Here is a 225,886-nt window from a genome sequence, read left to right as displayed (position 1 = left end):
CGGTCGCCAGAATCACCAGTTAATTAATTTCACATATTTATGGTGAGAACCCCGTGGGTGATGACAATCCTTTCAAGGACAAAAAGGGGCTGAATGACGGGGTGGCATTGTTCGCCACCGAGGACTGGATCAACCTGATGGTCTTTTTCTGGGTTGCCGCATATGACAGTCCCAGCACCGAAAGCACGATGCGCCTGCGGCTTGGAATGCAGTCGCAAGATACGGTAACTGCCGAGATCGCGAAGGCAATCAAGGATATCAGTGCGCTTGAGGGGATTGGCAAGGATTTCCTGACCACGACGGTCGACAAGATCCTTGGCCTTGCGGACAACATCAAGCATTACGAATTGAAAGCGGTCACCATCTATGACCGCCTGGCGCAGCTGATCGATTATTACGATCTGGGATTCGATACGCCGGCAGATACCCAGAAGAAGCTTGATGAGCCTATCAAGCTGTGGAAGGCCGGCGCTGACGACGACATGTCGCAAAAGATCAAGGTCCGGATCAAGGAACTTCTGGTCGGTCTGGCTGGCGAAGCCGATGGCTATGCGAAGAACGCAGAAGAGCTTTACAAGGCGATCGGTGATACCCGGCGGTGGCAACAACAGTTATTACAAGCGCCTGAACGACTGCTCGACAGAGTTCGATGGCGATGCGAAGGCCTTCGAAAAGAAATATGGCGAGGAAAGCTCTGACGTCACCACATTCAAGGCCAAGATCGAGACACTGAATAGTGAACTGAAGACCCTGCGCAAGAAGGAAAGCGACGAGGTGATCGTGCTGTCCTCGTCCCCGGCCTATCTTCTTATCCCGTTTTTTGGGCCATTCATCCTTGCAGGAGTCGATGTCGGGGTGGGAATCGATCTTGCCCATGTCCGCGCCGAGATCGAATCCAAGGTCAAGGAAGGCAAATTGCTGCAGGGCAGGTTGGATGTCGCATCGCGATTCATGACCTATTACACCAACGGCAGGACGCTGGTTGAGGCCACCGCCAAGTCCATCCGCGAGATCTTGCCCAAGATTGATACGCTGGGCCGCGCGTGGCGGGCAATCGGCGCAGACCTGAACAAGATTGCCGGTTCGCTGAACGTGGATGGCGTCAGCCAGCTTGAAGGTAGCGACTGGAACAATCTTGTCGCAACGCTGGCCACGGCAAGTCGCAGCTGGAAAGAGATCGGGGCAAGGGCGGACCGTTTCCGGTCCTTCGCGCAACCCGAGGTCGCGACAAGCGTCGAAGATCTCTTGAATAAAGTCAAAACCAAGGCCGCGTAACGCTGGCAATTGGCTTGCGGGCCGGTCGGTCCTGAACCGACCGGTTCATTCTGGTCAGGAAAGGATGCAGGATGTCGGTTGCCGAGCTTCAGCAATTGGTGAATGGCGCTGTCGAACGGGGACAGATCCCGGCGCAGCCCTTGGTGGACATCTCGGCGGGCCCCGGCCGGGCCGAGGTTCTTGCTGCTCTGGTCGTCGATCTGCCCCAGGCGATCGCCAAGGCGCAAGAGGCCAAGGCGCGGTCGCTGGACATATATGCCGACACATTGCACGTGCCGGGAAAATCGGTGACGCGCATCCAGGCCCCACTGCTGCGTGTCACCATCATCGCGCGCCGCATCGTGGTCGATGATACAGCGCAGGTATATCTTGATCATTCGGGGGATAATCCGCTGGCGGCATTGCGTGTGCTGACCGCGGAACTGGCGGGTCCTCTGGCCATCGCCTCTGCCCGCGCGGGGAAACATCCCAACTACGACCTGCAAAAGCTTTCCGAAAAGCAGGATGTGCCGAAATTCACCAATTTTGTCTGGCGCGATACCGGACCGGCGATCGGGGAAACCAACGTGCCTCCGGGGCTTCTGGCTCGGGGAGAGGCGTTGCACAGCACGCTTGCGGCGACGTTCCACCTGGTGGCGGGGCTGCTTGCCACCGGGGACGAGGATCCCGAGGTGCTGACGCTGTGCCATTCGATGCTGCGCTGGATCGCCTCGTGGTCCGGGTTGCAATCAGACCTGGCGCAGATTGCCCGGCTCGCGGATACGCTGCGCGCCATCATGCCCAGTTACACTGCAGGAAAGCTGGTGCGTCCAATCCCGCCGCTGACCGCCGCCACTTATCTTTCGCTGGCGCGGGCGCGCAAGGATCTGGCCAAGGCGATTGAGCTGGATGCCCATTTTCTGGACCAGTCCAACGATACGGGCCAGATCGCGAAGCTGTTCGTCAAGGCGAACCTTGGCCGTGACGATGCCGAAAGCAAGCTGATCGTCAACAGCATGGAGGCGCTGCAAGCCGAGATAGACAGCATCCAGGAGGCGCTGGAGCGTGCGGCGCGCGCGCTGAAGGAGCGCCAGCTTGAGCAGGAACTTGACGAGATCTACCTGGAGCGGGCACAGGCCCATGACCAGATCGACAAGATCGTCGATGCCTCGTTCCAGCTTGCGATCGGACTGGTCACGCTGGGCGTCAGCATCGCCGCCATCTGCATGGGTGTCCCTGCCGATCCGACGGCCTCGGCCAAGAAGGATATCCAGGGCGTCCAGGGGCTGTTTGACGCAATGAAGAATACCCGGCAGGTCCTGCCGGGGGGCACGTCCGCCCCTAACGAACTGAAGAACATCCTGCGGCTTTATGCCTTGCCGTTCACATTCGCCTTCAACAACATCAAGGATCACAAGGACAGCATCAAGGCGTTGGCGGAATCCGCGGTGCAGATCAAGAAGGCGGCCAGCGCCATCCTGAAAAGCGGCAAGCCCGGGGATGAGCAGGCCGATTTCGCAAGTGAGCTGGGCGAGGCCACGCGCCGGCTGGCAAGCTCTCCCTCGCCGTTGGAGGCGCGGGCGGCGTGGGATTCGCTTGAGGCAACGGCCGTGAACGCGCTTGACGTTGTCATCAACGATCCCGACACGGCGGGGTCAATCAAAAAGGCGGCCGTCGATTACAAGACCGCGATCCAGAAGGTTGCGATCTATGGCCGCCTGATGGCCGAGCAGCAGGCCCGCAAGGATGCTGCGCTGCGGGCCCTGGGGGCCATGACGTTGCAGAAGCTGGCACAGGCCGAAAAGACGGCCGCCTATGCCCGCCTTGCCACCGAACTGACCGATCGCGAAGCGCTGGCCGCGCGGATCCGGTCCGAAATCGACGTTCGTCAGGACGAAGCCGCGCGCAGCTTCTTCTGTGCCTGCTACGGGCTTCGGGGGGCGCAGTATTACGAAACCTATACCCCGCCCGCGACATTGCCCGCCTTGCCACATCGTGCCGCCGATCTTGAGGCGATCTATTCAGATTTCACCGGCGATGTTGAGGCGACCTCGGGTCTGCGCGGAAAGGCCATGGATTTCACCCGCGACATCATCATCAACGATCCCGAAGTCCTGAAGGATTTCGCGAATGGCAGGCTGGTTTCGATCAGGGTGCAACCCGATCACCCTGACCTGAGCAAGCTGAAGAGACTTCGCCTGACAGGGTTGGAAGTCTGGGCCGAAACCCGCCCCGAGCTGAGCGACATGGTCGGGATCGACATCATCTCATCGACCACGTTCGAGGATCGGGGTCCGGCCGATCGGCCACAATTCACAGGTGAAAGCCGCCGGATCAGCTTTGAATACCAAGGCAACCAACCCCGGCTGTCATGGACCGGGGCGGCGGATTCCGTCCTGCCCACGCCCTTTGCCGAATGGTCTGTGACGCTTTACCGCCCCAATGCGATCCCGGTGCCTGAGGCGCTGCGCCTGCGGCTTGTCGGGAAAGCCCTGGCATGAGGGTTCTTGTCGCCGCTTTCGTGGCGTTGCTGACGGGGGCGATCACCGCGTCTGCTTGCGACCGTGGCATGATCGCACCCACGCCGGTCGAGCCGGTGCCGGCCTCGGTCTGGCGGGACAATGCCCGGTTCAGCTTCCTGCTGGGTCGCGATTACGATTCGCGCGATGTCAGGATGGAACTGATCTCACGTTTTCGGACGATCCCGCATTTTGCGGAATTGCGCGGGGGCGCGGCCAATTGGCCCGCCGATTACCGCGCGATGCAGGCGCTTACGCAGGACATCCAGCGCGATGCCTCGATTTCAAACCGCCTGAATCAGCTTTGCGAAGCCATTGATCGCGCCGCACTTGGGGGTGCCCCGCTGGATGAGCAGGAATGGACCGCCGAATTGCGGGGCATCACCCTGCGGCTGGACCAGCTTATCGGGCAGGCGTCGGGGGTCGGGCCGCGACTGATGCAATATGCCGATGTGCTCAGTGCGACCTCGGGGCATTATGCTCGCGCCGGGTTCCGGCCCATCGACTTTGCCGATATCGGCCCGGATCCAGCGGCGGTGTCGGTCGCGCTCGACAGCCTTCGGGGGCGCTGGCACGCGCTGCAAGCGGATCTGGAGTTTGCGCGCAAATCGCTGCCCGCCGGTCCCGCGCTGGATGAAGCGACGATCGAGGGGCTGGCTTTGGCCGGTGCGTCCTTTCGGCTGGTCACGGCCGAAGCGCAGGGACTGGGCGCGAATTTCCTGCCTGCCCAGGAATTCGAGGCACTGGCCAGCGGCAGCTATCTGTACGACGCCTGCAAGGTAGCCGAATCCGGGTCAATCCAGTTGCGTAACCGCTTTCAGCCTGAAAATGCGCTGACCTTGCAGGGGGACAAGACTGTTGTGGCGCAGCCGGAAGGCGACAGGGACCGATCGTGCTGGACCTTGCACCGACAGGAGAACGGTTACTGGACAATTGCGAACGCAGCATCCGGCGGCAAGGTTCTGGAGGTCGCGAACCTGCCCGCGGCTGCCTTTTCCCCTACGCCTGAGGGACGGGGGTGGGGTGCCGCGCATGTCGCAGCTTTGGCGCTGCTATCCGTCGCGTTTCGCCGGGTTTTTCCGCCTTTCCAACGCCACGCTGGGCGAGGGGCGGTCGCTTGACACCTATTCTGACGTACCGACAGCCATCCTGCTGCCGACGGGCGATTTTTCGGGCCAGACCTGGCAGGTGCTGCACTGAACGCGTGATGTACTAGGCCTTGCAGGGCAGGGTGCAGACCTGCTCCAGCCCGCCCGAGGCGCGATTGGCAATGGTGATCGTGCCCTGATAGCGCTCGATGATCTCGCGTGCGATGGCCAGTCCCAACCCTGCGCCGGGGACAGACTTGCGCCGGGCCTGGTCGACCCGGAAGAACGGCTCGAACACCTGCGAGATCAGGTCCGGGGGAACGCCCGGCCCCTCGTCCAGAATACGGATGATCGCGGCCCCGCCTTCTGGGCGCAGTTGAACCTGCGCCCCGCGTCCGTGGGTGGCGGCGTTTGTGATCAGGTTGCGCAGGGCCCGTTTCAGGGCGATGGGACCGGCATTGACCTCAACCGGCGGCGGGGCGTCCAATTCGACCTTCTGGCCAAGCAGGCGCAATTCGTCCGCGATCTCGGTCAGGATGCGGTCAAGGCGCAGCGGCTCGGCGTCATTCGCGCCGACTTCCTCGCGGACAAGGCGGATGGCGCTGTCGGCAATCGCATTCAGCTCTTCAAGATCGGAAAGCCATTTCTGCCGTTCATCGTCATCCTCGATGAACTCGGCGCGCAGCCGCATCCGGGTCATGGGCGTGCGCAGGTCGTGACCGGCCGCCGCGACCAGACGCATCCGGCTTTCCATCGACTGGCCAAGCTGCCGCGAAAGGCGGTTCAGGGCGCGTGCGGCGGCGCGGACCTCTTCTGGACCGGTTTCGGGGATGGGTTGCATGGTCCCGTCCGGTCCGATCTGGTCCACGGCATTTTCGATCAACTGCAGGGGCCGGGTCAGCCGCCGCGCCGAATGGATCGAGATCGCGGCGCTGCCAAGGCCCATCAGCGACAGCCAGACGGCCAGCACCTTCCAGCGGCCGGGTGGCGGGCTGAGATCGGGGATCTGCAAAAGCACCCAGCCCTGATCTCCGACCGGGACCGAGGCAGTCAGCGCAGCTTCGCCCGCGACGCGAGAGACGATGACCTCCAGCGGCGCTCCGGTCCGTTCCAGCGCATGCCGCAGGAACCGTGTCATGCGGATATCGGTCACGCCCCCGGCCGGATCGGGCTGCAGCCTTGGCGCAGGCTGCCGGTCGCTGCCGTGGCCCAGAAGTGTCAGGGTCATGTGGATCTGGCGCGCCACCGGCTCCATCGTCGCCTGCGGCGAAGGGGGCTGCATCACCCGCGTCGCGGTGAACGTCGCAAGGATCACGACCGAGAAGATGGCAAGGACCAGCAGGACCGCGATCCGGGTCTCCATCGATTTCATGCCGAACTTCATGGGTTTGCCCTTCACGCAGCGCCTGTTCCGACGCTGACCGGCACGGCCAGCTGATAGCCGCCGTTGCGCACGGTCCTGAAGATCGCGCCCGGCTCTTTCTCGGCCAGCTTGCGACGCAGTCGGCTCATCAGCACGTCGATCGAGCGGTCCATCGGATCGCGGTCGCGGCCCTGCGTCAGGTCCAGAAGCTGGTCACGCGACAGCAACCGGCCCGGACGTTCAAGAAAGACATGCAGCAGGTCGAATTCCGCGCCGGTCAGCTCGATCTCGGTCCCGTCGGCTGCCAGCACGCGGCGCTGGCCGGGATCGACGTCGAAACCGGCAAAGGCATAGGTGCGAACCTCGGGCGCGGGGCTGTCGTCCGGGCCTGCGCGGCGCAGGACGGCCTTGATCCGGGCGACCAGTTCGCGTGGGTTGAAGGGCTTGCCAAGATAGTCGTCCGCCCCCAGTTCAAGCCCGACGATGCGGTCGACATCCTCTTTCAACGCGGTCAGCAGGATGATCCGCAATTCGGGGCGGTGTTCATGCAGGCTGCGGCAGATGTCCAGCCCCGACCCGTCGGGCAGCATCACGTCCAGAACGATCAGGTCGGGCCGGGAATCCGCAATCCGCGCCTCGCATTCGCGTCGATCCGCGGCGGCTGAGACGCGGAATCCCTGCCCCTCAAGATAGCGGCGCAAAAGGCTGCGGATCTCGGGGTCGTCATCGACGATCAGGATATGCTTCATCGTCATCACCTTGGGCTGCGGGAATCTTCTAGCTGCTTTTCACTCCACGCGCTGCGCCAAATTTGTGACGAAACATTGCTGTCTGGGGGGCGGAAACACGCGGAAACAATTCGGTCGCCACCAGAGATGTTTCGTCACGCGCGGGACCTATTCCCGACAACGCAAGCCCCTAGCGTCAAGCGGAACCGGGGGCATTCTGCCCCGGTGACGAACGAGCAGAAAAGCAAGGAACATGTGATGCGTCGCTTTCTGATGATGACTGCCATTGCGGCCACCACGCTGGGGGGAACCCAGTTCGCGCAGGCCGACCAACGCCCCGGCGCCCCGACCCCGGTCTGCCACCAAGACAAGAAGAAATGCCCCGAAGCTCCGCACCGCGAGCCCGGTCGCAACGACCAGAAGAAACACAAGGACCAGAAGCCCGCTCCGCAGGGCGACCGCCGGGACGGCCATGCCCGGCCCGGTGACGACCGCCGTCTGCCGCCCGCCGGTGTCCGCGAAGGGCGCGATGACGGTCGGCACCACCCGCGGCCGGGCGAGCCCGAGCGCCGTGCCGATCGTGGCCCGGATCGCCGGATCTTCGAACCCGGTCGCGACCAGCATCATCTGCGCGTCGGCGACAGTGGTCGCGGTGGCGAGATCTACAAGCCCGGCCGTCACAGCACGCTGCGCAAGGCCCCGCATGGCACCGAGTATCGCGTGATCCGTGATCAGTTGGTTCTGGTCGACAAGAAGGACAAGCGAATTGTCGATGTGATCGGCCCGACCTCTCGCCTGCGCTGAACGCGGTACCCTTGGACGAATTGCGGCGGCCGGTCATCCCGGCCGCCGTTTTCGTTCAACCCACGGACAGGGCCGCGACCGGATCAAGGCGCGAGGCGTTCACCGCAGGAAGATAGCCGAAGACCAGCCCGATGCCGCAGGAACTGGCCATGGCCGCGATGATCGAGGCAGCGGAATAGACCGGCTGGAAACTGCTTCCGACCTGTTCGAAGATCAGACCGAAGCCAAGCGCGGCCATGACGCCCGCAACTCCGCCGATCAGGCAGACCAGCACCGCCTCGATCAGGAATTGCGCACGGATATCCGACCGTCTGGCACCCACGGCCATGCGCAGGCCGATTTCGGAAATCCGCTCGGTGACCGAGACCAGCATGATGTTCATGACCCCGATCCCCCCGACCAGAAGAGAGATCACGGCGATTGCCGCGATCAGGATGGTCATGGTCTCGGTCGTGCTGGTGATGGTGGCGCGGATCTGGTCGTTGTTGATGATGAAGAAGTCCTTGCTGCCGTGGCGAAGCGTCAGGAATTCGGTGACGGATTGCTGGGCAAGGGCCATGTCCACGTCATCAGCGATCCGCAGTGTCAACCCGCTGACACTGGTCGAACCAATATAGCGGGCCTGAACGGTACTGTAGGGGGCATAGATCGTCAGGCTGGTGCTTCCGCCCGGACCGCGCTGGCTGGCCTTGGCGACGCCGACCACCCGTAGCGGCACTTTGCCCGCCATTACCACCTTGCCCATCGGGTCTTCGTCGGGAAACAGGCTCTGGCGGGTGTTCTGATCGATGACGACGTCCTGGCTCATGCGGGCAACATCCGCCGCGTCGAAACTGCGTCCCTGCGTCAGGGTAATGCCCGCGACGTCGAAATACTGCTCGCCCACGCCGCTGATCTGGGCGGTCGCTTCGGTCGCGCCGTAACGCAGGGTCTGCGAACTGCTGACGGTCGGGCTGACCGAGGCGACATAGGATTGCCGAGCAAGCTGTGTTCCGTCCTCAAGCACCAGCGTCGTGACCCGGCCCGAGCGCGTGTCCCCGAAGCTTTCGCCGGGAAAGACCTGCAGCGTGTTCGTGCCCAGGTCCGAGATATTGCGCAGCACCTGCTGACGCGAACCTTCGCCCAGTGCCACCACCGACACGACCGAGGCGATGCCGATGATGATGCCCAGCATGGTCAGGAAGCTGCGCAGCTTGTGCGCACGCATCGCCAGCAGGGCCATGCGCAGCGCCTCGGCCAATTGCCCCAGCACGGGCACCGTGCCTTTTCCGGCATCCGGCGTCATCTTGGCCGCCGGAGTATGGCCGGGGGTCGACCGGTCCGACAGGATGCGTCCGTCGGCGATCTCGATCACTCGCCTTGCGCGCGCCGCGACCTTGGAATCGTGCGTGACGATGATGACGGTGCGTCCCTCGGCGTTCAGCTCCTCGAGGATCGAGAGCACTTCCTCGCCGCTGTGGCTGTCCAACGCGCCGGTCGGCTCATCGGCCAGGATCACGCGTGCATCGTTGACCAGCGCCCGCGCGATGGATACCCGCTGCTGCTGCCCGCCCGAAAGCTGTCCGGGGCGATGGTCCAGCCGGCTGCCCATGCCAAGCCGCCCCAGAAGGGCCGCCGCCCGGTCCCGCCGGGTCGCGGCGGGCGTGCCGCGATAGATGGCCGGCACCTCGACATTCCCCAGGGCCGTCATTTCGGACAGCAGATGGTATCGCTGGAACACGAAGCCGAAGAATTCGCGCCGAAGGGCGGCCAGGTCGGCGCTGCCCAGTTCGGCGATCTCGCGCCCGTCCAGCAGGTAGTTGCCGGTGCTGGGTCGGTCCAGACAACCCAGGACGTTCATCAGCGTCGATTTGCCGGACCCGGAAGCGCCGATGATGGCGACGAATTCGCCCTGCGCGATGTCCAGATCGATGCCATGCAGCACCTGCAATTCGCCTTCGCCGGACGGATAGCTGCGGGTGATGCCCTGAAGGCGGATCAAGGGGGTCATGTCCTAGCCTCCCAGCGGGGGCGGGCCCATCATGCCGCCCGTGTTCCCGGTCGTGGCCGAGGCCTGCGTGGCTTCTCCGGTCACGACCTGCTCGCCCTCGTCCAACCCCTCCACCACCTGTGCCACGACCTTGTCGTTCAGCCCGATCCCGATCTCGCGAGTCTCGACCTTGCCGTCCGAGGCCAGGACGCGGACCGGATAGCGTCCGTCCTGGGAGGGCGTTCCCAGCGCGGCGGACGGGATGGTCAGCGTGTCCCTGGCCTCGCCCAGAATGATGCTGACCTGCGCCGTCATATAGGTGCGCAGCGCACCGTCCGGGTTCTCGACCGGAATGATGCCGGTGTAATAGACCGCCTCGCTGCTGGAGGACGAGGCGCTGTCAGGGTCGATGGCGCTGTCGTTCACGATGCTTTCGGGTGCGGGCGCGATCTCTTGCAGAACGGAATCATAGCTGCGCCCGGTATCTCCAAGCAGATGAAAGCGCACCTTCTGCCCGACGGCGACGCGGCTGATATCGGCTTCCGAGATTTCGGCGTGGACATTCATCCGGTCCAGCTGCCCCAGCACGACGATGGTGGGCGAGGACTGGACCGCGTTCACCGTCTGGCCCGCCTGGTTCACGACCGCCAGCACCGTGCCATCGCTGGGCGCGGTGATGCGGGTATATCCCAGGTTCGCCTGCGCGGTCTCGATCGCGACCTGCGCCCCCGCGATCTGTGCGTCAAGACCGGCGATCTGGGCTGTCGCGACGCTGACGGCCTCTTCGGCGCTGTCGTAGTCGCTGTGGGCGGTCGTGTTGCTTTTCAAAAGCTTGTCCTGCCGCGCCAAAGTCTTTTCGGCCAGCGCCAGAACCGCCTGCTGCTGGTCCTTCTGCGCCTGATAATTCGCCAACGTCGCCTGAGCGGTGCGCAGGGCATTTTCCTGCGTGACCGAGTCGATCTCGGCAATCAGGTCGCCCGCCTTCACCTGCTGACCCAGCGTGACCGCAAGAGAGGTGATCCGCCCCGAGACCTGCGCCCCGACCGCGACAAGTTTTTCCGGCTTCAATTGGCCTTCGGCCATGACCGTGACCTCGACATCTCCGCGCAACACGGGGGCCGTCAGATAGGTCGCTGTCGCGGCGTTGCCGGGGGTCAGGCCCGCCGACCGCAGTGCGATGCCCCCGACCAGCAGGACGGCGACGACCAGCGCAAGGGTCGCGTATCTGCGCATCATTCCTTCCTTCCAGACTTCCGTTCGAGAGGTGTCCGCTTGGCGGCGCCACTGAAGCCCAGATAGGGTCCGCGCGTTTCAGGGGGCGGTCCGCAGGGTAAGGAAGTGTTTCCCCGCAGGCCGATTTGTAAGCGAGTGTTTCCGGCGAGGGCCGGGAAACAATTCCTTACAAATTTCCGGATGCGGAAACGCGTGATGCGGGCAAGATGCGGCTCAGGACGATGGCAGCGGATGCGATATGACCGACAGCGAACTGGCCCTGGCCAAGCGGCGGATGCTGCTTGGCGTTCCACGCGACGAAGGCGCGTCCGTTGCGGTCCGCGAACTGTCTCCGGTGTCGTTCAGCGTGACCGAGATCGGGCCGGACCACGTCCGGTTTCGCCTTGTCGATGACCGGGGTCTATCCCTCGATCTTGTCCTGAATCCCGTGGTCGCCGCGGCGCTGCGCGACTGCATCAAGGCGTCCCTTTCAGTCTGAAGTTGATGGCTGTTTTCCCTTTTGGGCGGGAATCCGTCCCGGCGGGTGGACACCAGATCTTGAGGCTATATACTTGAACACACACATCATTGATCGCCGGAATGATCCGGTTCGCGTTTGAGGGCTCTGCCTTCGCGCTTTGATCGCACTGGAGAGCACGCAAGGTAGCCCCGTGTCGCACACGCGGGCCCATCATTATTTGGAGTCAGCTTTTGACAGATTTGCAGACTGGTCACGTTGGTTCGCCCAGCGTGAAAGTTCGGGCAAGAAACGTCTACAAGGTCTTTGGCGACGAGCCGGACCATGCGTTGAAAATGGCCAGGGCCGGAAAGGCCAAGACCGACATTCTCGCCACCACGGGATGCTCGATCGGCGTCGATGACGCCAGTTTCGAAATCCACTCGGGCGAGATTTTCGTCATCATGGGTTTGTCGGGTTCGGGCAAGTCCACGTTGCTGCGGTTGCTGAACCGCCTGATCGAACCGACCTCCGGCAGCATCGAGATCGAAGGGCAGGACATCACGCGCATGTCCCGGCGCGACCTGATCGAGGTGCGCCGCCGGGAGATGAGCATGGTGTTCCAGTCCTTCGCCCTGCTGCCCAACCGCAATGTGCTGGACAACGTGGCCTTCGGGCTTGAGGTCTCGGGCATGCCCGAGGCGCAGCGCAAGGACAAGGCGATGGCCGCGCTTGAGGCGGTAGGCCTGAAACCCTATGCCCAAAGCCGTCCCGACGAGCTTTCGGGCGGCATGAAGCAGCGCGTCGGTCTGGCCCGCGCGCTTGCCGGCGAACCGGGTGTCCTGCTGATGGACGAGGCGTTTTCCGCGCTCGACCCGCTAATCCGCACCGAGATGCAGGATGAGCTGATGCGCCTGCAGGCCGAAAGCAGTCGCACTGTCGTCTTTGTCAGCCATGACCTCGACGAGGCGATGCGCATCGGTGATCGCATCTGCATCATGCAGCATGGCCGGATCGTGCAGATCGGCACCCCGGACGAGATCGTCTCGAAACCGGCGAATGATTATGTTCGGTCGTTCTTCCGCAATGTCGATGTCAGCCAGGTCTTCAAGGCCCGCGACATCGCCCGCAAGGGTCGCCTGACGATTATCGAGCGGCAGGGCGTTTCGGCAGCTTCGGCGCTGCGGCAGATGGAACGGTCCAGCCTGGACTTCGCCGTGCTGGTCGGGCGCGACGGCCGTTATCACGGCATGATCGGTCAGGACTTGCTGGTCGAGAAGCTGCGCGCGAATGCGCCGGATCCCTATCGCGAAGCCTTCCTGCGGGAAAGTGATCCGATCCCGGCGTCCGAGCCACTGTCCAATATCCTGGGCCGCGTCGCCGAAAGCCGCTGGCCCCTGCCGGTCGTTGAAGAGGATGGCCGCTACATCGGCTCGATCAGCAAATCCTCGCTTCTTGAAACCCTTGACCGCGCCGGTTGAGCCGAACGGAACGGATAAATCATGAAGCTGGATTTCAGTGTCGGCCAGGGCGCCGACATGGTCGTCAATTACATTCTGGACAATTTCACCCCTGCGCTGGACGCGATCGCCGCGGCGATCGGCTTTGTCGCGAACGGGGTCGAAAACCTGCTGGTTGCGGTCCCGCCGCTTGCGGGTATCGCTATCCTTGCACTGCTGTCGCTATGGCGCGTCGGGTGGAAATTCGCGGTCTTTGCGCTGCTTGCGCTGTCGCTGGTCCATCACATGGGTCTGTGGCAGGGCATGATGCAGACCCTGGCGCTGGTCCTGTCGGCAACGCTGATCGCGGTGGTGCTGGGCATTCCGCTGGGCATCGGCATGGCCCGCTCGGAACGCGCGGCGTCGCTGGTCAGGCCGATTCTTGACCTGATGCAGACGATGCCCGCCTTTGTCTATCTGATCCCGGCGGCCATGTTCTTTGGACTTGGCGTGGTGCCGGGAACCATTGCGACAGTGATCTTCGCGATGCCTCCGGTCGTACGCCTGACCAACCTTGGCATCCGTCAAGTCGATCCCGAATATGTCGAGGCGGGTCTGGCCTTCGGCTGCACCCCCTCGCAATTGCTGTTCAAGGTGCAGTTGCCGAACGCGATGGCTTCGATCATGGCGGGGGTGAACCAAACCATCATGCTGTCGCTGTCGATGGTCGTCATCGCCTCGATGATCGGAGCGGGCGGGCTTGGCAATCACGTGCTGACCGGCATCCAGCGGCTGGATGTCGGCGCAGGGTTCGAGGGCGGCCTTGCCGTCGTCATCCTTGCCGTGATCCTGGACCGCATCACGCAAAGCTTTGGTAAGGGCGGGTCGGGTTTCTTCCGTCGCCTTTCCCTTCGCTCGGCCGGTGTGCCGCTGGTGGGTGAACCCGCCCGCAAGTGACCCTGCCGAACCCGGTGGCGGCGCCTGGTCCGCGTCGCCCGAACTCCTGAACCAAACAAGGAGAACACATGTTCAAGACTTTCAGAACCCTTGCGCTGGCCGCCGTGACGGCAGGCGCCTCGGCCACCGGCGCCTTTGCCCAAGGCGGCGAGCCGGTCAAGATCGGCTGGTCCGCCTGGTCCGACGCCGAATTCGTCACCAAACTGGCCCAGAAGGTCATTCAGGACAACCTGGATACCAAGGTCGAGCTGGTCCAGACCGACATCGCGCCGCTGTATCAGGGCCTGACGCGCGGCGATATCGACCTGATGATGATGGCCTGGCTACCCGAAACCCATGCCGACTATTACGCGCGGGTCAAGGATGACGTCGAAAATCTTGGCGTCATCTATGACGGCGCGAAGCTGGGCTGGGTCGTTCCCGCCTATGTCCCCGAAAGCGAGATTTCGTCGATCGAGGATCTGAAGAAGGACGAGGTCAAGGAAAAGCTGGGCGGTGTGGTTCAGGGCATCGATCCCGGCGCCGGCCTGACGCGGCTTTCGCAGCAGGCGGTCAGCGATTACGGGCTGGACTATCAGCTGCAGATCTCCAGCGAGGCCGGGATGCTGACCACGGTGGATCGGGCCATGCGCTCCAAGAAATGGTTCGTCGCGACCGCCTGGAGCCCGCATTGGATGTTCGGCAAGTATGATCTGCGCTATATCGACGATCCCAAGGGCTCGCTGGGCGAGGCCGAGACCGTCAACATCCTTGCCGCGAAGGATTTCAAGGCGGACCACCCCGAAGTTGCGGCCTTCCTGTCGCGGATGAAACTGCCCATCGATGAACTGGAGGCAGGCATGTTCGAGGCTCAGGAAACCTCGTATGAGGCCGCGGTCGAGAAATTTGTCACCGACCATCCCGACCGGATCAAGGAATGGCTTGGCGAAAGCTGATCCGTTTCGCGGCGCGGCGGATCCCGTCGCGTCGCCCAAGCCATCGGCCGCGGCGCGGATCTTGCCGCGTCAGTCATGACATACTAGTGTCCCAAGGGTAACATCCGCCATCAACGAGAGATCCGATGGTCGAACCCCGTATTCGCGGCTTCCTGACTGAGCGGATCACTGAGCGCCTGCGCCGGGCCATCATGGACGGAGAGCTGCAGCTGGGCCAGCTTTTGTCCGAGGACAAGCTGGCGCTTAGCCTGGGGGTCAGCCGCAGTCCGGTTCGCAAGGCCTTCGCCGCCCTTGAACAGCAAGGTCTGATCGTGGTCCGGCCGCAGCGCGGCAGCTTTGTCTTCTGGCCGACCGCACGCGACATTGAAGATCTGGCCCAGTTTCGGCGCCTGATCGAAGTCGAGATGTTGCATCTGGCGTTCCGGGAAAAGCGCCGCGTGACCCTCGCTGCGATGGGGGATGCGGCCGACGCGATGCGCAAGGCGCTGGATGTGGGCGATACGCTGGCGGCGGCGCGCGCCGACATGGCCTATCACGACGCGATGATCGAGAATTGCGAGAATTCCTATTTGCTGGATGCCTATCGCATGGTGGCCGGCAAGGTCGCCGCACTGCGTTCGCATCGCGCCGTCTCGCCCACGCAGGAACGCGCCAGCGCCGAGCATTTCCAGATCATCGCGTTGCTAGAACAGGGCGACCTTGCCGGGGCAAGCGATCTGCTGGGCGAGCACATTCTGAAGATGGCCGACCGGTTCAAGGAAGAATGGCCAGTGGGGCCACGGCCAGGGCGCGGCCCGGTGCTGGAGGGCATCGGACCGCTGGAGGACTGACTATCGCCCAAGCGAAGCAAGGAAACGGCGGCTGAAATCCATCCCTTTTTGTGCCTTCTGGGTGAAGTCCAGCGCATGATCGGCGCTGTTCGGGGTCTCGACGCTGATCGCAATATCCGCAGGCAGAACGTCCATCAATTCGCGCAACCACAGCGCACCGGTGCCCGGTTGCAGGCGCCCGCCGCGCGCCTCGGCGATGCATGACGGATCGTCGGCTGGCATGTCCGCCCCGGCATCGCACAGTTGCAGATACAGGATCAGGTCGGAAGGAAGGGCGGCGACGGCCGCAGGCGAGCCGCCCGACCGCGACAGATGCAGCGCGTCAAGCAGGATGCCGACATTCCGTGCCCCTGAAAGCCCGGCCAGTTCCGCCGCATCCTCGATCGTCGCGGCGGTGCGCCAGCGCATGAACTCGATCGCCATGGCGATGCCGTGATCCGCGGCCATGCCGGCGATACGGGCCAGGTTGTCCGCAGCGCGGTTGCGGTCGGGATCCTCTGACGTGATCTGCATGAGCGGCATGGACAACTCTGCGGCAGTTTCCAGCACTGCCTGCCATTCACGGACATCTGTAGCCGGGGTCAGGGTAAAGACTTCTCCGTCAAGGAAGTCGACACCCAGCTCCGCGGAAATGCTTTTCAACCGTCCGATCAGTGCCTTGTCGCCCACGATCGGATGGGCGAGGTCCAGACCAAGGGGTGCGATCAGCCGCAACCCGGCCGAGTCGTAACCCGCGGCCGCTGCGGCGCGAACGTGATCCAAAGGCGGGCAACCCTGGACCGTGAGATAGGCGAGCGAAAGCCGGTGATCTGCATACATCCCCTGTCCCCTCAATACGTCGCGCGGCCGCCAGAGACGTCAAAGACGGCCCCGGTCGAGAACGAGCATTCCTCGGATGCCAGCCAGGCGACCAGCGCCGCAACCTCATCCGCGCGGCCAAGACGGCCCACGGGGATTTTCGAGGTGACATAGGCCCGGAACTCCGGCGTCAGCTGCTGCATCATCTCGGTCTCAATTGCGGCGGGGGCGACGCAGTTCACCCGGATCCCGGTCGTCGCAAGCTCTCGTCCGACCGATTTCGTCAACCCGATCACGCCAGCCTTGGACGCGGAATAGGCGACGGCATTCGGGTTGCCCTCTTTCCCCGCAATCGAGGAGATGTTGACGATGCGTCCATAGCCGGTCTTCAGCATCTCGCGAACGCCGGCCTGACAGCAGTGGAACACCGCGTTCAGGTTCAGCGACATGACGAAGTCCCACCCTTCTTGCGGATAGTCGGCAAAGGGGGCCAGTGGTCCGTTATGGCCCGCGCTGGTCACAAGAATCCCCAGCGGGCCCATATCCGCGACCACGCGGGTGGTCGCCGCATTCACGGCGTCACGGTCGGTGACGTCGACGGCATACCCGCGCGCGCCCGGAAGTCCCGCTGCGGCGGTTTCGGCGCGTTCGGCGTCAAGGTCCCAGATCGCGACCTTATGGCCCTTTTCCGCCAACCTTTGGGCAATGGGCAGGCCCAGTCCCCCGGCCCCCCCGGTCACGATCGCCACGCGCGGCGTTTCCTGCGTCTGCATGATTTCCCTCCCTCCGGTCGTTCCGACTCATCGTTCTTGACAAGACGGCCAACTAACATCCTAGTAGCCTAACTGGCGCGCGGGGAGGCGGCCTGTCAAGCGCGACATCAAGGGACGGAGGATACCGAATGGGACTGAAGGGCGGCGCATTCCTGGCGATCTGGCATGACATTGCCGAGGGCGCGCAGGAAAACTACATCGAGTGGCACACGCGTGAGCACATGCCCGAACGACTGTCGATCCCCGGCTTTCGCACCGGAAAGCGCCTGCATGATCCCGATGCCGCGCGCTATGTCTTCGGCACCATCTATGCGGGAGAAGATGTCGAGGTCTTCCGTTCGCCCGCCTATCTGGAGCGTCTGAACAATCCGACCCCCTGGACCTCGGACGTGGCGCCGAGTTTTCAGAATTTCCTGCGCATCGCATGCCGCCGCATCGCTCATGCCGGGCTTGGCGATGGTGGGGCCATGGCCACCATACGCTTCGCCTTCTCCGGTGACGGGGGCGAAAGCGGGCTTGAACAGGGGGCAGCACAGCCGCTGGTCGATGCGATCCTGTCACTGCCCGGCGTCGCGGCCGTCCATCTGGGCGTGGCACGGGCCGAAGTCTCCTCCGTTCGCACGCGCGAAACGGAAATCCGCTCGGAAATGGCCGAGAAGGGTTTCGACGCGGTGCTGCTGGTCGAAGGATCGTCCCGGCCCGGATTGGTCGCCTCGGTTGGCCGCGCGCGCGACCTTGCACTTCAGACGGGCCTGCTGACCGGTGCCGAGATCAACCTGTATGATGTGGCTTTTACCCTGACCTCGGAAGACATGGAGGGTGCGGCATGAGCCGTTTCCTGATCACCGGCGGTGCCGGCTTTCTTGGGGCCTGGATCCTGCGCGAATTGGCGGGGCAAGGGCATGCGATCCGCATCTTCGACCGCTCGACTGACCGCCGTGTGCTGCATGAGATTGCGGGTGCCGAAGCCGGACGGGTGGAATGGGTGCAGGGTGACATCACCGATGCCGCCGCCCTGCTGGACGCGGCGCGCGATTGCACGGCGATCATTCATCTGGCCGCGCTGTTGACCCCGGCGTGTCGGCAAGACCCGGTGCTTGGCGCGCAGGTGAACGTGATCGGCACGCTGAACGTGTTTCAGGCGGCCCGCGCACAGGATATCCGCCGCGTGGTCTATGCCAGCAGCGCGGCGGTCTTTGGTCCCGACGATGGCGCCGTTCCCCATCCCGTCACCCAGTACGGGGCGTTCAAGCTGGCCTGTGAAGCATCGGCCCGCGCCTATTGGCTGGACGAAGGGATCGCCAGCATCGGGTTCCGTCCCACCATTGTCTATGGCCCGGGCCGCGAGGTCGGGCTGACGGCCGGCCCCACCCTTGCCTGCCGCGAAGCGGTCGCGGGTCGTTCCTATACCATCGGCTACTCCGGTCCTCAGGATCTGGTCTTCGTCGGCGACGTCGCTGCAGCCTTTGCCGCCGCGGCCACATCGAGCGCCGATGGGGCACATGTCTTTCCGCTGACCGGTGGCACTGTCGACCTGCCCGAAATTGTCGCCGCGATCCTAACGGAAGTGCCGGGGGCCAGGATCAATTTTGCGGGCCCCGAAGTGCCGATGGCGCCCGAAATTCGCGACGTGTCCTTTGCTCATCTGCTGGGGCCCGCGCGTCGTACGTCGCTTTCCGAAGGCATCGCCCAGACCGTCGCGCATTATCGCCAACTCCAATCCGTGGCGGTCAGTCCGCCCGCAGATAGCGCAGGATCATCTCGGTGATGGTGCGCAAACGCTCCTCGGCGCGGTCGGCTGCCAGCAATTCGCGGCCGAACAGGACTTCAAGCGTATGGCGGTTCGAAACATAGGTGAAACCGAGGGCAGAGATCGAGATGTACAGGTCCAGCACATCGATTCCGGGGCGAAAGACGCCCAGTTCGACCCCGCTGTCGAGTATGGCCCCCAATTGATCCAGTATCGTCCGGTTCAACTCGGTCATGTCCCGCGTCGCCTTGAGATGGGCCGCGCCGTGCAGGTTCTCGGTATTGATGATGCGAACGAAGGCCGGATGTTCGATGTAATAGCGGAAGGTGAACTCGATCAGCCGCGTCACGGCTTCTTCGGGACGCTCCGGGCTGAGGTCCAGCGCCATCTCTGCCTTGCGGATACCGGCGTAGATGTCACGAAGCGCAGCAAGGTAAAGGTCCTCCTTGCTGCCGAAGTAATGATAGACCATCGCCTTGTTCGTCCGGGCGCGATCCGCGATCCGATCGACCCTGGCCCCACCAAGGCCGAAGGTCGAAAACTCCTCGATCGCCGAATCAAGCAGGGCGCGACGGCGCCGTTCAGGGGCGCGTTCCCCCGGAACAACCTTGGTTTCTTCATTCAGATCAATGCTGTTGGTCATGTCATCCGCCTCGCGTCCTTGCTTTGGAAGCAGGATCATCCTAGCGCGGTCGTTGACATTAACCAACTAGTTGATTAACACGGACGAGCGAATGGAGGATTCGCCCGATAAGCAACTGCGCGGGCCATCGTTGACCGCGCGGGTTCCCAACACAGGTCGTCTCAATTTCTGGGGAGGAAGAATGACGTTGAAATTCTCGTTCCGCGCAGCCGCGCTTGGACTGGTTGCCGCGATGGGGTTGGCGGGCTTCGGCTCGCACGCAGAAGCCCAGACACTGGAAAAGATCAAGGAAGCCGGCGTCGTCCGCATCGGCGTCATGGGCGAACAGGCGCCCTGGGGTTCGATCGATGCCAGCGGTCAGAATATCGGCTATGACGTCGACGTGGCCCGCCTGATTGCCGATGAGCTTGGCGTCAAGGTCGAGTTTGTTCCGGGCGCGGTCGCCGCGCGCATTCCCAACCTGCTGACCGGCAAGGTCGACCTCCAGATGGCCGTGATGGGCATGTATCCCGAACGCGCCAAGGTCGTGCAGTTCACCGAACCCTATGCCGGGCTGAAGATCATCCTGCTGTCCAGCGCCAAGAACAAGATCGAGACGATCGAGGATGCGCGCAGCATGAACATCGGCGTTCCGCGCGGCGCGGCGCAGGACACGGCCATCACCAAGCTTCTGGGCGACGTGCCGAACATCCGCCGCTTTGACGATGACAGCTCGACCATGCAGGCGCTCGTCTCGGGTCAGGTCGATGCGATCGGTGGCAACACCACCTACAAGATCAACCTCGACAAGGCTGCGCCGGGCAACGACTTCGAACAGAAGGTCGTATTCCAGGAGCAGTGGATGGGCGTTGCCACCAAGCCCGGCGACAAGGAAGCGAACGACTGGCTGAACGCCTTCATCCAGAAGATCAAGGCCGACGGCCGGCTTGAGGCGATCAGCCAGAAATGGCTGGGGGCCGGGTTGCCGCAATTCCCCGCCTCGCTCGAAGGCGTCCCCTATACCGTCCAGTAATCGACCGGCCCCGTGCCGGTGACAAGAACGATGGCAGCCGCGCGATGCGGCTGCCAGCCGACCGAACATGTGCGAAGGCTGACGATGCGAAAGATCTATGTCCTGAACGGCCCGAACCTGAACCTTCTGGGTCAGCGCGAGCCCGAGATTTACGGCCATATCACGCTGGACCAGATCCGCGAGTGGTGCGAGGCCGATGCCGCCGAACTGGGGCTGGAGGTCGTCTTCCGCCAGTCTAATTTTGAAGGCGAGATCATTCAGTGGATCCATGAGGCCCGGACCCAGGCCGACGGCATCGTCATCAACCCGGCCGGATATACCTTCACCTCGATCGCGATCCTTGACGCGCTGAAGACCTTCGACAAGCCGAAGATCGAACTCCACATCTCGAACGTGCATCAGCGCGAAGAGATCTATCACAAATCTCTGGTCTCGCGCACGGCCACCGCGGTCATGGCGGGCTTCGGCGCCTTTGGATACCGGCTTGCCCTGCGGGCGATGAAGGAGTGGACCCAATGATCCGCATTGCCTTGCTGGGTGCCGGCCTGATCGGCCGCGAACATGCCGAACTGATCCAGACCCATCCGGGCGCGGAACTGGCCGCCATCTGTGATCCCTCGCCCGAGGGGAAGGCACTTGCCGAGCGGCTTTCCGTTCCGCATTTCTCCGCTTACGTCGAGGCGCTGGAAAAGACCCGTCCCGACGGTGCGATCATCGCCCTGCCCAATCGCCTCCACGAAGCCGCAGCTTTGGCCTGCATCGATCGCGGCATTGCCAGCCTGGTCGAAAAGCCGGTGGCGGATACCGTCGCCGCCGGAGCGCGCATCGCCGAGGCGTCCGAGGACCGGGGTGTCCCGGTACTGGTCGGCCATCACCGCCGGCACAGCCCCGATATCCGCGCGGCCAAGAAAAGCATCGCCGCTGGCGAACTTGGCGGCCTGGTCGCTGTCAACGGGATGACCCTGTTTGACAAGCCAGAGCCCTATTTTCAGGCTGAATGGCGTCGCCAGCCCGGTGGCGGGCCACTGCTCATCAACCTGATCCACGACATCGACGCGCTCCGCCACTTGGTCGGAGAGATCGAAAGCGTGCGTGCCTTCACCTCGTCGGCGGTTCGGGGTTTTGCGGTCGAGGATACGGCCAGCATCGCCATCCGCTTCCGCAATGGCGTGCTCGGCAGCTTCGTCATCTCGGATGCCGCGGTCAGTCCGTGGGCCTGGGAATATTGCTCGGGTCAGGCCCTTTATCATCCGTCGCAACCCGGACCGTGCCTGTTCATCGCCGGACGCAAGGCCGCGCTGTCGGTGTCCGACATGTATCTGTGGCGTCACGCCGAACAGGACCACCACTGGCAGCATCCCCTGCTGCGCGAGCATCGCCCCGGCGATGGATCGCGCACCTATGTCAATCAGCTCGACCATTTTCTTGCCGTGATCCGGCGCGAAGCGGCGCCGCTGATCTCGGCACGCGACGGGCTGGCGACGCTGGCCGCCACCCTGGCCGTCGAAATGGCCGCGCGCGAGGACCGCACCGTCACGCTGGACGAGATGCTGGCCACCGCCGGACAAAGGGCCGTCGCATGAACCGCGCCCTGTCACTTTCCTTCCTGTCCTGCCTGTCCGCGCCCCCCGAAAAGGCGGCGCGGGTCGCGGCGGTGACCGGCTATGATTTCGTCGGCCTGCGGATGCTGCCCGCGGCGCCCGGCGGGATCGCTTTTCCGCTGATGGAGGATGCCATCCGTCGCCGGGCACTGCGCCGCCAGCTTGACGACAGCGGCATCGGGGTCTTTGACGTCGAGATGATCCGCCTGGCCCCGGATTTCAGCGCCGGGGCATATCTGCCCTTCCTTGAAGCCTCGGCCGATCTGGGCGCCCGCGCCATTCTGGTTGCTGGCGATGACCCGGATGAGGCGCGCCTGACCGCTTCATTTGTGGCGCTTTGCGAGGCAGCGGCCCCGTTTGCCCTGTCTGCCGACCTTGAATTCATGCCGCAGTCCGATCTGGCGGACCTTGCCGCCGCGCTGCGGGTCCTGCGCGCCGCCGGCCAGCCCAATCAGGGCGTGATCGTCGATGCGCTGCACGTCTCTCGCGCCCGTGTCACCCCGGCAGAGATCGCGTCCATTCCGCGTGAGTGGTTGAACTATGGCCAGATCTGCGACGGCCCCGCCGAAATTCCGTCGACCCGCGATGCGCTGAATTTTGCTGCCCGGCACGAAAGGCTGGTGCCGGGACAGGGCGGGATCGACCTTGGCGCGATCTTCGGGGCGCTGCCCGGCGATCTGCCCGTCGCGGTCGAGGTTCCGAACGACCGCCAATCGGCGGGCATGACACCCGAGGCATGGGCAGGCCTGCTGCGTGAAGCAGCGCTGCACGTGCTGGACCCGCAACCAGTCCGGAAAGGGGCCCGGTCATGATGTGGAAGACCATTCGCGGCGAAAGGATCCCCGCCCTTGGTTTTGGAACCTTCGAGCTGGTCGGCAGCGCCGGTGAGGACGCGATCCGCGCGGCCATCGAGATGGGCTATCGCCAGATCGACACCGCCATCCGCTACGGCAACGAACGCGAGGTTGGCCGCGCGATCCGCGCCTCGGGCGTGGCGCGGGACGAGCTGTTCGTTACCACCAAGATCTGGTTCGACAACCTTGCGCCCGACAACATCCACGCGCGGCTGGACGAAAGCCTTGACCGGCTTGGTTTCGATCAGGTGGACCTGCTTCTGGTCCACTGGCCGACGCGCGAGGTTCCGTTGGGTGAAACACTCGCCGCATTTGCCGAGGAGCGCGCGCGGGGGCGCACGCGCCTGATCGGCGTCAGCAACTTCACCGTGGCGCTTCTTGACGAGGCGCTGGACGTGCACAAGGCCGATCTGTTTTGCAACCAGGTCGAGTATCACCCCTATCTTTCGCAGGAGAAGCTGCTGGCACGGATGCGCCGCGCCGACATGCTGCTGAATGCCTATCAGCCGATCGCGCGGGGCAAGGTATTCCAGTCCGACCTGCTGAACCGGATCGGGGCGAAGCACGGGAAATCCGCCGGGCAGGTCACGCTGCGCTGGCTGGTCCAGCAGGACCATGTCGGCGCGATCCCGCGTTCTTCCCGGCCCGAAAACATGCGCGCGAACCTTCAGATCTTCGACTTCGAGCTGGATGACGAGGATATGCGCGCCATTCACGGTCTGGCGCGGGGCGAACGGTTCTCGCGCTTCGACTGGGAACCGGAATGGGATGAATAGGTCCATATGCCAAGGGGGAGGGGCAGATGACACTTGATTTCAGCGTGGTGGCGAATGCCTGGCCAGCCCTGTTTTACGGGGTGCTGGGCACGATGCTGCTGGCCGTCTGCGGCATGATCCTTGCCATGATCATCGGCGTGGGCGGGGTCGCAATCCTGCGCGCCCAAAGGTGGCTCTCCAGCTTCCTTGTGACGGCTTTTGTCGAAATCATCCGCAATACGCCGTTCCTGGTGCAGATCTATTTCATCTTCTTCGCCTTGCCACTGGCCGGCATCCGCCTGAACCCCACGGTGACGGCAATCCTGGCGCTTGGGCTGAATGGCGGAGCCTATGCGATCGAGATCATCCGGGGCGGTGTCGAAAGCATTCCGAAGGGCCAGACCGAAGCCGGGCTTGCGCTGGGGCTTCACAGGGGCGAGGTGTTCCGCATGATCGTCCTGAAGCCCGCGCTGAAGGCGATCTATCCCTCGCTGTCCAGTCAGTTCATCCTGCTGACGCTGACCACGGCGATCTGCACCTCGATCTCGGCCTATGAGTTGACCTCGGTCGGGCAGCGCATCGAGGCCGAAACCTTCCGCAGCTTCGAAGTCTATTTCACGCTGACCATGATCTATCTCGTGATTTCGCTGATCACGATGTGGGCGCTCGCAGCCATCGGGCGGCGTGCCTTCAACTATCCTGACCGCTGAACGGAGGACGACATGGGACCGCAAGAGCTTACCTATCTCGTGCAGGGGTTGGGATGGACGCTGATCCTGACCGCCATCGGCTTCATCGGCGGGATCATCTTTGGCATGATCGTGGCCCTGATGAGGGTCTCGTCACGGGCCTGGCTGCGTTATCCCGCGATTGCCTGGATCGGGTTGTTTCAGGGAACGCCGCTGCTGATGCAGCTTTTCGTGGCATATTTCGGTTTGCCGCTGATGGGCTTCGACGTCCCCGCCTGGGCCGCCGTCGCATTCGCGCTGAACGCCCATGCCAGCGCATTTCTGGGCGAGATCTGGCGCGGCGCGATCCAGTCCGTGCCCAAGGGCCAGACCGAGGCCGCGAATGCGCTTGGCCTGCACGCCCGCAGCCGCATGTTCGACGTGATCCTGCCGCAGGCATTCAAGCTGTCGCTGCCAGCGACGGTCGGCTTTCTTGTGCAACTGCTCAAGGGCACCTCGCTGGCGGCAATCGTCGGGTTTGTCGAACTGGCCCGCGCGGGGGTGATCGTCTCGAACCAGATCTACAAGCCGCTGATCGTCTTCGGCGTGGTCGGCGTCATGTATTTCGCAATTTGCTGGCCGCTCTCGCTTTACGGCCGTTACCTTGAACGCCGCATGTCGGCCGGCGTCTCGAAATAGGGAAGGATGACAGATGGACCAGTCCCAGAAGGACGGAGCCGCCATGATCGAGATGCGCAAGGTCGATAAATGGTATGGTTCCTTCCACGCGCTGAAATCCGTCGACCTGACGGTCCGCAAGGGTGAAAAGATCGTGCTGTGCGGGCCTTCGGGGTCGGGCAAGTCCACCCTGATCCGCTGCATCAACCATCTGGAAACCATCCAGAGCGGCGAAATCACCGTATCGGGCCATCGCCTGAACGACAGCCAGAAGGCCGTCGACGCGGTGCGCTGCGAGGTCGGGATGGTCTTCCAGCAGTTCAACCTGTTCCCGCATAAGACGGTGCTGGAAAACTGCATCCTGGCCCCGATGCGTGTGCGCAAGCAGTCCCGCGCGGATGCCGAGGCGACGGCGCGGCGCTATCTTGACCGCGTCCGTATCGGGAACCAGGCGGACAAGTATCCGGCACAGCTTTCGGGCGGCCAGCAGCAGCGTGTGGCCATTGCCCGCGCGCTGTGCATGGAACCGAAAGCCATGCTTTTCGACGAACCGACCAGCGCGCTTGACCCCGAAATGGTCAAGGAGGTGCTGGACACCATGATCGGGCTGGCGCGCGACGGCATGACCATGATCTGCGTGACGCATGAAATGGGCTTTGCCCGGCAGGTCGCTGACCGGGTGATCTTCATGGCCGATGGCGAGATCATCGAGGAAAACGACCCCGAAACCTTCTTCCACAATCCGGGCCACGCGCGGACTCGCGCCTTCCTCGGCGAGATTCTGGCCCATCACTGATCCGCGGGACAGGTGACAACGGAAAGTGGCCTTGTCCGCAGGGCTGCTTTCCGGTCTTTGGGGTGAACGCCCACGCATATGCAGGACATCCCGACATGCAGATCAGGCCCGCGACGCCAGCTGACGTTCCCGCCATCTTCCATATCCGGACCTCGGTGACCGAAAACCAGCTGACCACGGCCGAACTGGCCGAGATGGGCATTACGCCCGCCTCGATCACTGCGATGATCCTGGCGTCGCCTTGCGCCTGGGTGGCTGACAAGGACGGGCAGGTTGTCGGTTTCTCGATGATCGACCCTGACACCGGATCGCTGTTCGCTGCCTTCGTCCTGCCCGTGCATGAAGGGCAGGGGATTGGCCGCAAGCTGGTCAAGGCGGCCGAGGACGCCTTGTTCGCAAACCACCCGGTCGCATGGCTTGAGACGGGCAAGGCCACCCGCGCGGCGGGTTTCTATCGCCACCTTGGCTGGAGCAACGAACGCCAGGCAGACGCTGGTGACATCCGCCTGGAAAAGCGGCGGCCCTGACAACGGGAACCCCGGGCTGTCCTTCTGGTGCGTGTCGCGCTATGGGCGAAGCCATGACCGAAACCTTGCCCCCGTGCCCCGAATGCCGTTCTGCCTATACATATGAGGCGGATTCCCTGCTTGCCTGCCCCGAATGCGGACACGAGTGGTCGCCTGCCGCCTCGGATGCCGGGTCCGAGATCCGCGACAGCGTGGGCAACCTGCTGGCGGATGGGGACACGGTGACGGTCATCAAGGACCTGAAGGTCAAGGGGTCTTCAAGCGTCATCAAGGTTGGCACCAAGGTTCGCGGCATCCGCCTGGTGGATGGCGATCACGATATCGACTGCAAGGTGCCCGGCTTTGGCCAGATCGGCCTGAAATCGCAATTCGTGAAAAAGGTCTCGGACTAGGTCGCAAGGCTGTCGGTTTTCCGCCGATCGGCATGGCCGGGTTGATTGACACTGACCGCGCCAAGGCAGAGTTTGGCCGCGCCACGGTCGCAGAATGCGGCCGTGCTTCAATGAAACGGGACAGGCAGGAGATCGAATTGATCAAAGCAGTCATTATCAGCCTGGGTGCAGTACTTGCCTTGGCAGCGTGCAACCCCACTCCGCAGCAGCAAGCGGCAATGCGTTGCGGCGCATCGACGGCCGGCGGCGCAGCGGTGGGCGCGGGCCTTGGCAGCGCCATTGGCGGCGGCAAGGGCCGGGATATCGCCATGGCGGCAGGCGCGCTTGGCGGCGGCGCGATGGGCCACCGGATGGGGTGCTAAGCACCCGCCGATGACCCGCAATCGCCCGCCTGACGGTCGGGCAATTGCAATTCGGCTGCAAAGGCAGGGAATCCTGGCACCCACGACCGGGCTTCTGGTTTCCCTGCCGATGCGACAATCTACTCCGACAGGGTATTCTTGTAGATCCTGCCGTCCTTCATGATGATCAGCAGGTTGCGCTCTGCGTCAGCGAGCAGGTCGATATTGGCAAGCGGGTCGCCGTCGACCAGCAGCAGATCGGCAAACGCGCCTTCCTCGACCACCCCAAGCTTGCCCTTGTAGGGACTGCGCAGGCCGGAAAGCTGAAGCAGTTCGGCATTCGTCGATGTTGCCTGGCGCAGGATTTCGGCGGGCGTGAACCATTGCTTCAACGACACAAGCATCCGCCCCTGCTGGCGAGCCATCGCTTCCGAGAACAGGACATCGGTGCCAAAGGCCAGCTTCAGGTTGTATTTCTTGGCCAGCTTGTAAAGGCGGTCGGTGCCCTCCATGACCTCTGCGGCCTTCTGGTCCTGATCCGAGCCGGGCGGGAACATGCCGCCGAAAAATTCATGCGTGATCGGTTGCGCCGACAGCCAGATGCCTTTTTCGGCCATGTATTTGGCCGTGTCCTCGTCGATCAGCTGGCCGTGCTCGATCACCTTCACGCCGGCATCGATCGCCCGGCGCACCGCGGCCGAGGTATAGGCGTGCACCGTGACATAGGTTCCCCAGTTCGATGCCGCCTCGACAGCCGCGCCCAGCTCTTCGGGGGTAAAGGTCGACACGTCGATCGGGCTGTGAGGAGAGGCGACTCCACCGCCCGCGGTCAGCTTGATCTGGCTTGCCCCCAGCATCAACTGTTCGCGCGCGCGCTGGCGCACCTCGTCAGGGCTGTCCGCGATCATGGCGCCGCCCAGGTCTTCTACCCTGGACAGCGGTTTAGAGCTGTCGCGGGGCAGATCACTCAGCGGACGGAAATCCCCATGCCCGCTGGTGACAGAGATGATCGCACCCGAGGGCCAGATCCGGGGACCCGGCACGACACCGGAATCGATGGCCTGTTTCAGTCCGAATGAGGGGCCACCGAGGTCGCGCACCGTGGTAAACCCGCGCATCAGCGTGGCCGTTGCCTCGGCCCCGGCCAGCAGGTTGATCAGGCCGATATCGCCAAACAGCATCTGTTCGGGTGTCTGGCGGATCAGCATCGTGTGCCAATGTGCGTCGATCAGCCCCGGCATCAGGGTCCGCCCGCCGCCGTCGATCACGGCCGCATCGGCCCCGGCCGTGGCGTCATCGCCGATCTCCGCCACCAGATTTCCGCGCACCAGCACCGAGGTCGGCGCGCTGAGGCTGTCGCCCTTGCCATCATAGACCCGCACGTCCGTGAACAGCGTTTCTGGGGCCGTCTCGGCCGCAATCGCCGGCGTCGAGATCAGGGTCACCAGCAGCGCGCCGGCAGCAAGCAATGTTCGTTCGGGTCTGACCATCGTGACTTCTCACCTCCGTCTTTCGAATATCCGGCCGGGGGGCGGGACAGCTCCGGGGGACGCCCAAGGCATCGCCCCGATACAAGCGCAGTATTCTTTCGGGATTGTGACCGGATTCAGGCCGGCCAAGGCAGTGATGGGTTCATTTTGAAGTCATATTCGACGCAAGGTAAACAGCTTTCCTTGGCGAGGGGCAATATTCTCAACCTGTTAGGATGCTTGGCAGAATTCCGTCGAAACCCATCGCGCGGGGCGGGAAGTTGCCTCCCCCGGACGGGCGCGCCATGTCAGGGGGCCATGCGCTCTCCGCGCCGCCGCAGAAGCCGCGCTGGTGCGCCGACATAAATGCCGCCGGGAAGTGTCCGGCCCTTGACGACCGCACCCGCGCCGATGACAGAGCCCCGTGCCAGATGACTGCCCGCCAGGATCTTGGCCCCTGCTCCGATCCAGACATCGTCCTCGATGACGACCTGCTCCTTCAGCAGGGGTTGTCTGCGAATGGGCGTCCGGGCGTCGTCGAAGCCATGTTCGAACGAGACGATGATGGCATGGGCGGCGATGCGAACCTCGTTGCCGATGGTGATGCCGCCGTGACCCAGAAGCACCGCATAGTCATTGATCGAGACGTTGTCGCCGATGTCGATCAGGCCGCTTTGCGCGTCGATGACCACCCCGTTGCGCATCGAAACCCGATCTCCGATCCTGATACGCCCCTCGCGCCAGCGGAACCGGGGCCAGTAAAGCATCTTCGGCCGCTTTCCGATCGTCAGCGCGCCGCGGGAAAGCAAAGCCTTGATCTTGACGAGGCGGCCGATATTCACATGGCTGCCCGCGCGGAATTGGCGATGGGCGGCACTGCCTTTGCCCAACGGGTTGGACGGACTTTCCCGTGGGTATGGATCGAAAGCCTCGCCATCAATTTCCCCCCGCCGCTATGGCCGTGAAAATTACTAGGGAATCCGAGGCGCAGAGAGTCAAGTGAAAGGGACGGGTGCCGGAACGAGGAAAGGCCCCGCAAAGGGGCCTGTCCCGGATCTGCAAGGATCGCTTAGAAGTCCATCGTCAGGCCCAGCGTGACCGTCCGGCCTGGGGCGTAAAGCGGATAGACGCTGCGTGCATCGTATTGGACATAGCTGGAACGCTCGTAATAGGTTTCGTCCAGCAGGTTGTCGACGCCCAGATGCAGAACGACATTCTCGTAGTTCTGCGGCCGCCACTCGCCATACAGGTTCACGACGGTATAGGACTCGTGATCATCGAACCCGGCTTCGGTCAGATAGTCGCCGTCAAGCTTGCCTGCCCATTCGATGGTCCCGCCGACTTTCAGGTTATATTGCGGGATCTCCTGATCGACATAAAGCGTGGCGATGTTCCCGACCGGCACGACGGTTCCGCCATTCGGCAGCACGTCCTCTCCGTTCTGGGTCACGTCGGCCTTGGTGAAGCTGGTGCCGAGGCGGCCGCTGCCCCAGCTGTAATTGCCCTGAAGGGTAAAGCCCTTGCTGCGATAGTCGTCTGCGTTGGTCAGATAGCCGATTTCGGTATCGTATTCCCCAAGGCCCTTCAGGCGGGTGTCGAAGAAGGTCAGGTTCCCGGTCCAGTTGCCTTGGTTGGCATTCAGGCCCAGCTTGATGTTGCTGGCTTCGGCCGGGTCATAGCCGGGATCGGTGGCGAAGGATTCGTCGCGGGCATGAAGCAGGCCGAATTCGCCCACCTGATAGCCCAGCCAGGTTTGCGAGGCACCCGCAAAGACCTCGTAACCCTCAGAGAATTCATAAGAGACTGTGCCGTTCACGCTGGCGCCGGTATCGCTGAACCGCTCTCCGTTCCAGTCGGTGAAGCGCTGGTGATCCAACCGAAGGCCAGTCGAGACGTCGATGCCATTGTCGAATTCGAACCGGCCCTGGACGAAAGCCCCGATCTGCATCGTCTCAAGCGTGTGGATGCGCGGCGCGCGGTCGCCGTAATTGTCCACGCGGTAGTCGTCATAGGCCCAGTCGATGCCGGCCGTGATCGTGCCCGGACCGGTGGTATAGGTGTTCTTCATCTCGCCGCCGATGGTCTTGACCTCAAGATCCATGTCGCCGTTCACGGGGCGCGCGCCGGTCGCATAGTTCGGACGCCAGTATTCATTGCGAGTGACATAGACCAGCGCTTCGGGATCCCAGGCATCGGTCGGCGCAGTCGAGCTGTATTTCAGGGACAGCGTGTTGCGCGTGACCTTCAGCGGAAAGACCTCATCCGCGTGGTCAAGGTCCATGTTCATCTTGATGACGCGGTCGTCATCATCCTTGCTGTATTCATAGGCCAGCTCGACACGATGGCCTTCGAATTCATAGCCCAGCTTGGTCAGCGCGCCCTGGGTCGCGGGTGCGGTCCCGGGCATTTCGCGGCCGTCGCCATTCTCGTAATTGTCGCCATCGGCGGCGTGGAGCATCACGAACCAGTCGAAGCCGGCATGGATACCGTAGCCGGCCAACGAACCGGCCACCCCGCGCCCGTTCGTGCCATAGGACAGTCCCACGCGGCCGCCCTGCGTCTGGCCATCGGCCAGCATGTCCTGCGCGCCGACGGTTTCATAGCGCACGGCGCCCGCCGCTGCGCCAAAGCCTGAATCCGCGGCTGCGGCGCCCACCTCGACCTCGACTGATTTCAGGAAGGCGGGGTCGATGACATTCGATCCCGTATGGTGCCAGCTGGTGACGCCCTGCGGGACGCCATCCACGCTGACGGCCAGATTCGACTGTTCCATCCCAAAGACATGGATGCGCTTGGACGGACCGGCGCCGCCCGAAACGGTGATCGCGGAATCCCTCGCAAACAATTCGGAGACATCGACAGGTTGCAGAACCTCGATATCCTCGGGGGTAACGGTGATGCCGCCCGTGGCCTCGACGTTTTCCCGGCCATCGGCGACCAGTGTGATCGGGGCCAGGACCACGCTGTCCGTTTCGGGGGCGGTCGCCAGATCCTGCGCGCTCAGCGCCGAGGCGAGTGCAAGCGTCGACACATTTGCCAGCACGAAGATAAGTCTTTGTTTCATAAGTTTCCCTCGTCTTCCGAAATGTTTGGGCGCCTTTTATGGAGGGGAAAATGAAAACACAAGTATTTTACTCAGGAATCGGTGACGCATTCGAAACCGGCGCTTCGGCGTGCCAGAGATGCAACTGCGCGGCGATCTTCGCGGGTGATGGACCTATCCCCGACAAGCGGCTAGCACTGGGCCTGCCGAATGCGGCGGTGCATCGGCTGAACAGGGGAACAGGTCCGTGACGGGCAAGCAGAACATGATCGACTGCCATCTGCATCTTTTCGATCCGGTGCGCTTTCCCTATGCGCCCGATACGCATTACCGTCCCGCCGGGCACGAGATTGCCACGCTTGCCCAGATGCGCGCGGTGCTTGCCGCAAATGGCATCGAACGCGTCCTGCTGGTGCAGCCGAACTCGGCCTATGGCACCGATAATGCGATGATGCTGGATGCGATTGCGCAATCAGGCGGCCTGTGGCGCGGGATGGCAGTGGTCGATCCGGATATCGAAATCGACCATCTTTGCGCCCTGAAGCGGCAGGGCGTCATCGGCGCGACCTGCGTGCTTCAGAACTATTCCCCCGAGGACCTGCGCCGCTTTCCCGCACTGATCGAAAAGCTTGTGGGGCTGGACATGATCTTTGACGTCCAGTTCGCGGGGGATGAGATCTTTGCCGCACAAAGCCTGTTTGCGGGCAGTCCGGTGCGCCTGGCGATCGACCATTGCGGCAGGCCGGATCTGTCGCAGGGCCGCGATGCGCCGGCCTTTCGCGCGCTACTGGATCTGGCAGATCGCGCCGCGCCGACCACCATAAAGATTTCCGGCCACCACAAATTCGCACCTTTCCCCTGGCCCTTCGAAGCGGCAGATCCCTTTATTGCCGAGATCCTCTCCGCCTTTACCCCGGCGCGCAGTGTCTGGGGGTCGGACTGGCCTTTCCTGCGCGTGCCCGAGCGGGTGGATTACAGTCCGCTGCTGCCACTTGCGGCGCGATATCTGGACAGCGACGCAGCCCGCGACCAACTGTTCCGGCGAACGGCCCTGCGCGAATTCTGGGGCGAACGGGACTGACCCCCTACATCGCATGACCCCAGGTCAGCAGGCCAAGCGCGCCAAGCGCCATCCAGACCGCCATCGCGATCATCATCAGGTTCTCGGTCAGCGAGACAAAGCCAAGCGGCACATTGCTTGACCCGCCGACGCAGGCGCATTTCAGCTCTCGCCGGTCGACATAAACTGCCTTGAAGACCGAGACCGCGCCTGCCGTTCCGATGAACAGCGCGAGCGGCACCGACAGCCATGTCAGCGCGCCGGCGATCATCAGGATGCCCGCCAGTCCCTCGGCGAAGGGATAGATATAGGAATAGCGCACCCACCGCCGGGCAAGCAGGTCATAGTTCAGGAACATCGTGGCAAAGGCCTCGACATTCTGCAGTTTCAGAAGGGCGAGAGCCGCCATGCTGAAGCCGATGAACCATTCGATGCCCCGGATCGTGAAGGGGGTGCCATAGACGGCGAAGCTGGTCGCCAGCCCCATCAGCAGCGTCATTGCGAACAGCGCGATGACCGGACGATAGCTGGTCGCCTTTGGGTCGACGACCCGCTTGCCCAGGTACCGCCGCAAGTCGTCATAGCCACCGATCCGCTTGTCCCCGATGAAGATCTGCGGCGTGGTGGCGACGCTGTGCGCGGCCTTGAAGGTATCGACCTCGGCCCGCGTGGCAAGGTGATGGTCCTCGACCGCGAAACCCGACCGCTTCAGCAGGTCCAGTGCCTTCAGGCCATAGGGACAGGTGTGGTCGGGCATCATCATCCGGTACAGGCGCGCGATCTTGTCCGGGCGGGTATTTGCGCTGGGTTCCGACATCCTGGTCACTCCCTCTCGTGCTTGTGGATGGGTATGTCGGTACGTATATAGGTGCCGTACCATGGTACGGGATCAAGGGGTAAAATGCTCACGATCGGAAAGCTTGCCAAGGCCGGGGGCGTGGGCGTGGAAACCGTCCGCTTCTATCAACGGCGCGACTTGCTGGGAACGCCGTCGCGCGACGGCGGCATCCGCCGCTATGGTGACGAGGATCTTCGCCGCCTGCGCTTCATCCGCAAGGCGCAGCGGGCAGGCTTTACGCTAGAGGAAATCAGGGAACTGATCGCGTTGGACAATGGTCAGGACCGTGACCGCGCCCGTGAACTGGCCGAAGCACGACTTGCCAAGCTGGACAGGGATATTGCCGATTTGCAGGCCGCCCGGAACAGCCTCCAACGACTGGCCCATGCCTGCGCCCGGGACCATCAGGGCAAATGCCCCATCCTGGCCGCCTTTGAAGAGTAAGGCCGGTCGCCGGTCCTAACGCTCCATCTCGGACAGCGCCGCGATGAAGCGCGAAAACAACTCTCCCTGCGAACCGATCCGCAGTTTGCCATAGATGTTGCGGCGGTGGATGCGGACCGTGCCGGGCGAGATGCCAAGTGCGATCCCCGTGGCCTCGGCCGAATGACCCTTCAACGTGAACTCGACGATTTCCACCTCGCGTGGGGTCAGCAGGTTCTGGCCAAAGCTGCGGAAAGCGGTGTCGATCAATCCCGCCAGCCGGGTGCCCCCATCGGGAGTGGGGGCGGGGGCGGGCGCATTGGCGAAGCGGTCGGCGACATCGGCCCAATGGTGGCGAACGATGGCCGCGACAAAGGGCAGGATCGTCGCCATGTCGCGGAACTCGCGGGCCGAGAAAACGCGCGATGCCCGCATGGCCGAGATGACGACCCTTGCTGCGCCCACATCGACCATGAAGCCGATCTCTTCGGCCAGTTCGGTCTGGACATAATAGTTGCGGAAATACTCGCCCTGATAGAAGCGGTCCGGAGCAAGGTCGCGCAGGCGGACCAGCCGCGGCTCGGTCGATTCCGTGCAGTGCAGATAGAACGGGTCCAGAAGATAGGGACCGGCCTGGTAATCCTCGACCATGACCTTGTGCTTCCATTCCGGGAATTCGGAATGCAGCGCCAGCGGCGGGCGGTCCTCAAGATAGGCAAAGGTCACGCTGTGCTCGAATGGCGCGACCTGCCTGATGGCGTCGATCAACGCCTGGGGGAAGGCGGGCGAATGCAGTGCCGCGACCGCGCGGGCTGATCCCTCGATCCAGTCCTTTGACCAACTCATCCGATTGTTCCCTGCGACTATGCCTTTTGTGGTATATACAACAAAAGACGTGTTTCTTATCATTTTTATGCAGAAGGGAATAGTCCGCAAGAGACTTGACCAACAGGGAAAGACGTTCAGATGGCATATGTGACGGATGTAAGCCCAGCCGAGGCCGTGGCGGAGTTCGCCGATACGACCAAGCGCTATGGCGCGGTCCTGGCCGCTGACCGGCTGAACCTGCGCATCCGGCGCGGCGAATTCCTGTCCTTTCTAGGCCCGTCAGGATGCGGCAAGACCACGGCGCTGCGCATGCTGGCCGGATTCGAGACCCCGACCGAGGGCGAGGTTCTGATCGACGGCCAGTCGGTCGGCGCGACCCCGGCCTATCGCCGACCGGTCAACATGGTCTTCCAGAACTATGCCCTGTTCCCACATATGACGGTGGCGCAGAACGTGGCCTATGGCCTGAACCAGCTTCGGCCGCGCCTGCCCAGGGCCGAGATCGAATCGCGCGTCGCGCGCGCGCTTGATACCGTGCGGCTTGGTGATTTCGGGCCGCGACGCATCTGGCAGATGTCCGGCGGGCAGCAGCAGCGCGTGGCGCTGGCCCGCGCCATCGTGAACCAGCCCAAGATCCTCCTTCTGGACGAACCCATGGCCGCGCTGGACGCCAAGCTGCGGGGCGAGATGCAGATCGAATTGCTGAACCTGCAACGCAAGCTGGGCATCACCTTCGTTCTGGTGACCCATGACCAGCAAGAGGCGCTGTCGATGTCGGATCGCATCTGCCTTATGGGCAAGGGCCGCATCGCGCAGATCGGCACGCCGCGTGACCTGTATGACCGGCCCGCGAACCGCTATGTCGCCGATTTCGTCGGACGCGCCAATATCCTGTCGGCGCGGGTCGAGACGGTTTCTGGCGGGATAGCCACCGTGGCGCTGGCCTCGGGCGAGCGGGTCGCCACCGCCGCGATCAATCCGGCATCGGCGGGCGACAGAGTCGAGGTCGCGATCCGCCCCGAGACGCTGCGGATCGCGAATGCGCCAGACGGCCAAACGCCGTCGATCCCGGCGCAGGTCACGAACATGATCTTTCTTGGCGAACATATCGAATTCCTGCTGGCCCATCCCGCGCTGGGGGCGCTGCAGGTTCTGCTGCCCCGGCAGGCCGAACGGGCCTTGCCGGGCATCGCGGTGGGCGCGACCGCCCATCTGCATTGGGATCACGGCGCCGGCCTGATCCTTGGACAGGAATAGGACCAACAGGGGGAAGCACGAGATGACAAGGGACGACAGGCCTGTCTCGCGGCAGGAATTCATGGCGGAACTGCGCCGCTACCAGAAAGGCTCGGTCAGCCGCCGGCATTTCCTGGCGGTGACGGGACTGGGCGTGGCGACGGCCGCGCTGGCGTCAGCGATGCCCGCACGGCTTTGGGCGGCAGGGATCGGCGATCAGGTATCGATGGCCACCTGGCCGAATTACGACGATCCCGACAACCTGGCCCTGTTCCAGAAGCAGACCGGTGCGGCGGTGCAGGTCAATGTCTTCGGCTCAAACGAAGAGATGTTCGCCAAGTTGCAGGCGGGTGGTGCGGGCTGGGACGTGGTCGTCGCCACCAACTACACGATCAGCACCTATGCCGGGCAGAAGATGATCGAGCCGCTCGACCTGTCGAAGCTGCCGAATTACGACGCGGCCTCGTTCGATCCGCGTTTCGCGGATCCCGGCACGGTGGATGGCAAGCTTTACGCCATCCCGAAGCTGTGGGGCACGACCGGCATGGCCTGGGACAGCAGCAAGGCCAAGCAGCCCTTCACCAGCTGGAAGGATTTCTTCGATGTCACGAAGACCGACTTCTCGGGGCGCACGATCATCCATGACTATCAGCTGACCGCAATCGGCAACGCGCTGAAATATTTCGGCCATTCCTTCAACTCGGTCGATCCGGCCGAGTTGGCCGAGGCAGAGAAGCTGCTGATCGAGATCAAGCCGCACCTTTTCGCCATCACTTCGGACTATCAGCCGTCGATGCGCAATGGCGATGCGTGGCTGACCATGTGCTGGACGGGTGATGCCAAGCAGATGAACCGCGACCTGCCCGAGATCCAGTACACGCTGGGCAAGGAAGGCGGCGAGATCTGGTCGGATTTCTACACCATCCCGACCAGCGCCCCGAACCGCGAAGGTGCCTATGCGCTGCTGAACTTCCTGCTGGACCCCGAGGTCAACGCCCGTGAGGCGCTGTTCCACGGCTATCCGGTTCCGGACAAGCGCGTCGATGCCCTGATCCCGGCAGAGATGTTGAACGACCCGATCCTGCATCCCGCGGCCGAGCTGTTGTCGGCGCTGGAATTCGGCGCTGCGGTCACACTGACCGATCCGAACCGGGCCGAGATCATGGCGCGGTTCAAGGCGGCATAGGACAGGCGGGCAGGCGATGGCGATTTCCAGAAGACAGGCGCGCTGGCTGCTGCTTGGCCCGGCTGGCCTTTGGTATGCGGCGCTGCTGGTGCTGCCGCTTGCCCTGGTCCTGGTCTATTCCTTCGGCGAACGCGGCGCGGTGGGCGGCTATCAGCCCGCCTTCACGCTGGCGCAATATGCCAACCTGGGAAGCCGCTGGACGGCTTTCCAGAACACGCTGATCCTGGCTCCCGCAGGTACCATCGCCGCTCTACTGATCGCCTATCCGCTGGCCTATTACCTGGCGCTGCGGGTCGGTGCGCAATGGCGGACCCTGTTGATCGTGCTGGTGATCGTGCCTTTCTGGACCTCGATCCTGATCCGTTCCTATGCCTGGATCTTTCTGCTGGGCGGCCGCGGGATCCCGCAACTGCTGTCCTCGATGGGTCTGGGGGATTTCCGGCTGATCAACACCCCTTTCGCGGTGCTGGTGGGCATCGTCTATGGCTATTTGCCGCTGATGTTCTTCCCGATCTACGTCAGTCTGGAAAAGCTGGACCGCCGCTTGCTTGAGGCCGCGGGCGATCTGGGCGCGCCGCCCTGGCGCAGCTTCCTGCAGGTTACGCTGCCGCTGTCGCTGCCCGGTGTCGCCACCGGCTCGATGCTGGTCTTCATCCTGCTGATGGGGGAATACCTGATCCCGCAGATGCTGGGCGGCGGCAAGGTCTTCTTCGTCGGCAACGCACTGGTCGACCTGTTCCTGCAATCGCGCAACTGGGCCTTCGGCTCGGCAATGGCGGTGACGCTGGTGGCGGTCATGCTGCTGGTGGTCACGCTTTACATGCGTTTCCTGCGCCGCATCGGCGCGGCGCGCGACGATGTCGGCTTGATGTGAGGAAGTGATGCGGATCTATGCCCTTGCGGTCTATCTGTTCCTTTACCTGCCGATCGGCATCATCGCGCTGTTCAGCTTTTCGGCGGGACGCTCGGCCAGCCAGATGCAGGGCTTTTCGCTGCAATGGTATGGCAAGGCGCTGGGGAACCCCTTTGTCGTGGACGCGCTGAAAACCTCGGCCTCGGTCGCGTTCACCTCGGCCGTGCTCGCCAGCGTCTTCGGGACGATGGCGGCACTTGCCCTGACCGGGATGCGTGGGCGCCTGCGCGTGCTGTTCGACGGCATGATCTATGTCGCGGTGATGATCCCCGGCATCGTCATCGGCATCGCCACGCTGATCGCGCTGGTCACGGTCTTCGGCGCCGTCAATCCCTGGCTTGAGCCGCTGACCGGGTGGAAGCTGTCGATGGGCTTCGGCTCGCTTGTGGGCGCGCATGTGCTGTTCACCATGTCGCTGGTCATCATCCTGGTTCGCGCCCGGATCGAGGGCATGGATCGCGCGCTGATCGAGGCATCCTCGGACCTGGGCGCGGGGCCGATCGCCACCTTCAGTCAGGTGACGCTGCCCATGCTGGCACCTGCGATCTTCGCGGGATTCCTGCTGAGTTTCACTTTCAGCTTCGATGATTTCATCATCGCCTTCTTCGTTGCGGGTCCGCAGACGACCCTGCCCATCTATATCTTCTCGTCGATCCGACGCGGCGTGACGCCGGAAATCAATGCCATCGGCACGATGGTGATGGCGGCGTCCCTTGCCGTGCTGATCGTCGCGCAACTGACGCTGCGCCGGGGCAAACCGGACGCGCACTAGGAGGACTTCATGTCATCTCGTCTTGAAGGGCGCATCGCCCTTGTCACCGGCGCTGGGTCGGGGATCGGTCGCGCCGGCGCCATTGCCATGGCGGGCGAAGGCGCCACCGTCATCGTCACCGACCTGCGCGCGGATCTGGCGGATGAGACAGCGGCCCTGATCCGCGCAGCCGGGGGCCAGGCCGAGGCTCATGCGCTGGACATGCGCGACGATGCGGCCATCGAGTCGCGCATCGCCGATGTCGCGGGCCGTCACGGGCGGCTTGATGTGGTCCACAGCCATGCCGGCATCCAGATCGCCGGCAAGCTTGAAGAGGTGACCGCCGAACAGATGGATCTGTCCTGGGCATTGAACGTCCGGGCACATTTCATCATCGCGCGGGCAGCGGTCGCGCAGATGCGGGCGCAGGGCGGCGGGTCGGTCATCGTCACAGCGTCGAATTCCGGCTGCCAGTATGACCGGGGCATGATCGCCTATGCCACGACCAAGCATGCCGCCGTCGCCATGGTGCGGCAGATGGCGGCGGATTACGCGCGCGACAACATTCGCTTCAACGCGTTGTGCCCCGGTTTCGTCGACACGCCCTTCAATGCCGGATTCGAACGCCAGATGGGCGGTCGCGCCGCGCTGGAAAGCTATGTCGCCGACACCATTCCCATGGGCCGCTGGGCTTCGACCGAAGAGATTGCCGAGGGCATCCTTTACCTCGCTTCGCCGCGCTCGGCATTTGTCACCGGGCTGGCGCTGGTCATCGACGGCGGCGAGGTGCTTTGATCCGCGCCGTTGTGTCCCGTCCCAAGCCGGCGACAACCCTGGGCCGGTTGCATCGCATGCCCTGCGGGTGGGCGCGAATGCCAATCAATCGTCTGGTTTAAAAGAAAGCCCTGTCGCCACAGAATTGCAGCTGGAGAGGGGAATTGGCGATTTCAGTTCGCCAATTCGGGGCTTCCGTCCGGCATCATTTCCGGACGGTCTGCGCGGCATTTCGGCAAGCGGCAAATTGCCACATTGTGCCGGGGAAATGTCATGACAAATCCATGTCGCAGCGAGGCTTTTCGCAATTCCGTCGCGGATTAATCGCGACCCCAAAATCGCCTACCAAGAACCGGGATGCGGCGACCACGGTTCTGCCCTGCCATTATCCGGCCCAAGGTCATCCATCATCGCATCAAGGCCCGCAACTTCGGCCAGTCGGGCGTGATCGGCGATGATGACGCGTGATCCGTCCAGCGTGATCCCTTCGGATTTCAGGGCGTTGAAAACCCGTGACAGGCTTTCGGGTGTCATCCCCAGATACGAGGCAAGGTGCCGCTTTTCGAAAGGCAGGGTGAAGGTGTGCAGGTTCCCCTCGCGCCGGGCCTGGCTGAGCAGCCAGGCGATCAGCCGTTCGCGCCCGGTGCGCAGCTTCAGGTTCTTGGCCTGCCGGACCATGCCGCGAAAACTCATTGCCAGATGGCTCATCACAGCGCCGGCCAATGCCGGGTCACGCCCCAGTGCGGTGCGCAGGTCAACGGTCGGCAGCATGATGATGCGCGAGCGTTCCTGCGTGCGTGCCGACATCAGATAGGGCGCATCCGGGATGCAGGCCGCGACGATGAAGCTGGAAACCGGCCGGATGACGGCCATGATCGCCTCTCGTCCCCTCCATTCGGTGTGCAGCTGGACCGAGCCCTCGACCAGGATATGCAGGAAATCCGCGCGGTCTCCCTGCCGGAACAGGTCAAGCTGGGGCGGGAATTCCTGCGAGTATGTGGCTGCCATCAACGTGTCAAATGTCTCGTCCATGATGCCCCGGAACAAGGGCAGGTCACGGATGGCTGGCTTCTCGTCGTTGCGCACGAATCGACCTTCTGGAAGTTTTATAATTGATCTTTGGTAATTGCTGCTCCCGAAAAGGGCAATCATCTGCGGTTGAATGGTCAACTGGACCCTTGACCCTTGTCAGGAGAGTGAAGGGTAAAGATCAATCGTTGTAGCTTTTTGGAAAGTCTTCCGAAAAGATTGATCCATATCAAATCGGATGCTACGAATCCGTGGTGGTTCTGCATCGAAGACTTCGGACTATTTCCGTAGATACTCAGGAGCAAGCCATGCAGGAACGGGTGTTTCCTACGCACAGCGAACAACAACGAGCGCTTTGGCTCAGTACGTTGTCCTTTACGCTGTGCTTTGCTGTCTGGACTATTTTTTCGATCATCGGAATTACCATCAAGGATGAACTCGGCCTGTCCGAGTTCCAATATGGGTTGCTGATTGCGACCCCCGTGCTGACCGGTTCGCTGACGCGGCTGATCCTGGGCGTCTGGACCGAGCGCTTTGGCGGGCGCCTGGTCTTTTCGCTGCAGATGATCCTGACCGGGCTTGCAACCTACGCGCTGACCTGGGCCAACAGCTATGAAACCTTCCTACTTGCCGCGCTTGGCGTCGGGCTCGCGGGCGGTTCGTTCATCATTGGCGTCGCCTATGTCTCGAAGTGGTTTCCTGCCGAGAAGCAGGGGCTGGCGCTTGGCACCTTTGGCATGGGGAACGTCGGCGCGGCCGTCACCAAGTTCCTTGCACCCTTCGTCCTGATCGCAATGGGCTGGCAGGGCGTGGCCGAGATCTGGGCCGCCGCCATCGCGCTGATGGGCGTGGCCTTCTTCCTTCTGGCGAAGGATGATCCGGATTTCGCCGACCGCCGTGCGCGCGGGATCAAGGCGCCATCCCTGGCCGAGCAGTTCGCGCCCCTGAAGAACCTGCAGGTCTGGCGCTTCTCGCTTTACTATTTCTTCGTCTTCGGCGGCTTTGTCGCGCTGGCGCTGTGGCTTCCGCATTATCTGGTCGCGGTCTATGGCGTCGATCTGCGGACAGCCGGGATGGCGGCCGCGGCCTTCAGCCTGTCGGCCAGCCTGTTCCGGGCCTATGGCGGGTCGCTGTCGGATCGCTTCGGCGCTCGGACGGTGATGTACTGGACCTTCGGTTTCGCGATCCTGTTCCTGTTCATGCTGTCCTATCCGCCGACGGACTACGTCATCCACGGCAAGAATGGCGCCATCGCCTTCTCGACGCAGATGGACCTGTGGCCCTTTGTCGGCACGCTGTTCGCGCTCGGCTTCTTCATGAGCCTCGGCAAGGCCGCGATCTTCAAGCATATCCCGGTCTATTATCCGAACCACGTTGGCGCGGTCGGCGGTCTGGTCGGGATGATCGGCGGTCTGGGCGGCTTCATCCTGCCCATCGTCTTTGGCGCGCTGCTGGACCTGACCGGGGTCTATACCTCGTGCTTCGTGCTGCTGCTGCTGGTCGTCCTTGTCTCGTTGGCCTGGATGCACCTGTCGATCCGCGCAATGGAGCGGGAGGCCCATGGCAAGGCGCTGGACCAGCTGCCGACCTTCCCCGAACTGGCCGAGGTCCATACCCCCGGCAAGACCGAAATGCCCCGCGTGATGCAGGACTGGCGCCCCGAGGATCCCGAGTTCTGGGAAAGCACCGGCAAGCGGATCGCCAAGCGCAACCTGTGGATCTCGATCCCGGCGCTGCTTCTGGCCTTCGCGGTCTGGATGGTCTGGTCGGTCGTCATCGCGCGACTGCCCGCCATCGGCTTCAACTTCACGCAGGACCAGCTGTTCTGGCTGGCGGCGCTGCCCGCGCTGTCGGGCGCAACGTTGCGCATCTTCTACAGCTTCATGGTGCCGATCTTTGGCGGCAGGCTGTGGACGACCATCTCGACCGCGTCGCTGCTGATCCCGGCCATGGGCATCGGCTACGCCGTGCAGAACCCCGAGACCCCCTATCTGATTTTCGTCGTGCTGGCGCTGCTTTGCGGCCTGGGTGGGGGCAACTTCTCGTCCTCGATGGCGAATATCGGCTTCTTCTTCCCGCGTTCGGAAAAGGGCAACGCGATGGCCCTGAATGCCGGGCTTGGCAACCTGGGCGTGTCGCTGATGCAGTTCCTGGTGCCGGTGGTGATCACTGCCGGGGTCTTCGGCGCCCTTGGCGGCCAGCCCCAGCAGCTTACCGATGGCGGTCAGGTCTGGATGCAGAACGCGGGCTTTGTCTGGGTTCCCTTCATCCTGATGTCGACGGTCGCCGCCTGGCTGGGGATGAACGACATCGCCGACGCGAAAGCCAGCTTCCGCGAACAGGCGGTGATCTTCACCCGCAAGCACAACTGGATCATGTGCCTGCTGTATACCGGCACCTTCGGCAGCTTCATCGGGTATTCCGCCGCCTTCCCAATGCTGACCAAGCTGGCTTTCCCCGAGGTCAACGCCCTGCAATTCGCGTTCCTTGGACCGTTGATCGGTGCGCTCAGCCGGGCTGGCAGTGGCTGGCTGGCGGACCGGGTCGGGGGCGGCCGCGTGACCTTCTGGGTCTTCATCGGGATGATCGCATCGGTCCTGGTGATCATCCAGGGTCTCAGCATCACCTCGTTCGCGCTGTTCTTTGCGGGCTTCATGGCGCTGTTCTTCTTCTCGGGCGTGGGCAACTCGTCCACGTTCCAGATGATCCCCGTCATCATGCGCAAAGAGGTTGCCCGCATCTTCCCGCAGGCTGACGCCGACGAACGTCGCCGCCATGCCGAGCGTGAATCGGCCGCCATCGTCGCTTTCACGGCCGCGATCGGGGGCTATGGCGGGTTCTTCATTCCGAAAGCCTTCGGAAGCTCGATCCACCTGACGGGCGGTGCCGAAGCGGCGCTCGTGGGCTTCCTGATCTTCTATATCATCTGCATCGCCGTCACCTGGGGCATCTATACGCGCCGCGGCGGCATGCTTCACGACATCGAACACGGGCGCGCGGTCACGGCCGCCCCCGCCGAATAACCCCGAAACGGAGAGAGCCATGAGCCATCTTCTGGATCGCCTGAATTTTCTGACCAGCCTGCGCAAGGACACTTTCGCAGACGGTCACGGGCAGACCACCATTGAGAACCGCGATTGGGAGGACACCTATCGCAAGCGTTGGCGCCACGACAAAATCGTACGCTCGACCCACGGGGTAAACTGCACCGGTTCCTGTTCCTGGAAGATCTACGTCAAGTCCGGCATCGTGACCTGGGAGACGCAGCAGACCGACTATCCGCGCACGCGTCCCGACCTGCCCAACCACGAACCGCGCGGCTGCGCGCGGGGCGCAAGCTACAGCTGGTATCTTTACAGTGCGAACCGGGTGAAGACGCCACTGATCCGGGCGCGCCTGATGCGGCTATGGCGCGAAAAGCGCAAATCCATGTCCCCGATCCAGGCCTGGACCGCGATCCAGGACGATCCCGAGGCGCGCAAAAGCTATACCCGCGTCCGCGGCAAGGGCGGCTTCGTCCGCGCAAGCTGGGAAGAAGCGACCGAGATCGTCGCCGCGGCCAACGCCTATACCGCCAAGAAATACGGCCCGGATCGGGTTTTCGGCTTCTCGCCCATTCCGGCCATGTCGATGGTCTCCTATGCCGCGGGCACGCGTTACCTGTCCTTGCTGGGCGGCACCTGCCTGTCCTTCTATGACTGGTATTGCGACCTGCCGCCCGCCAGCCCCCAGACCTGGGGCGAACAGACCGACGTGCCGGAATCGGCCGACTGGTACAATGCGGGCTATCTGATCCTGTGGGGCTCGAACGTGCCGCAGACGCGCACGCCCGACGCGCACTTCTATACCGAGTCGCGCTACAAGGGCACCAAGTCTGCCGTGATCTGCCCCGACTATTCCGAGGCCGCGAAGTTCAGCGATATCTGGTTGAACGCCAAGCAAGGCACCGACTCAGCGATCGGCATGGCCTTTGGTCACGTCATCCTGCGCGAATATCACCTGGACCGTCAGGCCGAGTATTTCGAGGATTACTGCCGCCGCTATTCCGACATGCCGATGCTGGTGCGTCTGGACGAACAGGACGGCCGTCTTGTTCCCGGTCGGCAGCTGCGCGCCTCGGACTTCGATGGCGGGCTGGGTCAGGCCAACAACCCCGACTGGAAGACCGTCGCCATTGACGAGACCACGGGCAATGTCGTGGTGCCGAACGGGTCGATCGGCTTTCGCTGGGGCGAGCAGGGCAAGTGGAACCTTGAAGCGAAATCCGGCAAGGACGATGTCCGCCTGAAGATGAGCCTGATCCTCGACGAGGATCGGGACGACGTTGCCGCCGTGGACTTCCCATGGTTCGGCGCTGCCGCTGTCAACGGTTTCGTCCGCGACGACCGCGGCGAGATCCTGACTCGCAACGTGCCGGTCAAACGGATGCAGCTGGCCGATGGCAGCGAGGCGCTGGTTGCGACGGTCTTTGACCTGTTCTGCGCCAACTACAGCCTCGACCGCGGGTTGGGTGGCGAGAATGTCGCCAGCAGCTATGACGACGACGTGCCCTTCACCCCGGCCTGGGCCGAAAAGATCACCGGCGTCCGCCGCGACAAGATCATTCAGGTGGCCCGTGAATTCGCCACCAACGCCGAAAAGACCAATGGCCGCAGCATGGTCATCATCGGCGCGGGGATGAACCACTGGTTCCACATGGACATGAGCTATCGCTCGATCATCAACATGTTGGTGATGTGCGGTTGCGTCGGGCAGTCCGGCGGTGGCTGGGCCCACTATGTCGGTCAGGAAAAACTGCGCCCGCAGACCGGCTGGACGGCGCTGGCCTTTGCGCTGGATTGGCACCGCCCGCCGCGTCACATGAACGGCACCAGCGCCTTCTATGCCCATACCGATCAATGGCGCTATGAAACCGTGACGGCGCGCGAGCTGCTGTCGCCCACTGCGCCGAAAGGCGATTGGGACAAGCTCAGCCTGATCGACTACAACATCCGGGCGGAACGGATGGGCTGGCTGCCCTCGGCCCCGCAACTGCGCACCAACCCGCTTGAGGTCGGGCGCGCCGCCAAGGCCGAAGGCATCGAGGTCAAGGACTATGTCGCCCGCGGGCTGAAATCCGGCTCGCTGGAAATGTCTTGCGTCGATCCCGACGCGCCCGAAAACTGGCCGCGCAACATGTTCGTCTGGCGTTCGAACCTGCTTGGGTCGTCGGGCAAGGGGCATGAATATTTCCTCAAGCACCTTCTGGGCGCCGATCACGGCGTGCAGGGCAAGGATCTGGGCGAGGAAGGCGGCGCGAAGCCGGTCGAGGCTGTCTGGCACGACAAGGCGCCGGAAGGAAAGCTGGACCTGCTGGTGACCATCGACTTCCGGATGTCGACCACCGCCGTCTATGCCGACATCGTCCTGCCGACCGCCAGCTGGTACGAAAAGGATGACATGAACACGTCGGACATGCATCCGTTCATTCACCCGCTGCAGGCGGCTGTCGATCCGGCCTACGAGTCGAAGTCGGACTGGGAGATCTTCAAGTCGATCGCGAAGAAGTTCTCGGAAATCGCGCCCGAGGTGCTGGGGGTCGAAACCGACGTGGTGCAGCTGCCCTTGCAGCACGACACCCCGGACGAGGTTCGCCAGCCCTTCGTCGCCGACTGGAAACGCGACCAATGTGACCTGATCCCCGGCCAGACTGCGCCGAACTACATCGAGATCACGCGGGATTACCCGAATATCTACAAGCGTTTCACCGCGCTTGGCCCGCTGATGGAGAAGGTCGGCAACGGCGGCAAGGGCATCTCGTGGGATACCCGTGACGAGGTGCACCACCTGCAGGCCCTGAATGGCACCGTGACCGAGGCGGGCCCGACCAAGGGCATGGCCCGGATCGAAACCGCCATCGACGCGGCCGAGGTCATCCTGATGCTTGCGCCCGAAACCAACGGCGAGGTGGCCGTGAAGGCATGGGAGGCGCTGAGCCGCACGACCGGCCTTAGCCACAAGCACCTGGCCGAGGTCAAGGAAGACGAAAAGATCCGCTTCCGCGACATCGCGGCCCAGCCTCGCAAGATCATCTCGTCTCCGACCTGGTCGGGCATCGAAAGCGAAGAGGTCTGCTATAACGCCGGCTGGACCAACGTGCATGAGCTGATCCCGTGGCGGACCGTTTCGGGTCGGCAGCAGCTTTACCAGGACCACGAATGGATGCGCGCCTTTGGCGAGGGCTTTGTGACCTGGCGGCCGCCGGTAGACCTGAAAACGGTCGGCCATCACGCGACCAAGTCGCTTGGCTCCAGCGAAAAGCACGTCGTGCTGAACTTCATCACGCCGCACCAGAAATGGGGCATCCACTCGACCTATACCGACAACCTGCTGATGCTGACGCTGAACCGCGGTGGTCCGGTGGTCTGGATCTCGGAAGTGGATGCGAAAAAGGCCGGGCTGGTCGACAACGACTGGATCGAGGTCTTCAACACGAACGGCGTTCTGACCGCGCGGGCGGTGGTCAGCCAGCGGATGCGCGAAGGCACGGCTTTCATGTATCACGCCCAGGAAAAGATCGTGAACACCCCCGGCAGCCAGATCACCAACCTGCGCGGCGGGATCCACAACTCGGTCACCCGCGTCGTGCTGAAGCCTACGCACATGATCGGCGGCTATGCCCAGCTCAGCTATGGCTTCAACTACTATGGCACGGTCGGGGCGAACCGGGACGAGTTCGTGATCGTACGGAAGATGAACAAGGTGGACTGGCTTGACCGTCCGCTGGATGACCAGCCCGCAACCCAAGCTCCGGAGGCAGCGGAATGAAAGTACGTGCGCAAATCGGCATGGTGCTCAATCTTGACAAGTGCATCGGCTGTCACACCTGTTCGGTGACCTGCAAGAACGTCTGGACCTCACGCGAGGGGGTTGAATACGCCTGGTTCAACAACGTCGAGACCAAGCCCGGCATCGGCTATCCCAAGGACTGGGAAAACCAGAAGCGCTGGAACGGCGGCTGGACCCGGACCAAGTCCGGGCACCTGCAACCCAAGCAGGGCGGCAAATGGCGGATCCTGGCGAATATCTTCGCCAACCCGGACCTGCCCGAAATCGACGATTTCTATGAACCCTTCGATTTCGATTATGACCACCTGAAATCCGCCCCCGAAATGGAGGCGTTCCCGACCGCTCGTCCGCGCTCGATGATCTCGGGCGAGCGGATCGAGAAGATCGAATGGGGCCCGAACTGGGAGGAAATCCTGGGCGGCGAATTCGAGAAGCGGTCCAAGGACTACAACTTCGAAGGCGTCCAGAAAGACATCTACGGTGAATATGAAAACACCTTCATGATGTATCTGCCGCGCCTGTGCGAGCACTGCCTCAACCCAGCCTGCGTGGCGTCCTGCCCGTCGGGCGCGATCTACAAGCGCGAGGATGACGGCGTCGTCCTGATCGACCAGGAGAAGTGCCGAGGCTGGCGGATGTGCGTCTCGGGCTGCCCCTACAAGAAGATCTATTACAACTGGTCTTCGGGCAAATCCGAGAAGTGCATCCTTTGCTATCCGCGCCTTGAATCCGGCCAGCCTACGGTCTGTTCGGAAACCTGCGTCGGCCGCATCCGCTATCTGGGGGTGATGCTTTACGACGCCGACAAGATCGCCGAGGCCGCCGCGACCGAGTCCGAAATGGACCTTTACGACGCACAGTTGGGCGTCTTCCTTGACCCGAACGACCCCGAGGTGATCGCGGCCGCCCGTGCCGAGGGCGTGCCCGAGGACTGGATCCGCGGCGCGCAGAACTCGCCCATCTGGAAGATGGCGATGGAGTGGAAGATCGCCTTCCCGCTGCATCCGGAATACCGGACCCTGCCGATGGTGTGGTATGTGCCGCCGCTGTCCCCGATCCAGAACGCCGCCGAGGCGGGGCGGATCTCGGCGCAGGACGACATGCCCGACGTGCGTTCGCTGCGCATTCCGCTGCGCTATCTGGCGAACATGCTGACGGCAGGGGACGAGGCCCCGGTCGCCGCCGCGCTGGAACGGATGCTGGCGATGCGCAGCTACATGCGTTCGAAAACCGTCGACGGCGTGGTGAACCTGGGCGTTGCCCAGCGTGTCGGCCTGACCCCGCTGCAGATCGACGAGATGTATAACCTGCTTGCCATTGCGAATTACGAAGACCGCTTCGTCATTCCCACCACCCACCGCGAAATGGTCGAGGATGCCTATGACCTTCGCGGCGGCGGGTGCAGCTTTACCGACGGCAACGGCTGCTCGTCGGGCCACAGCACCGGCAAGCTTTTCTCGGGCAAGAAATTCCGCAGCCCGCAGGAGTTCATTTCATGAAGACCTTCAAGGTTCTTTCCCTGCTTCTGACCTATCCCACGTCAGAACTGCAGGCCGCCATCCCCGAACTGCGCGCTGCGCTGCTGGAGGATGGGCTGCTTGGACCGAAGCGGATCGAGGATTTGACCCCGCTTCTGACCCAACTCGCGAAGAATGACATCTACGACTTGCAGGAACGCTATGTCCTGCTGTTCGACCGCTCGCGCACGCTGTCGCTGAACCTGTTCGAGCATATCCACGGCGAAAGCCGTGACCGCGGCGGCGCGATGGTCGATCTGCTTGAGACCTATCGTGCGGGCGGCTTCGACCTGGGCGGGACCGAACTGCCCGACCACCTGCCGGTGCTGCTGGAATTCCTGTCGGCCCGTCCCCTGGACGAGGCACGCGAGATCCTGCGCGACGCCGGTCATATCCTGGTCGCGCTTGGCGAAAGGCTGATCCGGCGCGAATCCGTCTATGCCGCTGTGCTGGAGGCTCTGACCGCCGTCGCCGAAGCCGACCCGGAAACCGAAGAGGTCGAGACCCTGCTGGCCGTCAAGGACGACGATCCCGAGGATCTGGCCGCGCTGGACGCCGTCTGGGCAGAGGCGCAAGTGACCTTTGGTCCCGATCCGAATGCCGGCTGCCCGGTCAGCCGCGATATTCTTGCCCGCATGGACCCCGCACCCGCACGCAATGCGGCCGGGACCGCCAGCTGAGGAGGCCCAGATGCACAATTTCCTGTTCGGGGTATATCCCTATATCGCCATCACCATCATGGTCTTCGGCTCGATCGTTCGCTATGAGCGCGATCCCTATACTTGGAAATCATCCTCCAGCCAGCTTCTGCGACGCAAGCAGTTCGTCATCGGTTCCGTCCTGTTCCATCTTGGCGTACTGGTGATCCTTGGCGGGCACCTGGTCGGGCTGCTGACCCCGGTCTGGATTTTCGAGGCCTTCGGCATCAGCCATGAGGCCAAGCAGATCCTGGCCATGGCGGCTGGCGGCATTGCCGGCGTGATGGCTTGGATCGGCGGCATGATCCTGCTGCACCGTCGCCTGACGGACCCGCGCATCCGCGCGAATTCGACCATCGCCGACAGCGGCATCCTGATCTTGCTGATGGTGCAGCTGACGCTAGGGCTCTGCACGATCTTCGTTTCCGCGCAGCATCTGGACGGTGGCGAGATGGTCCGGTTCATGAACTGGGCTCAGGCGATCGCCTATTTCGGAGCCGATCCGGCTTCGTATGTCGAAGGCGCATCGTGGATCTTCCAGGCGCATATCCTGTTGGGCCTGACGATCTTCCTGGTGTTCCCCTTCACGCGACTGGTGCACATGCTGTCGGCGCCGGTGCGTTACCTGTGGCGGCCGGGCTATCAGATCGTGCGCTCGAAACGCGACGCGCGAGAGAATGTCGGCCTGCGTCCGATGTCGCGTGATCTGGCGACGCGCGAGGCTGTGGCCCGCAAGGTCGCGGCGCATGACATGGCCCGCCAGCATCCTGCGCAACATTCGGTGGAGTGATCGCCGTGGACATGAAACCGCTGCTTCCCCCCGTTACCGTCAACGGCGTGACCATCAGCGCCGAGCGCATCGCGGCCGAGGCGCAGAACCATCCTGCCCCCAAGGGCAAGCCCGGGCTCGCCTGGAAGGCCGCGGCCCGTGCGCTGGCCCTGCGCGAGATCCTGCTGCAAGAGGCCAGGGCGCGCGGCCTGGATCCCGATCCGGTCGAGGTTGCCCCCGGCCAGTGGGAGGTCGAGGAAGAGGCGCTGATCCGCCAGCTTCTGGACGGCGCCATCGACCCCGAAACCCCGGATGAGGGCGCCCTGCGCGCCCTTTACGAGGCACATCCAGAACGGTTTCGTGCGCCTTCCCTGTTCGAGGCGGCGCATATCCTGTTCCCCGCTGCCGCAGGAGACCTTGCCGCCCGCGCCATCGCGCGCGACGCCGCAATGCAGATCCTGGCCGAATTGCGCAAGTCGCCGCGCAGTTTCGCCAAGCTGGCGGCGCAGCACAGCGCCTGTTCATCGCGCGAGAATGGCGGGATCCTGGGGCAACTGTCCTCGGGAGATACCGTGCCGGAATTCGAGGCCGCTCTGGCCACGATGGAGGAAGGCGCGATCAGCGAGCCGGTCGAAAGCCGCTACGGTTTCCATCTGATCCGGCTGGACGCCAGGGCGCGGGGCGAGGTTCTGCCCTTCGAGGCAGTGCTTCCGCATCTGCGAGAGGCGCGTGAAAAGGCCGCATGGGTCGCGGCCAGCCGAGCCTTCATCGCCGGGCTGGTGGCCCGCGCCGATGTCTCGGGCGTGTCGTTGGCCGAGCAAGGAGCCGACGCATGAAGCTGGCCTATGTCACCCTGACCGGTCGCGGGGCGATCGACGCGCTGCTGATGCAGGTGGTGACCGGGCTGGAGGCCGAGGGGCTTCAACTGGCCGGCACGGTGCAAAGCAACATCGAGCGGCCGGACCGGCCCCGTTGCGACATGGACCTGCGGCTGCTGCCGGACGGTCCCACGGTCCGCATCAGCGTGGATCGGGGGGCCGAGGCACGCGGCTGCCGGCTGGATGCCGATGCGCTTGAGCAATCGGTGGTCTGGACGACCCGGGCGCTGGATCGTGCCGAGTTCCTTGTCGTCAACAAGTTCGGCAAGCAGGAGGCCGAGGGCAGGGGCCTTGCCCCCACCATCGCCGAGGCGCTGGATCGCGGCCTGCCGGTTCTGGTCGGGGTGAACGGGCTGAACCTGCCCCCATTCCTTGAGTTTTCGGGCGGATTGGCACAGGCCCTGCCGCCGGATCCACAGGTGATCCGCGACTGGTGCCTGGCCGCCTGTATCAAGGCGACCGCGGCCTAGGGCCGGGTCGCTGAACCCCGCACGAAAGCGCCGCTTCCGCATGGGGGCGGTTTTGCCTGTCAGAAGGTGCGGGACAGGGTCAGGGTGATTTCCCGGCCTTCGCCCTGTGCACAGCCGCTGCCATAGACGGTGCAGGTGGCGTAGTAATCCTCGTCAAAAAGGTTGGTGACGTTCAGCGCGGCGGTATAGTCGTCCCAGCTGTAGCGCGCGGCCATGTCGGCCAGCATATAGGAATCGACGCGGCGGCTGTTGGCATTGTCCGCCCAGGTCTTGCCGACATAGCGCAGGCCACCACCCAGGCTGAGACCCTTGACCGTGTTCGAGAAGTCATACTCCGCCCAGACGGATGCGGCGTGTTTCGGCACCATCGCGGGTTCATTGCCCTCATCCCCGTCTTCCGAGCTGAGAACCTTGGCGTCGATATAGCTGTAGCCCGCGATCAGCGACAGTTGCTCGGTCAGTTGGCCACGCGCCTCAAGCTCCAGCCCGCGGTGACGGACCTCTCCGGTCTGGATCTGGAAGTTGGGGTTCACCGGATCCGCGGTCAGGACGTTCGATTTCTCGATGCTGTACAGCGCCGCGGCAAGTTGCAGGTTCGACCCCGCGGGCTGGTAGCGCAACCCGGCCTCGATCTGCTTGCCTTCGGTCGGCTGGAACTGTTCGCCGTCGAAGGTCTGGCCGACATTCACGGTGAAGCTTTCGCCATAGCTGGCATAGGGCACGAAGCCGTTGCCCAGGTCCCAGGTCGCGCCCAGCATCCCGGTGGTGGCACTGTCCTTCTGATAGGAATCCATGCCGTAAAGCCGGTCGTCGGTCTCGTTTTCGACCCACGAGCGGCGCAACCCGGCCGTAACTGTCACGCCATTGCCGAAGCGGATGTGATCCTGTGCGTAGATGCCCTTTTCCAGCACCTCGGTCCTGCCGTCATTGAAGGGGGCAGGATCGGCAACGGGCTGGTCGAAGTTCAGATCCGACAGCGGGATGTTGTAGTCCATCCCGAAGCCCATGCCGCCGTCCCGGACCTGCTTGGTCAGATCGACGCCAACGGTCAGCACATGTTCGGCAGTGCCCATGCGGCCGCGATATTCAAGCTGGTTGTCCAGCGCCCAGTAGCGCGCCTTCTCGTCCACGGTGAAGGCGGTATAGTTCAGCGACGGCGGCAGCGGCGCGCCCGGCGTCAGGCCGCTGGAATAAAGGTGGTTGTAGTCGGTCGTCTGGCGGGCATAGCGGAAGTTCTGGCGCACCAGCAGGCTGTCGTTGAACTCATGTTCTGCCTGCCAGCCGATACTGGCCTGTTCAGTGTCGAACTTGTTCCAGGGATGTTGGGTGTTCAGGAAATCCCAGGGCAGGGTGCCGTTGGATGTGTCATAATCCTCGCCCGCAACGGGGACCATGCTGTTCGGCATCATCCTGTCTTTCTGCCAATGCGCCAGGAAGGTGATCGAGGTCGCATCGGTGGGCGCCCAGGTGACGCCAAGGGCCAGCAGGTTGCGGTCATCCTGCGAATTCTCGATCGAATTGGCGCCGTCTCGCACCAGCCCGGTCAGGCGCCAGGACAGCGTCTTGTCGGCGTTGACGTCGCCCCAGTCCACGGCCAGTTCGGCGGTGTCATGCGAGCCATAGGACAGCCGTGCCTCGCCCAGATGTTCGAATGTCGGGCGCTTGGTGATCATGTTGACCATCCCTGCCACGTCGTTCTGGCCGTAAAGCACCGAAGCCGGCCCCTTCAGCACGTCGATGCGCTGGATCATGTAGGGATCGACCTTGAAGCCGGTGAAGCTTTGCGCCTTGTTGATCAGCCCGTCGCGGAACAGGCCATAGACGCCCACGTCGAAGCCCCGGATGGTGAACTGGTCGAAGCGGTCATCCATCCCCCAGGTCGAGGCGACGACGCCGGGAACATAGGCCAGCGCGTCCTCGATCTGGACGGGGTCGCGGTCGACCAGCTCCTGCTCGGTGACGGTGTTGACGGTCATTGGAACTTCGGTCAGCGGCGCACCGGATTTAAGGCCGGTCGCGGTCGTCGTCACGGTATAGCCGGTGCCGCCTGAAACGGGCGAGGCCTGGCCTTGCAGGATCACGGGGTCGAGCGTCACGGCGTCCTGCGCAAGCAGCGGACAGGGCGTGAGCGCCGAAGCGGTCAGCAGCAGCGCCAACCGGGGTCGCCGGGCAAGGGTCGCAAACAGGGAATTGGTCATGATGGTCCGGTCGGTCTGCCACGCGTTGAAAGCCCCGTGGGAACGGGTTGCGCGGGGGTCATTGGATGTGACGGGCGCGTGGGCTCGCCGATTGCCGCCGGGGTTGCGCGGATGCGCTGCCTTGGTCGTCACGCTTCTGTGACCCCCGGCGGGTCAAGTCAAGGTGTCTGTTCCGCGGGCGTCGCGGGATCGCCGTCGGACGCCGCGGCCAACAGGCGGGTCAGAGGTTCCAATGCCCATTCGATGGACAAGGGCGACTGAAAGGCCATTGCGCCCATCATATCGGGGCTGGCCCATATCGCCCGGCCCTCGCGCGCGGCGCGCGTGTTGCGCCAGGCGGGCAGGGCCTCGATCGCCTGGCGCGTGGGCGCCTCGACCAGCCACAGGATCACGTCGAGGTCGAACAAATCGAACCGTTCGGGGCTGACCTGAAAGCGATCGGTATCCCCGACCAGTTTGTCGAACTCGGGCGGAGTCTGGACGCCGAAGGATGTCAGCAATCGGTTCGCGCCATCCAGGCTGCGATAGCCGACGATCTGGCCATTGTTGAAATAGGCGGCGGTGCCGGACAGGCCCCGGAACTGGGGATGCGCCGCCACGGCGGCACCGATCTTTGCGCCGATGCGGTCGATCACCTCCTCCGCTTTCGCCTCGCGTCCGGTGGCCTGGGCGATCAGCCGAAGCTCGGCATCCCAAGGCGCGCCCCAAAGCGGAAATTCGGCGGGCGGGCCCACCACCGGGGCGATCTCGGACAGCTGGGCATAGGTCTGCGGATCCATGGGTGCATATGTTGCAAGGATCAGGTCCGGCTCCATCCCCCAGGCCCATTCCACGTCGATCTCGAACCCTTTCTGGACATCCGGGGTGGCCCCGACGGCCTGCCGCGCCTCCTCGGCCCAGGGACCGGTCGCAAAGGGATGCTCGCCAAACCAGTCATGGACACCGACCGGGGCGATCCCCAGCGCATACAGGAAATCCTGTTCGTGATAGCCGACCGAGACGATGCGTTTCACCTTGTCGGGATCGACCCGCGTTTCGCCAAAGGCGTGATGCAGGGTAATTTCCTTGGCCAAGGCGGGCTGGGCCAGAACGGCAAAGGCGGCAAGAAGCAGGGCGCGGGGCATGGCGGCATCCTTGGAAGTGGTCCTTGCCTTGCGCGCCTGCGCTGGGTCACACGGGGCTAGCCGCTGCGATTGCCCCGGTCAAGGCGCTTGACCCCGGCGCGCCATAGCTGCAAGCAGGCGCGCAAAGGGCCAGCCCGTCGCCAGCCACCACTGCAGCGTTCCCGGCCGGAGTCCCACTTGCGCCTTTTTCCCCGCCTTGCACTGATGTGGCTTGCCGTGTCGGCGGGATTTGTCGCGGCGCTGTGCCTTGGCGCGCAGGATTATTCGCCGAGGCTGCTATGGTCGGCGCTCGCTGCCTATGATCCCACGGACCCCGCACAGGCGATCATCCGGGAAATGCGCCTGCCCCGCGCAATCGCGGCGCTGGTGATCGGTGCGGCGTTGGCCGTGGCCGGAGTGGTGATGCAGGCGATGGCGCGCAATCCGCTGGCAGATCCCGGCCTGACGGGCGTCAACGCAGGCGCGGCACTGGCTGTGGTTCTGGGCCTGTTCTGGCTGGGTGCCCTGCCGCAACTGGGGATCGTCGGGCTGGCCCTGGCGGGCGCGGCGCTGGCGACGGTCCTGGTGCGGCTGTTGGCTGGCGGCGGCGACAACACCCTGCGGCTGCCCTTGGCCGGGGCTGCCTTTGCCAGCCTATGCATGGCGCTGGTCGCGCTGATCGTCCTGCTGAACCCCGAGGCGCGCAACATCTATCGTTTCTGGATGGTCGGTTCGCTTGCCATGGCGCAACCCCCTGCGCTGGCGGTTCTGGGACCGGTCGCCGCGGTCGGGATCCTGATCGCCGCCATCGCCGCGCGCCAGATCGAGGCGATGATGCTGGGGGCCGAGATGGGACGCGCTCTTGGCCTCAGCGTCGGCCGGGTGCTGGGGCTTGGCCTTGCGGCGGTGGCGCTGACCGCCGGTGCCAGCGTCGCGATCGCAGGTCCGGTCGGTTTCATCGGCCTGATCGCCCCACACATGGCGCGCCGCGCGGCAAGGGGGGCCAGTCTGACGCAGCAGGTTGCCCTGGCCTGTCCGGTCGGTGCGGGTCTTGCGGTCCTGGCCGATCTCGCCGGACGATGGCTTGCCCGCCCGGCAGAGATGCAACTGGGCATTGTTCTGGCCATGATCGGCGCGCCCGCCTTCATGCTTCTGGTCCGGCGCATGTTGCGAGAAGCCGCATGAGGTTTGTCGCGCTGATCCTGTTGATCCTCGGGCTGGCCGTCCTGTCGCTGTCGGTCGGCAGGACATGGCTTTCGCCAGCCGAGCTTGTCCACGCACTTGCCGACCCCGAGGGTGCGGGGCGCATGATCTGGCGGCTGCGAATGCCGCGACTTCTTCTTGGGTTGGTGGCGGGGGCCGGGTTCGGGTTGGCTGGGCTGGTCTTTCAGACCCTGCTGCGCAACCCGCTGGCCTCTCCGGACGTGATTGGCGTGTCGCAGGGCGCGGCCTGCGGTGCGGTCGCGGCCTTGTTGCTGGGTGCGCCGGTGATGATCGGTGCCTGGGCCGGTGGGCTGGTCGCGGTCGCAGCACTTGGCTGGCTGGCCGCGCATCCCCGGCTGGGGATCGAGCCGCGCGCCGTCGTCCTGCAGGGCCTTGCGCTTGGCATCTTTGCCGGCGCAGGGACCGAGGCGCTGATCCTGCGCATGGGCGACAGCAACGCGGGCATGGCGATGACCTGGCTCAGCGGGACGCTGAATGGCGCGGGTTGGCCCGAACTGGGGCGTGCCCTGTGGCTACTGCCGCTGATGGTGCCGTTGCTGCTCTCGGGTCGGGTGCTGGACCGGCTGGAGCTGGGCGACGATCTTGCCCGCGCGCTTGGCCTGCCGGTCGGTCAGCTCCGAGCGGGACTGGGCCTTGTAGCGGCTCTGCTGACGGCAGGTGTCGTATCGGTCTGTGGACCGATGGGCTTCGTCGCGCTGGCCGCGGGCCCGGTCGGGCGGCTGGTCGCGGGTGGACGACCCAGCCCGCTTGCCGCGATGCTGGCGGGCGCGGCCTTCGTCACGCTGGCCGATTGCCTGTCCCGCGCCATCTCGCCGGCGGCTCTGCTGCCGACGGGACTTTACACTGCGCTGATCGGTGCGCCGGTCCTGATCCTGACCGTCCGCCGCATGGCGCGCGGTTGAAGCGAAGGAAGCCCCATGCCCTTTGAAATCCGCAAGCTTTCGGTCAGCCTTGGCGGAACGCGCATCCTGCATGACGTTGATTGCAACCTGCCGCCGCACGGTATCACCGGTATCATCGGCGCGAATGGCAGCGGCAAGACCACGCTGCTGCGCGCGCTGGCCCGGCTGCTTCTGCCGGAAAGCGGGCAGGTTCTGCATCAGGGACAGGATATCGCCCGTCTGTCCGCGCGTGGACGGGCCCGCCGCATCGCGATGTTGCCACAAACCGCATCGGCGCCGCCCGGACTGACGGTGCGCCAACTGGTTGGGCGCGGGCGGACGCCCTGGTTGCGCCCGTTCCTGCCGATGACGCCCAAGGATCATGCGGCGGTCGATCGCGCGCTGTACGCGGTGGGATTGCAGGATCTTGCCGGGCGCTCGGTCGACAGCCTGTCGGGGGGGCAGCGGCAAAGGGCATGGATCGCGTTGGTGCTGGCCCAGGAAAGCGGGACCATCCTTCTGGACGAGCCGCTGAACTTCCTCGACCTGCCCCATCAGGCCGAACTGGTCTCCTTGCTGCGCGAACTGGGGCAGGACCGCAGCGTGGTGATGATCCTGCACGATCTGACCATCGCCGCGCGGGTCTGCCACCGTGTCCTGGCGATGCGCGACGGCAGGCTGGTGGCCTTTGGCAGCGCGGCAGAGGTACTGGCGCCAGCCCCCCTGCGCGACACTTTCGGCATCGCCTTCGACTGTGCCGCAATGGCCGATGGTCGGGCGGTGGTGCTGCCTGCCGGACTATGACCGCGCGGCAAAGGTGAAGTGCAAGGCCCGGTTCACCGCGACCGGCAACACCGACATATGCGTCTCGGCCGGATAGGTTTCGTATCGGGCACTGACTCCGGGCAGGCGGTCAAGGTCGGCAGCCATTTCGCGCGCCGCGTCCAGCGTGCGTTCGATCTTCTTGGCCGCAAGGCGCTTTTCGGCATCCTCGGCCCCGCGCTGGAAGGGGGCAAGCTCGTCCCCCTCCCATTCGCCCGCGGACAGAAGAAGCCGGATCTCGTAGCCTGCGGGATCGAAGGCGTCGCGATGCTGCAGCAGGAAGCTGTCCTCCCACGTGATCGAGGGGCTGGCCGCGATCCAGTGGGTGAAGGCGTCGGGCCGGTTGAACATCAGCCACAGCGCGAACAAACCGCCAAAGGAATGGCCGAACAGACCCTGACGGGTCGGGTCAAGCCGGGTCCGCGTCGCAAGGAAGGCCCGGACATCCTCCAGGATGAAACGCGCGAACTCTGCGCCGCCGCCGGTGCGGACCTCGGGCGTGTCGGGCCAGAAAGGCGGATAGGTTGCGCCGGGGGGTGGGCCCAGATCCCAACTGCGCCGGAACGGGTCATAGGCATCCTCGGTCGGATAGCCGATGGCGATCAGCGCGCCCTGCCCAAGATTGGTCCCCGAGGGATAGGGCGCCTGCGCGCGCATCGCATCGATGGCGGTCGCGATCACCGCGTTGCCATCGGACATGAACAACGCGGGCCAGCCGGACTTGGGCATGTCGCCCGCAGGCAACCACAGGAACACCCGTCGGACCGCGCCGCTGGCGGTGTCTTTCAGGTCGAACCACTCCAGACCGGCGTGACCGCGGCCAGAGGCGATCAGGTCGGGAAGCGGTGGGGCAGGTCGGTCCATCTGGGTTCCTCGCGCGGGTCCGTTCCGTTCGGACTAGCCCGTCCTGCGCGAGGCGGCAATCCGATCAGGCACAGCGCAGCATCTGCCGCCCCTCATAGGCCAGCGAGGTCTCGATCAGCTCGCGCGCATAGGGATGGGTCGCCTCGTCCCGCTCAAGCGCGCTGCGGTTCAGGATCTCGACCACGTCGCCATGCTGCATGATCGCGAAACGGTCGCACATATGCGAGACGACGGCCAGGTCATGCGTCACCAGGATCGAGGTGAAGCCGCGTTCCTGCCGCAGACGGGTCAGCAAATTCAGGATTTCCGCCTGGACCGAGACGTCCAGCGCCGAAGTCGGCTCGTCCAGCAGCAGCAGCGTCGGATCAAGGATCAGCGCGCGCGCAATGGCGACGCGCTGGCGCTGGCCCCCTGAAAGCTGGTGCGGAAAGCGGTCAAGGAAATCGACTGGCAGCCCGACATCCGAGATCGCGCGGCGGATCCGCTCTTCGCGATTGTCGATGCCGTGGATGCGCAGCGGCTCGATCAGGGCGGTGCGGATCGACTGGCGCGGGTGCAGCGAGCCATAGGGGTCCTGAAACACCATCTGGACCATCCTGCAGCGTTCGGCTGTGCCAAGCTCACGCACGCTGCGCCCGCCCAGCGTGACCTGCCCAGACCAGAAATCGTTCAGCATCGAGATGCAGCGCAGCACCGTCGATTTGCCCGATCCGCTTTCGCCGATCAGGCCGAAGCATTCGCCCGGTTCGACGCGGAAGCTCACGTCCGGCAGCACCTTGACCGGCCCGAAGCTGATCGACAGGTTTTTCGCGACAACATCTGTGCTCATGACACGATCTCCTGACTCCATTGCGCGCTGCGGTCCAGCACCGGAAGGGGGGTGCGCGGGCCGCCGATGCGGGGCTGGGCGGCCATCAAGCCGCGGGTATAGGGATGGCTGGCATTGTCCAGTTCGCGCGCGGGCAAGGTCTCGACCACGCGGCCGCCGAACATCACGATGACACGGTCGCAGAAGTTCCGCACAAGGTTGAGGTCGTGGCTGATGATGATCAGCCCGATGCCGCGTTCCTTCACCAGATCTTCCAGGATCTTCAGCACGCTCAGCCGGACGGTCACATCAAGCGCCGAGGTCGGCTCGTCCGCGATGACGATGCGGGGATCTGCCAGAAGCATCATCGCGATCATGATCCGTTGACCCATTCCACCCGATACTTCGTGCGGGTAAAGGTCGAAGACGCGCTCGGGGTCGCGGATCTTGACGGCCTCAAGCATGGCCAGGGATTTCTGCCGAGCCTCGGACCGCGAGATGGGGAAATGGCGCAGCAGCGTTTCCGCGATCTGGTCGCCGACGCGGTGGATCGGGTTCAGCGAATATTTCGGATCCTGCAGGATCATCGAGATCTGGCGGCCGCGGATCTTCAGCATCTCGGCTTCGTTCAGGGCCAGAAGGTCGCGGCCCATGAACGCCATTTTGTCCGCGCGGATGCTTGCGCCGGGCAGAAGCTGCATCAGCGCGCGGCCCATGGTGGATTTGCCGGAACCGCTTTCCCCGACGATCCCCAGCCGCTCGCGGCCAAGGGTGAAGGAGACGTCCCGGACCGCGTCCTGCGGCGCATTGCCATAGCGGACGCAAAGGTTTCGGACCTCAAGCAGGGTGTCGGTCATGGTCAGCGTCCTTTCTGCTTCGGGTCCAGCGCGTCGCGCAGGCCGTCGCCCAGCAGGTTGAAGGCCAGGCTGACGCTGACGATGGCGATGCCGGGGAACAGGACCAGCCAGTTGCTGTCGATCATGTAGCGTCGACCGGTCGCGATCATCGCACCCCATTCCGGCAGCGGCGGTTGCGCGCCAAGACCCAGGAAGCCAAGGCCCGCCGCGGTCAGGATCACGGTCGCCATGTTCAGCGTCAGCCGGATGATGACCGAGGGCAGACACATCGGGACGATCGACTTGACGATGATCCGTGCGCTTGACGCCCCCTGCAGCCGCGCGGCCGAGATGTAATCCGCCTTGCGAAACGTCATCGTCTCGGCCCGTGCGAGGCGCGCGATGGGCGGCCACGAGGTCAAAGCGATCGCGATGATCGCGTTGTGAAGGCTTGGCCCCAGCGCCGCGACGAAGGCCAGCGACAAGATCAGGCTGGGGAAGGACAGGAAGATGTCCGTGATCCGCATCATCACCGTGTCATAGCGCCCGCCGAAATATCCGGCGGTGGTGCCGACCAGCAGCCCGATCGGGCCGACGACGACCGTGACCAGCGTGATGATGGTCAGGCTGATCCGCGCGCCATAGACGACGCGGCTGAAGATGTCCCGGCCCAGCTCGTCCGTGCCGAACAGGTGGCCGTTTCCGGGCGGCTGCAGCACGTTGTCGAGGTTCTGGGCATAGGGGCTGTGCGTCGCGATCAGCGGTGCGCAAAGCGCCACCAGGCACAAAGCCAGGATGATGATGACCCCGAAGGCCGAGGTCGGGCTGCGCATCAGGCTGCGCAGCAGGCCCAGGGCCTCGTGCAGGACCGGAATGCGCCGGGGCAGTGAGGTTTCGGTGGCGGCCATTATCGCGTCCTCGGATCGAATACTCGGTAGAGAATGTCGGACAGGATGTTCAGGGCGATGAAGATGACCCCGACCAGCAGCACGCAGGTCATGACCGCGTTCATGTCCCCGATGATGAGGTTGTTGGTCAGATATTGCCCGAAGCCCGGCCAGGCGAAGACCGTCTCGATCAGGACCGCGCCCTCCAGCAGAGAACCATAGGCCAGCGCGACGATGGTGATCAGCTGGACCCTGATATTGGCGAAGGCGTGGTGCCAGATCGTCTGGCGCCGCGACAGCCCCTTGACCCGCGCGGTCACGACATATTCCTGTCCCAGCTGGTCCAGCATGAAGCTGCGCACCATGCGGGTGATATACGCGGACGACGAGTATCCCAGCAGCAGCGCCGGCAGGATCAGGTGGCGCAACGCGGACAGGAAGATGTCCACCCGCCCCGCCAGCAGGCTGTCGATCAGCAGGAAGCCGGTCGGCGTCGCGATCTCTCCGGTATAAAAGAAATCCATGCGCCCGCTGCCCCCGGCCCAGCCGAGCCAGGCGTAAAAGACCAGAAGTCCCAGCATACCGGTCCAGAAAATCGGCATGGAATGACCCATCAGGCTGAACACCCGGATCGCCTGGTCCTGCCAGCGGTCCTTGTTCACCGCGGCCAGAACGCCCAGTGGAATGCCCAGCCCCGCGCCCAGCAGGATTGCCAGAGTCGCAAGCTCGATCGTGGCGGGGAAGACATGCAGGATATCCTGCACGACGGGGTGCCCGGTGCGGATCGATGTGCCGAAATCACCGGTGGCGACATCCTTCAGGTAGACCAGGAACTGTTCCCACATCGGCCGGTCCAGTCCCAGCTGATGATAGACCTGCTCATAGGTTTCCTGGCTTGCATCTTCGCCGATCATGGCACGGACGGGGTCCGCAGGCATGACTCGGCCGATGATGAATGTCAGCAAGAGCAGGCCGAACAGGGTGACGGCTATCGACAGGGCCTGGCGTCCGAGCCCCTGAAGCCGTGCCTTTTGCAAGGACATCGCCTTCCCCTTCATGTTGGAATGGCTGCGCAGGCGAAGCTGCGGCGCATCGGGTCATCCAGTCCCGCCACCGGCTTCGGCAGCGGGACGGGGTTCAAAGAAAATCGTCCCGCCGGGGGGTAAAACTGTCAATCAGCTCGCCCGCCTCAAGGCAGCGACAACCATGCGTGACGTTCGCGTCGATGGTCAGCGCGTCGCCCGGTTGCAGGATCAGTGTCTCGTCACCGCGCCGAAACTCGAAGCGGCCGGCGCGGATATAGGTCGACTGCACATGCGGATGGGAATGCAGTGCGCCTTCGGATCCGGTCTGGAACGTGAAGGACACCAGCATCATCTGGTCATTCTGGGCAAGCACCTGCCGGGTCGTGCCCGGTCCGGTGGTGACGACAGGATATTCGTTCTGTGGCATTGGCTCCTCCCGAGTCGAGAGAGGATTAACCTATCCTAACATGTAATACAAGATTTAAACATGTCGACAGGTTCCGACATCAAGGCCGGTCGGCAACTGTCGCCCGGCTCCGCAGCAATTCGCGATACCTGTCCATTGAGCCGCGCAGATGGGCGGCCATGCACTGCCGCGCCGCCTGCTGATCGGACTGGATGATGGCGTCGACGATCCGCCCATGTTCTTCCTGCAGATGCAGATTGTAGTCGCGGGGACGTGCTCCCGCGGGCGCGCCCTGCAATTCGCCGCGCGGGATGATGCCCGATCGGATCAGTTGCAGGAATTCGGGGAACCGGCGGTTCTGCGTCGCCTCGGCAATGGTGTGGTGGAAATCATAATCCGCATCGCGCGTCGGCTGCCCCAGGCGCAGGCGGTCCGCGACGTTCCGATGTGCCTCGATGATGCGTTCAAGCTGGCTTGCCGAGCGGCGCGCAGCCGCAAATCCCGCGGCCTCCACCTCGAAAACCGTGCGTAATTCCAGCAATTCGATGACGGATGAGATGCGGTCCACAGAAAGGCCCGAGAAGGGGGCCTGCCGCTGGGGTGCGTCCAGAACGAAGACGCCCGCGCCCTTGCGCGATTCGACCAGCCCGTCTGCCCGCAGGTTGGCAAAAGCCTCGCGGGCAACCGTCCGGCTGACGCCATAGCGCTCCGTCAGATCCTTTTCGCTGGGCAGTCGCGTGCCCGGTGGATAGGTCCCGGCCTCGATGGCCTGACGCAGATCGCCGCAAATGCGGCTGACCAGGGACTGCGTGCCTCCGGGTTGCATGTTTTGCTCCTGATAAATCAAAGGGCCGCTTGTCCCGCAGCCGCATCGTCGTCTTGATCGTTCAAAGCACGACGACATGTGCACAGGCAAGCGGGCTGTCGCCGTTTGTCGCATAACATGTAATACAGATTATTGACAAGTTATGCAACATGCCGCATCAGTCTGCCATCGCCCCGCCGATCGGGCCGCAGATTCGAGGAACATCATATGCTCATCTCCGACGTTCAGGTCCGGGTGTTCGAAACCACGACGCGCCGCCATTCCGACAGCGCGGGCCATGCCCATCCCGGTCCCGCTCACAAGGTGCGCCAGGCGATGCTGACCATCCGCACCGAGGACGGGCACGAAGGGCACTCTTTCACCGCGCCGGAAATCGTGCGGCCCCACGTGATCGAGAAATTCGTGAACAAGGTGCTGATCGGACAGGACCATCGCGACCGTGAACGGCTGTGGCAGGACCTGGCGCATTGGCAGCGCGGTTCGGCGGCGCAGCTGACCGACCGGACGCTGGCGGTAGTCGATTGCGCGCTGTGGGATCTGGCCGGGCGCAGCCTGAACCAGCCCGTGCACAAGCTGATCGGGGCCTATCGCGACAAGGTCCTGGCCTATGGCTCGATCATGTGTGGCGATGAGCTGGAGGGCGGGCTGGCCACGCCCGAAGATTATGGCCGCTTTGCAGAGACGCTGGTCAAGCGCGGCTACAAGGGGATCAAGCTGCACACCTGGATGCCCCCGGTCAGCTGGGCGCCCGATGTCGGGATGGACCTGAAGGCCTGCGCGGCCGTGCGCGAGGCCGTGGGGCCGGATATCCGCCTGATGATCGACGCCTTCCACTGGTATTCGCGCACCGACTCGCTGGCGTTGGGGCGCGGGTTGGAAAAGCTGGGCTTCGACTGGATCGAAGAGCCGATGGATGAACAGTCGATGTCGTCCTATAAATGGCTGGCCGACAATCTGGATATTCCGGTCGTCGGCCCGGAAAGTGCGGCGGGCAAGCATTGGCACCGCGCGGAATGGGTCAAGGCGGGGGCCTGTGACATCCTGCGGACCGGCGTGAACGATGTCGGCGGCATCACGCCTGCGCTGAAGACCATGCGGATGGCGGAATGTTTCGGCATGGAATGCGAGGTTCACGGCAATACCGCGATGAACCTGCATGTCGTCGCCGCGTCGAAGAACTGCCGCTGGTATGAACGCGGGCTTCTGCATCCCTTCCTGGAATATGACGACGGCCACGACTACCTGAACGCGCTGTCCGACCCGATGGATCGGGACGGCTATGTCCATGTTCCCGACCGTCCCGGCCTGGGCGAGGACATCAATTTCGATTTCATCGAGAACAACCGCGTCGCCTGAACCGGGCCGGGACGGCCCGGATGCCATTCAAAGGGAGGAGAGGCGCATGAGGGAATTTTTGAAACGGGCCGCGGTCCTGGCCTTGTTGGCCAGCACTGCCCCGATGCCGGCCCTGGCCGAAACGCCGGCCGACCAGCTTGTCGTCGCGACGACGATGAACAACATCCTGACTCTGGACCCGGCCGGGATTACCGGGCGGGAAACCGTCCAGGTGCTGAACAACATCTATGACACGCTGGTGATCCTCGACCCCAAGGATCGCAGCCTGAAGCCCCGCCTTGCCCAAAGCTGGGAGATTTCAGACGACCGCATGTCGGTGCGCTTCCACCTGCGCGAAGATGCGCACTTTTCCTCGGGCAACCCGGTCACGGCGGATGACGTGAAATGGAGCCTGACGCGCCTGCTTGCCCTGAACCTCGCACAGGCCTCGGCCCTGAAGACGCGCGGCTTCCGGGTCGAAGATGCCGACAAGCTGTTCGTCGCCGAAAACGACCATACCTTCGTCCTGAACCTGCCGCAGCCGGATGATCCGACGCTGGTGATGATGATCCTGGCTCAGAACGGCTTCGGCACGATCCTGGACAAGCGGACCGCGCTGGAACACGAGGTTGACGGAGATTGGGGCGCGGCCTGGCTGCGGACCAACGCGGCCGGTTCGGGCCCCTATACGCTCAGCGAATGGGCGTCCAACGAATATGTCATCATGACGCGCAGCCCGACCTATTGGGGGCCGCCGCCTGCGATGCGGCGCATCCTGTTCCGGCATTTGCCGGAATCGCAGACGCAGCGACTGATGCTGGAAAAGGGCGATATCGACGTCGCCTATTCCATGCAGTCCCCCGACCTGAAGGCGCTGGAATCGGACCCCGAGATCAGGGTCGAGACCACCTTCGGATCGGGATTCTACTACCTGGCGGCGTCGATGAAGGACAAGCGGTTCCAGGATCCGCGCGTCCTGCAGGCGCTGCGCCTGCTGATCGATTATGACGGGATCAACCGCGCGGTCATGCCCTATTTCGGCAAGCTCAGGCAAAGGCCGATCAGCACGGGTGTCATCGGCTCGCTTCCCGATCCCGGCTATCATCTGGACGTCAAGCGCGCCCGCGAACTGCTGGCCGAGGCGGGATATCCGAACGGCATGGACGTGTCCCTGCGCTTCCTGTCCGAGGAACCCTTTGCCAAGGCCGCGACCGCGATCCAGAACACGCTGGAGCAGGGCGGCTTCCGCGTCCGCATGATCAGCGGTTCTGGCGACATCATCTATGGTGCGATGCGGGACCGGGATTTCGAGCTTCTGATCGGTCGCGGTGGTGGTGGCCAGCAGCCGCATCCCGACAACAACCTGCGATCGCTGGCCTATAACCCGGACAATTCGGACAAGGCCAAGCTGACCAACTACCAGGGTTGGCGGGCCAGCTATTACGATCCGGATATGAACCGGAAAGTCGAAAACGCACTGCTTCTGGCCGATCCCGCCCAGCAGAAGGCCGCTTACGAGGACATCCAGAACTATATCGACGCCCACCCCTTGCCGATCCAGCCTTTTTCCGAGGTGCTGGACACGGCAGCCTTTCGCGCCAGCGTCCATGGCGTGATTGCAAGCCCCTGGGTGTCGCGCTTCGAATGGGTCACGAAGGCGCCCTGACCCATTCGGGCGGCGGGGACTGGGTGCCTGACTAGCCCAGCACCCGCTGCGATTGGGGATCATAAAGCGGCTTCAGGCTGGCCTCGGCCGCGAAGCTTTGTCCCGCGACCTCGATCCGGTAATCCGACGCCAGCATTTCCGCCGCCGTCTCGTCCGTGCGGCAGGGGACATAGCCCAGTCCGATCGCTCCCTGCAGGGTGTGGCCATATGCACCCGAGGTGATCTGCCCGACGATCCGGCCGTCGCGCAGGATCGGCTCGTTATGGAACAGCAGCGGAGAGGGGTCCGACAGGCGGAATTGCAGCAGGCGCCGGGTCAGTCCGGCGTCGCGCTTGCGCAGCACGGCGTCGCGCCCGAAGAAGTCACCCTTGGCGGGTTTCACGGCAAAGCCCAGCCCTGCCTCCAGCACGTGATCCTCGTCCGTGATGTCATGCCCGAAATGGCGATAGGCCTTTTCGATGCGGCAGGAATCCATCGCATGCAGGCCGCACAGGCGCAGGCCCAGATCGGTCCCGGCCTCGGTCAGGGTCTCGAAGACATGCGCCGCCTGTTCGGTGCTGACGTAAAGCTCCCACCCAAGCTCGCCGACATAGGAGATGCGATGCGCGCGGGCGAGGCCAAGCCCGATCTCGATTTCGCGCGCGACACCAAAGGGATGCGCTGCGTCCGAGAAATCATCCGGCGAAACTAGCGACAGCAAGTCGCGTGACCTTGGGCCCATGACGGGGATGACGGCCTCGGCGGCGGAAACGTCTGTGATGGTCACGAATTCGGCGTCAACGTGACGACGCAGCCAGGCCAGATCGCGCTGCAAGGTCGCGCCGGGCACGACCAGAAGGAAGGCGTTCTCGGCAAGACGCGTCACCGTCAGGTCGCTTTCGATGCCGCCGCGATCGTTCAGCATCTGGGTATAGACGATCCGGCCCGGCTCGACGGCAAGGTCATTGCCGCATAGCCGCTGCAGGAACGGCAGGGCGTCCCGCCCCTCGACCCGGATCTTGCCAAAGCTCGTCATGTCAAGCAGTCCGACGCCTTCGCGCATCGCCCGATGCTCGGCGGCGCTATTCTCGAACCAGTTCTGGCGACCCCAGGCATAGTCATAGGCGCGGGGCTGGTCGCCGCTGGCGAACCAGTTTGCGCGCTCCCACCCGGCCACCTCGCCAAAAACCGCCCCCTGCGACTTCAGATGCTCGTGCAGAGGCGAACGGCGCAGCCCGCGGGCCGTGGCCATCTGACGATAGGGAAAGTGATCGGCGTAAAGCAGCCCCAGCGTTTCGGTCACGCGCTCGCGCAGGTAGCGGCGGTTTCTCTGGAAGGGCTGGGCGCGGCGGATATCGACCTCCCACAGGTCAAAGGGTGGCTCGCCCTTGTCCATCCAGCGGGCCAGCGCCATGCCCGCGCCCCCCGAGGAAACGATCCCGATCGAGTTATACCCGGCCGCCACCCAATAGCCCTGCAATCCCGGCGCCTCGCCCAGATAATAGCGGTCGTCGGGGGTAAAGCTTTCCGGGCCGTTGAAGAAGGTATGGATGCCGGTTTCCGCAAGGATCGGCATGCGCGCGACGGCTTTTTCCAGGATCGGTTCGAAATGGTCCAGATCCTCGGGCAGCTGGTCGAAGCAGAAATCCTCGCGGATGCCCGACATGCCCCAGGGCTTTGCAACCGGCTCGAACGCGCCAAGCAGGATCTTGCCCGCATCCTCCTTGTAATAGGCGCATTCGTCGGGAACGCGCAGCACCGGAAACTGGGCCAGGCCGGGGATACCCTCGGTCACGATGTAGAAATGCTCGCAGGCATGAAGCGGCAGGGTGACGCCGTTCTGCGCCGCAAGATCACGGCCCCACATGCCGCCGCAATTGACGACATGGGTGGCGGCGATATGGCCGGTTTCCCCATCCGCCTGCCAATCGACGCCGGTGACGCGGCCGCGATCGGTGGTGACGCGCGTGACCTTGACGCCTTCCTGAATGCGGGCGCCCCGCATCCGCGCGCCCTTGGCAAGGGCCAGCGCGATATTGGCCGGGTCTGCCTGTCCGTCGCCCGGCAGATGCACCCCCGAGACCACGTCGCGGGTCTCCAGATGCGGATAAAGCGACTTGACCTGCGCCGGCGTCAACTCATTCACCTCGACACCGAAAGCACGCGCCATCGAGGCTTGGCGCAACAATTCCTCGCGCCGTGCTGCAGTCAGCGCGACGGTCATCGAGCCGCGCTGGCTGAACCCGGTGGCCAGGCCGGTCTCTGCCTCAAGCCGGCGGTACAGATCTGCCGAATACTTCGCCAGTCGCGTCATGTTCTGGCTGGCTCGCAACTGTCCGACCAGCCCGGCCGCGTGCCAGGTGGTGCCGCAGGTCAGCTGCTTGCGCTCCAGCAGCACGATGTCGGTCCAGCCCAGTTCCGCCAGGTGATAGGCGACCGAGCAACCGGAGATGCCGCCACCGATGATGACGACGCGGGCGGAACTGGGCAGGTCTTGCATGAGTCGCTCTCTGGCTAGGGTAGGGACATGGTGTCACCCTGAAATGAAAAAACAAGCATTGAATTTCACCACGGTGAATTTATTCAGCAGCAGTGCGGGTGGGCTGGAATATTTCTCAATTTCATCATAAACGTGGGGGATGGACAGGATCGGGCAGGATATCCGGGCCTTGCGCAAGGCCCGTCGCATGACCATCGCGGATTGCGCGGCGGCGCTGGATCGCTCGCTTGGCTGGCTCAGCCAGGTCGAACGCGGCATGACCACACCTTCGGTCCATGACCTTGGCCAGATCGCGCGGCTGTTCGACCTGAACATCAGCTTCTTCTTCCGATCTTCCAGCCGCCGCCCGGAAGAACAGGGGCTTGTCGTTCGTGCAGCCGACCGCAGTGCCATCGGCTCGGCTGAATCCGGCCTGTCCGAGGAATTGCTGTCCCCCGGCCTCAGCGGTTCGTTCGAAATGATCCGCTCGGTCTTTGCGCCGGGGTCGAAAAGCAGCGGAATGCGCCCCGCCCGCGACAAGGAGGATGGCGGGGTCCTGCTGTCCGGGCGTCTGATCCTGATCCTTGGCAGCGCGCGGTTCGAACTTGGCCCCGGCGACAGCTTTCAGTTTCGCGAAGAAAGCTACGGCTGGGAAAATCCGGGCGCGGAACCGGCAGTGGTCCTGTGGATCGTGTCGCCTCCCATCTACTGACCGTCGCCGTCAGGCCGGCTTGATGTTCAACAGATGAGCGAAATCCCCGCGCCGCGCCAGAACGTCCGCCAGACTGTATCTGTCAAGGACTGCCAGAAACGCCTCCAGCGCCTCGCCCAGAACCGAGGTCAGTCCGCAGGCCGGGGCGATGATGCAGCTGCCACATCCCACCAGATCAAAGCTGTCCTCGGTGTGACGAATCAGCGCACCCACATTGATCTCTGACGGCTTCCGAGCCAGCCGGACGCCTCCATTCCGGCCCCGGACGCTGTTCAGATACCCCGCGTTGACGAGGTCGTTGATGACCTTCATCAGGTGATTTTGTGAGATTCCATAAGCCTTTGCGATCTCGGCGATCGAGGACAGCCGCTCTGGCTCGCGGCCCAGATACAAAAGCGCCCGCATCGCGTAATCGGTGTATTGCGTCAGCTTCATCGGTCCCTCGTCAACTTGCATCCCTGTTGCGCGATATGGGGCGCATGAATAGATGTATCCACGATACATCTTTAATCGCCGCGGCGACAGGATAAGGACAGGAGCTTCCCATGACCGACCAGCTGAGTGAACGCACCATCGCGCTTGTAAAGGCCACCCTGCCTGCCCTGCAGGCGCATGGGCTGGACATCGTCCATGAAATGTACAGCCGCATGTTCCGCAACCCAGAGATCCGCGATCTGTTCAACCAATCGCATCATGGCAGCAGCGACGCCCAGCCGCGTGCACTGGCGGGGGCCGTGCTGGCCTATGCCGCGAATATCGACAACCTTGGCGCGCTGACTTCGGCGGTCGAACGGATCGCCCAGAAACATGTCGGCCTGCAGATCCTGCCCGAGCATTACCCCCATGTGGGTGAGGCATTGCTGGGCGCGATCAAGCACGTTCTGGGCGATGCCGCCACGGATGAGATCATGACCGCCTGGGGCGAAGCCTATTGGTTCCTGGCCAATATCCTGATCGGGCGCGAAAAGGACATTTATGCCGAGCAGCATGGGCTTCAGGGCGGCTGGAACGGCTGGCGCGATTTCCGCATCGAACAGATGACCCGCGAAAGCAGCGTAATCACGTCCTTCGTGCTGGCCCCGGTCGATGGTGGGCCGGTCATGGATTACAAGCCGGGTCAGTACCTGACCTTCTGGCTGGAAATCCCCGGACAAACCCCGGTCAAGCGCAACTACTCGATCTCGGCCGCGCCGAACGGGCGCAGCTATCGCATCTCGGTCAAGCGCGAAGAGATGGGGCTGGCCTCGGGTTGGCTGCACGCGCAGGAACCGGGCACCGTCCTGAAAGTCGCGGCACCGGCAGGCGATTTCCACCTGAAGCCCGCGGCAAAGCGGCCGGTCGTCCTGCTGTCGGGCGGCGTCGGCCTGACGCCGATGGTCGCGATGCTGGAAACGCTGGTTCGCGATGGAGCGGATGTGCCCGTGCATTACGTCCACGGCACGCATGATCGCGATACCCACGCGATGCGCGATCATGTCCGCAGTCTTGCCGCCGGGCGAGGAAACGTTCTGGTGACCGATTTCCACCAGACCCCGCTGCCGGGCGAAGAAGCCGGGCGCGACTATGACCACGAAGGGATCATCGGCGGCGACTGGCTGCTGGCGAACACGCCCGTCGCGGATGCCGATTATTACCTGTGCGGTCCGCGACCCTTCCTGCGCGCGACGGTGCAGGCTTTGGCCGAGGCCGGGGTGACCGCTGACCGGATCCATTATGAGTTCTTCGGTCCCGCGGACGAACAACTCGCGGCCTGAACCAAACTGCGCGGCGGGGATGATCTTCCCCGCCGCGCAATCCGCGGGTCAGCAAAGCCCTCGGGCTGCCAGGTTCTTCATCAGGGCCGAAATGCCGTAGCTCCATTGCGGGCATTCGGTCGACAGTCGCACGGTATTGGTCAGTCGCCCAAGCCCCGGCGCCGAGATCGTGACGATATCGCCCAGCTTGTGGGTGAAGCCTTCTCCCTTCGCATCGCGATCTTCGGTCGGGGCGAAAAGCGTTCCCAGATACAGCATGAATCCGTCGGGATACTGGTGATGGCGCCCAACCGTCTGTCGCACGAGATCTTCAGGATCGCGGCTGATCTGGGACATCGAGGAATGACCGTTCAGCACGAACCCGTCCGGCCCCTCGACCCTCAGCGCAAGTTCGGCACGGCGCACGTCATCCAGCGAAAATCCCGCATCGAACAGGCGGATCATCGGCCCGATCGCGGACGAGGCATTGTTGTCCTTGGCCTTCGACAAAAGCAGGGCCGAACGTCCCTCGACATCGCGCAGGTTTACGTCATTGCCAAGCGTCGCGCCCACGATCCGGCCCGCAGAGGAAACCGCCAGCACGATTTCCGGCTCGGGGTTGTTCCAGGTCGAGATCGGGTGCAGTCCGATTTCCGCGCCCGGCCCGACCGAGCTTAGCACCTGCGCCTTGGAGAAGACCTCGGCATCCGGGCCGATCCCGACCTCAAGGTATTGCGACCACATGCCTTCGGCGATCAGGGCCTCCTTCACGCGGACGGCCTCCTCGGACCCGGCGCGGATATTGCGCAGGCTGTCACCGATCACGGCACCGATGCGGGTGCGGATGGCTTCGGCGCGGGCCGGATCCCCGCCCGCCTTTTCCTCGATCACACGCTCGACCATGGACCGGGCAAAGGTCACTCCACAAGCCTTGACCGCCTGCAGGTCGCAGGGGGCAAGGAAGTGAATTACCGAAAGATCCCCGACCCGTCCCGCCGCGATCTGGTCGAGCGGACCAAGGGCTACCCCCGCAGCATCGCGGACATGGGCGGCCGGATCCGCCATCTCGCAGATTTCCGAGACGGTGGCCGCACCTTTCGCGGTGATGTCGATGACCTGCCCGTCGCGCAGGGTCACCACCGCTGGCCCCTGCATCTTGGGCAGCCAGACTCGGCCCAGCCAAAGGCCGGAAAGATCGTCGATCATGTCATTCCTCATGTCCACTGAAGGCGAGCCGCAGAAGCGTCGCGTCATCCATCTTGTCACGTTCCAGAATACCCGCCAGCCGTCCCTTGGACAGAACCGCCACCCGGTCGCACAGGGCATTGATCTCGGGAAGCTCGGATGAGGCGACGATGACTGTCAGCCCTTCATCGGCGGTGCGGCGGACAATCTCGTATAGTTCGGCCTTGGCACCGATATCGACGCCGTGGGTCGGTTCATCCAGCAGCAGAAGCCGGGGCTGTGCCAGAAGCGCGCGGGCAAAGATCACCTTCTGCTGGTTTCCCCCGGACAGGGTCGTGATGGGCTGACGGTCACTTTCCATCCGGACGCCCAGAGCCTTAAATTCGGCCCCGGTGCGCTGTGCCTCGATCGCAGTCGCGACCAGGGGGCCATGTGCCATGCTGCGCAGAGCCGCGGCCGAGGCGTTCCGGCGTACCGAATGCTGCGGCAGGATCCCGGCGGTCTTGCGCCCCTCGGGCACCAGCGCGACCCCGTCCCGCAAGGCGTGGGCGGGATCTACCGGAGCGTGACGTTGACCCATCAGTTCCATGCGCCCGGCGCGCAGTCGGCGCGCACCGCAGATCGTCTCAAGAAGCTCGGTCCGGCCCGCCCCGACCAGCCCGAACAGGCCGAAGACCTCGCCCCGGCGCACTTCAAGGCTGATATCGCGCAAATGATCGCGGTCGCTGACGTCTGACAGCAGAAGCGCGGGTGCCGATACGGGGACAGCGCGCGGCTGGTATTCGAACAGGCTTTGCTTTCCGGTCATGTCGCGGATGATCTGTGCACGGCTTGTCCGGCCCGGCGGCAGGTCCGACACGATCTGCCCGTTGCGCAGCACCAGCAGCCGGTCACAGATCTCCATCGCCTCTTCCAGCCGATGGGTGATGAAGATGATCGCCGTGCCCTCGGACCTGACGCGGCGGACATAGGCCAGGAACGACGCGACCTCATGCGGCGTCAGCGATGATGTTGGTTCGTCCAGGATCAGCAGGCGCGGCTTGCGGGCTGCGGCCCGAGCGATCTCGACCAGTTGCTGTTCCCCTGCGCGCAGGCTGCCCGCCAGGCGCTCGGGCCGGATCCAGTCGGCCCCGATCCCGTCCAGCATCGCGCGCGAGGCCGAACGGATGGCCGCGAAATCGACCAGCCCCAGCCGGTTGCGGGGCAGGCGACCCAGGAAAAGGTTCTCAGCGACGCTGAGCGATCCGACGATGGACAACTCCTGATGGACGAAGGAGATCCCGGCCTCGATCCCCTCGGTGATCGAGCCCAGTTCATGGGTCGCTCCGTCATAGGAGATCTGCCCGCCCGAGGGCCGCAAGGCCCCCGAGACGATGTTCATCAGCGTGGATTTTCCGGCCCCGTTCTCGCCCAGAAGACCGATGACCTCTCCGGGGTGAACGGTAAACGAGACGTTCTTCAGGACCTGGTTCGGCCCGAAACTTTTCTCGACCCCATCGAGCACCAGAAGCGGAGGGGGCGCGTGCCCCTCCTCCACGGCCGGGACGGCTCGGATCACGAACCCGACTCCTTCGTCATCAGGTTGCCGTCGACCTTGATGACATCGCTTTCCGGTTGGTAGCCCGCAACGATATGGTTGAATAGCATGACCGAGCCGTCGAAGGCCTGCTGGAACGGTGCCTGGTCAAGCAGACCGACCATCTCGCCCGACGGCACATAGGCGGTGTTCTCGGGGGTATGGTCGAAGCCCACCACTCCGACCTTGCCGGTAAGCCCCAGATCCTTGACCGCCTTGGCTGCGCCAAAGGGTCCGCCCGCCGTCACATAGATCATGCCCAGATCGGGATTCGCCGTCGCCATGTCCTGCACGATGCTATAGGCGGCCTCGGCCTTGTCGCGGTTTTCGAAGGGACCGACGATCTGGATACCGGGCGCGTTTGCTTTCAGATATTCCAGTGTTCCGTCCATCCGCGCCTGGTGCTGGGTCGCGCCGAAATAGCCGGTGATGACACCCAGCTTACCCTTGCCCTGCATCTTTCCGGCGATGAATTCGCCGATCTGCGCCCCGGCTGCCTTGGCGTCCTGACCGATGAAGGCCAGCCGCTTCGACGGCTGGCTGCCCTCGGCGATGATGGTGACCACGGGCACGCCTTCGTCGACCGCCTCATTGATGATCCGGGCGGTGCCGTCGAAGATCGGCACGACCACGATGCCGTCGTAATTCTGGACCAGCGCCGCTTCGACACCGGCGACCACCGCCTCGGCGGTCAGGTCGTCGCCAAGGTCAATGAAATCGACCTTGCCGTTGAAGTTCTTGAGATAATCGTTGGCGGCCCCGGCCCCTTCGGTGACCGGAACCCAGAACGGGTTGTTCTGGAAGGACAGGAAGGCGATCCGCACCTCCTTGTCCGATTTCTGCGTGGCGGCCACCGTCGCGCCCTTGGGCAGGTCCTGCGCCATCGCGGCGGGCGCGAGTGCCAGTGCCAAGGCCGCGGCACCGGCGCCTATCCATTTCTTCATCTGCATCAGGCTTCTCCTCCTCAGATTTGCTATTCGTCCGCCTCGGGTCCGCGCCGCAATCCGTCGATCCCGACGGCCATGATGATGATCAGCCCCTTGGTCACCACCTGCCAGTAGGCCGAGACCCCCAGCAGCACGAAGGCGTTGTTCAGCAGCGCCATCAGCATCGCGCCGATCAGCACCCCCAGGATCGAGCCGCGCCCTCCGCTAAGCGCGGTGCCGCCCAGAATGACGGCGGCGATCACGTCAAGCTCGTATCCCATGCCCAGGTTCGGATCCGCGCTGGCCAGGTTTCCGGCCAGGATGATCCCGCCCAGTCCAGCGACTAGCCCGGTGAAGGTGAAGACGATCATGCGGGTGCGGGCGATGTCGATACCGGCCAGCCGCGCGGCCTTGGGGTTGTCACCCACGGCATAGATCTCGCGCCCTGCGACGCTGCGTGTCGCGCCGATATGGACCATCACGACCAGAAGGATCATCAGCAGGACCGAAACCGGCACCCCGGCGATCCGCCCTGCACCCAACCATTCCGCCCAGCCGGAATATGGGACCGGGATACCGCCTGTCATCAGCAGGGCGACGCCGCGCGCAACCGACAGCATCCCCAGCGTCGCGATGAAGGGATTGATCCGCAGCCGCGTGACCATCAATCCGTTAAGAGCGCCCGCACAAGTCCCGGCACCCAGCCCCGCCATCAGCGCCAGCGCATCCGATCCCGTCGCCCTCATCACCATCGCCGAGCAGACAGCCGACAATCCGATGACCGAGCCGACGGACAGGTCGATGCCGCGGGCGATGATGACCAGCGCCTGACCCAGTGCCACGATCGCCACGACCGAGGCCTGTCTGCCGACATTCATCAGGTTCCGATGGGACAGGAAATACTCGCTGGCAAAGCTTAGATACAGCGCCACCAGCAGCAGCATGGCCAGCACCGAGAATTCGCGCTGCCGCACCAGCGCGCGCAGGTCGAATGTCATCTCAGCGCCTCCTGAAACGCGGCGCACGCTTGGCCGAGAATGCGGCGCGGCCCTCGTTTGCGTCTTCGGTCGCAAAGCAGATGGTCTGCAGGTCGCGTTCATAGGCGATGGCCTGCTCCAGCGGCATGTTGAAGGCTGCCGCGAGGTTGCTTTTCGCCGTCTCAGCCGCGATGGGCGCGCGGGCGGCGATGGCGGTCGCGATTTCGACCGCGCGGGCATGCAGGGCGTCGGCGGGGTAAACCTCGCTGACCAAACCCCAGGCCAGGGCCTTTTCCGCGTCGATGGGGTCGCCCGTCATCACCATCATGGCCGCGTTCGAGGGTCCGATGGAGTGCGCAAGCAGCGCGGTCATGCCGCCACCACCGATCCAGCCCAGCTTGACCTCGGGTGCCCCGAGTCTTGCGGTATCGGCAGCAATGCGGATGTCGCAGGACAGCGCCATCTCCAGCCCGCCGCCAAAGGCATAGCCGTTGATCGCGGCGATCGAGGGTTTTCGAAGTTCCCGCAGCGCGTCGCAATACTCGGTCCGGTTGCGGAAGTCCCAGGGCGTGGCATAGCTGTCCAGAAGCGCGATGTCCGAACCCGCGCAAAACGCCTTGCCGGTGCCGGTCAGAACGACGGCGCGTACGTCGTCATCCTGGTTGCAGCGGGTGATCGCATCGACCATCAGCTCGGCCATTTCGGGCGTCATGGCATTCAGCTTTTCGGGCCGGTTATAGGTGATGACGCCGATCTGGCCCTGCGTTTCGAATGTCAAAGGGGCGATCATGCGGTTACCTCGGTGCTGGCCTTGTGAGAGGCGCGGAACAGGTCTTCCAGCCGGACGGAAAGAAGGCCGGTATCGGTCCCCGCGGCAAATCCCTCGCGCAGGAGGGCCGAGGCCGCGCCCTGGAACGCGATGAATCCGTCGTGCCGGGGCCGGATCGACGCCGCCTGAAGCGTGGCGGCGGTATCGGCAAAGAAATTGCCGGTCAGCGCGTTCACGCGCGGATCAAGCCATGCCTCGCTCGTGCCGGGCTGGCCGTCGTGGTCTGGAATAAAGCCGCGCTGCGCCTCGGGGCTCATCAGCCACAGAAGATGGGCGCGCAGGGCATCATCGACCGTGCAGCGGGTCGAGATCGCGATCCCGGTCCCGCCCAAGATAGAGCTGGGCAGTCCGTCCGCCGTCATCCGGGGCGCATCGGAAAAGGCCAGCGGCACCGGCCGCGATGGCGCGGCATAATTCACATAGCCATAGATGAGCGGGCACAGGATCACGTCCTGCTCCCTCGAGGACATGCGCTCAAGAATCCCGATCGGGTTCAGCGAGGAGACCGAAGCGGGGCTGCGCTGCGCCAGTTCGCCCAGAAGGGTCAAGGCACGGGTCGCGGTGTCGGTATCGATCCAGCGGTCGCCGTCGCGAAGGTCCAGATCGGGGCGGATCGATTGCACGACCGACAGGAAGGACAGGAATGCATGCGGCCCGGCCAGGGACAGTGCGACTTTGCCGGTCTCGCGCGAAATGGCCGCAACCTCGTCCCATGTGCGGGGCGGGGTGGCAAGGTGGTCGGCGCGGCGGGCCATGACCTGCGTCGCGGCATCCAGAGGCAGGGCCCATGGACGGCCCTGCATCACATAGCTTGCCATGCTGGGACCGATGGCACGATCTGCGATCGCGGCCAGTTCCGATGCGTCAAACACCTCGTCAAGGGGGCGCAGGCAACCAAGCGCCAGCGCCTCGCCCAGATGGGGGTGATCGAGGACGACCAGATCGTATCGGGCGCAAAGCTCGCCGATGGGAGCGCTTTCAAACCCCTCCAGCGGTTGCGCCTGCCACGCGATCGGTCCGCCCGCGGCCTCGGCAGCTTCCAGGGCGTGGCGTCCGCGCGGGTGATCCCAGGTCAACCCACGGAACATCAGGACTGCCCCCGGCCGACGGCGCCCTGCGCGACCAGCGTCTCGATCTCGGACGGGTCATAGCCTGCGGCCGCCAGCACCTCGTCGGTATGCTGCCCGGTCAGCGGCGCGCCGAAGCGCATTTCCGACGGAGTGCGGGAAAACCGGATAGGGAAGCCCGGCGTCTTGACCCGGCCTTCCGTCGGGTGGTCGTATTCGATGAAGGTGCCGTTATGGACGATCTGCGGATCCGTCAGCAGGTCGGCATAACCATAGACCGGCCCGACCCAGATTCCTTCCGCCTCAAGGCGGGCCAGTGCGTCGGGCTGGCTGAACTTGGCGATCGCATCGCGGACCAGTGCAAAGGTCTCGTCGCGGTTTTCCCATCCGGCGCTCATTTCGTCCAGTCCGGCAAGGCGCGGTTCTTCCAGCGCGCGGGCGAGGCCGGGGAAGTTCGGCATGGCCAGCGCGATGAACTTGCCGTCATTGGTCCCGAAGATGCCATAGGGCGAGCGGATATATACATGGGCATGCGGCTCAGCCGAACGGGTCTGCGGCTTTTGCCCGACGGTATAGACAGACAATTCCTGCATCTGGATGGTGGTGATCGCATCCAGCATGTTGACCTCGACCTTCTGGCCTTCGCCCGTACGCTCGCGGTGGTAAAGCGCGGCCAGCGCGCCTTCGAAGGCGGTATAGGCAGTAATCGCATCGACCAGATATTGGCCCGCCGGGGTCGGGGCTTCGCCCTCGCGTCCGGCGGAAAGCATCGCGCCCGACATTGCCTGCAGCAGCAGGTCCTGTCCGGGGCGCATGGCGCTGGGGCCATCCTCGCCATAGCCGGACATCGAAACATAGATCAGCCGCGGATTGATCGCGGAAAGGTTGTCGTAATCGACGCCCAGCCGCGACGCGACACCGGGGCGATAGTTTTGGATGAAGACATCTGCTGTGGCGACCAGCTTGCGCAGTACCTCTTTGCCGCCTTCGGATTTCAGGTCGATGGCCAGCGACCGCTTGTTGCGGTTAAGCGACAGGAACGAGACGTTGATCTTGTTCCCGGTGATCCCGCCGGCGGGAGCATGTCGCTGCCACTCTCCCGCAAGGGGTTCGATCTTGATGACATTCGCGCCCAGATCGCCCAGCCGCTGCGCCGCGAACGGTCCAGCCATGGCGATCGAGCAGTCGAGAACGGTAACTCCGTCGAGAATGCCCATGAAATTGCTCCTTAATGCATCGTCCAGCCGCCATTGACGGCCAGGGATTGTCCGGTGATGAATCCCGCCTCGTCGGACAGGAAGAATCGGATGGCCGCGGCGATGTCGCCGGCATGGCCGCGCCGCTTGACCGCCTGCCGCTCAAGAACCATCGCGTTATAGCCCGCGGGATCGGGATGGATCTTTTCGGCATCGGTCGGGAAGGCGCCGGGGGCGATGGCGTTGACGGTGATGCCCCATTTGCCGAACTCTCGCGCCCAGGCCCGCGTCAGGCCCATCAATGCGCCCTTGGATTGGACATAGGGGGTCAGGTTCTCCCACCCGCCGGTCAGCGTGATCGAGGTGACGTTGATGATCCGGCCCCAGCCCTGCGCCCGCATCCCCGGAAGGGCGGCGCGGGTGCAGATCAACGCCGCTTCCACATTGATCGCATGAACCAGCGCGAGTTCGTCCGAGGTGTATTCTTCGAACGGTTTCGAGGGATAGATGGCGGCGTTATTGATGACCGCATCTAGCGGACGTTCTGCAACCAGCCCGGCCAGCAGCGCCTCGATCGAGGGCTTGTCGGCCAGATCCGCCTCGACCAGATGCAGGCGAGCGCGCAGGTCGGCGGGGGTGTCAGCGACAAGCTCCGCGTTCTTGCGATGGTCGCGGTCCAGCGCGATCACCTCTGCCCCGGCCATCAGAAGCTGCAGGGTGGTCTGGTGGCCAAGCCCCCCTGCGGCCCCGGTGTAAAGGATGCGCCGTCCGGTCAGGTCAGACATCGCGGCCCCCGATCTTGCGGAAATTGCCCGAGGGCACGGGATAGTCGGTATCTGGCTGGGCGTGGATCGCACGGATGCGCGCCTCGGCCCAGGCGACGGCGGCGGCGTCGGGCAGGATCACGAAACGGCTGTCATAGGCGCGCTCCTCGCCATGTTGCAGCCAGATCATCTCGTCACGCTCACGCGCGGACAGGTTGCCCAGAACATGGTTGGTCGAGGGTTCGATCCCCAGTGCATATTGCCCGGCCTGCAGGTTCTGCCACTCGTACTGGCAGGGGAACTGGTCCTTGCGCGTGACGACCATGAAGCCAAGGCCAAGCCGGTCATTGACCAGCGCGACGGGAACCTCTCCGCTGTCGTCTGCGACAAGCTCGTGCTGCCATACCTGTTCATGGAAGTTCATCTGCGGCGCCGGAAGACGGCGATAGCCGACGCCCTGCCGGTCATAGCTGTCGGCATGCGCGGCCCAGACGGTTTCGGCGATGGGCGCCAGATAACGCGCACCTTCCTCAAGCACCGGATGGCCGACATTGATGTGATAGCAATACATGTGAGGCGTGCGATAAAAGCCGCGGTTCACCACGCGGTCGGACAAACTGATCTCGTCCGATCCGACCTCGATCTCGATGCGGCGATGCAGTTCCAGGTGTTCGCCAAAAACTGCCGATTGCGTGACGACGCCTTCGGCCCACAGGAAACAGCGGTCGCCGTCCCAGCGTTCGCCATAACCGGTCAGATGCGCAGGGATCGTCCCGGCGCGACCGTGCAGCGAATGCGAGGCGGTCTTGCGCGGACCATAGACATAGCTGTCCGTCGGCACCTCGTTCATGAACAGGATGTGGTCCAGCCCACAGGTCACCATCAACCCTGAAAAGCTGCGCATCCAGCCGAGCCCGCCTTCGCCTTCATAGTCGGAAAGCGAGGGGTGGCGGAATCCAGCGGGCGAATGCCAGCCGATGGCCCGCCCATTATGTTCGCAATCGGCAATATCCATCGCGCGGTCGACAAGGACAGTGAAACGCAGGCCCGATCCGCTGCGAAATTCCAGCATCCGGTTGCCACGTTCGATCCCGTTTTCCAGCACCATCAGCCGGACGCCCGCGGCATGGGACAACCCTCCGCTGGCCGCCTCGATTTCGTGGCGGGTCAATGTCTTGCCGTAAAGTTCTACCATCGTTTCTAGTCCTGGATGATGCTGCCGCGTCATTCGGCAGGGCGAAGAATGCGTCCGCCCTGCCGGATTGCAGGAATGTGTCAGCAGCCGTTCGCGCGCAGCTTGCCGTCAAGGAAGGCTTTCGCGCGGCCGACATCGGATTCGTCCAGATGCTCGATGATCATCGGGATGTTCGGATGCTTCTGCGCCAGACGCTGCAGATACAGGTCGTAGTTCAGCTCACCCAACCCGGGGGCGGGCAGCTCGATTTCGCCCACGCCACGGAAGGTGTGGCTTTCCGCCGCCGAGGCGTCGCCGATATCCGAGTGCTTTTCCGACTTGTCGTCGCCCGAACGCTTCACGTCCTTGGCATGGGCGATCTTGATCTTGTCCGACAGCGCGTCGAAGACGAAGTTCAGCGTCTTGTCCATCTTGTCGATGTTATGGGACTCGAAATAATTGGTCGGGTCCATCAGCAGGCCAAGGCCCGGATGATCCACCTCGGCGAACATGCGCAGGGTTTCCTCGACCGAGCCCACGACGTTGTTCACATAGGTTTCCAGCAGGAAGACCGAGCCGTGATCCCAGGCGAATTTCGCCAGATCGGTGATGACGGCGCGGCAGTCGTCCCAGCCTTCCTCGGTCTTGTTCTTCGGGTGATGCACCCAGTCGCTGCTGGTATCGAACGTCCCGGTTTCCGAGATCACATAGGGCGAGCCCAGATATTGGGCGTGGGCCAGGATTTCCTTCAACCGGTCCAGCCGCACCTTGCGCGTCGCCGCGTCCGGATGGACGATATTGGTATAGGCCGAGATGCAGCAGACCGGCAGGTGGTGGTCGCGGAACGTGTCGCGGATGGTGCGGCATTTTTCCGGCGTGACCTGGCCGTCCGAGACGTCGATATCGCTGAAATGCAGATCAAGCTGCACGGTGTTGAAGTTATGCGCGCGGATCTTCTCCGCCGTCGTCTTAAGGTCATAGGGGAAATACCCCGTAAAGATCCCTGCTTGCATCATGACTGATTTCCCTCCCGTTTCAGTCTTTTGAAATATCGTGGCGCACGGTCCGGCCCTCATCGATCGAGCGATAGGCGGATTCGACCAGCGCCATGGTCCGCACGTTGTCCGCGATGGACAGGGCGGGGGCCTCGCTGCTGTGGATGGCCCATTGCAGCTGTTCCATCACGCCGATGAAGGCATGGGGGAACCACATCGTGTCCCATTCGGGCGTGACCCATTCCCCACCGGTTTCCGTGCGCGAGGCATAGGTCAGCGTCGAGGGCCCGCCAGTCGGCCAACCGATCGTGCCCTTGGCCACGCCCTCGGTCCCCTCGACGCGCCAGTTGATATGCTGGTCGTCGGCGTAACCTTCGGCGCGCGGGCCGGACCAGACATCCTCAAGCGACAGCGCGAGCAGCCCCGAGGGGAAGCGCAGCATGGTCGACACAATCCCGTCCTGATGCGCGAATTCGGTGCGGGGGTCAGTGCGGGTGACCGTCGTGACCTCAGACGGGTCGCCGAACAGGAAGCGCATGACATCAAGATGATGCACGCTCATGTTCGACAGCGTCAGCCGGTCGTAGCCTTGCAGGAAGCCCTGCCAATGCGGGATCGCGTGCATGTCGATCTGGGCAAAGACCGGCGCGCCCAAGGCGCCGCGGTCCAGAAGCTGCTTCAGCACACGCATCGACTGGTCGTAGCGCATGTTCTGGTTGACCGACAGGATCTTGCCCGCAGCCTTGGCCTCATCCCGCAGCGCCCGCGCCTCATCCAGGGACAGGGCCAGCGGCTTTTGCGCAAGGATGCCCTTGATATGCGGCTGCTTCAGCGCGTGCCGGATCAGCCCGGGTTGCAGATGCGGCGGATAGGCGATGTCGATAATGTCGAGAGAGGTATCCTCGATCAGCGCCTCGGGCGTGTCGTGGACCTTGGCAATGGCATGGCGATCGGCAACGGCCTGCGCCCGTGCGGGGCTGCGCGAGGCAATCGCCGCCACCGGGAACCCGGCAAGGCGATACGCCTCGAGGTGGCATTCCGCCATGATCATGCCGGCGCCGATGGCGCCGATACGATAGTCGCGGCATCGGATCCGAGGATCCGGGGTCAGGTTCTGCACTTTCATCTTGCTCCCTTGTCCGGGCCCCTCCTGCCCGCAGCTGAGGGGACACTGGCATAAGCAAAACATCATAAACAATCATCTAATCGCATCATTTGCCATCATTTCGCATCATCAGGAGGGCAAGGCGGGGATATATGTCTTGTGCTGAGGAAATTTTGCGGGTTTTGCTGGATTTTGACGATTCAGCCATCGGAACCCGCATGCGCACGACCATCACCGAGATCGCCCTGAAATCCGGCGTATCCGCCGCAACCGTCGATCGGGTCCTGAACGGTCGCAGCGGGGTCCGGGAGCGCACACGCGAGATCGTGCTGACCGTTGCGCGCGAGCTTGGCTATTTCGGGCCCGCCGACATTGCCCCGACGCGGCGCGTCCGGTTGGATTTCGTCCTGCCGGCGGGCACGAACAGCTTCATGCGCAACCTTCGCGGGCAACTGATCGACGAGGCCGCCCGGCACGAAGATGTCCAACTGCGCATTCACGATGTCGAGGACTGGAGTGCGGGCCGGATCGAACGGCGGCTGGCCGAGCTGCATGACCAGACCGACGCGGTCGGCGTCGTAGCGCCCGACCGCCCCGAGATCCGCGAAGAACTGAACGCTCTGGCCCGTGAAGGCGTACGCATCGCGACGCTTGTTTCGGACGTGCCCGCCGTTGACAAGATCGGCTATGTCGGCGTCGACAACCGTGCGGCGGGGCGGCTGGCCGGGCTGCTTCTGGGTCGGTTTCTGGGGCCGGGCAAGGGCGGGAATATCGCGCTTTTCGTCGGCTCACGCGCCTATCGCGGCCATGAAGAGCGCGAAATGGGCTTCCGCTCGATCCTTGCCGATGAATTCGCGGACCTGCGCATCACCGCCTATGCCGAGGTCGGAGACGACCGCGAACAGGCCCATGAAGAGATGCGCCGCATCCTTCAGGCCGGGCAGGTGGACGGCGTCTATAACATCGGCTCCGGAAACCAGGGTATCGCGCGCGCCCTTCGCGAAGCGCATCTGGCCCAGCAGGTGGTCTTTATCGGGCATGACCTGACGGACGCCACCCGCCTGCTGCTTTTGGATCGCACGATGGATGCCGTGATCGACCAGAACCACCGCGTCCAGGCGCGCGAGGCCGTCCGGCTGCTGACCGCCGCCGTGCGCGGCACGACCGAGCGGGAATATCCACCTCGCCTGCAGGTCGTTTTCCGCGAGAACATCCCGGCAAGCTAGGGTCAAAACGGCGTCCGACTTCCCGGATCATCTGCGGCCAGTTGCGTGAATTAGCACGAAATTCTGTTTGCCGCCCGATTTTCGTTTCGTTGCGCTTCCCCGATGCGCCTAGGATGACCACAAGGCAGCAACCGACAGGAGCGGCGCTTGGAATTCGCGGAAACACTCGACATCGGCGGCTATGAACTCAGCATCGAACCGATGACACCTGCGGACATTCCCCGCCTGCACGAACTTTCGGTCGCCGTCAGCTGGCCGCATCGTGCGGATGACTGGGCGATGGTGATCGGGCTGGGGCATGGCTGGGTCGCGCGCGATCAGATCGGGCGCATCTTCGGATCGGCGATGTGGTTTCCGTTTTCCCGGACCGTGGCCTCGATCGGCATGGTCATCACCTCGCCCCGGATGCAGGATCAGGGGGCCGGGCGCTGGTTGATGCGCCGCGTCCTTGACGAAACGCAGGGCCGCGCCCGCGTTCTGAACGCCACGAAAGAGGCCTTTCGGCTTTACGTCTCGCTGGGGTTCAAGACGCTGGCCCCGGTGGCGCAGCGAAACGGCATCGTCACGGCATGCCCGGATTTCGGGACCGGTGCGCGACCCATGCGCGACGCCGACCGGACCCGCATCCTTGAACTGGATACAAACGCGATGGGCGTCGCCCGCCCCGAGGTGATGTGGGCGATCCTGGGCGTGTCAGAAGGCATGGTGATCGAGCGAGAGGGTCGGATCACCGGCTTCGCCCTGATGCGCCATTTCGGCAGGGGCCGCGTGATCGGTCCCATCGTTGCGGAAAGCGAACAGGACGCGATCGCGCTTTGCGGTCCCTTCGTCGCGGCGCATCAGGGGGATTTCCTGCGTGTCGACACCCGCGAACCCGAAGGCACACCGTTCACCGATTTCCTGAGCGCGGCGGGTATCGTGCCCTATGACGCGGTCCAGCGCATGTCGCTGGAGCCCTTGCCGGAACCGACCGGGCCTGCGCGCACCTTTGGCCTGATCAATCAGGCATTGGGCTGAAGGGGGCATTGGCGCCCCCGAACCCGGCCCCTAGAAATCAGCAACCTTACCCCAGACCGACTCGTCCAGCCGGGCAGGGTGATAAGGTTTCGGGTCCACGATCGGGTCCGTGCCCGTCACCAGATCCGCAATCAGGTGACCCGCACCGGGTCCGATGCCGAAGCCATGCCCGCTGAAACCCGCGGCCAGCATCAGGCCGGGAATGCGCGTTTCCCCAATCGCGGGAACCCCGTCGGGGGTACTGTCGATATAGCCCGCCCAGCTTGCCGCGACCGGAGTGTCCCGAAGCGCAGGAAAGATCTCTCGCGCGCGGCCCAGCGTCAGGTCAATCTGCGACCGGTCCGGGCGCGGGTCCAGGATGCGCATCCGCTCCATCGGGGTCTCGCGGTCCAGAGCCCAGCGGGACAGCGTTTCATGCCCGGACTGCCAACCCTGCACACCTCCCGGCGCAAGCGACTTTCGCCGCTTGAAGAACATGGGCAGGAACTTGCCCCAGAACCGGACCTGCTGCGGGGTGACATCGACCCGCGCCGCGCCCGAAACCGCCAGCGTATGCCCGCCATCGCCGCGCCGCGTGATCGAGATATACTTGGTATGGACCGCATCCGGCAGTTCCGCCCCTGGCGCCACCGACAGGATCGAGGAGCGGACACTGGCCTGGGGAAAGCGCAACCCCATCTGCCGGACAAAGGACGAGGCCCACGCGCCCCCTGCCATCACTACCGTGCGGGTGCGGATCACGCCGCGTTCGGTGACGACGCCCGAGACCGCCCCGGCCTCAAGCTCCAGCCCGCGGGCCGCACAATTCTGGACGACCCGACCGCCCAACTTTTCGATCCCCAGCGCGATCACCGGGGCCGCGCGGGACGGATCGGCGGTGCCATCCGTGGGGGAAAAGACCCCGCCCGCCCACTTGCGCCCCGAGGCATGGCCCCGCTCGCTGGCTTCGGCCGCCGACAACATATGCGTGACGACCCCTTCGCCCTTGGCAAAGTCGCGCCAGCGCGCCCAGCCCGCAATCTCGGCCTCGTCATTCGACAGATACAGCAGGCCGCAGCGGCGAAAGCCGGGATCCATGCCGATCTCGGCGGACAGATCGTCCCAAAGATCCAGGCTGCGGGTCGAGATGGGCAATTCGCGCGCGTCGCGGTTCTGCTGGCGGCACCAGCCCCAGTTGCGACTGGATTGCTCGGCCCCTATCCGGCCCTTTTCCAGCAGGACGACCGAAACGCCGCGCTTCGCCAGATAATAGGCCGCGCAAGTGCCGACGATGCCGCCGCCGATCACGACCACGTCAGCCTGCGCCGGCACCACGGCATCGGTTTCGATCTGCATGAGGGGGGCGGGCATGGCGGACTCCTGATCAGCTGTGTCGCAAGGCTAGGCGAAAGGGGCGACAGCATGTGCCGCATCACCGCGAAGGTCGAAATTTTATGCCGAACTTCGCTGGGCCAGCAGCGCCATGATTTTCCCGCGCAAGCGGTATATCCGGCGGGATCCCGGTCGCATCCTCCCTTGAGGCGGCAGAATTTTCTGCGTAGTCTGCCGCGATCATCCCAGCGGGGGCTCCATGCTGAAACTCGACCGTATCGACATCCGGATCCTGCACGAATTGCAGCGCAACGGGCGCATCACCAATGTCGAGCTGGCCGAACTGGTCCACCTGTCGCCCAGCCCCTGCCTGATGCGGGTCAAGAAGCTGCAGCAGGCAGGCTATATCACCGGATATTCCGCCCAGATCGACCTGGCCAAGCTGGGGCCGACCCTGACGGTCTTTACTGAAATCACCCTGAAGAACCACCGCCAGATCGACTTCGCCCGCTTTCAGGAAGCGCTGATGAAGGTCGAGGAATGCATCGAATGCCACCTGATCTCGGGCGGATATGACTATCTGCTGAAATTCGTCACCGGCGGCATCACCGACTACCAGGCGATCATGGAGGGGCTGATCGACCGCGAGATCGGCATCGACAAGTATTTCAGCTTCGTCGTCATGAAGTCCCCCTTCGTCAAGAACCACCTGCCGCTGAAGAACATCTTCAAGATGTGACGCCCCGAAGCGCGCGGCTTTAGATCGCGCGCGCGGGAACGCTGTCGAGCCAGCCCGTATCAAGCTGCGGGATCGACGAGAAAAGCAGCTTCGAATAGGGGTGGCGGGCGCCGTCGGGCAGGTCCGCGGCGCGCAGCGTCTCGACCGTTTCGCCGCCATTCATGACCATTACCTCGTCGCAGATCGCCTGAACGGTCGACAGGTCGTGGCTGATGAAGACATAGGACAGGTCGAGTTCGCGCTGCAGCTCCTTCAGCAATTCGATCACCGCGGCCGCGACGACCGTGTCGAGGGCCGAGGTGATCTCGTCGCACAGGATCACTTCGGGCTTCGCCGCCAATGCGCGGGCAAAGTTCACGCGCTGCTTCTGCCCGCCCGACAATTCCCCGGGCAGGCGGTGGGCCATTGCGCGGGGCAGGCGCACCATCTCCAGCAGTTCGGCGATGCGGGCCTGTTTCTCGGCCCCCCGCAGGCCATGATAAAAGCTCAGCGGCCGCCCGATGATGTCCCCGATCGAGCGGGCCGGATTCAGCGCCGTGTCGGCAAGCTGGAAGACGATCTGCATCCGGCGCAGATCCTCTTTCGAGCGCTGCGCCGAAGCCGGTTCCAGGCGCCTTCCGTCCAGCAGAACCTGACCCCGAGCAGGGGGCAGAAGGCCCGCGATGGAGCGCGCCAGCGTTGACTTGCCCGACCCGCTTTCCCCGATCACGCCCAGATTGCAGCCTTTTTCCAGACGGCAGCTGACATTCCTCAGCACCATCTTGTAGGGCAGCCCATTGGGGCCGGTCGGACCATATCCCGCATGGACGCCCTGCACTTCAAGGACCGGAACGGGCGGGGTGACTTCGGCAGGGCGGGCGGGGCGTGCGAAGCTGCGCGGCTCGAATGCCGAAAGCAATTCGTTCGTATAGGGATGGACGGGTTCATGAAGGATCTGCGCGGTATCGCCGATTTCCTGGACCTGCCCCCCTTTCAACACGACGATGCGGTCCGCGATCTGGGCGACCACCGCAAGATCGTGGCTGACATAGACACCGGCCATGCCCCGATCCCGCATCACCGACTTGAACGCGCGCAGCACCTCGATCTGGGTGGTGACGTCCAGCGCGGTGGTCGGCTCATCGAAGATCACCAGCTTCGGATCGCCGATCAGCGCCATCGCCGCGGCAAGGCGCTGCAACTGCCCGCCCGAAACCTGATGCGGATAGCGTTTGCCGATGTTTTCCGGATCGGGCAGGGCCAGCGCGCGGAAAAGCTCGACAGCTTTGGCACGGGCCTGCGGCATGGTCATGGTGTCGTGGATACGCGCAACCTCGATCACCTGGTCGAGCAGGCGCAGCGCCGGGTTGAAGGCCGCGGCGGCGCTTTGCGGCACATACGCGACCTCGGTCCCGCGCAATGACTGGCGCTGGCGTTCGGACATGCGGACGACATCCCGCCCCGCGATCCGCACCTCGCCCCCCGAGATATCGCAGCCCTTGCGGGTATGCCCCATCAGGGTCAGCGCGATGGTGGTCTTGCCCGATCCGCTTTCGCCGATCAGCGCCACGATCTCTCCCGGCGCGATATCGAAGCTGACGCCCTTGATGATCGGCACGACGTTGCCGGCATCGGTGGTGGCCTTCACCCGAAGATCGCGGATTTCGACAAGATTCTGCATCATTCGCTCCGGTCGCGGATCTTGGTGGGCAGGTTGTCGATCAGCAGGTTGACGCTGATCGTGAGGCTGGCGATGGCGATGCTGGGCACAATGACCGCCGGCGCGCCAAAGGGCAGCCCGCCGATATTCTCGCGCACCAGGCTGCCCCAGTCGGCATAGGGTGGCTGCACGCCCAATCCAAGGAAGGACAGGCCCGACAGCAACAGGACGATGAAGACGAAGCGCAGTCCCACATCGGCCAGCACCGGTCCGGTCATGTTGGGCAGGATCTCGTTCAGGATCAGATAGGGCGAGCGCTCCCCCCTTGCTCGGGCGACGGTGACATAGTCCATCGTATTGATGTTCACCGCCAGCGCACGGGCAAAGCGATAGGCGCCCGGCAGATAGATCACGGCCAGGACAAGGATCAGCACCGGAATCGACGACCCTACGGCCGCGACCATGACCAGCCCGAACAGTTTGGACGGAATCGAGTTCAGCGCGTCCAGCAGGCGGCTCAGCACCGTGTCGAACCAGCCACCCGTCACCGCCGCCGTCATCCCCAGCACGACGCCCGAGGCGCAGGCCAGCACCACCGAGGCCAATGAGATGCCGACCGTGTAGCGCGCGCCCATCAGGATGCGCGAGAACATGTCGCGCCCCAGGTAGTCCGAGCCAAGCCACAGTTGTTTGGTGATCGGTCCGAAATATTCGAAATCGACGATCTCGCCCGGGTCATGGGTCATGAACCACGGCCCGATGATGGCGACAATGGCCCAGACCAGCACGACCAGCGCCGCCAGCGCGCCCGTCAGGTTCATGCGATAGCCAAGGCGGCGGGGGGTGGGGAAGGTAACGGCCATGACTAGCGAAGCCTCGGGTTCGAGAGGATGGCGATCACGTCCGCGACCGTGATCAGGATCAGGTAGCCGATGCAGAAGATCATCGCGCAGCTTTGGATCAGCGGCAGGTCGCGCGTCGCGACCGAGTCGACCATCAACCGGGCGATGCCGGGATAGTTGAAGACAGTCTCGACGATGATGACGCCTCCGACCAGATAGGACAGCGACAATGCGACGGCATTGACGATCGGGCCGACGGCATTCGGCAGGGCGTGGCGCAGCACCATGCGCGGGCGTGAAGCCCCCTTCAGCAGCGCCATCTCGACATAGGGGCTGTCGAGCACACCGATCATCGCCGCGCGCGTCATGCGGATCATCTGGGCACAGATCACGCAAAGCAGGGTGATGACCGGCATCGCAAAGATGCGCAGCATGTCCGCGATGCTGTCCACGTCACTGCCGAAGGACAAGGCGGGCAGCCATTTCAGCCAGACCGCAAAGACCAGGACCGCCAGTGTCGCGATCATGAATTCCGGGACCGAGATCACCGCGATGATCAGCGCGTTGACCAGCCTGTCGAACCACGACCCGCGATACATCGCCGTCGCGATCCCCAGCGACAGGGCCAGCGGCACCGCGATCGCGGCCGTCACCGCGCCAAGGCGCAGCGTATTGACAAGCCTGCCCCCGATCAGCTGGGCAACCGGCATGTTGTTCGCATAGGACGTCCCCAGATCACCCCGCAGCAATCCCCAAAGCCAGCTGCCGTATTGCACGATGGCGGGCTGATCCAGGTGCATCGCCTTGCGCAGTCCGGCCACGGCCTCGGGGGTCGCGGCCTGGCCAAGCAGGATCTCGGCCACGTCACCGGGCAGCATCTGCGTCACGCCGAAAACCACGGCCGAGACGATCAGCAGGGTAACGATGGCAACACCGATCCGGCCTAGGACCAGCCTGGGGATTGTCGAGTTCATCCGGGGACCTTTCAGGCAGGGGCCGGGGGCAGGGCGCGCGCCCCCGGCGGCAGGGATCAGGCCTCTAGCCAGACATATTCGGCCATCGCATAGCCCATCTGGCCGCCCAGCGGGTTCGTCTCGAGGCCTTGCAGCTTGTTCGACTTCGCCTCAAGGTCCGAAAGCCAGACCGGGATTGCTGTCGCCGCCTCGTTCGACACGATCACCTGGCACTCGTCATAGATTTCCTTGCGCTTCGCCTCGTCCAGCTCGCCGCGGGCCTCGTGGACCATCTTGTCGAATTTCTCGGACTTGAACTGGCTTTCGTTCCATGGCGCATCCGAGGTGTAAAGCAGCGAGAACAGGATATCCGGCGTCGGGCGCGGGTTGATGTTCCCGAAATGCACGGGGGCCTGAAGCCAGTATTTCGACCAGTAGCCATCCGAAGGCACGCGCTGGATGTCGAATTTCATGCCGATCTGGGCGCCTGCCTGTTGCAGCAAGGTCGCCATTTCGACCGAGGACGTCGCGGCATCCGATGCGACGATCGGGATGGTCTGGCCCAGCAGCCCGGCCTTGTCGAACAGCGACTTCGCGCGTTCGGGGTCGAACTCCCGCGCCTTCAGCTCTGCATTGTGATACTTGTTCGAGGGCGAGATCGGCTGGTCGTTCGCGATTACGGCGCGGCCGCGGGCGATGGATTTCGTGATCAGCTCGCGGTCGAACAGATACTTCATGCCCTCGGCGAAACCCGCCTTGTCACCCGGCGACAGGTCAAGGCGCAGGTTCAGGTCGGTATAGTTCCCGGCCGTGTTCTGGAGCACGTCGATATTGCCCGCGCTTTCGATCAGGCGCAGGGCCTGCGGCTTGATCGAGGCTGCCAGGTGGATGTCGCCCGAAACCAGCGCGTTCACCCGTGCGGTGTCGTCGGGGATGGCGAAATATTCGAAGCTGTCGACATGCGCGCCGCCGGGCTTGAAGTAGTTTTCGTTGCGCTTCATCAGCGACTTCACGCCCGGCTCGAAATGCTCAAGCGCGAAAGAGCCGGTGCCGTTACCCTTGCTGAAATCGGTGGTTCCGTCGGCCACGATCATGAAGTGATGCATCGCCAGGATCGCCGGCAGGTCGGCATTCGGCGCGGCCAGCGTGAACTGGACCGTCGTCGGATCGATGGCCTTAATCTGGGTCATCTGCTTGGCCATCGCGTTGACCTTAGAGCCGACCGCCTCGTCCAGATGGCGGTTCATCGAGAAGACGACGTCATCCGCCGTCAGCGTCTTGCCGTCATGGAAGGTCACGCCCTTCTTCAGCTTGACGATCCAGACTTTCGCGTCCTTCGTCTCGATGCTTTCGGCAAGCTCCATCTGGACCTCGCCCCGGCCGTTCAGGAAGGTCAGGCGGTTGTAAAGCGCGCAGCAACGGACATAATCGGTCGCCTGCGACGCTTTGGCCGGGTCCAGCGTGTCGGCCGTAGAAGAGGACCAGCTGGCGGCGATCAGGTGTCCGCCCTTGACCGGGGTCGCAGCCAAGGCAGCGCTGGCACGGCCCAGAATGGTCCCGCCCGCGGCAAGGCTGATGCCGCCCGCCATGAACATGCGCAGAAGGTCGCGCCGCGAGGCCCCGCGGCGGATCGCGCTCTCGACCATCGCATCGTCAGCGCGGGTCCAGTTGGTGATCTTGGTCATTCTTCTTCCCTGTTCTGACGCGCCGAAACGCTGGTGAATTTGCCCTTGCGGGCGGGTTGGCCCGTTGGGGCCGTGGCAAGACATGCTGGAACACAGAGCGGTTGGTGCGTTCAGGCCGTTCGGGGCCCTGCGCGTTCATTCCCTGTTCGCAGCATCATCTGCCGAAACCTTTCGATCCGATCTGGCGCCGGACCTTGACGGTTCGGGACAGATTGAACGCAATTTCCGCAGGGGATGCGTCGATTTCGCGACCTGCGCAGCAGATTATGCTGAAATGGCGCGAACCGGCGGAATAGCGTCAATACCCACGCCGTCTGTCGATCAGACCCGCGACAGGCCGCCCCGCAAGATCGGCCGAGACGCCGGCGATCACATGCGCGGCGCCCTCGGCCGCGCTGGTCTGGCTGGCGATGTGGGGGGTCAGGATCACGGACGGATGCCGCCACAACGGATGGTCCGCGGGCAGGGGCTCGGGGTCCGTTACGTCCAGCATCGCCGCGGACAGTTGCCCCTGGTCCAAAGCCGCGATCAGATCCGCGGCCACAAGCTGGGCCCCGCGTCCAAGATGCACCAGCCGCGCGCCGCGCGGCAGCTTTGCAAACAGTGCGGCGTCCAGAATGCCGCGTGTCTGCATGGTCAGGGGCAGCAGGCAGATCAGGATGTCGGTCCGCGCCAGAAAGGGGGCAAGGTCGGTGAAGCAGGACACCCCGTCGATCGCGCGGATTGAACGGCTGTAGCCCGCAAGGTCGAAGCCGAACGGGCGCAACCGGTCGATGACCAACGTGCCAAGCTGGCCGAGCCCCATCACGCCGACCCTGCGCCGGGGCGCGGGCAGGTTCTCGCCCGGTGCCCATTCCGCGACCTGCTGACGGGCAAGATAGCGGGGAAGGTCGCGATGCATGGCCAGCGTGGCCAGCGTCGCATACTCCCCCATCTGCGCGCCAATGCCCGGCTCAAGCATCCTGACCACGCCGACATGGGCCGGAATCAGGCCCAGGTCGAACTGGTCCACACCCGCTCCGATCGAAAAGATCTGGCGCAGATTGGGATAGCGCGTGGCAAGGTCGTCGGGGGCATTCCAGGTGACGATCCACCGGACCCGCAAGGGGTCCGGCGCTTCGCCAACATGAAACGCGACATCGGGCAGGGCATGGGCAAAGGCCTCGCGAAAGACCTGAGCCCGCGCCGCGGTCGACAGGAACAGGACCGCCATCAGCGCATGGCCGCGCGGACGTCCGGATCCTCCAGCGTCTGGTCCAGGGTCAGGCGCGTGCGCTCGACAATGGCGTCGATCTCGGCCTCGGTGCAGCACAAGGGCGGGGCATAGCCGATGACGCCCTGAGCAAAGGCGCGCACCACCAGCCCGTTCCGCCAGGCGCGGTCAAAGACGCGGGTCGCCGGGGCGGCGGCTGCCGGCAGCGGGGTCTTGGCGTCCTTGTCAGTGACAAGCTCGATGGCGGCAAGCATGCCGCGACCGCGCACATCGCCCACCAACGGGTGATCCGACAGACCCTGAAGTCCGGCCATCAGCCTTGCGCCCATCCTGCGCCCGTTCTCCAGCAAGCCATCTTCGTAAAGATCCAGTACGGCCAGCGCCACCGCGGCACTGACAGGGTGCGCGGAATAGGTGTATCCGTGCCCCACCGCCGCGGCACCTGCGCCATCGGCGATGGTGTCATAGACATGATCCGACAGGAACACCGCACCCATCGGCACATAGCCCGAGGTGAGGCCCTTGGCGGTGGTCATCATGTCCGGCACCACGCCTTCATCCTCGCACGCGAACAGCTGGCCGGTGCGGCCGAAGCCGGTGATGACTTCATCGGCGATGAAAAGGATGTCCAGCTCTTTGCAGACGGCGCGCATCGCAGCAATCCAACCCGGCGGCGGCACAAGAACGCCGCCCGATCCCTGAATCGGCTCGACATAGAAGGCCGCGACACGATCTGCCCCGCCAAGCTGATCGATCCGGGCGCGCAGCTCGGCGACCGAGGCCGCGATGATCGCCTGCGGGTCGGTCCCGACCGGATTGCGATAGGCGTAATGCGAGGAAATCTTGTGCTGCCAGTCCAGCGGCAGGCTGAAGCCTGCATGGAATGAAGGCAGCGCCGTCAGGCCCGCACCCACCGTTGACGAACCGTGATAGCCCTGCTGGACCGAAATGAACTGGTCCTTTTGCGGCAAGCCGCGCGCATGCCAGTAATAGCGGACAAAGCGCACGGTGCTGTCGACCGCGTCCGAACCGCCCAACGTGAAATAGACATGGTTCAGATCACCCGGCGCACGATCGGCCAGCCGCGCCGCCAGCCGCGCCGCGGGCTCCGAACCAAGGCCGAAATAGCCGGTGGCATAGGGCAGTTCGCGCATCTGGCGGGTCGCCGCCTCGATGACACTTTCCTGGCCATAGCCGGCATTGACGCACCACAGGCCCGCGAACCCGTCCAGAAGCTGGTGGCCCTCGGCATCGGTCACGGTCGCGCCCTTGGCCGATTTCAACAGGCGCACGCCGCTTTGCTCATGCCCGCGCCACGAGGCGACGGGATGGACCAGGTGCGCCCGGTCCTGCTCGATCAGCGAATTGCTCAGCATGTTCTCTCCTGTGTTCAGCCGAGGGCCTGTGCGGCCAGGGCGAAGCGCGTGAAGCGCCCCTGTTCGCCGGGCAGATCGCCGCGCAGCATGGCGACCCCGCGATCCACCTCGGCAAGTCCGATTTCCGTCAGCCAGCCCTCAAGGCCGGATATTCCCGTCGTGTCGACACGCAGGAACTGGCCCTGCCTGCCCGCGAAAAGATGCGATAGCAGTGCCTGCGCCGTCTGCACTCCGTCAGCGATGACGGGTCCAAGGACGGCACCGCGACCGAAAAGGCGAAGCGCGGCAAAGCCCTTGCCCTCGGCCAGAACCAGCGTGCCGCGATGGGCCAGCGCGTCAAGCAGTGCGCCCCGGTCGGCCCCGGTCGCTTCGCGGTCCATGCTCCGGATCATGTCCATGTCGCCCGGGCCGGCCGGGCGGATGCCGGGCGAGGAAAGATCGGCAAGCAGGCGGCCCTGGTGCTGATGGACCGCGCCGCAGGCCGTGAAACCAAGCTTTTCATAAAGCGGCATTCCGGCCGGGGTGGCGACAAGTCGCCATTGCCGGGGTTCCGCCAGATCCATCGCGCGAAGCATGATCTCGCGCCCAAGGCCGCGCCCGCGCATCGCCTGATCGACGATGATCATGTTCGCCATCGCCACTTCCCCGAAAGGGGTCGCCACGGCGGTCGCAACCACGGCGTCATCCTCGATCGCGACGACGCCGCGGCTGATATCTCGGACAAGATCCCAGTCCTCGGACCGGTGCGGCCAACCGGCCTGGGTCGACAGAAGCAGCGCGCCCTGAACATGTTCGGGGCCGAAGGGCTGAAAGGTAATGGTCTGGGTCATGCGGGCCTCGGGTCATTTCCGGCATATCATGCGGCCCGAAACAGACGCGGCGTAGCGGGATTAAGCCATCTCTCGGGAATTTCCGACCGTTCCTGCCTCATCGCACGGCATAATGTTCCGCGACAATCCTCCGCGGGACCCGGCCGGGCAGGGGGCTGGGAAAGCCCATCCGAAACACTGTGCCGCGCATGCCCCGTCTTTCGGCGTTTCCTGCCGAGCCGGGGCAGCATTGCGGCCAGACAGGGCTGCCGCACGCCCTAAGATCATGGCAACGCTGACCGCATGAGGACAAGATGGCCCCGTTCCGCCCGAAATATGTGACCTTCGACTGCTATGGCACGCTGACCAATTTCGACATGGCCGGCGCCGCACGCCGCATCTATGGCGCGCAACTGGACGAAGCCGCGATGACCCGGTTCATCAGGAACTTCGCCGCCTATCGCCTGGACGAGATCCTTGGCGCGTGGAAGCCCTATGCCGAGGTCGTCCATAACTCGCTTGAGCGCACCTGCAAGGCGAACGGCGTGACCTTCCACGTCGAAGATGCCCTGCGCGTCTATGAAGAGGTTCCGACCTGGGGGCCGCATGCGGACGTGCCCGCGGGGCTGGCGAAACTGGCGCAGGAAATCCCGCTGGTGATCCTGTCGAACGCGATGAAGGTCCAGATCCCCCATAACGTCGAAAAGTTGGGCGCGCCCTTCTTCAAGGTCATCACGGCCGAGGAAACCGGCGCCTACAAGCCCCAGATGAAGGGCTTCGAATACATGCTGGACGTGCTGGGCTGTGGCCCCGAGGACATCACCCATGTCTCGTCCTCGTTCCGCTACGACCTGATGACGGCCCATGATCTGGGGATCAAGTCCAAGGTCTGGGTGAACCGTGGGCATGAGCCGGCGAACCCCTATTACGGCTATACCGAGATTGCCGATATCGGCGGTCTTCCGGGCGTCTTCGGGATCTGACGCAGATGAAATTCGTCTCATACTGGCACGACACCGCCCCCGCCTTTGTGGGCGGGGCCACTGGGCCGGTCGCGGGGCATTACGACGTGGCGGTGATCGGCGCGGGCTTCACCGGCCTTGGCGCGGCACGCAAGCTGGCCGAAGATGGCCGCGCCGTCGTCGTTCTTGAGGCGCAGCATGTCGGCTTTGGCGCTTCGGGGCGCAATGGCGGGCATCTGAACAACGGGATCGCCCATAGCTATCTTGGTGCCAGCGCCGAGTACGGGGCCGAAAAGGCCCGTGCCCTGTATCGCGCCTTTGATGCCGGAATCGATACCATCGAGCGCCTCGTGTCCGAGGAAGGCATCGATTGCGCCTTTCGTCGCGCGGGCAAGCTGAAGCTTGCTTCGAAACCCCAGCATTTCGAAGGGATTGCCCGGAATTTCGAAGCCATACATGCCGAAGTCGATCCCGAGACCGCGCTTCTGTCGCGCGACGACTTGGGTCGCGAAATCGGGTCCGATCAATTCCATGGCGCAATGCTGCAAAAGAAAAGCGCCATGATGCATATGGGGGGCTTCGTCACCGGGCTTGCCGATGCCGCAAGGCGCCGGGGGGCGGTCATCCACGAACACGCTCCCGTCACCGCCCGGCGCGAGCATGGCCGGGGATGGGAACTGCACACCCCGCGTGGCAAGGTCACGGCAGACAAGGTGCTGCTGGCGACCGGAGCCTATACCACCGATGCATTCGGCTGGTTTCGCCGCCGCATCGTGCCCGTCGGAAGCTTCCTTCTGGCAACGCGCCCGCTGACGACGGACGAGGTCGCTGCGACCATGCCCGGGAACCGGACCTGCGTTACCTCGATGAACATCGGCAACTATTTCCGGCTTGCCCCGGATAACAGGCTGATCTTTGGGGGACGGGCACGGTTTTCGGCGCGGTCGGACCAGCAATCGGACGCGAAAAGCGGGGCAGTCCTGCGCCGCGCGCTGGCCCAGATCTTTCCGCATCTTGCCGAGGTGCAGGTGGATTACTGCTGGGGCGGCATGGTCGACATGACGCAGGACCGCTATCCCCGCGCGGGCTTTGCCGACGGCGTCCATTACTCGATGGGCTATTCGGGCCACGGCGCCCAGATCGCGACCCATATGGGCGAGATCATGGCCGACCTGATTGTCGGCCGGATCGACCGCAATCCCTTTGCCGACCTGCCCTGGAACGCGGTGCCCCTGCACACGGGCAAGCCGTGGTTCCTGCCGCTGGTCGGCCTTTACTACAAAGCTTTGGACAAGTTGCAATGATGAGCCTGCTGATCAAGATCGACCCCGAAAACCTGCCCGAGGCGAAAGTCTCGAAACCGATGCCCGAGCGACTGATCGCGGGTGATCCGACCTTCCGCACCTGGGCCTTTGACGAGGGCAAGGAAGGGCGCGTCAAGACCGGGATCTGGGAAGCCACCCCCGGAGAGACGCATTCGATCAAGGGCGAGATCTATGAATTCTGCCATCTGCTCGACGGCGTCGTCGAACTGACCGAGGAAGGCCGCGCGCCGGTCATCTATCGCAAGGGCGACAGCTTCGTGATGAAGCCGGGTTTCCGCGGCGTCTGGAAGACCATCGAGACGGTGCGCAAGATCTATGTCGTAATCGAATAGACCGCAGGAACGGACAACGATGAGGGGGCGCCGTTTCGCACGGCGCCCCCTTGTCGTTCCCGCGCTGGCCCGGGTCTTACAGGCCGGCCATGTGGAAGGCCTTGGTTTCCAGATATTCCTCGATGCCGACGCGGGCTCCTTCGCGGCCAAGGCCGGATTGCTTGACGCCGCCAAAGGGCGAAACCGTGGTCGACACCGAACCGGTGTTCAGCCCGATCATGCCGAATTCCAGCGCCTGCCCGACGCGCCATGCCCGCTTGTGGCTTTCGGTATAGAAATAGGCGGCCAGGCCAAAGGGTGTGGCATTGGCGATGGCGACGGCCTCGTCCTCGGTCTCGAAGCGGAACAGCGGGGCGACGGGGCCAAAGGTTTCCTCCTGCGCCAGCTCCATCTCAAGCGTCGCACCGCCCAACACCACCGGCGCGGCATATTGAGCGCCTTCGGGCGTTTTGGCCTCGGCCAGGATCTGCGCGCCCCTGGCGATGGCATCCGCGACATGGCGGCGGATCTTCTGGATCGCGGGTGCATTGATCATCGGGCCGATCTCGACCCCCGGCTCGGTCCCCGGTCCGACCCGCATCGCGGCAACATGCGCGCCCAGCTTCGCGGCGAAGGCGTCGTAGATGCCTGCCTGCACGAGGATCCGGTTCGAGCAGACGCAGGTCTGCCCCCCATTGCGGAATTTCGAGGCAATGGCGCCTTCGACCGCTGCATCCAGATCGGCGTCGTCAAAGACGATGAAGGGCGCGTTGCCGCCAAGCTCCAGCGACAGCCGCTTTACCGTCGGCGCACATTGCGCCATCAGGATCGATCCGACACGGGTAGAGCCGGTGAAACTGAGCTTTCGCACTGTCGGGTTCGCGGTCAGTTCGGCCCCGATCTGGGCGGGCATCCCGGTCACGATGTTGATGACGCCCGCCGGGATTCCAGCCCGCTCGGCCAGCACCCCCAACGCCAGCGCCGAGAAGGGGGTGAATTCGGACGGCTTGATGACCACGGTGCATCCAGCGGCAAGGGCAGGGGCAACCTTGCGGGTGATCATCGCATTCGGGAAATTCCAGGGCGTGATGATCGCCGAAACGCCCACCGGTTCTTTCAGCACCACGATCTGGCGGTCACCGGCGGGGGCAGGGATGACCGACCCATCGATGCGGCGCGCTTCCTCGGCGAACCATTTGACGAATGAGGCGCCATAAGCGATTTCGCCACGCGCCTCGGACAGAGGCTTCCCCTGTTCACGGGTCAGGATCAGCGCGAGGTCGTCGGCATGTGCCTCCATCAGCGCGAACCAGCGCTCCAGCAAGGCGGCGCGATCGGCGTGGGGGCGCTTGCGCCAAGCCTGAAAGGCGCGGTCGGCGGCCTCGATCGCGGCGCGGGTCTGATCACCCGTGATGTCGGGGACACTGCCGATCACCGCCCCGGTGGCCGGGTCGGTCACATCGACGGTCGCACCCAAACTGGCCTGGAGCCATTGCCCGTCGATCAGCGCGGCCTGACGGAACAGACCCGGATCGGCAAGGCCGGAAAAACTGGTCATCACGTTCATGGATCACTCCTCCAGCGCGGACAGGACGGCCGCGGTAATCTCGTCGGTCTTGTCGCGGCCCGGCACGGTGCCGATGCCCCGCGCCGTCGTCGCCTCGACCGCGCGCATGATGCGGGCGGCGGTTTCAACCTCGCCCAGATGCTCAAGCATCATCACCAGCGACCACATCGCCGCAATGGGATTGGCGGTGCCAAGATGGGCGATGTCGGGCGCGGACCCATGCACCGGCTCGAACATCGACGGGCTTTTCCCGGTCGGGTCGATATTGGCCGAGGCGGCAAAGCCAAGCCCGCCCTGGATCGCGGCGCCAAGGTCGGTCAGGATATCGCCGAACAGGTTCGAGGCGACGACCACGTCCAGTGTCTCGGGCGCCATGACCATGCGCGCGGCGATGGCGTCGACATGGTAATGGCTGACCTGCACCTCGGGGAATTCGGCCGCCAACTCGCGCGTCACCTCGTCCCAGAACACCATCGAGTATTTCTGGGCATTCGATTTCGTGACCGAGGCAAGACGCTTGCTGCGCCCCATCGCCTGTTCGAATCCGAAGCGTAGGATGCGTTCAACGCCGGTGCGGGTAAAGATCGCGGTTTCCACCGCCACCTCGTCCCCCGTGCCCTGATGTACCCGACCACCCGCGCCTGAATATTCGCCCTCGGTGTTCTCGCGGATGCACAGGATGTCAAAGGCGTCCTTGCGCAGCGGCCCCTGCACGCCCGGCAGCAGGCGATGCGGGCGGATGTTCGCATATTGGACGAAGGCCTTGCGGATCGGCAAAAGCAGCCCGTGCAGCGACACTGCGTCGGGCACCTTCTCGGGCCAGCCGACGGCACCCAGAAAGATCGCGTCGAAGCCGCGCAGGGTCTCGATGCCGTCCTCGGGCATCATGCGCCCGGTTTGCAGATAATGGTCGCAGGACCAGGGGAAGCTTTCGGCCTCCAGAAGGCCGGGAGACGCCTTTTCGGCAACGCGCATGGCGGCCTCAAGAACGGGGATCCCGATGCCGTCTCCGGGGATCAGGGCGATGCGATGGGTCATGGTGGCCTCAGATGTCGATCAATACGGATTTCGAACGGCGGTTCGCGTGATAGGCTTCGCGTCCCAGATCCTTGCCGATCCCCGAGGATTTGTAGCCCCCGGTCGGCAGGATATGATCTCGCGAGCGCCCATAGCGGTTGACCCAGACGGTGCCCGCCTGAATCGCGCGGGTCATGCGAAGCGCGCGCGAAAGATCACGGGTAAAGACGCCGGCGGCAAGGCCATAGGTCGGATGATCCGCCAGGGCCAGCGCCTCGGCCTCGTCGGTGAATGTCTGCAGCGTCAGCACCGGTCCGAAGATTTCCTCGGTGACGGCGGGGTTCGCTGCATCGACGCCGCCAAGCAGGGTCGGCTGATAGAAGAAGCCCGGCATGTCCATCGGTACCCCGCCGCAGACGACCTCGGCCCCCGCAGTAATGGCGGATTGGACGATCTGGTCGATCCGGTCGCGCTGCCGGGCCGAGATGGCGGGGGAATAGCCGGTTTCGGCCAACCATCCCGGTCCCGGATTGACCGGCAGCATCAGCGCAACCAGCCGCGCCGCAAGCTCGTCCGCGACCGATGCCGCAACGATCACGCGGCTTCCGGCGACACAGGCCTGCCCCGCGTTGAACATGATGCTGCCCGCGATACAGCGCGCGGCAAGGTCGAGGTCGGCATCGGCAAAGACGACCTGCGGGCTTTTGCCGCCCAGTTCCAGCGTCATCGGCTTGACGCCGGCGCGGGCGATATTCTCCATGATCGCACGCCCGGCCAGGGTCGAGCCGGTGAAGCTGACCTTGCCGATGCCCGGATGCCCCGTCATGGCCGTGCCCGTCACCGGGCCGTCGCCCAGCACCACGTTGACAAGGCCCGCGGGAATCCCGGCCTCGACTGACAGCTCGGCCATGCGCAGGGTGGCAAAAGGCGTCATCTCGGAGGGTTTCAGGACCACGGCATTTCCTGCCGCCAGGGCCGGGCCAAGCTTCCAGCCCGCCATCGAGATCGGGAAGTTCCAGGGCGTGATCGCGGCCACGACGCCATAAGGCTCGTCCAGCACCATTCCCAGCCGGTCATCGCTGGTCGGCACCAGTGCGCCGCCTTCCTTGTCCGCAAGTTCTGCGAAGAAACGGATCTGCTCGGACGTGACGGTGACGTCGATTCCGGGCAACTGGCTGATAAGGCGGGTCGAAGCGACGGCCTCAAGTTGCGAAAGCTCGGTCGCATGCGCGTCGATCAGGCTGGCCCAACGATGCAGGGCGCGGGTCCGGTCGCGGGGCTGGCCGCGACCCCAGCCCGACGCGCGTTGCACCCGCGCTGCTGTCTCGACAGCCCGGTCCACGGTACCGGCGCTTGCGACCGGAACCGCGCCGAGCGGCCTCTGGTCGGAAGGACGGGTCAACTCCAGCGCGGCATCATCCGCAACATATTCGCCACCGATGAAATGGGCGCGGCGCAGGTCAAGTGTATCCGGGTCGAAGGACAGGCTCATGGATATTTCCCTGATGTCTTTGGCACGACCCTAGCGGCCCGTGCGCCGCAGATGTCTTCGGCGCGCAGGGGGGCACAGCGGATCTTGCCGTAGCATCCGGGCATCGCGGCATTCTGTGCCGCAGGCTGTCAGGGCGGTCCCAAAGCATCACGCGCGGCAGTAAATTTTGCCCGGGTGGCGGCATACAGCACCACCCGGCATCCGATTTGCCGCAGGATCGTGGCACGCCAACAAGCTGAGTTTCCGATGACGCCCGAAGAAATCCTTGCCGACCTCATCTCTTGCGACGATCTGCCGGGACGACCGAACCGCGCCATCGCAGGCTGTGTCGAGGGTCACCTGCGCCGGATGGGGATCGAACCCGTCATCCTGACCGGTCCCGAAGGGGATCGCGTCAATATCCTTGCCACCATCGGTCCGCGCGACCGTTCCGGCGTGATCCTGTCGGGCCACATGGATGTCGTCCCTGTCGCAGGCCAGGACTGGTCCTCGGACCCGTTCCGGCTGACGCGGCGAGATGACAGGCTTTACGGGCGCGGCACTTCGGACATGAAGGGCTTTCTGGCCTGCATGCTGGCGATGGTGCCCGAGTTCCAGGCAGCCACGCTGCAGCGCCCCCTGCATTTGGCCTTTTCCTATGACGAGGAAATCGGCTGCCGCGGGGTCGGACACCTGATTGCTGCCCTGCCGGATCTGGTCGCGGCGCCGATGGCCTGCATCGTCGGCGAGCCCTCGGCGATGCGCCCGGTCCTGTCGCACAAGGGCAAGCGATCGACTTTGCTGCGGATCGAAGGACGGGCGGCGCATTCCTCGCAACCCGATGCCGGGCTGAACGCGATCTATGCGGGGGCTGAGATCCTGCTGGCCATCCGTGCGCTGAACGAACGGCTGGCAGTGCAGGGGCCCTTCGATCACCGCTTCTCGCCACCCCATTCCACGGTCGTTGCCGGGGTGGTCCGCGGCGGCAGCGCGGTCAATATCATCCCCGATCGCTGCGAGATCGAGATGGAGGTGCGATCCGTCCCCGGTGCGGATCCCGCCGCAATCACCGCCGAAATCGTCGCGCTGGCGCAGGCGCTGGTCCCCGAAAAGGCGCTGTCGGTCGAAGCATGCGAGCTCAGTGCCTATCCGGCGCTGCCGCCATCTAGCGACCCGACGCTGGCCGGGCTGGTGGCCCGCCTGTCGGGCGGCGCGCCCTTGCAATCGGTCAGCTACGGGACCGAGGCCGGCCTTTATCACGCCGCGGGCATTCCCTCGATCATCTGTGGACCGGGCGAAATTGCGCGCGCCCATCGTCCCGACGAATTCATCCTGCCCGAAGAGTTGGCGCACTGCTGCCAGATGCTGCGCGGATTGGCCGGACATCTCGCGGCCCCCTGAACAACCAGGCGGCGCGCCCCGGAAAGGGCGCGCCGGCAAGGCCTTGCGATCAGCCCGGCAGCACGATGAACAGCAGCCACAGCACGACCGGGGCAACCACCGTCACCAGCGCGCCATAATTCAGCAGCTTCTTGAAGAAGGCCTGCCGGTCCGTGCCACTGGCATTGGCAAGCACCAGCGCGCCATTGGTCGAGAAAGGGCTGACATCGACGATGGTCGAAGCGACGGCCATGGCCGCGATGAAGCCGATGGCGCCCACGCCCGTTCCCGATTGCAGGAACGGTACCGCCAGCGGAATCAGCGATCCCAGCACCGCCGTGGACGAGGCGAAGGCCGATACCACCGCCCCGACAAAGCACAGGACCAGCGCAGCCAGCAGCGGCGAAGCAAGGCCCGCGACGCTGCTGCCTACGAAATCGATGGTGCCCATGTGTTCCAGCACGGCGACATAGGTGCTGACGCCGGTGATCAGCATGATCTCGGGCCAGGCGACCTGCGCCATCGCGCGTTTCTGCATGGTCGGGTTCCACAGCGACAGGCCAAGACCGATGGTCAGCGAAACGAAACCGATATCCAGCTTGAAGGCCAGCACAAGGATTGCCAGCAGTGCCAGCCCGACCAAGGTGACGATCTGGTAAAGCGTGCCGTCGGGCTGGTTGCCTTCCTCGACCTCTGCGACAAGGCGGTTCGACTCGCCGCCGCCTTCCTCGCCAATGCGGCGGCTCAGCGCCTCGGCCTCGCTGTCGCCAAAGATCTGCGGGCCGGTCGCGGGCTTCGTGATCTGGACATGGGGCACCTTGACCGGCGCGACGGTCGCGGTCTGCGCCTTCATCAGCGCGCGTCCACCCAGGACCATGAACAGCAGCAATGCGACTGCGGCGTTGACACCAAAGCTGGCGGCAAAGGTGGTCATCGGGCTAAGCGGCAGCCCGGCCTTTTCGACGACCCGGTTGGTGATGCCGCCATAGATGCTGATCGGGGAAAAACCGCCCGCCTGCGCGCCATGCACGACCATGAGGCCCATCAGCAGCGGCGAGATCTGGTAGCGGAAGGCAAAGCCAAGTGCGATCGGCGCGACAATGGCCACAGCGCCGGGGCTGACTGCGCCCACTGCCGTCAGCAGCGCCGAAATGACGAACATGATCCACGGAATCGCCGCGATCCGGCCCCGGACCGCGCGTACCGCCATGCGGACCAGCCAGTCGATGGTGCCGTTGTTCTGGGCCAATGCGAACAGCCAGGTGATCCCGACCAGCGTCAGGAACAGGCCACCGGGAAACCCGGCGATGATCTCGTTGGTGGTCTGCCCGGCCAGAAGCGTCCCGACCAGAAACGCGCCGACAAAGGCCAGCACGCCCATGTTGATTGGCCAGATGGTGGCGATGACGAACATCGCCGCCAAGGCATAGATTGAAATCAGATGCGGGGTCACGCGCGGCTCCTCTTCCTTGCAGAACTCCTGAGGCCGACGCGCGCCGACCCCCTCCTGGTCCGTTCGTGGACGGACCTCTCCCGCAGCCGTTATACGTTTCAAATGTGGTGTTGTATATAACAACAGACGTGATGGATAATTCTTCCCCCGGAAGGGTAATCCGTCTCTGATCTTACAAGGGGCGTTAGCCCGCGCGCAATTTCCACACCAGCCGGACCGATCGCCGCAGCGCCGTGAATGCGGCACCCAGCGCAATCAACCACAGACCAACCAGCAGAACCTGGCCATGCCCGCCCCAAAGCGGCTCGGCCAGCGACAGGACTGCCGCCGCAGTGACCAGCGCCATGCGATGCGGCTTCGCCATTGGCCCTGAAAAATCTGCGCCCGCGCCGCAACCGATGCCCAACTGCCGGATATAGGCAGTCAGGAAAGCAAAGCTGACCGCCGCCCAGCCCAGGGCAGGGGCACCCAATCCCAGCGCAATTCCCATCAGGATCAGCATGTCGGCGACGCGGTCGGGAAGTTCGTTCCAGAACCCGCCGTCGGGCGAGGCGCGACCGGCCTCGATCGCGACCATGCCGTCCAGCAGGTTGCAGAGCAGGCGCAGCTGGCAGAAGACCGCAGCCAGCAGCAGCAGGATCGCGCGCGTCCAGCCAAAGCTCTCACCCGCCAGCCAGAAGCACACGCCCGAAAGGAACGCAGCCCCGATCCCTGCGATCGAGATCTGGTTCGGCGTGATGCTGGTCCCGGCAAGCCAACGGGTGATCCGGGCCGCCCAGCGGGTGTCGCGGCTTGCAAGCGGGCGGCGATTCTCGGTCGAGGCCATGGCTATCCCAGTTTCCAATAGAAGCGGGTGACGTGGAAAAAGATCGGGGCGGCGAACAGGACCGAATCCAGCCGGTCGATGAAGCCGCCATGCCCGGCGATGGAATGGCCCCAGTCCTTGACCCCGCGGTCACGCTTGATCGCGGACATCACCAACCCGCCCGCGAAACCCATCATCGTGATCAGAAGGCTCATCCCTGCGGCCTGCAGCGGGGTGAAAGGCGTCATCCACCACAGCATCGTTCCGATCAGCGTGGCCGAAAGACTGCCGCCGACAAATCCCTCGACCGTTTTCGAGGGCGACAGCTTCGGCGCGATCTTGCGCCGCCCGATCAGCTTGCCCCAGACATATTGCAGAACGTCGCTAAGCTGCACCACGATGACCAGGAACGCGATCAGCAACACCCCGCGACCCGCGGGCATGTTCAGGTTCAGGATTGCCGGAACATGCGAGACGCAGAACACGCAGATCATCAGCGCCCACTGCATTTCCGCTATGCGGATCAGATAGTTGCGCGTCTCGCCCGCCAAGGCCGAGACGATCGGCAGCAGCAGGAACACATAGACCGGGATGAAGATCGAAAACAGGCCGTACCAGTTGATCCAGATCAGCCAGAACTGGACCGGCAGCACGACGAAGAATGCCGCCGCCAGCGTGTTGTGATCCGCGCGCGTGGCGTTCGTCAGTGTCATGAATTCGCGGAGCGCCGCGAAGGAACACAGCAGGAACAACAGCGTCACCCCCGCATGCCCGCCCAGGAAGGCCAGCGACAGGGACAGCGCCATGACCCACCAGGCGCGGATGCGGTCGTTCAGGTTCTCGATCGCGGAATTCTCGCCATGCGGGGAATAGCGCCGGGCCAGCAGCCAACCCAGGATCGAGGCAAAGATCAGGATCCCCCCGATCCCGGCAATCACGGTCAACAGGTCAGAACGGGCATCGTCCATCAGGTCGCCTCGGTCTTGGGGCGCAGCGCCAGCAGGGCCGCGCGCGCACGGATCAGGAAATCATCCTTGGCCTCGTCGGGTCCGACCTGCAGCGGCGTGCCGAAACTGACCTTGCACATCAGCGGCACGGGGATCAGGGCCCCCTTGGGCAGGACGCGGTTCAGGTTCTCGATCCAGACCGGCACCAGCTCTGCCCGCGGCCGCAGCCGCGCGAGGTGAAAAAGACCGCTTTTCAGAGGCAGAAGATCCATGTCGGTCTGGTTGCGGGTGCCTTCGGGAAAGATGATCAGCGACGATCCCTGGTCCAGCGCCTCGGCCATCAGGTCCACGGGACTGACCGGAGCGTCGGCACCAGTGCGTTCGATCAGCAGCGCGTTGAAGACATCCGCGCCAATGAAACTGCGCAGCTTGCCCTTGCGCCAATAATCCGCTCCTGCAACGGGCCGTGTCATGCGCTGCTGGCGCGGCGGCAGGACGGTCCAGATCAGGATGAAATCGCCGTGGCTGGCATGGTTCGCGAAATAGACCCGCTGACGCGGATTTCCAGGGTCGATCCCTTGCCACACCGGACGGACGGCGGTGACTGCGCGGGCAAACAGGACAATGGCCCGACCGCACAGCCAAGCCGCAAATCCTCGCATCCCGCGTTCTGCCATGTCTCCTCCCACGCCCGCGATGCGCTTTGGCGTCTTATGAGGCGATTAAGAACCAGAGAAGACGCGAATGGCAACCCGTTCGGAACGTTGATGATATGGGTGGCGTGGAGGGTTCGAGTTCACAATTTCACATAATTCTGGTTATTACCATTTTCAGAGGCGCGAGCTGGTTTTGCGACGCGCAGGCACTTCGCAGAAAGGCAGGGACGAAAACACCTTTCGCGCCTGCCTTTCAAATCCAGCCAACAAGCTCAGCATGGTTACAGATTGCGTTCCACTATCGCGGCCGTTTGGTGGATCAGCCATTCGGACGCTTCCGGCCCCAACAGCGGCGCGATGCGGTTGCGCACCTCGGCGTGATAGGCGTCGATCCAAACTTGTTCCTGTGTGCTCAGCGCGGCAAGGTCGAACAGGGACAGGTCGATGGGCACCAGCGTCAGTGGCTTGAAGCCCAGGAAGCCGGGCGAGACCTCGATCAGCTCTACCTGGTTCTCGATGCGGATCCCCCAACGCCCTTCCTCGTAATAGCCCGGCTCGATCGTCATGACATTGCCCGCGACCAGTCCAAAGGGATTGGCAGCCTTGCCAAGACGGTGCGGGTGTTCGTGGACCAGCAGGTTATGCCCGACGTCGTGACCCGTCCCATGGTCGTAATCCAGCCCCAGCGCCCAAAGCGGCGCGCGCGCCAGGGCGTCCAATTGATGAGGGAACGTCCCAACAGGAAACTGTGCCGACGACAGGGCGATGAACCCCTTCAGGACGGCGGTCGCGATCCGGCGCATGTCGTCCGGAACCGGGGCAAAGGCATAGGTCCGCGTGACATCCGTCGTCCCGCAATCGTATTGCCCCCCGGAATCACACAGCAGGATCCTGTCGGGCGACAGGATCGCGCTGTCCGTGGGCGCCGGGGCGTAATGGCAAAGCGCCGCGTTCCCGCCCGAGGCCGCGATCGTCGCAAAGCTGGGTTCTTGATAGCGCGGCGAGGCAGCCCGGAATCGGGCAAGCGTCTCGGACGCCTCCCATTCATCGATGGGCTGGTTGGTGGCGCTGCGCAAGGCCAGCTCGCCTTCAAGCCAATGCCCGAATTTCGCCATGGCCACGGCATCTTCAAGATGGGCGCGCCGAAAGCCCGCCAGTTCCTCGGGGGTCTTTCTGGCCTTTTCCAGTGTAATCACACCGGGGCCCGGCAGCGGGCTTGCGGCACCCTGCCCCAACGCGACCGGAACCGCGTCGGGCGCAAAGGCTGCATCGAAGGCCACGTTGCCCGTCAGCGCCGAAAGCTGAGGCAGGAAATCGGCGATTTCCTGGGTGCAGACCCCTTCTGGCGCGGGAATCGCCAGCTTGTCGGGGTCGATGAACCAGATGGTCGATTGCGGTTGGATGATCGCGAAGGACAGCGGCAACGGGTTCATCGCCACGTCGCCACCGCGACAGTTGAAAAGCCAGGCGATGTTGTCGGGGCGGGTCTCGACCCAGGCATCGGCGCCAAGACGCGCCAGTTGGCCGCGCAACCAGTCCAGCTTGTCGGCGCTGGACCGGCCGGCCTCGGAGAGCGGCATCGCGCGGATCGGCGCCTTGGGCATGGGCGGACGGTCGTGCCAGATTGCCGCCAGCGGATCGACCAGCGGAACCAGTTCGGCACCTTTGGCGCGGCTGCGCAGCCCCTCGGCCTGATTGACGGCCCAGGTCATCGGGTCATAGGCGATGCGCTTGCCCCCCGCCCTGCTTGCGACCCATTGCGCCAGTGGGCTGTCATGAAGATGGCCGTGCTGCCACAGGCCTCCATCGACCTGTCGCGCCGCCTGGATCGTGTAGCGCCCATCGACCAGAAAGATCGCTTCGTCGCCTGTCACCAACGCATGGGCCAGCGAGCCGGAAAAGCCTGTAAGCCAATGGATGATCCGGTCATGTTCGGGCGCTTCCTCGTTCTGGAAGGCGTCCGAAGTGGTCAGGATCACGCCATCAAGGCCCTGCCGCGCCAGTTCCGCGCGTAGCGCGGCCAGACGTTCAGCGTGAATATTGGTTGAAGCCGTCAAGGCCGTCCTCCATGTCGAACAGCCGCTCAAGCACGCGGTTCGAGGCCCGCAGGCCGTTATGTTCGTATTCGTTGGTCAGCCAAAGCCGGACGTTTCCGGTGCCGCGGGCGGTCTGAAGCGACAGATCCTGATCGACATACATGTCGTCGGTATAGACCGCGGCCGTCACCGGAACCTCGTTCGCGGCCAGACGGTCAAGGTCGTAAAGCGGCACGTCCAGCGGCATGCCCGCCAGTGCGTGCGCCGCGGGTGCAAACGGGCGCAGGGCGCGGATTTCGTCGAACATCCACGGATAGATCATCTCTCCGGTGAACAGCAGCGGGCGTTTCGTGGCGGCGAATTCAGGGAATTCCCCCAGCACGCGCTCGGCCGCCCAGTCGGTCGCTTGGCCCTGGGCATAGATCGACTCGTGGATCGCAGCGAACAGCGGGTTCTGGTCGAACGAGGTCGCCTCGCGCATACGGCCAAGGAAGCCGTCGGAAAGCTGGCCGTCATCCGCGATGGCCTCGTCCAGCAGCCAGTGCAGGCTTTCGAACCCGTCGGACATGCCCAGATCCATGCCCAGATATTGCAGCCGCCGCACGCTCAGCCGGTCACCATCGGCCAGGCGGATGTCCTGATTAGCGAGGATGTCCGCGACCCGGTTCAGGACCGCCTGATCCTGAGGATAGCGGCGGAAATACTGGCGGTTCTTGTCGGCGACGCGCGGATAGGTCCTGCGGTAGATCTCGTCGGCGGTCGAGCGGATGCCGGCCATGCCGCCGGTGACATAGCAGCCCAGCAGCGCCTCGGGGGCCTGCGACAGATAGGTCAGCGTCAGGAAGCCGCCATAGCTTTGTCCCAGCGTGAACCACTTCTGGCCTGCAAAGACAGACTTTCGCAGATGCTCGGCATCGCGGACGATGCTGTCGGCGCGCAGGCAGGACAGATAGTGCGCGCCCTCCTCCGCACTCATCGCGGCGAATGCGCGACCCTGCACCGGTGTTGATCGCCCAGTGCCGCGCTGGTCCAGCATCAGGACGCGGAAGCGCTTCAACGCGACGGACAACCAGCCGGGCGCACCGCCACCGGGCCGCGGCGCCTTGCCGCCCGGCCCGCCCTGCAGATAGACCAGCAGCGGCCGGTCGTTTCCGTCAGGGGCCGCGATCTCGCGCGCGAAGACCTTGATCGTGGCACCATCCGGCCGCGACCAGTCCAGGGGAACCGTGACCATGTGATCACGAATGAGGGCACCGGGAATACGATAGTCGTTCATGTCAGTCGTCCGTAGTTCAGCGCATCCGGGGATCAAGCGCCGCGTAAAGAAGGTCCACGATGATATTGCACAGCACGATGAACAGGCCACCCAGCAGCACCACGCCAATGATGATCGGGCGGTCCTGATTGCGTACCGCCTGCACCGCCAATGATCCGACGCCCTGCAGGCCATAGACCTGCTCGATCACGATGACGCCGCCCAACATCAGCCCGATATCCGCGCCAAGCTGCGTAACCAGCGGCATCAGGGTGGAACGCATGCCGTGGCGCAGCACGACCTTGCGTTCGGACAGGCCCTTGGCACGGGCGGTGCGGATGTAATCCTCGCCCAGTACCTGCAAAAGCTGGCCGCGGGTCAGGCGGGCATAGATCGCCGCCGTGACCAGCGCCAGCGTGGCCCAGGGCAACGCCAGATGCCATGCCCAGACCAGCGGATTGGTCAGGAAGGGCTTGTAGCCGCTGGGCGGGAACAAGGTGAAGCCGGCCTGCTTGGGCAGGAAATACAGCGTATAAAGCGCCAGCATCCCCAGAACGAAGGTCGGAAAGCTGAGCCCCAGCAGAATGAAGACCTGCCCCATCCGATCGCGCCAGCCACCGGGATGGCGTGCCGACATGACACCGATCGGGATGCCGATCGCCAGCCACAGGATCATCCCACCAAAGACAAGCGAGATGGTGACCGGAATCCGGCGCAGGATCAGTTCGCTGACCGGCTGCTGGTTCCGATAGGAAAAGCCCAGATCCCCCTGCACCGCGCGGCCGACGAAATGCAGGTATTGCTGCGTCATCGGCCGGTCGAGGCCAAGGTTCTGGCGCACCAGATCCAACTGCTCGGCACTCGCCTTGTCGCCCGCAACGATCCGCGCCGGATCACCGGGGGCGACGAAAAACAGCAGGAAGACGAACAGGCTGAGGACGAACAGAACCAGTGCCCCAAAGCCAAGCCGCTTGGCGATGAACTTGCCCATGATCAGCCCTCCGTCGCGGGTTTGGCGGACTTGCGGCGGCGCTTTACCCGCCGCCCCTTCGGATCAAGCGCATCGCGCAATCCGTCGCCCAGAATGTTGAAGGCCAGGGTCGAGCCCAGCAGCGCCAGCCCCGGGAACAGCACCAGCCACCACGCGACCAGATAGATCGAGTTCGCGCCCGCCTCGGCCAGCATGCCGCCCCAGCTTGGGGTGGGCGGCGTGATGCCAAGGCCAAGGAAGGACAAGGTCGCCTCGAACACGATCGAGTTCGGGATCATCATCGTGGTATAGATGATGATCGGCACCGACAGGTTCGGCAGGATATCCCGCAGCATGATCGACAGATTCCCGGCCCCCAGCGCGCGGCTGGCCTGCACGAAATCGCGCCGGGCCAAAGATGCGGTCTCGGCCCGGATGACGCGACCGATGGTGGTCCAGCTGAAAAAGACGATCACGCAAACCGAAAGCCACAGCGACGGCCCGAAGACGGACACAAGCGCAAGCGCGCAAAGCAGGAAGGGCACCGACATCACCAGATCCATGAAGCGGCCCAGCACGATATCCACCCAACCGCCGAAATAGCCGGCCGTCATGCCGATGCCGACCCCGATGAAGGATGCCGCAAGCGCGGCCGCAACCCCCACCGCCAGCGAGATGCGCGCGCCATAGGCGATGCGGACCAGCACGTCGCGGCCGAGTTGATCTGCCCCCAGCAGGAATTCGTGGTTCGGCCCGACCGGAAGGCCGACCGGCGACAGGGCGGTATCGCGATATTGCTCAATCGCGTCATGGCCGGTCCAGCCCGCGACCCAGGGCGCGCCGATGGCGAAGGCAATCAGAAGCAGGATGAAGACCACGGCCAGCAGGCTTGCCGGATCGCGCATCAGGCGGCGGAAGGTCAGGTTGGCCGAGGATCGCTGGACGATCTTCGGGCCTTCGGCTTGGGCTTCGCTCATCATGCGGCTCCCTGTTCCAGTCTTAGAAGTTCACGCGATGACGCGTGTCCGGGAACGGGCGGAACATGCGAAGCCCCCAGAAGCGTGCGGGTATATTCCTGGTGCGGGTGCCGGAAGATCTGCTCGGTCTCGTCCATCTCGATGATCCGGCCCGCGTTCATCACCGCGATCCGGTCGCACATGTGGCGCACGACGCTGAGGTCATGCGAGATGAACAGATAGGTCAGGCCCAGTTTCTGTTGCAGATCGCGCATCAGGTTCAGGATCTGTGCCTGGATCGAAACATCAAGCGCCGACACAGGCTCGTCGAAGATGATCAGGTCGGGGTTCAGCGCCAAAGCCCGGGCAATGCCGATCCGCTGGCGCTGCCCGCCCGAAAATTCGGAGGGAAAGCGGTTGTAGTGTTCGGGGTTCAGGCCGACCAGCTCCATCAGGCGGCGCACCTCGTTCTTGCGCGCCTCGCCCGCGGCCAGCCCGTGGATGCGGAACGGCTCTCCGATGATAGCGCCGACCCGTCGCCGCGGATTCAGCGATCCGAACGGATCCTGAAAAACAAGCTGGACGCGACGGCGCATGTCGCGCCAGGCCTTTGGGGTCAGGCTGCCGACATCGATACCGTCGAAGTCCACGCTGCCCTTCGTGGCAGGAACCAGCCCGGCGATCACGCGCGCCAGCGTCGATTTTCCGCAGCCGGATTCCCCGACAAGGCCCAGGGTTTCGCCCCGCGCCACGTCAAGTGAGATGCCTTTCAGCACGTCAAGCTGACGCTTCGCCCCGAAACCCGAAGACATCGAATAGGTCAGGGCGACATTGCGCACCGACAGCAGCCGGTCGGCAACCGGCTTGCGATCCGGTTGCGCGGCAATGCCGGGCGCATCCTCGATCCGGGGTTCGAAATGGCACAAGGCCTCGGCCCCGTCGGCATAGACGCGGTTCGGCGGTGCCTTGGTCTGACAGACCGGCTGCGCCTGACCGCAGCGCGGCGCAAAGATGCACGCCTTGGGCCGGGCCAGCAGGCTGGGTGGCCGGCCGGGAATCGAGAACAGATCACCGCCCTGCCTTTCGGCCGCAGGGGACGACCTGAGCAGCCCCGAGGTATAGGGATGCGCGGGCGCGTCGAACAAGCCTTTGGCCGGGCCGATCTCCAGCCGTGTGCCGCCATACATGATCATGACCTTGTCCGCGACAGACGACATCAGCCCCAGATCATGCGTGATCATGATGACTGTGATGCCCAGTTCGCGTCGCATTTCGTCAAGCAGCGCGATGATCTGGGCCTGCACCGTCACGTCCAGCGCGGTCGTCGGCTCATCCGCGATGATCAGCGACGGGCGCAGCACCAGCGCCATCGCGATCATCACGCGCTGGCGCATCCCGCCCGAGAACTGGTGGGGATAATCGTCCAGACGCGCCGCCGCATTCCTGATCCCGACCTTTTCCAGCATTTCGGCGGCGCGCGCCCGCGCCTCGGCAGTGCTGACCTTTTCATGGGCGTGGATCACCTCGGTCACCTGCTGGCCGATGGTGTAATAGGGATGCAGGCTGGACAGCGGGTCCTGGAAGACCATGCCGATCCGTGCGCCGCGCAGGGCGCGCAGCTCGGCAGGCGTCATCTTCAGCAGGTCGCGACCCTCGAACAGGCATTCGCCCTCGATCTCGGCGCCGGGCAGCAAGCCCATGATCGCCTGCGTCAGGACGGATTTGCCCGAGCCGGATTCACCCGCGATGCCGAACAGGCTGCCCGTCTCGACCGTGAACGAGACGTTGCGGGCAGCATGAAGGACACCGTCCTCGGTCGGGATGCGGATGGTGATGTTTCGCGCTTCAAGAAGGGGCATTCAGTTGTTCCTGCGCCAAGGAAATCGCCCGCACAGATGCGCGGGCGAGAGTGGTGTGGCCATCGGTCTGACCGATGGCAGGACCGATCAGCGTTCCAGCCAGAGGTTGCTCCAGTCCCCGTTCGCGCCAAGCGCATAGGGCAGGAAATTCTTCACCGCTTCGCTGTGATAGACGACAACGTTCTGCGAGATGAACGGCACCACCGGCGCATCGGCCATGACCAGTTCATCAACCCCGGCCCACAGCTTGCCAGCCTCGTCCGCGCTGACGGCGTTGATGGCCTCGGCGGCTTTCGCATTCGCCGCGTCATTGTTGTAGTCGGTATAGTTGTAGGTCTGGTGGCGTCCGTCGAAGCTGAACTGCGGCTGGAAGACCGAGCGCGCCGCCCCGCCAACCCAGTCCGGCGACCAGCTGACCGGCGCGATGTCCCAGGCGCCCGTCTTGGTGGTTTCCTGGTTCGTCATGTATTTCGAATAGTAATCCGCCGCCGAGACGGGGATCAGTTCCAGCTCGATCCCGGCCTTCTTCATGCTGGCCTGAATGGTCTGCGCGATGGCGGGTTCGTCGTTGATGTTCCGGAAGGGCATCTTCAGCTTGATGCCGTCCGGGAAGCCTGCCTCGGCCAGCAGAGCCTTGGCCTTCTCGGGATCGCCCTTGTGGTCCGCGCTGGGATAGGGAGCGAAGTCGTGATAGCCGACCAGGCCCGGGCCAAAGATGCCGGCCTGCGGCGCCGCGACATAGGATCCGCCCATCTGCTGGACGATTGCGGCCTTGTCGATCGCATAGTTCAGCGCCTGGCGAACCTTCAGGTCTTTCAGCGCGCCGTTATTGTTGTCCGCGACCGTGTTAATGAAGATGAAGCTGGTCCGCCCGACCGAGATCGCGACGAGCTTGTCATCCCCCGTGGCCTGCAGCATCGGCAGCAGCGCGGGCGGGACAAGGATGTCGTAAAGCATGTCCGCATCGCCCGCCTGGATCTGCTGGATCGCAGCATCGGGCTGCAGGCCGAAGGTCAGTTCGATCTCGTCGACATAGGCTTTGCGCAGCGGGTCGCTGTCGGCATTCCAGGCCGGGTTGCGCTTCAGCTTCAGCGTGCTGTCGGGGACATAATCTGCAACCGTATAGGGTCCGGAAGCCATGAAGTTCTTCCGGAAATCCGGGCTGTCGGGGATGTAGTCCAGGATTTCGACCGGGGCCGGCGCGGCCGAGGGCAGCGACAGCATATAGATGAAGTCGCCAGCCTTTTCCTTCAGGTGAAACGTGACGGTCTTGTCATCGGGCGTTTCGATGCCGGGGATGTCCGTGCCCTCGACATAGGCCTTCATCGCCTCGGCGGTCGGCGCGACCTTGGCGAAGCCGTCGCAGAATTCGTCCATGCCGACGATCAGCGAGGTGAAATAGGTCAGGAACGAGGAGCCCAGCACCGGATTGCACATGCGCTTGATGCCGCGCTCGAAATCGGCGGCAACGATGGGGCGCGCAGTTCCGTTGATGTCCCAGGCCGCGCCATCGCGCAGCGTGAAGGTATAGGTCAATCCGTCATCGCCGGGCTGGGGCAACTCGACCGCAAGGTCGGGCTTCGGCACCACGCCTTCGGCCGGATCGGTCGAGCTGTCATAGCCGACCAGCGTCCGTTGCGTCGCACGGATGAAGTTGTTCGAGGTGACGACGCCGACGCTCGCCGCGTCGAAATGGTCGATGTCGCCCGAACCAAGGATCTTCAACACGCCGCCGCTTTGCCCTTCCTGGGCGACGGCGGGCATGGCCACAAGGGCAAGCAGCATGGCGGTCGTGGCAAGCATGGGCGTCCGGGCAGATCGAAGCAAGCTGGACATTCAACATGTATCCCTGTTGTATTTACGTTGTCGACATAATTCCTTCGCTCGTATGGAAGTCAAGAAAAATGCGAAGCCTGGGCTTGTAAAACCGGCTTCCGACCGCCAAGCACGATCAAGGTTATGGCGGTATATCATGGATTTTGCGGGGAATTTCTGGCGGAGCGGCGACAAGGAACATTACGTCAATGTCCCCCGCATCGATCAGCGCGGGAACCGAGACCAGCCCCTGAGAGCCCGTGTTAACACTAGCCCGGCCCTGCGGCTGTTCTCGGTCAAGCCGCATCATCCGGAGGGACAGGAATCTGGTCGCTGGCACCCGGTTGCAGAATCCGTGCAGGCGGATTCCGCGGCACAGGTGTCGCTGAATATTGGAGGTATTCTCGCAAGAACTGGCGGGGCTTCTTGCGCATCGTCGCTGGCGACTCAGTGCCGCGGCAGACCGGTTGCGCTGATGACTTTGCTCAGGCGGGAGTGAAGGATTGGATGGCGTGTCCCGTACCTCCCTGCGCCCGGCGGGGTCCGCCGGGCGCAGGGTCGGTCAGGTCAGGTCAGGTCAGAACCACATACTCGGTCAGCTGCCCGATCGATGTTTCGGCCTTGGGAACGTCGAAGACCTTGGTGCCATGGCTCATGATCACGAAGCGGTCGCAAACCTGGTAGGCATGGTAAAGGTTGTGGGTCACCAGCACGCTGGAAACATTCTCTGATTTCAGCTTCAGGATCTGGTTCAGCAACGCTTCGGTCTCGCGCACGGAAAGCGCCGACGTCGGCTCGTCAAGCAGCAGGATCCGCCGCTTGAAATAGACCGCGCGGGCAATCGCGACCGCCTGTTTCTGGCCACCCGACAGGTCACCCACCAGCATGTCGGGCGAGTCGATACCCGAGATATGGACGGCACTTTTCAGCACCTCCATCGCGATCTCGCGCATCTGGGCAAGTTTCAGCAACCCGCCCGATGCACATTGTTCCCGGCCCATGAAGATGTTGCGCGTGATCGAGAGCGAATCCACCAATGCCGTGTTCTGATAGATCGTCTCGATCCCGGCTCCGGCGGAATCCGTGCGGCAGGTGAATTCCGTCTGCTTGCCATCGACACTGAGATGACCCGCACTGGGGCGATGGATGCCCGAGATCAGATTCACCGCCGTCGACTTCCCGGCGCCGTTGTCGCCCAGCAGACCGATCACCTCGCCCTCGCCAATGTGAAAGCTCAGGTCGCGCAGCGCTGTCAGCGCGCCGAAGCGTTTCGAGATGTTGTGCAGCTCAAGAATGGGGGTGTCCATCAGCCGCGTCCCTTCCGCTCGATCAGGCTGTTGAAGGCGGCTGCCCCGACGATCAGGACCGCAATGAACATGTCGAGATAGAACCCAGGCGCGCGCAGCAGCAGCAGCACGTTGGTGATGGTGTGGATCAGCATCGCACCAAGGAAGATGCCAAGGACGGAACCCCGCCCCCCGGTCAGCGACAGGCCACCGATCACGCAGGCGGCAATCGCCTGAAGCTCAAGCCCGGTGCCCTGCCCCGGTTGCACGCTGCCGACGCGAACCGTCGCCAGGATCCCGGCAAATGCGGCCATCCCGCCAGCAAGGGCGAAGGCGATGATCTTGACCCGCCCGACATCGATGCCGATGGCAGTCGCCGCCGCACGGTTGCCGCCGGTCGCAAAGACATGGTTGCCGAAGCGATGCCGGTGCAGCAGGACGAAGAACGCCAGGCTCAGCGCGACGAACCACAAGAAGGCGGCGTTGATGCCAAGGAAGGTGCCGCCGAACAATCCCGAGAAGATCGGGCCGGGATCGAAGCGGACCTGGACCGCGCCATTGTAAAGCAGGACCGCGCCCCGCCAGAACAGCAACCCGCCCAAAGTCACGATGAACGAGGGCAGACCGGCCTTCAAGGTGATGTAGCCGTGCAGCATTCCGATCGCGACGCCGATCAGGATGGCCAGCAAGGCGGCGACAAAGGGGTTCATTCCGCCCGCGACCTGCACCGCCATGACCACCGCCGTCAGGGTGTAGATCGAGCCGACGGAAAGGTCGAACTCGCCCGCGATCATCAGGATGCCCACCCCCAGCGCCATGCAGCCAAGGACGGGGATAGCCTTCATCAGAATGGTCAGGTTCCGCGCACTGAGATAGCGGAAATCATCGGGTGCGATCAGCGCATAGGTGATGCAGGCCAGTTGCAGCAGCAGAAATGCGACGAGGATTGCGCCTGCCGGGGCGCTGATCAATCTCGCCAAGGCGGATTGCCGGCGCAGGCGCGGCGGCGAGGACGTCTCGGGCAGCGTTGGTGACATGGTGGACATCTGGTGTGACCCTAAAGGGCGCCCCTCGACCCACGGTGAGGGGCGCGATAGACAGCAGGCTCAGCGATAGGTGCCGATCATTGGCTTCACCGCGCTGATCCGCTCCTTGTCCAGGAATGCCCCCTGCCCGGTATCGACATCGGTCGGGGTCAGCCCGTATTTCTTCGCCATCGCGATCTGGGCAATGGGATAGTAACCCTGCAGATAGGGCTGCTGGTCCATGGTCGCGAACATGGCGCCAGAGGAAACCGCATCCGCGATCTCGACCGCCAGATCGAAACCTCCGAAGGGCACTTGCAGACCCGCATCCGCGATTGCGCCCGCGCCGACGGTCGAGGTGACCGAGCCGGTTCCGAACACTGCCTTCACGTCCTTGTTGGCAATCAGGAACTGCGCCATGATGTTGCGCGCCTCGGCAAGGTCCAAACCGGCACGCACCGTTTCGACCTTGATGCCCTTTTCGGACATGGCCTTCTCGATCCCGCCGCCGCGCGCGACCGCAAAGCTCGCCTCGGGAATTTCGCGGGGATTGAAGACGACATCGCCTTCCTTCAGGCCGAACTTGTCGATCATGCGGGTTCCCAACTCGTAACCCGATGCGAATTCGTTCATCCCGACATAGGCTTGGCGGCAGTTGCCCTTGGCCCCCTCAAGATCGTCATTGTTGAACCCGATGACGATGATCCCCTCTTTCACCGCGTCGCAGATCGACTTGTCGAACGCGTCGGAGCTGGAGATGGACACCGCGATCCCGTCAACACCGGCAGCAACAGCGGATTCGATCAGGTCATTTTGCCGAACCGGGTCGTTATTGGCATATTGAACGTCCAGATCGACGCCGAACTGCGCCGCCGCGTCTTGTGCGCCCTTGACCACCGGGTTGAAGAACTGGACGCTTGGGTCCAGGTAGATGATCATCGTGGCAGAGATGTCATCCTTGGCTTGCGCCGCTGTCGTCATGAGCAATGCGCCAAGCGCACCGATCATCGCCGTTCCGAGCCTTCCCTTTTTCATTTCCGATCCCTCCCATTGGATCTTCCCGAAAACCGGGCCGTGCGGCTCCTCTCCGACGGCCCGGACCAGTTCCCATGCCTATCCCTCGAACCAGCGTTGCGGTTTGCCCAGGGTGACGTGGATTCCCTTGATCTGCGAATATTCGTCGAAGCCATAGCGGCCCAGCTCGCGGCCCAGGCCGCTTTTCTTGTAACCGCCCACCGGCAGTTCCGGCGTGCCGTCGATGACGCTGTTGACCCAGCAGCGCCCTGCCCGGACGCGGCGGATGGTCTGCATCGCGCTTTCCAGATTGCTGGACCAGACCGTCGCGGACAGGCCGAATTCGGAATCGTTGGCCAGCGCCACGGCCTCGTCTGCATTGCGGAAGGTCAGCGTGGACAGGACCGGGCCAAAGATCTCTTCGCGCGCGATCGACATCTCGGGGCGAACGCCGCTGAAGACGGTCGGCTGGAAATAGTGCCCCTTGTCGGATTCCGATGCGCCGCCGGTCAGCAGCTCGGCTCCATCGGCCTCACCGGCGCGGACATAGGTCTCGACCTTTTCCAGATGGGCGGGCGAGATCATCGGCCCAAAGCGGGTGCGTTCGTTCAGGGGATCGCCAAAGGGCAGCTTGCGCGAGATATCCAGAACACGCTCCAGCAGGGCGTCTCGCACGTCCTCGTGCACGATCAGGCGGCTGCCCGAAATGCAGCACTGGCCGGCATTGTGGAAGACGCCATAGGCCACTCCGTCGGCCGCTGCCTCAAGATCGGCATCGCTGAAGACGATCTGCGGGCCCTTGCCGCCCAGTTCCAGTCCGACGCGCTTGACCTGCCGCGCCGCGAGTTCCGCGAGCCGCGTCCCCACGCGCAGCGAACCCGTGAAGGCGACCATGTCGGTGCGCGGATCTTCCGCCAGAGGCTGCCCTGCGGCATCGCCATACCCCGTGACGACGTTGAAAACACCGTCTGGAACACCGGCATCGCGTGCGATCTCGGCCATCATGATCGACGTGCCAGAGGTCAGCTCGGACGGTTTCAGCACCACGGTGCAACCCGCGCCAATCGCCCACGGCACGCGCTCGGACGCGATGATGAAGGGGAAGTTCCAGGGAGTGATGATGCCGACCACGCCGACCGGTTCCCGCAGCACCAGCCCAAGCCGGTTGTCCCCGATATCGTTGTGGCTGTCGCCGTGCATCCCGCGCGCCTGCCCGGCGGCATAGGCCCACAGGTCGGCACAATAGGCGATCTCTCCCCGCGCCTGCGCAATGGGCTTTCCGACTTCAAGGCTTTCAACCAACGCAAGTTCGTCGACGCGGGCCAGAATGCCGTCGGCGACGCGGAACATGATGCGCGACCGTTCGGCGCTGGACATGCGCGGCCAGGGTCCGTGATCAAAAGCGCGCCGTGCCGCGCCGATGGCAAGGTCAAGATCCTCGGCCCCGGCCTCGGGCCAGCTGCCCACCTGCGCGCCGGCATGGCCCGGGCTCAGGCGATGGATATGTCGGCCCGACATCGCCTCGACCGAGCGGCCGTCTATCACCATCCGATAGGAGGGCCTTTGTGCAAGGCGGCTGTCGCCAAGATCTGGGCTCAGGAAATTTGCGGCATGAGGCATGCTGTCGGACCATGAAAAGGAAAATTGCTTCTTCTGTATGGTAGCGTATGGTAGCGTATGGAACCTGTCAATCGTGCAAGAGTGGTCACTGTGAACGTCGATAGCCCCCTGCTTTCCAAAGAACCGGAACCGGCCCTTTCGGCGGCCCTTCATGTCGAACGCGAGCTGCGCGAGGCCATCATTTCGCTTGACCTGCAGCCCGGCTCCCGCCTGTCCGAGCAGGAGATCGCAGACCGTCTGAACGTCTCGCGCCAACCGGTGCGCGAGGCGTTGATCGCGCTGGGACGCGCGCATCTGGTCGAGGCAAGGGCAAAGCGCGGAACAATCGTCGTGAAGATTTCGGCCCGCAAGATGACCGAGGCGCGTTTCGTGCGCGAGGCGATCGAGACCGCCGTGGTGCGCCGCGCCTGCGAAAGCTTCGACCCATGGATGCGCAGCACCATAGACGAGAGCCTGGTCCTGCAGCGTGCGGCCTGCGCCTCGGGTGATTATACCGCCTTTCGCAAGCAGGACGAGCAGTTCCATCTGGCCATCGCCAACGGCGCGGGATGCGGGCTGGCGTGGAGCGTGATCGCCGATCTAAAGGCCCATATCGACCGGGTCTGCAACCTGCAGTTGCGCAAGGCCGATTCAATGCCCGGCTTGATCGCCCAGCATGAACGTATCGTCGCCGCGATCGATCAACGCGACCCCGAGGCCGCCGCCGCCGCGATGAGCCTGCACCTGAACGGTATCCTCATCGACCTTCCAAAGATCGCAGCCAGCCATCCCGACCTGTTCGAATAGCGCCGCTTTTTCGGCATCCGGCGCGCAATGCGTGGGCTGCTTGATCGGCGAATGGCGCGGCGCAGTTCATAGAGGGGACTCGAGCCCCCTTACAGCAGCGCGTATTTCCTGAGGATGTCTGCGATCTGCGTATCCTGCTTGGGGTCGGGCAACAATGCGGGCTGGCGGCTGGCGCCGACGGAATTGTCCATCAGGAACAACGCGCGCTTGACCAGCGCCGGCGGGTAGCCAAGGCCGTAAAGGTCCTTGCGGAAATCGCCGAAGATTTGCTGCTGGCGCGCGGCCTCGGCCTCGTCGCCCGCGTTGAAGGCGCGCACGATCTTCGCCAGCACCTCTGGCATGACGTTGCCAAGACCCGAGATGCAGCCCGCCGCTCCGTTCTGCAATGACCAGTGGACCAGGTGATCGGGGCCGGAATAGACCGCAAACCCCTCGGTCCCGCGACCCACGGCAAGATAGGCCTCAAGCGTCTCCTGCGCGCCACCCGAATCCTTGATCCCGGCGATGTTGCCATGCGCGGCAAGCTGGCGGGCGGTTTCCGGCTCGATATGGTTTTGGGTCCGCGCGGGAATGTCATAAAGATAGACAGGCGTGCTGACCGCATCCGCCACGGCGGTAAAGTGGCGCACCATCCCGTCCTGGGTGCAGGCGATGAAGAAGGGCGTGATCACGGCAATGCCATCGACGCCGATGCGGTCGAATTCGCGCGCAAGCTTCACGGTCTCGAACGTCGCCGGCATCCCCGCGTTGACGATCACCCGTGCCCGGCCCGCGACCTCGTCCACCACCGCCTCGGTCAGCGCCACCTTTTCGTCAAAGGTCAGGGCCGTGAAGTCGCCGTTCGTGCCCGCGCACATGATGTTGTTGCCGGCCTGAACCTGCCGGCGAACCTGCGCGCGGGTGGCGTCATAGTTGATGGTCTCGTCATCGTTGAAGCAGGTGACAAGGGCGACAAAGGCTTCTTTGGTCATTGATAGGCTCCGGTTCGGAATTCGGTCAGGACGCACGGGCAAGGCGGGCATCGCGGCGGGCCGCCTGCACGGCGGGATCGGGATCCAGCCCCGCAGCCAGCAGGCCCTGCGTATAGGGCTGTCGCGGGCTTTCGAAGATCTGGCGCACGGTCCCCATCTCGACCACCCGTCCCTTCTGCATGACCATGACATGATCGGCAAAGTCGCGGACCACGGGCAGATCATGGGCGATGAAGATGAAGGCGATGCCCATCTCGCGGCGCAGCTTGTCCAGCAGGTCGATCACCTGCGCCTGCACCGAAACGTCCAGCGCCGAGACGGCCTCGTCGCAGACGATCAGCTTCGGCTCCAGCGCAAGGGCGCGGGCAATCGCGATGCGCTGCCTTTGCCCGCCCGAGAATTGGTGTGGATAGCGCCCGGCCATTTCGGGCTTCAAACCGACCTGGGCAAGCAACTCGGCCACGCGGCCCTTCCATTTCGCACGCGGCAGAATGTCGGGATGGACGATCCACGCTTCCGAGATCAGCTGATAGACCGTCATACGCGGATTCAGCGACTGGGTCGGGTCCTGAAACACCATCTGCAGGTCGCGGCGCAGGGCAAACAGTTCTTTCGGTGGCATGGAAAGCAGGTCACGGCCCTTCCACAGAGCCTGCCCGCCATCCGCCTCGTCCAGCCGCAACAGGATACGGGCCAGCGTCGACTTGCCCGATCCGGATTCGCCCACGACCGCCATCGTCTCGCCCTGCATCAGGTCAAAGCTGACCCCGTCCAGCGCCTTGAAGGCGCCATAGGTCTTGCGCATGTCCCGGACACTCAGCACCGGCTCGGCCGGCGGCATCGGCGCGTGCATCGCGCCCTTGCCGGGTGCGGCACCGATCAGCTTTCGGGTATAGGGATGGCGGGGATTGGCATAGACATCGGCAGCTGTCCCGGCCTCGACGACCACGCCCGCGTTCATCACCACGACACGGTCCGCGATCTCGGCCACGACGCCAAGGTCATGGGTGATGATCAGCACGCCCATCCCGGTTTCCCGCTGCAACTCCTGCAGAAGCGCCAGGACTTCGGCCTGAACCGTCACGTCCAGCGCGGTCGTCGGTTCATCCGCGATCAGGACATCGGGCTTCATCGCCAGCGCCATTGCGATCATCAGACGCTGGCGCTGCCCGCCCGAAAATTGGTGGGGATACTTGGCCAATGCCGCCTGTGGTTCCGGCAGGCCGACACGCGTGACCAGACGCAGGGCCTCGGCCTGGGCTTGGTCGCGGGGAATGCCATGCGTCGTCATGGTTTCGACGATCTGCCAGCCCACGGTATAAACCGGGTTCAGGTGACTCAGCGGGTCCTGAAAGATCATGGCGATGCGCCGGCCATTGATCTCTCGCCGCGCCTCGTCCGTCATCGTAAGCAGGTCCTTGCCGTCGAAGCGGATCTTCCCGCCGGTGATCCGGCCCGGCGGCATGTCGATCAGATTCATGATCGCCGAGGCCGAGACGGATTTTCCCGATCCGCTTTCGCCAAGGATCGCGAGCGTCTCGCCTCGGCCCAGATGAAAGCTGACATCCTGCACCGCCTTCACGGCACCGATGGCGGTGTGGAACTCGACCGAAAGGTTACTGACCTCAAGCAGGTGTTCAGTCATGGGTCGCCCCCTTCATTTCCAGGCGCCAGCGCTGCGTGGGATCCAGCGCGATGCGCAGCCAGTTCGACAGCAGGTTCAACGACAGCGTGGTCAGGATGATGGCCAGCCCCGGCCAGAAGGACAGCCACCAGGCGTTGGTCAGGTATTGCTTGCCCTGCGCGATCATCAGGCCCCAGGTGATCTCGGGTGGCTGGATGCCGATGCCAAGAAACGACAGCGAGCTTTCCGCCAGCATGACGAAGGCGAAATCCAGCGTCGCGATCGTGACCAGCGTCGGCAGGACAACGGGCAGAATGTGGCGAAACAGGATCCGGCGCGACGATGTCCCCATAACGCGGGCCGCCTGCACGAACATCCGCTCGCGGATTTCCAGCACCTCGGCACGGGTGGTGCGCAGATAGACGGGGATGCGCGTGATCGCCAGCACGATGATCAGGTTCGGTACCGAAGGGCCGAAGATGTAAAGCACGACGACCGCGATCAGCAGCGAGGGGAAGGACATGATGATGTTGGCCAACTGGATCAACACCTCGCCCAGGCGCTTGCTGCCGAAGCCTGCGACCAGTCCCAGCGTCGTTCCGATGACTGCCGAGCCAAGGACGCCGCCCGCCGCGACCATCATGGTATTCTGCGCGGCGACCACGATGCGCGCCAGCAGCGGCCGCCCCAGCGCGTCCGCGCCCATGATCCAGACCCAGCCCCGGCTGAGGTCGAACGGGGGCGCGTTGCGGCCGCGCAGGTTCTGCTTGGTCGCAAGCTCTCCCATCAGCATCGGACCGAAGATGGCCATCAGCAGAACGACCACCAGAAAGATCGCCGCGCATAATGCAAACTTGTCCGCCCACAGCATCCGCGCGAAGCGCCGCAGCGCGCCCGGCTCGTCCATGGGCATGCTCATATCGGTCATAAAGGGGATCCTTCAGTGCCGGATGCGGGGATCGAGCATCGCATAAGCGACATCGATCAGCAGGTTCATAAGGAAGATTGCCAGCGCGGTGACCATGATAGCCGCAAGGATCACGTTGAAATCGCGCTGCAGGATCGAGTCGATCATCAGCTTTCCCACGCCCGGAAAGCCGAAGATGGTCTCGACGATCACCGCGCCGTTCAGCAGCGCCGCCGCCTGGTCGCCGATCACAGTGATGACCGGCAGCATCGCATTGCGCAGCGCGTGAAGGAAGATGATCGGGCGGGCGCGCACGCCCTTGGCGCGGGCCGTCTTCACATAGGCCGAGGACAGCGCCGAGATCATCGAGCCACGCACGACCTGCACGATCAGGCCAAAGGGGCGGATGAACAGGACCGCGATCGGCAACACCCAGTGCCCAAGGCTTCCGGTGCCCGATGTCGGCAGCCAGCCAAGGCTGACCGAAAAGATCACGATGCCGACGATCGCGATCCAGAAATCAGGTGCTGCCGCGCCGACCAGCGACAGGATCGAGGCGATCCGGTCAAACAGCCCGCCGCGATAGGCGGCCAGCGCGCCGATCACGATGGCCAGCCCCGTCACGATCGACATGGTGAACAAAGCCAGTTGCAGGGTCCAGGCAAAGGCCTCGGTCACGACCTGGATGGCGGGCCGCGCCTTGCGTAGCGATTCACCGAAATCCAGTTGCATCAGGTCGCCCAGGTAACGCCAGAACTGCAGGAGCACCGGGTCGTTCAGCCCGTGCATCTCGCGGAACTGGTTGCGCATCTCCTCGGTCGCATCGATCGGCAGGAACAGGACAGCCGGATCGCCGGTCATGCGCGACAGGAAGAATACCAGCACCACAAGCCCGACCAACGAGATCAGGCTGGCGACCGCGCGCTTGCGAAGAAATTTCAGCATGGGAAACCCCTGGGCTTGCCCGACCGGACGACACGCGGCCGGTCGGGCGACACAGGCTTACTTGAAGCCGATCTGCGACAGTTGCAGTTGCGAGTTGGTCGAGATGGTGGGTTTGAAGTCCAGCCGCTCGGACACGCGGCTATAGCCGACCATGTGGAACAGGGGGGCATCGGCCACCACGTCGTCATGCAGATAGGCGACCAGATCCGACCACAGCTTCGCCCGTTCGTCGCCAGTCGCGGCCGAGGCGGCGGCGATCATCTCGTCGACCTTGGGATCGTTGGTGCCCGACTGACGGCCTTCGCTGTCATACTTGAAGAACATCGTGAAGACCGGGTCGCCCTTGTTGTTGTCGTGCATGGCGGCCAGCATGTAGGCACCCTGATCGGTCGGGAACGGCTTCGAGTAGAAGCTTTCGTGCTCCGCGACCTCGTGGAATTCCAGCTTCACGTTGAAGCCTGCCTCGGTCAGCATCTGCTGGATCGCTTCCATCACCTCGGTCACGTTCGGGAAGTTGGCCGTGCGGGCGATCAGCTTGATCTGGGTGTCGACCGGGACGCCATCCGCCTTCGCCTCGGCCAGAAGCTTCTTGGCCCCTTCCAGATCGAAGGGATAGGGCTTCACGTCCGGGTTCGCGCCAGCGGTGGTCGGCGGGAACAGCGCAACCGCCAGTTCGGTCCCCTCCGGCAGCAGCGTGCCCACAAATGCGCTGCGGTCGATGGCCATGTTCAGCGCGCGGCGCACCCGCACGTCGTTCATCGGCGCGACCGAGTGGTCAAGTCGGATATAGACCGTCTCGGAATCCAGATAGGCGAAATCCGTTGCCGGGTTCGTCGCATCGACCTGGCTGATCGAGGGGGCGATATCCGCCTCTCCGGTCTGGACCATGGCGGCGCGCACAGCGGGATCGGTGCGGAACACATAGGTGGCCGAGGTCACCTTGGGCTGTTCGCCCCAGTAATCGTCGCGGCGCGTCAGCACGATCTGCTGGCCCGGCGTCCAGTTCGTCACGGCATAGGGGCCGGTTCCGACCGGTTGACGAGTAAATTCGATCGGCGTTTCTTCTGGCACGATCGTCACCAGAGACAGAAGCAGCGGCAGGATCGGCTGGACAGGATCGGCGCTGAAATCGATGGTATGATCGTCGACGACATTCGCCTTGACGGTCATGCCACCGAAATAGCGCGGCGACTCGCAGCTAATCTTTTCGCTCATCGCGCGGTCGAACGAGTGCTTCACGTCCTTGGCGTCGAAGGTCGTCCCATCCGAGAACTTCACTCCCTGCCGCAGCTTGAAGCGCCAGGAACCGTCCGCCTGCTGTTCCCAGCTTTCCGCCAGGCGCGGCACCAGCCCCTTGCCATTGCGTGGGTCGTATTCGGTCAGTGTCTCGTTGACGTTCTCCAGGATCACACGTCCGATGTTCGAACGGGTCGCCATGCAGGGCTCAAGCAGGTCAAGCTCTTCGCTCAGGACGATCTTGATGTCGGAATCCGCGGCCATCGCGGGTGCGGCCCATGCGCTTGTGGCCGCCGCCAGAACCATCGCGCCCAAAGTCAGTGTCTTCGTCACCATCCGAACCTCCCCACAGGTGATGAATATCGGAACGGCCCGTCCATGCGGGCCGCCTCGTTCTGTCGCGGGAAAGGGTTTTCGTCCTGGTGGCTTCCTCTTGCCGCGCCAGCCGCGTCCCTGCCCGATCGCTTCCACAGAATGCTTTCAGTGTACAAAGTTGTCAATATTATCGTGCGTATGAAAAGTCGTCAGATCGCCAACTAAATATAACATATTGTTTTATCGTTTATTTTGTAAACTCATGCCCACCACGTATACTCAAAAACTAAATCCGCAACTTGACAACTGAAACATCAGCGGCGATTGTTCAGCCTGTCCCAATATGCTGTGGAAGGAGGGATTCGATGACGCCAGAACAGATCGCCGCACGCATGGATGGCCAGCTGGCGCAGGTTTCATCGGACCGGGCCGAAGCGTTCCTGCCCTCACCCATGATCCAGAACCATGCGGCTTTCCTGCATCTTTTCGATGATGGTGCGCTGGCCTGCGCCTGGTTTGGCGGCACGCTTGAAGGGAAATCGGACATCTCGATCCATGCCTCGATCCTGCTGCCCGGAGCAGAGACCTGGGGGCCGGCCCACGCACTTAGCCACGATCCGCAGCATTCCGAACAGAACCCGGTGATCTTTGCCGCGCCAGACGGGCGGCTGTGGCTGTTCCATACCTCGCAACCAGCCGGCAATCAGGACCAGTGCCGCATCCGCACGGTGCCACTGTCCCGCGATGGCGACCGGCTTTCGACCGCACAAGGCCGCTTCCTCGACGACCTGCCGCGCGGCTGCTTCGTGCGGGGACAGGTTACGCTGCGCGCAGACGGAGCCTGGCTGCTGCCGATCTTCCGCTGCGTGCCGCGTCCCGGTCAGAAATGGAACGGCAGCCATGACGTGGCTGCGCTTGGCGTGTCCGAAGATGGGGGCAAGTCCTGGCGGCTGGACGAGATTCCCGGCTCGATCGGCGCGGTTCACATGAGCCCGGTTCCCAAAGCCGATGGTGTGATCCCGGCCTTTTATCGCCGCAGGCAGGCCGACGCGGTGCATCGCAGCCAGTCGGAGGACGGTGGTCGCACCTGGACCGCGCCCGAGGCGACGAACCTGCCCAACAACAACTCCTCCATCGCCGCGATCCGAATTGCGGATGGCCGTGTCGCGGTGATCTGCAATCTGTCATCGGCGGCAACCTCGGCAGATCGGCGCGCCTCGCTTTACGACGAACTGGGAGATGAGGACGACCGTCCCGACGCCGACCCGACCGGTGGTTGCCAGCCGGTCTGGGGCGTGCCGCGCGCGCCCGTCGCCGTGTGTCTGTCCGCAGACGGTGGCCGGACATTCCCTGACCGCATCGTGATCGAGGATGGGCCGGGCACCTGCACCTCGAACGACTCGACCGATGGCCGCAACCGGGAGCTGTCATATCCCTGGCTGCTGGAAGGTCCGGATGGCAGCCTGCATATTGCCTATACCTATCACCGCCGCGCCATCAAATACGTCCGGCTCGCGCCGGGATGGGCCAGCTGAGGAGAGTATTTCATGAGCGACATCATCGGTATCACCATGGGCGACCCGGCTGGCGTCGGGCCGGAAATCAGCGTCAAGGCTCTTGGCGAGATGTCGGCCGCGGATCGCGCCCGCACGCTGATCTATGGCAACCGCGCCACGCTTGAGGCGGCAAAGGCCGCGGTCGGCGCGGATGTGGACCTTGAAGGTCGCGTGGTGGATCTGCCCATCGAAGGCGCCCCCCTGCCCTGGGGCCAGCTTTCCCCGGTCGCGGGCGATGCCGCCTATCGGTTCATCGAAAAGGCGGTCCGTGATGCGCAGGCGGGCCGGATCGGCTGCATCGTCACCGCGCCGATCAACAAGGAAGCGTTGAACGCGGCCGGGCACCATTACGACGGCCATACCGGCCTGCTGCGCAGCCTGACCGGGGCCGAGGCCGCCTATATGGTTCTTGCCTCGGACCGGCTGAAGGTCATCCACGTCACCACACATGTTTCGTTGAAGGACGCCATCGGGCGCGCGAACAAGGACCGCATCCTGGCGACGATCCGCGCGGGTCATGCGCATCTGAGACGCATCGGCTATGACAATCCGCGCATCGCCGTGGCCGGGATCAACCCCCACTGCGGCGAGAACGGTCTGTTCGGGACCGAGGACGATCTTGAGATCGGCCCCGCCGTCGCGGCAGCCCATGCCGAAGGCATGGACGTTCAGGGCCCGATTTCCGCAGACACCGTCTTTCACCGCGCCTATTCGGGGGCCTTCGATCTGGTCGTCGCGCAATATCACGATCAGGGCCATATTCCGGTTAAGCTTGTCGCCTTCGACACGGCGGTCAACGTCTCGGTCGAATTGCCCATCGACCGCACTTCGGTCGATCATGGCACCGCCTTCGACATCGCCGGCAAGGGCATCGCCGATCATGGCAACATGAATTCGGCCATCGCCTATGCCCGCAAGCTGGTCGCCGGAAAGCGGACCTGAGCAGCATTTTTCAGATCTAAACGGGGGAGGCCCGCATGTCCTTAGCTCGCAACATCACGCTGCATCTGCCGAAACGGCTTGAGATCGGCGCGGGTGCCGTCCGCAAGGTCGGCGAATGGGCGGCCGACGCGCGGCGCGTGTTCGTGCTGACGACACCGCATACCACGGAATTCGTCGCAAGACTGGGACTGGCGGGCGAGGTCCAGGTCTTCGATGCCATTCCCGGCGAACCCGATATTGCCTGCTTCGACGCCGCGCTGTCCGCCGCCCGGTTGGCGCGCCCCGATCTGGTCGTGGGCCTGGGTGGCGGATCGGTCATGGACCTTGCCAAGCTGGTCGCCGCGATGTGGGACGGCACGCAATCGCTGGCCGATGTCGCGGGACCGAACAAGGTGTCGGGCCGGAACACCCGGCTCATGCAGATCGCGACCACTGCCGGAACCGGATCCGAGGCCGGCATTCGCGCACTGATCACCGATCCCGGCAAAGGCAACAAGATCGCCGTCGAAAGCCCGCATCTGCTGGCGGATCTGGCGGTTCTGGACCCCGAACTGACCTTCAGCGTCCCCCCTGCCGTGACTGCGGCGACGGGGATCGACGCGATGGCCCATTGCGTCGAGGCTTTCACGAACAAGAACGCCCATCCGGTGATCGACGGATTTGCCCGCATGGGGATCGACCTTGTCGGCAGGTATCTTGCCCGCGCCGTCCGCGATGGCCAGGATACCGAGGCCCGCGAAGGAATGATGCTTGCGTCTTTCTATGGCGGGATCTGCCTTGGGCCGGTGAATACCGCAGCGGGGCATGCTCTGGCCTATCCCTTGGGAACGCTTCTGCACCTGCCGCACGGGCTGGCCAATGCGATCATCTTTCCGCATGTCCTCGCCTTCAACGAAAGCGCGGTTCCGGAAAAGACCGCCGAGGTCGTCGCGGCGCTTGGGCTGTCGGGCAACCTGCTGCCCGCCGCGCACCGTTTCTGCGAAAACCTGGGTGTCGAGATGCGGCTCTCCGCACATGGTGCGGCCGAGGATCAGCTTGACCGTTTCGCCGCAGATGCCCATGCCATCCGCCGCCTGATGGACAACAACCCGCGCGACATGAGCGTCGCCGAAGTGCGTGCCATCTTCCAGGCGGCTTACTGAAATCGTGCAATAGCTGGCAGAGCCAATGGCTTGCCGGCTATTTCTTATCTTATTTCTCAGCTTGTGGGGCCGGCTTCTTGCGCTCGAACAGGCGGTCGCGAGAGCCGCTCAGGTGGTCGTGCATCAGGCGTTGCGCCTGTTCGGCCTTGCCGTCGCGGATCGCCTCATAGATGCGGTTATGCTCGTCAAAGACCCGGACCAGCCCGCTTGACTCGCGCTTCACCGAAGCGCCGTGCGAACGCATCCCGACGGCGATGTGATCCTTCAGCGCCTCCATCGCGGTCGAGAAATAGGTGTTCTCGCTGGCGACGGCGATTGCAAGGTGGAACTGGAAATCCGCGTCCTCGCGATGCGACTGGCGGTTGGTCGCATCGCGCATCAGTTCAAGCGCCGCGGCAATGGACGAAAGTGTCTGCGGATCGTGGCGCTCCGCCGCACAGGCCGCGGCGGCGGGCTCAAGCGTCAGGCGGAATTCATAGCAATTGAGCAGGTCGGCCACATTCTCCAGCGGCCCGAAGCCCAAGGGCTGCTTCAACCCGACCGAGCGCACAAAGCTGCCCGCGCCGCGCCGGGAATAGATCAGGCCCTGTTCGCGCAGCCGGCGCAGCGCCTCGCGCACGATCGGGCGAGAGACTTCAAATTCAGCCGCAAGGTCATGTTCGGTCGGCAGGCGTTCGTCGGGCGCGAAGGCCCCGGACTTGATCGACCTCAGCACGCGGTCGAAGACGACATCGGACAGGCTTTTCCGTGCCCCGCCCTTTTCCAGGCTCATGCTTCTCCTCCGATCATGGCTGCGACCCGTACAAGACTGTCGCCGCTTCCGAAGCCGCCCGATTTGGTGACAATTGTCAAACCGTCCAGATCGGCGACGACCAACCCGGGCAGGCATTCGCCTTGCAGGTCAAGCACCCCCGCGCCGCGCTGGCGCAGGAAGGCTTCGGCTGTGGCGCCCCCGGTCAGCAGCGCGGTACCGAAGCCCGCGACCAGCAACGGCGCGGCGGCGGCTGCCAGCCGGGCCGCGACCAGATCGCCTGCGATAGGCCTGCTTGCGGGCAGTGCCTGCACCACCAGAAGCCGCGCATCGGGAAGGGGGGACGCGACATCGCCGTTCGGCGCGCCCAAATATGACAGGCCGGGCACCGCACGCAGGGCGCTGACCTGCTCCAGCGTGATCGGATCGCGCGAGCCAATCACGAACAGCCCCCGGGGCCCCGGCAGCGCATCCAGCATCTGCATTTCGCGCCCAGTCATCCGCGCGGCCAGCGCATCGGCCAGCCCGCGCGCCCCGATCATCAGGTCGCAATCGGAGGATGCAAGTGCCGCCCGCATCTCGTCCACAGATGACACATCCGGGATCTCTGCGCGCGCGGCATGGATGCCCAGGCGGGCGGCAACCGGGATCGGATCATCGACGCCGAACCCCTGCACCGCGCCAGCCTGAACCACGCGACCGAATTCGGGGATCGCGGGGGCGACCAGCGCGCGCTGAAAGTCCAGCACCGAAAGCTCGGCTTCGATATTGCCCTTCAGCCGGGAATCGACCTTCTTGAACAGGGGTACGGGCGGTAGCGCGCGCATGGTGCGGGCCATCGCATCACGCGCGGCCTCGGCCGGGATGTCGCGGCTTGTGGTGGTGATCGCCACCACCTGCGGATCGCGTGCCAGCGCCGCAGGAACATGGTCGGGCCCAAGCGCAACCGCGACGCGCAGCCCACGCCCGGCAAAGGGGGCGGCTGCGTCCAGGGCACCTGTCAGATCATCGGCAACAATGGCAAGGACTGGGGGCATGTTCAGGAAGTTGTAAAGTTATTCACCCTACAATCAATGCCGCAATTCGCAATGCATGACAACTCCCTTACGACCTCGGACCCCCGGTCATCGTCCCCGCTGTCAAATCAGGCGGGATCGTGACAATCCCGGGCAATTTCACGACGCAAGGGACTTCCTGCCAGTTCGCTGTCCTGCACCGTGAACAGAAACCCCGAGCTTTCGTTCTTCAGCACCTGTGCATGCGCGAACAGGTTCGGCAGGGCAGCGGCCACCCGTGTCAACGCAGCATCGGTGTCCGCGGGCAGCAGCCCTTCCACCATCACCACATAAGTGTCGGTCCGGTCATCCCCGGCGGCGGGCGTGCCGAAGACGGCATAGGCCGGGATCACCGTCGCGATCCCAAGGTGATAGGTGGTGACGGCATGGTCCCGCAGCAGCCCATCCAGCAACTCCTGCAGGCCGGCGACGGCGGATTCCGCGCCCCGCTCGGCTGTCAGGACCAGTGTCCCGATTGCCCCCGCGCAGCCTTGGCCGCGCGAAGCGAGCGTCAGGCACGGAATACGTTGGAAATTCCGAAAGGCCAGACGCATCCGCTGCGACCATGGCGTCGGGTTGGCCTGCAGATCCAGATATGGCGGCGTTTCCAGCACGGAAAGCGAGTCGATGTCGTAAAGCGTGAAATACCGGCTTTCGGCCCGATTATAGTCGGCATAGCGGCGACCGGCGATGAAGCCGGGCACGCAAACCCGTTCGGGAACATGCTCGAACGTGTGCCACGCCTCGTATTCCTGGACCTGGGCAGGGTCGTGATCGTTCCAGATGCACAGAAACGCGGCCCCTTGCAGGCTCATGACCGGACCTCGTCCTGCAAGATGATGACTTTCGAATCCCGCTTGGCGGCGGCAAGACGAAAGCCCTCGTCGGCACGCGAGATGGGCAGGCGCGCGGTGATCATCTCGCCGACGCGCGCGGCATTCTTCGACAGATAGTCGACAACCTGCGGCCAGGCCTCAACCGGGGCGCGATAGGTACCGCGGATCTGCTTGTGATCGCGAACGAGGGCGGTCAGGTCGATGGTCGCGGGGGCAGCGTGGATCCCCGCGATTACCAGCACCCCACGCTTGCGCAGCAGCGACAGCGCCTCGGGCACGATCGAGGGAACGCCCGCCGCCTCGATCACCACGTCGAAAAGCCCTGCCCCGGTCCAGGGCGCGACGGCTTCGGTCAGGCTGCGGCCAAAGCTGTCGGCGGTATTTGGAAAACCAAGTTCCCGAACCGTTGCCAGACGCGCGGCGTCATCGTGGCCGACAACCACGATCTCGGCCGCACCCGCGACTTCGGCAAAAAGGGCAATCCCCTGCCCGATGGTGCCCGGCCCGATGACCAGAACACGGTCGCCGGGACGGATGCCGGCGGTTTCGACCGCCTCATGGCACACCGTCATCGGCTCGGTCAGGGCGGCAACCTCGGGCGGCATGGCGATGGGAACGGCCACGCAGTTTTCCCACGGCACCAGGACTTGTGCGGCAAAAGCACCGTTGCGGCCGATGCCCACGCCCTTGCGGCCCGTGCAATGATCGAAGTCCCCGGCGTGACAGGCCGCGCAGTCGTGACACAGAACCGAGGGACGGACCGTCACCCGCTGCCCTGCCGCCTCGACCGGAACACCAGGCCCGGCCTGCAGGACACGGCCGCAAAATTCATGCCCCAGCGTCACGGGCATCGCGCTTTTCATCGAGGCATAGCCGCTGGTCCATGCCGCGATATGCAGGTCGGTGCCGCAGATCCCCGTCGCTTCGACGGCGATCAGGACGTCGCCCGGTCCGGGGGCTGCGGGCGCCGCGACGTCATGCAGCGCGATGCCCGGCTCGGGGCGCAGCTTTTGCAAAGCAAGCATTCCTCAGCCCCTCCAGTTCAGGAAGCGTTTCTCGACAAGGCCGATGACCGTGCTGAGGATCAGGCCCAGCACCGACAGCACCGTCACGCCGGCGAAAAGGCGGTTCAGGTCGTAAAGCGAGCCTGCTTCAAGGATATAGGCACCGATGCCATATTGCGCGCCCAGCATCTCGGCGGCGACCAGCAGGATGATCCCGATGGCCAGCGACACGCGCAGGCCCGACAGGATGGCCGGGAACGCGCCGGGCAGGACGATCTTGCGCACGATGGCCCACCAGGACAGGCCAAAGCTTTGGCCCATGCGGATCAGCGATCGGTCGACATTGTCGACCGCGCCGAAGGTGGCCACCACCGTCGGGGTGAAGACGCCAAAGGCGATCAGCGCGTATTTCGAGCTTTCGTCGATACCGAACCAGATGACGAACAAAGGCAGCAGCGCGATCTTGGGGATCGGGAACAGCGCCGATACCAGCGGCAGAAGCCCGGCGCGAACCAGCGTGAAAAGCCCGATCAGCGTACCAAGCGTGACCCCCGCCAGCGTGCCGATCAGCCCGCCCACGAACAGCCGCTGCAACGAGGGCAGAAGATGTTTCCACAGAAGCCCGCTGCTGATCAGCCCGCCCAGCGTCTTTGCGACATCGGACGGCCGCGGCATGGTCAGCCCCGAGATGATGCCGGTCCGCGTCCCGACCTCCAGCACCGCGATCAGAACGACGAAGACGATAGGGGCGACGATGCGCATCGGGCGCGGATTGAAGCCGCCGCCGCGAAACGGCACGGCACGGGTGACGGGATCAGCCATCGACAAGCTCCTGGTCTGCGGCTTTCGCCTCTTCGCGCATCAGTTCCCACAACTCGGTCTGCTTGGCCTCAAGCCGGGGATCGCCAAGGTGACGTTCGTTCAGCGGCACGTCGATCTGAACCTCCTTGTGGATGCGGCCGGGACGGCGGGACAAAACGACGATGCGATGGCCCAGCCGCACGGCTTCGTTCAGGTTGTGGGTCACATAGACGGCGGTGAACGGCTGCCGCGTCCACAGATCGACCAGATCGTCCATCAGCAACTCACGGGTCTGGCTGTCCAGCGCCGAAAGCGGCTCGTCCATCAGCAGCACATCGGGACGGACGGCCAGCGCGCGGGCGATGGCGACGCGCTGCTTCATGCCGCCGGAAAGCTGCTTGGGCAGCGCCTTGGCGAAATCGGTCAGCCGGGTGCGGGCCAACACATCGCGGATGATCGCGTCGGTTTCGGCACGACCCAGGCGGTGATCCTCAAGCACCAGGCGGATATTGCCTTCGACCGTCCGCCAGGGCAGCAGCGCGAAGTGCTGGAAGACATAGGTCAGGGGATTCAGCGAACCTTTCGACGGCTCACCAATCTGAAGCACCTGCCCCTTGGACGGGCGTTCGAGCCCGCCGATAAAGCGCAGGAGCGTGGATTTGCCGCAGCCTGACGGCCCGACAAGGCAGACGATCTGGCCCTGCCTGATGGTCAGGGAAATGTTTCTGAGAACTTCGACAGGGCCATAGAAATGGCTGATGTCGTCAAGCTTGAGGTCCATGATCGGTTCCGCCTTGCGAGCTGCCCCAAAGGGGCGTCAGCTGGTTATCGGGTCGTGACGTAGCTGGGATCGACCAGCATCTCGACCGTGACGTCGTGCGATACGAGGTCGTTCTTCTGCAAGAATTCCAGCTGCTTGGCGACCGAAGTCACCGACAGCGCCAACCCGTCGTTCACACGCATCGAATCCTCGGTCAGCGACGGGGCGAAGGTTTCCACCGGCGTGTCGGTACCGACATACTTGTGGACCATGTCGACCAACGCATCGACCTCGGGCTTGTCCATCGTCTTGTCGACAAAGGCCGCGTTGTAATCCTTGACGCCACGCGACAGGGCACGCAGGAACGCCTCGGTCTGATCACGCTGGTCCGTGGCGATCTGGGTCGAGGTGAAGACCGCAGTGACCTGATAGTCGGGGTCATAGTCGCGGTAATCCCCGATCTTGACGGCGCCACCATCGGCCAGCAGCTTGTTGGCGATGCTGGGCTGGATCACCCAGGCGTCGATCTGGCCGGTGCTGATCGCACCCACGATCGCGCCGATCTTCTGCAGCGGCTTCAATTGAACGCCATCCAGCGGGAAACCGTCCTTTTCGGCGATTTCGGCCAGCATGTAATGGAAGGACGATCCCGCCGTGGTCGCGCCAAAGCTGTGCCCGGCAATCTTGGCCGGCTCGGTCAGGCCGGCGTCATAGGCCTTTTTCGAGGCCAGGATGACCGCACCGGGGATCTTCGGATCTTCGGACAGCGACCCGGCGATAACCTTGACGACGCCGCGTTCGGCCAGGTTGAACAGGCTGCCGGTGATCGAGGTCGTGCCATAGTTGACATCGCCGCCTGCGACCGCGACCGAAAGCGCGTTTGCGGCCTCGAAGAACTTCAGGTCGACATCCAGTCCCTCGTCCTTGAAATAGCCCTTTTCAAAGGCGATGAAGGTCGGGGCCTGGCTGGCCAGCCGCAGCGCGCCCACGTTGATTTCCGTGTCCGCGACGGCGGTACCGGCCGATGCCGCAAAGGCAAGGGCAACAAGGGGCGAAAGCGCCGCAGCGCGAAGTCTGTGAAATCTCATCGGATCTCCTCCCAGGATCTAGGGGCCAAGAATGGGTTTCGTGACATATGCACGCAATGGATAATTCTTACGTTCATCATGCCTTGAGGTTATGGATTGGGGGCCAGCAGGCCGCGCAGCTCATCCGCCAGACGGTCGAGATTGCGCGACGCGGGCCGGCCGCGGTTCCATTGCAGGAACACCTCGAAACGCGGCGGTGCCTGCAGCGGCACGGCCACGAGATCCGGGCCGATCTGGCCCCGGATCGAGAAACTGTCGATCAACGCGATGCCCATGCCCTGACTGGCCAGGGCAATCGCGGTATCGCTGAAACGCACGACCATGCGGGGATTGTCGATCTGGACCACGCCGTCAAGAAAGGCCCGGATGGCGCGCTGATGGGGGCCGTCGGACTGGAAGCAGATGATTTCGTGGCCAACCAGATCCTTGGCCGCAAGGATCGGCCGCTGCGCCAGCGGATGGTGCTGGTTCAGCAGGGCGACCAATACGCCCTCGCCCAATTTCATGCTGGCAAGGGCCGGATGCTTGTCGGGCGCGATGGTGACAAGGCAGTCCCCCGTCCCGGTCAGCAGATATTGCGCCATCTGATCGATCGACAGCACGTCAAGAAACAGGTCCAGGCCGGGATGCAGGCGTGAAAGGTTATGGATGGCCTGGGGGACCACCGCGCGCGCGACACTGGCGGTCGCGCCCAGGCGAAAGACCCCGTCGCTGCTGCTGGCGATCCGGGCGATGCGCCGGCCAAGCCCGGTCAGCTGGCCCATGATGCCATCGACCTCCTCGAAGATCTGCATCGCCTCTTTCGTGGGAACCAGCCGCTTGCCGTCCTTGGTGAACAGGCGCAGGCGCAGGACATCCTCTATCCGCTTGACGGTGCGGCTGATCGAGGGCTGAGAGACGTTCAGCAGCTTCGCCGCCGCCGTGATCGAACGGGTCGACAGCACGGTATGAAGCGTCTCGATCTGCCGCAGGCTCAATGCCGGCTGATCTGACCTTCCGACGCCACGCCGGGAAGGTTCGGATTTCTGCTCGGTCTTCATGTCGTTCGGCCTTGGTCGTTCCAATTCCCTTGCCCCAAGGGGCCAAGTGAAGCGCATCGGCCAGAGGCGGCCGGGGCGCGGCCCTTCATGCACCCTGCCCCGGCCCGGCGGCAAGTCCATAACCGTCGCCTAAGGGCAGGAATTCGCCCGTCCGGCCGTGATCGACGGATTACGCTGCGACGCAGGCCTTGGTTGCGGCCCTCAGGTCGAAGTCATGGGCCTGAAGATCGGCAAGCGGCATCCCGATCAGCTTGCGCGCCGCCATGTGAACGCCCGGTGCGTTGACCGTCTCGACCGCCTGCAAGCGCCCCCGCCCGAACAACAGGACAGCGGGTCCGCCCGGCTCTGCCCGCGTGATCGCGTGATCGGCCCCGTGACCCAACCCCGCGATCTGCAGCTTGAACTTGCCCTGATCGGACCAGAACCACGGCACCGCAGCATAGGGCGTGGAGTCGCCCCCAACCAATCTGCGCGCAATGTGGCGGGCGTGATCGACGGCTGCCTGAACGGATTCCAGACGCACAGGCGCGCCCAGCGGCCCCGGAAAGACCGCTACGTCGCCAAGCGCCGAGATAGCGGGGTCCGAGGTCGCAAGCCCGCCATCCACGACGATGCCATTGTCGCAGGTCAGCCCGGCTTCGGCCGCAAGCTCGACATTGGGGCGCACCCCGGTCGCAATCAGAACCAGATCGCCCGCGATCTGCCGCCCGTCCGCCAGCGCCACGCCCGCAGCGCGCCCCTGCGCATCGGCCAGAACCCCCGCCGCCATCGCATCCAGCAGAACATGGGTACCCATCTGGTGATGCAGGTCCAGGAAATGCCCCGACATCTGCGGCGAAAGGGCACGGGCCATCAGGCGGGGCGCGGCTTCGACGACCGTGACCTCGACATCCGCGGCCCGCGCCATCGCGGCGAATTCAAGACCGATGAAGCCGCCCCCAACCACCACGGCATGTCGGGTGGTCGCAAGACGCTGGCGGATCGCCTCGGCATCGGCAAGGGTGCGCAGTTCGGCCGTGCCCGGCGCGTCGATACCCGGCACGGGGGGTCGGAAATTCCGCGCGCCCGTCGCCAGCACCAGATGATCATAGGAATGCCGCGTCCCGCCCTGCGTCACCACCTGTCGCGCCGGGCGGTCGATGCGGACCACGCGGGTCGCGTCGTGCAACGCGATCCCGGACCGTTCATAGAAACTGGAGGGTTTCAGGGTCAGGGCCGCAGCATCACCGTTTGCCATATAGGCCTTGGACAACGGCGGCCGCTGATAAGGCAGGCCCGGCTCGTCCCCGATCATCAGGATCTCGCCCGAAAAGCCCTCCTGGCGCAGGCTGGCCGCCATCTGCTGCCCGCCCTGCCCCGTGCCGATGATGACGATGCGCTGCATCGGCGCCTCCTTACAACTGGGCTTCCGGCAGGTGGATGGTCAGGCCGTCCAACTCGGGCCGCATCTTGATCTGGCAGGACAGCCGGCTGGTCAGCCTGACTTCCGAGGCAGCGCAATCCAGCAGGTCGCTTTCGCCATCCTCCTGCGGGCCGACCGCATCGGCCCAGGCATCGTCGACATAGCAATGGCAGGTCGCGCACATCATCGAGCCGCCGCATTCGCCGATGATCCCGTCCACGTCGTTCTGGACGGCGGCGCGCATGATGCTTTCGCCCGCAGCGACCTCGACTCGGGTTTCGGTGCCGTCGGCGGCGATGAAGGTGATGTTCATGTCAGTCTCTCCTTGCGAATTGCTGGGTCAGCCCAGACGAACGGGCAGATTGATCGGCCCGCGGAAACCGAAACCGCGCCACAGCACGGCTTCGGGGTCGGGCAGGGTCATGTTCGGAAAGCGCTCGAACAGCGCCTCCAGCATGACCGCGCCAACGGTGCGGCGGGCGATATGGGCACCGCCGCAGTGATGAGGACCAGACCCGAAAGCCTGATGCGGGTTCTTGGCGCGGAAGACGTCGAAGCGCTCGGGGTGGTCGAACAGCTCTTCGTCGTGATTGGCCGAAGCCTGGATCGTCATCACCGTGTCGCCCTTGGGAATGTGGAAGCCGCGGATCTCGACATCCTCCATCACCAGCCGGGACGAGGCCTGGATCGGCGCGACCCAGCGGACGCCCTCTTCGAAGGCGGGGCCCCATTTGGCGGTGCGGCGCACCTCCTCAAGCTGCTCCGGCTCGGTCAGGAAGCCGAAGACGATGGTCGACAGCGCATCGCGCGGTTCATTGATGCCCCCACCGATTGCGATCTTGATATTGGCGATCATCTGGCTTTCGGGGATCGGATTTTCAGCATTGACCATGACCGACAGCGCCGAGCGGTCGGGCTCCGCCCGCACCCGCGCGATGGCCTTGGCCAGCATCAGGTCCATTTCCGCATTGGCCCGGTCCGACACCTCGAACGGCCCCGGCAGCCAGCCGAAATTCCCGGCCCCGTCGATCAGGGCCTGCGACCAGAAGATCATCTGCTCGTCCGTCGCCTCGGGGATGCCAAGGATATGGGCAAGAATGCGCGCGGCGATCGGGGCGGACAGGTCGCGATGCAGGTCCACGACCTCGCCCGTGGGCAGGCGGTCCAGGTATTCATCAGCGAACTGGCGATAAAGCGGGGTCCAGACCTCCTGGATGGTCTTGGGCATCAGGGCCGGGGCCATCGACATGCGCTCGGCAAGGTGCTCCTTGCCGTCCTTGCGCATCAGCGTATGGGCCAGGAACGCGCGCTTCATCGGCGTGTTCGGATCGTCCGAGGAAAAGATCTCGGGCGTGTCCTTGACCCATTTGCAGTCCGACGCCTTGGTCAGGAAGGTGCGTCCCACCGATTTCACCCGCATCGCCGGCGCTTCGGCCCGCAGCCGGCGATAGATCGGATAGGGGGCGACCGTCAGCTGGTCGATGGTGATCGCCTCGTCCAGCGGTGCAAGCTGATGATCCAGCATCGTGGAGTTCCTTACGAGATGCGCAGCGGCAGGGCCTTCAGCCCGCGCAGCGTGTTGTTATAGGCGCGGACCGGCTGGCCCGTGATCTCGATCGAGGTGGCATGGCGGGCCAGCGCCTCAAGCAGCACCTCGCCCTCAAGCCGGGCGACAAGCTGGCCTACGCACATGTGGATGCCCGAGCCGAAGCCGACATGCCCGCTGGTCTTACGGGTAATGTCATAGGCATCGGGCCGGTCCCAGCGCCGCGGGTCGCGATTAGCCGAGGCCAGGAACATCAGCACCTTCGCCCCTTCGGGGATGATGGTGCCCGAAAGTTCAACCTCGCGCGTGGTGGTGCGGAAGAAGGTCTGGACCGGGCTTTCAAAGCGCACCGCCTCCTCAAACGCATTGCGGGCCAGCTTCGGGTCGGCCCGCAGTGCCTGAAACTGGTCGGGAAAACGGGCAAGGCAGTAAAGCGCCGCGCCGATGCCATTCACCGTCGTGTCGATCCCCGCGGTCAGCAGCGACCGGACCAGCAGCGTCGCTTCGTCCGGGGTGATCTCACCGGTATCCGCGGCGGCATGGATCCGCGCCCCCAGACTGTCGGGCGCAAGGTTCTCGCGTCGGCACTGTTCCGTCACCCATGCAACATGGGGCATGGCGCGGTCCATCGCCTCGCGCCGCAGCGTGTTGTCCGGGCCGAAGGCGTTGAAGGCCAGACCCCCATAGGGCAGCAGGTGCTCGCGCCCGTCCTGACGCAGGCCGATGCGATCGGGAAAGACCGACAGGGGAAAGGCCTCGGCCAGATCGGCGATGCCGTCGATGTCGCGATTGATGACGCGGCGCACCAGCGCGTCGGCAGCCTCGGCAAAGCCGTCGCGCAGTTCGCGCATGGCGACGGGTGACAGGACACGCGCAAGCACCTTGCGCGCGCGGTCATGTTCGGGCGGATCGGTCTCCAGCACCAGGCTGGGCTGGCGCCAGGGCTTTTCGCGGCTGAAATCCTGCAAGCCCACGCCGCGCGAGGAACAGAAGGTGGCCCAGTCGTTCAGAACCTGATGCACCTCGGCATATCGGGCGACGCCATAGATGCCATAGCGTTCCAGCCAGACCACCGGCCCGGCCTCGCGCAGCCTTTCGTGTTCGGGAAAGGGATCGTCGAAAAAGGCGGTGCTGAACGGGTCCAGATCAGACTGCGGAAGGGTCAGGGTATCAAGGCTCATGCGGCGGCTCCTTTCGCGATCACGCCCAGATGCTGTTCCAGCGGTCCGGGGTCTGCCAGCAGATCGGCGCTTGGCGCCTGGTGGACGATTTCACCGCGATCCAGGATCACGGCGCGGTCGGTGACTTTCAGGATCTTGCGGGCGTGCTGCTCGACAATGATCGTCGCCATCCCCTCGTCGCGGATGATCCGGCGGATCGAGGTCAGCAACTGCTCGACAATGATCGGGGCCAGCCCCTCGGTCGGTTCATCCAGAAGCAGCAGGCGTGGGTTCAGCATCATTGCGCGGCCGACGGCCAGCATCTGCTGTTCGCCGCCCGACAGTTGGCCACCCATGTTGCCGCGCCGCTCCTGCAAACGGGGGAACATCTCATAGACGCGGGCCAGCGACCATTTGCCCGGCAGCGCGGTCGCGGTCAGGTTTTCCTCGACCGTCAGCGAGCGGAAGATGTTGCGCTCCTGCGGGACCCAACCGATGCCCGCGCGCGCCCGCGCTTCGGGCGGTAGTGCGCTGATGTCGCGCCCCGCCAGCGACACCTGACCACCAAAGCGGCGCGTGACGCCGATGATGCTGTCCAGAAGCGTGGTCTTGCCGACGCCGTTCCGGCCCAGGACCGCCAGCGCCTCGCCCTCGGCCAGGGTCAGGCTGAGGCCGGGGATGACGACGGCGTCGCCATGGCCGGCGCGAAGGTCGCGGATGCTCAGAAGTTCAGGCATGTTCACTGCTCCCCAGATAGACGGCCTGCACGCGGGGATCGGCCATGATCTCGGCCACCGATCCGCTGGCGAAAAGCGCGCCGTTCACCAGCACGGTGATGCGTTCGGCAAAGGCAAAGACCAGATCCATGTCGTGCTCGATCAGCAGGATCGACACGTCGCGCGGCAATTCGGCCAAGGTCTCAAGCAGTTCTCCGCGCTCGGCCTCGGGGACACCGGCCGCGGGTTCGTCCAGCAGCAGCACCCTTGGCTTCGAGGCCAGCGCCAGCGCGATCTCCAGCAGGCGCTGCTTGCCATAGGGCAGAAGCCGCGTCGGATGGTCCATCACATCGGTCAGGCGGAACCGTTCGATCAGGCCGGTGATCTCGGCCATGATGTCGGCGCGGGTACCGATCCGGCGCCAGAAATCGGCCCCGGCCCCCCTGCGCTCGGACACGGCAAGGCCAAGAGATTCAACCGGAGTCATAGCTCCGAACAACTGGTTGATCTGGAAGGTCCGGCCCATGCCCAGACGGGCGCGCTGGATCTGGTTCTTGCCGGTGACATCCTGTCCGCCCAGCAGGATCTTGCCGCCATTGGCAGGCAGAACCCCGGTCAGAAGGTTGACGAAGGTGGTCTTGCCCGCGCCGTTGGGTCCGATCAGCGCATGGCGCGCGCCCTGCTCCAGCGTCAGCGAGACCTTGTCGGTCGCGACCAGCCCGCCGAAACGCTTCTCAAGTCCGATGGTTTCCAGTGCGGCGGTCATGCCCGACCCTCCCCACGGATGCGGCGCAGAAGGGCGCGGGGGGCGTTGTCGATCCGGTCGCGGCCAATCAGCACCACGATCAGCAGCACGAGTCCCATCCAGAACATCCAGTACTCGGGCGTGATCGCCGAAAACCAGTCCTGCAGCAGCTTGAAGACGATGGCGCCGACCAGCCCGCCGTAAAGATAGCCGACCCCGCCAAGGACCAGCACCAGCAGCACATCCGCCGAACGGTGAAAGGCAAGCACATCCAGTGATACGAACATGGTGGTCTGCGTCAAAAGCCCGCCCGCAAGCCCGGCGATCATCGCCGAAAAGGCATAGATCCCCAGAATGCGCGACCCGACCGGAATGCCCATGCTGCGCGCGCGCAGCGCATTGTCCCGGATCGCCCGCAAGGACAACCCATAGGGGGAACTGACCACCCGGCGCGCGACCAGGAAGGTGACGAAGGTCACGACCAGGCAATAGGCATAGGCGGTGGTGCCAAACAGGTCGAACTCAAACCGCCCGAAAAGCGGATCGATCATCACGCCTTGCAGACCGTCCGCGCCGCCGGTCAGCCAGGCCGCGCGGTTCGCTGCCTCAAGCAGCAGCATGGCGATGCCCAGCGTGACCATCAGCCGCGTCAGGTCCGACGCCCGCAGCAACAGAAGCGGTCCGGTCAGAAGCCCCAGCAGTCCCGCAGCCAGCCCGGCAATCGCAAGCCCGGTCAAAGGCTCGCCCGTCAGATGAACCGAGGTCAGCCCCGCGGCATAGGCCCCCAGCCCGAAAAAGGCGCCATGGCCTAGCGAAACGACGCCCGCATAGCCGATGATCAGGTCCAGAGACAGCGCGAAAAGACCAAGGATCACGATCTCGGACAGCAGCAGATGGCGGTCAGGCAGCAGGAAGAAGCTTGCCGCTGCCACCAGCCAGAACAGGATCTCGGCCGGTTTCCAGCGTACGCGGCGCATCAGGTCGCGGCTGGCCCGCCGCTCGGTTTCGGGCGGCGCCGCGCTGCCGGCAGGGATAAGGGTGGTGGTATAGGTCATCGGCATCTCCTCAGCGGGCGGGAGCGATCAGACCCTGCGGACGCAGGACCAGAAGCACGATCATCAACAGATAGATCAGGAAGGCCCCAAGCTCTGGGACGTAGTATTTCCCGGCGACATCGGCGGTCCCGATGATCAGCGCGGCCAGGAAGGGACCGGTCAGGGTCGCCGTGCCGCCGATGGTGACGACGATCAGCACATAGACCATGATCTTCAGCGGGAATGTCGGGTCGAGGCCCATGATCTCGATCCCCAGCGCCCCGCCCAGACCGGCAAGGCCCGAGCCGACAGCAAAGGTCGCCGCGAAGATGCCGCCGACATTGATCCCCAGCCCGCGTGCGGCGCGTTGGTCATCGACCGCGGCGCGCAGCCTTGCACCAAAGGCGGTGCGCGTCAGCACCAGTTGCAGCCCGATGACCAGCGCCGCGCAGACCACGATCAGGAAGGCGCGGTAGCGCCCGATGTCGACACCCGCGACCTGAAACCGGCCCTGCAACCAGCTTGGCAAGGTGATCAGCATCTGGCTGGAACCCAAGCTCCAATCCGCCGCCGCCACGGCCATGAAGACCAGTGCGATGGAAAACAGCACCTGGTCCAGATGGCTGCGCCGGTAAAGGCGGGCGTAAAGCGTGCGCTCGGCCAGAACGCCAACAAGGGCAGAGATGGCGAAGGCAAGTGGCAGCGTCAGGATGAAGGGCACCCCCAGCCGGTTCATGGCCAGCGCCGTGACATAGCCGCCGATCATGGCGAAGGCACCGTGGGCGAGGTTCACGAAATTCATCAGCCCCAGCGTCACGGCCAGCCCCGAGGCCATGACGAAAAGCAGCATTCCATAGGCGATGCCGTCGATCAGGATGGTCAGCATGGGTGCATTCCCTGGCATGCAGGCCCCCGGTCCCGCGCAGCATGGCCGCGCGGGTCGGGATCCCTGCGATTGGCTTGGGGATCAGGAACCGGACTTGCCGGGGTCCCTCACCACTTCGAAGGTTTCGAACTCGACGTTCCAAAGCTGGTCGTCCTTGCGCTCGACACGGCGCAAATAGACGTTCTGGACGATGTCGCGGGTTTCAGGATCAAGGCTGACCGGGCCGCGCGGGCTTTCCCAAGCCAAGCCCTTCATCGCTTCGATCAGCTTGTCGCCATCGCCGTCGCCGCCTGTCTTTTCCAGCGCGGCATAGATCGCGTGCATGCCGTCATAACCACCCACGGCCATGAAGTTCGGACGCATCCCGGGATTGGCCTTCTGGAACGCCTCGACAAAGGCGCGGTTCGTGTCGCTGTCATGCGCGGCCGAGTAGTGGAAGCCCGTGATCGCCGCCAGCGCCGGGTCGCCCATGCCGTTCAGGATGTCGTCGTCGGTGATGCCGCCATCAGCCAGCAGTTTGACGCCCGACTTGTCCAGGCCCCGCTCGACAAACTGCTTCATGAACTGCGCACCCACGCCCGAAGGGACGAAGACGAAGATCGCATCAGGCTTGGCATCCACGACCTTCTGCAAGAAGGGCGAAAAGTCGGGGTTCTGCAGCGGCACGCGCAGGGTCTGCGGCACCTCTCCGCCCGCCGCGCCGAAGCTGGCGACAAAGGTCTTTTCTGCGTCGATGCCGGGGCCATAGTCGGAAACCACGGTGATCGCGCGCTTGATCCCCTGCTGCGCCGCCCATTCCGCGATCTTCGAGGTGACCTGCGGCGTCGTATAGCTGGTGCGCACGACATAGGGCGAGGCCTCGGTGATCGACGAGGTCGCGGCCGCCATCACCACGGCCGGCACCTTGGCGCGCGTGGCCAGCGGCGCGGTCGCCATCGCCAGCGGAGTCAGGCCGAAACCGGCGATGACGCCGACCTTTTCACGCACGATCAGTTCCTGCGCCACGCGTTTCGTGGTGTCTGCAACCCCGGCATCGTCCTTGACGACCAGCTCGACCTTGCGGCCCGCGACCTCATCGCCATGTTCGGCGATGTAAAGCTTAGCGGCCGCCTCGATCTGCCGCCCGGTCGAGGCGAAGGCCCCGGTCATCGGCAGGATCAGGCCGACCTTGAAGGGCTCGCCTCCGGTGGCAAGCGCTGGCATTCCGGCAAGCGCGGTCGAGGCCGCCAGGACTGCGCCCAGCAGCAGGCTTCGTCTTTGCATCGGTAAATTCCTCCCTATGGTTGCGGCAGCCCCCTCTGCTGCCGTTGACTTGGTGGGTCGGTCAGCCGGCTTGGTCCCCCGGCTGACGGATCAGGCTTGCGCCGCGGATCTGGTCCAGCAGGCGGCTGGATTCGACGGCGCGCGTCAGATTGCGCAGCGACAGCCGCGCATGTTCCCGCATGATCGCCTCGGCCCGCGCGCCCTGGCGCGCGGCGATGGCTTCGACCACGGTGCGGTGATGGTCCTGGCCGATGCGCAAATGCTGGCGCGCGGCGCGGTCGCTTTCATACATCCCAACCAGCGCGCTGGCCGAGGCAAAGGGCCGGTTGTTCGCCCGTTCGATTTCCTGGATCATCAGCGCCGAGCCGGTGCCTTCGACCAGGCTGCGGTGAAAGCGGGCGTTCAGTCTTTCGTAATTCGGCAGATTGCCACGGTCGAAACTTTCGTCGTTCAGCAGCGCGTCCAGTTCCGCCAATATCTTGCGAAGCTGGTCCAGCACATCGGGCGCGGCGCCACGTTCAGCCAGAAGGCGGGCGCAAAGCCCCTCCAGCGTGCCGCGAAGCTCGATGGTCTCGGCGATCTCGACCGGGGAAAGCTGGCGGATCAGATATCCCCCGGTGGCCTGCTGGGTCAGCAGCCCCTCATCGGTCATGCGCTGAAGCGCGGCGCGGATCGGGGTGCGCGACATCGACAGCATCTCGGCCAGTTGCGTTTCGGTATAACGCTGGTCGGGTTGCAGCTTGCCGCCGATAATCATGTCGCGCAGCGTCATGGCCGCGCGCACGGTCTGGTTCTGCCCCGCCCTGATCTGCTCTGCACGATCCATCGGCAATCCTCTCCCTTGGGCTCGTCTGTATACAGCGATACGGATCCAAAGAAGCAAAACCGCCATATTGTGCGACCTAAGTAGTATCTATGCCGAAATATGAACATCGCGTGTATACAAGCGATTGATTGATGGCGGAACAACCTGCGGGAGAGCGGAACAGAAAAGGCCCCGCCGGAGCGGGGCCTTGATGCTTGAATCGACGGGCGTTTGTCCGTGCGGCCTACTTCTGGGCCGCTTTCTCGACGAAGGCGTTAGTATAGGTCTTGGTCACGTCGACATTCGCCGCCGCGATCTCGGGCGAATTGAAGTTCATGACCTTCAGCACCGCCTCGGCCGCTGCCGGGTCCATCTTGCCGTCTTCCGAAATCATCTCGAGGCTGTTTTTCAGCGACTCGGCATAGATCACGGGATCGCCGATCAGATCCTGCGGCATCTTTGCGGCGATCTCTTCCGGGGACGACTCGTGGATGTAATGCAGCGTGTCGACGATGGCCGCGGCCAGCGCCTGCGTCTGTTCGGGGTGGCTGTCGATCCACTCCTGGCGCGTATACAGCGCGCCGCCGGAATAATCGGCACCGAACAGCTTCACGGCATCCGCCTCTTTGCGGGTATCTACCAGCAGCTTCAGGTCGTCATGGCGCTGCTTCAGCTGCGAGATCGCCGGATCCAGCGTGACCACCGCGTCGATCTGGCCCTGCTCAAGCGCGGCGACCGCCGTGGCGCCCACGCCCACGCCGACAACCGAGGCGGCGTTCGGATCAAGCCCTTCGCGCGACAGCATGTATTTCAGGAAGAAATCGGTCGACGAACCCGGCGCGGTGACCCCGACCGTCTTGCCGGCGAGATCCGCGATGGTGTTGATCTTGTCGTTCTCGTCCGGGGCGACGACCAGCGCGATACCCGGAAGGCGATCCATGACCACGAAGGATGCCAGCTGCTGCTTCTTGGCGGCCAGGCTGATCGTGTGTTCATAATAGCCCGAAACGACATCGGCGCTGCCCCCGACCACGGCCTTCAGCGCGGCCGAGCCGCCCTTGAAGTCGATCAACTCGACATCGACGCCGTGCTTTTCGTAATTGCCCAGCTGCTCGGCCAGAACGGTCGGCAGATAGCAGATGCAGCTGGACCCGCCGATGGCGATCTTGATGGTTTCGGCCGCGGCGGGAAGGACGCTTGCCGATGCGATCAGCCCGGCAATAATCGTGGTGCGAAGTTTCATGTTTCCTCCCTGGGACATGTCAGTGTTGCTGGTCGCTGTCGGGACGCCAGACCAGAAGCCTGCGCTCGGCCAACGTCACCAGCCAGTCGATGATGAGAACGAATGCCGACAGCACGAACATCCCGGCAAAGACGCCCGCGATGTCGAACATGCCTTCGGCCTGCGCGATCAGATAACCAAGCCCCGCCGAGGCACCCAGGTATTCTCCGACCACCGCGCCGACCACCGCAAAGCCGATCGAAATGTGCAGCGACGAGAACACCCAACTGAGCGCCGATGGCAGATAGACGTGGCGCAGCAGTTGCCTTTCGTTCATCCCCAGCATCCGCGCGTTCTGCAACACGGTGCGGTTCACCTCTTTCACGCCCTGATAGACGTTGAAGAAGACGATGAAGAAGACCAGCGTGAACCCCAGCGCGACCTTGGACCAGATGCCAAGCCCGAACCACAGCGTGAAGATCGGGGCCAGGACGACCCTCGGCAACGCGTTCGCGGCCTTGATATAGGGGTCGAACACCGCCGCCAGCTTGGGACGGCGCGCCAGCCAGAAGCCCAGCACCAGGGCCGCGACCGAACCGATGACAAAGGCCAGCGCGGCCTCGATCAGGGTGATCCACAAGTGGTACCAGATCTGCCCGGTCGAGAACCAGACGATGACCTGTTTCACCACATCCATCGGGGTCGAGAAGAAGAACTGGATCCGCGACGGATCACCGAACAGCGGAGTCTGGGTCAGCACCCACCAGAAGCCAACGGCCACGACCGCAACCAAAGCCTGCAGGCTAAGAAGAACGAGTTTGGACATCACGCTTTCATCCCCGTGCCGTGGCCATATGCTTTCAGGACCTGTTCCTTCAGGATGTGCCAGATATCGCGATGCAGGCTTTGGAATTCCGGCGTCAGCTTGATTTCCGAGACATCACGCGGACGGTCCAGCGTGATCGGGAAGTCGCCGATGATGCGCGCATCCGGTCCCGTCGACAGGATCACCACCCGGTCCGACAACGAGATCGCCTCCTCAAGGTCATGGGTGACGAACATCACCGCCTTGCGGTCCTGCTGCCACAGGTCCAGCAGCAGGTCGCCCATGATCAGCCGCGTCTGCGCGTCCAGCGGACCGAAAGGTTCGTCCATCAGCAGGATCGCCGGGTCGCGGATCAGCACCTGCGCCATCGCGACGCGCTTGCGCTGGCCGCCCGACAGCATATGCGGATAACGATCGCCGAAACCGCGCAGGCCCACGCGAGTTAGCCACTGATCGGCCCGCGCCAACGCCTCGCGCCGGGGCGTTCCGGCGATTTCCAGCGGGATCGCGACATTGTCACGCGACGTCTTCCACGGCATCAGCGCATCGGCCTGAAACAGGTATCCGGCATCGCGGTTCAGCCCCTCAAGCGGCTTCCCGTGGATTTCGACCGTCCCGCCCGAAGGCTTCAGAAGCCCGGCGGCAGCGTTGAGCAGGGTGGACTTTCCCGAACCGGTCGGGCCGACAATGGCGACGAATTCGCCCTTTTCAACGCGCAGATCCGCACCTGCGACCGCGCGAAAGGGCGCCTTTCCGCTGACATTGAAGCTGATGTCCACAGCCTTTAACGAAATGGCTGACTCCATGCAGCTCCCCCTTAAAAATTCCCGCATTCGACTTCCGCCTTGCGACCCAACCCCGCCGCGAAACGCGCGGCGCACCTTAACGCGCGAGTAGAAGGCGCTTCAAGGTCAGTCGCGCAACTTCGCCGAAGCCCGGCGGATGCCCCAGGGAAAGCCCGAAGGTCAAGGGGAAGGCGGCATGACGAAACGTGAAATGGTGATGAATGCCGCTTTGATTTCAAGCCGTCAGCGCGGGAACCTCGGCACGAACTTCCGACCAACTCACATACGGCGCCCCGGCGCGGCCGCGACCGGGTCGGGCGAACGCGAGAGGGAACGCTAACGCCCGCTCAGCTCGCGCAGGAAAGCCGCGCGATCAAGATCGTTGCCTTCAGCCGCGAAGATCGACGCATCAAGCCGTCGCAGCGACGCGGGATCGACAGCGCGCCCGAAGCGCTTTTCATGCCCAGCATATTCCAGCGCCACGCGGCGCAACTCCAGCAGATCACCTTCCGCGGCGGCTTTGCGCAGCGCGCCGGAATGCGGGTTCGGCAACCAGCGGCGCCAGTCCGGTACCCGCAATCCCTGTCCGCGCAGCGCCAGCCCTAGCGCCAGCGCCGCCCCTGCTGCGACCACGCCAATCAGCGACCAGCGCGATACCGCACCCGTGCTGCCCCCAATATTCGCGCCAAGCTGGCCGTAACCGAAGATGACCGGCTGCGTGATGGAGCCCCGCATCTCGCGCTTGGCAAGGTCGAACCACGAAAACCGGATCGGAGGCAGCGTTCCCTGTTCACCGGTGATCGGTCGCAGGCTCCATTCCCATTCCACGAAGGCCAGTGGTCCCTTTTCGGTCAGCCGCGTCTCGCGCTTTTCGGGGGAAGTGAAGCTGATCAGCCATTTCTCGCGCAGGTCGGGGCGCGGGGGCAGCAGGTGCGCCATGGTGTTTTCGGCGGTGATGGTGATGCGACGATGAATGGTCTGATCGTCGCGGATGTGGGCAGGGTCATCCGACAGCTCGTCCGTGACCTTCAGGTTGCGCGCCACCAGTGGCAAACCCGGCGCGGGATAGGGGCCGATCGCGATCGTGACCGGCGGCGCCTCGACCACGATTTCGCGCCGCGTCGCGCCCTCGGCCTTGGTCAGGTGATGCGAGACTGGCCCGATCACCAGATTGCCCGGCTTGCGCGGGAAAATGGCGATCTGGCGTTCGAACACGCGGCGCTGGACGCCGTTCACGCGCTCATCCCGCCAATCGTCGGGCAGAAGCTGCATCCAGTCATAGGCGGCCGAGTCGGGAAAGGTCATGTCCTCCAGCGCGATGAAGCCGTCATATTCGCCGCGAACAGTCAGGCGGATCATCTCGCCCACCACGGGCCGCCCTTCGGGCAGGACAAGGCGCAGGCTGTCCTCGGCCCGCGCAGGCGCGGCCAGCAGCAGAAGCAGGATCAGCAACCGGATCACCACGGCTCCCCCTCGGCCGGGCGGATCAGGCCAAGGGCGGCGCGCCGTTCATATTCCGCGCGCAGCCGAAGGCGCAGGAATTCGCCGGGATCATCGGACAGCGTCTCAAGCCATTCGTCGCTGGCGGACAGCCCCCGCGCCTCGACATCGCGCTTCCAGTGGATCATCAGGACGCCCGAAGTCGCATTCTGGGTCGTGTCCGCTGGTCCCAGCCCCCCGGCTGCGGCAATCCGTCCCGGCACGGTGCTGTCCCCCTGCTCGGGCGGGATCATGGCGTTGACCAGTTCGCGGTTGGCACGCGCCTCGGCATCGGCGGGGTTGGCAAACAGCACGGCATCGAAATAGGCCCGCGACAGGGAATACTGCCCGGTCCCGGCCAAGCTGAGGCCGCGATTATAGGTCTGGGTCCGCCCCGCCTCGGCGAAAGCGGCGTCGGCCCCGGCATAGTTGCCCGCGCGATACAGTGCCACGCCCCGCTCGGACGGGTCTGGCAAAAGATGAGATGCGAGCGCGGGCTGCCCCGCCCACAACGCGACCCGCCCCAGCGCCTGCCGCCCCGAGATGGCCAGCGCCAGCACGGCAAGGACCAGCAGATACCTCATGCCTGTCTCCGGAATTGCCAGAGCAGAGGGATCAGCGCCAACAGGGCAAACAGGGGGCCAAGATCCTGATACTGCAGCGCCACCATGGCCGGATCGCGTTCGACGGTCGAACGGGACAGGGCCGCGACAACCGGTCCCGGCTGGGTCGCGGGCACCACCCGTTCGGCGATGCGCGCGAGTGCGGTGGCATCGGCGACGGGATTGCCCGTGACGCTGAGCGCCTGGACCCGGACCCCGGCTTCACGCAGGCGCTGTGCCTCGGCCTCGGCGGCGGCGTCGATGCCGCCCCCGTCCGAAATGACGACCAGATCGGCATGGGCAAGCCCGGCCAGCATCTTGCCCGCCAAGGCCAGCGCTGCAGAGGGGCTGCTGCTTTTGTCGGGCATCGTTTCCGCATCAAGGACCGAGAGCAGGCTTTCCAGCACCCGCGGATCGGCGGTGGGGGCACTGGCGCCATAGGCCTCGCCCGCGTAAAGGATCAGCCCCACGGGACGACCGGGCAGGCTGGCCATGATCTGGGCAGCGCCCGCCTGCGCATCCGCAAGCCCCCCGCGCGTGACCGATCCAGACATGTCCAGCGCGATGACCACCGCATCGCTTTGCGCAAAGACCGGCGCATCGCCGCGTGGCAGGGCTGGACCGGACAGGCCCACCGCCAGCGCCGCCGCGCCCAGAAAGGGCAGCAGTCTCAGCCAGCCGGGCGCGGCGCGGACCTGACCCAAGGCCGCCAGGCCGGCCAGCATCTGCGGCGACAGGACCGACTGCCAGCCCCCGGCATCCGGGCCACGCCGCCACATCACCCAGGCCGCCAAACCCAGCAGAGGAACGGCAAGCAGCCACCAGGGACGCAGCAGGATCATCCGCGCCTCCATCCCGCCAGCAGCAGCAGGACCAGCGCAAGCGCCCCCGGCCATGCCCACAGCGACTGCCAGAAGCGAAGCGGCGGGCGTTCGCCGGGGTTTGGCTCCAGCTCGTCCAGCGTGGCGGCCATCGCCTCAAGATCGGCCATGCCGCGCACGCGGAACGTGGTTCCCCCAGAGGCCTCGGCCACGTCGCGCAAGGTCTTTGCGTCGACGGCATCGCGGGACTTCGGCTGTGTCTCCAGGTCGTCGGGGCCAAGCGCAATGGTATGGACGCGGATGCCGTGTTCGGCAGCCAGCCGGGCCGCGTCGACGGAACCGACCTTACCTGACGTATCGACCCCGTCCGACAGCAAGACCACGACCCGGGTCGGTGCGTCGCTGACCGCGAGCCGCCGCATGGCCAGTCCCAACCCATCCGAAATCGCGGTCGCCCTCCCGGAGATGCCGATCTGCACCTCGTCGATGGCGCGCGCCACGGCGGCGACGTCAAAGGTCACGGGCTGTGCAAAATAGGCTCGGTCGCCGAAGACCACCAGCCCGATCCGGTCGCCCTTGCGCGCCGCGACAAAGGCCGAAGCCACCCGTTTCACCGCGTCGAGGCGCGAGATTGGCTGCCCATCCAAGGCAAAATCCTGTTTCTCCATGCTGCCGGACAGGTCCAGAGCCAGCACGATGTCCCGTCCAGACGCGGGCAGCAGCGACGATTGCCTGTCCATCTGCGGCCCGGCCAGCGCCACGATCAGCAGCACCCAGGCCAGCGCCGACAGCCACCAACCACCACGCCGTGCATTGTCAACCAGCCCGCCAAAGACCTGCGGGGGCACGATCAGCCCGCCCCGCGCGGCACCCGCGGGCAAAAGCCGTACAAGAAACGGCAGGGGCAGCAGAAGAAAGGCAAGCGGAAAGGCAAATCCCATCAGCGCGCGCGCCTTGCAATCCGCTCGATCTCGGGCGGGGGCGGTGGCGGCGCGGCGCCATAAGCGGCGGGGCGCAGGGCTTCGGGCAAGCGTCCAAGGATGCGCGCAATCGCCAGAAGCCGCTCTTGCGGCGGCAAGTCGCGGGTCCCGCGGATGCGCTCGGCGCGCGAAACGCGGCGGCGCAGCAGCGGCGACAGGGCCGCCGCCAGCAGCACGCCCGCCAGCAGACCCAGCCCGAACAGCGCCAGAAATTCCGGCCAACCCGCCCCCTGCATCGTCGGCGGCAGGCGCGAAGGCGCAAGCTGGGCCATCAGGTCATCGCCCGTCATCGGCACCCACCAGATCGGGATGCGCACCAAGCCGGCGCAGATGGGCCAGCAAGGGCTGCGGATCAAAGGGCGACAGCCGACCATGCCTGCTATGCGCACCGTCGCTGACCGCCAGCGTCGCGGCCGGGGGGGCAGCCTCTGCCGGGTCAAGGATCACATGCACCTCGAACCGGCGTCCCTGCGCCAGGCGCGTCAAGGCAGCATCGGCGTCGGCCAACCCCTCTGGCCCGGTCGCCAGGTGGACACGTCCGCCGGGCGGGACCATGCGCATGGCGCGCGCCAGCGCCGGGACAAGCGTCACCGCCCCTGCCCGACGCGTCAGCGCCGCATCATGCCCCCGCGCAAGTGCGGACGCGATCTCCTGCATATGCGAGACCCCGGCAGCGGGGTTCACGACCAGCGGCGCGTCCTCACCCACGACCAGCAACCCGACCGAGCCGCCACGCCCGACCGCGCGCCAGCCCAGCATGGCAAGATGCCGTGCCGCGCGAACCGAACGCAGCGCTGTCCCCGTGCCCCAAAGCATGGGATGGCGGAAATCGGCGACCAGCAGGGTGCTGTCGTCGCGGTCCTCGTGAAAGCTGCGGACATGAAGCTGGCCGGTCCGGGCGGTCGCGGCGGGGTCGATCCGGCGCAGGTCGTCGCCATCGGCAAAGGCCCGGATCTCGCGCAGGTCCATTCCCTGCCCGGCGACGCGGGCAGGGATCGCCCCCGCGCGGCGGCTGGCGGGGCGCTGGCGCTGCATGCGGTCGGGTGGACGCAGGCTCATCAACTCGGCCATGGTCAGGCGCAGGCCGGGATGATCCAGCGCTGCCGGAATTGTCACCACGGGCGCACCTCGCGCAGGGCCTGCGCGATCAGGCTGCGGCCGGTCCGCCCTTCGCCCTGTGCTTGCCAGCTTGGGATCAGACGATGGGCCAGCGCATCCTCGGCCAGTTCCTCGACATCCTCGGGGATGCCATAGTCGCGCCCGGCCATCCAGGCCCGCGCCCGGGCCGCCGCGGCAAGCGCCAGCGTGCCGCGGGGCGAGACGGGATGCTCGACCCATTCATGCACCGCGCCGCCTTGGCGCGTCGCCATGACCAGCCGGACGATGAAATCCTTCAACGCCGGGGCCAGGTGCACGGCCGCGACCTGGTGCTTAGCGGCATGGATCTGGGCCTCGGAGATCAGGCCGGCCACTGCGGTCGGCGGGGCCAGCGTCTCGGCCTCGACAAGGTCAAGGATGCCGCGCTCGGCCTCGGCATCCGGCAGGTCCAGGCTGAGATGCAGCAGGAACCGGTCCATCTGCGCTTCGGGCAGGGGGAAGGTGCCCTCATGCTCGATCGGGTTCTGGGTCGCGACGACCATGAAGGGGTCGGGCAGTGCCCGGGTGGTGCCGCCGGTGGTCACCTGGTTCTCGGCCATCGCCTCCAGCAGAGCCGACTGCACCTTGGGTGGCGCCCGGTTGATTTCGTCGACCAGCACCAGCGAATGGAAGATCGGCCCCGGCACGAAGTCGAAACCACCGCTTTCGGCGCGAAAGACCTGCGTCCCGGTCAGATCCGAGGGCAGCAGGTCCGGCGTCGACTGAATGCGCGCGTGGCTGCCCGACAGGCTGGCGGCAAGGCGCTTGACGGCACGGGTCTTGGCGATGCCGGGGGGGCCCTCCAGCAGGACGTGACCGCCCACCAGCAATGCGATCACCAGCCGTTCGGCAAGCCGTTCATGACCGATCAGACCATTGGCGACGCCTTCGGCCAGACGCGCGACAGCCTGCGCGTCAACATGTTCCAGATGCGACATTTTCCTTCTCCCTGGCCCGACGCTGGCCCGAGATGGCGAATTCGCCAAGCCGAATAGCCGCTTCTACGACGAAGGGCTGAGGGGTCCGCCACGGGCAAGCGCGTCCAGGATCATGTCCGCGCGATGCAGAAATTCATCCCGCCCCGGGGGCAGGTCAAGCTCTCCGATACGCTGCTGCCAATCGGTCGTGGCGCTGGCAAGGCCATTTGGCAGGCCAAGCTCGGCCAGCGTCACCGCCACTTCGCGCATCTCGGCGGCGCGACGGCGGCCATGGACCAACATCCGCTCAAGATTATAAGCCGCCTGCCGTGACCATTCTATGGCAGGATTGGATGCCTTGAGCGAGGCCAGAACCTGTTCCTCGACCCCCGCGCGGCGTGCGGCCAGCAGGCATTCCGCTGTCAGTGCCTCCATGCCCTTGACCATGACCGAGCGGATCATCTTGATCGAGGACGCATCGCCGACCGCCGGTCCCGCGATCTCGGCCTGCATCCCCAACCCTGAGAGCGGCAGCCTGGCCGAGTTCACATGGGGACCGGCGATCAGCAGCGGCGTAAGGTGCAGACGCGGATGAACCGGCGCCATGATCGCGACATCGACATAGCGGGCCCCCACCCCTTCGACGATCTCTGCCGCCTTTCGCTTTGCCCCCGGTGAACAGCTGTTTCCGTCCAGCCAGAAGGCGCCGGGCGCAAGATACGCCGCCGATTGCGCGGCCGCCTCGACCGCGCGATCGGCGGTGACAAGGCAAAAGACCGCCTGTGCGCCCGTCAGCGCCGACGCCCGGTCGGGGGAAAGCAGCACACCGCAGCGCGCGGCCCGCGCCCGGGGCAACTCTGCCAAGGCGGGATCTTCGGATTTCAGGTCATAGGCCCGCACCCGCCGGGCAGCCTCCGCGCCCCAACCGGTCGCAAAGGCCTCGGCCGCCTCGCCAAAGCCGATGAATGCAAGTCGGGGGGCGTCGTCTTGGGTCATCCCAATCCTCCATCTCCCGACAGGACTAGCGGCGTCGGGGCGCAGGACAAGGGATCATAGCGCCAGCTTATGGACCCGCACACGCTTCGGAATGTCCGCGCATCGTGACAGCACAATGCCGGCATCCTTGCGGACACCGGCATGAAAGTTGACTGAGGATGGGGCTAGTGGCTTTCCTGCCCGACCGCGCCGCGATGGCGCAGGCGCGCGACCAGTTGCAGCAACTTCGGCACGACCAGCAAAGCCAGCCCGATCGCCATGATTGCACTGCACAGCGCGGTTTCGAAGAACACCGACAGCGAACCGTCCGACAGCACCATGGACTGGAAGAAGGCGTTCTCGGCCTTGTGACCCAGCACCATCGCAAGGACCAGCGGCGCCAACGGATAATCCAGTCGTGTCAGCAAATATCCGACCAGTCCGAAGACCAGAACCACCCACAGGTCAAAGGTCGCGCTGGACACCGTGTAGCCGCCGACAAAGCAGATCGCGACGATCATCGGCCCGATGATCGAGAACGGCACCCGCAGCAGCGCCGCGAACATCGGCACGGTCAGCAGGACCAGAATGACCCCCACGATGTTCGAGACATACATGCTGGCGATCAGGCCCCAGACGAAGTCGGGCTTGGTGGCGAACAGCATCGGTCCGGGGGTCAGGCCCCAGATCATCAGACCGCCCATCATCACCGCCGCCGTGGCCGAGGACGGCACGCCAAGCGCCAGCATCGGCAGCATGGCGCAGGTGCCCGCGCTGTGATCTGCGGTTTCGGGGGCGACGATGCCCTCGGGGCGGCCCGTCCCGAAGGCCGCGCCCTTGCGCGAGGCCTGGCGGGCAATGCCATAGCTCATGAACGAGGCGGCAGTGGGTCCACCCGGCGTAATGCCCATCCAGATCCCGACCAGTCCCGAGCGGACCGTCGTCGCCCAGTAGCGCGGCAGTTCGGCGATGGTGCGCAGCATGTCGCGCAGGTCGATGCGGGACGAAACGCCGCGGAAATGCAGCCCCTCCTGCACGGTGGCCAGCAGCTCGCCGATCCCGAACAGGCCGATGACTACCACAAGGAAGCTGATGCCCCCCAGAAGGTCAGAGAAGCCGAAGGTCAGGCGAACCTCGCCGGTGACATTGTCCATGCCGACCGAAGCCAGCAGCAGGCCCGCCGTCAGCGACACCACCGTCTTGGTCGCAGAGGCGCTGCCCATCCCGATGAAGGCCGCGAAGGCCAGGAAATAGACCGCGAAATATTCCGGCGCACCAAAGCGCAGCGCGAAGCGCGAAGCCCAGCCCGCCAGCAACGTGATGACGATGACGCCGATCAGCGCGCCGATGCCCGCCGACATGAAGGCCAGCGTCAGTGCCCGCGTCGACTGGCCCGAACGGGCCATCGGATAGCCGTCAAAGGTCGTCGCGACCGAGCTTGGCTCTCCGGGGATGTTGAACAGGATCGAGGTGGTCGAGCCGCCAAACAGCGCGCCCCAATACATCGAGGACAGCAGGATGATCGCGGCCGTCGGATCCAGCGAAAACGTCAGCGGGATCAGCAGCGACACCCCGTTTGGCGCGCCCAGTCCGGGCAGGACGCCGACCACAAGGCCCAGCAGCACGCCCGCCACCATCAGCAGAAGATGCAGGGGCGTGATGGCGACGCCGAAGCCGTGCATCAGAAGGTCAAGATTTTCCATTGCGCGAGCTTTCTCAGTAGATGCCCAGAAGCGGCTCGATCGGGCCCTTCAGCAGTGGGACGAGGAAGGCGATCTCGAAGATCACGTAAAGCGCAAGCGAGAAGCCCAACCCGAATGCCAGCGCGACCCAAAGGCGATAGCCTCCGGTCCGCCACGCGCTCCAGGCGATATAGGCCGCCGCGCCGACATAGATCCCCATCACCAGCGTCAGGATCACAAAGGCGATCATGGTGCCACCAAAGCGGGCCAGCCGCCCCAGCCGTTCGCCGTCCAGGAAGGGTTCCTCGATCTCGCCCTGTCCTTCGCGGACAAGCGCGGCCCTGTGCGCGACAAAGGCGGTGCCAAGGTTCCACAGGCTTGCAAGGATCAGGATCACGCCGACATAGAACGGGAAATACCCGGATTCCGGGCCGGATTCCGACCAGCCGTGGCCCAGTTGCATCGCGCCGACCACTCCGGCCACGCCCAGTGCGCCGGTTCCGATGGCGGTCACTGCCTCGGCATGAAAACGTCTGACGGTCATTGCTTCCCCCCTGTCTCCGTCGATCCGAAAAGGGCTCGCGACCGACCGGCCGCGAGCCCTCGGGTCCGCCTTACTCGGTGGACCAGCCCTGCTCCTTGAAGACCGCGACGGTCTTGGTCTCGCTGTCGTTGACGAAGGACTTCAGGTCATCCCCGGTCAGGAAGGTGCCGGTCTGAGAGGTCTTGGTCAGGTAATCCTGCCATTCCGGAGAGTCGAAGACCGCCTTCAGCGCCTGTTGATAGAACGCGACGGCCTCGGGCGGGGTCTCGGCGGGCATCCAGACCGTGCGCGGCATCTGGTAGCTGTCGATGTTCAGGCCCTGTTCCTTGCAGGTCGGGATGTCCTGCCAGCCCATCTCGCCCTGGATCGGTTCGCTTTTCGCCATGCGCTGGGTCGAAACGACGCAAAGCGGGCGGATGGCACCCGCTTGCCATTGGCCGATATTCTCGTTCGGGTTGTTCGTATTCGCAGTGATGTGACCGCCTGCCAGCTGGACGCTGGCCTCGCCGCCGCCATTGAAGGGAACATATTTGAAGTCGACGCCTGCAGCATCTTCGATCAGCGCGACAAGAGTTTCGTCCACATCCTTGGACTGGCTGCCCCCGAAGACGATCTTGCCCGGTTCGGCCTTGGCCGCATCGGTCAGGTCGGTGATGGTCTTGTAGGGTGCGTCCGCCTTGACCCAGACGATGAACTCATCCATCGCCAGCGCCGCCACCGGTTGCAGATCGCTGACCGAATAGGCCAGTTTGGCCACATGGGGCAGCAGATAGGCGTTGTTGGTCGCGAAGATCAGCTTGCTGGGATCGGCCTTGTTCTGCTTGCCGTAAAGGAAGGCCTCGGCCCCCGATCCGCCGCCCTTGTTCAGCACGACGATCGGCTTGTCGATCAGCTTGTTGCGGGTCAGTACCGACTGAATGGTGCGGGCAAAGTTGTCCGAACCGCCGCCGGCGCCGGACGCCACCACGAACTCCACGGGACGGTCCGGGCTCCATTCGGCCCAGGCCGGGACGGACAGCAGCATCAGCGACGCGACAGACGCGCCAATTGCCTTTTTCATCATCGTTCTCTCCTCCACTGAATTGGACCGCGCCCTCCACGCGATCTGTCAGCCGGGCCCTGATGCAGGCCCGGCCGCCTTATTCCCCGACCGAGGCCGTAGCCCAGTCAGCCGCAAGCGCGGCGTGACCGTTGCTGCGGGGATTCAAGCTGGCCAGGCTGACGCCCAGGCGGGCAGCGGCGCGGGTCGCGCCCAGATCCGCCTTGCCCTTGCCAGCGATGTCATAGGCCGTGCCATGCGCCGGGGTGACGATCGGGAAGTCATAGCCGGCGATCAGGGTCACGCCCCGATCGAAGCCCAACAGCTTGATCGCGATCTGGCCCTGGTCGTGATACATGGTCACCACGGCGTCGAATTCGCCGCGGATCGCGCGGACGAACACCGTATCCGACGGGATCGGCCCCTTGACGTCGAACCCTTCTGCCGCCGCCATCTCGACCGCGGGGGCGATGATGTCCTCGTCCTCGTCACCGAAATTGCGGCCGTCGCCCGCATGGGGGTTCAGCGCCGCGACACCCATACGGGCACCGGGCTTGCCTGCGGCAGCCATGACTTCCGAGGTCAGGCGGATGCTGGACACGATCCGTTCGACGCTGAGACGGTCCGCAACCGCGCGCAGCGGGACATGCGACGTGACGCGCGCGTTCCAGACCTCATCAAGCACGTTGAACTCGCGGCCGCTGCGTTCGGCGCCCAGAACCGCATCGATGAAGCCGATCTCGTCGACATAGGCCGGACGCGCCAGGCGCATCGAGTGTTTGTTGAACGGGGTGAACATCACCGCATCGACCAGACCCGCCTTTCCCAACCGCAGGGCGGCGGCGAAGTTCTGCAGCGATGCCTCGCCCGCAGCCGGGTTCGACTGGCCAAGCGTGATTTCGTCCGACGCGCAATTCGCCAGGTCGACCAGCACATGCCGCGCGGGCAGCGTCTGGCCCAGCTCATCCTGGCCGATCACCTTCACGTCCAGTTCGACCCCGGCATGTTCGACGCCCATGCGCAGGACATTCTCGGCGCCGATGACGATCACTTCGTGGTCGCGCAGCTCTGGATCGGCCATCAGCTTGGCCGCCAGTTCGGGGCCAACGCCGCCTGCATCCCCCAGTGCCAGTGCAATCCGCATGTCGACGATTCCTCTTCCTCATCCCCAATAAAAAATTCTGTATACAATATTTCGTATCGCGTCCACTTCAAATTTGCGCTAGGATCGGAGCTGCCTTTGGAGTGCGACATGGATCTGCTGAACCAAACGATGGGCGCGCTGCGCGTCGACAAGGCCACGCTGCACGATCAGGTCGTGGCGCGGATACGTGACCTGATCGTCGAGGGGGCGCTGACACCCGGCTCGCGGATCGACGAATCCGCCCTGATCGAACAGCTTGGCGTATCCCGCACCCCCTTCCGCGAGGCGCTGCGCACGCTTGCCGCCGAGGGGCTGGTCGAAATCCGCCCGACCCGCGGCAGCGTCGTGCGCAAGCTGACGCCGGACGAGGTGTTCTCGATGCTGGAGGTGCTGGCGCAACTGGAGCGGCTGGCCGCCGAACTGGCCTGCAAACGCGCCACCGAAGACCAGATCGCAAGCCTGCTGGCGATGCATGACGAGATGCTGGTGTATTATGAAAAGCGTGAGCGGATGCCCTATTTCAAGCTCAATCAGGAGTTTCACCGCGGCATCGTCGGCCTGTCCGGAAACCCGGTTCTGGTGGAAATCCACGGAAACCTTCACGCGCGGCTGAAGCGCATCCGCTTCGTCGGCAATCGCGGCCCGGATTTCTGGGCCGACGCCGTGGCCGAACACGAGGAAATGGCCTTGGCCCTGCGGGCGCGCGACGGCGCGCAACTGGGCGAAATCGCGTCCCGGCACATGGTGAACACCTGGACACGGGTCCGCGACGCCGTCAGCTGAACGCCGCGCGATCAAGACAATTCCGGCTTTGCAGGGCCAGTCCTGTCTGACCCCAAAGCCCGGCCGCCGCTGGCCGCCCGCGTCGCCATAAGTCGCGAGGCGGCCAGCGCGTTGGCCCGGCCGCTGCCGTCTTGACAGGCGGGCGCAAACTGGTCCTGATTCACCTATGGGGAAAAGCGATCTCCCCACGAGGCGGCAGCCGAAGATCGCGTTCCGATCCTGTTCAACCCGAACCCGAGGAGGGAACGCAGATGCCTGCGCCAGACGCCATCGCCTGCGACCAGCTTGCAAAGCTTGTGGGGACGCCACGCGCGCCCACGATTCTGGATATCCGACCCGCGGCCTCCCGCGCCAGCGATCCCCGGCTGATCGCATCAGCCCGGCCCTTGCCCGAGAAGTCGCTGTCCGTCGCCGATATCCGCACCCTCTCCGTCGACCTTTCCGGTCCTGTGGTCGTGGCCTGCGACGCCGGACATGGCCGCAGTCAGGGCCTTGCCGCCCTTTTGAGACACCAAGGGCTGCGCGCCGAATACCTGGAAGGCGGCCATGCCGCCTGGGTCCAGGCCGGGCTGCCCACCTGCAACCCCGCCCCGATCACCCGGCTGGACGCGTCGGGCCGCAGCGTGTGGGTCACGCGCTCGCGCCCCAAGATCGACCGCATCGCCTGCCCCTGGCTGATCCGCCGCTTTGTCGATCCGCGCGCGGTTTTCCTGTATGTGCTGCCATCCGAGGTCTCATCGGTCGCTGATCTGGTGGGTGCCATGCCCTATGACATCGGAGACGTGTTCTGGAGCCACCGGGGCGAGGAATGCACCTTCGACACCATGATCCGGGAATTCGGCCTGCGGATTCCCGCACTTGATCGGCTGGCCATGATCGTGCGCGGGGCGGATACCGACCGGCTGGACCTGGCACCAGAATGCGCGGGGCTGCTGGCCGCTTCGCTGGGACTGTCCCGGATGCACAGTGACGATCTTGCCCAGCTTGAGGCGGGGATGGGACTTTACGACGCCTTCTATCGCTGGTGCCGCGACGCCACCGGAGAACGGCACAACTGGGAAAATCACGCGGGCCCGGCCAGATGAGCAGGGATCCTGGCTTTCCATCGCTGTGGCAGGCCACCAAAGTCTGGGCGCGCATCGCCGCCCTGTCCTTTGGCGGGCCTGCCGGGCAGATCGCGATCATGCACCGCACCCTGGTCGAAGAGCGCAAGTGGCTGGGCGACAACCGCTTTCTGCACGCCCTCAACTTCTGCATGTTGCTTCCCGGCCCCGAGGCGCAGCAACTGGCCACCTATATCGGCTGGCTGATGCACGGGGTCAGGGGCGCGGTCATCGCGGGCGGGCTGTTCGTCCTGCCGGGCGTCGTCAGCATCATGGCGCTCAGCTGGATCTATGCGATCTGGGGCGAGGTTGGCCTCGTCTCGGGCCTGTTCTTCGGGTTGAAGGCCGCGGTGCTGGCAATCGTCCTGCAAGCCGTGGTGCGCGTCGGCAGCCGCGCCCTGCGGAACGGGATGATGCGGCTTGTCGCGGGCCTGTCCTTCCTGCTGATCTTTCTGTTCGACATGCCGTTTCCGCTGATCGTTGCGGGCGCGGCACTGATCGGTTGGGCCGGGGCCAAGGCCGGTCTTGCGGCTTTCAGGGGCGCTGGCGGCCACGGATCTGGCGCAGGTGCGCATGTCCACGACGCCGAAACCCTGCTTGGCGAGGAGACCGACTTTTCCGCCGCGGATCAAAGGGGTGCGATCCGCGCCGGGTTCTGGGCCATCGCATTGTGGCTGGTGCCCGTCATCCTGCTGTTGCAACTGGCCCCCGGATCGGTCTTCCAAGAGATCGCAAGCTATTTCTCGAAGCTGGCCATGCTGTCTTTCGGCGGAGCCTACGCAGTTCTCGCATGGGTCGCGCAAGAAGCGGTCGGCACCTATGGCTGGCTTCGCCCGGGCGAGATGCTGGACGGCCTCGGCATGGCCGAAACGACGCCCGGCCCCCTGATCATGGTGCTGCAGTTTGTGGGCTTCATGGGCGCGTTCCGCGATGCCGGATGGGCCCTGCCGCTGGCCGCGGGCACCCTTGGCGGGCTTCTGGCAACCTGGGTCACCTTTGCCCCCTGCTTCGCCTGGATCTTTCTGGGCGCCCCCTTCATGGAGCGGTTGCGCGCCAATCCCGCGCTGGCCGGTGCCTTGTCGACGGTCACGGCGGCGGTGGTGGGCGTGATCCTGAACCTTGCGGTCTGGTTCGCCTTTCATGTCGTCTGGTCAGAGGTGGAAAAACTGGAGCGTGGCCCGCTGTCGGTCGAATTGCCGGTCCTGCACTCGATCGACTGGACCGCTGCGGCACTGTCGGCGCTGGCGCTGTTTGTGGTGTTCCGGCTGAAACCGGGCATGATGACCGTGCTTGGCTCGGCCGCCGCGCTGGGGGTCGCGCTGCATCTGGTCGGGCTGGCCTGATCGCGGAACGGGGGGCCGCCTCGCTGCCCCCCTTCGATCCGGCTTGCTTTACTGAAGCTCGGGCAGGCTGACCGGCTCTTCGAAGGTGCGGTAAAGCTGACCCCAGCCCGGCTCATGCAGGTGGCGTTCCAGCCCCGCGCGAGTGACCAGTGCACGGGCTTCGCGGTTCCCTTCGGCAATGGCTTCGACCTCGTCCACCTGAGTGATCCTGCGATCCTGCATGATGATCCGGCCATCGACCATCACCGTCTCGACATCCGAACCGACGCCCTGCGCGATCAGGCGATGGACCGGTTGCCAGTCAGGCGTCATGTGGGGCGCGCGCATGTCGATCACGGCAAGATCGGCCTTCTTTCCCGCCTCCAGCGAGCCGATCTGATGCTCCATTCCCAGCGCGCGGGCGGCGTCGATGGTGATCATTTCCAGCACCTTGCCCGGCGGGAAGTAGTAGCGGTCGTGGCCGCGCAGGACATGCTGAACGGACTGGAACAGCCGCGCGGTCTGCAAAAGATCGAAGAAGCGGTTCGGTGCGGTTCCGTCCGTGGTGACCGCCACGTTGATGCCCCGCGCCATCATCTCGATCACCGGCGTATTGCGGCCCGGGGGCGCGTGCGTGACCGAGGTGCCGGTCTGGGCAAGGATGTCGATTTCCGCCGGAGAGATCCCCCAGCAATGTTGCAGGTGAATGTCAGGCCCCAGCAGGGCGTTTTCCTTGTCCTGAAAAGCCAGCCGGATATGGCCCGCAAAGGCGTCGGAATGCAGGCGGATCCCGTATTTCCGGGCAAGCTCGCGCACCGCGCGGGCATGGTCGCGGTCATCCTGGGTCAGCCGCACGGCCTGGTCCGGGGTCGAGATGTTCGACGGATCGATGGATGGCACGATGGTGAACGGCGTCAGATAGACCTTGATCCGCCCGTTGCCGCTGCCGTCCAGCGTCTGGATCGCGGCCTCGGCCCCCTCCATCATCTCGGCAAAGGTAATGCTGCGCCGAACCGGCGTCCCCGTTTCCCAGCGCGTGACGTCGCGGGGCCAGGGCAGGCCAGCCGGGCCGGTGCAGATGATCTCGCGCAGACCAAGCTGGTCATAGGCGCGCGCATGCCCCACCGCGAATTCCGGGTCGTCGCTGCGCGGCATAGACGAGATGATGCTGACGCCGGTGGTGACGCCCGCACGCAACCGCTCCAGCCCTGAAACCATGCCTTCAGCCTGCCAGAACTCGCGCGTGGTGTGATGCCAATAGGTCGGGGTGACGATCTTCATCCACAACGGGCTAGTATCGGCCGCGATGCCCCGGATCAGGCAATGCCCGGCGTGGCCATGCGCGTCGATCAGGCCCGGGATCACCAGCTTGCCCCGGCAATCAATCACCCGGTCGCCGGGTTCGGGACGCATCTCGGCGCTGGCGCCCACGGCAGCGATGCGGTCATCGACCACGCGAACCGCACCATCCTCGATGATCCGGCGGGCGGGGTCCATGGTGATGACCGTGGCATTAAGGAAAATCGTGGCGGGCATCGGGCCTCCTGCAGCGGTTGTCGGATCAGAGAATCGGAAAGGCGGGCCGGAAAAGCTGGTCCACCGGCGGGTGCTTCCAGCTGCGATCCGGGTATTTTGCGACCAGCCCCTCGAACTGGGCCTGTGCCTGAGCGCGGGCGGCGGCCATGTCCATCCCGGCAACCTGACCCCGGCGCATCGACAGGCGACCGTCGACGAAGACCGCCTCGGTCACCTTGCCATTGCCTCCAAGGACAAGCGTGGTGATCGGATCGACGGTCGGCACCATATGCGGATCGTCCAGCCGGAAGACCGCAATATCGGCCTTGGCTCCGGCCTGAAGCCGTCCAAGGTCGGGCCGGTTCAGCGCGCGCGCACCGCCAAGCGTCGCGGCCTCGAAGAACTGGGCCGAAAAGGCGGCATCCGGCCGCCCTTCGGCGATGCGGCACGCGATCAGGCCCGACAGCATGTTCATCCACATGTCGGGCGGCGCGGTATCCGTCGCCATGCCGATATTCACGCCGCGCGCTCGGATCGAGGCAAAGGATTTCAGCACCGACCCCATCCGCGCCGAAACCAGCGGCGAATGGGCCAGCGTCACCCCATGGGTGGCGTAAAGGTCAAGATCGGTTTCCGTGGCATGGGTGCCGTGGGGCGCAATCAGTCGGCGATTGAAGGCACCCAGTCCCACCAGCCACTCAGCCGCGGTGCAGCCGTGCAAGCGCGCCATGGTGTCGGTTTCCAGCTTGCCCTGCGCCATGTGCAGGCGGACCGGCACGTCCAGCTCTCCGGCCAGATCCATCGTGGCGCGCATCAGCGCGGCGGTATTTGTCTCGACCCGGTCGGGGGCCAGGAGGCCGTTGATCAGGCCCCCTGCATCGCCCGCGCGACGGCGGATGAAATCGGCCGCCCCTGCCAGCCCAGCAAATCCCCGCGCCTCGTCGAAGCGCATGTGAAACTGGCCAACATCGTCGACCACCGTTCCCCCCGACCGATAGGCCGGGCCAAGAAAGACCCGCAGGCCAAGCTGGGCGGCCGCATCGGCGGCGGCATCGAATTCGGCAACCGTCTCAGCCCATTCCCGGTAATACAGGGACGCGATGGGCAGCGCCGTCGTGATCCCGTTCAGCAGAAGCGTGGCAAAGGAAAACTTCTTCTGGAAGGCAAGTTCCTCGGGCGAATACATCTCGTATGGCCCGCGCGCCGCATAGGTGTCTGGCCAGATCCGGCCCCGCTGCCAGCCGGGCTGGTTGTCCAGGACCAGCGAATAGGTATCCAGGTCCGACAGCGCGTCCAGGTCGATCAGCCCGGGGCTGACAAGGGCCGCGCCGAAATCTATGCGTCGATCGACCTCTCCCGGAAATCGCGGTCCCGCATACAGGATATCGCGCCCCTCGATCACCAGCTCTCCGCGCTTGTGAAAGACATGGCCGCCGTCCTGATGGGCAAGCAGCCAATCCGCAGTCAGAAGTGTCCGACCCCTGGGGCGCTCGCCCAGTGGAAGTGCATCTAGTCCGTCAGGCATATCCGTCCCGTCCGTCAGGGATGCGCCGCCCCACAGGGGACGGCGCGTTGTGTCGGTTACTTGCCGACCACGGTGAACCAGTGGCGTGCCTTGTTGTCGGCGCGCAGGTCCATGCTTTCGATCTTCGAGCTGGTCGCCCAGGCGATGGGCTGCTGGTGCAGCGGGATCGCCAGAACCTCGTCCTTGGCGACTTTCAGCGCGGCGGCTTCCAGCTTCAGCCGTTCGTCAGGGTCGGTGGCCTGCGCCGCCTGCTTGACCAGATCGTCCAGCGCCGGAACCGACCAGCCGCCATAGTTTGAGACGCCATAGGTGCCTTCCTTGGTGGACAGGACCTGCGACAGGATCGAGAAGGCATCAAGCGTCGGTTCGTTCGCCCAGCTCAGGTTGAATACCTCGGTATCACCTTTCGAACGCTTGGGCGACTGGACCGCGCGCGGAGCCATGTCGATGGTCGGCGCAAAGCCGGCCCGGCTCAGCATGTTGGCGACGCCCTGGCACCAGTCTTCCTCGTTGATGCTCTCGTCGTTCATGCAGGTATAGTTGAAGGCCAGCCCTTCCTTGCCTGCTTCCTTCAGCAAAGCCTTGGCCTTTTCCGGGTCTGCGGGCTGATAGGTGTCCAGCTCGGCAGAATAGCCCGCGATATCCGGGGCAATCAGCGAACCCGAGGGACGCGCAAGACCGCGCATGATGCGCTTGTTGATCAGGTCGCGATCGATCGCCAGTTCGAAGGCCTGGCGAACCTTCAGGTCGTTGAAGGGGTTCTCGGCACCGCTCGGCAGCTTTTCGCGGCGGTTGAACGCGACGAAGACAGTGCGAAGTTCGGTCAGGGCCGTGACCTTGATGTTCGGATCGGCCTTCAGACGCTCAAGATCCTGGATCGGGGCGCTGTCGATCACGTCGACCTCGCCCGACAACAGCGCCGCGATGCGCGTCGCAGCCGACGAGATCGGGATATACTCGAGCCGGTCGATATTGTGCTTCTTCTCGTCCCACCAGCCGTCATTGACCAGCAGAACGGTCATCGCGTCGGGCTTGCGGCTTTCCAGCTTGAAGGGACCGGTGCCGTTGGTGTGGGTGGTGGCGTAGCCTTCGATCCCCTCGTCATAGCGGGTCGGCTGCTCGGTGTTGTTGGCCTTGAGCCAGCCGGCATCGAAGATGAAGATGTTGGTGATGTCGTTCAGGAACAGCGACGATGGCGAGGTGACGTCGATTTCGACCGTCATGTCGTCGATCTTCCGGACATCCTTGAACAGCGGCATGTTGCCCTTGAGCGGCGAGGACGGATCGGCCGCGCGCTTGAACGAGGCCACCACGTCATCGGCGGTGAAATCCGCACCGTCATGGAACTTGACGCCTTCGCGCAGCTTGAAGCGCCAGAACTTGCCATCGACCAGTTCCCACGAGGTTGCCAGCGCCGGCTCAAGCTTGAACTGCTTGTCGTAGCGAACCAGCCCTTCATAGATGTGGTTCAGGAACGCGAGGTTCGAGGTCGAGGGGATCGAGTTCGGGTCAAGCGAATAGATATCCGCGCGCGAAGCCCATTTGACGGTTTCGGCATGCGCGGCGATGGCGCTGACCGACAGCGCAAGCGCGGCGGCAAGTTTCGTGACGATGGACATGTTCTCTCCTGCTGGGGTCGGACTTGTTGCCGGCGCGTGCCGGGTGGTTCCCCGGGGGCCGGGCCCCCGGTGGGATTTCAGGCGAAATGGCAGGCGACGCGGGCGCCGTCGGCCTTGGCAAGCAGTTCGGGGCGGTCGGACTTGCAACGTTCGGTTGCAAGCTGGCACCGGGTGTGGAAGGCGCATCCCGGCGGCGGCGCCAGCGGGCTTGGAACCTCGCCCGCCGTCACCTCGCGGTCGCGCTGCGGATGCTCGATATTCGGGATCGTCTGCAAAAGCAGGCGCGTATAGGGGTGCTTCGGGTCGGCGAACAGCGTTTCGGTATCCGCTTCCTCGACAATGCGGCCCAGATACATGACCGCAATCCGGTCGGACATGTGGCGCACGACCGAAAGGTCATGGCTGATGAACAGATAGGTCAGGCCCAGTTCATCCTGCAGGCGTCGCATCAGGTTCAGGATCTGCGCCTGAACCGACACGTCCAGTGCCGAAGTCGGCTCGTCGCAGACCAGGAACTCCGGCTCGGACGCCAGGGCGCGCGCGATCGAGATGCGCTGGCGCTGACCGCCCGAGAATTCATGCGGGAATTTGTCGCCATCGGCCGCGTTCAGGCCGACGATCTCCAGAAGCTCGGCGACGCGGGATTCGACCTCGGCAGGGGTCTCGCGCAGTTTCAGTTCGCGCAGCGGCTCGGCGATGATATTCTTGACCCGCCAGCGCGGGTTTAGCGAGGCATAAGGATCCTGAAAGATCATCTGCGCCGAAAGCGGCGCGCCGGACTTGCCGGGTGCAAATCGGATCTCGCCCGACGAGGGCGGATAGATCCCGGTCACCAGCCGCGCCACCGTCGACTTGCCGCAACCGGATTCTCCGACAAGGCTAAGGCAGCCGCCGCGCGGAACGCTGAACGTCACATCGTTGACCGCGTGCAGGCTTTTGCGTTTCTGGCGATAGATGAGGCGGTTGAGAAAGGGCGGCGAAACGTCGAAGGACCGGTCGAGACGGTTTACCTCCAGCGCGGCGCTTGGGTCGGCGGTCATGCGACACCTCCATCGTGAAGCCAGCAGGCAGCGGCCCCTGCCCCGGTCGGAACCAGCGCCGGCTGGTCGCGGCGACAGCGCGGCCCGGCGGTGGTGCAACGCGGGTTGAAGGCGCAGCCGGGGGGGATGGCGTTCAGCCGCGGCATTGCGCCGTCGATCTGGTGCAGATGCGCGACCCGCGCCCCGAGTGCCGGGATCGAGGCCATCAGCCCCTTGGTATAGGGATGGGCCGGATTGCGAAGCACCGTCTCGACCGAGCCGATCTCGATCAGGCGACCGGCATACATGACCGCGACGCGGTCGGCGGTTTCGGCAATGACGCCCATGTCATGGGTCACAAGCATGACGGCCGTGCCATGTTCCTTGCAAAGCCGGCGCAGAAGGCCGGTGATCTGTGCCTGGATCGAGACATCCAGCGCGGTCGTCGGCTCGTCCGCGATGATCAGGCGCGGCTTTGCCGCCAGCGCCAGCGCGATCACGACCCTTTGTCGCATCCCGCCCGAAAACTGGTGGGGATAGTGGTCGACACGTTCCGCCGGGCCGGGGATGCCAACCTCCTTCAGCAATCCGATGGCCCTTTCGCGTGCGGCTGAGCGCCTCATCTCGGGCATGTGCTGGCGGATGGTCTCGGTCAGCTGGTTGCCCACGGTGAACAGCGGGTTCAGCGAGGTCAGGGGGTCCTGGAAGATCGCGCCGATTTCGCGGCCGCGGACCTTTTCCATGTCGCGGTCGGTCAGGTTGTCGATCCTGCGCCCGGCCAGCCAGACCTCGCCCGATGCGATGTGGCCCGGACGCTCCAGCAAGCCCTGGATGGCAAGGCCGGTCATGGACTTGCCCGCGCCCGACTCTCCGACCATGCCCAGGATTTCGCCGGGGCGGATCTCCAGCGAGATATCGTTCAGCGCGCGCAGCGTTCCGTGACGGTTCGGAAACTCGACAACGAGGTTCTTGACCTCAAGGCAGGTCTGTCGGGCATCATCCATGCGGTGCCTCCCGGGCGGGGTAGCTGGGGGGGAAGATTTCCTCGACCGGGGGATGATCCCAGGTCCGGGCGGGGTATTGCGCGATCAGGCGATCGAATTGCGCCTGCGCCTGTTCGCGCGCTTGGGCCATGTCGATCCCTGCGACCTCGCCAAAGCGCATCGAAAGCCGGCCATCGACGAAGACGGCGCGCGTGACCTTGCCCGAGCCGCCCGTCACCAGCGTGGTGATCGGGTCGATGGACGGGGCCATGAACACGTCATCAAGACCAAAGACCGCGATATCGGCACGGGATCCGGGCGCAAGGCGACCCAGATCGTCGCGACCCAACGCGACCGCCCCGCCAAGCGTGGCGGCATCGAAGAAGTCGCGGCAAGACACCTTGTCGGCGGTGCCGTCATTCATGCGGCAGGTGACAAGCCCGACCAGCAGGTTCATCAGCATGTCGGGCGGCGTGGTATCCGTCCCCATGGCGATGTTGACACCCATACCCTTCAGCTTCGAGAACGAGTCAAGGCTGCTGCCGCCCCGGCCGGACACCAGCGGGCAATGAACGATCGAGACGCCGTGGCGGGCGTAAAGCGCCAGATCCTCGTCTGTGGCATTCGTCGCGTGGGGCGCGATCAGGCGATCGCTCAACAGGCCGTTGCGCGCAAGCCAAACCGGCGCGGTATCGCCGTGAAGCGCACGGACGGTGTTCACTTCCATCGAGCCCTGGGCCATGTGCAGGCGCACCTTGACGCCAAGCTCTTCGGCTTTCGTGACGCTTGCCTGCAGCAGGCCAAGGGTCGCGGTCTCGACCCGGTCGGGGGCCAGAAGCCCCTGCACCAGCCCGTCGAAACGGCCCGCCTGTCGCGCGATATAGGTTGCCGCATCCTCAAGCCCCTGAAGGCCCCGGGCCTCGTCGAAATGGGCGCGCATGTCGCCCGGCCCGTGCAGCACCATCCCGCCCGAACGATAGGCCGGGGACAGGAAGACGCGCAGTCCCAGATCGCCCGCCGCATCCGCTGCGGCATCGAACTCGGCAACCGTCTCGCCCCATTCGCGATAGAACAGCGAGGCGATCGGCGCAGCGGTGGTAATGCCGTTCAGAAGCAACTGGCCAAAGGCAAAGCGCTTCTGAAACGCCAGTTCCTCGGGCGTATACATCTCGTAGGGGCCGCGCTCGACATAGGACAGCGGCCAGACGCGGCCCTTTTTCCATGGCGGGAAATGGTCGATGCCAAGGATCGTGGTGTCCAGATCCGACAGCGCGTCAAGGTCGATCAGGCCGGGAGAGATCAGCGCAGGCCCAAAATCGATGCGGCGCGCAACCTCTCCGGGAAAGTCGTGGCCGGTGAAGACGACAGCGCCACCTTCGATCACCACCTGGCCCTTACGCAGCAGCACGTGGCCCTGTCCTTCATGGGCCAGAACCCAGTCGGCGGTCAGCAGCGTGCGGCCATCGGGACGAGCGCCAAGCGTCAGGTCGTCCAGCGCCTGTTTGGCGGAAAGGCTGGTCGTCATGGCATGTCCACGATGCAGATGCCCTCACGGGCGATGACCTTGCCGCCCTTGACGACAAGCGGGGGCGTCGCGGGCTGGACCACCGCGTGACCGATGGTCTGGCCCTGCAGCAGCACGAAATCGGCGTGGCAGCCGGGCGCAAGTCCATAGTCCTTCAACGCCATGATGTCGGCGCCGCCCTGGCTGACGATCTCCAGTATCGCGCGCAGATCGATATCCGAGCGGACGCCGTTCTTCATGCCGATGATCCGCGCGCGGTCCATCATGTCTGGCAGCCCCCACGGACCCCAGGTGTCGCGGATGCCGTCGCAGCCCGCCCCGACACGGACCCCCGCCTCGCGCAGGCGCTTGACCGAGGGCACACTGGCCGAGGGCGCGCCGGTCGTGGCGATGCCGATATCCAGTTCCGCGATCTCATCGATCAGCTTGCCGACACGCAGATAGTCGTTCATGCCAAGCGCAAAGGCATGGCTGATGACGAACTTGCCCTGCATCCCGTTCGCGCGGACCCGTTCGAAGATCAGCTCCATGGTAAAGGCGCCAAGCTCTCCGACCTCGTGCAGGTGGATGTCGATCGGCACGCCGTGCTTGACCGCCAGCTTGAACAGCGCGTCAAGCTGACCCTTGGGGTCGCGGTCTATGCCGCAGGGATCGATGCCGCCCAGAACCTCGCAACCATTGGCCAGCGCGGTATCAAGCAGTTCCAGCGTCCCCGGCATGACCATCAGCCCGGATTGCGGGAAGGCCACGATCTCGATGTCGATGATGCCCTTCAGCTTTTCGCGGGTCTGCTGCACGCCCTCGACCAGGCGCAGACCGTGGGTCGTGTCGATATCGACATGGCTGCGGATATGGCTTGCGCCATGCGCGGCAAGCCCGATGGCATGGCGCATCGATTGACGATGCGGGTCAAGGCCCAGTTCCAACCGCTGTTCGCGTTCGAAATCGATCCGCCCGCGCAGGATGGCGGCGCGATTGTTCACGTGCCAGTCCATGCCCCATGTGGTCTTGTCCAGGTGGGTATGGGCATCGATCAGGCCGGGCCACAGGATCGCGCCCTTGCCGTCCTCGGCCGGGATGCCCGGATGATCGGCGATGGCGCCCAGTTCGACGATCCTGCCGTCGCGGATCAGGATATCGGTCGCCTCGGCCCCAAAGGGACGAACGTTCCGAAGGATCAGGTTGCTCATGGCCTTACCTCAGTTTTGGATTGAGTGCGTCGCGCAGCCAGTCGCCCAGCAGGTTCACCGAGATGACCAGCAGCGAAAGTTGCACCACGGGAAAGATCACCATCCACCAGAGCCCCGAGAACAGGTACTGGTTGCCGATGCGGATCAGCGTCCCCAGCGAGGGCTGACCGGGCGGCATGCCGATGCCCAGGAATGACAGCGTTGCCTCGGTCAGGATGGCCATGCCGAAGGACAGCGTCGCCGCGACCAGGACAGGGGTCAGCGTGTTCGGCAGGATGTGATGGAACATGATCCGGCGTTTCGGCACGTTCAGCAGCTTGGCCGCCATGACGTATTCCTTGCCACGCTCGATGATCGTCTGGGCGCGGACAGTCCGGGCATACTGCACCCAGCCGGACAGCGTGATCGCCAGGACCAGCACCGCCGAGGCGCCGATCTCGCGCAGGCCCACCGGCAGCATCTGCCGCACCACGGCCGAGACAAGGATCGCGATCAGGATCGTCGGGATCGACAGCACCACATCGCCCACGCGCATCAGCACGTTATCCGCGATGCCGCCGAAATATCCCGCGATCAGGCCCAGCGACAGGCCGATGACCAGCGACAGGACGACCGAGGCGAAGCCGATCATGACAGAGATCCGGGTGCCGTAAAGCAGCACGGACAACATGTCGCGGCCCTGCGTGTCGGTCCCCAGGACATAGGGCCATTCCCCCCCCGACTGCCAGATCGGCGGCAGTTCGGATTTCCACATGTCCAGCTGGGCCGCGTCATAGGGATTCTGCGGCGCGATCAGCGGCGCGAAAAAGGCGCTCCCGATCAGCAGGATCAGCAGGACCGCGGCAATGCGTGCGGACCAGGAGTGTGTAAAGGACCACCACAGGTCGCTTTTGCGGATGCGGGCGATCAGCGAGGGATGGGTTGCGGTCGGGGTCGTCGTCATTGTCCCTGCTCCTGGTTACTTGGCGGTGCGCAGGCGCGGGTCGATCAGGGCATAGGTGATGTCGACCACCGTGTTCAGGAACACGAAGATGAACGCAACGATGCACAGATAGGCCGCCATCACCGGGATATCGATAAAGGTCACCGCCTGGATGAACAGCATGCCCATGCCCGGCCACTGGAAGACCGTCTCGGTGATCAGGGCAAATGCAATCAGCGTGCCGATATTCATCGCCGTCAGCGTGACCACCGGCATCAGGCAGTTCCGCAGCGCATGGCGGAAATAGATCTTGTAGCGGCTGATGCCGCGGGCACGGGCAAATTTCACATAGTCCGAACGCATCACCTCAAGCATCTCGGCCCGGACAAGCCGCATGATCAGCGTCACCTGATACAGCGACAGCGAGATCGAGGGCAGGACCAGCGCCAGCAGCCCGGATTTCGTCAGGAAGCCCGTCGACCACCAGCCAAGATCCACGACATCGCCGCGACCAAACGCCGGGAACATGCCAAGCGTCACCGAAAACACCAGGATCAGAAGGATGCCGACGACGAAGCTTGGCAGCGAAACGCCGATGATCGATCCGAACTGCAATAGCTCGGAATAGGCTCGCCCCCGCTTGATCGCTGTTAGCACCCCCAATGGCAAGCCGATCACCAGCGACAGCAGGGTGGCGACGATCACCAGCTCCATGGTCGCGGGGAAACGCTCGGCGATCAGGCCAAGAACGTCCTGACCGTTGCGATAGGAAATGCCGAACTCGCCCTGGGCCGCATTGCCCACGAAGCGCCCGTATTGCACCAGGAAGCTGTCGTTCAGGCCCAGCTTTTCGCGCAGCAGCTCGCGATCGGCTTCGGTCGTCTGTTCGGTGGACATCATGTCCACGGGATCGCCCGCCAGGCGGAAGATCAGGAAAGCCAGAAAGGCCACCGCCAGCATGACGAAGGCGGCATTGGCCAGTTTCTTGATGATGAAGACCAGCATGACCCTATCCCCTGCGGTCAGGTCCGGGTCGGCGCTCCGGTCGGCACGACATGCAGATCACTCCCCCCTGACGCCGTTTCATTCTTGCCGGAGACTGCCCGGCTTATGTTCAGCGACACTATTCATGTCGCCGCTTCTGTCAACTTCAATGTCGACAATCTTGCCCACAAAAAACTTGAAGAAGCGTAATTGGCAGGCAGGAACGAGCCGATTGAACATGATTCAGGCTGTTACGATTTCACCCGCGGAAAGGCATAGGCATTGGCCTTGGAGGTCTTCAGTCCGCTTCCAACCAAAGCTTCCGCGAATTTCACCGCAACCGTGACCCCGTCGATGACGACGACCCCGGTTGCACGGCTCAGCTCCTCGGTCAGATTGGCCATGCCAGCACAACCCAGCACCACCGCTTCTGCCCCGTCGTCATCCCGAGCCCGCTCGATCTCGGCCACCAGAAGACTGAAGGCGTGTTGAGACTCGCTTTCCAGCGACAGCACCGGCAGGTTGATGCAGCGCACGCGACGGCAATGGTGGCCCGCGCCGTAACGCTGGACCAGGTCTTCGATCGCCGGGACCGAGCGCGACAACGTCGTGATGATCGAGAACCGCTTCGAAATCACCATCGCCGCCTGAATCCCGGCCTGGCAAATGCCGATCACGGGGCCGGTCGCGACCTCTCGCGCCGCATCAAGGCCGGGGTCGTCGAAGCACGCGATCACCGTCGCCACTGATCCTTCGGCCTCGGCCACCCTGATCTGGGCCAGCAGGGTTGGAACCGACATCGCCTCATCCGCGCAACCTTCGATACTTGCAGGAGAACCGATCCCCGTAGCGCCCCGGATGCTGGTGCCACGGGCCGCAACGCGGCGCGCGCAATCGACCGCAGTCTCGGTCATTGATGCCGAGGAATTCGGGTTGATAACAAAGATTTCCACCTCAGCTCTCTCCCTTCGTGACGGATTCAAGGGGTGGAGCCTTCAAGACGAACTGCCGATCGGACACGATGTAATTGTCAGCGTGAAGCCGCGCGATGGGATGATAGACATCCGGATTCACATATCGTCCCTGCTCATCCAGGCAATCTGGACGGACATGCATGTGCACGACTTCACCAAGGACAAGCAGCCGGCGCGGATATTCGATCAGCCTTTCGACACGGCACTCCATCGCGCAAGGGCTGGCAGGCAGCCAGCCGCTTTCGACCTGCGCACCGGGCGACACCGCCTCTCCGGCCAGTTCCAGTTCATCCGTATCTGGTTCGACCGACAGGCCGCAGACCAGCATGGTCCGCGACAGCGCCATGTCGACCATGTTCACGGTGAACTGGCCGCTGCGCCGGATATTCGCCACGGTATCCTTTTCGCGCCCGTCCTGACGGGGCTGGATACCCAGCACGACGATTGCCGGATCGTGGGAAAAGACGTTGAAGAAACTCATCGGTGCGCCGTTGTTGCCGCCCGCGGGCGAGCGCGTCGTGACAAGGGCAATGGGTCGCGGTCCGACGAAATTGGTCAGCAACCGGTAACGATCCGCCGGCTCCATCTGCATGAAGTCAAATTCCATGGCGCGCATCCTTTGAAGGGTCTGTGTCGAGGCATGTGTCTACATGATTGTCGACACTTATGGCACCATTCTCGCTGGACCAAAAGATGAAAGACGATTAATCTTGGGTCAAAATCATACTCGGGGCATGATGGATTCGTTAACAGCCGAACAGATTGCAGAACGGATCTGGCTTTCCATAGCCGAACGGCGGTTGCGCCCTGGGGTCAGGCTGAAGGAAACCGAACTGGCCGAGGTTTTCGGCGTCAGTCGCGCCCGTGTCCGGCAGGTTCTGGCGATCCTTGCGCGCGAGGGGTTGATCACCAGCGAGGTCAACAAGGGCGCCTTCGTCGCCGAGCCAGGGGTCGAGGATGCGCGCGACATCTTCCACGTCCGCCGCACTGTCGAACAAAGGGTGCTGGAGCGGTTGATCGACCGGCTGGATGACGAAAAGGTCGCGACCATCCGCGACCACGTCGAGCAGGAACGAGTGGCCAATACACAGAACGACCAGCGCGCGATCATCAAGCTGTCAGGCGGGTTTCACCAGATGCTGGCCGACATGTCCGATGCCGAATTCCTGTCGCGCCTGATGCGCGACCTGATCAGCCGCAGCTCTTTGATCACCGCGGCCTTCCGCAATTCCGACCAGTACAATTGCGGCCCGGACGAGCATGACGAGATCCTGCTGCACCTGCAGAACGGCGACCTGAAGCAGGCCAAGAAGGCCATGGCCCATCACCTGGATCACGTCGAAAAAGAACTGCGCCTGTCAGGTGAACGCGACAGCATCCGCAGCCTCAAGGACGTGCTGCTGCCGCAGGGCTGACAGCCCCGCGGCCTGCGCTGTCCAGAATCATGCCGCCCGGTGCTGCCAGACCGCATGGCGGATGCGCGCCTGCTTGTAGGCGTCGAAAACCGCCATGGCCCAGACGAAGAAGCCCCCGGCGTTTCGCCCGATGAAGGACGCCTCGGGCGGGGCTGTCAGAATCGTGAAGCCACCCAGCAGGCAAGCGAAGAACAGGAAGGTCAGGCCGCGCAGGGGCACACCGTTCCAGACCTGCCCCGAGCCGGGCAACAGGATGGCCGAGACCAGCACCAGATGTGGATTGGGCGGCGTTTTCATGCGGCAACCTTCATGATGTCCTGACGCAGCGCGGCAAGCGCGGCGACCAGCGGGTCAAGCGCCGAGGGGTCCAGCGCCTTGCGCCCCATCTCGGCCTCGCGGAACAGCAGGTAACGGCCTCGGTCAGCCTCTTCCGCAAGCCAGGTGATGCGCAGGCCCTGTGGCGACAGTACCAGCTCCTTGACACGGGGGTCGTCGAACAGCGCCAGATGCCGTGCAAGCAGCGTCGCCTCGGCCTCGGTCAGGGGCTGCTCGCTGCGCAGCACCGCACCTTCGGGAAAGCCCATGGCCAGTATGGTCTGGTGCGGCAGCCCGGCGAAGGTCGAGAAGGACTCGCCCCCTGTCGGGCGCATCATCAGGTTGATCCGCTGCCGCAGAGGCAGCGGCTCGGGTAGCGTCACCAGCAGCCAAAGGGTCGGCAGCTTGCGGATGGTCAGCGTATCGGGCACGGCTTGAAGGTCCAGCGCAAGCCCCGCCCGGCGACCGGAGGCGCGGGCAAAGCCCGTCGCCGCCAGCGCCGAACGCCGGTCCTGCAGCGTGACCCTGTCCAGCCAGCCCGCGCGCGCCGCGCGGCGCTGCCTGGCATCGGCAACCAGCCGCAGGCTCAGCCAGGCAAGCAGGACGCCAAGGACAAGGACGGGCAGCATCTTAGTAACCGCGCGGCTTGGGCCAGGGCATGGTGAACTGCGCCCCCCGGTTCACAAAGCGATAGCGCCAGAAGTGGAACCACAGCGACACGATGATATAGAAGGCGATCATCGCGACAAGCTGCGTGCCATAGCCCAGGAACACCGCGAAGAAAGTCAGCCCGCACAGCCCCAGCAGCACATAGGCCGGCAGCGGATGGAACGGATGCTCATACCCCCGCTTGATCGAGTCGAGCGGCCATTTGCGGCGGAACAGGATGATGTTCAGCGGCATGAAGGTATATTCCAGCAGCCCCGACAGGATCGAGAAGGTCACCACCTGGTCCAGCGGCGCGCCAAGCGCAAAGATCAGCGCGATCGGGACAAGGAAGATGATCGAGCGATATGGCGTGCGGTATTTCGGATGCACCGCCCCGAACCAGCCGGGAAGATAGCGGTCGCGCCCCATCGCGAACCACGCGCGGCTGGCATCGTTGATGCAACCATTCGCCGAGGCCAGCGTGGCGAAAAGCGTCCCGATCCCCAGGAACACCATCAGCCCATAGGATCCGGTCATCCGCGCTGCATCGAACAGCGGCACCCCCGACTGGCCAAGGTATTCCCAAGGCATCAGCCCGGTGCAGACATACCAGGTCAGCGTGGCCGCGATCGCCAGCGTCATGACGCCTGCCAGCGTCCCGAAGGGTAAGGCGCGCGACGGGCTGCGGACCTCTTCGGCCGCCTGGGTCGTGCCTTCGATCCCCAGATAGAACCACAGGCCGAAATGCATGGCGGCGAGAACACCAACCCAGCCATAGGGCAACGCCGCCGGACCCGACAGAAGGTCGGCATGGCGCAGCGGGCTTTCACCGATCAACCCCGAGGTGCTGAGGAACAGCACGATGACCGCGGTAAAGGCGATGGCAGTGATGACAAGGTTGAAGGTCAGCGTCGCCAGCACCCCGCGATAGTTCAACCAGGCAAGGAAGGCGATCGACAGGATGATGAAGGGCCGCTGGTCGACGCCGCCCTGATGTCCGCTCATCGTGGCGACGGTGTCGACAAGAAAGCCCACCGTGATCGCGTTCGCGGCCTCAAGCATGGTATAGGCAAAGACAAGGTAAAGCCCGACGTTGAAGGCCATCAGGGGCCCGACGATGTGCTTGGCCTGTGTGTATTGCCCCCCGGCTGCGGCGACGGTCGACGTCACCTCGGAATCGATCATCGCGACGCATGTGTAAAGGATGCCCGCGAACCAGCAGGCGATCAGCGCGGCATATGCCCCGCCCTTGCCCACGGCAAAGTTCCAGCCCATGTATTCGCCGACAAGGACGATGCCGACCCCCAGCGCCCAGACATGCGCCGGGCCCAGCACGCGGGCCAGCCCGACATGCTCGATCTTCTCAGCTTGTGACATGTTATCCCCGATGCTGCTCTTCGGTCAGGGCTTCCAGCTCCCCCTCGCGCGAGGAGGTCAGGAATTCCTCGCTATAGGTGCTGTCGGTCCGGATCCAGTCGATGACGATGAACAGGCCGAACAGTGCCGAGGCCGCCCATGCTGCGAATTCCAGATAGTTCCAAAGGTCCATGGTGCCCTCACTCGCCGAATTTCTCGGCGATCACCTCGCGATATTCCTTTTCGGAAAACCGCAGCAGGATCGCGTAATACCCAACGATGACGACGACCATGGCGATCATCGCACCGATCGAGAAGCTGTAGTCGAAGCGCGCCGTGATCAAATCGCTGGCCGAGGCGGGGTCCGCAAAGCCCAGCTTCTGCCACTGCTCGACCATGACGGGGTTCTGGCCCAGCCCTTCCCAGCTTGGATCCGTGATGGCCTCGGGCACCTTCGAGGAGCCGGCCATGCCCAGCCAAAGCGGGATGTAAAGCGCGCCAATCGCCATGATCAGCAGAACGATCACGTCGACGACCTGCCCGATCTTGCCCTGTACCGGGGCACGATAACGCGTCATGTGCGGCCTGCCCGTTTCAGGGCGCGGGCGGCGTCCAGAAACTCGATGTCGAGGCCATACATGAAGTCACGATCCTCGCGGTAATGGCGCAGCATCGCCATGATCGCGGCAGTGTTGAACAGCAGGACCACGCCGCCACCGAACAGCAGCATGATGCGCGCGGTACCGCTGGGCGCAAGCGACCAGGTCCCCCATGCGACGAAGATGATTGAGAACCAAAGCCCCAGGACAAAGGCCCAGGCAACCGCGACATCTCGACGGTGCATAGCCTTGATTCGACTCGGCAGATCCGACACGTTGCTTCCTCCCCTTGAGGCCCGTTTCCTGATTGTCGGATCCGCGCCGGGCCAAGCGTCGATTTTCTTATCCGACAACTTATTTTCCTCTAGGAAAACGAGGCGCCGGGATTCTGTCAAGAAATTTGTCGGAGGCTGGTAAAGCTCGGCGAGTTTCCACAAGCAGGCCCACCGGCAGCAAGGCCGGTCAGGGCGACGGGACCCCGCCTTCCGTCCCCAGGGCCGGGCGGATGACACTTTCGTCCTTGAGCGCGACACCGGTCGCGCCGATGCGTCGGGCCTCTTGCACCAGCCATGCAAGGCGGTCGGCCGCAGCCGCATGCGACAAGCCGCCGTACAGATGGATGTTCGAAACACAGTTCCGCGCGCTGTCACGCAGACCGGGCCGCGGATTCAGCGTCAGATACGCGCCCAGGCTGTCCGCGACGGACAGGCCCGGCCGCTCTCCGATCAGGACCAGCACCATCTGCGCACCAAGCGCCGCCCCGATCTGATCGCCGATTGCCACACGGCCGCCCCTGACCAGCACAACGGGCTGATCCGCCAATGGCGGCAGCCGTGCCGAAAGCGCGTCAAGGACGCCCGGCGCATGGGCCATCACCGCAGGGGCTGAAAGCCCGTCGCACAGGACCACCGCCAGCGCGCAGCCCAGTCGCGGCAGATCTGCCCCTTCGGCAAGCTGCCGCCCCAGATCCGGACGGCGCAGATAGGTCGCTCGATCGGTCGCGCGGCTGTCCACGCACAGGCAGGGTCGCGGCGCCAGCGCCCGCTCCAGCGCATCCACGTCAAGCGGCGCGTGAATGGCATCGCGGGCAGCCGCATGATCTTCTTGAAAGGCCAGCAGCGAGGTCAGGGGAAGGGGTCGCGCCGCCGCATCCAGCCGCACGCGGGCGGGTGTCAATCGCCGCAACTGCCCCAGCTGGTCAGGCGCGCTCATGCCGAAATTCCCATCCGCCGCGCCAGCGCGGCAGCGTCGGGCAAGGCCCGCGCGCCCTGCCCCGCCAGCCCGAACCCGGCCAGCCAGCGCGCAAATTCCGGGGCCGGGCGCAGGCCCGTCACCTCGCGCAGATAGGCAATATCCTCAAACGCCAGGCTCTGATAACCCAGCATGACGTCATCGGCGCCCGGTACCGTGATGACGAAGCTGACCCCCGCCTGCGCCAGCAGCGTTGCCAGCGTGTCCATGTCGTCCTGATCGGCCTCGACATGGTTGGTATAGCAGACATCGACCCCCATCGGCAGGCCAAGCAACTTGCCGCAGAAATGATCCTCAAGGCCCGCACGCGTGATCTGCTTGCCGTCGTAAAGATATTCCGGCCCGATGAAGCCCACGACGGTGTTGACCAGCAGCGGATGAAAGGCGCGCGCAACCCCATAGGCCCGCGCCTCCAGCGTCTGCTGGTCGACGCCGTGATGGGCATCCGCTGACAGAGCCGCCCCCTGACCGGTTTCGAAATACATGCAGTTCCGGCCGACCGTGCCGCGTCCCGCTGCCAGCCCCGCCTCATGCGCCTCGGCCAGAATCGACAGCGAGATGCCGAAGCCTTCGTTCGCGGCCTGCGTTCCGGCCACAGATTGAAAGATCAGATCAACCGGTGCCCCGCGTTCCAGCAGCGCCAGCGAATTGGTGACATGGGTCAGGACGCAGCTTTGCGTGGGAATGGCGAAGGCCTGCCGGATCTCGTCCAGCGCCACCAGCAGCGCGTGACAATTCGCGATATTGTCCGACGCGGGATTGATCCCGATCACCGCATCCCCCGCACCCTGCAACAGCCCATCAAGGACCGAGACCGCAATTCCGCGCGGATCATCGGCGGGATGGTTCGGCTGCAGGCGGGTCGCAAGCGTGCCGCGTCCGCCGATGGTGTTGCGGAAGGCGGTCACGACCTCGACCTTTCGGGCCACCCGGATCAGGTCCTGATTGCGCATCAGCTTGCTGACCGCGGCAACCATCTCGGGCGTCAGGCCCGGTGCAAGCGCTTTCAGCGATATGCTGTCGGCGGCCGGCGAAAGAAGCCAGTCCCGCAATTCACCAACCGTCATCGCGGCAACAGGGGCGAAGGCTGTCGCGTCATGGCTGTCGATAATCAGCCGCGTGACCTCGTCCGCCTCATAGGGCACCAAGGCGTCTGACAGGAAATGCGACAGGGGCAGATCCAGCAGCACCCGACGCGCGGCGACCCGCTGCAACGCCGAGGCGGCGGCGATCCCCGCCAGGTGATCGCCCGAACGCTCGGGCGAGGCCGAAGCCATCACCGTCGCCAGATCGTCGAAGCGGAAGCTTTCACCCCGCGCCGTCGCGCGAAATCCCATCGCTGCGTCCCCATCCGTTTCGCCCGATCATGCTGGCGAAATCCGGTCCCGTCCAGCGCGCTGCGTCCCGTTTCCGCTGCCGGACGTGAGCTGCCTTTCAGCGCGTCAGCCTGGCCACGATCTCGCGCACCTCGTCACGAGAAATCAGGTTCTCGCTGTTCGTATTGTGGATCGTCACGCCTTCCAGAAAGGCGTCAAGGACGCGGGCGGTGGCTGGCGGGAAATGCCGTTGCAGGGCCGCGCGACTTTCGGCCATCCAGTCCACCAGCACCTCGCGCAGTCGCGGATTGCGCGCGGCATAGGTGTAAAGCTCCAAGCTCAGCAGCATGTTGCGCTGGGTGGCCCAAAGCCCGCCGCTGATCAGGTCGACGACTGCCTCGCGCGCTTCGTCGGGCGTGGTGGCGGCCTCCAGACGCGCGCGATACAGCGCCGCGGCGGACATGGAAAAGCGGCGGAAGGTCTCGACCAGCAGGTCGTCAATGCCCGCGAAATGATAGGTCATGGAGCCGAGGGGCACGTTCGCCGCCTCGGCCACCCGGCGGTGCGTGGTGCCCGCGACACCGCGCGCGGCGATCACATCCAGCGCGGCGTCGATGATGCGATCCCGCCTGTCCGGGTCGTAGCGGCGTTTTCGGGTCTCGGTCATGGTCGTTCTTGACTCTGCGGCCATTGTGGACATATGTCCATAACGCGTTGTGGACGTTTGTCCATAACAATGTCGCACAAGGGACCGCGCCCATGGATCGTGATCTTCGCCGCAGGACGCGCGCATTGTTCGTCTATTTCTTCATTCCCGGCCTTGCGCTGGCGTCATGGGTCACGCGCACTCCCGAAATCCGGGACGCGATCGGCGCATCGGTTGCGCAGATGGGGCTGGTCCTGTTCGGCATGTCGATCGGCTCGATGTGCGGCATCCTGCTTGCGGGCCGCATCGTCGCGGCGCTTGATACACGCACCACCGCACTTATGGGCCTATGCCTGATCCTGTCTTCGATGGTGACGGTCGCGGTGGGCGTGATCCTGGGTTCTCAGATCATGGCCGCCTGCGGGCTGGCCCTTTTCGGATTGGGCATGGGTGGGGCAGAGATCGCGGTCAACCTGGAAGGCGCGGGTGTCGAGGCCCTGCGCAAAAAGCCGGTTCTGCATACCCTGCACGGCTGCTTCAGCCTTGGCACGCTTTGCGGCGCGTTGATCGGACTGGCGCTGGTGTCGCTGGGCGTGCCGGTGGCGCTGCACCTGGCGGCGATCGCAGTTCTGGTTGCTGGCCTGATCATCGCCTTCCGAAATGACATTCCGTCCGGGAACGGGCTGTCGTCGGGCGGCAACCATGCGACCATCGCCGATGCCCGCATCTGGGGTGACCCCCGCGTCTTGCTGATCGGGCTGATCGTCTTCGCGATGGCGCTGGCCGAAGGCGCGGCGAATGACTGGTTGCCGATCCTGATGGTCGACGAACACGGATTTTCGGTCGCCTCGGGTTCGCTGATCTTCCTGGCCTTCACGGCCGCGATGACGGCGGGCCGCTTCGGTGGCGGCATCTTCATCCAGCGGTTCGGCGCGGCGCGGGTGATCCGGGGCTGCGCCATCCTGGCGGGGCTGGGGGTTGCCTATGTCGTCTTCGGCACCAACCCCTGGCTGGCTGGCGTCGCAGTCCTGATGTGGGGGCTTGGGACCTCGCTTGGCTTCCCGCTGGCCTTGTCGGCGGCGGGCGCGGGCGGAGGCGCGGATTCCGCGGCCAGGGTGCAGGCAGTCGCCATCGTCGGCTACCTGGCCATGCTGGTCGGACCGCCCAGCCTTGGCTTCATCGGCGAACACTATGGATTGCGCAACGCGCTTCTGGTGGTGACGGCGCTGATCGTGGGGGCATCGATCGCAGCGCCGGCGGTCAGGCCACGCGCCGCCTGACGGCTTCCCTGTCGCATAAATAGCAGGCAGGCCCGCGGCGATTGCTGCGGGCCTGTCTGTTTTGCGTTGACCCCCGCGCCGTTCGCTTGCTAACAGCCGGATGATTAATCGTGTAACCATCAGCGGATTCGGGGATGGACAAGCCGGCCGGTCATGCCGCCGCATCGATGCAGGACATTGCCGACGCGCTGGGAATCTCGCGCGCGACGGTTTCGAACGCATTGCGCGGCAAGGGCCGCCTGTCCGAAGAAACCCGCCGCCAGGTCCATGAAAAAGCGGCCGAACTGCGCTTTTCTCCATCAGGCTTGGGACGCGCATTGCGAACCGGTCGCACGCAATCCTTCGCCATCATCCTGCCTGATTTCCGCATGCCACTTTTCGCGGAATTCGCGCGTGCCTTCGCGATGGCGGCGCGCAAGCGCGACCTGGCAATGACGGTCGCGGATTCGCTTGGCAGTCTTGAAATGCAGACCGAACATCTGCGCGACATGGCGGCGCGCGGCATGGATGCGCTGGTGCTTGTGCCGATGCGCGGATCGCGGCTTGAAGGTTTGGCCCTGTCGCGTCCGCTGATGGTCGTCGACGCCGCCAGCAACCCGCTGAACGCGGTCTCGTCCGACCACAGGCAGGGCGGGGCGCTGGTCGCGCGCCACCTGATCGGGCTGGGTCATCGCGACGTCCTGCTGCTGGGCGCAAGCGGACAGGATTCGCGCGTGAACGCCCTGCGCCTGCAAGGCATGCGCGAGGTGTTCGACGCACAGGGCATCACCACCCGGCACATGGCCCTGCCGCCCACGCACGAAGCGGCGCGGGATGGGCTGGCCGGATGGAATCCCGGGCCGGTGACGGCGATCGCCGCGGCCTATGACGCCCTTGCGGTCGGCGCGGTCATGGCCTTGACCGCACGCGGCCTGAGCGTCCCTCAGGATATTTCGGTCGCAGGCTTCGACGATACGGTCTGGGGCCGGATCGTCGCACCCGCGCTGACGACGATCCGCCAGGACCTGCAAACGGTCGCGGAGCTGGCGCTTGCCCATGCCATGGGCGAACGAACCGCCCCCGACCTGGTTCCCGTCACCCTTGTTCCCCGCTGCTCGACCGCCGCAGCCCCTTCCGCCCGCAAAGGATAACCCCATGAGACTTCTGCTTTCCGCAAGCCTTCTTGGCCTTGTCGCAACCTCTGCCGCCGCCGCGGACAAGACGCTGACCATCTCGGTCTACGGCATTTCGCAAGATGCCTACAAAGAGGCGCTTTATACCCCGTTCGAGGCGAAGTGCGGCTGCAAGCTGGTGGTCGAGATGGGCAACTCCTCGGAACGGCTGGCCAAGCTTGAGGCGAACAAGGCCAAGCCGGTGGTCGACGTGATCGCGTATTCGGACGCCAATGCGCTGGAGGCGGCAGGCAAGGACCTGATCCAGCCGGTCGACCCGGCCAAGCTGCCGAACCTTGCCGATGCCTATGAATTCGCCCGCGATCCGGTCGGCGGCAACATGGCGGTGGGCTATACCTTCTACGGCACCTCGATCGTCTATGATTCCGACGTCATCGACGGGGTGGGCAGCTGGCTGGACCTGTTCGGCGACAAGCTGAAGGGCCAGGTGGCGCTGCCCAACGTCTCGACCACGCAGGGCCCGCTGGCGCTCCAGATGATCGAGACGGCGCTGGGATCGGACGATCCGAAATTCGCAAAAGCCATTGATCTGGTGGCCGATCATCGCGACGACATCGTGACCTTCTATGAAAAGGGCGGCCAGATCCCGCAACTGATGCAGCAGGGCGAGATCGCGGCCTCGGTCATCGGTCGCTTCGGCTGGGCGAACCTTCTCAAGACCGTCCCGAGCGCCCGCTGGGCCACCCCGAAGGAGGGCCAGTCGGGCGGCATGAACGTGCTGTCCATCGTCAAGGGCGCCCATGATCCGGATCTGGCGCACCAGTTCATCGACTATTGGCTGTCGGCCGAGGTCCAGCAGAAGCTGGCCGAGGGTCAGGTGGACAGCCCCGTGAACCAGAAGGTCACCGTCTCGGACGAAATCGCCGAGGGGCTGACCTATGGCCCCGAGATGGCCACCGCCATCAAGTTCCTGCCCGCGAAGTCGATGCTTGAGAACCGCGACGCCTGGCTTGAGGCCTGGAACGCCAAGGTCGCGCAGTAAGACGCGGAAAACCCAACCGGCCACGGCGCGCTGCCGTGGCCCCTCGACACGGGGGAATGTCGCGATGTTTCAGGACCGCAGGCTTGGCCTGGCGCTTCTGGCGCCGGCCACGCTGTTCATCATTCTGGGCTTTCTGCTGCCGGTGGCGATCCTGCTGTCCGGCGCATTCCAGACGCCCACAGGCTGGGGCATTTCAAGCTTCACCGAATTTTTCGCCAAGCCGCTGCATCGCGAGGTCTTCTGGCGCACATTCCGCCTTGGACTTTACGTCACCGCCATATCCGCCGTGATCGGCTATGCGGTGGCGCTGTCGATCGTCGACGCCTCGGACAAGGGCAAGGGGCGGCTGATCGCCACGCTGGTGCTGCCGCTGATGATCTCGCCCGTGGCGCGGACCTATGCATGGGTCGTGATCCTGGGCAAGACGGGCATCGTAAACCAGTTCCTGACCGGGGCAGGCATCCTTGATACCCCCGCGCGCATCCTGTTTTCCGAAACCGCGATCTTCATCGGCCTGATCCAGCTTTTCTTTCCGCTGATGGTGCTGCCGCTGATCTCGGCACTGGAAAACCTGCCCCGCGACGTCGTCCCTGCCGCGCGGATGCTGGGCGCGAACTGGTTGCAGGTCTTCTGGAAAGTCATCCTGCCTCTGACCCGCGAAGGGCTGGTGGTGGGCGGAACGCTGGTCTTCGTCGGCTCGCTGACCGCCTATGTCACCCCGGCGATCCTTGGCGGTTCCAAGGTGCTGATGCTGGAAACGCTGCTGTATCAGCGCGTGTCCGTCGCAAACGACTTCGCGGCGGCAGGCGTGATCGCCATCATCCTGATCGCCATGTCGATCATCACCAATTTCGTGTTGAAGCGTCTCGCCACGGCGCGGAAAGGGGGCAAGTGATGCGCATTGCCGGACAGACGATCCTGTTTCTGGTCCTTGCCTTCCTGATCGGACCGTTCATCCTGATCTGCGTCGCCGGGCTTTCCGGGGGCGAGACGCTGGCGTTCCCGCCCGACGGGTTGTCACTGCGCTGGGTCGCCCGCGTGTTCGAGGTGGACAGCTTCCGCGCAACGTTCACTGTATCGATCACGCTGGGGATCGGGGCCACGCTGCTGGCGCTGCTGATCGGCGTGCCCGCAGCCTATGGGCTGGAACGCTACAACCCGCCGGGCGCCAACGCGATCCGCAATATCCTGAGTTCGCCGATCATCGTGCCGGGGATCATCGTGGGCCTCGCGCTCTTGCGCCATCTGGTGATCCCGATGGGGGTCGGCATTCTGCCCGCGCTGTTCATCGGGCATACGGCGCTGCTGATCCCCTATGCCGTCCGCATCGTCTCGGGTTCGCTGATGAACCTGCGCGTCGATATAGAAGAGGCGGCGGTGCTGCTTGGCGCCACGCGGCTGCAAAGCTTCATCAAGGTCGTGCTGCCGAATATCCGCAACGGCATCATGGCCGCCTTCATCATCGGCTTCATCACCTCGTTCAATCAGGTGCCGGTTTCGCTGTTCCTGACCGGTCCGGGGGTCTCGACCCTGCCGATCGACATGATGGCCTATATGGAATTCAACTATGACCCCTCGATCGCCGCGCTGTCGGGCCTGCTGGCGCTGATGTCGCTGCTGATCGTGATGGTGGCCGAGAAACTTCTGGGACTTTCGCGCTATGTCTGATGCCTTCCTTTCCCTGCAAGACCTGACCCTTGGATATGGCGACTCGGTCGCGGTCGAGGCACTGAACCTGGAACTTCGCCGGGGTGAACTGGTCGCGCTGCTTGGCCCTTCGGGCTGCGGCAAGACCACCACCATGCGCGCCATCGCCGGCCTGATGAAGCCGATGTCCGGGCGCATCACGCTGGACGGGCGCGACATCACCCGCGTCGCACCGAACAAGCGCGGTATCGGGCTGGTCTTTCAGTCCTATGCCCTGTTCCCCCACCTGACCGTGTTCGAGAACGTGGCCTTCGGCCTGCGCTTGCAGGGCGTCGCCAAGGACGAGATCACGCGCCGTGTGAATGCCGCGCTTGCCTCGGTCGGGCTGGGCAGCTTTGCCGATCGCCAGCCGAAAGCGCTGTCCGGCGGCCAACAGCAGCGCGTCGCGCTGGCGCGTTCGATCGTGGTCGAGCCGAAGCTGCTGCTGCTGGACGAACCGCTGTCGAACCTTGACGCACGCCTGCGGCTGGAGATGCGCTCGGAACTGGCGCGACTTCAGAAAGAGCTGGGTATCACCATGATCTACGTCACCCACGACCAGTCCGAGGCGCTTGCGCTGGCGGACCGTATCGTGGTCATGCGTCAGGGCCGGATCGAACAGATCGACACCCCCGCCAACATCTATGAACGCCCCGTCTCGGGCTTCGTGGCCGAGTTTATCGGCTTCGAAAACACCTTCGCGCTAAAGGATGGCGCGCTGACGACGGCCAAGGGCCGTCTGCCGCTTGATACCGCGCCCAAGGCGCACGGACTGGCATGGCGGCCCCGTGCCGTCCTTTTGGGCCAAGGGGCGCACGAGGGCCGCGTGATCGGCGCATCCTATCTGGGCGAGACGGTGGAATACCTGATCGACAGCGCCGCCGGCCCGATCAAGGCGGAGACCCCGGCCAATGCACCCCGGCACGCGATGGGCGAAAGCCTGCGGTTCGACCTGCCGGTCGAGTCTGCCGCCGTCCTCAGCAGGGCCTGACATGTCCCCCCTGTGGATCGACACCGACATGGGCTTTGACGACCTCGCAGCCATCGGGCTTTGCCTGTCGGGCGGCGCGAAGATTGCGGGGCTGTCGGTCGTCGCGGGGAATGTCCCCTTGCCCCGCGCTGTCGAAAACGCCTGCGCGGCGGCCGAAGTCTTTGGCTGGGACATGCCCATTCTCGCCGGCGCGGCGAAGCCGTTGGCCGGGGCGTTGCAGACTGCCGCCTATGTGCTGGGCGATGACGGCATGCCCTCGGTGGGGGCACATCTTCCGCCGGCGACGCGCATGCCTGATCCGGGCGACGCGGTCGAGGCGATGGCGGATTATCTTCGCGAGGGCGGGCGGCGCGTTCTGGCACTCGGTCCGTTGACGAACCTCGCGCATCTGGCCGCACGCCATCCCGGTCTCGCGGCACAAGCGGATCTGGTCTGGATGGGGGGCGCCTTTGCCCGTGGCAACCATACGGCCGTCGCCGAGTTCAACGCCGCCGTCGATCCCGAGGCCGTGGACGCCGTTCTTGGCGCGGGCATCCGCATGGTCATGGTCGGGCTGGAATGCTGCCGCGAGGTGCAGGTCTCGCTTGCCGACATTACGCCGCTGCGCGCGCTACGCGGAGAACGCGCGGCGCTGCTTGCCGACCTTTACGAAGGCTATGTCCGCATTGCCGCAAACGGCGCACGCCCGATGGCGCTTTACGACCCGGTCGCCGCTGCGCTGGCGCTTGAACCGGGGCTCGCCCGATATGCCGACGTCCATATCGCCGCCGAGCTTGACGGGCGGCTGACGCGGGGCATGACCGTCATCGAATGGCGCGGCCACAAGGCCCAACCGAATGCGCGCGTGGCCCTTGGCCCCGACGTCCAGGAAATCCGGCGCCGCTTTCACGCGGCGCTGACCAGCATGTGCAGGGATACCGATGACCGAACCGTCTGAACCGCAGGATCTGAACGCAGGCGATCTGCGGGACCGCGCCGTGCGCGCTGCCTTGGGGCAGGCGCCCTTCGATATCCTGCTGACCGGAGGGCAACTGGTCAACGTCGCGACATCCGAGATCCATGCCGCCGACATCGGCATCGTGGGCGCGCTGGTCGCCTCGGTCCATGCGCCGGGCAGCCGCTCGGATGCCGCCCAGATGATCGACTGCACCGGCCGGTTCATCGCGCCGGGGCTGATCGACACGCATATGCATATCGAAAGCTCGATGGTGACGCCCCGGCGCTATGCCGAGACGGTCGTGCCGCAGGGCACCACCACCGTGGTCTGGGATCCGCACGAAGTCGGCAATGTCGCCGGGCTGAACGGCGTCAGATGGGCTTGCGAGGCGTCGTCGGGTCTGGACCTGCGGGTTCTGGTGCTTGCACCGTCCTGCGTGCCCTCGGCTCCGGGGATCGAGCGCGCGGGGGCCGAGTTCAACCCGCCCGAAATGCGCGAGATGCTGGCCTGGCCGAAGATTCACGGCGTGGCCGAGGTCATGGATATGCGCGGCGTCCTGAATCGGTCCCTCAAGATGACCGGGATCGTCGGTGCCGGGCTTGCCTCTGGCAAGCTGGTCTGCGGCCATGCCCGCGGGCTGAATGGGGCCGAGGTGCAGGGCTTTGCCGCGGCCGGCATTGGCTCGGACCACGAGATCTCGGCGGCCGAGGATTTCATGGACAAGCTGCGCGCGGGGTTCACGATCGAACTTCGCGGGTCGCATGACTATGTCCTGCCCGGCGTGGTCGCCGCGTTGAACGACCTGCCGCACCTGCCTCAGACGCTGACCGTCTGCACCGACGACGTCTTTCCCGATGATCTTGACCGGGTCGGCGGCATGGCCGACGTGCTGCGCCGCCTTGTCGGCCACGGCATGACGCCCGTCGACGCCCTGCGCGCGGCGACGCTGAATGCCGCCATGCGGATCGGGCGCGCGGATCTGGGAATGGTCGCGCCGGGTCGCCGCGCCGATATCGCGGTCTTTGCCGATCTGGACAATTTCCTGGCCCGACTGGTGCTGGCATCGGGCCGGATCGTGGCGCGAGATGGGATCTGCCTGAACCCGACCCATGCCCCCGCCGCGGCCCCGTTCACCGACACGATGAAGCTGCAGCCGCTTGAGGCTGCGGATTTCGAAATTCTCGCCTCCGGTCCGACCGCGCGCGTGAACACCGTGTCGAAGCCCCGCTTCACAGAATGGGGCAACGCAGAGCTTGCCGTCCGGGACGGCAAGGTGCAGGTCCCCGCGGACATGCTGCGGATGGCGGTGATCCATCGTCACGGCAAGGCCGATCCACACCCCGTGGTGGGGCTGCTCCAGGAATGGGGCAACTGGTCGGGGGCCATCGCCACCACCATCGCCCATGACAGCCACAACCTGAACGTCTTCGGCAGCGATCCCGCCGACATGGCGGTCGCCGCAAATGCGCTGATCGGCTGCGGGGGCGGCATGGCCGTCGCCAAAGACGGCAAGCTGCTGGCGCTGCTGGAACTGCCGGTTTGCGGCCTGCTGTCCGATCGTCCCACGGACGAGGTCGGCCGCGCGCTTGACCACCTGCGCGAAGCTGCAGCGACTGTCGCGGACTGGTTGCCACCGCTGCGCAGCTTCAAGGCGCTGGTCGGAGCCTCGCTGGCCTGCAATCCCGGCCCGCATGTGACCGATATCGGCATCTGCGACGGAGCAACGGGCGAGATCCGGCAGACCGTGGCGGACTGACGCCCGCCGCGTGGCGCCTGCGGCCGGTTAGCGGTCCAGCTTCAGGCGCGACCGCATCCTGCGCCCCGGCGACAGGTGGGTCTGCCGGAACGCGTTGAGGTAATTCTCGCGCGTGCGGTGGATATGGCCTTCCAGCAGGCCCGCCAGCTCATCCCGGCGCGGCCCTTCGGCATCAAGGATGCCCAACGCCAGTTCGCGGTGATCGCGGAACGACCGGCGCGGCTCTCCTTCGGCCTTCAGGGCCAAATGGGTGCGCAGCGACGCCACGCGGCCAAGGATCATGCGATAGGCCTCGACCAGGTGACGGTTCCCGGCAGTCTGCACGATCTCAAGGTGAAAGTCGGTATCCGCCCGGCCATAGTCGCGCATGTCCCCTTCGGCCATTGCACGTTCCATGCGGGCACAAGCCGCCTGAAGGCGTGCGGACAGGCCCGGCAGCGCATCGCGCGGCAACAGGCGCAGCGCGCTGGTTTCCAGCACGCCGCGAAAAGTCACAAGATCCGAAATCCCCTCTTCCGAGGGGGAATAGACGAAAGTGCCGGATTTCGGGACGATGATGACCAGCCCTTCGACCTGCAGCAGGTTCAGGGCCTCGCGGACCGGGGTGCGGGAGACGTCGAAAGCCTGCGCGAGGATTTCCTCGGACAGGCTTTCGCCGAACTCGAAATCCGCATCGACGATCGCCTGCCGGATCCGGTCGGCGATCTGTTGCGAGAGCAATTGCTTGGCACTGGGCTGGCTGCTTTTGCGGGCTGTCACGGTCATTTCTCGGGTTCGGATGGCGCGCGCCCGCCTTGGGCGCGCGCGGGGGTCAGTCGCGCTTCGCCTTCAGCGTCATGCAGAGCAGCGATCCTAGGACGGGGAAGATGGCAAGGGCAAGCAACGACAGCTGGAAGCTGTCCGTCGCCGACTTGACGTAACCCACGATGTAAGGCCCGGTGAAGCCGCCAATCTGGGCAAAGCCGTTGATCGCCGCGATCCCGCCCGCCGCAGCCGCGCCTTGCAGGAATTGCGGAGGCAGCGTCCAGAACACGCCCATATAGGACCACAGGAAGAAGGCGCAGATGCACAGCAGCACCAGCCCCATCAGCGGCGATCCCGCCATGGCCGAGGCGGCCAGGAAGATGCCTCCGACAAGTCCGCCCATCGCGGTGTGGAACTTGCGCTCTCCGGTCCGGTCCGAACTGCGCGAGACAAGAACAAGACCAGCCCCCGCGAAGATGAACGGAATGGCCGAGACGAAGCCGGTTTGCAGCGTGGTCAGGTTGCCAAGCGACTTCACGATCTGCGGCAGCCACATGATGACGCCGTAAACTGCAATGCCGTTGAACATGTAAACGATGGTCAGCAGCCAGACGCGCCAGTCGCGGAAGATCTCGGCCAGGTCATGGCGGGTGTCCTGCGGCGCGGCGCGGCGTTCGGCCTCAAGCTGGGCGATCAGCCACTTGCGTTCGTCCGGAGCCAGCCAGTGGCGGTCCTTTTCCGGGCTGTCCACCAGATAGAAGAAGGCGACGATCCCCAGGATCGCGGCGGGTACGCCTTCCAGGATGAACATCGCCTGCCAGCCGCGCAGGCCCCAAAGCCCCTCGCCCGCGTCGATCAGCCAGCTGGACAGCGGCGCGCCGAAGACGATCGACAGCACCGTCGCGGTCATGAAGGTCGCAGTGGCCCGACCACGTTCGCGCGCGGGGAACCAATAGGTCAGGTAAAGCAGGATGCCCGGTGCAAAGCCCGCCTCGGCCACGCCCAGCAGGAAGCGCATGATATAGAACGAGGTCGGCCCCTGAACGAAGGCCATCCCGCAGGAAACGAGCCCCCAGGTCACCATGATCCGCGCGATCCAGACGCGCGGGCCGAAACGGTGCAGCATCATGTTCGACGGGATCTCGAAGGCCAGGTAGCCGACGAAGAAGATGCCCGCGCCGATTCCAAAGATATAGGGCGTCAGGCCAATATCTTCGTTCATGTGCAGCGCGGCGAAGCCGATGTTCACCCGGTCGAGATAGTTCACGATGAAGCAGATGAAAGCGAAAAGCACGATCCGCCGGTTCAGCTTGCTGATCGTGCGGTCGCGCAGGTTTGTGTCCAGCGTCATGGACGCGGGGCCGGATAGTGCCATTCCTGAATTCTCCTCCTGCTGCCGGACGCGGGGCCCGGCCATTGCGGGCGCATCCTTAGCGGCTTTCACGGTTTTGACAACTACCATTTTAATCTAGTGCCCTAGTTGACGGGCATCCGCGACCCATGCTTTATCCCCCCGTCATTCTTGCCCGGAGGAGATGCATGAACACCTATCCCTGCTTTGAAAACCGCACTGCCCTGATTACCGGGGGCGCGTCGGGCATCGGCCGCGCCGTCGCGGGCAAGCTGCTTGATCTGGGTGCGAACCTGGTGGTGTGGGACATCAATGCGGCACGGCTGGAGGAACTGCGGGTGCTGGCGCCCGACCGGATCGAAACGGCGGTAGTCGACGTCTCGGACAGCAGCGCCGTTCGCGCCGCGGCCGAGGTCGCACGCGCACGTTTCGGGGGTTTCGACTATCTTCTGAACAACGCGGGCATCATCGGGCGGCACATGTCCGTCACCGAGCTTGACGAGGCAGAGCTGGACCGCGTGCTGGCAGTGAACCTGAAAAGCGTGTTCGTCGTCTCGAACGTCTTTCTGTCGGCCCCCTCGGGCCGCGAGGGTCGCGCGATCGTCAACCTGTCCTCGATCGCGCAGCGGACGGGCGGCATGGTCGGCTCGATCGCCTATGCCACGACCAAGGGCGCGGTCCATTCCTTCACCACCGCGCTTGCCAAGGAATTGGCCCCGCATGTGCGCGTGAATGCGATGGCCCCCGGCGTCATCGATACCGAGATCCAGAAGGACGTGTTCACCGATCCCTCGAAAATCGCTGCGATGGCGGACGTGATCCCGCTGAAGCGACTGGGCACCGCCGACGAAGTCGCGGATTGCGCGGTGTGGCTGTTCTCGGACGCCTCGGCCTATGTCACCGGGATTTCCATCGACGTATCGGGGGGGCGCTGAAATGGCGGACCAGGCAAGCGCGCTGCGTCGCGCCATCCGGCAGGGGCTGGTCATGGCCCCCGGCGCAGCCGATCCGCTGACCGCGCGGATGGTCCAGCGCGCGGGTTTCGGGGCCGTCTACATGACCGGCTTCGGCGCCACGGCGGCGCGATTGGGAATGCCCGATATCGGGCTGATGAGCCAGACCGAGATGACCGATCATGCCCGGAACATGGTGCGGGCGACCACGATCCCGGTGATCGCGGATGCCGATACCGGCTATGGAGGGCTTGCCAACCTTGCCCGCACGGTCGAGGAATATGCTGCATCGGGCGTCGCCGCGATCCATCTTGAAGACCAGCAGATGCCTAAGCGCTGCGGCCAGCGCGCCGGCATCCGAGTCATCGACGCCGAGGAAAACGCGCGCCGCCTGCAGGCCGCCGTCAAGACACGCGGTACGCATGAGATGATGCTGATCGCCCGCACCGACGCCCTGCCCGCCCTTGGCATCGACGAGGCCGTGGCCCGCGCCAGACGCTATCAGGATGCGGGCGTCGATCTGGTTTTCGTCGACGGCATCAAGAAGATCGCCGAGGTCGAGGCCGTCGCCCGCGCCGTGCCGGGCCCCAAGGTCGTCAGCATCGTCGACGGGAACGAAACGGTGGCGCTGAAAGCCTCGGACTTGCAGGACATGGGGTTCTCGGTCGCCTTCTATGCGCTTTCCGCGCTGTTCACCGCGGTCCGGGCCGTGTCGCAGACTCTGGAGACGTTGAAGGCCGATGGAACACCCGTCCGCCGCGCCGACGCGATGTGCAGCTATGGCGAATTCGCCGATCTGGTGGATCTCGAGCGTTTCGACGGGCTGGACCATGATTTCGGTTGGCCGGTGACTTCCTGACCGGCCCGTCGCCGCCGCCCGCGCGTCAGGCCCAGCCTTCGCGGGTGGCGGCGACCCGAACTTCCTGTCCCGCAAGCTCTGCCTGCAGCGCGTCGATGCAGCCCGCATCCGGACCGATCGCGACAACCCGATCCATCGGCAGCTCGCCCGCCCCTTCGACCGGTACCAGCGTCACGACCCCGCCGGCCAGCTGCAAAAGCTGGGGGAGCGCGTCTTCCGACAGGCGCAGATAGCCCTTCAACCGATGGATTCCGCGCTGGTGGCGACTGATGGCTGCCAGCAAGTGTTGGCGATCGACCGGGCCGGCCAGCCGCAACGTCCGACTGGCGAACAGGTTGCGGTGGTCGCCGTCGCGGTCGTCGGCCGGGTGCAGGGCAGACAAGGCATTGAAGTCATGGGACTGCCGAAGCGCCTGATCCAATACGCCATCCGGGGCGAGGTGCTGGCTGGCCAGAGGGTTCATACCGGCCAGCAATCGCGCCGCCCGCCGCAGCGCCACCCGCCCGGAGATATCCGCCCGTGACAGAAAAAGCGCATCCGCGCCAAGGATCTGTCTTCGTGCGACCTGACCCGTTCGGGGATCGGCCAGACGCTCGGCAATACACAGCGGGTCGACCACCGCCAGCACCGCCTGGCAGTCAAGGTCGCGTTCCGCCAGCGCAAAGCTTGCCAGCCGGCGTGGCTCGGCGACGCCGCTGGCTTCGATCACCAGCCGATCCACCTTGCCGCGCAGGTTCAGCGCCTTGTCGAAGGCATCGAACAGTCCCCCGCCCATCGAGCAGCAGATGCAACCGTTGCTGAGCTGGATCGTGTCGGTCGTCTGCCGCGCGATCAGCGAGGCATCGACCGGCACGTCGCCGAAATCGTTGACCATGACCAGCACCCGCTCGGTCGCGCGGGTCAGCAGGTGGTTCAGCAAGGTGGTCTTGCCCGCACCAAGATAGCCGCACAGGATATTGACAGGCAGCGGCCCCGCCATCGTCAGAACGACCCTGCCGGAACCGCCTGGCCGCCGAAGACTGTGCCCCAGACGCGGACTTCGCGCAGACGCTCGGCCCCCAGAGCGTGGGGGTCATCCTCAAGCACCGCGAAATCGGCGCGCTTGCCAACCTCGACCGAACCGATTTCGCTGTCCAGCTTCAGCGTATAGGCCGCACCCAGCGTGATCGCATGCAGGGCGGCGTCCAGGCCGATCCGCTCGGATGTGCCAAGCTGGCGACCGCTGTCGGTGCGACGGTTGACCGCGCACCAGGCGGTGACAAGGGGGGCAAGCGGCGTGATCGGCGCATCCGAGTGAATGGCCAGCGGGATCCCCATTTCCAAGGCGCTGGCGCAAGGGTTCATGCGGCTGGCACGTTCCGGGCCGATCGTGACCTCATAATGCTTGTCGCCAAAGTAATACAGATGGTTCGCGAACAGGTTCACGCAGCATTGCAGGGCCGCGATCCGGCGAAGCTGGGCGCGATCCGCCATCTGGCAGTGCTGGAGCACGTGGCGATGGTCGGGGCGGAAATGCCCGGCCAAGGCCGCCTCCAGTGCCTCGATGGCGGCAAGGCTGGCGCCGTCGCCGTTCACGTGTATATGCATCTGGATGCCCTGCCGGTTCAGGTCATCGGTCATGGTGCGCAGCGCCTCGGGTGCGATGTTCCAGCTGCGGTTGTCGGTGCCCCGGTAATAGCCCGGCTCCAGCAACTGCGCGGTAAAGCCCTGGATCGAGCCATCGGTGACGATCTTGACCCCGCCAAGCCGCAGGCGGTCGGTGGAACGTGCCTGCAGAGCCGTCGCGCGCGGCCCGATCTCTTGCGGCGGCAGGGCCATTGCCGACAGCATGGGCACCAGCCGCAAGGGATAGTCTGCCTTGCCCGTCGTCTCCTCCAGATTGGCCAGCATGTCATCGCCAAGATCGTTCAGCAGGTCGGTCGAGGTCGTTACCCCCGCCCGGCAGGCCGAGCGGGCGAAGTTCCAGATCGCCTCGGCATCGCCGCCCATGCTGCGAAAGCTGGCCCCCACGCGGCGCATGACCGGGAACATCGCCCCCATCTCGTGCAGCTCGCCGTGCAGAATGCCGTCCTTGCCGCGCAGGACACCCGGCACATCGGTCGCGTCATCGTATCCGGCCAGTTCCAGCGCGGCGCTGTTGGCGGTCAGAAGATGCATGTTGGAATGCAGGACGACCACCGGCCGCGTGGTCGAGACCTGATCCAGATCCAGCCGTGACAGTCGCTCGCCGGGGACGAACAGCGGATCGAAACCCCAGCCGATGATCGGGCCATCGCCCAGTTCGGCGGCACGTTCGCGCAGGCGTGCGACCAGTTCCCCGGCGCTGGCGATGCCCGGCCAGACGCGGCCATCAGGGGCGGTGCGTTCGTAATGTCCAAGATAGGTAAAGCGCCAGATCGAGCCCTCCATCATGTGGGCGTGACCCTCGACGAAACCCGGCATCAGCACCTTGTCTGCGAAGCGGTCATCGTGGCGCACCTCGCCCCAGTCGCCCATGTCACCGGGGCTGCCGACGGCAAGGATGCGCCCTTCGGGCGAGACCGCCACATGCGTCGCCTCGGGCCGCGAAGGGTCCATGGTGATGATGCGCTTGGCAGAAAACACGGTAGGGATCATGCGACGTCTCCGACGAACCGATTGTTTTCGCCAGATTAGCCGTGACATCCTTCCTGCGGGAAATGCATAATTCAGCGGTAATTCCTCTGATATGCTGAGGGTAGAATGCACTACACCCTGAAACACCTGCGCTATATCGAGGCGGCCGAGCGGCACCAATCGATCACCGCCGCTGCGGAAACACTGCTGGTCTCGCCATCGTCGATCGCCGCCGCCATCGACCATATCGAGGCGCAGGCGGGTCAGCCGGTCTTTGCCCGTGTCCCGTCGCGCGGGATTGCCGCCACCCATTTCGGGCGCAAGTTCCTGGACGAGATCCGGCTTCTTCTGGCAGCGCAGGCGCGTTTCGACGACAAGATCATGAACCTTGGCCAGATGATCGACGGTACCGCGCGCATCGCCTGCTTTACCCCGCTGGCCCCGATCCTTCTGCCCACCATCCTGTCGGACGTGCGCGAACGCTATCCTCAGCTTCGCATCGATGTCATGGAAAGCACCTCGGAAGAGATCGGGGGCGCATTGGAAAGCGGAGAGGCGGATTTCGCCCTGTGCTATGGCCCCGTCCACGAGCTGATCTATCGCTTCTTGCCGCTGTTCGTAGGCTATCCCCACGCGGCGCTGCCCGTTTCGCATCCCTTGGCCAGCGGGCGCTTCGTCACGCTGGAGCAGCTTGCGCCAGAACCTCTGGTCGTTCTGGACCTGGAAATGTCGCGCCGCTATCTGATGGACCTGTTCACAGGCCGCGGGTTGAAGCCGAACGTAGTCTATTCGGCGCGCTCGACCGACATGATGCGGGCGCTGATCGCCGCCGGCATGTGCTACGGCATCTTCAACATCCGCCCGATGATCGAGCAGACCTATGCCAAGGGCGATCTGGTGCGCCTGCCGCTGGCCGGCGAACTGGACGCACCGCGCGTCGGCGTTCTGACCCGCCGGGACACCAAGTTGACACCCGTTTGCGAAGCGATTGTCGCGGCTTGCGAGATGCAGGCGATGCAGGGGGCCTTCGACCGGGCATTCATCCGTCCCTACATTCCCCAGGAATTCTGAGGAAGTGGGGCGCAAAAATGCATTTGCCGCATAGCTGACCATACGGATTCATTGATGTGACAGCGCCATTGCAGAACCCGGCGCGCGCCCCCAACAGGAGACATCGATGCGTCCGATCGCAGTCCTTACCCGTCGCGCCCTGCTCGCCGGGGCCGCGGCCCTGACCGCCCTTACCCTTGCGCCGGCGGTCCACGCCGAAGAACCGCAGCGAGGCGGCACACTGGTCATCGCATCGGTCCAGAAGCCGCGCCATCTGAACGCGGCGGTCCAATCCGGCATCGCGACCGGCGTGCCCGCGGCGCAGATCTTCGCGACGCTCCTGCGCTATGGCGAGGATTTCCAGCCCCAGCCCTATCTGGCCGAAAGCTGGGAATTCAGCCCCGATAACAAGGTTCTGACGTTGAAACTGGTGCAGGGCGCGACCTTCCACGACGGCAAGCCCATCACTTCCGAAGACGTGGCATGGTCGCTTGACGTGGCGAAGAAGAACCACCCCTTCTCGACCATGCTGGCGCCTGTCGAGGCTTTTGAGGCCCCCGATCCGCAAACCGTCGTGATCCGCATGAGCGCGCCGCATCCGCCGATCCTGCTGGTCCTGTCCTCGGCACTGACGCCGATCCTGCCGAAACATGTCCTCGACGACGGGCAGGACATCAAGTCGAACCCCAAGAACAACCTTCCCATCGGCTCCGGCCCCTTCAAGGTCACGGCATTCGAGCCGGGGCAGCACATCATTCTGGAACGCTATGACGGCTTTTTCCTGAAGGGGCGTCCCTATCTGGACCGGATCGTGATCCGGCAATACCAGGATTCCAATTCCGGCGTACTGGCCCTGGAATCGGGCGAGGCGCAGATGTTCCCCCTGCTCGATTCGACGCGGCTGATCCGGCGGCTTGAGAAGTCGGGCAAGATGTCCGTGACCGACAAGGGCTATGCCGCGATCGGCCCGATCAACTGGCTTGCCTTCAACACCAAACAGCCGGACCTGGCCGATGTCCGCGTGCGCCAGGCGATCGCCCATGCCATCGACCGGAATTTCGTGACCAAGGCCCTGCATGCCGGGCTGTCGAAGCCCGCGGTCGAGCCGGTGGTGCAGGAAAGCCCCTTCTTCTCCGAGGATGTGGCGCGCTATGACTTCGACCTCGACAAAGCCAAGGCCCTGCTGACCGCAGCCGGCTATGGCGAGGGGGGAAAGAAGCTGTCGCTGCGGATCGACTATCTTCCCGATGCCGACGAACAGCAGCGCGCCGTCGCCGAATATGTCAAGGCGGCGCTGGCCAAGGCCGGGGTCGAGATCAGCGTCCGCGCCTCGCCCGATTTTCCGACCTGGGCGCAGCGGATCTCGTCCTATGACTTCGACCTGACCATGGATCAGGTCTTCAACTGGGGCGACCCGGTGATCGGGGTGAACCGAACCTATCTTTGCTCGAACATCCGGCAGGGGATCATCTGGTCGAATACCCAGCAATATTGCAACGAGGGGGTCGACAAGTTGATGACCGAGGCCGCGACCGAGCCTGATCAGGCAAAGCGCAAGGATCTTTACGGTCAGGCCTTCAAGCAGATCACCGCGGACATCCCCATCCATTTCATCAACGAGGTTCCCTATCACACGGTCTATACGCAGGCCGTGCAGAACCCGCCCGTCTCGATCTGGGGACCGATGGGTCCGATGGATGACGTCTGGCTGAAGCAATAGGCGCGGAGGCCCTGCAATGATGCGTCGTATCCTGCGGCAGCTGCTTTACGCGGTCGGCCTGATCCTTGCCGTGCTGGTGCTGAACTTCCTGCTGATCCAGCTTGCGCCCGGCGACCCGGCACAGGTGATCGCGGGCGAAATGGGCGGTGCCAGCCCCGAGGTCATGGCCGCGATCCGCCAGCAATACGGGTTGGACAAGCCGGTGCTGACCCAGCTTGCGCTGTATCTGGGCCGTGCGCTTCAGGGCGATCTGGGCATGTCCTATTTCTACAACCGCCCGGTGGTCGAGCTGATCCTGTCCCGGCTTGGCCCGACGCTGCTGCTGGTGGCCGCGGCGCTGGCCTTTGCGGTGCTGGCCGGCACGCGGCTGGGGCTGATGGCGGCGAAGAACCCGCGTGGCATCGCCTCGGGGGTGGTCACGGTCTTGTCGCTGGTGGGCTATTCCGCACCGGTCTTCTGGACGGGGCTGATGCTGGTCATCCTGTTCGGAGCCAAGATCCCGCTGTTCCCGATCGCCGGGATGATCGATGTCGTCAAGGTCGGCGGACCGCTGACGCGGGCGCTGGACATCGCCCATCACCTTGTCCTGCCCGCGCTGACGCTGGGGCTGGTCTATCTGGCGCAATATAGCAGGCTGACCCGCGCCTCGATGCTGGAGGTGCTGGGCGCCGACTATATCCGTACCGCCCGCGCCAAGGGCGTCAGCGAAAGACAGGTTCTGGGCCGCCACGCGTTCCGCAATGCGTTGCTGCCGGTCGTCACCGTCGCCGGGATGCAGTTCGGGGCCATCATCTCGGGCGCGGTTCTGGTCGAGACCGTGTTCAGCTGGCCCGGCCTTGGCACGCTGGCATTTCAGGCCATCCTCGCACGCGATTACCCGACGGTGCTGGGCATCCTGTTCTTCTCGACCCTGATCGTGATCATCGCGAACCTGCTGACCGATTTCGTGTCGCGTCTGCTGGATCCGCGCCTTGCCGGAGGACGTTGACATGACCGCCGAAGCCAGAACCTCGGTTCCAGCCGCCCGCGGGCCCCTGAGCGAAGCTTGGGAGATCTTCCGCCGCAGCCCCTCGGCCATGCTGGGGCTGCTGGTGATGACGCTTGTCGTGCTGATGACCTTTGCCGGGCCGCTGCTTTACCATGTAGACCCGTTCGAGATCGTCTGGGCACCGCTTTCGCCGCCCGGTGATGATCCGACGATTCCGCTGGGCACCGACAATCTGGGACGCGACATCCTGGCCGGTCTGATCGCGGGCGGACGTGCGACGCTGGCCGTGGGCTTCGCGGCCGCGCTGATCACCATGGTCATCGGCGTCGTGATCGGGGCCTATGCGGGCTTCTATGGCGGCCTTGTGGATGACATGCTGACGCGTGTGACCGAGTTCTTCCAGGTCCTGCCCCCGCTTCTGTTCGCGATGGTGGTGGTCACGCTGTTCCAACCCACGCTGGTCAACGTGGCGCTGGCCATCGGCATCGTCAGTTGGCCCCAGACCGCGCGCCTGACCCGGGCCGAGTTCCGCCGCATCCGCACACTGGAATATGTCAGCGCGATGCGGGCCGTCGGCGCGGGCGACGGCCATATCATCTGGCGCGTGATCCTGCCCAATGCGCTGCCACCGCTGATCGTCTCGGGGACGCTGACCATCGGCATGGCCATCCTGTTCGAGGCCGGACTGAGCTTCCTGGGCCTGTCCGATCCCAACATCATGTCCTGGGGGCTGATGATCGGATCGGGTCGCGAATACCTGCTGGATGCGTGGTGGGTCGTGACGCTGCCCGGCGCGATGATCTTCCTGACCGTCCTGGGCGTCAGCCTGGTCGGCGACGGCCTGAACGACGCCTTCAACCCCCGGCTAAGGGAGCGCTGAGCCATGACCGATCCCGTCCTGGAGATCCGCAACCTGAAAGTCGACTTCGCCACCCGGCGCGGGCTGGCCCATGTGCTGGACGACGTGTCCTTCAGCGTGGATCAGGGCGAACTGCTGGCGATCGTCGGCGAATCCGGCTGCGGCAAAAGCATGACCGCCCTGTCGATCCTGGGGCTCATCCCCTCGCCCCCCGGCAGGATCGTGGGGGGCAGCATCAGCTTCATGGGCCGCGACCTGACCAGCCTTTCGCCCGCTGAGATCCGAAAGATCCGGGGCGGCGACATCGCCATGATCTTTCAGGAACCGATGACCTCGCTGAACCCGGTCTTCACCTGCGGCGAGCAGATCGCCGAAGCGGTGCGCCTGCACCAGAAGGTCAGTCCTAAGGCGGCGCAGGCCCGGGCGGTCGAGATGCTGCGCGCCGTTGGCATCCCCGAACCCGAACTGCGCGCAAAGGCCTATCCGCACCAGCTTTCGGGCGGGATGCGCCAGCGGGTGATGATCGCGATGGCGCTGTCCTGCGAACCCCGGCTGCTGATCGCGGACGAGCCGACGACCGCGCTGGACGTGACCGTTCAGGCCCAGATCTTCGGGCTTCTGGACGAACTGCGCCAGCAGACCGGCACCGCGATCGTCCTGATTACCCATGACATGGGCGCAGTCGCGGAAATGGCCGACAAGGTCGCGGTGATGTATGCCGGCCGCGTGATCGAACGCGGCCCGGCGGATGCCGTGCTTGACCGTCCCGGCCATCCCTATACCCGCGGCCTTCTGGCCAGCATTCCGCGCCTCGACGCCGATCCCGACGCCGACCTGCCCGAGATCCCCGGCATCGTCCCCGCCCTGACGGATCTTGGCCGGGGATGCGCATTCCAGCCGCGCTGTCCGGTTGCAACTCCCGCATGCCGCGATGGGCAGCCCGGCCATGTCGCGCTGTCGCCGGGCCAGTCCGCGGCCTGTTTCCACCTGACTGCAAGCGAGGCATTCGCATGACCCGGCTGCTTTCCGTCCGCGACCTCAAGGTTCACTTCCCGGCCCCGAACGGGCGCAGGGTCCATGCCGTCGATGGGGTCAGCTTCGACATCCCACGCGGCCAGACCCTTGGCATCGTCGGGGAATCCGGATCGGGCAAGACCACCACGGCGCTTGCCGTCATGCGGCTTGCCCCTATCACCGGCGGTGAGGTCGAGCTTGACGACACCCCGATCAGCCGGATCGAGGGCGAGGCCCTGCGCCGCGCCCGTCCCCGCTTCCAGATGGTGTTTCAAGACCCCTTTTCCTCGCTGAACCCGCGCGAGCGGGTGGGGCGCATCATCCGCCAGCCGATGGACCTACTGGGCTATGGCGACCCCGCCGGACGCGATGCGCGGGTCGAGGAATTGCTGACCCAGGTGGGGCTGCGCCCCGAACTGAAGTCACTTTACCCCCACCAGTTCTCGGGCGGGCAAAGACAGCGGATCGGATTGGCGCGTGCGCTTGCGACCCGGCCCGACCTGATCGTCTTCGACGAGCCCGTCTCGGCGCTGGATGTCGCGGTGCAGGCCCAGGTGCTGAACCTGATCCGCCGCCTGCAGCGCGAAACCGGGATCACCTATCTGTTCATCAGCCACGATCTTGGCGTCGTCCGCCACGTCTGCGACGAAATCGCAGTGATGTATCTGGGTCAGATCGTCGAACAGGCCCCGACCGCGCAAATCTTTGCCACACCGCGCCATCCCTATACGCAGGCGCTGATCGCGGCCGCCCCATCGCTTTCGCCGGAGCACCGGCGGCGAGGGGGAGGCGCCCGGCTTCAGGGCGATCCGCCCAGCCCGGTCAACCTGCCACAGGGCTGCCGCTTTGCGTCGCGCTGTCCGTCGGTCGTCGCGCATTGTCGCAGCACGGCGCCCGATTTGCGGATGACCGCCGCTGGACACCGCGTCGCCTGCCACCTTGCTGCGGTTTCTGTCCCCGCCTAAAGCCGCTTTCCCGTCTGGGGCGAAAACAGGTGCAGGCGTCCCTCGGCGGGCAGGACGTCGATGCGGTCCCCCCTTTGCGCGGTCGAGTTTCCGGCCAGCCGCAGCGTGAAGGGCACGTCCGATCCCTGGATCATGCCATAGCCAAAGGCATCGGCGCCCAGCCGCTCGACCGAGCGCAGCTCGACCGGGATGGCGGGCTGGCCCGGTGCGGCAATCTCCAGATCCTCGGGCCTCAACCCCAGCCGGACCTCGCCGGACGGGGGCAGTCCGGCCAGTGGCAGGCGGTGCCCGCCGGGCAGAAGCGCGCTGCCTCCCTCGGCCGTAACGGTGAAGATGTTCATCGCGGGAGAGCCGATGAAGCCCGCGACAAATTCGCTGGCCGGGGTGGCATAGACTTCAAGCGGGGTCGCGATCTGGTCGGCAACGCCGCTGTTCATGACGATCAGCCGGTCAGCCAGCGTCATCGCCTCGACCTGATCATGGGTGACGTAAAGCGTGGTCTGCCCGGTCCGCAGGTGCATCTCCTTGATCTGCAGCCGCATCTGCACCCGCAGCTTGGCGTCAAGGTTGGATAAGGGCTCGTCCAGCAGGAAGGCCGAGGGTTCGCGCACCAGCGCCCGCCCCATCGCGACCCGCTGGCGCTGCCCGCCCGACAAGGCGCGGGGCTTGCGGTCCAGATAGGGCTCAAGCTCCAGCATGCGGGCCGCGCGCAGCACCCTCGCCTCGATCTCGGCCTTGGGAAGCTTTGCGATCTTCAACCCATAGGCCATGTTTTCGCGCACGTTCATATGCGGGTAAAGCGCATAGTTCTGGAACACCATTGCGATATTTCGGTCGCGCGGCTCAAGCGTGTTGACCACCTTTCCGTCGATCTCGATCGTGCCCGCGCTGATGCCCTCAAGCCCCGCGACCATGCGCAGAAGGGTCGACTTGCCGCAGCCCGAGGGGCCGACGATCACCACGAATTCGCCGTCGGCAATGTCCATGGTGACGCCGTGGATGACCTCTTGTCCGGCATAGCTTTTGCGCAGGTCGTTCAGCAGGATATGGGCCATTCACTTCTCCGTCTCGACAAGGCCCTTCACGAACCAGCGCTGCATCAGCACGACGACCAGGATCGGCGGCAGGATCGCAAGGACCGAGGTCACCATGACAAGGTTCCAGGGGGTATCGGCATCCGCAAACGAGATCATCTTGCGCAGCGCGATGACGATGGTGTTCATTTCATTGGAGTTCGTGACCAGCAGCGGCCACAGATATTGCGTCCAGCCATAGATGAACTGGATCACGAAGATCGCCGCCACGTTGGTCAGTGACAACGGCCACAGGATGTCCCTGAAAAAGCGCCAGGGCCCCGCGCCATCGACCCGCGCCGCCTCAAGCAACTCATCCGGGATGGTCATGAAGAATTGGCGGAACAGCAGCGTCGCCGTGGCCGATGCGATCAGCGGCAGGATCAGGCCCGGATAGGTGTCGATCAGACCCAGATCCACCATGACCTTGTAGGTCGGCTGGATACGGACCTCGACCGGCAGCATCAGGGTGATGAAGATCAGCCAGAAACAGGCCATGCGCAGCGGAAAGCGAAAAAACACGATCGCATAGGCCGAGGCCATGCTGATCGCGATCTTGCCGATGGCGATGCCCAGGGCCACCAGGGTCGTATTTCCCAGAAGCCGCCACAGGCTGACGCCGCCGATCTGGCCGATGCGGCCGGAAAACGCCTCGCCGTAATTGTGCAGTCCCTCGGCCCCCGGCACCAGCGGCAGCGGCGGACGCAGGATCGTCTGGGTGGAGTGGGTCGAGGCAATGAAGACATAATAGACCGGAAAGACGACCACGATGACGCCCAGGACCATCCACAGGTGGCTGAGCATCCGCGACGGGGCGCGCGCGGCAAGCGGGCTTTCAGCCATAGTGCACCCGCCGTTCGATGAAGCGGAACTGGAAGGCGGTCAGGGCGATCACGATCAGCATCAGGATCACCGATTGCGCGGCAGAATCGCCCATGATGAGGTTCACGAAGCCGTCGTTATAGACCTTGTAGACAAGCGTCTCGGTCGCCTTGCCCGGACCGCCCCCGGTCACGGCATGGATGATGCCGAAGGTATCGAACAGCGCATAGACCGTGTTCACGACCAACAGGAAAAACGTCGTCGGCGCCAGCAACGGAAAGACAATGGTCCAGAACGCATGACGCCGGCTTGCGCCGTCGATGGCCGCAGCCTCAAGCAGCGAGGTCGGGATCGCCTGCAAGCCGGCAACGAAGAACAGGAAATTGTAGCTGATCTGCTTCCATGTCGCCGCAGCGACCACAAGGATCATGGCGTGGTTCGCGTTCAGCAGCGGGTTCCATTGGATGCCGATCTGCTTCAATGGCCAGGCCAGCGTGCCGAAGCTGGGATTGAACATGAACAACCACAGCATGCCCGCGATGGCCGGGGCGACCGCATAAGGCCAGATCATCAGCGTCCGATAGATGCCCTTGCCGCGCACGATCCGTTCCGCCTGCACCGCCAGGAACAGCGCGATTGCCATCGGCAGGATTGCGACCAGCACGGAAAAGACCGCCGTGACCTGCAGCGAGTTCAGATAGTTCGGATCGCTCAGCACCCGCCGGAAATTCGCAAGCCCGACAAAGCTGGATTTCAGGCCGAAGGGATCTTCCTTCAGCATGGATTGTCGGAACGCCTGCCCGGCGGGCCAGTAGAAAAAGATCAGCGTGATCGCCAGCTGCGGCGCCAGAAGCAGCCAGGGCAAAAGCCTGTGCGGAAAGACGGTTCTTCTCATGCGGGATCCCCTTGTCGGAACCGGGGCGCGCGCCGTCCAGGGACCGCGCGCGCCCGATTGGCGGGATCAGCCGCCTGCGGCTTCCTTGATCGCGGCATTGCCGCGGGTCACCGCGTTCTGCAGCGCCTGTTCGGCGGTCTGCTGGCCGGCCAGCATCTTTTCGTATTCCTCGTTCTGGATATCGCGCAGTTGCGGCAGGTTTGGCGCGCGCACCCCCTTGGAGTTCTCGGTCGGGGGCTTGCCCGACATCTGCAGGATCGGCACCTCGCGCGCCGGGTTCTTCTCGTAGAAGCCCGACGCCTTGGTTGCCTCATAGGCCGCCATCGTCACCGGCAAATAGCCCGACTGCTCGTGCAGGAACTGCTGCACCTCGGTCTTCGAGAGATAGTTGAAGAAAGCGGCGACGCCCTTGTAGGTGTCGTCCGACTTGCCCGCCATCACCCAAAGCGACGCTCCGCCCGGCGTGGTGTTCTGCGGCGCGCCCTGGGCCGTCTCGTCATAGGGCAGCTTGCCGATGCCGTAATTCATCCCGGATTTGACGATATCGCCCAATCCCCCCGAGCTTTCGGTCAGAATGCCGCATTCTCCCGAGGTGAAGTTCTGCTTCGCCTCGCTGGTGCGCCCGCCATAGACGAAGACCCCCTCTTTCGCCAGATCGGCCAGTTCCTGGAAATGCTTGACGAAAAGCGGGGCGTCGATCTTCAGCTCGGGTGTGCCAGCCAGGCCGTTTTCGTTGGTCCCCCACGAGACGTTGTTCCAGGCCGCGAAGTTCTCGGTATGGATCCAGGTCAGCCAGGTCGAGGTATAGCCACAGGTTGCCGCGCCGGATTCCTTGATCTTGCGCGCCGCGGCCCAGACCTCCGCCCAGGTCTGGGGCGGTGCGTCGACATCCAGCCCGGCCTTCTGGAAGATGTCCTTGTTGTAATACAGGATCGGCGAGGACGAGTTGTAGGGGAAGGACAGCATTTCGCCTTCCGGGGTCGAATAATATCCGACGATGCCGGGCAGATACTGGCTCTTGTCGAAGGTGAAGCCGCCTTCGGTCAGCACCTCGGCCACGGGCTTGATCGCACCCTGCGCGCCCATCATGACGCCAGTCCCGACATCGAAGACCTGGATGATGTCCGGGGCCTGTCCCGCGCGGAAGGCGGCGATGCCCGCGTTCAGCGTTTCGGGATAGGTGCCCTTGAACACCGGCTTCAGGACATAATCGGACTGGCTTGCGTTGAAATCACCGGCGATCTTCTCGACAACCTCGGCATTGGCGCCAGTCATCGCGTGCCACCACGAAATTTCGGTCTGGGCCTGTGCCGCGAACGGCAGGGCTGCGAATCCACAAAGCCATAGGCTGAGATTCTTCATGCGACTTACTCCTCCCTCGATCCATGCTGCTGGGTTTTGCGCGGATGTTCCCGCCGACCTCCCAATCGGGCGGGACAACCTTTTCCTCCAGGGGGGAGTTTAACTCGACGGTGAAGTGCCGAGTCAATTCGCGATGACTGCGCGAATGATTTGCAGCATGACCTTGCCGCCGAACGAAAAAGCGGCCCACCCCCTTGGGACGGGCCGCGTCGTGGTCAGGGTCGGTATTACTCGCCCGCGCCGATGGCCTTCAGTCCCGCCGCCGCGCAGGTCGCGTCGATGTCACCCGACGGCGCGCCGCCGACGCCGATGCCGCCGACCAGCGCCTTGCCGAACTTGACCGGCAGGCCGCCAGCCTGGATGACCATGCGCGGGTCCATATCGCGCAGACCTTCGTTGGCGGGTTTCGAGGCAATGAACTCGGCCAGGCCGGCCGTGTCGCGACCCATCGCGGCCGAGGTGAAGGCCTTGCCCTGCGCGCTCGATCCTGTATGCGGGCCGGCATTGTCGGCCTTCAGCAGAACCTTGGTCGAACCGTCCCGGGCGACGATCGCGACGCTGACATTGTGGCCTTCGGCGGTGCAGGCCTTCAGCGCTGCGTCCGCGGCCTTCGTCGCCAGATCAAGCGGCAGATAGGGCGCGCTCGGCAAATCCTGAGCGGCAGCGCCGAAGGGGGCGAGAAGCGCGATGGCAAGCACGAGGTTCCGGGTCATGAGGGGTATCCTTTCCGAATGATGAAAGGGAATTAGCCCGCCCCGCCCCATGCCGGTATTCGTATCCCTTGCAGCCGTCTGCGTAGTTCTACGGAGTGTCGCGTCCGGCCAGCCACAGACGCGTCATCTCGGCTTGCGAGGTTGTGCCAAGCTTGGCCCCGATGGCAGCGCGATGGCTTTCGACGGTGCGCGGCGACAGGCCCAACCCCTCGGCGATCTGGCGCGTGGTGAAACCTTCGGCGATCCGATCCAGCACCTCGGTTTCGCGGGGCGTCAGCGAAGCCAGAAGCCCCAGCGTCTCGGCCTGTTCGGCGCGACGGTCCAGCGCCCGCTCCAGCGCCTCATGCCCTTTCTGGATGGCATCGATCAGATCCTGCTCGTCGATGGGCTTCGACAGGAAGTCGACCGCGCCATTGCGAAAGGCGCGGCGGCAAGCCTCGATATCGCCGTGCCCCGAGATGACAATCACCGGCCAGTCGATGCCTTGCTCGGCCAGCCGCTCCTGTAGCTTCAGGCCGGAAATGGCGGGCATCCGGATGTCCAGGATCAGGCAACCGGGCGCGAGTTTGGGCAGCTGCGCGAGAAACCCCTGAGGATCGGCGAAGCCCGTGACCTCGATTCCCACGGTCGACATCAGCAACGCCAGCGCGCGGCGCACCGCCTCGTCATCATCCACCAGATAGACGGGCAGGTTCATTCCCGAGCCTCTGCGGATCGTCCCGGAAGCACCACCCGGAACGTCGCCCCCGACGTACCGTCGACCAGTTGGATCTCTCCTCCGGCGCGTTCGACCAGACGCTGGCTTAGCGCCAGGCCTAGCCCGGTCCCGTTGGGCCGCGTGGTGGTGAAGGGCGTGAAAAGGCGCGATCGCAACTGCGGCGCGATGCCCGGCCCGTTATCCGAAACCTCCAGCACGACGCGATCCTGCTGCGGCTTCAGCGCGACGACCACCTGCCCGGCATTGCCAAGCCCGGCAGTGGCCTCGATAGCGTTCCGGGCAAGGTTGAAGACCACCTGTTCCATCTCGACCGGGTCGGCGATGACGGGCGCGGGACCGGGACCAAGATCGAAAGCAAGCGGCACGCCCTGTGCGGCGGCCTGCGGCGCCAGAAGCGTCTGCACGTTTCGCAGCGCCTCGCGCAGGTCAAAGGGCACGCGCGGCACCGGATGCGGGCGCGACCAGTTGCGGAAGCGTTCCAGCATCGCCGAGGCCCGCCGCGCCTGCGCGACCGTATCATCTAGGATCGGCGACAGCGCAGCGGAATCCCCGCGCGCCAGCATCCGACGGCCCGCCTGCGCCTGCGCCAAAATCGCCGTCAGGGGCTGCGTCAGTTCATGGGCAAGCCCGCTTGCCATCTCGCCCAGGGCATTGACGCGAGAGGCATGGGCAAGGCGCGAATCCAGCGCGCTGAGCCGCGCCTGTTCGATCGCGCCACGCACGCGGGCCCGTTGGCGCAACGCCGACAGCGCGGCAAGATAGGCCAGCGTGACCGCCAGCAGCGCCAGCCCGGTCCGCAAGGCAGGAAGCAGGTTCGCAATGCCGATCTGCATTCCCGTTTCCAGCAACAGCGGCTGGGATGCACTTCCAAGTGCCCGCGCAAAGCGGATCGTCTCGGGAGCGGCGCCCCGATGGAACAGGGCGTGACCGTCCGGCAATGACAGGGTCAGCGCGACATCGGGCCGCGACCAGAATGTTCCCGCCTCGTCCACCAGCTTCTCTGCATCGATCCCCAGCATAAGCCCATAGCGGGCCGCATCGGTATTCGGGCTGCGCTTGACCATGATGTAATGCTGCGGCCGGTCCGGATGCGGCAGCAGCGCGATATGGCCTGTCGAGGCCTGTGCGGACGCGCGAATGGTATCCGCCAGCGCCGGGGCAAGCGGCAGCGTGCCGACCGCCTTGCCCCGCGCATCGAACGGCACAAGCTGAACCTCGTCGATGCGCGGATAGAAACGAGAGATCGTCTGGGCCACCTCAAGGAACAGGCCGTTCTGCTCGGCCTCGCCGGCGACGGCAATCGCCGACAGTGCCGTCAGGTGGGCATCGTGCTGGTCCGCGCGCTGCGAGGCCAGCCGCAGCAGGACCGAGCTTTCCTGTTCCAGTTCCACCATCAACGCGTGGCGCTGAAGGATCGCGACCGCCCCCGCGGTCGCCAGCAGCAGCAGGCAGCCGATCGCGATCAGCTTCAGCGGGCTTTCAAGGATTGGGCGGTTCTGGCCTGTCATCGGTCCATTCTTGCAGGTTTCACGCGTGGCCTAAATGCGGCTCGTCAGGTTTCTGCGCCGTGCATCAATTCCGGCCCAGCGGTTGCGAGCGCGCGGCCATCACCCCTTGCATGGCCCCAACCAGTTCCGAGACCGGGCCGGTCTTTTCCCAAGAGTAAAGCGAGACCGAAATCGGCGCCTCCATCCCAAAGGGCGCATATTGCCGCACGCGGTATCGCCCCGCCGCGCTGACCGGAAGCAGGGACAGGCCCAATCCCGCCTCGACCGCGACCAGGACGTTGTGCAGGTTGCTGCCCGCAAAGGCGACATACCAGCCAAGCCGCTCGCGCTCGGCCCGCTGGAACATCGTGTCGCGGTAAAGACCATCGGGCGGAAAGGCGACCAGCGGCAGCGGATCGGGCCATGTGGCGGGCGCCTCGGCGCTTTCATACCAGGCGACCGGCTCGGGGAAGGATGCGCGGCAATCCGGGCCAGGCCGCGCGTCCTTGACGATCACGATGTCGAAATCGCCACTGCGATAGCGCCGCGTCAGGTCGCGGCTAAGACCGGCCGTCACATCAAGACGGATCTCCCGGTGGCGACGGGCGAAGTCGCCGAATGTCTTCGCCATCGCGGCATCGACGATATCCTCGGGCAGGCCGATGCGGATCGAGGCAGAGCCCGCAGGATCGCCAAGCGCGGCCTCGGCCTCGGCCTGCAGGGCCAGAAGCCTGCGGGCATAGCCCAGAAGCCGCTCTCCACTCGCGGTGGGCCGGACGGGGCGCGCCGTCCTCTCGATCAGGGGGGAGCCGACCAGAGTTTCCAGCCGGGCAAGCTGCTGGCTGATCGTCGATTGCGTCATGTTCAGGCGTTCGGCCGCCAGCGTGAAACTGGCCGCATCGACGATGGCAGTGAAAGAACGAAGCAGGCGCGGGTCAAGCATGGCGATTGCAAAGGATGAGGCCGTCCCCATGAGTATTCATGTTTGCGATGAAAGTCATCCTGATATTTAATTTTCAAATGCCAGCCGTCCTGCCTATCTGGGCGAGAACCACTAGACCGGGGGCATTCATGCCGTCACGCCAGTCGAAGCCTTCGATCGGGAAACGCGCCATGCCACGCCGCGCTTTCCTTGTCGGAACCGCCTTCCTGTCGCTGCTTGCGGCCCCCGTCTCTGCGACAGGAAAGACCATGAACGGAACCCGACTGCATCAGGCGGCAGGACAAAACGACGCCGCGGCGATCACCCGGCTTCTGGCGGCAGGCGCCGAGATCGAGGCGCGCGACCGGAACGGTGCGACGCCGCTGCTGGTTGCGACCCATGCCAATGCCGTCGAGGCCGCACGGGTCCTTGTCCAGGCCGGGGCCGACGTCAATGCCGAGGATCTGATCCAGGACAGCCCCTATCTTTACGCCGGGGCGCGCGGGCATCTGGAGATCCTCAAGATGACGCTGGCACATGGTGCGGACCTGAAAAGCACCAACCGGTTCGGCGGCACCGCCCTGATCCCCGCCTGCGAACGCGGGCATGTGGAAACCGTGCGCACGCTGATCGAGGCCGGCGTTGATGTCGATCACGTCAACAACCTGGCCTGGACGGCCCTGCTTGAGGCGATCATCCTGGGCGATGGCGGGCCCCGTCACCAGCAGATCGTCGACCTGCTGGTCAGGGCGGGTGCCGACGTCAACCTTGCAGATGGCAACGGAGTGACCCCGCTGGGCCATGCTCGCGCCGCCGGCTATGACAAGATCCAGCGCATCCTGGTCGCCGCGGGCGCAAGATAGGCACCGATCTGCCTCTTGCATCCAAATATGCAGGTGAGTGCCTGCATATCTTGACATGCAGGTATTTACCTGCGTAAATGGTCTCGATACGGATGGAGCGGCCCATGGATGACAACAAGGTCTTCAAGGCGCTGGCCGATCCAAGCCGCAGGAAACTGCTTGACGCCCTTTGCGAACGGAACGGGCAGACGCTGGGCCAGCTTTGCGAAACGCTGGACATGCAGCGCCAGTCCGTGACCCAGCATCTTGGACTTCTGGAAGACGCGAATCTGATCAGCACCGCCCGCCGCGGGCGAGAGAAGCTGCATTTCATCAACCCCGTCCCGCTTTACGAGGTCTATGAACGGTGGATCCGAAAGTTCGAGGAAAGCCGTCTCAGCCTTCTCCACGACCTCAAGCACGAACTTGAAAGGAGCAAGCCGTGACAGACAAATCCGCCAGTTTCGTTTACGTCACCTATATCCGCACCACCCCGGAAAAGGTGTTCGAGGCGATCACCAGACCCGATCTTGCGCGCCGGTATTGGGGGCACGAAAACGTCTCGGCCGACTGGCAGACCGGCTCGGGCTGGCAGCATGTCCGCGCCGATGCCGCGCGCACCGTGGACCTTGTCGGCAAGGTCATCAGCAGCGATCCGCCCAACAAGCTGGTCATCAGCTGGGCGAATGAAAGCCAGCAGGACGATCCCGACCAATACAGCCGCGTGACCTTCGACATCGAGCCGCAGGACGACATGGTCAAGTTGACCGTCACGCATGACGACCTGCAACCCGGCAGCGGCATGTGCAACGCGGTCGGCAAAGGCTGGCCGCTGGTACTGTCCAGCATGAAATCCTTTCTGGAGACTGGGCGCGGCTTTGACCTGTGACCACAGGCCGCCCGGCACATCGGAGCAAGATCATGAGCCAGACCACCTATTGCGGCGGCTGCGCCTGTGGCGCCGTCCGCTATGAGGCGACGGGAGCGCCGGTCGCCGAGCTTCACTGCCAGTGTCGCCATTGCCAGATGCGCAGCGGCACCGGCCATTCGTCGTATCTCGTCTTCGCGGGGGTGGACGCGGTCAGGGTGGCAGGACGGTTGCAGGGCTGGAGCGTCGCCGGCGACAGCGGCAACGAAAAGACCCACGCCTTCTGCCCCACCTGCGGCACGCCCGTCCTGCTGACCTTTGTCGCCGCCCCCACAATCACGGCGATCCACCCAGCCAGCCTGGATGCGCCCGAACGGTTCCACCCGACCCTTGTCGCCTATGGCAGTCGGGCGCTTGGCTGGGACCACCATGATCCGGCGCTGACGGTGCTCGCGAAGGGCCCACCCGCCTGATTCGGCAGGCCGATGCTTCGCGCGTTGCCCGCAGGTGACGGCCGTTGCCCGACGATACACGGCGCAGTTGAGACGACCTCACCCCTGCTGTTAATCCTCGTTCTCATGACAAGAGCGTGTTCGCGCGCCAGGAGGGACCGAGATGACATTTCAAAGCCGGAAGCTGCGGTTCGCGGTATTCCTTGCCCCCGCATTGCTGATGCTGGCGGGCTGCGGGTTTCCCCGCCGCCACAGCGAACAGGAATGCATGGAGCGCGCGATGTATTTCGAATCGAACCGCTCCAGCCGCGATGGCATGATCGCGGTGGGCAGCGTCGTCATGAACCGCGTGCAGTCGGGAAAATATCCCAATACCGTCTGCGGTGTGGTCGCGCAGAAGAACCAGTTCGCGTCCGGGATCATGACGCGCAAGATGAACCCCAGGGAACTGCCGAAGGTACGCGAGGCCGCACGCTCGGTCCTACGGGGGGAGCGTCACCCGCTGATCGGAAACGCGATGTTCTTCCACCAGGCAGGCTACAGCTTTTCCTATGACAACATGCACTACGTTCTGGTGACGGGCGGCAACGCCTTCTACGAAAAACGCAAGAACTTTCTGGTGACGCAGCCGGTCCCGCCTCGACCGATCGAGGGCATCACCGGCCGCTGAACGCGGGCGGTCCCGGCTCAGCCGTAGCGGCGCAGGACGTCAAGGCGCGCCCGTGCGGCAGTCAGGATCGGCTCTGCCACGCTGGCGGGGACATCCGCCGCCACGCGTGCCGCCGCATCGTCCAGGACGGCATCTCCGGCGTTCCGGAACCGGGCAAAGGCCTGCTCGATGATCGCGGGTCCAAGCCCCGCCTCGCGCGCGGTCCGCTCGAAATGGCGGGGATGGATCTGGTCGATGCGGTAATGCCGCCTGCTGCCGGTCACGGCCATCGCCATCTGCATCTGCTGGTGGCGGATGTGACCCGCGGCGCGCGCAGGTTCGGCACTGAGGATGTCGTAAAGCGGGGTCATCCTGAACCCGCCCGGCGCGTGGAAGATCGAGAAGTTCTTGGCGTGGCCATCGGTCGCGCCGATCATCCAGAAGAAGATCTGCGCCGCCAGGAAATCCGCGCGGTCCCGCAGGCCGTCGCTGGATCCGGACAGCAGATGCAGGGCCTGGGCGATCCCCGGCCCGCCGTCTTGTTCGTATTTCCGGGCCGAGGGAATCCCCAGCGCCTGGCACAGATCCTCTTGCGGCAGGCGCAGGCGGCGGCCACGCGACAGGCTGCGGTCGAAACGCTCAACCACCAACGCGTCGATACCGTCGAAATGCTCGATCCGGGTCCGGGGCACGGAAAATCCGAAAGCCTCGGCCAGATTCAGGCACAGCAACTCATTCTCAAGGCTCGAACTCATGTCGATGCCGTTCTGAAGCTGGCCCATCCGGGTCTTGAGGATATGTGTCGTCGCCGTCATGCCCAACGGCAGGCGCCAGCCGCCGTCCCACAGCAGCGCCGTCTTTTCCTGCGCCCCCGCGACCGAGACGCGAAAGGCCTGATCCCGGTCCAGCCCCAGCGGATGACGGCCAAGATCGCGCAGCATCCGGGCGATCTGGTCCGGGGCCAGCGCCTCGCTTACGTCGGAAAAGCCCGGGCCGGGATCCTCGCCCTGAGGAAGAAACTGCATCGCACCGACGCAATCGCGCCCGATCGCCGCCAGCAGCGAATGTGGATCGTCGCCACCGGCACCCATGCGTTCCGCCAATGCGCGGCGCAGGTTCATGCTGTCGGGCAGCAAGTTGTCAAACACCGCCAGCACGGCCTGACCGCGCTGCCGCTGATCGGTCAGCGGCAGGGAAAGCGACAGGCGGAAGCGATGCTCCCACTCCAGCCAGTCGGGGTGATAGGTGAAGCTAGTCGCGCCATCCGCTTCCCGCGTCAGGGTGCCGGCGCGCCTGCCATTGACATGGACCGCCAGCGGAACCGACCTTGGCCGACGCCCCATCAGAAGATATCCTCGATCCGCGCACCCGTCGCGCGGGGCACGACCTGCCAATCCAGCTCCAGCGCGGCGAACAGCGACAGGACGGTCGCGGCCGTGGGATTGGTGACGCCATTCTCGATATTCGAGATGTGGTGCGCCCGAACGCCCGCCCTGTCCCCCAGTTCGGACTGCGTCAGGCCTTGGGCACGGCGCGCCTCGCGCAGGATCTGCGCCAGATCGTCAAGCGAGCGGGCAAGGGGCATATATACACTCCGGTGTAAATCTCGGACTTTTACACTATGCTGTATATCTACGGAATATACACTTCACTGTAAACAGCCTTCGCCACTGGAGACCCGGACATGTCGACACCCGCCTTGGCGGAGGCGGGTGTCTGGGCCGTGATCGACGGATGCCGCCTCAGGAGTGGCGGGAACCGTCGTCGCGACCGTGGCCACCACGATCGTCGCCCTTGCGGTCGTCGGCGCCGTGGCGGGCAACCTGAACCGGTGCGGGGATTACGTTCTGGCTGTGGTTCGCACCATCATCGCCCCCTCGTCCGCGACCGCCGCCGCCATCGCGGCCCCGGCCCCCGTGATCGTCGCCGCGGTCATGGCCACGGCCGTCGTCGCCGCCACGACCGCGTCCGCCATGATCGTCTCCGGCATCATGGTTCGGACCGTCATCGCTGCCACGGCCGCGGCCACCGTGATCGTCCCCGACGTCATGGTTTGGGCCGTCATCGGCACCGCGACCGCGACGCCCGTGATCGTCTCCGACGTCGTGGTTCGGACCATCATCGGCACCGCGGCCCCGCCGGGCCAACTGTTTCGCGGGCATCTTCGCCAGAAAGATCGTCGCAGGCGCAGCCCGGACGCTTGCGGGAGAGGCAGTGGCCGCAAATGGGGCGACGCCGAACAGGGACAGGGCGGCGATCAGGGGAAGGCTGGTCAGGGTCTTCATGAAATGATCCTCCTGGATGGGCGGGCGGAAAACCCGGCTGACCCCATCTGGCATCGCCGCGCGCATCCGCTCCAGCCTGTCCCGACCCATGCGCAGGCCCGTCGGACCTGATGCGCAGGGGGTGACGGGCCAAGGGTCCGAAAATCGCGTCAGACCTTGGTCCGAAAGGCCGATCCCACCTTGGCGGATGCCGTCCGGATCAGCAACAATCCGCCCAAAGCGGAGTGAAAGAATGATCGCCACAACCCAGACCGGACCGGCCCATTGGCGCCGGCGCATTGCGGCGATTCCCCTGCATCACCGCTTTGCGATCGTCGGCAGCATCGTCACGCTTCTGGGAATGGTCGCGGTCGGCAGCCTGGTCAGCGACAGCATCAAGACCAGCGTCGTGCGAAATGCCGCCCTGTCCAGCGCCGTCTATATGGAAAGCTTCATCGCCCCGATGTCGCAGGAGTTGACGAACAGCCAGACGCTTTCCCCCGCCAGCATCCAGCGCATGCGCGATTTGCTGGACGAACCCCCGATGTCCGAGCGCGTCCTGTCCACCAAGATCTGGCGCAAGGGCGGGCTAATCGCCTTCAGCAGCGATGCCGACCTGATCGGCAAGGTTCTGGAACCGGGCGAAAAGCTGCGCCGCGCCTGGGCGGGTGAACTCAGCGCCTCGTTCGACGATCTGGACGAGGCTGAAAATGCGCGTGAGCAGATGAAGGGCATCCCTTTGCTTGAGGTCTATAACCCCATTCATTCGATCCTGACGGGCAAGATCATCGCGGTGGCCGAATTCTATCTGGACGGGTCGGAGCTGAAGGCCGACCTGCGCGCGGCGCAGGCCCGCGCCTGGGCAGCCGTCGCCGGGGTGATGGCGCTGACCTTTGCCGCGCTGTTCGGCATCGTCCGCGCGGGCAGTCGCACCATCGACGCCCAGAACCGCGAACTGACGGGGCGGTTGGCGGAACTGGCCCGTGTCTCGACCCAGAACAAGGCGCTGCGGGAACGGGTGCAAGCCGCCTCGCGCGGGGTCAGCGAGACGAACGAGCGTTATATGCGCCGCATCAGTGCCGAACTGCATGACGGGCCGGCGCAGGCCCTGGCGCTGACCTCGTTGCGGCTGGATGCGCTGATGCGCCGCGCCTCGGTTCCTCCGGACGACCCCGAGGCACGCGGCCTGCGCGCCTCGCTTGACGAGGCGATGGGGGATGTGCGCGACCTGTGCCGCGGGCTGACGCTGCCGACCCTGGAGGGGCGCAGCGTCGCCGAAACGCTGGAGCTGGCAATCAGCGCCCATGAGCGGCGGACCGCGACCACCGTGCAGCGCCGCTTTTCAGGCGATGAGCGGATCGACCGACCCGCCCCACACCCGATCCTGATCTGCGCCTATCGCTTCACACAGGAGGCGTTGATGAACGCCTGGCGTCACGCCAATGACGCGCCCGTCACTGCGTCCTGCGGGCTGTCCCCCGACGGCAGGCTTGAAATCGCGGTCGAAGACGGCGGCCCCGGCTTCGACCCTCGCACCCTGAACGGGCACGGGCTTGGCCTTTCCGGCCTGCGCGAACGCGTCGAAAGCATCGGCGGCGAATTTGACATCCGCACCGCGCCCGGCCAAGGCACCCGCCTGACCATCACCCTGTCGCCAGAGGCCCTCGCATGACAGACAAGATCCAGATCATCGTTGCCGACGACCACCCCCTGCTGCGCGGCGGCGTGGTGCTGTCCCTGCAGGAGCATGGCCATTTCGATGTCCAGGCACAGGTCGGCACCGCTGCCGAGGCCGTCGCCGCGGTCGAGGCCCATCTGCCGGATGTCGCGCTTCTGGACATTTCAATGCCCGGCTCGGGCCTGAACGCCGCGGCCGAGATCGCGCGCCGATTTCCCGCGGTCGGGATCGTGATGCTGACAGTATCGGAATCCGATGACGACCTGATGGCGGCGCTGAAGGCGGGGGCGCGCGGCTATGTCCTGAAAGGCGTTTCGGCCCCCCAGCTGATCGAGGTGCTGCAAAGCGTGGCGGACGGGGCGTCCTATGTCTCGCCTTCGTTGGCGGCGCGGGTGCTGGCAACGATGCAGGCGCGCCCGGCCCCCGACGTGCAGGCCGTCAGCGAGGATCTGACCCAGCGCGAAGCGACGATCCTGCGACTTGTCGCCACCGGTCTCAGCAACAAGGAAATCGCGCGCGAACTTGATCTGCAGGAAAAGACGATCAAGCACTACATGACCAACATCCTGCAGAAGCTGCAGGTCCGAAACCGGGTCGAGGCCGCGCTGAAAGCCCGCGACATGGGGCTTTAGCGCGGCAAGTGACGCGACAGGTCAGTAGCTGATTTCGGCGACCGCGCGCAGTTCATCCGGCGTCGTCGTGCCGAAGCCGAAGAACTCCAGATAGACCGGGATCTGTTCGAACAGCATGTCGGTGCCGACCTGGAAGCGGCAGCCGCGTTCACGCGCTGCGGCCAGGAAAGGGGTAATCTCGGTCTTCATCACCACTTCGCCGACGAAGGTTTCGGGCGCGATGCGGGACACGTCCATCGGCAGCGGATCCCCTTCGTTCATACCCAAAGGCGATGCGTTGACCACGACGTCGAACCCCGCCGGATCCTTCGAGCCGGTCTGGACCCGCAGTTGCGGATAGGCGCGGCGCAGGCGATCCGCCAAAGCCCCGGCCATTGCGGCATTCGGGTCGAAAAGCGCAAGCTCGGCGACGCCGGCCTTGGCAAGCGATGCCGCGATGGCGGAACCGACGCCACCCGCACCGACGACCAGCACGCGCGCGCCGTCCAGCTTCTGCCCCTTGCGCAGGACGCCGCGCACGAAGCCTTCGCCGTCGAACATGTCGCCTTCCAGCTTGCCATCCGCGCCCAGGCGGACGGCATTGGCCGACCCCGCGACCTGCGCGGTGGTCGAAAGCCGGTCCACCATGCCGACCGTCGCAACCTTGTGGGGCATGGTGATCAGTGCACCGTGGATGTTCGACAGGCGGAAGACCAGCGGCAGGAAGGCCGCGTAATCCTCGGCCTTGCAGCCCATGGGCATGACGACCGCGTTGATCCCCTGTTGGCGGAACCACGGGTTGTAGATCATCGGCGCCTTGAACGAGTGGGTCGGAAAACCCAGATGCGCGATCAGTTTGGTGTGGCCGTCGATCATGCCGTCACCTGCGGCAGTTCGACCATGCGGCCCGTGCGCGCGCTGGCAGTAATGGCGTCCAGCATCATCGCGATGTCCAGCGACTCTGCCTCGGACGCTCCGGTCCAGCGGTCGGGACCAAACGCCACGGCGTCGGCAAAGGATTCGGCCTCGGCCCGGAAGCCGTTCACGCCGGCGGATGGGATGGTCTGGACCTCGGTCAGCATGGCGCCGCCCTGCCACATCTGCATCGGTTCGGCCTCCGCACCGGGGGCATGGTTGCGATAGGTGGTGGTGATGCTGCCGCCGCTTCCGCAGATCAGCGCCCGACGCTGATACAGGGCCGAGAAGCTGCAATTCAGCGTCGCAGAAACCCCATTCGGGAACAGCAGCGTCGCGACCATGCCGCGATCGACGCCGGTATCGGACCAGTCGGCCTGCGCGGTGACGGAAACTGGCCGGGTGCCCGCGACGACCCGCAGCATGCTGACGCAATAGCTGCCCAGGTCCAGCAGCGCCCCACCGCCATTCTCGGGCTTCAGGCGAATGTTCGTCGGGTCGCTGAACGGAGCCACAAACGCAGCCGAGATCTGGCGCACCTCGCCGATCTCTCCCGCCGCCAAAATCTCGCGCAGACGTGCGGTCTGGGGCTGGGCAAGCCAGGGATATCCCTCGACCAGCAGGCGACCGGCGCTGCGCGCGGCATCGAACATGCCCGCAACTTCATCCGCATTCATCGCCAGGGGTTTTTCACACAGAACGTGCTTGCCCGCCTGCAGCGCACGGATCGCCCATTCCGCATGCATGTTGTTCGGCAGCGGGATATAGACGGCATCGATTGCGGGATCGGCCAGCAGCGCCTCATAGCTGCCATGAGACCGCGGGATGCCGTTTTCGGCGGCATAGGCTGCGGCCCGATCATCGCTGCGGCTGGCGACGGCAGCAACCGTCACCTTGTCCGAACCGGCGACCGCGGCGGTGAACTGGCGCCCGATATTGGCGGCCCCCAGAAGGCCCAGGCGCAGGGATTGGGTTTGCGTCATCGCATCGTCCTTAGTGATGGGCCAGGATTTCGCCAAGGAAGGCGCGAGTCCGCGCGTGGCCCGGATTGTGGAAGAAGGTTTCGGGGTCGTTTTCCTCGATGATCTCGCCATCGGCCATGAAGATCACCCGGTCAGCGACCTGCCGGGCAAAGCCCATTTCATGCGTCACGCAGATCATGGTCATGCCGTCGCGCGCCAGCCCGATCATGGTGTCCAGCACCTCCTTGACCATTTCGGGGTCAAGCGCGCTGGTCGGTTCGTCGAAAAGCATGGCTTTCGG

The 225,886-nt window shown here is 64.5% G+C and carries 217 protein-coding genes and 1 pseudogene; 83 read left to right on the top strand and 135 right to left on the bottom strand.

The window, feature by feature from the left end; all coding sequences use genetic code 11:
• Positions 1 to 53 precede the first annotated feature (53 nt).
• The 4 genes from RM190_RS03625 (at position 54) to RM190_RS03610 (ending at position 4,894) form a co-directional block, all read left to right on the top strand.
• Positions 54 to 698, top strand: a complete 645-nt coding sequence (locus RM190_RS03625; protein WP_311758039.1) for a hypothetical protein — start codon at positions 54 to 56, stop codon at positions 696 to 698.
• On the top strand, positions 586 to 1,275 hold the full coding sequence (locus RM190_RS03620; protein WP_311758038.1) for a hypothetical protein: 690 nt from the start codon (positions 586 to 588) through the stop codon (positions 1,273 to 1,275). Before RM190_RS03625 ends, RM190_RS03620 begins: the two co-directional genes overlap by 113 nt.
• 71 nt (positions 1,276 to 1,346) lie before the next feature.
• A complete protein-coding gene (locus RM190_RS03615) occupies positions 1,347 to 3,755 on the top strand; it encodes a hypothetical protein (RefSeq protein ID WP_311758037.1) in 2,409 nt (802 codons plus the stop codon).
• Positions 3,752 to 4,894, top strand: a complete 1,143-nt coding sequence (locus RM190_RS03610) for a hypothetical protein (protein WP_311758036.1) — start codon at positions 3,752 to 3,754, stop codon at positions 4,892 to 4,894. The genes RM190_RS03615 and RM190_RS03610 overlap by 4 nt, the downstream gene beginning before the upstream one ends.
• Before the next feature lie 91 nt (positions 4,895 to 4,985).
• Here the strand turns inward: RM190_RS03610 and RM190_RS03605 are convergent, their stop codons facing one another.
• Both RM190_RS03605 and RM190_RS03600 read right to left on the bottom strand, forming a co-directional pair.
• A complete protein-coding gene (locus RM190_RS03605) occupies positions 4,986 to 6,245 on the bottom strand; it encodes an ATP-binding protein (RefSeq protein WP_311758035.1) in 1,260 nt (419 codons plus the stop codon).
• An 11-nt stretch (positions 6,246 to 6,256) separates the two neighbouring features.
• Positions 6,257 to 6,973 (bottom strand): response regulator, encoded by a 717-nt coding sequence (locus RM190_RS03600; protein WP_311758034.1) that lies wholly within the window; start codon positions 6,971 to 6,973, stop codon positions 6,257 to 6,259.
• A 237-nt stretch (positions 6,974 to 7,210) separates the two neighbouring features.
• Here RM190_RS03600 and RM190_RS03595 point away from each other — a divergent pair, with 237 nt between their 5' ends.
• Entirely contained in the window at positions 7,211 to 7,756 is a 546-nt protein-coding gene (locus tag RM190_RS03595) for a hypothetical protein (protein ID WP_311758033.1), read from the top strand.
• Positions 7,757 to 7,811: 55 nt separating this feature from the next.
• Here RM190_RS03595 and RM190_RS03590 read toward each other — a convergent pair whose 3' ends face one another.
• The gene (locus RM190_RS03590) at positions 7,812 to 9,746 is read right to left on the bottom strand and encodes a MacB family efflux pump subunit (RefSeq protein WP_311758032.1); all 1,935 of its coding nucleotides are present in this window, start codon (positions 9,744 to 9,746) and stop codon (positions 7,812 to 7,814) included.
• A 3-nt stretch (positions 9,747 to 9,749) separates the two neighbouring features.
• On the bottom strand, positions 9,750 to 10,958 hold the full coding sequence (locus tag RM190_RS03585) for an efflux RND transporter periplasmic adaptor subunit (RefSeq protein ID WP_311758031.1): 1,209 nt from the start codon (positions 10,956 to 10,958) through the stop codon (positions 9,750 to 9,752).
• Between the two features lie 238 nt (positions 10,959 to 11,196).
• Here RM190_RS03585 and RM190_RS03580 point away from each other — a divergent pair, with 238 nt between their 5' ends.
• The 5 genes from RM190_RS03580 to RM190_RS03560 all read left to right on the top strand — a co-directional run bounded on the left by RM190_RS03580 (position 11,197) and on the right by RM190_RS03560 (position 15,555).
• Entirely contained in the window at positions 11,197 to 11,436 is a 240-nt protein-coding gene (locus RM190_RS03580; RefSeq protein ID WP_311758030.1) for a hypothetical protein, read from the top strand.
• A gap of 251 nt (positions 11,437 to 11,687) precedes the next feature.
• Positions 11,688 to 12,875, top strand: coding sequence for a glycine betaine/L-proline ABC transporter ATP-binding protein ProV (proV, locus tag RM190_RS03575; RefSeq protein WP_311758029.1), 1,188 nt, complete (start codon positions 11,688 to 11,690; stop codon positions 12,873 to 12,875).
• 21 nt (positions 12,876 to 12,896) lie between these two features.
• Positions 12,897 to 13,790 (top strand): ABC transporter permease, encoded by an 894-nt coding sequence (locus tag RM190_RS03570; RefSeq protein ID WP_311758028.1) that lies wholly within the window; start codon positions 12,897 to 12,899, stop codon positions 13,788 to 13,790.
• A 68-nt stretch (positions 13,791 to 13,858) separates the two neighbouring features.
• The gene (locus RM190_RS03565; protein WP_311758027.1) at positions 13,859 to 14,725 is read left to right on the top strand and encodes a glycine betaine ABC transporter substrate-binding protein; all 867 of its coding nucleotides are present in this window, start codon (positions 13,859 to 13,861) and stop codon (positions 14,723 to 14,725) included.
• Between the two features lie 125 nt (positions 14,726 to 14,850).
• A complete protein-coding gene (locus RM190_RS03560) occupies positions 14,851 to 15,555 on the top strand; it encodes a GntR family transcriptional regulator (protein WP_311758026.1) in 705 nt (234 codons plus the stop codon).
• Here the strand turns inward: RM190_RS03560 and RM190_RS03555 are convergent, their stop codons facing one another.
• Together RM190_RS03555 and RM190_RS03550 are read right to left on the bottom strand one after the other, a co-directional pair.
• Positions 15,556 to 16,374, bottom strand: coding sequence for a sugar phosphate isomerase/epimerase family protein (locus RM190_RS03555; RefSeq protein WP_311758025.1), 819 nt, complete (start codon positions 16,372 to 16,374; stop codon positions 15,556 to 15,558).
• Between the two features lie 11 nt (positions 16,375 to 16,385).
• Positions 16,386 to 17,126, bottom strand: a complete 741-nt coding sequence (locus RM190_RS03550; protein ID WP_311758024.1) for an SDR family NAD(P)-dependent oxidoreductase — start codon at positions 17,124 to 17,126, stop codon at positions 16,386 to 16,388.
• Positions 17,127 to 17,254: 128 nt separating this feature from the next.
• Here RM190_RS03550 and RM190_RS03545 point away from each other — a divergent pair, with 128 nt between their 5' ends.
• Together RM190_RS03545 and RM190_RS03540 are read left to right on the top strand one after the other, a co-directional pair.
• On the top strand, positions 17,255 to 17,956 hold the full coding sequence (locus RM190_RS03545) for a hypothetical protein (protein ID WP_311758023.1): 702 nt from the start codon (positions 17,255 to 17,257) through the stop codon (positions 17,954 to 17,956).
• The gene (locus RM190_RS03540) at positions 17,953 to 18,894 is read left to right on the top strand and encodes an NAD-dependent epimerase/dehydratase family protein (RefSeq protein ID WP_311758022.1); all 942 of its coding nucleotides are present in this window, start codon (positions 17,953 to 17,955) and stop codon (positions 18,892 to 18,894) included. Before RM190_RS03545 ends, RM190_RS03540 begins: the two co-directional genes overlap by 4 nt.
• Here RM190_RS03540 and RM190_RS03535 read toward each other — a convergent pair.
• Positions 18,857 to 19,519 (bottom strand): TetR/AcrR family transcriptional regulator, encoded by a 663-nt coding sequence (locus tag RM190_RS03535; protein ID WP_311758021.1) that lies wholly within the window; start codon positions 19,517 to 19,519, stop codon positions 18,857 to 18,859. The two genes, RM190_RS03540 and RM190_RS03535, sit on opposite strands and share 38 nt — an antisense overlap.
• Before the next feature lie 181 nt (positions 19,520 to 19,700).
• On the opposite strand from RM190_RS03535, the gene RM190_RS03530 reads away from it, so the two are divergent.
• The 11 genes from RM190_RS03530 (at position 19,701) to RM190_RS03480 (ending at position 27,164) form a co-directional block, all read left to right on the top strand.
• A complete protein-coding gene (locus RM190_RS03530; RefSeq protein WP_311758020.1) occupies positions 19,701 to 20,531 on the top strand; it encodes a transporter substrate-binding domain-containing protein in 831 nt (276 codons plus the stop codon).
• Positions 20,532 to 20,615: 84 nt separating this feature from the next.
• The gene (gene aroQ / locus RM190_RS03525; RefSeq protein WP_311758019.1) at positions 20,616 to 21,050 is read left to right on the top strand and encodes a type II 3-dehydroquinate dehydratase; all 435 of its coding nucleotides are present in this window, start codon (positions 20,616 to 20,618) and stop codon (positions 21,048 to 21,050) included.
• Positions 21,047 to 22,114 (top strand): Gfo/Idh/MocA family protein, encoded by a 1,068-nt coding sequence (locus RM190_RS03520; protein WP_311758018.1) that lies wholly within the window; start codon positions 21,047 to 21,049, stop codon positions 22,112 to 22,114. The genes aroQ and RM190_RS03520 overlap by 4 nt, the downstream gene beginning before the upstream one ends.
• Positions 22,111 to 22,944 carry a sugar phosphate isomerase/epimerase family protein gene (locus RM190_RS03515; RefSeq protein ID WP_311758017.1) on the top strand — a complete coding sequence of 278 codons (834 nt, stop codon included), beginning with the start codon at positions 22,111 to 22,113 and terminating at the stop codon, positions 22,942 to 22,944. Before RM190_RS03520 ends, RM190_RS03515 begins: the two co-directional genes overlap by 4 nt.
• A complete protein-coding gene (locus RM190_RS03510; protein WP_311758016.1) occupies positions 22,941 to 23,762 on the top strand; it encodes an aldo/keto reductase in 822 nt (273 codons plus the stop codon). Before RM190_RS03515 ends, RM190_RS03510 begins: the two co-directional genes overlap by 4 nt.
• A 26-nt stretch (positions 23,763 to 23,788) precedes the next feature.
• A complete protein-coding gene (locus tag RM190_RS03505) occupies positions 23,789 to 24,451 on the top strand; it encodes an amino acid ABC transporter permease (protein WP_311758015.1) in 663 nt (220 codons plus the stop codon).
• 12 nt (positions 24,452 to 24,463) lie between these two features.
• On the top strand, positions 24,464 to 25,108 hold the full coding sequence (locus RM190_RS03500; RefSeq protein WP_311758014.1) for an amino acid ABC transporter permease: 645 nt from the start codon (positions 24,464 to 24,466) through the stop codon (positions 25,106 to 25,108).
• A gap of 13 nt (positions 25,109 to 25,121) precedes the next feature.
• Positions 25,122 to 25,883 carry an amino acid ABC transporter ATP-binding protein gene (locus RM190_RS03495; RefSeq protein ID WP_311758013.1) on the top strand — a complete coding sequence of 254 codons (762 nt, stop codon included), beginning with the start codon at positions 25,122 to 25,124 and terminating at the stop codon, positions 25,881 to 25,883.
• 95 nt (positions 25,884 to 25,978) lie between these two features.
• A complete protein-coding gene (locus tag RM190_RS03490; RefSeq protein WP_311758012.1) occupies positions 25,979 to 26,410 on the top strand; it encodes a GNAT family N-acetyltransferase in 432 nt (143 codons plus the stop codon).
• A 53-nt stretch (positions 26,411 to 26,463) separates the two neighbouring features.
• A complete protein-coding gene (locus RM190_RS03485) occupies positions 26,464 to 26,802 on the top strand; it encodes a zinc ribbon domain-containing protein YjdM (protein ID WP_311758011.1) in 339 nt (112 codons plus the stop codon).
• A gap of 32 nt (positions 26,803 to 26,834) precedes the next feature.
• Positions 26,835 to 27,164, top strand: coding sequence for a glycine zipper 2TM domain-containing protein (locus RM190_RS03480; RefSeq protein ID WP_311758010.1), 330 nt, complete (start codon positions 26,835 to 26,837; stop codon positions 27,162 to 27,164).
• Positions 27,165 to 27,283: 119 nt separating this feature from the next.
• Here the strand turns inward: RM190_RS03480 and RM190_RS03475 are convergent, their stop codons facing one another.
• From RM190_RS03475 to RM190_RS03465, 3 genes are all read right to left on the bottom strand, one after another.
• Positions 27,284 to 28,633, bottom strand: a complete 1,350-nt coding sequence (locus tag RM190_RS03475; RefSeq protein WP_311758009.1) for a metal-dependent hydrolase family protein — start codon at positions 28,631 to 28,633, stop codon at positions 27,284 to 27,286.
• A 287-nt stretch (positions 28,634 to 28,920) separates the two neighbouring features.
• On the bottom strand, positions 28,921 to 29,502 hold the full coding sequence (locus RM190_RS03470) for an acyltransferase (protein WP_311758008.1): 582 nt from the start codon (positions 29,500 to 29,502) through the stop codon (positions 28,921 to 28,923).
• Positions 29,503 to 29,681: 179 nt separating this feature from the next.
• Complete coding sequence (locus RM190_RS03465) at positions 29,682 to 31,676, bottom strand: TonB-dependent receptor domain-containing protein (RefSeq protein ID WP_311758007.1); 1,995 nt, start codon at positions 31,674 to 31,676, stop codon at positions 29,682 to 29,684.
• 226 nt (positions 31,677 to 31,902) lie between these two features.
• Here RM190_RS03465 and RM190_RS03460 point away from each other — a divergent pair, with 226 nt between their 5' ends.
• The gene (locus tag RM190_RS03460) at positions 31,903 to 32,736 is read left to right on the top strand and encodes an amidohydrolase family protein (RefSeq protein WP_311758006.1); all 834 of its coding nucleotides are present in this window, start codon (positions 31,903 to 31,905) and stop codon (positions 32,734 to 32,736) included.
• A 4-nt stretch (positions 32,737 to 32,740) separates the two neighbouring features.
• Here RM190_RS03460 and RM190_RS03455 read toward each other — a convergent pair whose 3' ends face one another.
• A complete protein-coding gene (locus RM190_RS03455) occupies positions 32,741 to 33,532 on the bottom strand; it encodes a glutaredoxin (RefSeq protein WP_311758005.1) in 792 nt (263 codons plus the stop codon).
• 84 nt (positions 33,533 to 33,616) lie between these two features.
• Here RM190_RS03455 and RM190_RS03450 point away from each other — a divergent pair, with 84 nt between their 5' ends.
• Positions 33,617 to 33,997 carry a MerR family transcriptional regulator gene (locus RM190_RS03450; protein WP_311758004.1) on the top strand — a complete coding sequence of 127 codons (381 nt, stop codon included), beginning with the start codon at positions 33,617 to 33,619 and terminating at the stop codon, positions 33,995 to 33,997.
• A 15-nt stretch (positions 33,998 to 34,012) separates the two neighbouring features.
• On the opposite strand, the gene RM190_RS03445 is transcribed toward RM190_RS03450, so the two are convergent.
• Positions 34,013 to 34,822 (bottom strand): helix-turn-helix transcriptional regulator, encoded by an 810-nt coding sequence (locus RM190_RS03445; protein WP_311758003.1) that lies wholly within the window; start codon positions 34,820 to 34,822, stop codon positions 34,013 to 34,015.
• Between the two features lie 120 nt (positions 34,823 to 34,942).
• Here RM190_RS03445 and RM190_RS03440 point away from each other — a divergent pair, with 120 nt between their 5' ends.
• From RM190_RS03440 to RM190_RS03420, 5 genes are read left to right on the top strand one after another with little or no spacing between them, the layout of a single operon-like run.
• The gene (locus RM190_RS03440; RefSeq protein WP_311758002.1) at positions 34,943 to 36,061 is read left to right on the top strand and encodes an ABC transporter ATP-binding protein; all 1,119 of its coding nucleotides are present in this window, start codon (positions 34,943 to 34,945) and stop codon (positions 36,059 to 36,061) included.
• Positions 36,062 to 36,083: 22 nt separating this feature from the next.
• Positions 36,084 to 37,226, top strand: coding sequence for an ABC transporter substrate-binding protein (locus tag RM190_RS03435; RefSeq protein WP_311758001.1), 1,143 nt, complete (start codon positions 36,084 to 36,086; stop codon positions 37,224 to 37,226).
• A gap of 16 nt (positions 37,227 to 37,242) precedes the next feature.
• Positions 37,243 to 38,100, top strand: coding sequence for an ABC transporter permease (locus tag RM190_RS03430; RefSeq protein ID WP_311758000.1), 858 nt, complete (start codon positions 37,243 to 37,245; stop codon positions 38,098 to 38,100).
• A 7-nt stretch (positions 38,101 to 38,107) separates the two neighbouring features.
• The gene (locus tag RM190_RS03425) at positions 38,108 to 38,911 is read left to right on the top strand and encodes an ABC transporter permease (protein WP_311757999.1); all 804 of its coding nucleotides are present in this window, start codon (positions 38,108 to 38,110) and stop codon (positions 38,909 to 38,911) included.
• A gap of 9 nt (positions 38,912 to 38,920) precedes the next feature.
• Positions 38,921 to 39,685 carry an SDR family NAD(P)-dependent oxidoreductase gene (locus tag RM190_RS03420; RefSeq protein ID WP_311757998.1) on the top strand — a complete coding sequence of 255 codons (765 nt, stop codon included), beginning with the start codon at positions 38,921 to 38,923 and terminating at the stop codon, positions 39,683 to 39,685.
• Between the two features lie 321 nt (positions 39,686 to 40,006).
• Here RM190_RS03420 and RM190_RS03415 read toward each other — a convergent pair whose 3' ends face one another.
• Positions 40,007 to 40,750 carry a helix-turn-helix domain-containing protein gene (locus RM190_RS03415; protein WP_311757997.1) on the bottom strand — a complete coding sequence of 248 codons (744 nt, stop codon included), beginning with the start codon at positions 40,748 to 40,750 and terminating at the stop codon, positions 40,007 to 40,009.
• Positions 40,751 to 41,001: 251 nt separating this feature from the next.
• Between RM190_RS03415 and RM190_RS03410 the strand changes: the two genes are divergently transcribed.
• The 7 genes from RM190_RS03410 to RM190_RS03380 are packed head-to-tail and all read left to right on the top strand — an operon-like array spanning position 41,002 to position 51,853.
• Positions 41,002 to 43,716 (top strand): nitrate/nitrite transporter, encoded by a 2,715-nt coding sequence (locus RM190_RS03410; RefSeq protein WP_311757996.1) that lies wholly within the window; start codon positions 41,002 to 41,004, stop codon positions 43,714 to 43,716.
• Between the two features lie 19 nt (positions 43,717 to 43,735).
• Positions 43,736 to 47,500 (top strand): nitrate reductase subunit alpha, encoded by a 3,765-nt coding sequence (locus RM190_RS03405; protein ID WP_311757995.1) that lies wholly within the window; start codon positions 43,736 to 43,738, stop codon positions 47,498 to 47,500.
• Positions 47,497 to 49,020, top strand: a complete 1,524-nt coding sequence (gene narH / locus RM190_RS03400; RefSeq protein WP_311757994.1) for a nitrate reductase subunit beta — start codon at positions 47,497 to 47,499, stop codon at positions 49,018 to 49,020. The genes RM190_RS03405 and narH overlap by 4 nt, the downstream gene beginning before the upstream one ends.
• Positions 49,017 to 49,718, top strand: a complete 702-nt coding sequence (narJ, locus tag RM190_RS03395; protein WP_311757993.1) for a nitrate reductase molybdenum cofactor assembly chaperone — start codon at positions 49,017 to 49,019, stop codon at positions 49,716 to 49,718. Before narH ends, narJ begins: the two co-directional genes overlap by 4 nt.
• Before the next feature lie 10 nt (positions 49,719 to 49,728).
• A complete protein-coding gene (narI, locus tag RM190_RS03390) occupies positions 49,729 to 50,526 on the top strand; it encodes a respiratory nitrate reductase subunit gamma (protein ID WP_311757992.1) in 798 nt (265 codons plus the stop codon).
• 11 nt (positions 50,527 to 50,537) lie between these two features.
• The gene (locus RM190_RS03385) at positions 50,538 to 51,341 is read left to right on the top strand and encodes a peptidylprolyl isomerase (RefSeq protein ID WP_311757991.1); all 804 of its coding nucleotides are present in this window, start codon (positions 50,538 to 50,540) and stop codon (positions 51,339 to 51,341) included.
• Positions 51,338 to 51,853 (top strand): DUF2478 domain-containing protein, encoded by a 516-nt coding sequence (locus RM190_RS03380; protein ID WP_311757990.1) that lies wholly within the window; start codon positions 51,338 to 51,340, stop codon positions 51,851 to 51,853. The genes RM190_RS03385 and RM190_RS03380 overlap by 4 nt, the downstream gene beginning before the upstream one ends.
• A 59-nt stretch (positions 51,854 to 51,912) precedes the next feature.
• Here the strand turns inward: RM190_RS03380 and RM190_RS03375 are convergent, their stop codons facing one another.
• Both RM190_RS03375 and RM190_RS03370 read right to left on the bottom strand, forming a co-directional pair.
• Positions 51,913 to 54,051: a TonB-dependent siderophore receptor gene (locus tag RM190_RS03375; RefSeq protein WP_311757989.1), complete on the bottom strand. Its 2,139-nt coding sequence runs from the start codon at positions 54,049 to 54,051 to the stop codon at positions 51,913 to 51,915.
• A gap of 158 nt (positions 54,052 to 54,209) precedes the next feature.
• Positions 54,210 to 55,175, bottom strand: coding sequence for an ABC transporter substrate-binding protein (locus RM190_RS03370; RefSeq protein WP_311757988.1), 966 nt, complete (start codon positions 55,173 to 55,175; stop codon positions 54,210 to 54,212).
• Between the two features lie 177 nt (positions 55,176 to 55,352).
• Between RM190_RS03370 and RM190_RS03365 the strand changes: the two genes are divergently transcribed.
• From RM190_RS03365 to RM190_RS03355, 3 genes are read left to right on the top strand one after another with little or no spacing between them, the layout of a single operon-like run.
• Entirely contained in the window at positions 55,353 to 56,339 is a 987-nt protein-coding gene (locus RM190_RS03365; protein ID WP_311757987.1) for a FecCD family ABC transporter permease, read from the top strand.
• Complete coding sequence (locus RM190_RS03360; RefSeq protein ID WP_311757986.1) at positions 56,336 to 57,280, top strand: FecCD family ABC transporter permease; 945 nt, start codon at positions 56,336 to 56,338, stop codon at positions 57,278 to 57,280. Before RM190_RS03365 ends, RM190_RS03360 begins: the two co-directional genes overlap by 4 nt.
• Before the next feature lie 15 nt (positions 57,281 to 57,295).
• Positions 57,296 to 58,063 carry an ABC transporter ATP-binding protein gene (locus RM190_RS03355; RefSeq protein ID WP_311757985.1) on the top strand — a complete coding sequence of 256 codons (768 nt, stop codon included), beginning with the start codon at positions 57,296 to 57,298 and terminating at the stop codon, positions 58,061 to 58,063.
• On the opposite strand, the gene RM190_RS03350 is transcribed toward RM190_RS03355, so the two are convergent.
• The 7 genes from RM190_RS03350 to RM190_RS03320 all read right to left on the bottom strand — a co-directional run bounded on the left by RM190_RS03350 (position 58,058) and on the right by RM190_RS03320 (position 63,733).
• Complete coding sequence (locus tag RM190_RS03350) at positions 58,058 to 58,945, bottom strand: alpha/beta hydrolase (protein WP_311757984.1); 888 nt, start codon at positions 58,943 to 58,945, stop codon at positions 58,058 to 58,060. The two genes, RM190_RS03355 and RM190_RS03350, sit on opposite strands and share 6 nt — an antisense overlap.
• Positions 58,946 to 59,009: 64 nt before the next feature.
• Positions 59,010 to 59,774 (bottom strand): ABC transporter ATP-binding protein, encoded by a 765-nt coding sequence (locus RM190_RS03345; protein ID WP_311757983.1) that lies wholly within the window; start codon positions 59,772 to 59,774, stop codon positions 59,010 to 59,012.
• Complete coding sequence (locus RM190_RS03340) at positions 59,771 to 60,610, bottom strand: ABC transporter ATP-binding protein (protein WP_311757982.1); 840 nt, start codon at positions 60,608 to 60,610, stop codon at positions 59,771 to 59,773. Before RM190_RS03340 ends, RM190_RS03345 begins: the two co-directional genes overlap by 4 nt.
• 2 nt (positions 60,611 to 60,612) lie before the next feature.
• Complete coding sequence (locus RM190_RS03335; RefSeq protein ID WP_311757981.1) at positions 60,613 to 61,497, bottom strand: ABC transporter permease; 885 nt, start codon at positions 61,495 to 61,497, stop codon at positions 60,613 to 60,615.
• The gene (locus tag RM190_RS03330) at positions 61,497 to 62,519 is read right to left on the bottom strand and encodes an ABC transporter permease (protein WP_311757980.1); all 1,023 of its coding nucleotides are present in this window, start codon (positions 62,517 to 62,519) and stop codon (positions 61,497 to 61,499) included. Before RM190_RS03330 ends, RM190_RS03335 begins: the two co-directional genes overlap by 1 nt.
• Before the next feature lie 94 nt (positions 62,520 to 62,613).
• The gene (locus tag RM190_RS03325) at positions 62,614 to 62,928 is read right to left on the bottom strand and encodes a cupin domain-containing protein (protein WP_311757979.1); all 315 of its coding nucleotides are present in this window, start codon (positions 62,926 to 62,928) and stop codon (positions 62,614 to 62,616) included.
• Between the two features lie 79 nt (positions 62,929 to 63,007).
• Positions 63,008 to 63,733, bottom strand: a complete 726-nt coding sequence (locus RM190_RS03320) for a FadR/GntR family transcriptional regulator (RefSeq protein WP_311757978.1) — start codon at positions 63,731 to 63,733, stop codon at positions 63,008 to 63,010.
• Between the two features lie 207 nt (positions 63,734 to 63,940).
• Between RM190_RS03320 and RM190_RS03315 the strand changes: the two genes are divergently transcribed.
• On the top strand, positions 63,941 to 65,089 hold the full coding sequence (locus RM190_RS03315; protein WP_311757977.1) for a mandelate racemase family protein: 1,149 nt from the start codon (positions 63,941 to 63,943) through the stop codon (positions 65,087 to 65,089).
• Positions 65,090 to 65,135: 46 nt separating this feature from the next.
• Positions 65,136 to 66,734: an ABC transporter substrate-binding protein gene (locus RM190_RS03310; RefSeq protein WP_311757976.1), complete on the top strand. Its 1,599-nt coding sequence runs from the start codon at positions 65,136 to 65,138 to the stop codon at positions 66,732 to 66,734.
• A 31-nt stretch (positions 66,735 to 66,765) separates the two neighbouring features.
• Here RM190_RS03310 and RM190_RS03305 read toward each other — a convergent pair whose 3' ends face one another.
• Positions 66,766 to 69,213: a GcvT family protein gene (locus RM190_RS03305; RefSeq protein ID WP_311757975.1), complete on the bottom strand. Its 2,448-nt coding sequence runs from the start codon at positions 69,211 to 69,213 to the stop codon at positions 66,766 to 66,768.
• Positions 69,214 to 69,352: 139 nt separating this feature from the next.
• Here RM190_RS03305 and RM190_RS03300 point away from each other — a divergent pair, with 139 nt between their 5' ends.
• Positions 69,353 to 69,904 (top strand): helix-turn-helix domain-containing protein, encoded by a 552-nt coding sequence (locus RM190_RS03300; RefSeq protein WP_311757974.1) that lies wholly within the window; start codon positions 69,353 to 69,355, stop codon positions 69,902 to 69,904.
• Between the two features lie 9 nt (positions 69,905 to 69,913).
• Here the strand turns inward: RM190_RS03300 and RM190_RS03295 are convergent, their stop codons facing one another.
• Positions 69,914 to 70,360, bottom strand: coding sequence for an RrF2 family transcriptional regulator (locus tag RM190_RS03295; protein ID WP_311757973.1), 447 nt, complete (start codon positions 70,358 to 70,360; stop codon positions 69,914 to 69,916).
• An 89-nt stretch (positions 70,361 to 70,449) separates the two neighbouring features.
• Here RM190_RS03295 and hmpA point away from each other — a divergent pair, with 89 nt between their 5' ends.
• Positions 70,450 to 71,658 carry an NO-inducible flavohemoprotein gene (gene hmpA, locus RM190_RS03290; protein WP_311757972.1) on the top strand — a complete coding sequence of 403 codons (1,209 nt, stop codon included), beginning with the start codon at positions 70,450 to 70,452 and terminating at the stop codon, positions 71,656 to 71,658.
• 48 nt (positions 71,659 to 71,706) lie between these two features.
• Here the strand turns inward: hmpA and RM190_RS03285 are convergent, their stop codons facing one another.
• The 11 genes from RM190_RS03285 to RM190_RS03235 form a co-directional block, all read right to left on the bottom strand.
• Positions 71,707 to 72,843 (bottom strand): fumarylacetoacetate hydrolase family protein, encoded by a 1,137-nt coding sequence (locus tag RM190_RS03285; protein ID WP_311757971.1) that lies wholly within the window; start codon positions 72,841 to 72,843, stop codon positions 71,707 to 71,709.
• 1 nt (position 72,844) lies between these two features.
• On the bottom strand, positions 72,845 to 74,380 hold the full coding sequence (locus RM190_RS03280) for a sugar ABC transporter ATP-binding protein (RefSeq protein ID WP_311757970.1): 1,536 nt from the start codon (positions 74,378 to 74,380) through the stop codon (positions 72,845 to 72,847).
• On the bottom strand, positions 74,377 to 75,348 hold the full coding sequence (locus tag RM190_RS03275) for a sugar ABC transporter substrate-binding protein (protein WP_311757969.1): 972 nt from the start codon (positions 75,346 to 75,348) through the stop codon (positions 74,377 to 74,379). Before RM190_RS03275 ends, RM190_RS03280 begins: the two co-directional genes overlap by 4 nt.
• A gap of 23 nt (positions 75,349 to 75,371) precedes the next feature.
• The gene (locus RM190_RS03270) at positions 75,372 to 76,322 is read right to left on the bottom strand and encodes an ABC transporter permease (protein WP_311757968.1); all 951 of its coding nucleotides are present in this window, start codon (positions 76,320 to 76,322) and stop codon (positions 75,372 to 75,374) included.
• Between the two features lies 1 nt (position 76,323).
• The gene (locus RM190_RS03265; RefSeq protein WP_311757967.1) at positions 76,324 to 77,091 is read right to left on the bottom strand and encodes an enoyl-CoA hydratase/isomerase family protein; all 768 of its coding nucleotides are present in this window, start codon (positions 77,089 to 77,091) and stop codon (positions 76,324 to 76,326) included.
• Positions 77,088 to 78,218: an ABC transporter substrate-binding protein gene (locus RM190_RS03260; protein ID WP_311757966.1), complete on the bottom strand. Its 1,131-nt coding sequence runs from the start codon at positions 78,216 to 78,218 to the stop codon at positions 77,088 to 77,090. The genes RM190_RS03265 and RM190_RS03260 overlap by 4 nt, the downstream gene beginning before the upstream one ends.
• A complete protein-coding gene (locus RM190_RS03255; RefSeq protein WP_311757965.1) occupies positions 78,218 to 79,414 on the bottom strand; it encodes a CaiB/BaiF CoA transferase family protein in 1,197 nt (398 codons plus the stop codon). Before RM190_RS03255 ends, RM190_RS03260 begins: the two co-directional genes overlap by 1 nt.
• Positions 79,415 to 79,425: 11 nt before the next feature.
• Positions 79,426 to 80,178: an SDR family NAD(P)-dependent oxidoreductase gene (locus tag RM190_RS03250; RefSeq protein WP_311757964.1), complete on the bottom strand. Its 753-nt coding sequence runs from the start codon at positions 80,176 to 80,178 to the stop codon at positions 79,426 to 79,428.
• Positions 80,171 to 81,352 carry an aldose 1-epimerase family protein gene (locus RM190_RS03245; RefSeq protein ID WP_311757963.1) on the bottom strand — a complete coding sequence of 394 codons (1,182 nt, stop codon included), beginning with the start codon at positions 81,350 to 81,352 and terminating at the stop codon, positions 80,171 to 80,173. Before RM190_RS03245 ends, RM190_RS03250 begins: the two co-directional genes overlap by 8 nt.
• An 80-nt stretch (positions 81,353 to 81,432) precedes the next feature.
• Entirely contained in the window at positions 81,433 to 82,347 is a 915-nt protein-coding gene (locus RM190_RS03240) for a sugar phosphate isomerase/epimerase family protein (RefSeq protein ID WP_311757962.1), read from the bottom strand.
• Between the two features lie 19 nt (positions 82,348 to 82,366).
• Entirely contained in the window at positions 82,367 to 83,452 is a 1,086-nt protein-coding gene (locus tag RM190_RS03235; protein ID WP_311757961.1) for a Gfo/Idh/MocA family protein, read from the bottom strand.
• Between the two features lie 197 nt (positions 83,453 to 83,649).
• Between RM190_RS03235 and RM190_RS03230 the strand changes: the two genes are divergently transcribed.
• On the top strand, positions 83,650 to 84,657 hold the full coding sequence (locus RM190_RS03230) for a LacI family DNA-binding transcriptional regulator (protein ID WP_311757960.1): 1,008 nt from the start codon (positions 83,650 to 83,652) through the stop codon (positions 84,655 to 84,657).
• Between the two features lie 147 nt (positions 84,658 to 84,804).
• Complete coding sequence (locus RM190_RS03225) at positions 84,805 to 85,674, top strand: GNAT family N-acetyltransferase (protein WP_311757959.1); 870 nt, start codon at positions 84,805 to 84,807, stop codon at positions 85,672 to 85,674.
• Positions 85,675 to 85,704: 30 nt separating this feature from the next.
• On the opposite strand, the gene RM190_RS03220 is transcribed toward RM190_RS03225, so the two are convergent.
• Complete coding sequence (locus RM190_RS03220) at positions 85,705 to 87,024, bottom strand: NAD(P)/FAD-dependent oxidoreductase (protein WP_311757958.1); 1,320 nt, start codon at positions 87,022 to 87,024, stop codon at positions 85,705 to 85,707.
• Between the two features lie 220 nt (positions 87,025 to 87,244).
• On the opposite strand from RM190_RS03220, the gene RM190_RS03215 reads away from it, so the two are divergent.
• Positions 87,245 to 87,724, top strand: coding sequence for an Lrp/AsnC family transcriptional regulator (locus tag RM190_RS03215; protein ID WP_311757957.1), 480 nt, complete (start codon positions 87,245 to 87,247; stop codon positions 87,722 to 87,724).
• 19 nt (positions 87,725 to 87,743) lie between these two features.
• On the opposite strand, the gene RM190_RS03210 is transcribed toward RM190_RS03215, so the two are convergent.
• From RM190_RS03210 to RM190_RS03180, 7 genes are all read right to left on the bottom strand, one after another.
• A complete protein-coding gene (locus RM190_RS03210) occupies positions 87,744 to 89,387 on the bottom strand; it encodes an ABC transporter ATP-binding protein (RefSeq protein ID WP_311757956.1) in 1,644 nt (547 codons plus the stop codon).
• The gene (locus tag RM190_RS03205) at positions 89,384 to 90,226 is read right to left on the bottom strand and encodes an ABC transporter permease (protein ID WP_311757955.1); all 843 of its coding nucleotides are present in this window, start codon (positions 90,224 to 90,226) and stop codon (positions 89,384 to 89,386) included. Before RM190_RS03205 ends, RM190_RS03210 begins: the two co-directional genes overlap by 4 nt.
• Before the next feature lie 2 nt (positions 90,227 to 90,228).
• On the bottom strand, positions 90,229 to 91,179 hold the full coding sequence (locus RM190_RS03200; RefSeq protein WP_311757954.1) for an ABC transporter permease: 951 nt from the start codon (positions 91,177 to 91,179) through the stop codon (positions 90,229 to 90,231).
• 56 nt (positions 91,180 to 91,235) lie between these two features.
• Complete coding sequence (locus tag RM190_RS03195) at positions 91,236 to 92,843, bottom strand: ABC transporter substrate-binding protein (protein ID WP_311757953.1); 1,608 nt, start codon at positions 92,841 to 92,843, stop codon at positions 91,236 to 91,238.
• 298 nt (positions 92,844 to 93,141) lie between these two features.
• Positions 93,142 to 94,056: a 2-hydroxyacid dehydrogenase gene (locus tag RM190_RS03190; protein WP_311757952.1), complete on the bottom strand. Its 915-nt coding sequence runs from the start codon at positions 94,054 to 94,056 to the stop codon at positions 93,142 to 93,144.
• Positions 94,056 to 95,432 carry an aspartate aminotransferase family protein gene (locus RM190_RS03185; protein ID WP_311757951.1) on the bottom strand — a complete coding sequence of 459 codons (1,377 nt, stop codon included), beginning with the start codon at positions 95,430 to 95,432 and terminating at the stop codon, positions 94,056 to 94,058. The genes RM190_RS03190 and RM190_RS03185 overlap by 1 nt, the downstream gene beginning before the upstream one ends.
• 14 nt (positions 95,433 to 95,446) lie before the next feature.
• On the bottom strand, positions 95,447 to 96,262 hold the full coding sequence (locus RM190_RS03180) for a GNAT family N-acetyltransferase (protein ID WP_311757950.1): 816 nt from the start codon (positions 96,260 to 96,262) through the stop codon (positions 95,447 to 95,449).
• A 293-nt stretch (positions 96,263 to 96,555) separates the two neighbouring features.
• Here RM190_RS03180 and RM190_RS03175 point away from each other — a divergent pair, with 293 nt between their 5' ends.
• The 3 genes from RM190_RS03175 to RM190_RS03165 are packed head-to-tail and all read left to right on the top strand — an operon-like array spanning position 96,556 to position 98,860.
• Entirely contained in the window at positions 96,556 to 97,224 is a 669-nt protein-coding gene (locus tag RM190_RS03175) for a haloacid dehalogenase type II (RefSeq protein WP_311757949.1), read from the top strand.
• Positions 97,225 to 97,229: 5 nt separating this feature from the next.
• Entirely contained in the window at positions 97,230 to 98,507 is a 1,278-nt protein-coding gene (locus RM190_RS03170; protein WP_311757948.1) for an NAD(P)/FAD-dependent oxidoreductase, read from the top strand.
• A complete protein-coding gene (locus RM190_RS03165) occupies positions 98,507 to 98,860 on the top strand; it encodes a cupin domain-containing protein (RefSeq protein WP_311757947.1) in 354 nt (117 codons plus the stop codon). The genes RM190_RS03170 and RM190_RS03165 overlap by 1 nt, the downstream gene beginning before the upstream one ends.
• Before the next feature lie 76 nt (positions 98,861 to 98,936).
• Here RM190_RS03165 and RM190_RS03160 read toward each other — a convergent pair whose 3' ends face one another.
• Genes RM190_RS03160 through RM190_RS03150 form a run of 3 tightly spaced genes read right to left on the bottom strand, consistent with a single transcriptional unit; the run spans position 98,937 to position 102,915 of the window.
• Positions 98,937 to 100,397: an NAD-dependent succinate-semialdehyde dehydrogenase gene (locus RM190_RS03160; RefSeq protein WP_390907909.1), complete on the bottom strand. Its 1,461-nt coding sequence runs from the start codon at positions 100,395 to 100,397 to the stop codon at positions 98,937 to 98,939.
• Between the two features lie 12 nt (positions 100,398 to 100,409).
• Positions 100,410 to 101,444: a tartrate dehydrogenase gene (locus tag RM190_RS03155; protein WP_311757945.1), complete on the bottom strand. Its 1,035-nt coding sequence runs from the start codon at positions 101,442 to 101,444 to the stop codon at positions 100,410 to 100,412.
• Between the two features lie 7 nt (positions 101,445 to 101,451).
• Positions 101,452 to 102,915 carry an aldehyde dehydrogenase family protein gene (locus RM190_RS03150; RefSeq protein WP_311757944.1) on the bottom strand — a complete coding sequence of 488 codons (1,464 nt, stop codon included), beginning with the start codon at positions 102,913 to 102,915 and terminating at the stop codon, positions 101,452 to 101,454.
• 219 nt (positions 102,916 to 103,134) lie between these two features.
• On the opposite strand from RM190_RS03150, the gene argE reads away from it, so the two are divergent.
• Positions 103,135 to 104,295, top strand: a complete 1,161-nt coding sequence (gene argE, locus RM190_RS03145) for an acetylornithine deacetylase (RefSeq protein WP_311757943.1) — start codon at positions 103,135 to 103,137, stop codon at positions 104,293 to 104,295.
• Positions 104,296 to 104,344: 49 nt separating this feature from the next.
• Here argE and RM190_RS03140 read toward each other — a convergent pair whose 3' ends face one another.
• The 14 genes from RM190_RS03140 to RM190_RS03075 form a co-directional block, all read right to left on the bottom strand.
• Positions 104,345 to 105,727, bottom strand: coding sequence for an SLC13 family permease (locus RM190_RS03140; protein ID WP_311757942.1), 1,383 nt, complete (start codon positions 105,725 to 105,727; stop codon positions 104,345 to 104,347).
• A 184-nt stretch (positions 105,728 to 105,911) separates the two neighbouring features.
• The gene (locus tag RM190_RS03135) at positions 105,912 to 106,553 is read right to left on the bottom strand and encodes a CDP-alcohol phosphatidyltransferase family protein (protein ID WP_311757941.1); all 642 of its coding nucleotides are present in this window, start codon (positions 106,551 to 106,553) and stop codon (positions 105,912 to 105,914) included.
• A gap of 2 nt (positions 106,554 to 106,555) precedes the next feature.
• Positions 106,556 to 107,500: a phosphatidate cytidylyltransferase gene (locus tag RM190_RS03130; protein WP_311757940.1), complete on the bottom strand. Its 945-nt coding sequence runs from the start codon at positions 107,498 to 107,500 to the stop codon at positions 106,556 to 106,558.
• Complete coding sequence (locus RM190_RS03125) at positions 107,500 to 108,156, bottom strand: lysophospholipid acyltransferase family protein (protein ID WP_311757939.1); 657 nt, start codon at positions 108,154 to 108,156, stop codon at positions 107,500 to 107,502. Before RM190_RS03125 ends, RM190_RS03130 begins: the two co-directional genes overlap by 1 nt.
• Positions 108,157 to 108,416: 260 nt before the next feature.
• Positions 108,417 to 110,192 carry an aminopeptidase P family protein gene (locus RM190_RS03120; RefSeq protein WP_311757938.1) on the bottom strand — a complete coding sequence of 592 codons (1,776 nt, stop codon included), beginning with the start codon at positions 110,190 to 110,192 and terminating at the stop codon, positions 108,417 to 108,419.
• On the bottom strand, positions 110,164 to 111,447 hold the full coding sequence (locus RM190_RS03115) for an alpha/beta fold hydrolase (protein ID WP_311757937.1): 1,284 nt from the start codon (positions 111,445 to 111,447) through the stop codon (positions 110,164 to 110,166). The genes RM190_RS03120 and RM190_RS03115 overlap by 29 nt, the downstream gene beginning before the upstream one ends.
• 16 nt (positions 111,448 to 111,463) lie before the next feature.
• Positions 111,464 to 112,417, bottom strand: coding sequence for an ABC transporter permease (locus tag RM190_RS03110; RefSeq protein WP_311757936.1), 954 nt, complete (start codon positions 112,415 to 112,417; stop codon positions 111,464 to 111,466).
• Between the two features lie 2 nt (positions 112,418 to 112,419).
• Positions 112,420 to 113,373, bottom strand: a complete 954-nt coding sequence (locus RM190_RS03105; protein ID WP_311757935.1) for an ABC transporter permease — start codon at positions 113,371 to 113,373, stop codon at positions 112,420 to 112,422.
• Entirely contained in the window at positions 113,373 to 115,211 is a 1,839-nt protein-coding gene (locus RM190_RS03100) for an ABC transporter ATP-binding protein (protein ID WP_311757934.1), read from the bottom strand. The genes RM190_RS03105 and RM190_RS03100 overlap by 1 nt, the downstream gene beginning before the upstream one ends.
• A gap of 87 nt (positions 115,212 to 115,298) precedes the next feature.
• On the bottom strand, positions 115,299 to 117,047 hold the full coding sequence (locus tag RM190_RS03095) for an ABC transporter substrate-binding protein (RefSeq protein WP_311757933.1): 1,749 nt from the start codon (positions 117,045 to 117,047) through the stop codon (positions 115,299 to 115,301).
• A gap of 551 nt (positions 117,048 to 117,598) precedes the next feature.
• Complete coding sequence (locus RM190_RS03090; protein WP_311757932.1) at positions 117,599 to 118,333, bottom strand: ATP-binding cassette domain-containing protein; 735 nt, start codon at positions 118,331 to 118,333, stop codon at positions 117,599 to 117,601.
• The gene (locus RM190_RS03085) at positions 118,333 to 119,349 is read right to left on the bottom strand and encodes an ABC transporter permease (RefSeq protein ID WP_311757931.1); all 1,017 of its coding nucleotides are present in this window, start codon (positions 119,347 to 119,349) and stop codon (positions 118,333 to 118,335) included. Before RM190_RS03085 ends, RM190_RS03090 begins: the two co-directional genes overlap by 1 nt.
• Positions 119,350 to 119,418: 69 nt before the next feature.
• The gene (locus RM190_RS03080) at positions 119,419 to 120,372 is read right to left on the bottom strand and encodes a sugar ABC transporter substrate-binding protein (RefSeq protein ID WP_311757930.1); all 954 of its coding nucleotides are present in this window, start codon (positions 120,370 to 120,372) and stop codon (positions 119,419 to 119,421) included.
• A gap of 78 nt (positions 120,373 to 120,450) precedes the next feature.
• Positions 120,451 to 121,971, bottom strand: a complete 1,521-nt coding sequence (locus RM190_RS03075) for an aldehyde dehydrogenase family protein (RefSeq protein WP_311757929.1) — start codon at positions 121,969 to 121,971, stop codon at positions 120,451 to 120,453.
• A 90-nt stretch (positions 121,972 to 122,061) separates the two neighbouring features.
• Between RM190_RS03075 and RM190_RS03070 the strand changes: the two genes are divergently transcribed.
• A complete protein-coding gene (locus RM190_RS03070; protein ID WP_311757928.1) occupies positions 122,062 to 122,757 on the top strand; it encodes a GntR family transcriptional regulator in 696 nt (231 codons plus the stop codon).
• A gap of 89 nt (positions 122,758 to 122,846) precedes the next feature.
• Here the strand turns inward: RM190_RS03070 and RM190_RS03065 are convergent, their stop codons facing one another.
• The 5 genes from RM190_RS03065 to RM190_RS03045 are packed head-to-tail and all read right to left on the bottom strand — an operon-like array spanning position 122,847 to position 128,776.
• Positions 122,847 to 123,728: a dihydrodipicolinate synthase family protein gene (locus RM190_RS03065; RefSeq protein WP_311757927.1), complete on the bottom strand. Its 882-nt coding sequence runs from the start codon at positions 123,726 to 123,728 to the stop codon at positions 122,847 to 122,849.
• Between the two features lie 25 nt (positions 123,729 to 123,753).
• Positions 123,754 to 125,373 carry an ABC transporter ATP-binding protein gene (locus RM190_RS03060; protein ID WP_311757926.1) on the bottom strand — a complete coding sequence of 540 codons (1,620 nt, stop codon included), beginning with the start codon at positions 125,371 to 125,373 and terminating at the stop codon, positions 123,754 to 123,756.
• Positions 125,366 to 126,280 carry an ABC transporter permease gene (locus tag RM190_RS03055; RefSeq protein ID WP_311757925.1) on the bottom strand — a complete coding sequence of 305 codons (915 nt, stop codon included), beginning with the start codon at positions 126,278 to 126,280 and terminating at the stop codon, positions 125,366 to 125,368. Before RM190_RS03055 ends, RM190_RS03060 begins: the two co-directional genes overlap by 8 nt.
• Before the next feature lie 12 nt (positions 126,281 to 126,292).
• Complete coding sequence (locus RM190_RS03050) at positions 126,293 to 127,204, bottom strand: ABC transporter permease (protein ID WP_311757924.1); 912 nt, start codon at positions 127,202 to 127,204, stop codon at positions 126,293 to 126,295.
• 57 nt (positions 127,205 to 127,261) lie between these two features.
• The gene (locus RM190_RS03045) at positions 127,262 to 128,776 is read right to left on the bottom strand and encodes an ABC transporter substrate-binding protein (protein ID WP_311757923.1); all 1,515 of its coding nucleotides are present in this window, start codon (positions 128,774 to 128,776) and stop codon (positions 127,262 to 127,264) included.
• 344 nt (positions 128,777 to 129,120) lie between these two features.
• Here RM190_RS03045 and RM190_RS03040 point away from each other — a divergent pair, with 344 nt between their 5' ends.
• Genes RM190_RS03040 through RM190_RS03030 form a run of 3 tightly spaced genes read left to right on the top strand, consistent with a single transcriptional unit; the run spans position 129,121 to position 132,395 of the window.
• Complete coding sequence (locus tag RM190_RS03040; RefSeq protein WP_311757922.1) at positions 129,121 to 130,290, top strand: sialidase family protein; 1,170 nt, start codon at positions 129,121 to 129,123, stop codon at positions 130,288 to 130,290.
• A 12-nt stretch (positions 130,291 to 130,302) separates the two neighbouring features.
• The gene (gene pdxA, locus RM190_RS03035) at positions 130,303 to 131,253 is read left to right on the top strand and encodes a 4-hydroxythreonine-4-phosphate dehydrogenase PdxA (protein WP_311757921.1); all 951 of its coding nucleotides are present in this window, start codon (positions 130,303 to 130,305) and stop codon (positions 131,251 to 131,253) included.
• 35 nt (positions 131,254 to 131,288) lie between these two features.
• Entirely contained in the window at positions 131,289 to 132,395 is a 1,107-nt protein-coding gene (locus tag RM190_RS03030; protein ID WP_311757920.1) for an iron-containing alcohol dehydrogenase, read from the top strand.
• Between the two features lie 49 nt (positions 132,396 to 132,444).
• Here RM190_RS03030 and RM190_RS03025 read toward each other — a convergent pair whose 3' ends face one another.
• The 33 genes from RM190_RS03025 to RM190_RS02865 form a co-directional block, all read right to left on the bottom strand.
• Positions 132,445 to 133,167, bottom strand: coding sequence for a FadR/GntR family transcriptional regulator (locus RM190_RS03025; protein WP_311757919.1), 723 nt, complete (start codon positions 133,165 to 133,167; stop codon positions 132,445 to 132,447).
• Positions 133,164 to 134,183, bottom strand: coding sequence for a four-carbon acid sugar kinase family protein (locus tag RM190_RS03020; protein WP_311757918.1), 1,020 nt, complete (start codon positions 134,181 to 134,183; stop codon positions 133,164 to 133,166). Before RM190_RS03020 ends, RM190_RS03025 begins: the two co-directional genes overlap by 4 nt.
• Positions 134,184 to 134,290: 107 nt before the next feature.
• Positions 134,291 to 135,016, bottom strand: coding sequence for a hypothetical protein (locus RM190_RS03015; protein ID WP_311757917.1), 726 nt, complete (start codon positions 135,014 to 135,016; stop codon positions 134,291 to 134,293).
• Complete coding sequence (locus RM190_RS03010; protein ID WP_311757916.1) at positions 135,013 to 136,062, bottom strand: zinc-dependent alcohol dehydrogenase; 1,050 nt, start codon at positions 136,060 to 136,062, stop codon at positions 135,013 to 135,015. The genes RM190_RS03015 and RM190_RS03010 overlap by 4 nt, the downstream gene beginning before the upstream one ends.
• Before the next feature lie 3 nt (positions 136,063 to 136,065).
• Entirely contained in the window at positions 136,066 to 136,863 is a 798-nt protein-coding gene (locus RM190_RS03005; RefSeq protein ID WP_311757915.1) for an ABC transporter permease, read from the bottom strand.
• Positions 136,856 to 137,623 (bottom strand): ABC transporter ATP-binding protein, encoded by a 768-nt coding sequence (locus RM190_RS03000; RefSeq protein ID WP_311757914.1) that lies wholly within the window; start codon positions 137,621 to 137,623, stop codon positions 136,856 to 136,858. The genes RM190_RS03005 and RM190_RS03000 overlap by 8 nt, the downstream gene beginning before the upstream one ends.
• A 44-nt stretch (positions 137,624 to 137,667) precedes the next feature.
• Positions 137,668 to 138,690: an ABC transporter substrate-binding protein gene (locus RM190_RS02995; protein ID WP_311757913.1), complete on the bottom strand. Its 1,023-nt coding sequence runs from the start codon at positions 138,688 to 138,690 to the stop codon at positions 137,668 to 137,670.
• Positions 138,691 to 138,779: 89 nt separating this feature from the next.
• Positions 138,780 to 139,730 carry a LysR family transcriptional regulator gene (locus RM190_RS02990; RefSeq protein ID WP_311757912.1) on the bottom strand — a complete coding sequence of 317 codons (951 nt, stop codon included), beginning with the start codon at positions 139,728 to 139,730 and terminating at the stop codon, positions 138,780 to 138,782.
• 169 nt (positions 139,731 to 139,899) lie between these two features.
• Positions 139,900 to 141,114 (bottom strand): NAD(P)/FAD-dependent oxidoreductase, encoded by a 1,215-nt coding sequence (locus RM190_RS02985; RefSeq protein ID WP_311757911.1) that lies wholly within the window; start codon positions 141,112 to 141,114, stop codon positions 139,900 to 139,902.
• 10 nt (positions 141,115 to 141,124) lie between these two features.
• A complete protein-coding gene (locus RM190_RS02980) occupies positions 141,125 to 141,445 on the bottom strand; it encodes a 2Fe-2S iron-sulfur cluster-binding protein (protein ID WP_311757910.1) in 321 nt (106 codons plus the stop codon).
• A 27-nt stretch (positions 141,446 to 141,472) separates the two neighbouring features.
• Positions 141,473 to 142,657, bottom strand: a complete 1,185-nt coding sequence (locus tag RM190_RS02975) for a cytochrome P450 (protein ID WP_311757909.1) — start codon at positions 142,655 to 142,657, stop codon at positions 141,473 to 141,475.
• Between the two features lie 11 nt (positions 142,658 to 142,668).
• Positions 142,669 to 143,859, bottom strand: a complete 1,191-nt coding sequence (locus tag RM190_RS02970; protein ID WP_311757908.1) for a cytochrome P450 — start codon at positions 143,857 to 143,859, stop codon at positions 142,669 to 142,671.
• Positions 143,856 to 144,575 (bottom strand): ABC transporter ATP-binding protein, encoded by a 720-nt coding sequence (locus tag RM190_RS02965; RefSeq protein WP_311757907.1) that lies wholly within the window; start codon positions 144,573 to 144,575, stop codon positions 143,856 to 143,858. The genes RM190_RS02970 and RM190_RS02965 overlap by 4 nt, the downstream gene beginning before the upstream one ends.
• Positions 144,568 to 145,320: an ABC transporter ATP-binding protein gene (locus RM190_RS02960; RefSeq protein ID WP_311757906.1), complete on the bottom strand. Its 753-nt coding sequence runs from the start codon at positions 145,318 to 145,320 to the stop codon at positions 144,568 to 144,570. The genes RM190_RS02965 and RM190_RS02960 overlap by 8 nt, the downstream gene beginning before the upstream one ends.
• Positions 145,317 to 146,354 carry a branched-chain amino acid ABC transporter permease gene (locus RM190_RS02955; RefSeq protein ID WP_311757905.1) on the bottom strand — a complete coding sequence of 346 codons (1,038 nt, stop codon included), beginning with the start codon at positions 146,352 to 146,354 and terminating at the stop codon, positions 145,317 to 145,319. Before RM190_RS02955 ends, RM190_RS02960 begins: the two co-directional genes overlap by 4 nt.
• Before the next feature lie 10 nt (positions 146,355 to 146,364).
• The gene (locus RM190_RS02950) at positions 146,365 to 147,219 is read right to left on the bottom strand and encodes a branched-chain amino acid ABC transporter permease (RefSeq protein ID WP_311757904.1); all 855 of its coding nucleotides are present in this window, start codon (positions 147,217 to 147,219) and stop codon (positions 146,365 to 146,367) included.
• A gap of 81 nt (positions 147,220 to 147,300) precedes the next feature.
• Positions 147,301 to 148,482, bottom strand: a complete 1,182-nt coding sequence (locus RM190_RS02945; protein WP_311757903.1) for an ABC transporter substrate-binding protein — start codon at positions 148,480 to 148,482, stop codon at positions 147,301 to 147,303.
• A 61-nt stretch (positions 148,483 to 148,543) separates the two neighbouring features.
• Positions 148,544 to 149,308 (bottom strand): GntR family transcriptional regulator, encoded by a 765-nt coding sequence (locus tag RM190_RS02940; protein WP_311757902.1) that lies wholly within the window; start codon positions 149,306 to 149,308, stop codon positions 148,544 to 148,546.
• Positions 149,309 to 149,531: 223 nt separating this feature from the next.
• Positions 149,532 to 150,530 (bottom strand): ABC transporter substrate-binding protein, encoded by a 999-nt coding sequence (locus tag RM190_RS02935; RefSeq protein WP_311757901.1) that lies wholly within the window; start codon positions 150,528 to 150,530, stop codon positions 149,532 to 149,534.
• A 19-nt stretch (positions 150,531 to 150,549) separates the two neighbouring features.
• Complete coding sequence (locus RM190_RS02930; protein WP_311757900.1) at positions 150,550 to 151,335, bottom strand: ABC transporter permease; 786 nt, start codon at positions 151,333 to 151,335, stop codon at positions 150,550 to 150,552.
• Positions 151,335 to 152,141, bottom strand: a complete 807-nt coding sequence (locus RM190_RS02925; protein WP_311757899.1) for an ABC transporter ATP-binding protein — start codon at positions 152,139 to 152,141, stop codon at positions 151,335 to 151,337. The genes RM190_RS02930 and RM190_RS02925 overlap by 1 nt, the downstream gene beginning before the upstream one ends.
• A gap of 315 nt (positions 152,142 to 152,456) precedes the next feature.
• The gene (locus RM190_RS02920) at positions 152,457 to 153,581 is read right to left on the bottom strand and encodes a hypothetical protein (RefSeq protein ID WP_311757898.1); all 1,125 of its coding nucleotides are present in this window, start codon (positions 153,579 to 153,581) and stop codon (positions 152,457 to 152,459) included.
• Complete coding sequence (locus RM190_RS02915) at positions 153,578 to 154,183, bottom strand: hypothetical protein (protein WP_311757897.1); 606 nt, start codon at positions 154,181 to 154,183, stop codon at positions 153,578 to 153,580. Before RM190_RS02915 ends, RM190_RS02920 begins: the two co-directional genes overlap by 4 nt.
• Complete coding sequence (locus RM190_RS02910; protein WP_311757896.1) at positions 154,180 to 155,043, bottom strand: vWA domain-containing protein; 864 nt, start codon at positions 155,041 to 155,043, stop codon at positions 154,180 to 154,182. The genes RM190_RS02915 and RM190_RS02910 overlap by 4 nt, the downstream gene beginning before the upstream one ends.
• On the bottom strand, positions 155,040 to 155,963 hold the full coding sequence (locus tag RM190_RS02905; RefSeq protein ID WP_311757895.1) for a VWA domain-containing protein: 924 nt from the start codon (positions 155,961 to 155,963) through the stop codon (positions 155,040 to 155,042). Before RM190_RS02905 ends, RM190_RS02910 begins: the two co-directional genes overlap by 4 nt.
• Positions 155,963 to 156,292 carry a hypothetical protein gene (locus RM190_RS02900; protein WP_311757894.1) on the bottom strand — a complete coding sequence of 110 codons (330 nt, stop codon included), beginning with the start codon at positions 156,290 to 156,292 and terminating at the stop codon, positions 155,963 to 155,965. The genes RM190_RS02905 and RM190_RS02900 overlap by 1 nt, the downstream gene beginning before the upstream one ends.
• The gene (locus RM190_RS02895) at positions 156,279 to 157,118 is read right to left on the bottom strand and encodes a DUF58 domain-containing protein (protein ID WP_311757893.1); all 840 of its coding nucleotides are present in this window, start codon (positions 157,116 to 157,118) and stop codon (positions 156,279 to 156,281) included. Before RM190_RS02895 ends, RM190_RS02900 begins: the two co-directional genes overlap by 14 nt.
• A complete protein-coding gene (locus RM190_RS02890; protein WP_311757892.1) occupies positions 157,115 to 158,077 on the bottom strand; it encodes an AAA family ATPase in 963 nt (320 codons plus the stop codon). Before RM190_RS02890 ends, RM190_RS02895 begins: the two co-directional genes overlap by 4 nt.
• A gap of 63 nt (positions 158,078 to 158,140) precedes the next feature.
• On the bottom strand, positions 158,141 to 159,052 hold the full coding sequence (locus tag RM190_RS02885) for an NAD(P)-dependent oxidoreductase (RefSeq protein ID WP_311757891.1): 912 nt from the start codon (positions 159,050 to 159,052) through the stop codon (positions 158,141 to 158,143).
• A gap of 164 nt (positions 159,053 to 159,216) precedes the next feature.
• On the bottom strand, positions 159,217 to 160,734 hold the full coding sequence (locus tag RM190_RS02880) for a tripartite tricarboxylate transporter permease (RefSeq protein WP_311757890.1): 1,518 nt from the start codon (positions 160,732 to 160,734) through the stop codon (positions 159,217 to 159,219).
• A gap of 13 nt (positions 160,735 to 160,747) precedes the next feature.
• Positions 160,748 to 161,257 carry a tripartite tricarboxylate transporter TctB family protein gene (locus RM190_RS02875; protein WP_311757889.1) on the bottom strand — a complete coding sequence of 170 codons (510 nt, stop codon included), beginning with the start codon at positions 161,255 to 161,257 and terminating at the stop codon, positions 160,748 to 160,750.
• Positions 161,258 to 161,327: 70 nt separating this feature from the next.
• Entirely contained in the window at positions 161,328 to 162,320 is a 993-nt protein-coding gene (locus tag RM190_RS02870) for a Bug family tripartite tricarboxylate transporter substrate binding protein (protein ID WP_311757888.1), read from the bottom strand.
• 76 nt (positions 162,321 to 162,396) lie between these two features.
• Positions 162,397 to 163,440 carry a 4-hydroxythreonine-4-phosphate dehydrogenase PdxA gene (locus RM190_RS02865; protein ID WP_311757887.1) on the bottom strand — a complete coding sequence of 348 codons (1,044 nt, stop codon included), beginning with the start codon at positions 163,438 to 163,440 and terminating at the stop codon, positions 162,397 to 162,399.
• Positions 163,441 to 163,548: 108 nt separating this feature from the next.
• On the opposite strand from RM190_RS02865, the gene RM190_RS02860 reads away from it, so the two are divergent.
• The 3 genes from RM190_RS02860 (at position 163,549) to chrA (ending at position 166,669) form a co-directional block, all read left to right on the top strand.
• Positions 163,549 to 164,223 (top strand): GntR family transcriptional regulator, encoded by a 675-nt coding sequence (locus RM190_RS02860; RefSeq protein ID WP_311757886.1) that lies wholly within the window; start codon positions 163,549 to 163,551, stop codon positions 164,221 to 164,223.
• 251 nt (positions 164,224 to 164,474) lie between these two features.
• Entirely contained in the window at positions 164,475 to 165,308 is an 834-nt protein-coding gene (locus RM190_RS02855; RefSeq protein ID WP_311757885.1) for a sulfurtransferase/chromate resistance protein, read from the top strand.
• Positions 165,305 to 166,669: a chromate efflux transporter gene (gene chrA / locus RM190_RS02850; protein ID WP_311757884.1), complete on the top strand. Its 1,365-nt coding sequence runs from the start codon at positions 165,305 to 165,307 to the stop codon at positions 166,667 to 166,669. The genes RM190_RS02855 and chrA overlap by 4 nt, the downstream gene beginning before the upstream one ends.
• A 48-nt stretch (positions 166,670 to 166,717) precedes the next feature.
• Here the strand turns inward: chrA and RM190_RS02845 are convergent, their stop codons facing one another.
• The 11 genes from RM190_RS02845 to RM190_RS02795 all read right to left on the bottom strand — a co-directional run bounded on the left by RM190_RS02845 (position 166,718) and on the right by RM190_RS02795 (position 179,511).
• Positions 166,718 to 168,184 carry an amidohydrolase family protein gene (locus RM190_RS02845; RefSeq protein WP_311757883.1) on the bottom strand — a complete coding sequence of 489 codons (1,467 nt, stop codon included), beginning with the start codon at positions 168,182 to 168,184 and terminating at the stop codon, positions 166,718 to 166,720.
• A gap of 25 nt (positions 168,185 to 168,209) precedes the next feature.
• Positions 168,210 to 169,688: a chlorohydrolase family protein gene (locus tag RM190_RS02840; protein WP_311757882.1), complete on the bottom strand. Its 1,479-nt coding sequence runs from the start codon at positions 169,686 to 169,688 to the stop codon at positions 168,210 to 168,212.
• Positions 169,689 to 169,744: 56 nt separating this feature from the next.
• The gene (locus tag RM190_RS02835; RefSeq protein WP_311757881.1) at positions 169,745 to 171,307 is read right to left on the bottom strand and encodes an ABC transporter substrate-binding protein; all 1,563 of its coding nucleotides are present in this window, start codon (positions 171,305 to 171,307) and stop codon (positions 169,745 to 169,747) included.
• 77 nt (positions 171,308 to 171,384) lie between these two features.
• Positions 171,385 to 172,347, bottom strand: a complete 963-nt coding sequence (locus tag RM190_RS02830; RefSeq protein ID WP_311757880.1) for an ABC transporter ATP-binding protein — start codon at positions 172,345 to 172,347, stop codon at positions 171,385 to 171,387.
• Positions 172,344 to 173,330, bottom strand: coding sequence for an ABC transporter ATP-binding protein (locus RM190_RS02825; protein WP_311757879.1), 987 nt, complete (start codon positions 173,328 to 173,330; stop codon positions 172,344 to 172,346). The genes RM190_RS02830 and RM190_RS02825 overlap by 4 nt, the downstream gene beginning before the upstream one ends.
• Positions 173,323 to 174,834 (bottom strand): amidohydrolase family protein, encoded by a 1,512-nt coding sequence (locus RM190_RS02820; protein ID WP_311757878.1) that lies wholly within the window; start codon positions 174,832 to 174,834, stop codon positions 173,323 to 173,325. The genes RM190_RS02825 and RM190_RS02820 overlap by 8 nt, the downstream gene beginning before the upstream one ends.
• Positions 174,831 to 176,024, bottom strand: a complete 1,194-nt coding sequence (locus RM190_RS02815) for an amidohydrolase family protein (protein ID WP_311757877.1) — start codon at positions 176,022 to 176,024, stop codon at positions 174,831 to 174,833. The genes RM190_RS02820 and RM190_RS02815 overlap by 4 nt, the downstream gene beginning before the upstream one ends.
• 4 nt (positions 176,025 to 176,028) lie before the next feature.
• Positions 176,029 to 176,967 (bottom strand): ABC transporter permease, encoded by a 939-nt coding sequence (locus tag RM190_RS02810; protein ID WP_311757876.1) that lies wholly within the window; start codon positions 176,965 to 176,967, stop codon positions 176,029 to 176,031.
• Between the two features lie 15 nt (positions 176,968 to 176,982).
• Positions 176,983 to 177,951 carry an ABC transporter permease gene (locus tag RM190_RS02805; protein ID WP_311757875.1) on the bottom strand — a complete coding sequence of 323 codons (969 nt, stop codon included), beginning with the start codon at positions 177,949 to 177,951 and terminating at the stop codon, positions 176,983 to 176,985.
• A gap of 230 nt (positions 177,952 to 178,181) precedes the next feature.
• A complete protein-coding gene (locus RM190_RS02800; RefSeq protein WP_311757874.1) occupies positions 178,182 to 178,883 on the bottom strand; it encodes an aspartate/glutamate racemase family protein in 702 nt (233 codons plus the stop codon).
• A 1-nt stretch (position 178,884) separates the two neighbouring features.
• Complete coding sequence (locus RM190_RS02795; protein ID WP_311757873.1) at positions 178,885 to 179,511, bottom strand: flavin reductase family protein; 627 nt, start codon at positions 179,509 to 179,511, stop codon at positions 178,885 to 178,887.
• A 130-nt stretch (positions 179,512 to 179,641) separates the two neighbouring features.
• On the opposite strand from RM190_RS02795, the gene RM190_RS02790 reads away from it, so the two are divergent.
• Entirely contained in the window at positions 179,642 to 180,319 is a 678-nt protein-coding gene (locus RM190_RS02790) for a GntR family transcriptional regulator (protein WP_311757872.1), read from the top strand.
• 27 nt (positions 180,320 to 180,346) lie between these two features.
• Here the strand turns inward: RM190_RS02790 and RM190_RS02785 are convergent, their stop codons facing one another.
• From RM190_RS02785 to RM190_RS02745, 9 genes are all read right to left on the bottom strand, one after another.
• Complete coding sequence (locus RM190_RS02785; protein ID WP_311757871.1) at positions 180,347 to 180,616, bottom strand: hypothetical protein; 270 nt, start codon at positions 180,614 to 180,616, stop codon at positions 180,347 to 180,349.
• Positions 180,613 to 181,263, bottom strand: a complete 651-nt coding sequence (locus tag RM190_RS02780; RefSeq protein WP_311757870.1) for a hypothetical protein — start codon at positions 181,261 to 181,263, stop codon at positions 180,613 to 180,615. The genes RM190_RS02785 and RM190_RS02780 overlap by 4 nt, the downstream gene beginning before the upstream one ends.
• Position 181,264: 1 nt before the next feature.
• Entirely contained in the window at positions 181,265 to 182,659 is a 1,395-nt protein-coding gene (locus RM190_RS02775) for an APC family permease (protein WP_311757869.1), read from the bottom strand.
• A gap of 1 nt (position 182,660) precedes the next feature.
• Entirely contained in the window at positions 182,661 to 182,831 is a 171-nt protein-coding gene (locus tag RM190_RS02770; RefSeq protein ID WP_311757868.1) for a hypothetical protein, read from the bottom strand.
• Positions 182,832 to 182,838: 7 nt separating this feature from the next.
• Entirely contained in the window at positions 182,839 to 183,216 is a 378-nt protein-coding gene (locus RM190_RS02765) for a hypothetical protein (RefSeq protein WP_311757867.1), read from the bottom strand.
• The gene (locus RM190_RS02760) at positions 183,213 to 183,482 is read right to left on the bottom strand and encodes a hypothetical protein (RefSeq protein WP_311757866.1); all 270 of its coding nucleotides are present in this window, start codon (positions 183,480 to 183,482) and stop codon (positions 183,213 to 183,215) included. The genes RM190_RS02765 and RM190_RS02760 overlap by 4 nt, the downstream gene beginning before the upstream one ends.
• Before the next feature lie 217 nt (positions 183,483 to 183,699).
• The gene (gene eutC / locus RM190_RS02755; protein ID WP_311757865.1) at positions 183,700 to 184,449 is read right to left on the bottom strand and encodes an ethanolamine ammonia-lyase subunit EutC; all 750 of its coding nucleotides are present in this window, start codon (positions 184,447 to 184,449) and stop codon (positions 183,700 to 183,702) included.
• Positions 184,446 to 185,825, bottom strand: coding sequence for an ethanolamine ammonia-lyase subunit EutB (locus RM190_RS02750; RefSeq protein ID WP_311757864.1), 1,380 nt, complete (start codon positions 185,823 to 185,825; stop codon positions 184,446 to 184,448). Before RM190_RS02750 ends, eutC begins: the two co-directional genes overlap by 4 nt.
• Positions 185,826 to 185,922: 97 nt before the next feature.
• Positions 185,923 to 186,471, bottom strand: a complete 549-nt coding sequence (locus RM190_RS02745) for a TetR/AcrR family transcriptional regulator (RefSeq protein WP_311757863.1) — start codon at positions 186,469 to 186,471, stop codon at positions 185,923 to 185,925.
• A gap of 92 nt (positions 186,472 to 186,563) precedes the next feature.
• On the opposite strand from RM190_RS02745, the gene RM190_RS02740 reads away from it, so the two are divergent.
• The 8 genes from RM190_RS02740 (at position 186,564) to RM190_RS02705 (ending at position 195,254) form a co-directional block, all read left to right on the top strand.
• On the top strand, positions 186,564 to 187,730 hold the full coding sequence (locus RM190_RS02740) for an MFS transporter (RefSeq protein ID WP_311757862.1): 1,167 nt from the start codon (positions 186,564 to 186,566) through the stop codon (positions 187,728 to 187,730).
• A 134-nt stretch (positions 187,731 to 187,864) separates the two neighbouring features.
• Positions 187,865 to 188,860 carry a LacI family DNA-binding transcriptional regulator gene (locus RM190_RS02735; protein ID WP_311757861.1) on the top strand — a complete coding sequence of 332 codons (996 nt, stop codon included), beginning with the start codon at positions 187,865 to 187,867 and terminating at the stop codon, positions 188,858 to 188,860.
• Between the two features lie 4 nt (positions 188,861 to 188,864).
• Positions 188,865 to 189,884, top strand: coding sequence for an ABC transporter substrate-binding protein (locus tag RM190_RS02730; protein ID WP_311757860.1), 1,020 nt, complete (start codon positions 188,865 to 188,867; stop codon positions 189,882 to 189,884).
• A gap of 64 nt (positions 189,885 to 189,948) precedes the next feature.
• A complete protein-coding gene (locus tag RM190_RS02725) occupies positions 189,949 to 190,779 on the top strand; it encodes an ABC transporter permease (protein WP_311757859.1) in 831 nt (276 codons plus the stop codon).
• Positions 190,779 to 191,552, top strand: a complete 774-nt coding sequence (locus RM190_RS02720; protein WP_311757858.1) for an ABC transporter permease — start codon at positions 190,779 to 190,781, stop codon at positions 191,550 to 191,552. Before RM190_RS02725 ends, RM190_RS02720 begins: the two co-directional genes overlap by 1 nt.
• Positions 191,545 to 192,561, top strand: a complete 1,017-nt coding sequence (locus RM190_RS02715; protein ID WP_311757857.1) for an ABC transporter ATP-binding protein — start codon at positions 191,545 to 191,547, stop codon at positions 192,559 to 192,561. The genes RM190_RS02720 and RM190_RS02715 overlap by 8 nt, the downstream gene beginning before the upstream one ends.
• A 1-nt stretch (position 192,562) precedes the next feature.
• Positions 192,563 to 193,498: a nucleoside hydrolase gene (locus tag RM190_RS02710; RefSeq protein WP_311757856.1), complete on the top strand. Its 936-nt coding sequence runs from the start codon at positions 192,563 to 192,565 to the stop codon at positions 193,496 to 193,498.
• On the top strand, positions 193,482 to 195,254 hold the full coding sequence (locus RM190_RS02705; protein ID WP_311757855.1) for an adenine deaminase: 1,773 nt from the start codon (positions 193,482 to 193,484) through the stop codon (positions 195,252 to 195,254). The genes RM190_RS02710 and RM190_RS02705 overlap by 17 nt, the downstream gene beginning before the upstream one ends.
• A gap of 27 nt (positions 195,255 to 195,281) precedes the next feature.
• Here the strand turns inward: RM190_RS02705 and RM190_RS02700 are convergent, their stop codons facing one another.
• Both RM190_RS02700 and RM190_RS02695 read right to left on the bottom strand, forming a co-directional pair.
• A complete protein-coding gene (locus RM190_RS02700) occupies positions 195,282 to 196,013 on the bottom strand; it encodes a GntR family transcriptional regulator (RefSeq protein ID WP_311757854.1) in 732 nt (243 codons plus the stop codon).
• A gap of 52 nt (positions 196,014 to 196,065) precedes the next feature.
• Entirely contained in the window at positions 196,066 to 197,349 is a 1,284-nt protein-coding gene (locus tag RM190_RS02695; RefSeq protein WP_311757853.1) for an MFS transporter, read from the bottom strand.
• Positions 197,350 to 197,537: 188 nt separating this feature from the next.
• Here RM190_RS02695 and RM190_RS02690 point away from each other — a divergent pair, with 188 nt between their 5' ends.
• Together RM190_RS02690 and RM190_RS02685 are read left to right on the top strand one after the other, a co-directional pair.
• A complete protein-coding gene (locus RM190_RS02690) occupies positions 197,538 to 198,284 on the top strand; it encodes an SDR family NAD(P)-dependent oxidoreductase (RefSeq protein WP_311757852.1) in 747 nt (248 codons plus the stop codon).
• A gap of 1 nt (position 198,285) precedes the next feature.
• Positions 198,286 to 199,161: an isocitrate lyase/PEP mutase family protein gene (locus RM190_RS02685; protein WP_311757851.1), complete on the top strand. Its 876-nt coding sequence runs from the start codon at positions 198,286 to 198,288 to the stop codon at positions 199,159 to 199,161.
• Between the two features lie 25 nt (positions 199,162 to 199,186).
• Here the strand turns inward: RM190_RS02685 and RM190_RS02680 are convergent, their stop codons facing one another.
• Together RM190_RS02680 and RM190_RS02675 are read right to left on the bottom strand one after the other, a co-directional pair.
• Positions 199,187 to 200,140, bottom strand: a complete 954-nt coding sequence (locus RM190_RS02680) for a CobW family GTP-binding protein (protein WP_311757850.1) — start codon at positions 200,138 to 200,140, stop codon at positions 199,187 to 199,189.
• 2 nt (positions 200,141 to 200,142) lie between these two features.
• Positions 200,143 to 201,777, bottom strand: a complete 1,635-nt coding sequence (locus RM190_RS02675) for an amidohydrolase (RefSeq protein ID WP_311757849.1) — start codon at positions 201,775 to 201,777, stop codon at positions 200,143 to 200,145.
• 105 nt (positions 201,778 to 201,882) lie between these two features.
• Here RM190_RS02675 and RM190_RS02670 point away from each other — a divergent pair, with 105 nt between their 5' ends.
• The 6 genes from RM190_RS02670 (at position 201,883) to RM190_RS02645 (ending at position 208,352) form a co-directional block, all read left to right on the top strand.
• Positions 201,883 to 202,827, top strand: a complete 945-nt coding sequence (locus RM190_RS02670; RefSeq protein WP_311757848.1) for a LysR family transcriptional regulator — start codon at positions 201,883 to 201,885, stop codon at positions 202,825 to 202,827.
• 106 nt (positions 202,828 to 202,933) lie between these two features.
• Positions 202,934 to 204,526 carry an ABC transporter substrate-binding protein gene (locus RM190_RS02665; protein ID WP_311757847.1) on the top strand — a complete coding sequence of 531 codons (1,593 nt, stop codon included), beginning with the start codon at positions 202,934 to 202,936 and terminating at the stop codon, positions 204,524 to 204,526.
• Between the two features lie 16 nt (positions 204,527 to 204,542).
• Positions 204,543 to 205,514 (top strand): ABC transporter permease, encoded by a 972-nt coding sequence (locus tag RM190_RS02660; protein ID WP_311757846.1) that lies wholly within the window; start codon positions 204,543 to 204,545, stop codon positions 205,512 to 205,514.
• Position 205,515: 1 nt separating this feature from the next.
• The gene (locus tag RM190_RS02655) at positions 205,516 to 206,394 is read left to right on the top strand and encodes an ABC transporter permease (protein WP_311757845.1); all 879 of its coding nucleotides are present in this window, start codon (positions 205,516 to 205,518) and stop codon (positions 206,392 to 206,394) included.
• 3 nt (positions 206,395 to 206,397) lie between these two features.
• Complete coding sequence (locus RM190_RS02650) at positions 206,398 to 207,387, top strand: ABC transporter ATP-binding protein (protein WP_311757844.1); 990 nt, start codon at positions 206,398 to 206,400, stop codon at positions 207,385 to 207,387.
• A complete protein-coding gene (locus tag RM190_RS02645; protein ID WP_311757843.1) occupies positions 207,384 to 208,352 on the top strand; it encodes an ABC transporter ATP-binding protein in 969 nt (322 codons plus the stop codon). The genes RM190_RS02650 and RM190_RS02645 overlap by 4 nt, the downstream gene beginning before the upstream one ends.
• Here the strand turns inward: RM190_RS02645 and ugpC are convergent.
• The 8 genes from ugpC to RM190_RS02605 all read right to left on the bottom strand — a co-directional run bounded on the left by ugpC (position 208,349) and on the right by RM190_RS02605 (position 216,365).
• Positions 208,349 to 209,407, bottom strand: coding sequence for a sn-glycerol-3-phosphate ABC transporter ATP-binding protein UgpC (ugpC, locus tag RM190_RS02640; protein ID WP_311757842.1), 1,059 nt, complete (start codon positions 209,405 to 209,407; stop codon positions 208,349 to 208,351). The genes RM190_RS02645 and ugpC overlap by 4 nt on opposite strands.
• Complete coding sequence (ugpE, locus tag RM190_RS02635) at positions 209,408 to 210,268, bottom strand: sn-glycerol-3-phosphate ABC transporter permease UgpE (RefSeq protein ID WP_311757841.1); 861 nt, start codon at positions 210,266 to 210,268, stop codon at positions 209,408 to 209,410.
• On the bottom strand, positions 210,261 to 211,142 hold the full coding sequence (gene ugpA, locus RM190_RS02630) for a sn-glycerol-3-phosphate ABC transporter permease UgpA (protein ID WP_311757840.1): 882 nt from the start codon (positions 211,140 to 211,142) through the stop codon (positions 210,261 to 210,263). The genes ugpE and ugpA overlap by 8 nt, the downstream gene beginning before the upstream one ends.
• 66 nt (positions 211,143 to 211,208) lie before the next feature.
• Positions 211,209 to 212,504, bottom strand: coding sequence for a sn-glycerol-3-phosphate ABC transporter substrate-binding protein UgpB (gene ugpB, locus RM190_RS02625; RefSeq protein ID WP_311757839.1), 1,296 nt, complete (start codon positions 212,502 to 212,504; stop codon positions 211,209 to 211,211).
• A 227-nt stretch (positions 212,505 to 212,731) separates the two neighbouring features.
• Positions 212,732 to 213,217 (bottom strand): GlcG/HbpS family heme-binding protein, encoded by a 486-nt coding sequence (locus RM190_RS02620; protein WP_311757838.1) that lies wholly within the window; start codon positions 213,215 to 213,217, stop codon positions 212,732 to 212,734.
• Between the two features lie 88 nt (positions 213,218 to 213,305).
• Positions 213,306 to 213,914 carry a response regulator transcription factor gene (locus RM190_RS02615; protein WP_311757837.1) on the bottom strand — a complete coding sequence of 203 codons (609 nt, stop codon included), beginning with the start codon at positions 213,912 to 213,914 and terminating at the stop codon, positions 213,306 to 213,308.
• On the bottom strand, positions 213,911 to 215,443 hold the full coding sequence (locus tag RM190_RS02610) for a sensor histidine kinase (protein ID WP_311757836.1): 1,533 nt from the start codon (positions 215,441 to 215,443) through the stop codon (positions 213,911 to 213,913). Before RM190_RS02610 ends, RM190_RS02615 begins: the two co-directional genes overlap by 4 nt.
• Before the next feature lie 64 nt (positions 215,444 to 215,507).
• Positions 215,508 to 216,365 (bottom strand): LysR family transcriptional regulator, encoded by an 858-nt coding sequence (locus RM190_RS02605; protein ID WP_311757835.1) that lies wholly within the window; start codon positions 216,363 to 216,365, stop codon positions 215,508 to 215,510.
• A gap of 170 nt (positions 216,366 to 216,535) precedes the next feature.
• Between RM190_RS02605 and RM190_RS02600 the strand changes: the two genes are divergently transcribed.
• From RM190_RS02600 to RM190_RS02580, 5 genes are all read left to right on the top strand, one after another.
• Complete coding sequence (locus RM190_RS02600) at positions 216,536 to 217,207, top strand: ankyrin repeat domain-containing protein (protein ID WP_311757834.1); 672 nt, start codon at positions 216,536 to 216,538, stop codon at positions 217,205 to 217,207.
• A gap of 104 nt (positions 217,208 to 217,311) precedes the next feature.
• Complete coding sequence (locus tag RM190_RS02595) at positions 217,312 to 217,632, top strand: ArsR/SmtB family transcription factor (protein ID WP_311757833.1); 321 nt, start codon at positions 217,312 to 217,314, stop codon at positions 217,630 to 217,632.
• Positions 217,629 to 218,075, top strand: coding sequence for an SRPBCC family protein (locus RM190_RS02590; RefSeq protein WP_311757832.1), 447 nt, complete (start codon positions 217,629 to 217,631; stop codon positions 218,073 to 218,075). Before RM190_RS02595 ends, RM190_RS02590 begins: the two co-directional genes overlap by 4 nt.
• Positions 218,076 to 218,107: 32 nt before the next feature.
• Positions 218,108 to 218,527 carry a GFA family protein gene (locus RM190_RS02585; RefSeq protein WP_311757831.1) on the top strand — a complete coding sequence of 140 codons (420 nt, stop codon included), beginning with the start codon at positions 218,108 to 218,110 and terminating at the stop codon, positions 218,525 to 218,527.
• A gap of 142 nt (positions 218,528 to 218,669) precedes the next feature.
• Complete coding sequence (locus RM190_RS02580) at positions 218,670 to 219,176, top strand: cell wall hydrolase (RefSeq protein ID WP_311757830.1); 507 nt, start codon at positions 218,670 to 218,672, stop codon at positions 219,174 to 219,176.
• A 17-nt stretch (positions 219,177 to 219,193) separates the two neighbouring features.
• Here RM190_RS02580 and RM190_RS02575 read toward each other — a convergent pair whose 3' ends face one another.
• Entirely contained in the window at positions 219,194 to 220,498 is a 1,305-nt protein-coding gene (locus RM190_RS02575) for a HipA domain-containing protein (RefSeq protein ID WP_311757829.1), read from the bottom strand.
• Positions 220,498 to 220,740, bottom strand: a complete 243-nt coding sequence (locus tag RM190_RS02570) for a helix-turn-helix domain-containing protein (RefSeq protein WP_311757828.1) — start codon at positions 220,738 to 220,740, stop codon at positions 220,498 to 220,500. The genes RM190_RS02575 and RM190_RS02570 overlap by 1 nt, the downstream gene beginning before the upstream one ends.
• A 163-nt stretch (positions 220,741 to 220,903) precedes the next feature.
• Between RM190_RS02570 and RM190_RS02565 the strand changes: the two genes are divergently transcribed.
• From RM190_RS02565 to RM190_RS02555, 3 genes are all read left to right on the top strand, one after another.
• Complete coding sequence (locus RM190_RS02565; RefSeq protein WP_311757827.1) at positions 220,904 to 221,551, top strand: hypothetical protein; 648 nt, start codon at positions 220,904 to 220,906, stop codon at positions 221,549 to 221,551.
• A gap of 121 nt (positions 221,552 to 221,672) precedes the next feature.
• A complete protein-coding gene (locus RM190_RS02560; protein WP_311757826.1) occupies positions 221,673 to 223,091 on the top strand; it encodes a sensor histidine kinase in 1,419 nt (472 codons plus the stop codon).
• Complete coding sequence (locus tag RM190_RS02555; RefSeq protein WP_311757825.1) at positions 223,088 to 223,729, top strand: response regulator transcription factor; 642 nt, start codon at positions 223,088 to 223,090, stop codon at positions 223,727 to 223,729. Before RM190_RS02560 ends, RM190_RS02555 begins: the two co-directional genes overlap by 4 nt.
• A 21-nt stretch (positions 223,730 to 223,750) precedes the next feature.
• Here the strand turns inward: RM190_RS02555 and RM190_RS02550 are convergent, their stop codons facing one another.
• From RM190_RS02550 to glnQ, 3 genes and pseudogenes are all read right to left on the bottom strand, one after another.
• Entirely contained in the window at positions 223,751 to 224,584 is an 834-nt protein-coding gene (locus tag RM190_RS02550; protein ID WP_311757824.1) for a shikimate dehydrogenase family protein, read from the bottom strand.
• Positions 224,581 to 225,606 carry a Gfo/Idh/MocA family protein gene (locus RM190_RS02545; protein ID WP_311757823.1) on the bottom strand — a complete coding sequence of 342 codons (1,026 nt, stop codon included), beginning with the start codon at positions 225,604 to 225,606 and terminating at the stop codon, positions 224,581 to 224,583. Before RM190_RS02545 ends, RM190_RS02550 begins: the two co-directional genes overlap by 4 nt.
• Before the next feature lie 10 nt (positions 225,607 to 225,616).
• Positions 225,617 to 225,886: pseudogene (glnQ, locus tag RM190_RS02540) on the bottom strand (glutamine ABC transporter ATP-binding protein GlnQ); the annotation flags it as partial.

The organism is Paracoccus broussonetiae (assembly GCF_031854425.1).
Lineage (GTDB): Bacteria > Pseudomonadota > Alphaproteobacteria > Rhodobacterales > Rhodobacteraceae > Paracoccus > Paracoccus broussonetiae.
The sequence above is the reverse complement of the archived record's forward strand: the minus strand, read 5'-3'. Positions and strand labels throughout refer to the sequence as shown.

Excerpts from the sequence above, each read along its gene's own strand:
- RM190_RS03615 (WP_311758037.1), top strand. The coding sequence starts at position 1,347 with ATGTCGGTTGCCGAGCTTCAGCAATTGGTGAATGGCGCTGTCGAACGG.
- RM190_RS03610 (WP_311758036.1), top strand. The coding sequence starts at position 3,752 with ATGAGGGTTCTTGTCGCCGCTTTCGTGGCGTTGCTGACGGGGGCGATC.
- RM190_RS03605 (WP_311758035.1), bottom strand. The coding sequence starts at position 6,245 with ATGAAGTTCGGCATGAAATCGATGGAGACCCGGATCGCGGTCCTGCTG.
- RM190_RS03600 (WP_311758034.1), bottom strand. The coding sequence starts at position 6,973 with ATGAAGCATATCCTGATCGTCGATGACGACCCCGAGATCCGCAGCCTT.
- RM190_RS03595 (WP_311758033.1), top strand. The coding sequence starts at position 7,211 with ATGCGTCGCTTTCTGATGATGACTGCCATTGCGGCCACCACGCTGGGG.
- RM190_RS03590 (WP_311758032.1), bottom strand. The coding sequence starts at position 9,746 with ATGACCCCCTTGATCCGCCTTCAGGGCATCACCCGCAGCTATCCGTCC.
- RM190_RS03585 (WP_311758031.1), bottom strand. The coding sequence starts at position 10,958 with ATGCGCAGATACGCGACCCTTGCGCTGGTCGTCGCCGTCCTGCTGGTC.
- RM190_RS03580 (WP_311758030.1), top strand. The coding sequence starts at position 11,197 with ATGACCGACAGCGAACTGGCCCTGGCCAAGCGGCGGATGCTGCTTGGC.
- RM190_RS03570 (WP_311758028.1), top strand. The coding sequence starts at position 12,897 with ATGAAGCTGGATTTCAGTGTCGGCCAGGGCGCCGACATGGTCGTCAAT.
- RM190_RS03565 (WP_311758027.1), top strand. The coding sequence starts at position 13,859 with ATGTTCAAGACTTTCAGAACCCTTGCGCTGGCCGCCGTGACGGCAGGC.
- RM190_RS03560 (WP_311758026.1), top strand. The coding sequence starts at position 14,851 with ATGGTCGAACCCCGTATTCGCGGCTTCCTGACTGAGCGGATCACTGAG.
- RM190_RS03555 (WP_311758025.1), bottom strand. The coding sequence starts at position 16,374 with ATGTATGCAGATCACCGGCTTTCGCTCGCCTATCTCACGGTCCAGGGT.
- RM190_RS03550 (WP_311758024.1), bottom strand. The coding sequence starts at position 17,126 with ATGCAGACGCAGGAAACGCCGCGCGTGGCGATCGTGACCGGGGGGGCC.
- RM190_RS03545 (WP_311758023.1), top strand. The coding sequence starts at position 17,255 with ATGGGACTGAAGGGCGGCGCATTCCTGGCGATCTGGCATGACATTGCC.
- RM190_RS03540 (WP_311758022.1), top strand. The coding sequence starts at position 17,953 with ATGAGCCGTTTCCTGATCACCGGCGGTGCCGGCTTTCTTGGGGCCTGG.
- RM190_RS03535 (WP_311758021.1), bottom strand. The coding sequence starts at position 19,519 with ATGACCAACAGCATTGATCTGAATGAAGAAACCAAGGTTGTTCCGGGG.
- RM190_RS03530 (WP_311758020.1), top strand. The coding sequence starts at position 19,701 with ATGACGTTGAAATTCTCGTTCCGCGCAGCCGCGCTTGGACTGGTTGCC.
- aroQ (WP_311758019.1), top strand. The coding sequence starts at position 20,616 with ATGCGAAAGATCTATGTCCTGAACGGCCCGAACCTGAACCTTCTGGGT.
- RM190_RS03520 (WP_311758018.1), top strand. The coding sequence starts at position 21,047 with ATGATCCGCATTGCCTTGCTGGGTGCCGGCCTGATCGGCCGCGAACAT.
- RM190_RS03515 (WP_311758017.1), top strand. The coding sequence starts at position 22,111 with ATGAACCGCGCCCTGTCACTTTCCTTCCTGTCCTGCCTGTCCGCGCCC.
- RM190_RS03510 (WP_311758016.1), top strand. The coding sequence starts at position 22,941 with ATGATGTGGAAGACCATTCGCGGCGAAAGGATCCCCGCCCTTGGTTTT.
- RM190_RS03505 (WP_311758015.1), top strand. The coding sequence starts at position 23,789 with ATGACACTTGATTTCAGCGTGGTGGCGAATGCCTGGCCAGCCCTGTTT.
- RM190_RS03500 (WP_311758014.1), top strand. The coding sequence starts at position 24,464 with ATGGGACCGCAAGAGCTTACCTATCTCGTGCAGGGGTTGGGATGGACG.
- RM190_RS03495 (WP_311758013.1), top strand. The coding sequence starts at position 25,122 with ATGGACCAGTCCCAGAAGGACGGAGCCGCCATGATCGAGATGCGCAAG.
- RM190_RS03490 (WP_311758012.1), top strand. The coding sequence starts at position 25,979 with ATGCAGATCAGGCCCGCGACGCCAGCTGACGTTCCCGCCATCTTCCAT.
- RM190_RS03485 (WP_311758011.1), top strand. The coding sequence starts at position 26,464 with ATGACCGAAACCTTGCCCCCGTGCCCCGAATGCCGTTCTGCCTATACA.
- RM190_RS03480 (WP_311758010.1), top strand. The coding sequence starts at position 26,835 with ATGGCCGGGTTGATTGACACTGACCGCGCCAAGGCAGAGTTTGGCCGC.
- RM190_RS03475 (WP_311758009.1), bottom strand. The coding sequence starts at position 28,633 with ATGGTCAGACCCGAACGAACATTGCTTGCTGCCGGCGCGCTGCTGGTG.
- RM190_RS03465 (WP_311758007.1), bottom strand. The coding sequence starts at position 31,676 with ATGAAACAAAGACTTATCTTCGTGCTGGCAAATGTGTCGACGCTTGCA.
- RM190_RS03455 (WP_311758005.1), bottom strand. The coding sequence starts at position 33,532 with ATGTCGGAACCCAGCGCAAATACCCGCCCGGACAAGATCGCGCGCCTG.
- RM190_RS03450 (WP_311758004.1), top strand. The coding sequence starts at position 33,617 with ATGCTCACGATCGGAAAGCTTGCCAAGGCCGGGGGCGTGGGCGTGGAA.
- RM190_RS03445 (WP_311758003.1), bottom strand. The coding sequence starts at position 34,822 with ATGAGTTGGTCAAAGGACTGGATCGAGGGATCAGCCCGCGCGGTCGCG.
- RM190_RS03440 (WP_311758002.1), top strand. The coding sequence starts at position 34,943 with ATGGCATATGTGACGGATGTAAGCCCAGCCGAGGCCGTGGCGGAGTTC.
- RM190_RS03435 (WP_311758001.1), top strand. The coding sequence starts at position 36,084 with ATGACAAGGGACGACAGGCCTGTCTCGCGGCAGGAATTCATGGCGGAA.
- RM190_RS03430 (WP_311758000.1), top strand. The coding sequence starts at position 37,243 with ATGGCGATTTCCAGAAGACAGGCGCGCTGGCTGCTGCTTGGCCCGGCT.
- RM190_RS03425 (WP_311757999.1), top strand. The coding sequence starts at position 38,108 with ATGCGGATCTATGCCCTTGCGGTCTATCTGTTCCTTTACCTGCCGATC.
- RM190_RS03420 (WP_311757998.1), top strand. The coding sequence starts at position 38,921 with ATGTCATCTCGTCTTGAAGGGCGCATCGCCCTTGTCACCGGCGCTGGG.
- RM190_RS03410 (WP_311757996.1), top strand. The coding sequence starts at position 41,002 with ATGCAGGAACGGGTGTTTCCTACGCACAGCGAACAACAACGAGCGCTT.
- RM190_RS03405 (WP_311757995.1), top strand. The coding sequence starts at position 43,736 with ATGAGCCATCTTCTGGATCGCCTGAATTTTCTGACCAGCCTGCGCAAG.
- narH (WP_311757994.1), top strand. The coding sequence starts at position 47,497 with ATGAAAGTACGTGCGCAAATCGGCATGGTGCTCAATCTTGACAAGTGC.
- narJ (WP_311757993.1), top strand. The coding sequence starts at position 49,017 with ATGAAGACCTTCAAGGTTCTTTCCCTGCTTCTGACCTATCCCACGTCA.
- narI (WP_311757992.1), top strand. The coding sequence starts at position 49,729 with ATGCACAATTTCCTGTTCGGGGTATATCCCTATATCGCCATCACCATC.
- RM190_RS03385 (WP_311757991.1), top strand. The coding sequence starts at position 50,538 with ATGAAACCGCTGCTTCCCCCCGTTACCGTCAACGGCGTGACCATCAGC.
- RM190_RS03380 (WP_311757990.1), top strand. The coding sequence starts at position 51,338 with ATGAAGCTGGCCTATGTCACCCTGACCGGTCGCGGGGCGATCGACGCG.
- RM190_RS03375 (WP_311757989.1), bottom strand. The coding sequence starts at position 54,051 with ATGACCAATTCCCTGTTTGCGACCCTTGCCCGGCGACCCCGGTTGGCG.
- RM190_RS03370 (WP_311757988.1), bottom strand. The coding sequence starts at position 55,175 with ATGCCCCGCGCCCTGCTTCTTGCCGCCTTTGCCGTTCTGGCCCAGCCC.
- RM190_RS03360 (WP_311757986.1), top strand. The coding sequence starts at position 56,336 with ATGAGGTTTGTCGCGCTGATCCTGTTGATCCTCGGGCTGGCCGTCCTG.
- RM190_RS03355 (WP_311757985.1), top strand. The coding sequence starts at position 57,296 with ATGCCCTTTGAAATCCGCAAGCTTTCGGTCAGCCTTGGCGGAACGCGC.
- RM190_RS03350 (WP_311757984.1), bottom strand. The coding sequence starts at position 58,945 with ATGGACCGACCTGCCCCACCGCTTCCCGACCTGATCGCCTCTGGCCGC.
- RM190_RS03345 (WP_311757983.1), bottom strand. The coding sequence starts at position 59,774 with ATGAGCACAGATGTTGTCGCGAAAAACCTGTCGATCAGCTTCGGGCCG.
- RM190_RS03340 (WP_311757982.1), bottom strand. The coding sequence starts at position 60,610 with ATGACCGACACCCTGCTTGAGGTCCGAAACCTTTGCGTCCGCTATGGC.
- RM190_RS03335 (WP_311757981.1), bottom strand. The coding sequence starts at position 61,497 with ATGGCCGCCACCGAAACCTCACTGCCCCGGCGCATTCCGGTCCTGCAC.
- RM190_RS03330 (WP_311757980.1), bottom strand. The coding sequence starts at position 62,519 with ATGTCCTTGCAAAAGGCACGGCTTCAGGGGCTCGGACGCCAGGCCCTG.
- RM190_RS03325 (WP_311757979.1), bottom strand. The coding sequence starts at position 62,928 with ATGCCACAGAACGAATATCCTGTCGTCACCACCGGACCGGGCACGACC.
- RM190_RS03320 (WP_311757978.1), bottom strand. The coding sequence starts at position 63,733 with ATGCAACCCGGAGGCACGCAGTCCCTGGTCAGCCGCATTTGCGGCGAT.
- RM190_RS03315 (WP_311757977.1), top strand. The coding sequence starts at position 63,941 with ATGCTCATCTCCGACGTTCAGGTCCGGGTGTTCGAAACCACGACGCGC.
- RM190_RS03310 (WP_311757976.1), top strand. The coding sequence starts at position 65,136 with ATGAGGGAATTTTTGAAACGGGCCGCGGTCCTGGCCTTGTTGGCCAGC.
- RM190_RS03305 (WP_311757975.1), bottom strand. The coding sequence starts at position 69,213 with ATGCAAGACCTGCCCAGTTCCGCCCGCGTCGTCATCATCGGTGGCGGC.
- RM190_RS03300 (WP_311757974.1), top strand. The coding sequence starts at position 69,353 with ATGGACAGGATCGGGCAGGATATCCGGGCCTTGCGCAAGGCCCGTCGC.
- RM190_RS03295 (WP_311757973.1), bottom strand. The coding sequence starts at position 70,360 with ATGCAAGTTGACGAGGGACCGATGAAGCTGACGCAATACACCGATTAC.
- hmpA (WP_311757972.1), top strand. The coding sequence starts at position 70,450 with ATGACCGACCAGCTGAGTGAACGCACCATCGCGCTTGTAAAGGCCACC.
- RM190_RS03285 (WP_311757971.1), bottom strand. The coding sequence starts at position 72,843 with ATGATCGACGATCTTTCCGGCCTTTGGCTGGGCCGAGTCTGGCTGCCC.
- RM190_RS03275 (WP_311757969.1), bottom strand. The coding sequence starts at position 75,348 with ATGCAGATGAAGAAATGGATAGGCGCCGGTGCCGCGGCCTTGGCACTG.
- RM190_RS03270 (WP_311757968.1), bottom strand. The coding sequence starts at position 76,322 with ATGACATTCGACCTGCGCGCGCTGGTGCGGCAGCGCGAATTCTCGGTG.
- RM190_RS03265 (WP_311757967.1), bottom strand. The coding sequence starts at position 77,091 with ATGATCGCCCCTTTGACATTCGAAACGCAGGGCCAGATCGGCGTCATC.
- RM190_RS03260 (WP_311757966.1), bottom strand. The coding sequence starts at position 78,218 with ATGTTCCGTGGGTTGACCTGGGATCACCCGCGCGGACGCCACGCCCTG.
- RM190_RS03255 (WP_311757965.1), bottom strand. The coding sequence starts at position 79,414 with ATGGGCATTCTCGACGGAGTTACCGTTCTCGACTGCTCGATCGCCATG.
- RM190_RS03250 (WP_311757964.1), bottom strand. The coding sequence starts at position 80,178 with ATGTCTGACCTGACCGGACGGCGCATCCTTTACACCGGGGCCGCAGGG.
- RM190_RS03245 (WP_311757963.1), bottom strand. The coding sequence starts at position 81,352 with ATGGTAGAACTTTACGGCAAGACATTGACCCGCCACGAAATCGAGGCG.
- RM190_RS03240 (WP_311757962.1), bottom strand. The coding sequence starts at position 82,347 with ATGATGCAAGCAGGGATCTTTACGGGGTATTTCCCCTATGACCTTAAG.
- RM190_RS03235 (WP_311757961.1), bottom strand. The coding sequence starts at position 83,452 with ATGAAAGTGCAGAACCTGACCCCGGATCCTCGGATCCGATGCCGCGAC.
- RM190_RS03230 (WP_311757960.1), top strand. The coding sequence starts at position 83,650 with ATGCGCACGACCATCACCGAGATCGCCCTGAAATCCGGCGTATCCGCC.
- RM190_RS03220 (WP_311757958.1), bottom strand. The coding sequence starts at position 87,024 with ATGCCCGCCCCCCTCATGCAGATCGAAACCGATGCCGTGGTGCCGGCG.
- RM190_RS03215 (WP_311757957.1), top strand. The coding sequence starts at position 87,245 with ATGCTGAAACTCGACCGTATCGACATCCGGATCCTGCACGAATTGCAG.
- RM190_RS03210 (WP_311757956.1), bottom strand. The coding sequence starts at position 89,387 with ATGATGCAGAATCTTGTCGAAATCCGCGATCTTCGGGTGAAGGCCACC.
- RM190_RS03205 (WP_311757955.1), bottom strand. The coding sequence starts at position 90,226 with ATGGCCGTTACCTTCCCCACCCCCCGCCGCCTTGGCTATCGCATGAAC.
- RM190_RS03200 (WP_311757954.1), bottom strand. The coding sequence starts at position 91,179 with ATGAACTCGACAATCCCCAGGCTGGTCCTAGGCCGGATCGGTGTTGCC.
- RM190_RS03195 (WP_311757953.1), bottom strand. The coding sequence starts at position 92,843 with ATGACCAAGATCACCAACTGGACCCGCGCTGACGATGCGATGGTCGAG.
- RM190_RS03190 (WP_311757952.1), bottom strand. The coding sequence starts at position 94,056 with ATGGCGGTCCTGTTCCTGTCGACCGCGGCGCGGGCTCAGGTCTTTCGC.
- RM190_RS03185 (WP_311757951.1), bottom strand. The coding sequence starts at position 95,432 with ATGCTGAGCAATTCGCTGATCGAGCAGGACCGGGCGCACCTGGTCCAT.
- RM190_RS03180 (WP_311757950.1), bottom strand. The coding sequence starts at position 96,262 with ATGACCCAGACCATTACCTTTCAGCCCTTCGGCCCCGAACATGTTCAG.
- RM190_RS03175 (WP_311757949.1), top strand. The coding sequence starts at position 96,556 with ATGGCCCCGTTCCGCCCGAAATATGTGACCTTCGACTGCTATGGCACG.
- RM190_RS03170 (WP_311757948.1), top strand. The coding sequence starts at position 97,230 with ATGAAATTCGTCTCATACTGGCACGACACCGCCCCCGCCTTTGTGGGC.
- RM190_RS03165 (WP_311757947.1), top strand. The coding sequence starts at position 98,507 with ATGAGCCTGCTGATCAAGATCGACCCCGAAAACCTGCCCGAGGCGAAA.
- RM190_RS03160 (WP_390907909.1), bottom strand. The coding sequence starts at position 100,397 with ATGACCAGTTTTTCCGGCCTTGCCGATCCGGGTCTGTTCCGTCAGGCC.
- RM190_RS03155 (WP_311757945.1), bottom strand. The coding sequence starts at position 101,444 with ATGACCCATCGCATCGCCCTGATCCCCGGAGACGGCATCGGGATCCCC.
- RM190_RS03150 (WP_311757944.1), bottom strand. The coding sequence starts at position 102,915 with ATGAGCCTGTCCTTCGACCCGGATACACTTGACCTGCGCCGCGCCCAT.
- RM190_RS03135 (WP_311757941.1), bottom strand. The coding sequence starts at position 106,553 with ATGGCCTCGACCGAGAATCGCCGCCCGCTTGCAAGCCGCGACACCCGC.
- RM190_RS03130 (WP_311757940.1), bottom strand. The coding sequence starts at position 107,500 with ATGGACGATGCCCGTTCTGACCTGTTGACCGTGATTGCCGGGATCGGG.
- RM190_RS03125 (WP_311757939.1), bottom strand. The coding sequence starts at position 108,156 with ATGGCAGAACGCGGGATGCGAGGATTTGCGGCTTGGCTGTGCGGTCGG.
- RM190_RS03115 (WP_311757937.1), bottom strand. The coding sequence starts at position 111,447 with ATGAACGACTATCGTATTCCCGGTGCCCTCATTCGTGATCACATGGTC.
- RM190_RS03110 (WP_311757936.1), bottom strand. The coding sequence starts at position 112,417 with ATGGGCAAGTTCATCGCCAAGCGGCTTGGCTTTGGGGCACTGGTTCTG.
- RM190_RS03105 (WP_311757935.1), bottom strand. The coding sequence starts at position 113,373 with ATGAGCGAAGCCCAAGCCGAAGGCCCGAAGATCGTCCAGCGATCCTCG.
- RM190_RS03100 (WP_311757934.1), bottom strand. The coding sequence starts at position 115,211 with ATGCCCCTTCTTGAAGCGCGAAACATCACCATCCGCATCCCGACCGAG.
- RM190_RS03095 (WP_311757933.1), bottom strand. The coding sequence starts at position 117,047 with ATGTCCAGCTTGCTTCGATCTGCCCGGACGCCCATGCTTGCCACGACC.
- RM190_RS03090 (WP_311757932.1), bottom strand. The coding sequence starts at position 118,333 with ATGGACACCCCCATTCTTGAGCTGCACAACATCTCGAAACGCTTCGGC.
- RM190_RS03085 (WP_311757931.1), bottom strand. The coding sequence starts at position 119,349 with ATGTCACCAACGCTGCCCGAGACGTCCTCGCCGCCGCGCCTGCGCCGG.
- RM190_RS03080 (WP_311757930.1), bottom strand. The coding sequence starts at position 120,372 with ATGAAAAAGGGAAGGCTCGGAACGGCGATGATCGGTGCGCTTGGCGCA.
- RM190_RS03075 (WP_311757929.1), bottom strand. The coding sequence starts at position 121,971 with ATGCCTCATGCCGCAAATTTCCTGAGCCCAGATCTTGGCGACAGCCGC.
- RM190_RS03065 (WP_311757927.1), bottom strand. The coding sequence starts at position 123,728 with ATGACCAAAGAAGCCTTTGTCGCCCTTGTCACCTGCTTCAACGATGAC.
- RM190_RS03060 (WP_311757926.1), bottom strand. The coding sequence starts at position 125,373 with ATGACTGAACACCTGCTTGAGGTCAGTAACCTTTCGGTCGAGTTCCAC.
- RM190_RS03055 (WP_311757925.1), bottom strand. The coding sequence starts at position 126,280 with ATGACCGATATGAGCATGCCCATGGACGAGCCGGGCGCGCTGCGGCGC.
- RM190_RS03050 (WP_311757924.1), bottom strand. The coding sequence starts at position 127,204 with ATGCTGAAATTTCTTCGCAAGCGCGCGGTCGCCAGCCTGATCTCGTTG.
- RM190_RS03045 (WP_311757923.1), bottom strand. The coding sequence starts at position 128,776 with ATGGTGACGAAGACACTGACTTTGGGCGCGATGGTTCTGGCGGCGGCC.
- RM190_RS03040 (WP_311757922.1), top strand. The coding sequence starts at position 129,121 with ATGACGCCAGAACAGATCGCCGCACGCATGGATGGCCAGCTGGCGCAG.
- pdxA (WP_311757921.1), top strand. The coding sequence starts at position 130,303 with ATGAGCGACATCATCGGTATCACCATGGGCGACCCGGCTGGCGTCGGG.
- RM190_RS03030 (WP_311757920.1), top strand. The coding sequence starts at position 131,289 with ATGTCCTTAGCTCGCAACATCACGCTGCATCTGCCGAAACGGCTTGAG.
- RM190_RS03025 (WP_311757919.1), bottom strand. The coding sequence starts at position 133,167 with ATGAGCCTGGAAAAGGGCGGGGCACGGAAAAGCCTGTCCGATGTCGTC.
- RM190_RS03020 (WP_311757918.1), bottom strand. The coding sequence starts at position 134,183 with ATGCCCCCAGTCCTTGCCATTGTTGCCGATGATCTGACAGGTGCCCTG.
- RM190_RS03015 (WP_311757917.1), bottom strand. The coding sequence starts at position 135,016 with ATGAGCCTGCAAGGGGCCGCGTTTCTGTGCATCTGGAACGATCACGAC.
- RM190_RS03010 (WP_311757916.1), bottom strand. The coding sequence starts at position 136,062 with ATGCTTGCTTTGCAAAAGCTGCGCCCCGAGCCGGGCATCGCGCTGCAT.
- RM190_RS03005 (WP_311757915.1), bottom strand. The coding sequence starts at position 136,863 with ATGGCTGATCCCGTCACCCGTGCCGTGCCGTTTCGCGGCGGCGGCTTC.
- RM190_RS03000 (WP_311757914.1), bottom strand. The coding sequence starts at position 137,623 with ATGGACCTCAAGCTTGACGACATCAGCCATTTCTATGGCCCTGTCGAA.
- RM190_RS02995 (WP_311757913.1), bottom strand. The coding sequence starts at position 138,690 with ATGAGATTTCACAGACTTCGCGCTGCGGCGCTTTCGCCCCTTGTTGCC.
- RM190_RS02990 (WP_311757912.1), bottom strand. The coding sequence starts at position 139,730 with ATGAAGACCGAGCAGAAATCCGAACCTTCCCGGCGTGGCGTCGGAAGG.
- RM190_RS02985 (WP_311757911.1), bottom strand. The coding sequence starts at position 141,114 with ATGCAGCGCATCGTCATCATCGGCACGGGGCAGGGCGGGCAGCAGATG.
- RM190_RS02980 (WP_311757910.1), bottom strand. The coding sequence starts at position 141,445 with ATGAACATCACCTTCATCGCCGCCGACGGCACCGAAACCCGAGTCGAG.
- RM190_RS02975 (WP_311757909.1), bottom strand. The coding sequence starts at position 142,657 with ATGCTGGATCATCAGCTTGCACCGCTGGACGAGGCGATCACCATCGAC.
- RM190_RS02970 (WP_311757908.1), bottom strand. The coding sequence starts at position 143,859 with ATGAGCCTTGATACCCTGACCCTTCCGCAGTCTGATCTGGACCCGTTC.
- RM190_RS02965 (WP_311757907.1), bottom strand. The coding sequence starts at position 144,575 with ATGCCTGAACTTCTGAGCATCCGCGACCTTCGCGCCGGCCATGGCGAC.
- RM190_RS02960 (WP_311757906.1), bottom strand. The coding sequence starts at position 145,320 with ATGACCGCCGCACTGGAAACCATCGGACTTGAGAAGCGTTTCGGCGGG.
- RM190_RS02955 (WP_311757905.1), bottom strand. The coding sequence starts at position 146,354 with ATGACCTATACCACCACCCTTATCCCTGCCGGCAGCGCGGCGCCGCCC.
- RM190_RS02950 (WP_311757904.1), bottom strand. The coding sequence starts at position 147,219 with ATGCTGACCATCCTGATCGACGGCATCGCCTATGGAATGCTGCTTTTC.
- RM190_RS02945 (WP_311757903.1), bottom strand. The coding sequence starts at position 148,482 with ATGCAAAGACGAAGCCTGCTGCTGGGCGCAGTCCTGGCGGCCTCGACC.
- RM190_RS02940 (WP_311757902.1), bottom strand. The coding sequence starts at position 149,308 with ATGGATCGTGCAGAGCAGATCAGGGCGGGGCAGAACCAGACCGTGCGC.
- RM190_RS02935 (WP_311757901.1), bottom strand. The coding sequence starts at position 150,530 with ATGAAACTTCGCACCACGATTATTGCCGGGCTGATCGCATCGGCAAGC.
- RM190_RS02930 (WP_311757900.1), bottom strand. The coding sequence starts at position 151,335 with ATGTCCAAACTCGTTCTTCTTAGCCTGCAGGCTTTGGTTGCGGTCGTG.
- RM190_RS02925 (WP_311757899.1), bottom strand. The coding sequence starts at position 152,141 with ATGGAGTCAGCCATTTCGTTAAAGGCTGTGGACATCAGCTTCAATGTC.
- RM190_RS02915 (WP_311757897.1), bottom strand. The coding sequence starts at position 154,183 with ATGAGGTATCTGCTGGTCCTTGCCGTGCTGGCGCTGGCCATCTCGGGG.
- RM190_RS02910 (WP_311757896.1), bottom strand. The coding sequence starts at position 155,043 with ATGATCCTGCTGCGTCCCTGGTGGCTGCTTGCCGTTCCTCTGCTGGGT.
- RM190_RS02905 (WP_311757895.1), bottom strand. The coding sequence starts at position 155,963 with ATGGGATTTGCCTTTCCGCTTGCCTTTCTTCTGCTGCCCCTGCCGTTT.
- RM190_RS02900 (WP_311757894.1), bottom strand. The coding sequence starts at position 156,292 with ATGACGGGCGATGACCTGATGGCCCAGCTTGCGCCTTCGCGCCTGCCG.
- RM190_RS02890 (WP_311757892.1), bottom strand. The coding sequence starts at position 158,077 with ATGTCGCATCTGGAACATGTTGACGCGCAGGCTGTCGCGCGTCTGGCC.
- RM190_RS02885 (WP_311757891.1), bottom strand. The coding sequence starts at position 159,052 with ATGACCCAAGACGACGCCCCCCGACTTGCATTCATCGGCTTTGGCGAG.
- RM190_RS02880 (WP_311757890.1), bottom strand. The coding sequence starts at position 160,734 with ATGGAAAATCTTGACCTTCTGATGCACGGCTTCGGCGTCGCCATCACG.
- RM190_RS02875 (WP_311757889.1), bottom strand. The coding sequence starts at position 161,257 with ATGACCGTCAGACGTTTTCATGCCGAGGCAGTGACCGCCATCGGAACC.
- RM190_RS02870 (WP_311757888.1), bottom strand. The coding sequence starts at position 162,320 with ATGATGAAAAAGGCAATTGGCGCGTCTGTCGCGTCGCTGATGCTGCTG.
- RM190_RS02865 (WP_311757887.1), bottom strand. The coding sequence starts at position 163,440 with ATGCGGATTGCACTGGCACTGGGGGATGCAGGCGGCGTTGGCCCCGAA.
- RM190_RS02860 (WP_311757886.1), top strand. The coding sequence starts at position 163,549 with ATGGATCTGCTGAACCAAACGATGGGCGCGCTGCGCGTCGACAAGGCC.
- RM190_RS02855 (WP_311757885.1), top strand. The coding sequence starts at position 164,475 with ATGCCTGCGCCAGACGCCATCGCCTGCGACCAGCTTGCAAAGCTTGTG.
- chrA (WP_311757884.1), top strand. The coding sequence starts at position 165,305 with ATGAGCAGGGATCCTGGCTTTCCATCGCTGTGGCAGGCCACCAAAGTC.
- RM190_RS02845 (WP_311757883.1), bottom strand. The coding sequence starts at position 168,184 with ATGCCCGCCACGATTTTCCTTAATGCCACGGTCATCACCATGGACCCC.
- RM190_RS02840 (WP_311757882.1), bottom strand. The coding sequence starts at position 169,688 with ATGCCTGACGGACTAGATGCACTTCCACTGGGCGAGCGCCCCAGGGGT.
- RM190_RS02835 (WP_311757881.1), bottom strand. The coding sequence starts at position 171,307 with ATGTCCATCGTCACGAAACTTGCCGCCGCGCTTGCGCTGTCGGTCAGC.
- RM190_RS02830 (WP_311757880.1), bottom strand. The coding sequence starts at position 172,347 with ATGACCGCCGACCCAAGCGCCGCGCTGGAGGTAAACCGTCTCGACCGG.
- RM190_RS02825 (WP_311757879.1), bottom strand. The coding sequence starts at position 173,330 with ATGGATGATGCCCGACAGACCTGCCTTGAGGTCAAGAACCTCGTTGTC.
- RM190_RS02820 (WP_311757878.1), bottom strand. The coding sequence starts at position 174,834 with ATGACGACCAGCCTTTCCGCCAAACAGGCGCTGGACGACCTGACGCTT.
- RM190_RS02815 (WP_311757877.1), bottom strand. The coding sequence starts at position 176,024 with ATGAGCAACCTGATCCTTCGGAACGTTCGTCCCTTTGGGGCCGAGGCG.
- RM190_RS02810 (WP_311757876.1), bottom strand. The coding sequence starts at position 176,967 with ATGACGACGACCCCGACCGCAACCCATCCCTCGCTGATCGCCCGCATC.
- RM190_RS02805 (WP_311757875.1), bottom strand. The coding sequence starts at position 177,951 with ATGCTGGTCTTCATCATCAAGAAACTGGCCAATGCCGCCTTCGTCATG.
- RM190_RS02795 (WP_311757873.1), bottom strand. The coding sequence starts at position 179,511 with ATGGAATTTGACTTCATGCAGATGGAGCCGGCGGATCGTTACCGGTTG.
- RM190_RS02790 (WP_311757872.1), top strand. The coding sequence starts at position 179,642 with ATGGATTCGTTAACAGCCGAACAGATTGCAGAACGGATCTGGCTTTCC.
- RM190_RS02785 (WP_311757871.1), bottom strand. The coding sequence starts at position 180,616 with ATGAAAACGCCGCCCAATCCACATCTGGTGCTGGTCTCGGCCATCCTG.
- RM190_RS02780 (WP_311757870.1), bottom strand. The coding sequence starts at position 181,263 with ATGCTGCCCGTCCTTGTCCTTGGCGTCCTGCTTGCCTGGCTGAGCCTG.
- RM190_RS02775 (WP_311757869.1), bottom strand. The coding sequence starts at position 182,659 with ATGTCACAAGCTGAGAAGATCGAGCATGTCGGGCTGGCCCGCGTGCTG.
- RM190_RS02770 (WP_311757868.1), bottom strand. The coding sequence starts at position 182,831 with ATGGACCTTTGGAACTATCTGGAATTCGCAGCATGGGCGGCCTCGGCA.
- RM190_RS02765 (WP_311757867.1), bottom strand. The coding sequence starts at position 183,216 with ATGACGCGTTATCGTGCCCCGGTACAGGGCAAGATCGGGCAGGTCGTC.
- RM190_RS02760 (WP_311757866.1), bottom strand. The coding sequence starts at position 183,482 with ATGCACCGTCGAGATGTCGCGGTTGCCTGGGCCTTTGTCCTGGGGCTT.
- eutC (WP_311757865.1), bottom strand. The coding sequence starts at position 184,449 with ATGAGCGCGCCTGACCAGCTGGGGCAGTTGCGGCGATTGACACCCGCC.
- RM190_RS02750 (WP_311757864.1), bottom strand. The coding sequence starts at position 185,825 with ATGGGATTTCGCGCGACGGCGCGGGGTGAAAGCTTCCGCTTCGACGAT.
- RM190_RS02745 (WP_311757863.1), bottom strand. The coding sequence starts at position 186,471 with ATGACCGAGACCCGAAAACGCCGCTACGACCCGGACAGGCGGGATCGC.
- RM190_RS02740 (WP_311757862.1), top strand. The coding sequence starts at position 186,564 with ATGGATCGTGATCTTCGCCGCAGGACGCGCGCATTGTTCGTCTATTTC.
- RM190_RS02735 (WP_311757861.1), top strand. The coding sequence starts at position 187,865 with ATGGACAAGCCGGCCGGTCATGCCGCCGCATCGATGCAGGACATTGCC.
- RM190_RS02730 (WP_311757860.1), top strand. The coding sequence starts at position 188,865 with ATGAGACTTCTGCTTTCCGCAAGCCTTCTTGGCCTTGTCGCAACCTCT.
- RM190_RS02725 (WP_311757859.1), top strand. The coding sequence starts at position 189,949 with ATGTTTCAGGACCGCAGGCTTGGCCTGGCGCTTCTGGCGCCGGCCACG.
- RM190_RS02720 (WP_311757858.1), top strand. The coding sequence starts at position 190,779 with ATGCGCATTGCCGGACAGACGATCCTGTTTCTGGTCCTTGCCTTCCTG.
- RM190_RS02715 (WP_311757857.1), top strand. The coding sequence starts at position 191,545 with ATGTCTGATGCCTTCCTTTCCCTGCAAGACCTGACCCTTGGATATGGC.
- RM190_RS02710 (WP_311757856.1), top strand. The coding sequence starts at position 192,563 with ATGTCCCCCCTGTGGATCGACACCGACATGGGCTTTGACGACCTCGCA.
- RM190_RS02705 (WP_311757855.1), top strand. The coding sequence starts at position 193,482 with ATGACCGAACCGTCTGAACCGCAGGATCTGAACGCAGGCGATCTGCGG.
- RM190_RS02695 (WP_311757853.1), bottom strand. The coding sequence starts at position 197,349 with ATGACGCTGGACACAAACCTGCGCGACCGCACGATCAGCAAGCTGAAC.
- RM190_RS02690 (WP_311757852.1), top strand. The coding sequence starts at position 197,538 with ATGAACACCTATCCCTGCTTTGAAAACCGCACTGCCCTGATTACCGGG.
- RM190_RS02685 (WP_311757851.1), top strand. The coding sequence starts at position 198,286 with ATGGCGGACCAGGCAAGCGCGCTGCGTCGCGCCATCCGGCAGGGGCTG.
- RM190_RS02680 (WP_311757850.1), bottom strand. The coding sequence starts at position 200,140 with ATGGCGGGGCCGCTGCCTGTCAATATCCTGTGCGGCTATCTTGGTGCG.
- RM190_RS02675 (WP_311757849.1), bottom strand. The coding sequence starts at position 201,777 with ATGATCCCTACCGTGTTTTCTGCCAAGCGCATCATCACCATGGACCCT.
- RM190_RS02670 (WP_311757848.1), top strand. The coding sequence starts at position 201,883 with ATGCACTACACCCTGAAACACCTGCGCTATATCGAGGCGGCCGAGCGG.
- RM190_RS02665 (WP_311757847.1), top strand. The coding sequence starts at position 202,934 with ATGCGTCCGATCGCAGTCCTTACCCGTCGCGCCCTGCTCGCCGGGGCC.
- RM190_RS02660 (WP_311757846.1), top strand. The coding sequence starts at position 204,543 with ATGATGCGTCGTATCCTGCGGCAGCTGCTTTACGCGGTCGGCCTGATC.
- RM190_RS02655 (WP_311757845.1), top strand. The coding sequence starts at position 205,516 with ATGACCGCCGAAGCCAGAACCTCGGTTCCAGCCGCCCGCGGGCCCCTG.
- RM190_RS02650 (WP_311757844.1), top strand. The coding sequence starts at position 206,398 with ATGACCGATCCCGTCCTGGAGATCCGCAACCTGAAAGTCGACTTCGCC.
- RM190_RS02645 (WP_311757843.1), top strand. The coding sequence starts at position 207,384 with ATGACCCGGCTGCTTTCCGTCCGCGACCTCAAGGTTCACTTCCCGGCC.
- ugpC (WP_311757842.1), bottom strand. The coding sequence starts at position 209,407 with ATGGCCCATATCCTGCTGAACGACCTGCGCAAAAGCTATGCCGGACAA.
- ugpE (WP_311757841.1), bottom strand. The coding sequence starts at position 210,268 with ATGGCTGAAAGCCCGCTTGCCGCGCGCGCCCCGTCGCGGATGCTCAGC.
- ugpA (WP_311757840.1), bottom strand. The coding sequence starts at position 211,142 with ATGAGAAGAACCGTCTTTCCGCACAGGCTTTTGCCCTGGCTGCTTCTG.
- ugpB (WP_311757839.1), bottom strand. The coding sequence starts at position 212,504 with ATGAAGAATCTCAGCCTATGGCTTTGTGGATTCGCAGCCCTGCCGTTC.
- RM190_RS02620 (WP_311757838.1), bottom strand. The coding sequence starts at position 213,217 with ATGACCCGGAACCTCGTGCTTGCCATCGCGCTTCTCGCCCCCTTCGGC.
- RM190_RS02615 (WP_311757837.1), bottom strand. The coding sequence starts at position 213,914 with ATGAACCTGCCCGTCTATCTGGTGGATGATGACGAGGCGGTGCGCCGC.
- RM190_RS02610 (WP_311757836.1), bottom strand. The coding sequence starts at position 215,443 with ATGACAGGCCAGAACCGCCCAATCCTTGAAAGCCCGCTGAAGCTGATC.
- RM190_RS02605 (WP_311757835.1), bottom strand. The coding sequence starts at position 216,365 with ATGCTTGACCCGCGCCTGCTTCGTTCTTTCACTGCCATCGTCGATGCG.
- RM190_RS02600 (WP_311757834.1), top strand. The coding sequence starts at position 216,536 with ATGCCACGCCGCGCTTTCCTTGTCGGAACCGCCTTCCTGTCGCTGCTT.
- RM190_RS02595 (WP_311757833.1), top strand. The coding sequence starts at position 217,312 with ATGGATGACAACAAGGTCTTCAAGGCGCTGGCCGATCCAAGCCGCAGG.
- RM190_RS02585 (WP_311757831.1), top strand. The coding sequence starts at position 218,108 with ATGAGCCAGACCACCTATTGCGGCGGCTGCGCCTGTGGCGCCGTCCGC.
- RM190_RS02580 (WP_311757830.1), top strand. The coding sequence starts at position 218,670 with ATGACATTTCAAAGCCGGAAGCTGCGGTTCGCGGTATTCCTTGCCCCC.
- RM190_RS02575 (WP_311757829.1), bottom strand. The coding sequence starts at position 220,498 with ATGGGGCGTCGGCCAAGGTCGGTTCCGCTGGCGGTCCATGTCAATGGC.
- RM190_RS02570 (WP_311757828.1), bottom strand. The coding sequence starts at position 220,740 with ATGCCCCTTGCCCGCTCGCTTGACGATCTGGCGCAGATCCTGCGCGAG.
- RM190_RS02560 (WP_311757826.1), top strand. The coding sequence starts at position 221,673 with ATGATCGCCACAACCCAGACCGGACCGGCCCATTGGCGCCGGCGCATT.
- RM190_RS02555 (WP_311757825.1), top strand. The coding sequence starts at position 223,088 with ATGACAGACAAGATCCAGATCATCGTTGCCGACGACCACCCCCTGCTG.
- RM190_RS02550 (WP_311757824.1), bottom strand. The coding sequence starts at position 224,584 with ATGATCGACGGCCACACCAAACTGATCGCGCATCTGGGTTTTCCGACC.
- RM190_RS02545 (WP_311757823.1), bottom strand. The coding sequence starts at position 225,606 with ATGACGCAAACCCAATCCCTGCGCCTGGGCCTTCTGGGGGCCGCCAAT.